Origin of the sequence: Oceanicaulis sp. HTCC2633, from assembly GCF_000152745.1 — a bacterium.
Taxonomy (GTDB): domain Bacteria; phylum Pseudomonadota; class Alphaproteobacteria; order Caulobacterales; family Maricaulaceae; genus Oceanicaulis.
On sequence record NZ_CH672428.1, the window covers coordinates 2,034,743 to 2,209,128 of the forward strand.

Sequence of the window (174,386 nt, forward strand, 5' to 3'; positions counted from 1 at the left end):
GTGGTGGAGAGATATCCCAGCCATTGCGCGCTGAGATCGAGCGCTGAGAGCGCCGGCGCAAAGGGGTCTCCGTCCTGACCCGGCGGCGCACAGAAGACCAGCGCGTCAGACGCTCTGGCCGCGTCCTGCAAGACTGGGTGATCGGCGGCGTTCGAGGGATCAGCGATGACAGGCTCATACCCCAGCGCCGCAATCGCTTCGACCTGCCCGGTCGAGCGCGTCGTCGCGCGCACATGCCAGCCGTCTTCACTCAGGCGCCGGGCGATGGCGCGGGCGGTGAAGCCGAAGCCGAACAGGGTGATGCTGCGCTCGCTCATGGACGTCTCCCGAACTGTCCCGATAGGCTTAAACGGCATTCCAGCCACAGGGAAACCCGTCATGGCGCCTGTTCTTCTGCTCACGGTCTTTCTGGCGCTGGCCCAGACCCCGCCCGCCAGTGATCAGGCCCGGCTCGAAGCCTGCCTCAACGCCATCCCGGTCGACGCCGAGACCGCCTATGAGGATGCGCTAGCCTGGCGACACCAGGGCGGCGGCTGGCCAGCCGAGCATTGCGTGTCGCTGGCGCTGATCGCGCTGGGTCAGGAAGCGCCGGGCGCCCTGCGCCTGCGCGAAGCGGCGCTGGGTGCGGAGATGGCGAGCGATCTGAGCCGGGCGATCATGCTGGGCCAGTCCGGCGAGGCGTTTCTGACCGCTGAAGAATACGAGCAGGCCCGGATCAGTTTCGAACACGCGCTTGAGTTTGCGCCCCGGGATCCGGGCCTTCTGCTCGGGTTCGGCCGGACGCAACTGGCGCTGGAGGACTATGCCGGAGCGGACATCTCCGCCAGCGCCGCCCTGGCGCAGGAGGCTTTCGCGGAAGCCTATGCCCTGCGCGCAGAGGCCCGTCTTCTGGGGGGCGACATTGACGCCGCGCTTGAGGATATCGAAGCCGCACGCACTCTTGATCCTGAAAACATTGATATTCTGGTTCTGCGCGGTCGGATCGTCGAGGCGCGTCGCCTCCGATAGGGACTTTTCAGGCGCAATCCCCGCGTGCATGCTTCTGTCAAGACACCAGACAGGAGGCTCCCATGCGGCGAACGATGAACATTCTGGGCCTGGCGGAAGCCTCCTCCAGGGCGGCGCAGAGGGCCGGTCGAGGGCGCGCGCTCTCGCCCAGGGGCCAGCGTCTGATGAAGGCGGACAAGGATCTCGTCCTGCTGCGGGGACGACTGATCCAGTTCTAGGCCAGTCCGGCGCGAGAAAGGTTAAATTCGCGCCATCCACCTTCCCATGCTTCGGACTTCCCCCCATATTCACCATGATGCAAGTCATGAGAGGACTCCGATCATGCTGAGAACCCTTACCGTCATCAGCCTCGCCGCCGTGCTGGCGAGCTGCGCCAGCGGCCCCACGCCTTACGCCCCGGCCGGCGAATCCCGGTACGGCCTGACCGAGCAACAGGTGGAATCGGACCGCTTCCGGATCAGCTTCAGCGGCAATTCCCTGACCGATCGCGACACGGTGGAGACCTATCTGCTGTACCGCGCCGCCGAGCTGACGCTCGATCAGGGCTATGACTATTTCCGGCTGACCCAGCGCGACACCGAAAGCGACACAAGGCTGGTGGGATCGTCCACCTATGATCGCTTCGGTCTGCAGTATCGCTATTACCACCCCGCCTATGGCTGGTATGGCCGCTATGACCCGTTCTGGAATGATGTGAACATCCGCGAAGTCACCCGCTATGAGGCGATGGCGGAAATCGTTCTGGGACGCGGCGCGGTTCCCGATGCGCCGGACGCCTTCAACGCCCGCGAAGTAGTCGCCAATCTGGGGCCGCGCGTTCAACGTCCTGCCGTGAACTGACGCGCTCCAACGGACGAGTCGCAAGAGCCGGGCCCTCGGGTCCGGCTTTTTCGTGCGAGTCGTGCGAGTCCCATCACAGGACTCCGACTACGACTATCACGCGGCCCGGTCGGGGACGGTTCGGGTTTCAGGCTGAGAAAGAGCGTCGCCAGTGTACGACGCTCCCGGCTCTCTGGGATAAGCCCGGCCTTAAGCCCCCGCGGCGGTGCGGAAATGGTCGAGCACAGCCAGAGCGCCGAGCGCGATGAAAACGACGCCGGAGATGAGTTTCAGCGGCAGGCGCGCCAGATGTTCGCCGGCGAGCTGACCGAGAAACACCGCGATGGCGGTGGAGCAGACGAGCGCCAGCGAGGAGGCCGCGAAGACTTTCCAGGCGCGGCCCGGATCCCCGGCGGCGAAGGCGGCGGAGGCGATCTGCGTCTTGTCCCCGAGCTCGGCCAGAAAGACGGCGAGAAAAATCGCTGCAAACCCCATGTGATGCTCCCAGATCCTGATCAAAACGAAGCTGTCATGCGCGAACAGAGCCGGGCTGTCTTCCCCATTTTTCACGCGGAATAGAATTTCGGGCACGCGTCCCGACGACAAAAAAACCCCGGAGCACTTGCCCCGGGGTTTGTTGTGTCAGCGCTGAAACCGCCCTCATTTCGGGGGCATGCGCGCGCCGGCGTCGAGACGGACGCATTCGGCGTTAATATAATCATTCGACACCATGAAGGCGACGAGATCGGCGTATTCCGCCGGGGTGCCGAAGCGCTGCGGGAATTGCAGATTGGCGGCGAGATTGGTTTTCACTTCCGGCGGCATCTGCTCGTAGATCGGGGTTTCAAAGAAGCCCGGCAGGATGGTGTTCACCCGCACGCCTTCGCGGGCGAGATCGCGCGCCATGGGCAGGGTCATGCCGTAAATGCCGCCCTTGGAGGCGGAATAGGCGACCTGGCCGATCTGACCGTCCTGAGCGGCGACCGACGCGGTGTTGATGATCACGCCGCGACCGGACTCGGTCGGGTCGAGCGTCAGCATGCCGGCGGCGGAAATGGCGGCGCAGTTGAAGCTGCCCACAAGATTGACGTTGATCACCAGCTGGAACTTGTCGAGCTGGTGCATGACGATATCGCCAGAGGAGGACCGACGCGCGGTCTTCTCGGCCCAGCCAATGCCGGCGCAGTTCACCAGAACCCGCTCCTGGCCATGGGCGGCGCGGGCTTTCTCGAAACCAGCCTTCACGCTTTCAGGATCGGCCACATTCACCTTGGCGAACACGCCGCCCAGCTCCTTGGCCACGGCCTCGCCGCGCTCTTCATTGAGGTCAAACAGAGTGACCTTGGCGCCTTCGGCGGCCAGACGGCGGGCGGTGCCTTCGCCCAGACCCGATGCGCCGCCGGTGACGACCGCTGCAATGCCTTTGAAATCCATGTGTCTCTCCCCTGGGTATGAGTGTTCTAAGGCGTGGAGGCGACAGGCCGGGCCTGCCGTCTGTCTCCCCCCTGACATAGCGTCTCGCCCTTCAAATTGGAATGCGTCTCGCACGCGCATGACGCCGCGCTTTCACCCCGGCGACAAGGGTGTTAAGGCCATCCGCAAAATTGAGTTCATTCATCGAGCTTCGAGGACGGCATGACCACACCGGTTCTGGTTCTTCACGGCGGCGCAGGCGTGCTGGCCGATCGCAGCTATGAGCGCGAGATCGCCCATCTGACCGATCTGGCGGAACGCACGCGCGCGGCCCTTCTGGCGGGACAGTCCGCGCTGGACGCCGTGGTGGAAGCCGTCGTCGATCTGGAAGCGTCGGGCCTTTATGTGGCGGGCAAGGGCAGCGCGCCCAACGCCGCCGGCCGATACGAACTGGACGCCGCCGTCATGGACGGATCGACCCGGAACGCCGGCGCCGTCTCCGCCCTGACGGGCTTTCTCTCCCCCATCCGCGCCGCGCGCGCGGTGATGGAAAAAACCCCGCACGTGCTGCTGGCGGGCAAGGGCGCGGAAGCCTTCGCCGAGAAGGCCGGGCTGGCGCAGGTCGAGGATCCTGACAGCTATTACAAATCCGCCGCCGACCCGGATCCGCGCCCGATCCCCACCGGCACGGTGGGCGCAGTGGCACTGGACCTTCAGGGCCGGCTCGCGGCGGCGACCTCTACGGGGGGCACGCTGAACAAGGTCTGGGGCCGGGTGGGCGATACGCCGATCATCGGCTCGGGCACCTGGGCGGATGAGCGCGTGGCCGTGAGCTGCACCGGCCAGGGCGAGTTTTTCATGCGCGCCAACGCCGCCGCCGACGTGTCTGCGCGCGTCAAATACGCCGGACGCCCGCTCGCCGAAGCGGTTGAAGGCGCGCTGAGCGATGTGGCGCGGCTGGGCGGTGAAGGCGGGCTGATCGCGGTGGACGCCTCCGGCGCTGTGACCGCCCAGTTCAATTCTCCGGGCATGAAACGCGCCATCGTCCATTCGGACGGCCGCATCGATGTGCGGATGAGCTGAGACGCAAGACAAAGCCCCGACCATCAGGCCGGGGCTTATTGCATTCAGTCTGTCAGGCCGTCGCCAGGGATCAGGCCGCGTCGCTTTCCACGCCATTGTTGAGCAGGGCCGCGACCGCATCCGCATCCGGGGCCGCACGCACGGCCCGGCGCAATTCCTCACGCCGGAAGAAGCGCGACACCTGGGCCAGCGCCTTGAGATGATCCGCCCCGGCGTCTTCCGGCGCCAGAAGCAGGAAGATCAGATCGGCGGGCTGACCGTCGATGGCGTCAAAATCCACCGGATTCTTCAGACGCGCAAACACGCCGCACACCCGGTCCACCAGATCGGTGCGGGCATGGGGAATGGCGACGCCATCCCCCACCCCGGTCGATCCGAGTTTCTCGCGCTCGATCACGGCGTCCAGGACCGGCCGTGCGGCCACGCCCAGAGCCCGTTCTGCGAGTTCGGCAAGCCCCACCAGGGCCTGCTTGCGACTGGTCGCGGCCAGTTCGGCGGTAACGCCGCCTGGCGGAATGAGAGTGCTCAGAGCCATGAAACGCTCAACTGCTGGCTGCCCCAGCGGCTGGGAGTTTCGGTCACTCCGCAGCCGCGCTGGCCGCGTCTTTAGCGCCTCGGGACGGATCAATCCAGCCCACATGTCCGTCCGGTCGACGATAGACAAAATTCATGGCGCCATTTGCGGCGTTGCGGAACAGCACGAAGGGCGCATCGGCCAGGTCCATTTCCAGCACCGCCATGGAGACGGTGAGGGTTTTCAGCTCCGCCGCCTGCTCGGCGATGATCACCGGCTCATCGCCGCCCACAGCCCCGCCATCATCGTCGTCAAACGCCTCGTCCGACAGTTCGTCCTGACGACGATCCGAGCGCAGGATCAGCACCGGCGTCGGCTCTGCGGCGGGCAGGTCGGACTTGGAATCGGCGTGATGGTCTTTCAGGCGGCGCTTGTAGCGACGCAATCGTTTCTCGAGATGGCCCGCCGCGTCCTCAGCCGCGCCATAGGCGTCCTCGGCCGAGCCGGACGCCTGAAGAAAAGCCCCGGACGGCAGATGGAGCGAAATGTCCACCTTGAAGCCGTACCCCTCCTTGCTCGCGACGACAAAGGCTTCGGCCGGACGATTGAAATATTTCGAGCCGGCGTCCGTGATGCGAGTCTCCATGCGCTCACGCAGAGCGGGGGAAACGTCGATGCCTTTGGAAACGAACTGGATAAACATGAGAGCTCCCTTCAACTGGGGGTCCAACAGCGCGCCTTCGGCGCGTTGGACCCCTTAAGGGTCACTCCCGCGCCGGGCGCGGCCGGTCTGTCAGAAAGACCGGACATTCACGGTAGAGGCAGCCAAGCCGGGCCGTCAATCAGAACCGGTGCGTCACGGTGAACACGGGGTAGGGCAATCGCATCATGCAGTGCAGCAAGGCGATGCCTCAGTTCATGCCCTTGAGCTTGCGGCGGCGCTTGACCGAGGAGGGAATGTTCATCGCCTCGCGGTATTTGGCCACTGTCCGCCGCGCGATATCGACGCCATCGGCCAGCAGACGCTCGACGATCTTGTCATCGCTCATCACGTCATCGACGGTTTCAGTCTCGATCATCGCCTTGATGCGGAAGCGCACGGCTTCGGCGGAATAGGCTTCGCCCCCGTCTGCGGAGGCGATGGCCGAGGTGAAGAAGTATTTCAGCTCGAACAGGCCGCGCGGGGTCGCCATGTACTTGTTCGACGTCACCCGGCTGACGGTGGATTCGTGCATGCCCACAGCGTCGGCGACCGTCTTGAGGTTCAGCGGCCGCAGCCAGGCCACGCCCTTGGCGAAGAAGGCGTCCTGCTGACGCACGATCTCGCTGGCGACCTTCAGGATCGTGCGGGCGCGCTGATCGAGGCTTTTCACGAGCCAGGAGGCGTTCTGGGCGCACTGGCTGATGAAGACCTTCTCGTCATCCGAGCGCGCCGACTTGCTGATCTGGGCGGCATAGCGATTGTTCATCAGGACGCGCGGCAGGGTGTCGGTGTTGAGCTCCACCGCCCAGCCGCCATCGGGGCGCTCGCGCACCATCACATCGGCTTCCACCGCGCGTGCGCCATCCGCGCCAAAGCCCAGGCCCGGCTTGGGGGTGAGGCGCTTGAGCTCGGCGATCATGTCCTCGAGGTCTTCGGCATCGACCCCGCACAGCGCCTTGAGCCCGGCATAGTCATGCTTGGCCAGAAGCGGCAGGTGATCGACCAGCGCCGCCATGGCCGGGTCCAGCCGGTCGCGTTCCTTCAGCTGCAGCGCCAAGCATTCCTGAAGCGAGCGCGCCATGACGCCCGTGGGTTCGAATTTCTGCAGCGCCGCCAGCACGGCCTCGACCTCGGACCGGGTCACGCCCAGACGCTCGGCGGTCTCCCCGAGATCGGCGCGCAGATAGCCGTCCTCGTCCGCGAGATCGATCAGATGCGCCGCAATCAGACGATCGGCGGGCTGCAGGGCGAGATCAGCCAGCTGGTCATGCAGATGCTCATGCAGGGTCTTTTCCCGGCTGGCATGGTCGGCGGCGTCAAATTCGGAATGATTGAAGGAGCCGCCGGAGCCGGCGCGCGACCAGTCCACAGCGCCGGTGTTCGTATCGGCGCCGGCCATGTCGGCCTTGGAATCCGAATACATGGCCTCCGTGTCGGCATCAAAGGCCTCATCGGCCTTGCCCGGCGCGTCAAAGCTCAGCTCGTCGCCGCTGTCCTTGGCCTTTACAGAGGGTTCAGCCGGGGCGGATTCGTCGAGCGCGGGCGCGTCGGAGCGCTCGTCGCGCTCCAGAAGCGGATTGCGCTCCAGCTCGGTTTCCACGAACTCGGCCAGCTCGATATTGTTCAACTGCAGCAGCTTGATGGCCTGCTGCAGTTGAGGGGTCATCACCAGACCCTGACCCTGTCGGGCCTCAAGCTTGTGTCCCAGTCCGGCCATCAAAATCCCTGGTTAGAAGCGTTCGCCCAGATAATAGCGGCGCACATCCTGGTCGTTGCGAACGGCCTCGGGCGCGCCTTCAAACAGCACTTCGCCATCATGAATGATCGTGGCGCGATCGGTGATCTCCAGCGTCTCGCGCACATTGTGATCGGTGATCAGAATGCCGATGCCGCGCTGCTTGAGATAATCCACAAGATCGCGAATGTCGGCGATCGCCAGCGGGTCGATCCCGGCGAAAGGCTCATCGAGCAGCATGAAGCTCGGCTGCGCCGCCAGCGCCCGGGCGATCTCCACCCGACGCCGCTCGCCGCCCGAAAGGGCCATGGCCGGACTGTGACGCAGATGGCCGATATGCAGCTCGTCCAGAAGCTCGTCCACCAGCGTGTCACGGCGCTTGCTGTCCGGCTCGACGATCTCGGCGACGGCGGCGATGTTCTCGCCCACCGACAGGCCGCGGAAGATCGAGGCTTCCTGCGGCAGATAGCCAATGCCCAGCCGAGCGCGCTGGTACATGGGAAAGCCGGTGATGTCCTCGCCGTCGAGCATGATGCGTCCGTGATCGGCCGAAACCAGGCCGGTGATCATGTAAAAGCAGGTCGTCTTGCCAGCCCCGTTCGGTCCCAGAAGGCCCACCACTTCGCCGCGTTTCAGCGACAGGGAGACATTCTTGACGACCGTGCGCTTGCCATAGGACTTGCCCAGGTTCTCGACCTGAATCCCCTCCCCGGCGAACGCCTCGGACGGCGCGTCGATCCGCTCGTATTCCATGGTCGTCATGCTTAACTCCGACGGCCTAAAAAACTGTGAAGTCCGGCGCTTTCAGCGCGCAGGCTCAGCCTTCAGGCGCTTCATAGGGGCGCGGACCCTCGCCCGGGATCGTGGGCGCCGGGCAGTCGCGGGACGATTGCGCCGCCGCCGCCGCGTCATCGGTGAAGAAGACCGAGCGCACCCGGCCCGAACTGTTCTGGCCGCCCTCGAGACGGGCGACGCCGGTCGCCAGCTCGGCATGCAGATGCTCGCCCGTGGAGACATTGCAGCCCTGGGTCAGCACCACCGATCCGGTCAGCTCGATCACCTCGTTGACCAGGTCATAGGTTCCGCGATCGCCCCGGGCGATCTCGTTGGGCGTGATGTAGAAGACCTCGCCTTCGGCCACGATGCGGTTCAGTTCCGGGCTGCCGCCGCCGCGCCGGACATAATAGGCTTCCAGCCGGTCCGCGCGCAGGCGCACATCGCCCCGCACCACGTTCACATCGCCAGTGTAAACGCCCATGCCCTGGGCGTCGAAGGCCTGAAAGTCATCCGCGCTGATATCAACCGGACCCTCTCCGGAGCCCAGCGCCTGTCCGAGCGCGGGCGCCGACAGAAGAAGCGGCGCCGCGGCGAAGGCGGCGATCAGGAAACGCTGTATCATGGCTCGTTCTCCTCTGACCGGCCCGCGCCGGCGTCAGAATTGGGGTCTTGTTGCGTGTCGGAGGAGGCCGGCGCGTTGAACCGCGTCCGCACATCCCCTTGCAGAATGATATGCTGGCCGTCCTCGCGCACCTCGAACCGGTCCGCCCGCACGGCGCCCCAGGGCGCCAGCCCATGCACGGGCTGAGGACCGGTCACAACGCCTTCGCGCAGGAACAGGGTCGCGGACTGGGTGTCAAAGACATAGCCCGAACGCGTGGTCAGGCGCACATCGGTCTCAAGGTGCAAGGACAGGTTGGACTCATCAAAGACGCCATGCCGGGCCAGCACGCGCGAGGCGTCCGCACCGTCATCGAGCAGCGCATAGTCCAGCGTCGGGCCTTCAAGGTCGATCAGCGCCTGCTCGGCGCCCGAGCGACGCTCGGCGGTCTCGGCGGTGATGACATAGGGCGTGCCGCCTTCATCCCGTCCGGTGAAGCGTGGATTGATGATGCGCTCGGACTCCCCCGCCGTGGCGCTGAGCGCCACTTCCGGCGACGGGGCGCTGCGCCCGCCTGACAGCACGATCTGCACCAGCGCATTGAGCGCCACGACCGCGCCCGCCGCCAGCAGCACCAGACGCAGGCCCGCCACGAAGCGTGAACGCGCCCGGGCTGTCGCCAGCGACTTGGCGCGGCGCTGGCCGATCATCTGGCCGTCTGAAAATGTCAGGGCCGCAGACATGAAGGCGGACTCCGAAGCAGAACTCTCGACTGACCTTTGTGGCGGTCATCGCCGCCTTGCGCAAGCAGGCTTACGAATGGGCGAAGATGTCGGTCTCGTCCCAGCCCATCAGATCCAGGCGCGCCCGCGACGGCAGGAAGTCAAAGCACGCCCGCGCCATCTCCATCCGGCCCTCGCGCTCGAGCATGGCTGTCAGGCCATCGGCGATGGCGTGCAGGTAAAGCACGTCGGACGCGGCGTAATTGAGCTGCGCCTCGCTCAGATCCTGCGCCGCCCAGTCCGAGCTTTGCTGCTGCTTGGACAGCTCCACGCCGGCGATCTCGCGGCAGACATCCTTCAGGCCGTGGCGGTCGGTATAGGTGCGCACCAGCTTGGAGGCGATCTTGGTGCAGAAGACCGGCGTCATGGTCACGCCCAGATCGCGCTCGATGATGGCGAGGTCGAAGCGGGCGAAGTGCAGGAGTTTCTCAACGCCCGTATCGGCCAGCAAGGCCTTGAGATTGGGGCAGTCATAGGTGGCGCGGTCGGGCTGCACGATATGCGCCTCGCCATCGCCCGCCGACAGCTGGACCAGGCACAATCCATCACGCACCAGCGACAGGCCCTGGGTTTCGGTGTCGATCGCGACCCGCTTGCCCAGATCGAGCCCGTCCGGCAAATCCCCGCGATGGAAGTGAATGGTCATGCCTGTGCTCCGCAGCTTCGGTCGTGTTGAAGCCTCAGGGTATCGGACGTTCGCCCGGTAGCGTCAATGCGGACCGTCTCCCCCGTGCATCACAGCTCTGCGCTTGGACGCGAACATGTCCGATCAATCTCGCCAGACCTGCGGTATTGGCTTAATAATCTGTTTACTTCTGGTTCAGCGGCGACGGGGGTAGCGACATGCTGGCGAACAAATATCTGATTTCCGTTGGCGCCGGGCTGGCCCTGGGCCTGTCCGTGCAGGCCAGCGCCAGCATGCTGACGGATCAGTCCATCACCAGCCTGCTCGCGGTTCAGGACAAGGCCCTGCGCAAGGCCGGCCCGCTTGCCCTGGATGACATCGCCCATGCCGATCCTCTGGGAACCTCCGGGGCGAGCGCCCGCAAGGCGCCGTCGGGCATTGATTACCGTCCGGGCCAGACGCAGGCTTCCCTCACCCTGACCGACCCGGCCCTTGTCGAAGCGCTGGAAGGGCTTGTCATTGCGCTGGACCGCTCCGAAACGCTGGCGCCGGACGCCCGTGAAGGGCTGAGCCAGGCGCTTCAGGCCCTCCAGAGCGTGCAGACCGGTCCGATCCAGTTCAAGGCGCTGGGAATATCCGCGCCCTTCGCCGCCAATGCCGGCCCCGATTGCGCCAATGGCGCCGGTGCGGACTCCACCCAGTGCGGCACGGGCGCAGACGCTGCAACGAACGGCGCTACGGCTGTGGGCGTGGACGCGCTGGCCAGCGGGGAAGGCTCAACCGCCTTCGGCGCGCTCGCCGAAGCGACGGACGAGGCCGCGACGGCGGTTGGCGCGCTGTCCTTCGCCAATGGCGAGGGGGCTACAGCCCTGGGCGCCGGCGCCACGGCCATCAATGACGGTGCGACGGCGGTCGGCTTTCTGGCCGAAGCCAGCGAGGAAGACGCCACGGCGATGGGCGCCGGGGCGCTGGCGACGGGCACGCAATCGGTCGCCATCGGAACGAATGCGGAAGCCAGCGAGGATGATACGACCGCAGTGGGCGAGGGCGCCTGGGCGATCGCCGAGAACGCGACCGCTGTCGGCCAGGCGTCCGAGGCGTCGGGCTATAACGCCAGCGCCTTTGGCGAAAGCGCCACTGCGGACGAAGACTACGCCTCCGCCTTCGGCAATGACGCCTGGGCGAACGGCATCGGCTCCGTCGCCCTTGGCGCGGACGCAACCGCTCTGGGGGATGGCTCCATCGCCATTGGCGCGGACTATGACGGGGACGGAACCGGCGCGGAGGCCAGCGACACCGACGCCATCGCCATTGGCGGCGACGCCATGGCCAGCGCGGAAGAGGCCATCGGCATCGGCTTCCTGTCCGAGGCCAGCGGAGAACATGCCCTGGCCCTGGGCGCCGAGGCGCAGGCCCTGCACGACAATTCGATCGCGCTGGGCAGCGGCGTCGTGACCACGCGCGCGGATCAGATCGTTCTGGGCGCAAACACCCAGACCCTGACAGTCAGCGCCGTGACAAGCGCCGCCTCCAGCGCCGCCCAGGGCCCGGTCGCCGGCGTGCTGACAACGGACGCCTCGGGCAATATCGCCTATGACCCGAACGCCCTGACCCAGATCGCGTCGAATGCGTCCGCCATCTCGGCCCTTCAGTCGGGCAGCGCCACGAATGCGGATCTCAGCGCCCTGCAATCGGACCTTACCGATCTCAAATCCCGCGTCACCACCAATACGGGAGGCATTTCCGCCAACCAGTCCTCCGTCTCCGCCAATACCAGCGCCATCGCGGCCCTGGACGCCAAGCTGGCGGCGCTGGGCGCGACGGGGGGCGCCAGTCAGGCGGATGTGGACGCCAATACCGGCGCCATCGCCACCAATCGCAGCGACATTGACGCCAACACCGCCAACATCGCCAGCAACCGTACGGATATCGACGTCAATACAGCCAACATCGCCGATAACCGGTCCGACATTGACGCCAATACCGCCAACATCGCCCTGAATCAGGGCGACATCATCGCCAACCGGTCGGACATCGTGCTCAATCGCGGTCAGATTGCGAGCAATCGGACGGATATCGACCTGAACGCCTCGGCCATCGCCGGATTGCGCACGGATGTCAGCGCGCTTCAGCTGGACGTGAAAGACCTCGCCAGCCAGTTCAATTCGCTGTCGAGCCAGATGACCGTCCAGTCTGACGGCATCGCCATCGCCAATGCGCTGGCGGGCTCAAGCTGGCTGCAGTCGGACGAAAATTTCGCGCTGACCGCCAATTGGGGGCTGTATGACGGCTCGAACGCCCTGGCGGTGACCGCCACAGCCCGCATCAATACGCGCCTGTCCGCCAATATGGGCGTGGGCTATGGCGACCAGACCGGGCGCGTGGGCGCCCGGGCCGGCGTTCGCTATGGCTGGTAGGGCGCCGGAACGCGCCCTGCCCGAACTCGCGGTCTAGCCCAGCTTCAGCGTGGTCTTCACATTGCCGCGTGTGGCGTTGGAATAGGGGCAGACCTGCTCGGTCTTCTCCAGCAGGTCCTGACCCTGGGCGTCATCCACGCCCGGCAGGTGCGCGATCAGCGTCACTTCCAGACCAAAACCGCCTTCGGCGCGCGGACCGATGCCCACTTCGGCCTCCACCTTGGCGCCCTCAGGCAGCTTGAGCTTGTTCTGCTGGGCCACCAGACCCATCGCGCTCATGAAGCAGGCGGCATAGCCCGCTGCGAATAATTGCTCAGGGTTCGTGCCAGGACCGTCATCACCGCCCAGCGCAGACGGGGTGGAGAGCTGGACATCCAGCCGATCGTCATCTGACCAGGCGCGGCCCTGACGGCCTTTGTTCGCGCTGGCGCGAGCGGTGTAGAGAATGGACATGAGGTCGCTCCTTTATATCGTGTGCGATATTACTGAGCACGATATAATCACCGTCTTGCCGCCGTCAAGACGCCGCGATATTGTCGTGTGCGATTATTCACCACGGATCAGAGCATGAGCGCCTCCGCCCCCAACACGCCCGACCTCGCCACGCTGGATGACCAGCTGTGCTTTGCGATCTATTCGGCGAACACGGCGATCAACCGCATGTACCGACCTTACTTGAGCAAGCTCGGGCTGACCTATCCGCAATACATTGCGCTCCTGGCGCTGTGGGAGACCGATGACGTGACGGTGGGGGCGCTCGGCAAGCGGCTATATCTGGACACCAACACGCTGACCCCGCTGCTGAAACGTCTTGAGGGCATGGGCCATCTCACCCGCACGCGCGACCCCAGGGACGAGCGCGTGGTGCGCATCCGCCTGACCGATCAGGGCCGCGCCCTAAAGGCGCAGGCCACGGACGCCCTCGCCTGCGTGCACGCCATGGCGAGCGAAGGGGATGTGGATCTCAAACCCTGGATCGAGGCGCTGAACCATCTGCGCGAGCAGGCCCTGAAAAAGGCGCAGTGCGCGGACAAGTAACACCGGTTTCAACTCGTCTAGCCATTATCCGAATACCGTTGCCATTCTCAGGCCGTCCGGCGATGCTGAACATGAGTTTTCCGGGGCTGACCCATGATCCTGTCCAATATTTCCCGCGCAATCCGTGAGCAGAACTACTACGCCGTCGCGCTGGAATTCGTGATCGTGATCGCCGGGGTGGTGATCGGGTTTCAGATTTCTCAGATCGCACAAACGCGGGCGGAAGAGCGACAAGTCAAAGAATTGCTCGGTCTGATCGCCGTTGAAATGGAATCGAACCTTGAAACGGTCCAAGCCTATGCCGAAGCGACAGAGCAACACATACGTCAGCTGGTCGCTTTGCGTGTGGCTCTGGCAGCGTATTCTGAGCAAACTGACACAGGCCGGCTCGATTTGATCATGACGCAAGCGGTGAGTATCGGCGACCGAATTCTGGTCCTGGACACCACCGCGCTTGACCAGCTCAATGATGCGAGCATGAGACAGCACATTCGAGGTGCCCCTGTTGAAAGGGTGATAGCCGAATGGCGTGACGCGGTGAGTGGCGTGAGAGGAACTGAATCGGGCCTAAAGGCGCTCGCCAACATCGATTGGTCAGAGCGATACCCGGCATTGTCCTTCGAGGCGATTGCAGCCGCCATCCCCTCGCCTGGCCATGCGGAACCGGTGCCGCCGCGTTTTGAAACCGATTGGGCAGCATTGTCGCAGGATTCAGACCTTGCAGGACGTCTTGCTGCAATGACGATTCTTCTCGAATTCACAAGAGAGTCCACCGGACATCTCGAAAGCAGCACCCTGGACCTGTCAGAGACTTTGCGCACCGAGGCAGACCTTTGACCCTCAACATAGTCGCTGATCTCCCGGAGCGCCCGCTGACCGGACAAGCATCAGACGCGCAGGGAACGGCCAACGCCCAAGACAGCTGACCGCCCAGGCCCGGAACGAAAAAAGCCGCTGCGGGTGCAGCGGCCTTTTTGGGTCTCGATCATCCTAGGAAGGATGGTGCCCAGGAGAAGACTCGAACTTCCACTCCCTTGCGGGAACTGGCACCTGAAGCCAGCGCGTCTACCAATTCCGCCACCTGGGCAGGTGAGGAGCGGGGGTGATACGGCGATGGATGGCGGCTGTCAACGGGGATGGCGCCGTTGATCTGCACATCAGCCGCACACCATCGCAGGGCGGCCTTTTACAGACGCTTCCGGCGGGGGCGAGATCACTGCGCCGCATGGACAGGAGGCCCCGTTTTGGTCTATCGCCCTATCAAACCTATCTTACATGTCGCACGCAGCTTCGCGCGCGAGCCTTTCAGGGGCGGACCATGACTCTTCGCAATGAAATGATCACCGTTTTCGGCGCTTCGGGCTTCATCGGCCGGTATGTGGTGCGTGAACTGGCCAAGGCCGGCTACCGGGTGCGCGCCGCGACCCGCCGCCCGCATCTCGCCCATGAGCTCAAACCCATGGGCGTTGTGGGCCAGGTCCAGCTGATGCAGGCCAATCTGCGCAATGAGGACTCCGTGCGCCGCGCCGTGGATGGCGCGCATGCGGTGGTCAATCTCGTGGGCATCCTGTCTGAGAGCGGCAAGCAGAACTTCCAGTCCCTGCAGGCGGACGGCGCGGGCCTTGTGGCCAAATGCGCCGCCGAGGCGGGCATCACCAATTTCGTGCAGATCTCGGCCATTGGCGCGGATGAGGACAGCAAGTCCGAATACGCCCGCACCAAGGCGGCTGGCGAAAAGGCGGTGCGTGAGCACATCCCCTCCGCCGTGGTGCTGCGCCCCTCCATCGTGTTCGGCATGGAAGACGGCTTCTTCAACAAGTTCGGCTCCATGGCGCGCTTTGTTCCGGCCCTGCCGCTGATCGGCGGCGGCCAGACCCGCTTCCAGCCGATCTTTGCGGGCGATGTGGCCGAATGCGTGCTGAAAGCCGTGGACGCGCCGACGAAATACGCCGGCCGCACCTTCGAGCTGGGCGGGCCGAGCACCTACAGCTTCAAGGAGCTGATGGAGTTCATCCTGACCACCATCCGTCGCAAGCGCCTGCTGGTTCCCGTGCCCTTCTTCGCCGCCTATCCGCTGGGCATGGTCGGCGAGATTCTGGGCGCGCTGCCCTTCGTACAGCCCTTCCTGACCCGCGATCAGGTGACCTTGCTGAAATCGGACAATGTGGTCGGCGAGACCGATGAGGATCTGGGCGCGACCGCCGATTTCGGCATCGACCTTGAAACCGTTGAAGCGATCACCCCGACCTATCTGGCGCGCTATCGCAAGGGCGGCCAGTTCTCCGAAGACCCGGAACTGATTTCATAATGGCGGATACCGAACGCAAGTTTCCCGGCTGGCGCGGCACGACCATCCTGAGCGTGCGCAAGAACGGCAAGGTGGTTCTGGCGGGCGACGGCCAGGTCTCCATCGGCGATACGGTCGTCAAGGCGACCGCCCGCAAGGTGCGCCCCATCGCCAGCGGCAAGGTGATCACCGGCTTCGCCGGCGCCACGGCGGACGCCTTCGCCCTGTTCGAACGCCTGGAAGGCAAGCTCGAGCAATATCCCGACCAGCTGGCGCGCGCCTGTGTGGAGCTGGCCAAGGACTGGCGCACCGATCGCTATATGCGGCGGCTGGAAGCCATGCTGATCGTGGCTGACAAGTCCGAGACCTTCACCCTGACCGGCGCCGGTGATGTGCTGGAGCCCGAAGACGGCGTCGCCGCCATCGGCTCGGGCGGCAATTACGCCCTGTCCGCGGCCCGCGCCCTGCTCGATTACGAGGAAGACGCCGAAGTGATCGCCCGCAAGGCCATGAAGATCGCCAGCGAGATCTGCGTCTATTCCAACGGCAATCTGACCGTCGAGACGCTGGGCTAGGGCCTGGCGCTTTGGGCAGAACTAAAAAACCCCGGCCTAACGCCGGGGTTTTCTATGGATGCCTACGCGACTGAATGCGCGTTTAGCTCATCATTTTCAATTGTCATCCCGGCCCTGAGCCGGGATCTGCTGCAGGCGTCTCTGTGATCAGAACAGAGCGTTTCCGCCAGATCCCGGATCGCTTCGCGTCCGGGATGACAGTTCACAGAAGAAGCCTACCCCTCGATGACAAACGTCAGGCCCGCATGCTCGGACAGGCGCTTGATCAGGGCGTCGCCCATGGCGGGGGCGGTGGTGTAGACCCCGCCCGGCGTCTCATCACGGCTCACATCCTTCACGAGCGCCAGCGCGCATTCGGCGATCATCTTAGACGTCGAGCCATAGCCCGGATCCTTGTCGCCTTTCACAGAGGCGGTGAAGCGCTGGCCATCCGAGGTCTCGCCGGTGAACATGACGTCATAGAAGCCGGTTTCGCGCTCTTCCTTTGACGGGCCTTCGCCCGGCTTGGGCGGATTGTCCTGCATGGAGCGGTCATTGGCGATGGCGTGGGCGAATTGTTCGCCCTTCTCGCCGGGGCCGGTCATGAACATCTCGTCGTAGACAAAGTCCTCGCCATAGGCGTGACCCATCAGGGCGTTGGAGCGATGGACATTCTTGGTGTTGATCGTCGCCATCACGAAGGGCGCGGACCAGGCGTTGAGATCCTCTTCAAAGATCACCTTGGCGCCATGGGGCTGTTTGGGACCTTCAAAATCCTGGCACAGGGAGAACGGGTCTTTCAGCCAGTCGATGATTTCAGGCTGTTTGGCCGCCCGCTTCATGGTCTCGGCGAAGCTCGCTGCGGTGCCGCCGGAGAACGTGCCCTTCATGGCGCGGACCCGGCCCTTGATGCGCGCGAGCGGCTTGCCGGTCTTCTCTTTCACATGCTGCTGCAGGAAGTAGACCCCCAGATCAAAGGGGACGGAGTCAAAGCCGCACGAATGCACGATGCGGGCGCCGGACTGTTTCGCCTTCTCTGAGTACTCCGCGATGATGTCATGCATCCAGGCCGGCTCGCCCGACAGGTCCACATAATCGGTCCCGGTCTCGACGCAGGCTTTCACCAGCGCTTCGCCATAGAGCTGGTAGGGGCCGACCGTTGTGATGACAGCCCGCGTGCGCTCGGCCATGGTCTTGAGCGAGGCCGGATCAGACGCGTCCGCCACGATCAGCGGCGTATCGGCGGGCGCGCCGATCTCGTCACGCACGCGCTCGAGCTTGTCCTCGGACCGGCCCGCCATCGCCCACGCGATATCCTTGCCGTATTCGCTGGCGAGATATTCCGCCACCAGACGCCCGGTGAAACCGGTCGCGCCATAGATCACGACGTCAAAGTCTGCGTTCGACATTCGGGTCTCCTCCCTGACTGATTAGTTCACTCATTAAGTGAATGAGGGAAGACGCGCCAGTCCGCAAGAGGCTTCAGGTATCCAGCTCTGTGGCGAACACCATGGCGTCGTCCCGGAACGCCTTGAATTCCAGCGCATTGCCAGCCGGGTCGTGCACGAACATCGTCTTCTGCTCCCCCGCCTTTCCGGCAAAGCGCACATAGGGATCGATGATGAAGGGCGTGCCCGCCCGGCGCAGGCGTTCCGCCAGCGGATCAAACTGGTCCCACTCAAGGATCAAGCCGAAATGGCGCACGGGCACATTCTTGCCGTCCACTGCGCCGGTCCTGGCCTTCTGGCACTCTTCCGGCGCCAGATGGGCGACGATCTGATGGCCCAGGAAATCAAAGTCGATCCAGTGATCGCTCTCGCGCCCCTGCGGGCAGCCCAGCACATCGCCATAGAAACGGCGGGCGGCGTCCAGATCATCAACGGGAAAGGCCAGATGAAAACGGGGACGGGTCATCACACACTCCTCGATCAGGGCCTGCAGTCGCGGGCTTTGTGTTCGGGACGACAAGCCCCTACATGTCTTCAATCCTTACCACCCAATCGACAAAAAGACATGGGGCGTCATGACTGAGTTTTCTCCGCGCGAAATCGTCCATGAGCTCGATCGCCACATCATCGGCCAGGGCGACGCCAAGAAAGCGGTCGCCATTGCGCTGAGAAACCGCTGGCGTCGCAAGCACCTGCCCGAGGGGCTGCGCGAAGAGGTCACGCCGAAGAACATCCTGATGATCGGCCCGACGGGCGTGGGCAAGACCGAGATCTCCCGCCGTCTCGCCAAGCTCGCGGGCGCGCCCTTCCTCAAGGTCGAGGCGACCAAATTCACCGAAGTGGGCTATGTGGGCCGGGATGTGGATTCCATCGCCCGGGACCTTGTCGAGGTCGCCATTTCTCTGGTGCGCGAGAAGAAGCGCGAAGAGGTGAAGGCCAAGGCCCATGGCGCCGCCGAGCAACGCGTGCTGGACGCCCTGGTGGGCAAGGACGCCGGCAGCTCAACCCGCGAAGCCTTCCGCAAGAAGCTGCTGTCCGGTGAGCTCGATGACAAGGAAATCGAGATCGAGATCATCGATGACAGCGCCAACCCCTTTCAGGGCATGGACCTGCCCGGCATGGGCTCGATGGGCGTCATCAATCTCGGCGACATGCTGGGCAAGGGCTTTGGCGGGCGTCCCAAGACCCTGCGCACCACGGTGAAAGAAGCCTATGAGCCATTGATCAACGAGGAAGCGGACAAGCTTCTGGATGAGAACCAGATCCAGTCCGAAGCCATTCGCCTCGCTGAAAACGAAGGCATCGTTTTTCTGGACGAGATCGACAAGGTGTCCGCCCGGGCCGATGCGCGCGGCGCGGATGTCTCTCGCGAGGGCGTGCAGCGCGATCTCTTGCCGTTGATCGAGGGGGCGACGGTCTCCACCAAATACGGTCCGATGAAGACCGACCACGTGCTCTTCATCGCCTCGGGCGCCTTTCATGTGTCCAAGCCGAGCGATCTCTTGCCCGAGCTTCAGGGCCGTCTGCCGATCCGGGTCGAGCTGCAGGCGCTGAACCGTGATGATTTCCGCGCCATCCTGACCGAACCGGAAGCGAGCCTGATCACCCAGTATGTGGCGCTGATGAAGACCGAAGGCTTCGAGCTCAGCTTTGACGACAGCGCGATCGACGCCATCGCCGACTTCGCCGCCGAGGTGAACGCCAGCGTCGAGAATATCGGCGCGCGGCGCTTGCAGACCATACTGGAGAAGGTGTGCGAGGAGATCAGCTACACCGCGTCTGACCGGTCCGGCGAAAGCCTCGCCATTGATGCAGACTATGTCAGCGACCGTGTGGGCGGGTTGGCGCGCAATGCGGACCTGTCCAAGTTCATCCTGTAAGCGGGTCCGGCGCGGCGCCCCGGCAAGGGTGCGCCGCGCCGAAAAAGGGGATCGACGCGGCGCGTGCTGAAAACGGCGCCGGCCGAAGCCGCACGCTATGAAGCGGGGAGATACACCGTTTCAGCTGACCCCATAGAAGCCTCAACCGAGGTCACCTGGGCAAGGGCGTTTGTATTGAACTTGAGTTCAAAAACGCCTGATCTCAGTGAAAAGTCAGTAATGTAGAAGCGATCCGGCGCCACAGGAACGAGCGGAGCCCCTGACTGACCGCCATTATAGCTCGCCATCAGCTGGCCATTCTCGCGATAGATCGTGAGGTCAAAGATGAAGGGCGGCGCCGCCATCTGGGCCTGCAGATCCAGAGGGAAGTTCGGATCGAGCGCATACACGCCTTCATAGCGCGCCAGCTGCGCCTCGGTCAGGTCGAGCGCTGGCACGTCCCGCACCGGATTGACCCTCCAGCCCATCACATCATTCATCGCATTGCGGATTTCCACCGCCAGATCCATGCCGTTCGCGCCATTGGTCAGCACGACCAGGCCGTCGCCCGTCGCAAGATGGCCCTCCATCCAGGCGCGATAGGAATTGTTGGTCCCGCCATGATGGAAGATGAAATGTTCGCCCCGCCCTTCCAGACGCGGGCCCAGGCCATGCTCGGACGGGGAGACCCGCGTCATCATCTCCTGACCCAGAACCGGGTGCAGATAGGCGCTCTGACCGCGATAGGCGTCGATCATCTCCGCCGTCATGCGCCCGAGATCATTCGCGCTGGTCCACAGGCCCGACGCCGCCCTTTCCGGAAAGGCTTCATAGCCGTGCGGCAGAGCCGTCGGCGCGCCCTCGCGGTCATGAGCTTTGGCGATATTTCCATGATCTTCGGGCAGAGGATTGGCGAAGCTCGACCGGGTCATGCCCAGCGGCTCGAACAGGGCCTGTTGGGCGCTGTGCTCGAAGTCCAGGCCAGTCGCCTGAACGATCAGACCTTCCAGCAGGGTGTAGCCGCCGCCCGAATAGCGATAACTCGATCCCGGCAGGGCCTCCACGCGCAAGGGTTCATGATCAGCCGGCGCCGAGCCATTCAGGGTCTGTTCGCGCGTCGGCAGGGCTTCGCCGGGCAGGAAATCCGCAAAGCCGTGCAGATTCAGCCCGCCTGTATGAGAGAGCAGCATGCGCACCGTCAGCGGCGCGTCGGCATGGGGCGAGTTCGCTTCGGGCGCCCAATAGGGCAGGGCATGGCTGATATCGGCATCAAGATCGAGCGCGCCGGACTGAATCAGATTCAGGGTCATGAGGGCCGTCGCCATCTTGCTGACCGAGCCCGCCGAAAACACCGTGTCCGCGGTCACGGGCGCCTCTGACCCGGCCTGCAATACGCCATACCCCCGCGCGAAGACCACGCGGCCATCCTCAATGACCGCCACGGCCACCCCCGGCACGCCGTAATGAGCCATTCGCTCTTCCAGCGTGTAGCGCTCGACAACGCCATCATAAGAGAAGCGGCCACGCAGGTTTTCCGTGAAGCTCTCAGGGTTTGCCGCACTCAACGCCGAAGCGGGCTGGCAGGCGGACAGGATCGGCGATGAAACCAGCGCTGCGGCGCCCAAGGTCAGGGCCGACAGGGCGGGGTTGAAGCGGAATCCAGGCATAGGGGTCTCCTTTCCATCAATCGACGGATCACCAGAAAAGTTGATTATTGTTGTTTTTAGAGTGGGTTAGTTCGTCTCAGGCGGATGGTGACCTGCGCCTCGCTCCAAGAGCCAGTCCGTCATCGCCGTCTGCTCATGACGGACGGCTTCGCTGAGCGGGGAGCGATAGGGTCCGCCGATATCGCCGGACGCCGCCGGGACCGTCAGGGACAAATCCGCGCCGGCCATCACCAGCAACTGGGCCGCGCCGATCTGTCCGGCCGCCGCCGCATTGATCAGCGGCGTCTCATCGCTCGGCACATAACCGTTCGGGTCCGCGCCCGAGATCAGAAGCCGGGAGATCACCTCGAGATGACCGCCTCGGGCTGCATTGATCAGCGGGGAGCCATTCTGCGGGGCGGCGAGATCGATTTGCGCGCCCGCCTCCAGCAGCAGATCGACCACCTCAAGGCTGCCCGCTCGCGCGGCCGCGATCAGGGCGGTGCCGGACTGTCGTGTCACAAGATCAGGATCTGCGCCGGCTTCCAGCAGCAAGGCGACCATGGCGGGGTCAGACCGACGGCTCGCCTCGATCAACGCCGTGCCATCGGTCGGCCAGATGCGGTTCACATCCGCGCCGCGCTCAAGCCGGGACTCGAGCAAGGCGATGTCGCCCTCACGCACGGCCTGGATCAGGCGCGATTCCACCAGATCGAGGGCGCCCACGCGAGGGGTGAGAACAATCGCCAGAACCAGCAGGACCGGCAGGGCCATCATCATGTTCAGGAAGGAGCGTTGCAGGGAGCCCGTGCGCACTTGAGCCAAAGCGTTCACACGGAACCTCAATTCGGATTTTCGCGGCGCTTGCGCCGCCAGGGTCAGGGGACGCGCCAGAACCGCTTTCCGCGCGGCGTCGAGCAGGGCATGGGCCAGCACCAGCGGCTTGCCCTGGGTGCGCGCGGCGGCTTCATCACACAGCGCTTCACGCATGCTGCGCACATGGCGGTTGAGATGATGCACGCCCGGCGCCCACCAGAACACACAGGCGATCAGACGCTGGGCGAGCCCGGTCAGGGCGTCATGACGACGGATATGGGCGATCTCGTGCTCAAGCACGGCCTGACCGGCCTCATCAAAGCGGAAGTCTTCAGGAATCAGGATCACCGGGCGGACGAATCCCGCCACCATGGGAGACAGCACGTCCCGGCTCTGGCGCAAGGCGACGCGGCGCGACAGGGCGAGATCGGTCGTCACAGGCGTCGCACGCGTTGTCAGCCGGTTGAGATTCCACAGATCACGACCCAGAGCCAGACCCGCCCAGACCAGTCCGATCATCCAGGCAAACACCAGCACAAAGCCCAGCCCTGTCAGGAGATGAGGCAGGGCCAGAGCCTGATCCTGCATCGCCAATTCCCTAGCGGGCAGAGCCGCGAGAGTTTCGGGCGAGATCACAGGCACAGGCGCAACCGCGCCCGGGCTGACGCTCAGCCCTTCAGCGGGCTTGCCGGAGGCGGGCATCAGGGCGATCACGAAGATCGCCGGCACGGTGTACAGCAAAGCCAAAGCCAGATCATGACGCTCGCGAATGCGGGTTTGCGGCGCGATCCGGTGAAGCACCAGCGTCGCCAGAGCAAAGACGGTCGAGCCAATCAGCACGAACAGGGCGGCCTGAAACAAAGCGGAGATCATGTCTCGCCGCCTTTCTCCTGGCTCTGCCGGAGCAGTTCGGCGCGCAGGGCGTCGATATCATCGAGCGTCAGCGCCTCGTCTTCAATCAGGTGCTGGGCGAGGCGCTGGGGCGAGCCGCCAAAGAAGGATTTCAGCACGCCGCCCAGCGCGCTGCGTTGCGCGCCTTCCTTGGACAAGGCCGGGGCGTAGATATGGGCGCGGCCTTCCTTGCGGAAATTGACATAGCCCTTGTCCGCCATGATGCGAACCGTGGTCAGCACGGTCGTGTAGGCGAGGCCATAGGCCGGCTCCAGAGCATCGGTGAGATCACGCACGCTGGCTTCGCCGCGCTCCCACAACACGCTCATGATGCGGTGTTCGGCTTCGGTCAGGGTCGGGGAAGAAGGTCGGGCCATCTACGAATTCCTTAGTTTCAAGTCATGTCGCACAGCGCAGACCGGCGATCAACTAAAAACTTAGTTTTAGCGGGATGTGCGGGATGTCTGGCGGAATTTGACCGCTCTCACGCCCTTGATCTGAAAGCGATAGCACGGCTCGCAGCTTGCGACTAATCTGGCGCCATGAGCTATATCGACTCCTATGACCATGTGCTGGTGGGCTATCTGGCGGGCCTGCCGCTCTATCGCCCGCTAGAGGACATTCCCGGCCCGGAGAATGGCGAGTCCCGGCTCGATTTTCCGTGCCAGACAGACCAGCTGGTGCTGGGCGGAGGCTCAGGCGAGCATGAAGGTCTGGTGCTGGCGCGTCCCGGCGCCGCCATGGCGCTCTATGCCCTTGATAGCGAGGATTTCGAGTTTCCCGAGGCGGAACGGGCGCGTCTCAACGCCCTGATCGAGACCGCCCCCGTTCTGGTGCGCTATGGCTGGAATACAGACACGTCCCGCAAATTCAAGGCGCGCTGCCAATCCGCCGCCCTGCCCAACCCCTATTACCGCCATTACGGGCCGTTTGACGCCTGGCTGGCGATGGGTTTCGGAGAGTTTTGCCATGCCGCCATGCCCGATCTCGATCCGGACATGGTCAAGGCCTTGCGCCGATTCCAGACCCAGCCGGCCGTGCATGTGCGCTATTGCAATGTGTTGCTGCCGCCGCCGGGGCTTCCGGTCTATGCGCGCAGCGGAACCGCCTTCGAGGCGCGCCTGCGCACTGTCGGATTAGTGCGCGCGCAGCATGACGTAGAAGGCGCCTGAGCCGCCATGACGGCGATTGGCTTCGGCATAGCCCGAGGCCAGCAGCGCAAAGTCCGGATCGCGCATCCACTGGGTGAACGACCGGCGCAGAACGCCGGGCAGAGCCCGCTCATCGGGCTGCCAGGGCTGGAAGCGACGCTCGTCGAGCGCCCGCGCGCCCGCCCCCTTGCCGGTGATCACCAGCACGGTGCGCAGGCCATCGGATCGGCAGCGATGCAGAAAGCCCAGCAGGGCCTGACGCGCATGGGACGTGGTCATGCCGTGCAGATCAAGCCGCGCCTCGACCTCCACCTGACCGCGCCGGACCTTCTTTTCCGGACTGCGGTCCACAGGCACGCGCCGGGTAGGGCGCTGGGCCATCTCCCGCATCAGATCACGCTGCAAGGCGCCAGACTTGAGTGGTTCAGTCTGGGGAATGGGCAGGGATCTGGGTTTGGGCGGTTCGATATCCTCGCGCTCCAGCCGTTTGAGACGATCTTCATCGAGCGGCTTCACCCCGCGCGCAAACCGGGTCCAGAGCTCGCGCTCTTCAGGCTTGAGCCCGCGGGGTGTGCGCCGCTTGGCCATCAGCGGACCTGGCGCGCGGCCAGCTCGTTGGGCAGAAGCAGAGTCCAGCGCGCGGCGGGATCGTTCTGGCGCCCGGCGCGCTCACCCGCTTCATAGCCCCAGCCGAAGAACAGATCGCCGCGCGCCGCGCCCTGAATGGCGCCGCCGGCGTCCTGGGTGATCACAAGCCCCGTCCAGTCCGGCGCGCCATGCAGGCGGGCATTGAGCACCACCGGCACGCCCCAGGCGTGATGGGCGGCGTCCACCGCCAGCGAGGCCATGGGCGTCAGCGGTGCGCCCTGCGCCCCGATCGGGCCTTCGGTATGGTCATCCAGGCTATCGAGCGTGAAAAAGACATAGCGCGGATTTTCATCAAAAAGCGGCCGCCAGGACTGGGGTCCGCGCAGGCGCAGCCAGTTCTCGATATCCTGTTTGGAGGCGTTGTGTTCAGACAATTCGCCCCGATCGATCAGGATGCGCCCGATAGAGACGTAGGGCCGGCCATTATGCGCCGCAAAGCGCACCCGAGCTTCGGAGCCGTCGGGATAATACAGACGACCCGAGCCCTGGATCTGCAGGAAGAACACATCGATCGGCCGACCCCAGGCGAGCGGCACGCCGAGATTTTGCGCCTCGATCTCCGCGCGCGACTGATAGGGCACGAACTGGCGGTCCGCCGCCCGGCCCACCACGCGCTGGCCTTCAAGCCCGGCGATGAACTGACCGAGATCCCCGGTCAGAAGATCGCCCGGCAGGCCGCGGATCGCCATGGAGAATTCGGGCGTGGGCGAGGCGCTGACCTCCACCACCGGCTCGTAATAGCCGGTCAGGCGACCTGCGCCTTCCAGCTCGACCGGGGTGAAATTGCGCTCGAAAAAGCTGCGCGCATTGTCCGGGCCCGCGCCCATCCCTGACAGCAGCGCCGCCTGAAGACAGACCTCGCGCCAGTCGCCGGCTGTGCCCGCATAGCGCACGCGCGGATTCATCGGTTCATGGGCGGGACGCTGCTCGATGCGTTCACAGGAGCGCACAAAGGCGGTCAGCGCCGCCTGCGCATCCACGTCCCGCCAGCCCTCGACGCGGGAAAACGGCACGGGATGCAGTTCCACAGACGTGACGGCGGGCCGCGGCGGATGACCGCCCGGACGTGCCGGATGACCGGGCTGAGAGGTCGCAGAGGGGGAAGGCGCGCTGGAACAGCCTGCCAGAAGGAGCAGGGCGAAAAGGCCGAAAACCCTAAGCGGGCTTGACCCCGGACAGGCGCCAGTTGGGGTTCTCGCTGGTGACGTCACGCTCAAAGCTCCAGATCTCATCGACCGTTTTCAGTGTGGTGAGGTCGCCCTCCACCACATCTCCCTGAGCGTTGCGGGTTTCACTGGCGAGCTCGACGGAGAAGGCGATCTTCACCTTGGCCCGATTATCGTTAAGAGAGGCTTCAGAAATCTCCGCAGACTTGATGCGGTCAATCTCCGTGGTCACCGTCCAGTTCTTCTCCTCGCGCGCCGCGATCGCCTGGTCATAGGCCTTCTTCACGCGCTCGGTCAGCAGCGGCTCGAGCGCCTCGCGATCGCCCTTGGCGTAGGCCAGCACGATCATCTCGTAGGCGGCCCGGGCGCCCTTGCGGAATTCATCAGGATCAAAAGCGGGATCGTGCTGGGCGATCTGCATCAGACCTTCACCCGCCGGCCCGGCGAATTGCGCCGCGAACGGGGTTTCATCGGCCTGGGGGCGCATGGACGGGGGCGGCGCGCCCATCCCGGCGGCTTCGGCCCGTTCACGCTGCTCACGCTCCACATCCTCGGCCGCGCGACCGGATGACTTGCCCAGAACCATGTAGAGGCGAACCCCCAGGAACACGGCCAGACCGGCAAAAAACAGGATTTGAAGAATGTCCATGAAGACGCTCGCGCAGGATGTGTATGCGGTGTTTGTGCAGATATAGGGGTTCATGACCGCCGCGTCACGCGGGCGGTTGCGCTTGCCGCAGGCGCCCCTGCGTGCTACCCGCCCCGCTTCACCCTTAGTTGTTTGCGGGATTGTGCTTTCGCATTCTCCCGATCAAAGCTCGAGTTGACCAACATGACCGACGCGCCCGCTACGCCGCAAGGCGGCGACCAGCCGATGCCTCCCGCCATTCGTGTGGCGGGTCAGTATGTCAAAGACCTGTCGTTTGAAAATCCCGGCGCGCCCGACAGCCTGCGCGGCGCCGGCCAGCCCAATATCGATCTGAGCGTGGACGTTCAGGCCCGCGATCTGGGCAATGACATGTTCGAGGTGGAGCTGATCATCGGCGCCCGCGCCCAGCGTGACTCCAACCCGGTCTTCATCGTCGAGCTGACCTATGCCGGCCTGTTCCAGATCCAGAATGTGGACCCGCAATCGCGCGAAGCTTTCCTGCTGATCGAATGCCCGCGCCTGATCTTCCCGTTCGCCCGCCGCGTCCTGTCCGACGCCACCCGCGATGGCGGCTTCCCGCCGCTGATGCTGGAGCCGGTGGATTTCGCAGCGCTCTATCGTCAGCAAATGGCCCAGCGCGCCCAGGCCCAGCAAGGCGCCCCGGCGACCCCGCCGTCCGACGCCTAAGTTTTCTAGGCTGAAGTTTCAGCCTTCAACAGTCCCAGAGACTGCCAGAGCGGGTCGTCCATTTCCGAGATAAACTCGGCGTGGGCGGCCCGTTCGCGTTCCGTGACCAGGCTGGGCAGGGATTTCGGCCGCGCTGCGCGGGTGGGATAGACCACCGTGCCATCGCCGCCATCCGAGCCGGTAAAGCTCAGCGACTGCTCCCGCCCGCCATTGAGCTCGAGATAGACCTCTGCCAACAGGTAGGAGTCGATCAGCGCCCCGTGCTTGGTCCGGCTGTCGAGCGACACGTCAAAGCGTTTGCACAGAGCGTCGAGGCTTGCCGGAGCGCCCGGGAATTTCTCGCGCGCGATGGCCGCCGTATCGATGAACCGCGCCTTGGGGATGATCGGCTTGCCGCAGCGTTCGAGCTCCATATTGATGAAGCCCATGTCGAACATGGCGTTATGGGCGACCAGCGTTGAATCCTCGATGAAGTCGAGGAACTGATCGACGATTTCCGCAAACTTCGGCTCGTCCTTGAGCATTTCCCAGGTATGCCCGGTCACGGCTGTGACCTCGGCGGGAATGTCGCGCTCGGGATTGATCAGGATGCGCAGATCCTTGCCCGTCGGGATAAGGTCGATCACCTCCACGCAACCCAGCTCGGTGACGCGGTCGCCGCCGCGCGGATCCAGTCCCGTGGTCTCGGTATCGAAAATGATCTCGCGCTTGCTCATTGCGCATCCCTGCTCGTCTTCAGCTCATCCAGCAGCGCCCGCACCTGAGCCCGGGCATGCTCGACCCCCTGGCTGGTGTCGATGACATGGTCCGCCCTGGCCCGTTTTTCCGCATCAGGCGTCTGTCGCGCCAGAATGGCCTCGAACTTGTCCACGCTCATGCCCGGCCGCGCCAGCACGCGTTCACGTTGGACTGCTTCGGGCGCGGAGACCACCACCACATGGTGCACCTGGTCATGCTGACCGGTCTCGAACAGGAGCGGCACATCCAGCACCACAAGCGGCGCGCCGGCCTGTTCAGCCTCATGAAAAAACCGTCGCCGCGCCGCGCCGACCAAGGGATGAACAATGGCGTTCAGGGTTTCGAATTTTGACGGATCCGCCTGCAGGGCGGCGGTGAGCTTGGCGCGGTCCACCCCGGCCGCTTCGCTTGTGCAGCCGGGAAAGGCGCGCTCGATCAGCGGGACGGCTTCACCGCCCGGCTGATACATCTGCGCGACAGCGGCGTCTGCATCAAACACCGGCGCGCCCTGTTCCTTGAACAGGTTGGCGGTGGTGGACTTGCCCATGCCGATGGAGCCGGTGAGGCCGAGAATGATCATGCGCGCTGCTCCAGCGCGGCGAGCAGACCATGACGGACGCCGTCATGCTGCGGCGCTGTTGCGCCAAAGAATTGCTCAAAGGCCGGCCGCGCCTGCCCCACCAGCATGATGAGACCATCCGCCGTCCGTCGTCCCAGACGCTCAGCCTGCTCCAGAAGCCCGGTTCTGAGCGGTGCATAGACCATGTCGAACACCAGCGCGTTCTCCGATGTGGCGGACAGATCAACCGCCAGAGGCGGCTGGCCGCTCATGCCCAGCGAGGTGGCGTTGATGACCAGGCTCGCCCCGTCAAAGGCAGTCTCATCCTCAAGACTCTGTATTTGTGCGGAAATCCCGAACTCACCAGCCAAAGCTTCAGCGCGATCCCGGCTTCGGTTGAGGATGCGAACCTCCCGGTCCTGACCCTTGAGATGATAGAGCGCGGCGCGCGCGGCGCCGCCCGCGCCGATGAGCACGGCCGGGCCAGATCCTGAATCAGATTCAAGAGCGCGGGCGATGCCCACATGATCAGTATTGTCCGCCTCGATCCGGCCCTCACGCCACACCAGCACATTGGCTGCGCCAATGGCGCGCGCCGCGTCCGAGGCGGCATCGGCCAGTTTCAGCGCGGCTTCCTTGTGGGGAACGGTGACATTCACCCCCACAAGGCCGGCATTGAAGCGCGCGCGGGCCGCGCTCTCAAAAGCATCCGGTTCACATTCAATGATGGCGTAATCGCCCGGCTGGCCGGTTTCATCGAGCCAGGTCTTCATGATCAGCGGGGAGAGGGAATGCTTGGCTGGCCAGCCCACCACCGCCGCTTTGGGCCATTCGCTCGCCATGCACCTACTCCGCCAGCACGCCCTGATCACGCAGCGCAGCGAGCACGGGGATCAGGGACAGACCCAGAATGGCGAAGTAATCGCCTTCGGTCCGCTCGAACAATTGCGCGCCCAGGCCCTCAAAGGCATAGCAGCCCACGCCCTTGGTCAGGATATCGCCTGCCTTTTCAAGATAATCGCTCAGAAACGCGTCCGAGAAATCGCGCATTACCAGGGTCGAAGTCGCCTGATGTCGCCAGACAATGTCTCCATCGCGCGCGAAGGCGATGCCGCCCTGCAGATAATGGGTCTGCCCGCGCAGCTGGCGCAACCGCGCTTCCGCTTCCTCCACCGATCGCGCCTTGTCATAGGCCTCGCCATCAAATTCGAGCACCTGATCGGATCCCAAGACCAGCGCGCCCGGACGGCGTTTGGAGACCTCGAGCGCCTTGAGCTCGGCCAGTTTCAGCGCCAACGCCGAAGGATCGCCGGAGAAGCTGTCCTTGACCGCGCCCTCATCGATATCGGCGGGATCGACCTCGAAGGCGACATGCGCGTTTTCAAGAATGGCGCGGCGAGACGCCGAACCGGACGCGAGAATGAAGCTCATGACATCGCTCTAGAATTTGGATTTATGGTCCTGCAGAAGGTTCAGCACCTTTGCAGCGGTTTCCTCGATCGAACGCCGGGTGACGTCGATGGATGGCCAGTTATAGCGCGCAAACAGGCGCTTGGCGTGGATCACCTCCTCTTTCACCGCTTCCTCGTCCACATATTCGGTGGACCGGTCTTCCTTGAGATTGAGCAGGCGATTGCGCCGGATCTGGATGATGCGCTCGGGCGAGGCGGTGAGCCCCACGATCAGCGGCTTCTTCAGGCGGTAGAGGATTTCAGGCAGGGGCGCGCCGGGCACCAGCGGAATATTGGCGGTGCGAATGCCGCGATGACCCAGATAGATGCTGGTCGGGGTCTTGGACGTCCGGGATATCCCCAGAAGGATCACGTCCGCGCTCGCCAGATCATCGCCCTGGCCGTCATCATGGGCCATGGAATAGTTCATCGCCTCTATGCGGCGATAATAGTCTGCGTCCAGAACCCGCTGGGCGCCCGCCTTGCCCTGGACCGGCGCGCCCAGATAGCTCGACATGGTGGCCTGAATGGGATCCAGAACCGCGAGCGCCGGCATGCCCATGGATGCGCAGGCGTCCTCGAGATCGCGGCGCAGCTCGGCGTTCACAAGCGTGAACATGACGATGCCGGGATAGGCCTGGATATGCTCCAGCGCGCGTTCGAGCTGACGCGGAGAGCGCACCAGCGCATATAGATGCTCGATCGGACGCACATTCTGGAACTGGGCGACCGAGGCGCGCATCACCTCCATCAGGGTCTCGCCCGTGGAGTCCGAGATCATGTGGACATGGAAATAGATTCCGATATCGGCGGACCGGGGCATGCGCGGCTCCTCAGAAGTCATCATCCCCCATCGGTAGACCAGTGCGCGCAAGCTGTGAATAACCCAGTCTGCTTGTCCACGGCTTCCGCCGCCTCGGGGACAGAGGCGAGGGTCATCACGGTCTGGCGCCCAGTTGGCGCCCACACATTCACATCAGGGAATAAATAGGGCTCCGGGGCCGACCGATCTGTCGACAATTTTCCGAGTCATTTTCTTGGTTTTATCGCCGATCCTGTTCACGCACTCGGCTAGGCTGCGGTTAACCAAAGTAAAAATTCCGTTAATGTCTCATTCTGATACGAAAGTCAGACCGTGGATGACCGGCTTTCACAGGCTGTGGATATCCGGCGCCAGCGATGAAGCGTCGCAGTTATCCACGTTATGGGCGCCTCTACTATCACCCCTTCTTTTCATTCAATGAAAAAGAGAGGTATGACCGGGTCTGACCTGTCCGGGGATAACCCTCGAACCCCGGCGCTGACGAGAGCCATTCATGACTGATCAGAACCAGCCCTTCCTGCGCGCCCTTGCTGGCGAGACCGTCTCTCCGCCGCCGATCTGGCTGATGCGCCAAGCGGGTCGCTATCTGCCGGAATATCGCGAGGTGCGCGCGCAGCAGCCGGACTTCATCAATTTCTGCCTCAATTCGGACGCTGCAGCGGAAGTGACGCTCCAGCCCATTCGCCGCTATGGCTTTGACGCCTCTATCGTGTTCGCCGACATCCTGCTGATCCCCTATGGGCTGGGCCAGAAGGTGTGGTTCGAGAAAGGCGAGGGACCCAAGCTTGAACCGCTGGCGCTTGAAAATCTCGGGGCGCTGTCTGTCGAGAGAGCGAATGAGGTCCTGCGGCCGGTCAGCGACACGATCCGCAAGGTCCGCGCAGGCCTGCCCGAGACCTGTTCCCTGATCGGTTTCGCCGGTTCGCCCTGGACCGTGGCGACCTACATGATCGAGGGCGGCGGATCCAAGGACCGGATCAATGCGCGCACCCTCGCCTGGAGCCAGCCGGACGCGTTTGACACCCTGCTCGATCTTCTGGCCGAGGCGAGCGCCCAGTATCTCAAGGCGCAAGCGGATGCCGGCGCGAATGCGCTCAAGCTGTTCGATTCCTGGGCTGAAGGCCTGCCGGACCCCCTGTTTGACCGGGTGATCATCCGTCCGACCAAGCGGATCATTGATCGCTTGCGCCAGATGGGCGTGACCTTGCCGGTCATCGGCTTCCCGCGCGGCGCCGGGCCTCAGGCGGTCCGCTACGCCAAAGAGACCGGCATCCAGTGCCTCGCGCTGGATCACGGGCTGGACACGGACTGGGCGCGCGGGGCCTTCCCCAAGGATCTGCCGCTTCAGGGCCAGCTCGATCCGGCGGTGCTGCGCGCGGGGGGCGACGTGCTGGATTCCGAGATCGACCGGCTCCTTTCCGCCTGGGCGGGCCGGCCCTATGTCTTCAATCTCGGACATGGCATTCATCTCGACACGCCCCCTGAAAACGTCACGCGCCTGATCGAGCGCGTGCGCGGTTTCAAGGGTTAAGACTCTTCAGCGTGATCGGTTTCAGACAGGAGTAGGCGCATGGCGCGGCGAATTGCAGTGGTGCTGTTCAATCTGGGCGGGCCGGACAAGCCCGAGAATGTGCGCCCCTTCCTGCGCAATCTTTTCCGCGATCCGGCGATCATTGGCGCGCCGGGCCTGATCCGGGAGTTCCTGGCCTGGCTGATTTCCACCACGCGGACCAGGGAAGCGACCGAGAATTACGCCAAGATGGGCGGCGGCTCGCCCATCGTGCCTGAAACCGAGAAACAGGCGCAGGCGCTGACTGCTGCGCTTCGGGAGCGGCTGGGCGCTGACGATGAGGTGCGATGCTTTCTCGCCATGCGCTACTGGCATCCCTTCGTGGATGAGGCGGTGAAGGCGGTGAAAGCCTACCAGCCTGATGAAATTGTACTTTTGCCGCTCTATCCGCAGTTTTCCACCACCACGACAGGATCGTCCTTCAAGGCCTGGCGAGATGCGGGCGGGCCCGAGGCGCGGGCCATCTGCTGTTATCCCGAGGAAGCGGATTTCATCACGGCGCACGCCCGCCTGATCGAGGCGGAATGGGAGAAGGCGGGCAAGCCCGAGAATACGCGCGTGCTCTATTCGGCCCATGGCCTGCCGGAAACCATCATCAAGAAGGGCGACAGCTATCAATGGCAGGTCGAACAGACGGTGGCGCAGGTGAATGCGCGTCTGCCTGAACACCTGCAAAACCACGAGATCTGCTTCCAGTCGCGCGTCGGCCCGCTCAAATGGATCGGCCCCTCCACCGAAGAGGCGATCGAGCGCGCTTGTCAGGACGACAAGCATATCTTGCTCACCCCGATCGCTTTCGTGTCCGAGCATATCGAGACCCTGGTCGAGCTTGACGAGGAATACGCCGAGCTGGCCGAAGAGCATGGCGCGAAGGGCTATGACCGGGTTCCGGCGCTGGGTGACCAGCCTGACTTCATCGCGGCGCTGGCGCGGGTGACGGTCGATGCGCTAGAGGGGGGGAACGGGCTCAAGCCGCCGCAGGGTCAACCGATCTGCCCGGGCAAGTTCGGCCGCTGCCCCTGTCTTGAAGCGGGTCTGAAACAGGAGAGCGCCGCATGATCGATTTTCTGCTTCCCGGCTCCATCGGTTATCTGGTGGTCAAGAGCCTTCATATCATTGCGGTGATCTTCTGGATGGCGGGCATGCTCTATCTGCCGCGCCTGTTCGTTTATCATCACCAGGCTGTAGCCGGGGGCGAGCTTGAAGGCGCGCTGCTGATCCAGGAACGCAATCTTCTCAAGATCATCGTCAATCCGGCCATGATTGCGGTCTGGCTTCTGGCGATCACCATGATCATCGCCAATCCGGCGCTGTTCACTCAGGGCTGGTTCCATTTCAAGCTTTTGCTAGTGCTGTTGATGTCCGGCATTCACGGATTTTACGCGGCCAGCGCCAAGAAGTTCGCCAAGGGCGAGCGTCCGCGCACGGAAAAGTTCTGGCGGATCATGAATGAGGGCCCGGCCATCCTGGTGATCCTCATCGTGCTTCTGGCTGTCGTTAAGCCGTTCTGAGCCTCGAAATTCATTGACGTTGAGCGCCGTGCGTGGCAGGGATGAGGGGACTCCTTTGCAAGGATCCCCTCCAACGGCTGCGGGCCGCGCCGACGTCCTCGTCTGACAGCGCCCGGGCTAACACCCAATCCCATAGTCGATCCGCGCCGGCCTGGCGCAGTTCGTCGTCTGGTGTTCACCAGGGCCTGAACCGATCAGGTCTTGTGAACCGAGCTGTCTGAGAAACTCATGACTGATACCCCTGAAACCGAGCCGCAGGACGGCAGCGAAACCAAAACCGCTTCGACCCGTCGCATGTCGCTTCAGGAACTGAAGGAAAAGTCGCCCGCCGAGCTGGTGGAGCTGGCTGAAAGCCTCGATATCGAGAACGCCTCCTCCCTGCGCAAGCAGGGCATGATGTTCGCCATCCTCAAGGCGCTGGCCGATGAGGGCGCGGAGATTTCCGGCGGGGGCACGCTGGAAGTGCTGCAGGACGGTTTCGGCTTCCTGCGCGCGCCGGAATCCAACTATCTGCCGGGCCCGGACGACATCTATGTCTCCCCCAGCCAGATCCGTCGCTTTGGCTTGCGCACCGGCGACACCGTGGAAGGCGAGATCCGGGCGCCGCGGGACAATGAGCGTTATTTCGCGCTCCTGAAGGTCTCCTCGATCAATTTCGAGGAACCGGAGAAATCCCGCCACAAGGTTCACTTCGATAACCTGACCCCGCTCTATCCCGATGAGCGGTTCAACATGGAAATCCAGGATCCGACCAAGAAAGACCGGTCGGGCCGGGTCATCGATATCGTGTCGCCGTTGGGCAAGGGCCAGCGCGCCCTGATCGTGGCGCCGCCGCGGACCGGCAAGACCGTTCTGATGCAGAACGTCGCCCATGCGATCGAGACCAACCATCCTGAATGCTATCTGATGGTGCTGCTCATCGACGAGCGCCCCGAAGAAGTGACCGACATGCAGCGCACGGTGAAGGGCGAGGTCGTGGCCTCCACCTTTGACGAGCCGGCGACGCGTCACGTTCAGGTGGCCGAGATGGTGATCGAGAAGGCCAAGCGCCTCGTCGAGCACAAGCGCGATGTGGTGATCCTTCTGGATTCCATCACGCGTCTGGGCCGCGCCTACAACACTGTGGTGCCGAGCTCCGGCAAGGTGCTGACCGGCGGTGTCGACGCCAACGCCCTGCAACGCCCCAAGCGCTTCTTCGGCGCGGCGCGGAATATCGAGGAAGGCGGCAGCCTGACCATCATCTCGACCGCGCTGATCGACACCGGGTCTCGCATGGACGAAGTGATCTTTGAAGAGTTCAAGGGCACCGGCAACTCCGAGATCATTCTCGACCGCAAGGTCGCCGACAAGCGCGTCTTCCCGGCCATCGACATTCTCAAGTCGGGCACCCGGAAGGAAGAGCTTCTGGTGCCCAAGCAGGATCTGCAGAAAACCTATGTGCTGCGCCGGATCCTCAATCCGATGGGCACCCAGGACGCGATCGAATTCCTCTTGTCCAAGCTCAAGGAAACCAAGAACAACGCCGAGTTCTATGACTCCATGAACACCTGATCCTTCAGGCGTTTGAGTGTTCCAGCGGCCGCCCTTCGGGGCGGCCGTTTGCTTTTGGGGCTAGCGTTCCAAGCGTCAGATATGAAAGGATGCTTAAAAGCTAAAGTATCGGGGAGGAAACCCATGTCTGAACCCAATATCACCCTCTATCACGCGCCCATGTCCCGCTCGGTCCGGGTGCGCTGGTGTCTTGAGGAAATGGGTTTGCCGCACACGCTCGAGAATCTCGGTCCGATCACGGCGAACCAGCGCGGCAATATGGGGGGAGAGGCCTTCAAGGCCATCAATCCCATTCAGAAAATCCCCGCCATGACCGATGGCGACCGGGTGATGCTGGAATCGGTCGCCATGGTGGAATACCTCGTCACCAAATACGGCCCGACCGAGCTCGCCGTGACCCCGGACGAACCCGATTATGATCGCTATCTCGAATGGATGCATTTCAGCGAGGGCACCATGTCCATGGCGGTCAATCTGACCCTCGCGCACACAACGCTCCTGCCCGAGGACCAGCGCAATCCGGCGCTCGCCAAATGGGCGCGCGCGGAGCTCGACAAGCAATTCAAGCTGATCGCCGAGCGTGGTCTGGGCGAGGGTCGCGAATATCTGGCCGCGAACCGGTTCACGGCCGCCGATATCGCGCTGGGCTATCTGTTCTACCTGTTGAAGATCGTCAAACAGTTCGACAGCGCGCCGGAGCCGGTGAAAGCCTATTTTGATCGCCTTAAACAGCGCCCCGCCTGGCAACGCGCGAGCGCGGACTGATGGCCCGGCTCCGTCTGTTCTTGCAGCGAGCGTGCGCCTACGGCGTCGATTTCGTTCTTATCGGACTCTACGCACTGGCGCTCTGGGGGGTGGTGCAAGCGCTTGTTCCCGAGCCGCCATCCTCCAAGCTGGCGGGATATGCGATCGCGGTCGTGACCCTGACGGGCCCCGCCATCCTCATTTTCAGCCTTCTGGAAGCGGGTTGGGGCGCAACGCCCGGCAAGGCCCTGATGGGACTTCGCGTGAGGCGGCAGGGTGCGCGGCCGGGGCTGGGCCGCGCACTCGTTCGGAACCTTGGAAAATTCCTGCCCTGGGAAATCGCCCATATCGGGATATGGACCATTCCCGGCCAGCCCTTCGTTGATCCTCCGGGCCTCGTCAATGTCACGCTCTGGACCGTGTCCTATGGTCTTCTGGCGTTACAGATCGGGCTGGTGCTGATCTTCAGGGCCGGCTTTCATGACTGGATGGCCGGTCTGCGTGTTCAGCCAAAGACCCAAGCCTAGCCCTGGGCGGCGGGGCAGGCTTCAAGCAGGGCTCGGGATGCGTCATGGGCGTCGAGCGCCGCCGCAGCCGCAGGAACATCATCGACCGAGATCACCTCGGCGCCGTTCTGATTGAGCAGGGTGTAATCGACCGTGCCGTTCCGCTCGCCGCCGAAATCACCAAAGCTCGTCTCGATCCCAAGATTGGCGAGCACCGCATCCCATTCGGGCTGACCCGTGCCGACGCCCAGCCAGATCGTGGTCAGGCCCAGATCCACGCCGCCCTGTTCAAGGCGCTCGAGATCTTCCGCCGAGCGCGCGCCGGTCGACAGCGCCACATCGGGCAGGATGCCCGACAGGGTGATGGCGTCATCAATGGAATAGGTGATGACCACCGCGCGGTCGACAGCATCAGCCGCCACGAGCGCCGCTCCGATCTCGTCAAAGGTCGTATCCTTGAGATCCACCTGGGCGAAGCCGCGGCCATCAAGAAAGGCGAGGGCGTCCGAGAAGGTGGGCACGCCTTCATCGAGCTCATGGCCGTCCACATCCACAAGGCGCAGTTCGGAGATCTGCGCATAGGTCATCTCGTCCACGCGGCCCGTGCCGTTCGTCGTGCGGTCCACGGTGTCGTCATGCATCAGGATGAGCACGCCGTCAGAGGTCTTTGCGACGTCCATCTCCATGAAGAGCGCGCCATCATCGAGCGAGGCCTGCATGGCGCCGATGGAGTTTTCCGCGGCGCCCGGACGATCGCCGGTGCGGTGCGCCTGCAACAAGGTGACGCTCTGCTCGCGCGCGCAATCGAGATAGGCCGGAAGGTCCACACCCGTCAGCCAGAGATCCGCGGCGGCGGTCTGTGCAGGCGGGGCCTGCATGTCCGTCCTTTCGGCGGCCCGGTCGGGAGCGGGCGCTTCCGCAGTACAGGCGGCAAGGGCGAAAAGGCTGACGCCAACAAGGAAACGCATGCGTGTGATCCTATTTCAGGTTCTTATTCAAGAAGTTGAGTGACCGACCATTCGCCAGTTCCGCATCGTCGGCGTCATAATGAGCGCCGCCGGGGCGGGCGAAGGCGTGATCCCGCTCTGGATAATGATGAATCGTGACAAGTCCATGCTTTGACAGCGCATCCATGATCTTTCCCTGCGCCTCGGCGGGCACGAACTCGTCCTTGCCGGCAATATGCAGCATCAGGGGATGAGAAATCCGGCTGGCTTCATCCAGGCGCTCCTGGATATTGACGCCGTAATACCCGACGCAGGCGTCCGCATCCGTGCGACAGGCGGTCAGATAGGCGAGCTGGCCGCCCAGGCAGTATCCCACGGCGCCAACCTTGTCCGCGCCCTCGGCGCGCATCTGGGCGATCGTAGCGGCGACGTCGCGAATGCCGGCGTGCACGTCGAACTTGCCGAACAGCTCGAAGGCCTGCTTCCATTCCTCTTCAGTCTTGTCCGTGATCTGAATACCGGGCTCGATCCGCCAGAACAGGTCCGGGCAGACGGCGGTAAATCCCTGCGCCGCGTACTCATCGCACAGATCACGCATGACCTGGTTCACGCCGAAGATCTCCTGCAGGACGATCAACACCGGGCCTTCGCCGGTCTTGTAGGCGGAGAAATCGCCGTCCGGGCCGTGAATGATGATGTCTTGTCCTGCCATGAGAAGTCTCCTTGCGTGTCTGAGCACTCGGCTTTGTCATGCGCTCTGAGGCGGCGTAGACTGAACCTTGAATGCTCCGCGTTCAGCGTGGCGAGACTGAGGCGAGGCCCCCATGAAGGTCAACATCAATATCGAATGCACTCCCGAAGAAGCGCGGACCTTCATGGGTCTGCCGGATGTGACGGGGCTGAACGCCCAGCTGGTCGAAGAGATGGGCAAGCGCATGAGCGCCAATATGGACGCGATGGAGCCGGACACCCTGATGCGATCCTGGATGACCATGGGCGGGGAATGGCAGAAGCACGTCATGGGTCTGATGAGCCAGGCTGCCTCCGGCGGGTCATCCAAGTCCGACAAGAGCTGATCTGAAGTCATGAGCGAGACGATCTTTGCACTGGCGAGCGCGCCGGGCCGGTCCGGCGTGGCGGTTATCCGTGTGAGCGGTCCCGAAACGGGGGCGGTTCTGGATGCGGTGGCCGGCTTGCCGCGACCCAAGCCGCGACTTGCCGCCTTGCGCGCCTTCCGGACCGGTGAAGGCGCGGTGATCGACCAGGGTCTGGCGCTGTGGTTCGAGGGGCCGGCGAGTTTCACGGGTGAGAACTGCGCCGAGTTTCACGTGCATGGCGGAACCGCCGTGATCGAGGCGATGGCGGAGCGGTTTCTGGAGCTGGGCGTGCGCCCGGCCGAGGCGGGCGAGTTCACCCGCCGCGCCTTCCAGAACGGCAAGATGGATCTCACTGAAGCCGAAGGCCTCGCTGATCTGATTGATGCGGAAACCGAAGGCCAGCGCGAGCAGGCGCTGTCGCAGATGACCGGCGCCTTGCGCAGCCTCTATGAAGACTGGCGTGAACAGCTGATCTCAGTCTTGGCCGCCATCGAAGGCGAGGTGGATTTTCCCGATGAGGAGGATGTGCCCGAGACGCTGTCGGAAACGGCGGGGCCGCCGCTCGCAATGCTCAGTGACGCTCTCACGGCCCATCTCGAAGACGGGCGGCGGGGCGAGCGGGTGCGCGAGGGCTTCTCGATTGCCCTCATCGGCGAGCCCAATGCCGGCAAGTCGACGCTTCTGAATGCCCTGGCGCGTCGTGATGCGGCGATTGTCACCGATATTCCGGGCACCACGCGCGATGTGGTGGAAGTGCGGCTCGTGCTCGCGGGCTTCCCTGTAATCGTCGCCGATACCGCGGGTTTGCGGGACGCCGCCGACCAGGTGGAGGCGGAGGGCGTGCGACGGGCGCTGGACCGGGCGCAGAATGCCGATTTGCGTCTGGGGGTCGTCGATGTTTCACGTGAAACACTTCCGGCCAAACTGCTGGAGACGCTCACGGATGCGGACGCGCTGATCCTGAACAAGATGGATCAGGGCCAAACCCTTCACCTATCGGATGAGCTGGGTATGACCCGCTTCGAGCTGAGCGCGAAGTCCGGGCTGGGTTTGCCAGCGCTGGAAGGCTGGTTGGAAGAGGTTGTGCGAGACCGTCTGAGCCGACGTGAAGCGCCGGCGCTGTCTCGCGCGCGTCACCGTCAGGCGGTGGAGCGCGCGCTCGATCATCTGATGGCGGCGCAGTCGCAATTGGCGCGCGCGCCGGAGCTGGCGGCGAGCGATGTGCATCTGGCGATCAGGGCGCTCGAAAGCCTGACCGGGCGGATCGACGTGGAAGATGTGCTCGACCGGGTGTTCAGCCAGTTCTGCATCGGAAAATAGGCGCCATAATCAGGCCGCGAAATCCGGCTAATCCCTCGACTCCGAATACCGGGCGCCTTATGTAAGCCGCCCCGGCGCGACGCAGCGAACCCGCGCCCGAGAGTTGACCCATGAGACTTGATCAGACCCAAGCCCAGGCCCGGCCCTGGGACGTGATTGTTATCGGCGGCGGCCATGCCGGCTGTGAGGCCGCGAGCGCGTCGGCGCGCCTGGGCGCGCGCACACTGCTGCTGACCCATAAAGCCTCCACGATTGGCGAGATGTCCTGTAACCCCGCCATTGGCGGTCTGGGCAAAGGGCATCTGGTGCGTGAAGTGGATGCGCTGGATGGCGTGATGGGGCGTGTGGCTGATGCCTCCGGCATCCAGTTCCGCCTGCTCAATCGCTCCAAGGGCCCGGCGGTGCGCGGCCCGCGCACCCAGTCTGATCGCAAGCTCTATCGTGAAGCCATGCAACAGGCGCTGTCTGAGCAGGCCAATCTCAGCATTGTCGAGGCGGCGGCCGAGGATCTGATCATCGAGAACGGGCGCTGCTGCGGCGTCATTGATGGCGCGGGTCGGGCCTATCGCGCGGGCGCTGTGGTGCTGACCACGGGCACTTTCCTGAAGGGCGTGATCCATCGCGGTCATGAACGCATCCCGGCGGGCCGTCATGGCGAAGCGCCGGCCAATGGCCTGTCTGAAACGCTTTATGGTCTGGGCCTGCGCATGGGCCGTCTGAAGACGGGCACGCCGGCGCGTCTCGACGGCTCGACCATTCATTGGGATCAGCTTGAGATGCAGGCGGCGGACGAGACTCCGGTGCCGTTCTCCTTCCTCAATGATCAGATCCATGTCCGGCAGATCGCCTGCGGCATCACCCGGACGACGGAAGCGACCCACAAGATCATCGCCGACAATCTGGATCAGTCCGCGGTTTATGGCGGGGCGATCTCGGGGCGTGGGCCGCGGTATTGCCCCTCGATCGAGGACAAGGTGGTGCGCTTTGCAGACCGCAGCCAGCATCAGGTCTTCCTGGAGCCCGAAGGTCTGGATGACGACACCGTCTATCCCAATGGCATTTCCACCTCGCTGCCCGACGCGGTGCAGGACGCTTTCCTCAAGACCATTCCGGGGCTCGAGGATGTGAAGGTGCGCCGCTATGGCTATGCCATCGAATACGACTATGTGGATCCGCGGGAACTGAGCGCGGCTCTGGAAGTCAAGGCCATGGCGGGCCTGTTCCTGGCCGGACAGATCAATGGCACGACCGGCTATGAAGAGGCGGCGGCCCAAGGCCTGATGGCGGGCTTCAATGCCGCGCTGAAAGCGTCCGGTTCTGATCCCTTCATCCTCGATCGCTCCGAAGCCTATATCGGGGTGATGATCGATGATCTGATCACGCGCGGCGTCACCGAACCCTATCGCATGTTCACCTCGCGCGCCGAGTACCGTCTGACGCTGCGGGCCGACAATGCGGACCAGCGTCTGACGGACAAGGCGATTGCCCTGGGCGCGGCCAGTGTTTCACGTGAAACATCCTGGCGTCAGCGTCAGGCCGATCTCGCCCGCGCCCGTGAACAGGCGACGACCCTGACCCTGACCCCGGCTGAGGCCAAGCGCCATGGCATCAAGGTCAATGAAGACGGCAAGCGCCGCTCTGTGATGGAGTTGTTGAGCTATCCCGACATCGGCTGGTCCGACATGGTGCGCATCTGGCCGGAGCTCGGTGAGATCAAACCGCGGGTGGCCGAGCAGGTTGAAATTGACGCCGTCTATCATGGCTATCTCGACCGTCAGCAATCGGACATCCTGGCGTTCCGCCGCGATGAGGGCGTCCGCATTCCCGCAGATTTCGATTACGCGCAGGTGGGCGGCCTCTCCAATGAAGTGCGTGAGAAGCTGATCAAGGCGTCTCCCGATACGCTGGGTCAGGCGGCCCGGATCGAGGGCGTGACGCCAGGCGCGCTGACCGCACTTCTGGCCTATCTCAAGCGCCGCCCGGCCGGAGCGCAGACGGCATGAGCGAGACGGCGTACGGGCCTGAGCAGTTTCAGGCCGAAACCGGTGTTTCACGTGAAACACTGGAGCGGTTCGAGACCTGGCGGCGGCTTCTGGAAGAGACGAGCGCTCACACCAATCTGGTGGGGCGGGGGACTTTGACCGAGTTCTGGCATCGCCATGCGCTCGATAGCTGGCAGGTGTTCGAGTTGATGCCGGAGGCCAGACGCTGGGCGGATCTGGGCGCCGGCGCGGGTTTTCCGGGTCTCGCCATCGCCTTCGCCCTGATGGAGCGTCATGCGGGCAAGGGCCATGTGCTGATGGTGGATTCCGTCGCCAAGAAGATGGCCTTCGTCAATCAGGTCATCCGGGAAACCAAAGCCCCTGCGATTGCGCGTGCCGACCGGGTGGAATCGATCCATCCTGTCCCGGAGGTCGATGTGGTCACCGCGCGCGCCATGGCGCCGCTTGGTAAATTACTCGGTTACGTTCATCCTTTTGTGGATAAAGGGGCTGTGGCCCTGCTTCCCAAGGGCGCACGCTATAAAGAGGAATTGACCGAGGCGCGGAAAAGCTGGACCTTTGAGGCAGAGGTCTTGCCGAGCCGGACATCGCCCGAGGCCGCTATTCTCAAAATCAGGGGGCTTGCCCGTGTCTGAAGAATCCCGCATCGCGCCGCCCAAGGTCATAGCCGTGGCGAACCAGAAGGGGGGAGTGGGCAAGACCACGACCGCCATCAATCTGGCGACCGCGCTCGCCGCCATTGGTCAACGGGTTGTTGTTCTGGATCTCGATCCCCAGGGCAACGCGTCCACCGGGCTGGGGGTTGCGCGGGCGGATCGCCGGGCGACCTCCTATGACGTACTGGTGGGCGAGCGCCCGCTGCAGGATGCGCTCATCGATACGGACGTGCCGGGCCTTGCGATCATTCCCTCTGATGTGGATCTGTCCGGCGCCGAGCTCGAATTGTCGGATGCGCCGCGCCGGTCCTATCGCCTGCGCCACGCCATTGATCGTTTCCGCCGGACATTGTCGGGCATGGGCGAGCATTGCGATTACATCCTGATCGATTGCCCGCCCTCGCTGAATCTTCTGACGGTGAACGCCATGACCGCGGCGGATTCCGTGCTGGTGCCGCTGCAGACGGAGTTCTTTGCCCTCGAGGGTCTGACCCAATTGATGCGCACCATCGAGCTGGTGCGGGGCAACCTCAACAAATCTTTGGAAATCCAAGGGGTTGTGCTGACAATGTATGACCGCCGCAACAATCTGTCCTCCCAGGTGGCGGCGGATGTGCGCGAGCATTTCGGCGACAAGGTGTATAACACGGTCATACCACGCAATGTGCGCGTCTCCGAGGCGCCGAGCTTCGGCAAGCCGGTGCTCCTGTACGATCTCGAATGCGCCGGCGCGCAAGCCTATCTGAAACTGGCCAGTGAAGTGGTCAAACAGGAGCGGCGCGCAGCTGACGCGCTGACCCCCGCATGAGTGCAGACGAACGCAAACCGAGCCGCGGCCTGGGCCGGGGCCTGTCCGCCTTGCTGGGCGAGGGCGAAGAGGCTGAAGCGGTCCGCGCGGACGCCAGCAACGCCCAGCGTTCGAGTTCAAACCGCAATGGCGTCCAGACCCTGCCGATCGAACTGATCGAGCCCAATCCCGATCAGCCGCGCAAGGTGTTCACCGAAAGCGATCTGGCCGAGCTCGCGGACTCCATCGCGACCAAGGGCCTGCTGCAGCCCATCCTGGTCCGTCCGATGCGCGGTGAGACCGAGCGCTACCAGATTGTGGCCGGCGAACGCCGCTGGCGGGCGGCGCAACGCGCCCAGCTGCATGAAGCGCCGTGTCTGGTTCGTGAGCTAACCGATCGCGAAACTTTGGAAATCGCGATCGTCGAGAACGTCCAGCGCGCCGATCTCAACCCGGTTGAAGAGGCTCGCGCCTTCCGCCAGCTGGTGGAGACTTTTGGTCATACCCAGGAAGAAGTGGCCAAGGCCGTAGGCAAGTCGCGCGCTCATGTGGCCAACACCCTGCGTCTTCTGGCCATGCCGAAGGCCGTGCTCGCCTATCTTGAAGAGGGCGCCATCACGGCGGGGCACGCCCGCTCCATTGCGACCGCGCCCAATCCCGAGGCGCTGGCCGAACAGATTGTGCGGGAAGGGCTGTCCGTGCGCGCGGCCGAAGCGCTGGCGCGGACTGCGTCGGGCGGTGGATCGTCTCCCGAGCGCAAGTCGGCCTCCAGCGCGCCTCAGACCAAGGATGCGGACACCCGCGCGTTGGAAGCGGATCTGTCCTCGCGTCTGGGTCTGGCGGTCGAGATCAAGGCGAAGGGCGAGCAGGGCGAGCTGCGCGTGAAGTTTTCCAACCTCGAACAGCTCGACGATGTCTGTCGCCGGCTGAGTCAGATGGGTTCTGGCGCTTTCTAGGCTTCAAAACCCCGCGTGTGAGAGCGCCTGAAGCGTAGACGGATACGCTGTTTCCAATTTCAGGGGCTCTCAGCGCGATTTTCTTGTAAATAGCTGAAAAGAAAAGCTTTATCGACGCGCCTGAGCGGCGGCGCGAGACAGGCGCAGAATCAGGTCGCCGACAATGGCCTCGGCGGGCGCGCCGGAGCGCTTCACGGCGCGTTCGGCGTCAAAGGCGTATTTGCGCGCCTGGTCGAGCCGCCGTCCGGTCCAGAGCTTGGCCGAGCGTTTGAACTGGTCTGCCGGAGGTCCGAAGCGCGGCGCGCCCGCGCGCGCCAGGGCGCCCGCATCTCCGCCGCCCGAATGGAAGGTGTCGAACTGATCGATCCGACGCTGAAGCCCGCGCAGCACGCCGACGGGGTTGAGGCCGGCTGACAAGCCCCGGGCATAGGCGGCGTCCGCCGCGCGAATGTCGCCGCCCAGGGCCGGGTCGAGGATCTGGTCCATGGCCGCTTCTGAGCCCACCGCTGAGATGTCGGCGATATCCTGACGGGTGATCACATCGTCCTGGCCCTCGCGCTGATCGGCGAGACCCTTATAGAGGATCAGCTTATCGATCTCGCTGCGCGCCAGGGCGCGATCGCCTTCCAGAAACGGAGCCAGCATGGCGCGCGCCTCGGGTTCGAGAGTCAGGTGCTCCGCCCGGAACATGTCTTCGGCCAGCGTGATGAGATCACGCGCCGTATCCGCATAACAGGGTGCGGCAAGCGTGCGTTTGCCATCCTCGGCCGCCTTGCGCAGCTTGGACGTCTTCTTCAGATCACCCGATTCAATGACCAAGGTTGCTTCAGAGGGCGTAACCCCCTCATCCACTTCCGCAATGAGCTTCGCGACAGGTGCGGAATCCCCGGAAAGCCGCAAGCGCACGAGCCGGGGGTCACGCGTGAGCGACAGGGCGGCGAGGGCGTCGGCCAGGGCGGCCGGATCCGCCTTTATGTCTTCATCGGTGAGACGCGTGACAGAGAAAGGATCGTCGGGATCCTTCACGAGCGCTTTTGACAGCGTGTCAGCGCGCTCGCGCACCATGCCGCCGTCCGGTCCGTAAATGAGATAGACCGTGTAGGAGCCGTCAGGCTGGGCAAGCGCCCGGTCCGCATCCCGGGTCTTGAGTTTCACCGCGCTGAATTCGCTTCGCGCTGACGCAGCGCAACGGCGATCTCCCGCACCAGCCGTTCCGCCATGGCCTCGGAGGCCTGTTCTTCAGCGTTCGAGGCGCCAGATACGAGGGTGTAGGGGTCAGATCCGGCGTCGAAGAGCGATTCCTCGCGCAGCCGACCTTCGGCGATGACGGCGCCGGTCGCATCCGTCAGCGTGTAATCGGTCGTGATGACCAGCGCATACTGACGTGCAATGCCCGTAGCGCTCAGGCCCAGCGAACGTTGCGCCGTCTCATTGGCGAGGGTCAGGCGAAACGGACTGCGGCCATCGCCCAGGAAGTCGCGCAGGGCGTCCTCGATGAGATAATCCACGCGATCCTGTCCGCGACTGATCTCGACACCGGGGAGCTGGTTGAAGCCTGCGCCGCCATAGAGCGGCTGGAAGCCGCACGCGGACAGACTCACCAGGGCCGCCGCGAGGACGCCGGTGCGAATCAGGGAAGGGCGCAGGGACAGCATGGACCGTGCCTAGTCCTGGATGGTCTGGATGCGCAGCTGACGCGCGCGCGTCAGAATGGCGTTCTCGACCTGGATGCGCGTTGCGGGATCAACCTCGGCATCGGCCCAGTCGCCGGCTTCGGTGCGGACCTGCTTGAACAGTTGTACCGACAGGGCGTCCGCGCGCAGGCGCGTATCGAGAATGTAGACGGTCGCCTTGAAACGCTCGTTCTGGATTTCCGGGTTGGCGTACCAGTCCGTGATGATCACGCCGCCGAACGGGTCCACTTCGGACAGCGGCATGAAGGACAACACTTCCAGGGAGGAGCGCCACAGGAAGCTGTTCACGCCGATGCCGGCTTCGGGCGCATCGCTGACCTGGCCGCCGCCGCCGAACACGCCGCCGAGCAGCCCGCGATCCTGGGAATTGTCCCCGCGCGAGGCGCAAGCAGCCAGGCTGAGAACACAGGCGGTGACGGCGAACGGAGTGATCAAACGGCGAAACAACATTTAGGCGGCTCCCGGCCAAGCGGTTCTGCGCCGGGTTCCGGCGCGTCTTTGTCTTATTGCTCTATAGCATGCCGGTGCAGGGACGCCAGTCTTGAGGCTGGCGCTCTGTATGGAACAGCTGTTGTTTTCATGTCACAAATAATCAGTTCTGCGGCCAGACCGGCGCCGTCAGCTTGACGGTTCGGGGCTGATAGTCGGAGAAAACAAGGGCACGTCCGGGGGGACGGGGCCGTTCGGCGAGGCCACGAGTTATGACCTGTTTCCGTAAGACGCTGGTATCATGCGTCTTCTCAGGCGGGCTCGTGGCCGCGCCGACAGCAGCCTGGGGCCAGGACCCATCATGGCGTCCCAGTTTTCTCACTCAGACCGAAGTCGAATTCGAAGCCGATCTCGATCTGTTGATCGGCGTCGGGGCGTCACAGGCGCCGCGTGATGTTCCGTACGCAGACATGCGGTTGCAGGGCTCGTCTGAGACGCTGACCGACCGGGGCTGGCGATATGGCGTTGAGGGGCAGGTGCGTCTGACCACGGGCGACGGCCGTCGCGGCCTGGCGCGACCGGGTCTGACAGGTCCGGTACGAAACGGTCTGCCGGTCACCGGGCTTCTGACCGGATTATCGGCGGATCCGGGTCTGGATGCGTCCAGTTCGCGTCTCTTTGTCGATAAAGCGCAGATTTACCTGCAAACCCGCTGGGTGAAACTGCGGGCCGGACCCGGGGAGACCGCTGCGGTTCAGGAAGCGTCCCGACCGCTCCATGCCTTTCGCCTCACGCGCGCCCAGGGCGGGGTGATCGATCCGACAGGCCTCAATCTTGCCGATACCTCGCTCACCCTGGCGGAGGGCGCGGCGGGATTGTCGGTCCAGAGCCAGCGCATTGTCGGGCTCAGACTGTCCGCCTCCTTTGCGCCGGACGCGGATCCGTGCGCCCAGCAGTGTCATCCCGCGGGAGCGCAGGTATTGCGTGCGGATCTGGGTTCAGTCTGGTCTCTCGCGGCGAGTTTTGACCGACGTATTCCGACATCCGGCGTGCGCTGGAGCGCTTCGCTCGGTTACGAGACGGCCCGCGCGGACGACCTGATGGGGCTCTCCTTTGACGATCCATGGCTGGTCCGCGCCGATCTGGTTCGCGAGGCCGGGAACCTGACGGTCAACCTCTCCGGTCTGACCGGGTCTGACGGCTATCTGGGCGCCGATTACGACAGCCTGGGCCTGAACATCGCCTATGAGCAAGGCGACTGGGTTTACGGGCTGGAGCTGGGGTATGGCCAGAGTGATCTGGTGCAGACCCGGACCCGAAGCGTCCAGCTGGGCGCGTCACGACTGGTCGGCGCGCGCGGCGTACTGGGACTGGCGATCCTGCATGTGGAGGAAAACCGGCCTAGCGCGGATCAGGATGCGCTCCAACTTCTTGTGGAGACAGGGTTGCGTTTTTGACACGCCCACGACCGATTGTGCGGGATCAGCGCTTGGGGCGCCTTACAAGCGTCATAAGGCTGGGCTATATCTGATCGTGAACTTGTCTGGATGGGCTCATGCGTATCAACACGCTTCTTGCGACACTGCTGTGCACCGGCGCGCTCTGCGCCGGCGGTTCGGCGTATGCGCAGGAATCCGCCCAGGACAATGCGTTTGCACTGACGGGCGGGGCCAGCCTCGCTCCGGTGCTGGAGCCCTTCACCTTGTCCTTGCGCGGCTTGGACGCCCCGGGCGAAACGGCGGAAGCGGCCCGGACCAATGTCAGCACGCCCGCGCGTCCGGTCCTCATCGAAGATCGCGGCTCCGCGTCGGCTCTGCCCTGGTATGAGCGTTTCACGCTGGCGCCGTCCGAAACCCGTTCGGTTTGGGCTCAGCCGTCTGACGAATTCCACCTGCAGGCCGGCGATCGCTGGGGCGTGACTCTGGGCTATGTGGCTCCGGCTCGCGGCGCGCAGGGCGTTGATCTTGAAGACTTCAGCGCGGGCGCATTCTACGAGTTCTCCGAGCATTTCCGCTTTGGCGGTGAAGTCCGCTTCACCTCGCCCGAAGAGCAGGTCTTTGGCGAGGATGGCCAGGACAAGGCTCCGGAAATCCGGTTTGAGTCCGCGTTCCGCTTCTAGGCGGTCACCGGCTCACGGTCAGGGCTCCGACAGCGCCCGCTCCTGAAATTCCCAGATTTTCCAGTCGCCTGATCGTGCGGGACGTCATGCCGCCCAGAGCATAGACCGGCAGCGTGCTGCGCGCGGCATGGGCCGCCAGTCTGAACGGTCCCATGGGCCGTGTCGCGCTGGGGCTGTGCGACGGGAAAACGGTTGAAACAAAAGCGAGATCGGCAAGACGCCCGGCTCGGCGCAGGGCTTGGGGCGAATGGGCACTGGTTGACACCAGCCCTTGGGTTCGCCGGACATTCGCGCCTGTCAGCAGGCGTTCGGGCCAGTGAACGCCATCCGCCCCGGCCTGTCTCGCCAGATCGGGATCTGCAGAGATCAGGCACATCCCGCCCGCCTGATGTCGCAGCCTCACCACATCATCCGCCTGCTGGCGGATCTCCGGCTTGCCGAAGGTGCGAAGAATGAGGCCGACCCCGGCCGGAAGAGCATGCGCCAGCGCCATCAGATCCGGTGTGCGATCGGGATCGCTGAGGCAGAAGAGGGCCGGCAAAGGGCCGCGCGGCCCTTCGAGCCGTGCAGCCCGACTTGCCAGCCGGGCAGTATCGTCATACCCCCTCATTCCCATGACAGACCTTTATCCCACTTCCCCGGACGGCGTCGCCGCCGCGCGCGCCGAGATTTTGAACCGGATCGCCAGAGCGGCCAAGCAGGCCGGGCGGTCCGCTGACGAAATTGATCTGGTAGCGGTCTCCAAGGTTCAGCCTGACGACCGCGTGGACGCCATGCTGGCCGCCGGGCAGCGCATTTTTGGCGAGAACCGGGTACAGGAAGCGCAAAAGCGCTGGGCAGGCCGTCGCGAGACCTATCCGGACCTGCAATTGCGTCTGATCGGGCCGCTGCAGTCGAACAAGGCGGACGACGCCTGCGCCCTGTTTGACGTCATCGAGACGCTGGACCGGGAAAAGCTTGCAGGGGCGCTGGTGAAGGCCATGGAGAAGACCGGGCGTCGCCCCGCGCTCTATGTGCAGGTCAATACCGGCGATGAACCCCAGAAGGCGGGGCTGGCGGTCAATGAATGCGTGGAATTCGTGCGCCATTGTCGACGCGATCTTGATCTGCCCGTTGAAGGCCTCATGTGCATTCCGCCGGTGGAGGAGCCCGCCGCGCCGCACTTCGCCCTGCTGGCCAAGCTGGCCGCCCGGGCGGATGTCGCCCGGCTCTCCATGGGAATGAGTTCGGATTTCGAACTGGGCGTGCAGCTGGGCGCGACCTCGATGCGAGTGGGATCCGCCCTGTTTGGCGAACGGGAGGCGCGCTAGGGCGCGACCTCGATCCAGTCCTGCGACGTCAAGCGTCCGACCAGCTCGATCAGTCGGGACCGCTCGATCGCCACGCACCCCTCGGTGGGTTTGAAGTCCGGCGAGGCGCAGTGCAGGAAGATGGCGGACCCGAGTCCCGGCCGGGGCGGGTCATCATTATGGCCCAGGACCACCACAAGGTCGTACAGACCGTCCTCGCGCGTCATGGTTTCACAAGAGGCCGGATAGGGCAGGCGCACGGGCTGGTTATAGGCCGGGTCGCCGGGCGCATCGCACCAGCCGTCATCGGAGCGGATGGGATCGATCACAAGAGAGGTCTCGGGCCGGTCGAGGCGATCGGCGCGCCAATAGGCGCGCCGGACCCGCCAGCATCCCAGCGGGCTCATGCCGTCCCCTTCGGTCTTGTCCTGGGCTGCAATCACGCCGGAACGACCGATCGCGCACGTCGCCGTGAAGTCGGATCCTTGAAGCTGTTTGCGGCTGGCGCTGGCGACATAAACCGTCATGGCGAGGTCCGGCGGGCTTAGGGGAAACCCCTTACATGTAACATTCGCCGCGAACCGTGCGGGGTCGGCGACGGAGACTTCTGCACCTTGCGAGCAAGGCGTTGAGGGTCTCCGGTCGCCTCCCCCACCACGGCGGGCGGCCTCACGAAAAAATTCGCGAGGCTCACAAAGCCGTCAGGCAAGTTTCACGCCGTTTGGAGTACATCGGTTTTGCAACGAGATTGCGCGTTTGCCATTGCGCAATCGGGTGCGGACAGGCAAGGCTTGCCGGTAGACTTCGACCGGTGGGCACAGTTTGTCAGGCCGCCCGACTGGAGACAGACCCATGACGAACAAGAAGACGATCCTGCTGGTTGATGACGATGATGACCTGCGCGAGGCGCTGGCCGAGCAATTCGGATTTGAGGACGATTTCAACGTCCTGACCGCCAATGCGGCGAAGCCGGGCATGGAGCTCGCCCGGTCCGAGCCCGTGGACATCATCATTTTTGATGTCGGATTGCCGGACATGGACGGACGCGAGGCGTGCCGCCATCTGCGCAAGGACGGCGTGAGCACCCCCATCCTCCTCCTGACGGCCCAGTCCGGCGATGCCGACCATGTTCTGGGGCTGCGCTCGGGCGCCGATGACTTCCTGGCCAAGCCGATTAGCTTTGTGGTGCTGCTCGAGCGGGTGCAATCCCAGCTGCGTCGTCACCAGCAAAGCGAGGATGCGGTGCTCCAGGTCGGGCCCTACCGGTTCAAGCCGTCCATGAAGATCCTGATCGATGCAGAGGATCGCAAGACCCGGCTGACCGAGAAAGAAACCAATATTCTCAAATACCTCTACCGTGCCGGTGGTCAGCCTGTGGCGCGGGAGGAGTTGCTCGATCAGGTCTGGGGCTATCACCGCGAGGCCAATACCCACACGCTGGAAACGCATGTCTATCGCCTGCGTCAGAAGATCGAGTCCGATCCCCAGCACGCGCGTCTGCTGATCACCGAGAGCGGCGGCTACCGGCTGCAGATGTAGGTGATTCGTAAATCAAGTCTCAAATTGAGTTTCATACCGCACCCAAACAGATGAATCTCAGCGACTAAAGCTCAATTAAATCAAAGCTTTGTTTCATTAGCCGTGGATAACTAGTTTGGCCTAGTAGACTCATACTGCGGAGCGGAGTCAGAATTAGGGCATGCAGTACTTGAACTACTGCATGCCCTAGTCAGTTTTGAGCTCTTGAGTAATCTTGGGCTGGCTAGCAGCCCGGTTGCGGGTCCCGTAAAGGAGGGCAGCGCAAAGCGCTGTCCTCTCTTTGTTTGAAACATGCGATACTGATTCTGCGTGGTCAAGACGAAGCTAGTTAAGGTCAGCCCAAGCGCAGGGTGACCGGGGCATGGTCTGACGGCTTTTCCCAGTCCCGGGCGTTATCCCAGATCCGGAAGCTGTCGCGGCCGTCCTTGAGGGCGGCGTCCTTCAGGGCCGGGCTGACCCAGATATGATCGAGACGCCGGCCCCGATTGGAAGCGCGCCAGTCCTTGCTGCGATAGCTCCACCAGGTGAAGAGCTTCTCCGGTTCGTCGATCAGTTCACGGGCCACGTCGATATACTCGCCGGCCTCAAGCCAGGCGTTCAGCGCCTCCACCTCGACCGGGGTATGGGAGACTACTTTAAGAAGCTGCTTGTGGGACCACACATCGTGTTCGCGCGGAGCGATGTTGAAATCGCCCACCAGCACGAGCGGCGCGTTTTCCTTGGCGCGATCCGCCGCATAACCCTTCAGGCGCTCGAGGAATTCAAGCTTGTGCGCGAAGCGCGGATTGATCTCCGGGTCCGGCTCGTCGCCGCCCGCGGGAATGTAATAGTTCTGAAGCTCCACGCCGTTGACCCGGACCCGCTGGAAACGCGCTTCCCCGCGCGGGCAGAGCTTGTCCTGATCGAGCGGCTCGATGGGCGTGCGCGAGGCGATGGCGACGCCATGCAGGCCCTTCTGACCGACGATATGCAGATGGGGGAAGCCCATCTCCTCGAATTCCTTGCGGGGGAACTGGTCGGGCAGACACTTGATCTCCTGCAGGGCGATCACGTCAGGCTGGGCCTCCTTCACGAAACTCGCCACATGAGGCGCGCGCAGACGGACAGAATTGATGTTCCAGGTGGCGAGCGTGAACGGGGTCATGGGCAATCCTGAGTGAAGGGCGGTCAGCGATATCAGAGAATGTTGTAGGTGGCGCCGGCGACGCCGACCGGCCAGCGGCCGCGCACATAGAGCCGCCAGCGGGCGAGGAAGGGGTGGGGCGGCTCGTCATCCTCGGCTTCCGCCAGAAGCACCAGAACCGCGCCATGGGCGGCCTGGACCAGGCCGCCGGCGGCGGCGTTGATCACCGCTTCATCATACATGTCGTCCATCGAGGCGCTGGCCTCGGCGGCCTGTTTGGCGAGTTCGCCGATCTTGGAGGCGACCAGCGTCAGGGCCGCTTGCAGCGCCTGTTCGTCCAGCCGCTCAAGCGCGCGTTCGACCAGAGCGGCGCGCTGCATCTCCTCGGCCTCCCAGGCCCAGGGATCGCGATCAAGCGTTTCGGCGGCGGCGATGGCGTCGGACCAGTCGCCCATTTCCGCCGGTTCCGCCTCGGGAATGCCCAGACCATCGAGATAGGCGCGCGCCAGTGCGATCTCGCGCGAATCCAGCGGCTCGCCCAGGCGCGAGAAGAAGGCCGGATCGCCCACCGATTCGGCAAAGGCGCGGGCCTTGTACAGAAGCGGGATTTCTTCAAGCAGGCGCGCGATCTCGTCTTCGGCGCCGGCTGAGTCAGACGGGGAGGGATCAAAATCGGTCATGATCCCTGTTTAACCCGGCTGAAGCGGGAGCGACAGGGAGCGGTGTAGCGCGATCGTGGAATAAAGAACGCCCGGCGACCTGGGGTGAAGTCGCCGGGCGTTTTGCCTCGCGCTCATCAGGGACGGAGCGCCGTCATGACGCTGGGGGGAACGTCATGACATCCTGAAGCGTCGGGGGGACGGCGCGCTATCAGGAGCAGCCCTCAGCTGCAGGTGTAAGAATGCCACAAAATCCAAGAAAAGCGAATTAAAAAGTTGAAAGGCCTTGTGCGTGATATTTGTGAATCACGCAACTGTGATCCGGGTTATCCCGCAACACTCTGCTCGCCGCCTGGAGCCGCAAAGGCTTCCAGCTCCGCGAACGGCATGGGACGACCGAACAGATAACCTTGGGCCAGGGTCGCGCCCAGGGCGCGCAGCGCGCGATACTGGTCGTTGGTTTCCACGCCTTCGGCCACGGTTTTCAGCTTGAGTGATTTGGCCATCGCCAGAATGGTCTCAACCACGATGCGCGCATGCTCGTCCTGGCTCATGTCGCGGACAAAGCTCTGGTCGATCTTGAAGACATCGAACGGCATGCGCGTCAGATAGGACAGCGAGGAGTGGCCGGTGCCGAAATCGTCAATGGCGAAGGTGACGCCCAGACGACGCAGCGGTTCGATCTGCTCGATCACGCGTTCAGGCTCGCGCATGGCGGTGGATTCCGTCAGCTCCAGCTCGAGAAGCTCCGGCGGCAGGCCGGAATCCTGCAAGGCTTCGAGCACGGTCTGGGAGAAGCCTTCGCTTTCGAACTGCATGGCCGAGACATTGACCGCGACCGGAATATTCATGCCGCGCTCGCGCAGGATCTGCGCTTCGTGACAGGCGCGACGCAGCACCCAGTCGCCGATTTCCCCGATCAGACCGCATTCCTCGGCCGCCTGGATGAAGGCGCCCGGCGACAGAAGGCCCGCCGTCGGGTGACGCCAGCGCACCAGCGCCTCGGCGCCGGCGATGGAGCCGTCCACCATGGAGACCTTGGGCTGGTAGAACACCACCAGCTGGTCGTCGCGCACCGCTTCGCGCAGCTCGTTCTCCAGCACCAGACGCTCGAAGGCGCTCTGGTTCATGGAGCTTTCGAAGAATTCGCAGGCATTGCCGCCGGCGCGCTTGACCGAGGCCATGGCGAGATCCGCGTGGCGCAGCAGGGTTTCCGGATCAGAACCGTCGCGCGGGAAGCAGGCGATGCCTGCGGAGATGCCGAGGAAGACCTGGTGCCCGGAAATCTCGAACGGGCGGCGTACGGAATCCACGATGCGGCGCGCCAGGCGTGCGGCGTCCGCGCTGTCGCGCAGGCGCGGCAGCAACACGGTGAATTCATCCCCGCCCAGACGGGCGACCATGGACGGTTCCTTGGTCAGCTCGCCCTGGGACAAATCCCAGCCGCGCACGGCTTCGCGCAGGCGGCGGCCCACCGCTTCGAGCAGGCGGTCGCCTTCGCCAATGCCGAGGGAGTCGTTGACGCGTTTGAAACGGTCCAGATCGAGGAACAGGATAGCGCCCTGTTCACCGGATTCAGTGGCTTCCCGGGCGACGCGCTCGACTTCCTTGCGGAAGCGTTCGCGGTTGGGCAGCTCGGTGATCATGTCCACATAGGCAAGGCGGTGGACGCGTTTCACAGAGGCGTCGAGCCGCGCGAACATGCGGTTGAAGGCGTTCGCCAGCACTTCCAGTTCATCGCCGGTATTCACCTCGATGCGCAGGTCCAGCTTGCGCGAGGAGGCGAGACGGGCGGCTTCGGTCAGGCGGCGCACCGGACCCAGCGCCTTGCGGACGATCAGCGCGACCACAGGCAGGAAGATGATCAGGGCGACCGCGGCGATGATGACCTGGCGCGTGATGATGTCGATGGCGGGCGTGACGACGGCGGACATGGGCACGGTGGCGACAACAGCGCCGATCAGGCGGCCATTGTAGAAAACCGGTTCGGCCACGCGGATCTCGTCGCCCACCATCTCGACCCGGGTATCCACCGCGCCGACGGCGGACTGGACCAGATGATCGGCGGCGCGATCGCCGATTTCATAGGGCACGTCGCCATAGGAGGCGATGACGCGGCGATTGACGTTGGCCACATAGACCGAGCTGACATCGTCGCGCTCGCCAAAATCCGTCAGAAGGCGATTGGTCAGACCTTCCATGTCGCTGACGGCAATGGCGTTGGCGGCTGTGGTGGTGAACAGTTCGGTGATCAGTTCGGCGTGGACCAGGCCGGCGGCCTTGTTGTCCTGAGCCTTGAGCTGGTATTCGACGGCCATGAGCGCAGTCGTGGCGACGACGAGGATCACCCCGCAAAGCAGAGTGAATTTCATCACCAGAGATCGCATCACTCTGGAAATTGCATGTCGGATCGGCGCCATCAGGACCCCAGCTGCAGGCGAAAGGCGTGCGGAATGCACACGAGACACCGTGAGCCTGAACTGATGTGCTAAAAATCAGGTTAAGGACGGACTGAAAAACAAAAAGGACCCTGCAACAGCAGAGTCCTTGATGAATCTTTCGAAGATTTTGGCGTCCGATTTCAAGCTCGGAACTAATCCAGAGAGACGCCTTTGCTCGCGGCCAGATCCTTGAGGGAGACCAGCGGCCGCGCGCCCATATGGGAGATCACTTCCGCCGCTGCGATCACGCCCAGCCGGCCGCAGGTGTAAAGGTCCGCCCCACGCGAATACCCCGCCAGGAAGCCGGCGGCGAACTGGTCGCCTGCGCCCGTGGTGTCCACCACATGCTCGACGGGGTCGGCGTCCACACGCACTTCCTCGTCGCCGGACACGATCACGGCGCCCTTTTCGGAGCGGGTAATGGCGGCGACGCGGGTTTCGGCGCGGACCTTGGCGAGTGCGGTCTCGAAATCTTCGACCTCATAGAGCGCCTTGATCTCGGCCTCGTTGGCGAACAGCACGTCGATATGGTTCTTCACCAGATGGCGGAAGCTGTCGCGGTGACGATCCACGCAGAACAGGTCCGACAGGGTCAGCGCGACGCGGCGGTCGGCGGCCTGGGCGATTTCCGACGCGCGGACGAACGCCGCTTTGGCTTCCGGGCGGTCAAACAGATAGCCCTCGAGGAAGGTGACGGTGGCGGACTTGACGAGATCGGCGTTGATATCGTCCTCATCCATCATCGTGGACGCGCCCAGGAAGGTGTTCATCGCCCGACGCGCATCGGCGGGCACGGCGATCAGGCAGCGCGCCGTGGACGGGCCGTCTTTCAGAGGCTTGGTGTCGTAATGCACGCCGATCGAGCGCAGGTCATGGGCGAACACTTCGCCCAGCTGGTCATCGGCGACCTTGCCGATATAGGCGCCGCGGACGCCCAGGCTCGCCACGCCGGCCAGCGAGTTCGCCGCCGAGCCGCCCGAGATTTCCTGCGCCGGCGGGAAGGCTTCATACAGCGCTTCGGCCCGCTCCTCGTCGATCAGCAGCATGGCGTCCTTGGCGAGGCCGTGCTGCTCGATGAAGGCGTCGTCCACAGAGGCGAGCACGTCCACAATGGCGTTGCCGACGCCAAGAACGTCGAAGCGGGTATCGGTCATGAGCGGAACTTCCTGAAGCTGAAATCGGGGCGCGTGTACCGCGCAGCGTGCGCAAACTCAACCCGCAGAGAGGTTCTGGTAAAGCGCGAGGAGGCGCGGTAAGCGGAGGCGCCAGCGCCATCAGCTTTGAGGAAGCCCATGACCCGTATCTGTTTTCTGACCTCGGCCGACATGATGAAGGACCGTCCCGGCGCACGGGAGGACTGGTTCGAGTTCGATCTGGAGTTCGGGGCCCTGTCCAAGGCCTGTGAAGCGGCGGGGATTTCGCTGGAAGCCTGCATCTGGGACCAGGACTTTGACGCGTCGGTCTATGACGGCTTCATGGTGGGCACGGTCTGGGATTATCCGCCCAAGCTCGACAATTTTCTCAAGACGCTGGATCGGCTCAACGCCATCGCGCCGGTCTGGAACAGCCCGGCGCTGGTGCGCTGGAATATCGAGAAGACCTATCTGCGGGAACTGGATGAAGCCGGCGCGCCCTCCATCCCGACCCTGTGGGCGGACAAGGCGGATGACGCCGCGATCGCGCAAGGCTTTGAGCGCTTTGGCGGCGACAAGCTCGTGGTGAAGCCGCTGGTGGGCGGCGGCGCCTGGCGTCAAGCCCTGGTCAGGAAGGGCGAACCCCTGCCGGCTGCGGACGAGCTGCCGCTGGGCGCCTGCCTGATCCAGCCCTTCCTGCCCGGCGTGCCTGAAGAGGGCGAATACTCGATGATCTTCTTCGGCGACCGCTTCTCTCATGGCCTCAACAAGCGCCCCAAATCCGGCGATTACCGGGTGCAGTCGCTCTATGGCGCGACCGAGGCGGTCTGGACGCCGGGCGAGGACGAGCTGGCCCTGGCGCGCAAGGTGCTCTCAACGGCGCAGGACATTACCGGAGAGGACGCCTTCCTCTATGCCCGCGTGGACATGGTGCGCGGTCTGGATGGCGAGCTGGCGCTGATGGAGCTCGAGATCATCGAGCCCTATCTCTATCCAGAGCAGGGCCCGGATCTGGGCAAGGTCTTTGTCGAGGCCCTGAAGGAGAAGCTGGGCTAGTCGGTTTTCGGAACCGCCCTGAAGCGGGTGATCAGGCCTTCGGGGTCATAGGGCACGGGCCGTCCGGGCCGGAAGACAAAGGCCAGATAGCCGCCAATGGCGGCGAAGGGCAGACCGGCGAGCGCCATTATGGCGCTCTGCTCTTTCAGCATCATCCAGCCCATATAGCTGACCGCCATGCTGGTCATCACCACGCCGATCCCGCCCATCAGCAGCCGGAAGCCCAGGGTCTGGCCTTCGGTGAAGCGCACCGCGCCGAACCGGGGCCGCAATGCCTCATGCACGTGCACGAGAAGCGTCTGGAAATCGAGCGCATTGTCCTCCCACACCCCGGGGCTGACAGCCTTGCGGCTACCGAAGACGATCTCGCCGGACGGTCCGGCGACCCGGCAGACCACCTGGCTCTGCTGCCCGGCCAGTTCGACCGAGAGCCGCACGCTGGTAACCGCATCCAGCGCGATGCGGCGCTCCAGCCGACCCTCCTCGACCCATTCGATCCGGTCGGGATAAAGGATCACCTCGCGCGCCGGGTTGATCGGGTTGCGGCGGTCTTTGAGCCGGGCGAGCGGAGCGTCAGTCATGTCAATCTGTCTCAGAGGGTGTGGTTACACGCCCTCTTGCCGGAAATGACGGAACGCGGCAACGTTCGCCCATGAGCGCACCCCGTAAATTCCTGCTGATCGCCGACGGCACTGAAGAAAGCCGGTCGGCCGCCTATTTCGCCGCGCGCCGCGCCCGCAATACGGGCGGCGTGGTCACCGTGCTGGCCGTCGTGAACACCGAAGGCGGGTTCGAGCACTGGCTGGGCGTGGGCGAGACCATGCGCGCCGAAGCCCGCGCCGCTGCCGAGGAGGCCCTGGAAAGCCTGTCCGAGGATGTGGAAGAGGTCACCGAGACCCGGCCTGAAGTCATCCTGAAGGAAGGCGATCTGATCGAGGCGTTGCGCGAGCTTCTGGAAACCGATCCCGCCATCTCGATCCTGGTTCTGGGCGCTGCGGTCGGCAAGGACGGCCCCGGCCCGCTCGTCAATGCGCTGGGCCGCGGCAAGGGCCTGTTCGAGGACAGGACCATTCCCGTGACCGTGGTGCCGGGCAATCTGTCGCGTGAGGATATCAAGGCGCTGACCTGAGGCGAGGCTTGCCCCTACTGCCTCTGGGGTTGAACGCGCCCGTCCTGCAGGCCATTTCAAGGGCCAAACCAGCGCCCGGAAAGCCCGTCATGTTTATCCAGACCGAAGACACCCCGAACCCTGACACGCTGAAATTCCTGCCCGGCCAGTCCGTCTCTCTGGACGCCCCGCGTGATTTTGCGACCCCGGAAGAGGCCGAGAGCTCCTATCTGGCGCGCGAACTGTTCCGCGTGGAGGGCGTGATCCGGGTCTTCGCCGGTCAGGACTTCATCTCGGTCACCAAGGCGGAAGGCGTGGACTGGCCCCATATCAAGCCCGCCGTGCTGGGCGCGATCATGGATTGCCTGGAGAGCGGCAAGTCGCTCTTTTCTGATGCCGATGATGACGGTCATGCCGCCTATGAGGGCGAAGCCGCCGGGATCGTGAAGGAGATCAAGGATGTCATCGACACTCGCGTCCGTCCGGCCGTGGCGCGCGATGGCGGCGATATCGTCTTTCACAGCTATGACGAGGCGACGGGCGTGGTGAATCTGCACATGCGCGGCGCCTGCGCGGGCTGCCCCTCCTCCACGATGACGCTCAAGCAGGGCATCGAGAACCTGCTCAAGCACTATGTGCCTGAAGTGAGCAGCGTCGAGGCTGTGCTTTAATCGCTTTAGAACCAAATCACGTGATGGTCGTTTCAAAGACGACCCGATCCTGTGTCTGATCCATATCCCTTACCGAACCCGGAGCCTCCCATGTCTGACAGCCAAGCCCCGCTCGCCCTGGACGATCGCCATTCGGTTCTGAGCGACCATGCGCTCGATCAGCTGTTCCGCGGCGCCCGGACCTTTTATTCGTGGGAAGACAAACAGGTGTCGGAAACCACGATCCGCGCGCTCTACGAGCTCCTGCAATATGGTCCGACCAGCGCCAACCAGTCGCCCGCGCGCTTCCTGTTCCTGACGGGCGAGAGCCAGCAGCGTCTCAAGCCGCACCTCATCGAGTCCAATGTCGAGAAGACCCTGACGGCGCCCCTGACCGTGGTGCTGGCCTGGGACTGGAACTTCCATGAGAAGATCCCCCAGCTCTTCCCGCACGCCCCGGAAGCGAAAGACTGGTTTGAATCCGATGAAGCCCGCTTCGAGAACGGCTTCCGCAACAGCACCCTGCAAGGCGCCTATCTGATCATGGCCGCGCGCGCGCTGGGGCTCGATTGCGGCCCGATGTCCGGTTTTGACAAGGACGGCGTGGATGAGGAATTCTTCAAGAATGATCCGGAAATGGGCGCCTGGCGGTCCAACTTCCTGATTAATGTGGGCTATGGCACCACCGAGAAACTGTTCCCGCGTCTGCCGAAGCTCGCCTTCGAACAGGGCGCCAAGCTGTTGAAGTAAGACATGACCCAACCCGCCTTGCTGGTGGTGGACACAATTGGTCCTTGGTGCGCCTGTGCGGTGAAGGCCGGGGACAGCGTGTTTGAACGCGCTGAAGAGATTGGCCGCGGCCATGCCGAACGGCTGGCGCCCATGGCGGCCGAGCTTCTCGAGGAGGCGGGGATCCGCCCGCAATCGCTGGACCGGATCGGGGTCAATATCGGCCCCGGCGGCTTCGCCGGCACGCGCGTCGGCGTCGCCTTCGCGCGTGGACTTGCGCTGTCCACGGGCGCGAAGGCGCTGGGCGTGTCCAATCTTGACGCCCTCGCCTTGCGTTCGGACCCGGACGGCGCCCGCACCGTCATGGCGATCCATGACGCCAAACGCGGCGATCTGGTCTGGCGGATCTTCACCCATGGACGGCCCGTTACGGATGTCAGCCATGGCGATGCGCGTGACGCTGCAGACGAATTTGAAGCGTTCGGGGATGTGATCCTGACCGGGTCGGGCGCCGTGCATCTGGGCGCGGACCCCCACCATTTTGATCCCGCGCCGCCTCTGCGCGCGCTTCTGGCTCTGACCGAGCGCGCGCCCGCCGATGCGCCCGCCCCCTCTCCGCTCTATGCGCGTCCGCCGGACGCCAAACTGCCTGGCGGCAAGACCCCGGCATGAGCCTGCCCGAGATTTTCGAGGCGGGTCCGGAAGCGGCGGACCTTTATGCCGCGCTTCATGCGCAATGTTTTCCCGACCCCTGGAGCGAAGCCGACTTTGCAAGGCTGCTGGCCTCGTCAGGGGTTCAGGGTCTGATCGCCCGCGCTCAGGACGACCCCCAGGGCCTGTCGCTCATTCGCAGCGTGGCGGGCGAATGCGAGCTACTGACCATAGGCGTTCTGCCCGCTGCGCGCCGCACCGGCGTGGGCGCGTTCCTGTTGGCGCAGTCGGAGATCGCCGCCCGCCGCGCCGGGTCCAAACGCCTGTTTCTGGAAGTGTCCGAACGCAATGCGCCCGCCGGCGGGCTCTATGAGCGCGAAGGCTATCGCCAGATCGGATTGCGCAAGGGCTATTATCGCGATGGCGCCGCCGCACGGGTTCTGGCGCGCGATCTGGTCTGAATTTGATCCTGAGTTAGAGTCGCGCGACATATGGACACGGCCCGCCGAGGCTGGGTATCAAGTCAGGGACGGGGTTCACGCCCCACAGCCAAGGGAGATGGCGATGCCGGACCGTATCGAGAAGCTGTGCGTGGAAAAAGGCCTGCGCATGACCGAGCAGCGCCGCGTCATCGCGCGCATCCTCTCCCAGGCTGAAGACCATCCTGACGCGGAAGAACTGCATCGCCGCGCTTCGGAAGTGGATGCCCGCATCTCGCTCGCCACGGTCTACCGCACGGTGCGCCTGTTTGAAGAGGCTGGCATCATCGAGCGCCACGACTTCCGCGACGGCCGCTCGCGCTATGAAGAGGCCTCTGACGACCATCACGACCATCTCATCGATCTGAAGACCGGCGATGTGGTCGAATTCATGGATGAAGAGATCGAGCGCCTGCAGGAAGCCATCGCCAAGCGCCTGGGCTACAAGCTCGTCGATCACCGGCTCGAGCTCTATGGCGTGAAGATCGAGGACGGCAAATAGGGGCGCGTTAACCGCGCGAGAGGCAGCCGATCTTCAAGCGGCGCCTTGCATCCGCCCCACTCTATCCCCATAACCCGTCCTCCCTTATCCACAGTTCATCGCCGCCAGGGAGGCCGGCTCCGCCCATGACCGATATCATTCGCGACGCCGAGACCACGGGAAAAGAGCGCAAGCGCCTGTTCATCAAGACCTATGGCTGTCAGATGAACGTGTATGATTCCGAGCGCATGCGCGATGTGCTGGCGCCGCTGGGCTATGAGCCGGCGGACGAGCCCGATGGCGCGGATCTTGTGATCCTGAACACCTGCCATATCCGCGAGAAAGCCGCCGAGAAGGTCTATTCCGAGCTCGGGCGTCTGAAGACGCTCAAGGAAGAAAAGGCCTCCACCGGCAAGCCCATGACTATCACGGTGGCGGGCTGCGTGGCGCAGGCGGAAGGCGCGGAGATCCAGCGCCGGGCGCCGGTGGTGGATCTGGTGGTGGGTCCGCAGACCTATCACAAGCTGCCTGAACTGATTGCAAATGTGCACCGTGAACGCGGCGAAGCGCTCGATACCGAGTTCGAGGTCGAAGAGAAGTTTGACGCTCTCGCCACGCCTGAGCGCCATGTGGATGGCTTTACCGCCTTCGTGACCGTGCAGGAAGGCTGCGACAAGTTCTGCACCTTCTGCGTCGTGCCCTACACCCGCGGTGCGGAATGGTCCCGCCCGGTCGATCAGATCGTCGCCGAAGTTCGCGCATTGGCCGCCAAGGGCGTGCGCGAGGTCACCTTGCTGGGCCAGAACGTCAACGCCTTCCATGGCGAAGCGCCCAAGGGCGATCCCGAAGGCGGGGTCTGGGGTCTCGGGCGGCTCGTGCGCCATCTGGCGAAGATCGGCGGCATTGAACGCATCCGCTTCACCACCTCTCACCCCAAGGACATGGATGACGACCTCATCCAGGCCTTTGCGGACGAGCCCAAGCTGATGCCCTATTTCCATCTTCCGGTGCAGGCGGGATCGGACAAGATTCTCAAGAGCATGAACCGCTCGCACACGGCGGCGGAGTATCTCGACATCATCGCGCGCCTGCGCGCAGCCCGTCCCGACATCGCCATTTCCGGCGACATGATCGTCGGCTTCCCCGGCGAGACCGAAGCCGATTTCGAGGCGACCATGGAGCTGGTGCGCCAGGTCAATTACGCGTCGTGTTTCTCGTTCAAGTACTCCAAGCGTCCCGGCACGCCGGGCGCGGCCATGTTCAACCAGATCGATGAAACCGTGAAAGGCGAGCGTCTGGCGCGCTTGCAGGCGCTTCTGACCGAACAGCAGGTCGCTTTCAACCAGTCCATGATCGGCAAGACCCTGCCGGTTCTGTTCGAGCGCGAAGGTCGTTTCGAGGGGCAATTGTCCGGTCGCAGCCCCTATCTGCAGGCGGTTCATTGCGAGGGCCCGGTTGAACTCATCGGTCAGATCGCCAATGTGGAGATAACCGGGGCGACCAAGAACGCCCTGTCTGGACGTCTGGCTACAAAGGAAAGCGCCGCCGCGTGAGCCGCTCATCAAAACCGCGCCGCCCCCGCAAGGCGGCGTCCGAAACGCTTCATTTTGAAGATTCCGATCTTGTTCGCATCATCGCCGGACCCGGTCACGAGAACTTCGCCACGCTCGAGCGCGAACTGGAGGTTCAGCTCGAGGCGCCGGGCGGTGGGCAGATCGTGATCACCGCCGAGGAGGCTCGCACGCGCATCGAGGCGCGCCGGGTGCTCAATGCGCTCTATGGCCGCGCCAGCGAGGGCCTGCCGATCGATCCGCCTGCCGCGCGCGCCGCCTGCCTGATGGCCGATGACGATGCGGGTGAAGAGATCGACGCCGTCATCCGCGTGCCGCGCGGCGCAAGCTTCGCCGCGCGCACCAATGGCCAGCAAAGCTATGTGAAGGCGCTCAAGAACGACCGCGCCTATGACATGATCTTCGGCGTCGGGCCCGCCGGCACCGGCAAGACGCTGCTCGCGGTCGCCTATGGCGCCTCGCAACTGGCGCTGGGCGCAGTGGAGCGTCTGATCATCACGCGACCGGCCGTTGAAGCGGGCGAGCGTCTGGGTTTCCTGCCCGGCGACCTGACCGAGAAGATCGATCCCTATCTGTTGCCGATCTGGGACGCGCTGCGCGATTCCCTGGGTCAGCGCATCAGCGAGAAGATGCGCGAGGAAGGCCGGGTCGAAGTGGCCCCGCTCGCCTTCATGCGCGGCCGGACGCTGAACAAGGCCTTCGTCATCGTGGACGAGGCGCAGAACGCCACCATTCCGCAAATGCGCATGGTCCTGACCCGTCTGGGCGAGGGCTCGCGCATGGCGGTGACGGGTGATCCGACCCAGACCGATCTGCGTCGCGGCGAACCCTCGGGCCTGCCACATGCCTTACGCCTTCTTCAGGATGAAGAGCGGATCGCCGTGCACCGGTTTGACCGATCTGATGTGGTGCGTCACGGTCTGGTGGCGCGCATCGTGGACGCTTACGAGCGCGATGATGCGGCCCGCAAGGATGAGCCTGGTCATGACTGATGTGGTGATTGAAGACGAACGCGTTGAATTCGTTGTTGAAGCAGACGCCTGGTCTGGCCATGACGGCTTGATGAGGGCCTGTCTTCAGGCCATCGAGGCAGGCCTGAACGCGATCGAGGATCCGCGCGCAGGCGCGGCGGTGATCCTGTTTTCCGACGACGCCACCGTGCACGAGCTCAATCGCCGCTTCAGGGACAAGGACAAGTCCACGAATGTGCTGTCCTTCCCTGCGCCCGAGCGCGAGGGCTATCCCGGCGATGTGATCCTGGCGTACGAGACCTGTGCGAAAGAAGCACAGGCGGCCGCCATTTCGCTTATCGATCATGCGGCGCATCTGGCGCTGCATGGCGTTTTGCATTTAAACGGGTTTGACCATCAGGAGGAAGACGAGGCCGCCGCGATGGAAGCGCTGGAAACAGCGGTTCTGACCGGCCTGGGGATCCAGGATCCCTACCTCGTACAGGAATAGGCATGAACGACGATCCGTCTTCGCGAAGTCTTGTGGCCCGTCTGAAACGGGCCTTTAACGGGACGCGTCCAGAGGACGTCCCCCAAATTGACGAGCCGATCGTGAACGGCGCGCCCGATCCCATCGACGCCAGCGCCTTCCTGGTCAATATGCGCGAGTTCCAGGACATGCGCGTGGACGATGTCATGGTGCCGCGCGCCGATATCGTCGCCATCGAGATCGAGACCCCGCTCAAGGAGCTGGCGCGCGTCTTCGGCGAGGCCACCCATTCGCGCCTCCCGGTCTTCCGCGAAACCCTCGATGATCCGGTGGGTCTGGCCCACATCAAGGACGTGCTGGGCTATATGTCCCGCTTCGCCGAGGAAGGCGCCGGCGCGGGCCCGGACAGCTGGGCGGACATGCGCATCCTGCCCGCCATTCGCCGGCCGCTGCTGTATGTGCCCGCTTCCATGCGGGCCTTTGACCTGCTGCTCAAGATGCAGTCGCGCCGCATGCACATGGCGCTTGTGGTCGACGAGTTCGGCGGCACGGACGGGCTGGTGACGCTGGAAGACCTGATCGAACCCATTGTGGGCGATATCGAGGACGAGCATGACGAGGCGGAGACGCCCAACATTCTCGCCAAGGGCCCGCATTGCTGGGAAGCGGATGCGCGCGCCATGATCGAGGATCTCGAGGAGATCGTCGGGTGCGACATCGCCAGCGAAGAGGAAGAAAACGACGTCGACACGCTCGGCGGTCTGGTCTTCCACCTGGCGGGACGCGTGCCCGAGCGCGGCGAAGTGCTGGCGCACCCGTCCGGATTCGAGTTCGAAGTGCTCGATTCCGATCCCCGTCGCATCAAGCGTCTGCGCGTGAAGCCCGGCGCAGGCTCCACACTGGCGGGGGACGAGGCAAGCCGGGTGGCCGCCGGCGCCATCAGTCCGGACTAGATGGTGACGGGTCTTCTGCATCGTGCGCGCCGCTTTCGCGCGGCGTATCGCGCTTTGTCAGGCTGGCGTCTCTTTCTTCTCCTGTTCTTTCTGGGCGGGTTCAGTGTACTCGGTCATGCACCCTTCTTCGCATGGCCCGCCTATGCTGTGGGGCTGAGCGCCCTGGTGCTGGCGCTGGATGACGCCAAATCGCGACAACGTCCGCTTCGAAGCGGTTTCATCCGCGGCTTCTGGTTCGCCAGCGGCGCATTCCTGGCCGGCACCGGCTGGGTCGCCAACGCCTTCCTGGTCAGCGCCGAGGATTACGCCTGGCTGATCTGGGCGCCGTTGATCGTGCTGCCGGCCGGCCTCGCGCTGTTCTGGGGCGCGGCGGGAGCGCTCTATGTGCGCTTCGCCCCCCGTCATGCGGGCCGGATCGGCGTCTTCACCGTGATCGTGATGGCGCTGGAATTCCTGCGCAGCACCATTCTGTCGGGCTTTCCCTGGAATCTGCCCGGTCATGTCTTCGAGGCCGGCGGCGCGATCAGTCAGACCGCCAGCCTGATCGGCGCCTATGGCCTGTCCGTGCTGGCCCTGTTCGTGTTCTCCGCGCCGGCCGCGCTCAGTGGTCGCGGTCCGCGCCTGGCGCGCGGAATTCCGCTTGTGATGGGCGTCTGCCTCCTCTTGGCGAGCTGGGGCTACGGGATCACGCGCCTGTCCGGGGCGGACGATATCGCGCGGACCGACAACCAGGTGCTGCTGGTCTCCCTGAACCTGCCCCAGACTGAGAAACGCTATGCCGCCCGGCATGACATTCTGGAACAGTATCTGGCCCTGAGCCGGACGGGTGATCTGTCCCGTGTGGAGGCGGTGATCTGGCCTGAGGGCGCCATTCCCGCCATGCTGCTTGATTCTCCGGACCTGCTGGCGGAGCTGTCCGACGGTCTGCCGCCGGGGACTCGGCTGATCACGGGAACAGCCCGTGCGGAGTATGGGCTGGGCGGGCGACCCCGCGCCTATTTTAATTCACTGGTCTCGATATCTTTGGAAGAAAATGGCGCTGTGCTTGAGGCACAGTACGATAAATCCCGACTGGTCCCGTTCGGTGAAAGCAATCCGTTACGCCTGCTGACGGAATGGATTGGTTTCGACAGTTTGTCGGAGTTGGCGCCGTACTACTCTCCAGGCGCGGGCGCCCGGACGCTCAATCTTGAGGGATTGCCGGGGCTGGCGCCGCTGATCTGCTATGAGGCCGTGTATCCGAGGTATTCGCCAAGACAGTCAAATAGACCAGATTGGTTGTTGAATATTTCTAATGACTCCTGGTACGGGAATTCATCTGGACCTCAACAATTGCTTAACCAAACCCAATATCGCGCCATAGAAGAAGGCCTACCCCTGGTAAGAGTAGCGGCGGCTGGAGTCTCAGGACAGATCGATCCTTATGGTAGGCTCATTGAATCCATTCCTTCAAAATCAACTGAAGTATTGATGATTACATTGCTTGAAGGATTGCACGAGACGCCGTATGGGAAGTATGGAAATGCACTCTGGGTAATTGTTTTGCTGGTTTTGGCTGCAGTAGCGCATTTTCTATCGGTTGTGGCGACTACGCATTTAGGTAGAGCGCTGCAGCCCACCGAGGGGCGTTGAGCGTATCGCATCCGGCCAAACTATGGTTGTATGCCTGCGTAGATAAGGAATTCGAAATGACTGCCAATCCGAGAGGCCCGAATGCGGTGGATCGCCATGTGGGATCACGTATCCGGCTTCGGCGTCAGCTTTTGAATCTGAGCCAGGAGAAGCTGGGCGAAGAGCTCGGCGTGACCTTCCAGCAGGTTCAGAAATACGAGCGCGGCACCAATCGGGTCGGGGCGGGCCGTTTGTGGAACCTCGCCAAGGTTCTGGATGTGCCGGTGTCGTTTTTCTATGACGGCGTGGCGGAAACCGTGGGCCAGCCGGGCTTCTCTGAAGGCGACCAGACGCCCATCGTGGATGATTTCATCCAGTCCGCGGACGGGGTGGCGCTGGCGCAGGCTTTCGCCCGCATCAAGGACTCCAAGGTGCGCCGCCGTATTCTCGAACTGGTGCGCACGCTGGCGGCTGAGGAAGCCGAAGCCACCGCGACCGGGGCTGCATCTTAAAAACACTGTGACCGGACGGGCCTTGCTTTCCGCGCGCCAATAGGGTTTAAGCCCGCCATATAAAGATCGCTTTATATGGAGCACGCGTTGGCCCGTTCGTCCTATCTCTTCACCAGTGAAAGCGTGTCCGAGGGTCACCCGGACAAGGTATGCGACCGCATCTCCGATGCGATTCTGGACCTGTTCCTGAGCAAGGATCCGGTTGCGCGCGTGGCGTGCGAAACCCTGACCACCACGAACCGCATCGTTCTGGCCGGCGAAGTGCGCTGCGCGGGCGAGATCAATGATGACGAGATCGAGTCCGTGGTCCGTCGCGCCGTGCGCGACATCGGATACGAGCAGGACGGCTTCCACTGGAACACCGCAGAGCTGCACAACTTCCTGCACGAGCAATCGGCCGATATCGCCCAGGGCGTCGATGAGGGCGCGGGCTCGTTTGTGGATGAAGGCGCGGGCGACCAGGGCATCATGTTCGGCTTCGCCTGTGACGAGACGCCGGAGCTGATGCCGGCGCCGATCACCTATTCGCACCAGATCCTCAAGGAAATGGCGCGCCTGCGCAAAACCGGCGAACGCCCCGAGTTCGAGCCGGACGCGAAATCCCAGGTCACCCTGAAATATGAGAACGGGCGTCCGGTGGGCGTGACCTCCGTGGTGGTCTCCACCCAGCACAAGGATGGCGTCAGCCTTGATGATGTCCGCGAGCTGGTGCGCCCGGTGGTGCAATCGGTTCTGCCCGACGGCTGGTTCCCGCCCGAAGACGAGTTCTACGTCAACCCGACCGGCAAGTTCGTCATTGGCGGTCCGGATGGCGACGCCGGCCTGACCGGTCGCAAGATCATCGTGGACACCTATGGCGGCGCAGCCCCCCATGGCGGTGGCGCGTTCTCGGGCAAGGACCCGACGAAGGTGGACCGCTCCGCGGCCTATGTGGCGCGCTATCTCGCCAAGAACGTCGTGGCGGCGGGTCTGGCGCGCAAATGCACCATCCAGCTCAGCTACGCCATCGGCGTGTCCAAGCCGCTGTCTGTCTATGTGGACACCCACGGCACCGGCGATGTGGATGAAGCCAGGCTGGAAAACCGCCTGCGCGAGCTGGTCAATCTCAGCCCGCGCGGCATCCGCACCCATCTGGGCCTGAACAAGCCGATCTTCGAGCGCACCGCCGCCTATGGCCATTTCGGCCGCACGCCGGACGCGGATGGCGGTTTCTCCTGGGAGAAGACCGACCTCGTCGATCAGCTCAAGGACTTCGCCTGATTCTAAAGGCTTTGACCGAACAGGGAGCCGGGTTGTTTCAGCCCGGCTCTTTGTTTTTCAGGAGAGGGCGGGTAAAGGGCCGTCATGACCGAGACCCGACCCCAGAACCGACGCCTCTACGGCCGCGCCAGCGGGCACAAGCTGACCGATCGCCAGCAGGCGCTCGTGGAGACGCAACTGCCTGCGCTGAGCTGGGCGGATGAAGGCCCGCTCGACCCCAAAGCTCTTCTGCCCGGCTTTGAGCGCTATGTGCTGGAAGTGGGTTTTGGCGGGGCCGAGCATCTGGTGGGTCAGGCGGACCGGGCGCGGAAAACCGGCTTTCTCGGGATCGAGCCCTTTCTCAATGGCGTCGCCAAGGCGCTGGTGGGGATCGAGGATCATGAGCTTGAGAATGTGCGGGTGAAGCGCTCCGATGCGCGCGACGAGATGGTGCGCATGCCTGATGGCGCGTTTGACCAGATCTATCTTCTGTTCCCCGACCCCTGGCCCAAGAAGCGTCACGCCAAGCGGCGTTTCGTGCAGCCTGATACGGCGGCGGAGTTTGCGCGGCTTCTCAAATCCGGCGGACGCCTGCGCGTGGCGACCGATGTGCGCGCCTATGCCGATCACGCCTTGCCGATCCTGATGGCGGCCGAGGGCTTGAGCTGGACGGGCGAGCAGGCGACCGACTGGACGCAGAACCCGGCCGATCACATCGTCACCCGCTATCAGTCCAAGCATCTGGGCGATATCGACCCGGTCTTCTTTGATTTCGTGAAGATCTAGCTCTCGCACTGGCTGGAATAGGCCTCGGCGTAAGGGCGGTCCCAGCATGTCAGCAGCCGATCCACGACGCCCAGATTCTGCGGCTGTTCCACAAAGCCCTGGGGCATGGTGATGTGCGGGTTCTCGGCCAGGAATTGACGTCGTGAGGCCATTTCTTCCTCACTGGGCGTCATGGTCGCCAGCTCGGCCCGCGCCGCCTCGGCTGCGGCGCGATCGCGTTGCAGGAAGGCGATGGTGGCGTCGACATAGAGATTCCAGTCGGCAGTGCTGAAGCGGGCGGCGTCTAAATAGGCGATGGCTTGTTCGGGTTCGTCGCTCATGGCGAGCATTTGTCCCGCATGCCAGCCGATCACGCCTGGCTGTTCCGGATTGAAGTGCGGGGAATGATCCATGTAGGCGATCAGAAGGTCCGCTGCGGCCCGTTCGCAGCCCGGCTCATCGCCCACAGGTCGCCAGCCGCCTGAAAAGTCCTGATCGAAGCTCTGGGGATCCAGCGCCATCAGGGCGTCGAAACGCTCTGCATCGACCTCACAGGCCATCAGGCGCTCGCGCGCATCAGGGCCGAGTTGAGCATAGGCGTCGCCCGTATCGCCCTGCAGGGCCGCGAGTGCGACCGTGACGGCAAGAGCGTTGAACATGGTAAGGTCTCCCCTGACGGTGAGATCATGACCCAGCCCGTCGTGCTTCAGGATTAAACTTTGGAGAGCTTGCTGAGCGCCCCCCGTTGCCAATCGGGGGCTGAAGGCGTATAAGCGCCTCAAAGTTCGATATGTCGGATGACATGTTCGAGCGGCTCGGGGTCCCGGGCCGCTTTTTTCGTACCCGCATCCGGCCCAGACGCAGATACACGACGCCCATGAAAGCCAACAGCCCGCAAGACAAGCGCATCCTCGAGATCGCCGAGCCTCTGGCCGAGACCCTCGGGCTTGAAATCGTGCGTGTGCGGGTGATGGGCGGCAAGAAGACCACGGTGCAGATCATGGCCGAGCGCCATGACGGCACGATGGTGGTTGAAGACTGTGCGCGGCTGTCGCGCGCCCTGTCGGAAGTTTTTGATGAGGCTGATCCGGTCTCGGGCGAGTATGATCTTGAAGTATCCTCGCCCGGCATTGACCGGCCTCTGACCGCGCTCTCTCATTTTGAGCGCTGGGAAGGGTTCGAGGCCAAGATCGAGCTCGATCGGCTGGTGGAGAACCGCAAGCGCTTTCGCGGCATGCTCGCCGGGATCGAGGACGACAACGTACTGATGGATCTGGCGGGCGAGGACGACACGGCTGTCATCCCGTTCGAGTGGATCGCAGACGCCAAGCTGGTCATGACCGACGCTCTCGTGGAGGCGAGCCTGAAGGCTCGTGGTCCCATCGAGGGTGAAGACGGTCAGGCCGACGAGTAGAACGAGAAGGAACGCGGATATGGCCATCGGGGTCAGCGCCAACAAGCTGGAAATCCTGCAAATCGCCCGCGCGGTGGCGCAGGAGAAGATGATCGATGAGTCGATCGTGCTGGAAGCCATTGAAGAGGCGATCCAGAAGGCGGCCCGCTCGCGCTATGGCGCGGAGCTCGACATCCATTGCAAGATCAACCCCAAGACCGGCGAGATGCGTCTGACCAGCCGCACCACCGTCGTGGAAGAGGTCGAGAACGAAGCGCACCAGATCACGCTCGACGAAGCGAAGAAGCGCGATCCGGAAGCCGAGATCGGTTCCTTCTACGAAGAAGAGCTGCCGCCGATCGAGTTCGGCCGCGTCGCGTCCCAGACCGCCAAGCAGGTGATCACCCAGAAGGTTCGCGAAGCCGAGCGCAAGCGCCAGTTCAACGAGTACAAGGACCGCATCGGCGAGATCGTCAACGGTATCGTCAAGCGCGTCGAATACGGCAATGTCATCATCGACCTGGGCAAGGCCGAAGGCATTATCCGTCGTTCGGACGGCATTCCGCGCGAAAGCCTGCAGGTCAATGACCGCGTGCGCGCCTATATCTATGACGTGCGTGAGGAGACCCGCGGCCCGCAGATCTTCCTGTCGCGCGCCCATCCCGACTTCATGGCCGCCCTGTTCGCGCAGGAAGTGCCGGAAGTCTACGAAGGCGTCATCGAGATTCCGCGCGTGGCGCGCGATCCGGGTTCCCGTGCGAAAATCGCCGTCATTTCCAATGACAGCTCCATCGATCCCGTGGGCGCCTGCGTCGGCATGCGCGGCAGCCGCGTGCAGGCCGTCGTGAACGAGCTGGCGGGCGAGAAGATCGACATCATTCCGTGGAATCCCGATCCGGCGACCTTCATCGTCAACGCGCTGCAGCCGGCCGAAGTCGCCAAGGTGGTGCTCGATGACGAGGCCGAGCGCATCGAAGTCGTCGTGCCCGACGATCAGCTGTCGCTGGCGATCGGTCGTCGCGGCCAGAATGTGCGTCTGGCCAGCCAGCTGACCGGCTGGGCCATCGACATCCTGACCGAGGAAGAAGAATCCGAGCGTCGCCAGAAGGAATTCTCCGAGCGCACCTCGACCTTCATGAACGCGCTGGATGTGGACGAGGTGATCGCCCAGCTGCTGGCCACCGAAGGCTTCGCCGAAGTTGAAGACATCGCCTTTGTCGAGCTCGACGAGATCGCCGTCATCGAAGGTTTCGACGACGACACGGCCCAGGAAATCCAGACCCGCGCCCGCGAATTCCTCGAAAAGCGCGCCGCCGAGCAGGATGCCCGCCGCAAGGAGCTGGGCGTGGAAGATGCGGTCCTGGATGTGGAAGGCGTCGACCTGCCGATGGCGGTCAAGTTCGGCGAGAACGAGGTCTGCACCATCGAGGATCTGGCGGGCCTGACGCCTGACGATCTGCGCGGCTGGTACGAGACCCGCGATGGCGAGCGCGTGCGCGAGCCGGGCATTCTCGAAGGCTCTGACATGTCGCCCGAAGACGCCGAAATGCTGATCATGCGCGCGCGTGTGATTGCAGGCTGGATTTCCGAAGAGGATCTGCCCCAGGCCGAGGTCGAAGTGGAAGAGGTTGAGGACGAGACCCTTGACGAAGAGGCTTCCGATGTCGATCTGGAAGACATCGATCTCTCCGATCTTGAAGCTGAAGCCGAGAAGCTGGGCGTGGACCTGGCCGATCTGCTGGACGCTGACGCGACGGAGGAAGACGAGCAGTCGTGAGCCGCGGGGCGCGTCATGGCCGATCCAAGCCGGTGCGCGAACGCCGTTGCGTCGCCACCGGTGAGGTGAAGGGGGAGGACGACCTCCTCCGTGTCGCGCTCAGCCCTGAAGGCCGCGTGACGCCGGATGTGGCGGCGCGCCTTCCCGGTCGGGGCGGCTGGGTCAGCGCCGACCGGGCGCTGGTCGACAAGGCGGTTAAGAAGCGCCTGTTCAATCGGGCCTTCGAGCAGCCGGTCGAGGCGCCGGAAGATCTGGCGGACCAGTTCGAGGCGCTGATCAGGGCGCGTCTTCTGAGCCTTCTGGGTCTGGCGCGCCGGGCCGGACGCGTGGAGCTGGGATCGGATGCGGTGCGCATGGCGCTGCAATCGGACCCGGAGCCGGCGTGGAGAATTGAAGCCAGCGACGCGGCGCCTGACGGGCGCAAGAAGCTGGATCACCTGGCCAAGGCCGTGGAATGCACGGCGCCGGTGCTGGGATGTTTTGACGCTGAAACCCTGAGCGGGGCCCTCGGCGTCGGGAATGCGGTCCATGCGGTTCTGGCCGATGGACCTGAAGCGGCGGGGTTTTCCGCCCTCGCGTTCAAGCTTGCAGGCTTCGTTAACCTCGATCCTGCGGGCGGAGACGCACAGAAGAGTTGAAACGCCTTGGAAGCTGGCTAGTTTAGCGGGCCTTCAGGCCGGGGCTTCCCGGAGGCGACCTGAACAGATGACGGACCCTCGCGCACGCGGCGGCGGGGCTCCGCCCGAAGATATGTAAAGCCGCGGCAAGGACGCTTATGAGCGACGCTGACGAACGCAACAACTCGGGCCGCAAGCCTCTCTCCCTCGGTGGACGTTCCTCTGGGACCGTGCAGCAAAGCTTTGCGCGCGGACGTCAGAAGTCTGTCGTTGTCGAGAAGAAGCGCAAGCGCCCGGGCGGGCCTGCCGGCAAGGACGCCGCGACAGGCAAATCCGGCGCGCCCCAGAGCCAGAAGGACAAGGCGCGCGCTGCGCTGGCCGCCAAGGCCAAGCAGCTGGGCCTGTCCGAAGAAGAACTGATCAAGCGCCAGCAGGCCATTCTGCGCGCGCGCGCCGAACAGGAAGAGCGCGCCGCCAAGCAGAAGGCGGAAGAAGAGGCCCGCCGCGCCCGCGAGGACGAGGAGCGCCGCGCGCTCGAGGACATGCGCAAGCGCGAGGAAGAAGAGCGCCAGCGCCGCGAAGAGGAAGAGCGCCGTGCGGTGGCTGAAGCCGAAGCGGCTCGCCTCGCTGCGGAACAGGCCAAGAAATCCAAGAAAGCGGCGCCCGCCGCGGATACGGCTGAAGAGCCGTCCGTGAAGGCGCCGTCTCGCAAGGCTGACAAGAGCAAGGACAAGACTGAGCGCGAGGAGTCTGACGACAACCGCAACATTCTTGAGTCCATGGGCGGCCGCGTGAAATCCAAGAAGGTCGCGCCGGGCGGGGACAAGGCCCAGCCTTCGCGCACCAAGGAGCCCAAGCGCCGTCAGGGCAAGCTGACCATTCAGAACCTCGTCGAGGATGATGAAGGTCGTCAGCGCTCCCTGGCCTCCATGCGCCGGGCCCGTGAACGTGAAAAGCAGCGTCGCCAGCAAGGCGGCCAGTCCCGTGACAAGGTGTCCCGTGAAGTGGTCGTGCCCGAAGCGATCTCCGTGCAGGATCTGGCCCAGCGTATGGCCGAACGCGCCGCGGACGTGGTGAAATACCTGATGACCCAGGGTCAGATGGTGCGCGCCAATGACATGCTGGACGCCGATATCGCCGAGCTGATCGTCGAGGAATTCGGCCACACCATCAAACGCGTGTCGGAATCCGACGTGGAAGAGGGCTTCATCTCCGAGGAAGACACCGAAGAGAGCAAGCTGCCCCGTCCGCCGGTGGTGACCGTCATGGGTCACGTCGACCACGGCAAGACCTCGCTGCTGGACGCCCTGCGCTCCACCGATGTGGCGGCGGGCGAAGCCGGCGGCATCACCCAGCATATCGGCGCGTATCAGGTGGCGCTGAAATCGGGCGAGAAGATCACCTTCCTCGACACCCCGGGCCACGCGGCGTTCTCCTCCATGCGCTCTCGCGGCGCGCAGGCGACCGATATCGTGATCCTGGTGGTGGCGGCCGATGACGGCGTCATGCCGCAGACCATCGAGGCGATCAGCCACGCCAAGGCGGCGAACGTGCCGATGATCGTGGCGGTCAACAAGGTCGACAAGCCCGACTCCGATCCGCAGAAAGTGCTTCAGGAACTGCTTCAGTACGAAGTGTTCGTGGAGGACATGGGCGGCGACGTTCAGGCGGTACCGGTCTCGGCGCTGAAGAAGACCGGTCTTGATGAGCTGACCGACGCCATCAACCTGCAAGCTGAAATGCTGGAGCTGAAAGCCAATCCGAACCGCTCTGCGGAAGGCGTGGTGATCGAATCCCAGGTCGACAAGGGCCGCGGCCCGGTCGCGACCTGCCTTGTGAAGCGCGGCACGCTCAAGCGCGGCGATATCGTCGTGGCGGGCGCGCAATGGGGCAAGGTGCGGGCTCTGGTGAACGAGCGCGGCCAGCAGATGAAAGAGGCGGGTCCGTCCCTGCCGGCCGAGATTCTCGGCCTGGACGGCGCGCCCGAGCCGGGTGAAGTCTTCGCCGTGGTGGAGTCCGAAGCCCGCGCCCGTGAGCTGGTGGAATACCGCGAGCGCGTCAAGCGCGACAAGGCGGCGGCGGCCCGGACGGGCGGCGGCGCCTCGCTCGAGCAGATGATGGCCAAGCTCAAATCCAACGAGGTTCAGGAGCTGCCGCTTCTGGTCAAGGCGGACGTGCAAGGTTCGGCCGAAGCGATCATTGGCGCTCTGGAAAAAGTCGGCAACGAGGAAGTCCAGGCCAAGATCATTCACTCCGCCGCCGGCGGCGTGTCCGAAAGCGATGTCCTTCTGGCGCAAGCCTCCGGCGCGCCGATCTTCGCGTTCAACGTCCGCGCCAACAAGCAGGCGCGCGATCTGGCCGAGCGTGAAGGCGTGGAGATCCGGTATTATTCGGTGATCTACGATCTGATCGACGACGTGAAGAACACGCTCGAGGGCATGCTGGCGCCGGAGAAACGCGAAACCTTCATCGGCTACGCGCAGATCCTGGAAGTCTTCAACATCACCAAGGTGGGCCGCGTTGCGGGCTGCCGCGTGACCGAAGGCGTGGTGAAGCGCGGCTGCGGCGTGCGTCTGCTGCGCGACGACACGGTGATCCACGAAGGCCATCTGTCCACGCTCAAGCGCTTCAAGGACGAGGTTCCCGAAGTGCGCGCCGGCACCGAGTGCGGCATGGCGTTCGAGAACTATCACGACATTCAGGTCAATGACGTGATCGAATGTTTCGAGGTCCAGGAAATCCAGCGTTCGCTGTAATCCCGGTCTTCAGACACAAACAAAGGGCGGCTCGATGAGCCGCCCTTTTTCGTGCGCGTTTCACAGCCTAGTCCAGCAGACGATTGGGATGCATGCCGTTCACATGGCCCATGAAGGGCGGGTGGATCTGATAGCCCAGCAACGAGGGCAGCGGCGCCTTGAGCGTGCGGACGATCTGGGGCGGAACCGCCAGGCTCATATTCTCCTGCGTGCGCAGCCAGGGCGCGCAATATTGCGCGGTCAGGGCCAGCCGCCCCTGCTGCGTGGCGTTCTCTCCGCCCGCATGCCAGAGCCCGCCATGGAAGACCAGCGCATCGCCGGGCTCCATCACGGCGGGACGCCAGACATCGGTGTCCTCGGGCTCCCGCCCGGACCGCCAGAGATGGGAGCCGGGCCAGGTGCGGGTGGCGCCATTGTCCCGGGTAAAGGGGTCAAAGGCCCAGATCACCGACAGGCCGTGACGGGCGTCTGGACGCATGTCCGGATAGAATCCGTCATCCGCATGGGGCATTTGCGGGGTCTCGCCCGGACCGATATTGATGCCCAGACAGGCCGATAGAAGCGGCTGGGCATGCAGGCGCGCCTTGAGAAGTCCCAGGATCTGCGGATGGGCGATCAACGGGTCCAGGGCCCGGGTCTTCGCCAGAAGGGCATAGGCGCGCTGGGTGCTGAACCCTTCAAAATTGTTCCGCCCCGTGGGCCCCAGAAGATCGCGCAGAGCGGTATCGGCGGCCTTCAGAACCTCCGCGCTCAGCAATCCCCTGAGGATGACATAGCCATTGCTGTCATAGCTGGCGAGGGTATCGGAGCCGGGGGTGATGCTCTCGGTTTCAGAGCGCTTATGCGTGCCCGCCAGATCCTGGGTGAACAGGTCGGAGGGTTTTTTCAGGGTCGGCGTCATGACTTGCTCCCCACTCTCAGGCCCAGGCTCTGGGCGATCAGGATCCAGACGTTGCAGGCGAGCTGCTCGGCGTCCGGGTTCGGGTCATCCAGCAACGCCAGCGTCATGGCCTGGCGCAGGCCGCCCAGCACGAAGGCGGCGGCGATTTGCGGGTCGGCCTGTCGCGGCAGGTCGCCGTCCGCCTGGCCCTGGGCGATATTGCGGGCGCCGCGCGCCACGAGGTCCGCCATGCAACGCGATTCTGCATGCACGACCGCACTGGACCGGCCCAGCGGCCCGAACAGGGTGCGGGTAAAGGGTTCGTCGATGAAGAAGCGCACGACGGCCTGCACGCGCTGCGCTTCACGCTGAGCCCAGGTTTCACCGCGAAAATGCGTGTTGGCGACCCGGACATAGCGGTCATAGAACTCCTCGACCACGGCCGAGAGAAGCCCGTCCTTGGAGCCGAAATGATGATAGGCCAAACCGGCCGAGACGCCGGCGCGCCGGGCGATGTCGGTGATCTCGGCGGCGCCCTCCCCCTCGATGAGCGCGCCGCGCGCCGCATCAATGAGCTTTTCGCGCGTCTGCCGCCCGCGCGGCGTCGGCGCGGCATTGTCATTCGGCGGGGCGTCGTGAAGGGGTGTGTTCATGGGGTTTCATCTCCTGACAACAGGCTGAATTGAATTCAATTCAAATGCAAGTCTGATGCAGGGGGCGCGCTGCAGTCAGGACGGACTTGAACCGCAGGGATCAGAGGTATACAGACGCCGCCTTATCGCACATGGCCGATCCCCGGGGTTTCCGGGCAGGGCTCTGGAGGTGCGCGCATGATGACTCGCATTCGCAATGTCGCCCTGATCTGGGGCGTGCTGTGTCTGGGTCTCGCGGCGCTGGCTTTCCTGCACATGCTGGCGTCCCACCTTCTGATCCATGACGGCGCCGGCGAGGGGTTCGCCGCCTGCGTGCTGATCTCCGGATTTGTAGGCGGCGTGCTGACGCTGGTCGGACTGGGCGAGCGCGCGCATCTGGGCTTTCGCGGCGCGGTGATCCTGACGCTCGGGGCCTGGTTCGGCCTGCCGCTCCTGATGGCCATTCCCCTGCACGAGGATGCCGTGGGTCTGAGCATCACCGACGCCATCTTCGAGACCGTGTCCGGTCTGACCACGACGGGATCGACCGTCATCAGCAATCTTGACGCCCAGCCGCCCACCCTTCTGGTCTGGCGCGCTTTGCTGCAATGGATAGGCGGGATCGGCATCATCGGCATCTCCATCGCCGTCCTGCCGCTCCTGCGCTCGGGCGGGATGCAGCTTTTCCATCTGGAATCCTCGGACCGGTCGCCGGAAAAGCTGATCGCTCGTCCCGGCCATCTCGCCAGCGTCATCGCCGGGCTTTATCTGGGCCTCACCTGCCTGTGCGCGCTGGGCTATGTCCTGTCCGGCATGAGCGGCTTTGATGCGGTCCTGCACGCCCTCACCACGGTGTCGACAGGCGGGTATTCCACCACCGACCAGTCCATGGGCGGGTTCTCGGCCGGCGCGCAATGGGTGGCCATCGTGTTCATGCTGGCCGGGGCGATCCCGTTTCTCGCCTATGTGCGGGCGGTCAGCCGCCATGAGGGTCGACGTCCGGGCGCCTTTGAGGAAATCGTCGGACTTCTGGTGATCGTGGCGCTGGCGAGTCTTCTGCTGTTCGCCGCCGAGCTGGGCGGGCCGCCCGAGCATCCGGACGCGGTGCGGCTCGCCATCTTCAACACCGTCTCTGTGCTGACCACCACCGGCTATGCGGCGGGCGACTATCAGCTCTGGGGGCCGCTGGCCATGGCCACCATCTTCATCCTGACCTTTCTGGGCGGGTGCGCGGGATCGACGGCCGGCGGCTTCAAGGTGTTCCGCATCCAGATCATGCTCAAATCCACCTGGGCGAGTCTGCAGGCGGCGTCCTCCCCGCATGCGATCACGGTGGCGCACCATGCCGGACGGCGGCTGACAGCGTCGGACAGCGCCTCGGTGGCGCTGTTCGCGGGTTTGTATGTCGCCTGTTTCGCCATTGGCGCCGTCGCCCTGTCCGCCTTCGGCCTCGACTTCCTGACCGCCGTGACCGCGTCCGCCACGGCCATCGCCAATGTGGGCCCGGGCCTTGGCGACATCATTGGACCGGCGGGCAATTTCGCTACACTGCCCGACCCGGCCAAATGGCTGCTCTGCGTGCAGATGTTGCTGGGCCGCTTGGAAATCCTCGTGGCGCTCTATGTCTTCACGCCCCGCTTCTGGATGCGCTGATCCAAGCTGAAGGACCGCCCATGTCGCTGAACGCTGTCGCCCCTTACGTGCTGACGCTGGTCGCGGGCGCCATGGTGGCCGCCCAGCCGGCCTTCAACGGCCAGCTGTCGGGCCATCTGGGCTCGCCGATCCGCGCCGCGCTGGTCAGTTTCACGGCCGGCGCGCTGATCATGCTGGCGACCGTCTCCGTGGTCGCCTTCCGGTCCGGCTGGCCCAGCCCCGAGCGGATCATGAACACGCCGCCGCATCTGTTCGTGATCGGAGGCGCGCTGGGCGCCCTGTTCGTCACCACCGCCGCCTGGGCCACGCCGAAGATCGGCACGGGCTCCTTCTTCGCCCTGCTGTTCGCAGCCCAGCTGATCGCCGCCATGGCGATCGACCATTTCGGCCTCTTCGGCATCGAGGAACGGTCGGTGACGCTGATGCGGCTTCTGGGCGCGGGGCTTCTGACCCTGGGCGCCTGGCTGGTGGTCAATCACTAGAGCGGGGCCGCCCTTGCAATAGGGGCGCAGGCGCCGTACACCCGCGCCCTTCGCAATCTCGATGCGTTCCGGTTGGACTCCGGCCGCGTCCAGGCGACCCAAGAGGAATTCATGAAAGCCCAGTCCCAACGCCAGCTGCGCGCCGGTGAGCTCGTGCGTCGTGCGGTGTCCGACATTATCCGCGAAGGCCGCGTGCACGACCCGCATGTGAACACCGCCGCCGTGACCATCACCGAAGCGCGCGTCAGCCCCGATCTGCGCCACGCCACGGTCTATGTGGATCTTCTGGGCGGGGGCGATCGCGAGGCCGTGGCCACCGCGCTCAACCATGCCGCCGGCTTCATCCAGCGCGAGCTGGGCCGTCAGATCGAGCTCAAGTTCACGCCCAAGCTGCGCTTCGCCGTCGATGACCGCATCGACGATGTGCGCGAAGTGGATGCGCTGCTCGACCGGCCCAGCGTCAAGCGCGACCTTGAAGACGGGGATGAGGACTGATGGCCCGTCGCAAGAAGGGCGAGAAGATCCATGGCTGGCTGATCCTCGACAAGCCGCTGGAAATGACCTCCACCCAGGCCGTGTCCAAGACGCGCTGGCTGCTGAATGCGCAGAAGGCGGGCCATGCGGGCACGCTGGATCCGCTGGCGTCGGGCGTGCTGCCGATCGCGTTCGGCGAGGCCACCAAGACCGTGCCGTTCGCCCAGGAGAGCTCCAAGGCCTACAAGTTCACCCTGCGCTGGGGCCGGTCCACGACCACGCTCGACGCCGAGGGCGAGGTGACGGGCGAGAGCGATGTGCGTCCGAGCCGGGATGCGATTGAAGAGGCGTTGGGTCAGTTCATCGGCGAGATCGAACAGGTGCCGCCGAAATTCTCCGCCATCAAGATCGATGGCGAACGCGCCTATGATCTGGCGCGCGCCGGGGAAGAGGTGGAGCTCGCCTCCCGCCCTGTGCGCATTGACGATCTGCGCCTGCTGGACGCGCCGAGCCCCGATCTCGCCGTGCTCGAGATGAAATGCGGCAAGGGCGCCTATGTGCGCTCGGTGGCGCGCGATCTGGCGATGGCGCTGGGGGCGGAAGGCCATGTGGCCGCGCTGCGCCGCACCAGGGTCGGCCCGTTCAGCGCCGCACAGGCTGTTTCACTGGACGTATTTGAGGATTTGGTCCATAAGGGCCACGCGCTGGAGGCCCTGCTTCCGGTCGAGACCGCGCTGGACGACATCCCGGCGACGGCCGTGACCGAGGACGAGGCGTTTCAGTTGAGGCAAGGACGCTCGATCGTACTGCCTCCCCGGCGAGCTTCAGAGCTGCGCGACCTTCGCCAACCCCGCGACATTGCAGGGAAGGATTTCTCGAAGGCTGTCGTGGCCATGGGGACGGACCGGGCTATTGCGATCGGCGAAGCACGCGCGGGCAAACTCTCGCCTGTTCGTGTCTTTCAATGGGATTAGGAGCCCGAATAGACGATGTCGATTACGGCAGAACGTAAAGCCGAACTGATCAAAGAGTACGCCCGGGGCGAAAACGACACCGGGTCGGCTGAAGTGCAAGTGGCGGTGCTGACCGAGCGTATCGCGAACCTGACCGAGCACTTCAAGACTCACAAGAAAGACAACCACTCTCGCCGTGGCCTGCTGAAGCTGGTCTCCCAGCGTCGGCGTCTTCTCGATTATCTCAAGAAAATCGATGAAGATCGCTACAAGGCGATTGTTCAAGCCTTGGGTCTGCGCCGCTAAGCGCAATCCAGAGGGACGCCGGCCGCCAATGGGCGCGCCGGCGTTTCCTTATCCGGCGTTCGCAATCCGGCGACGCCGAATTACGACCGTACGAACGAGAGATACATGTTCGATATCCAAACCGAAACGATTGAATGGGCCGGCCGCACGCTGACCCTCGAAACCGGCCGCATGGCGCGTCAGGCGAATGGCGCGGTGCTCGCCACCTATGGCGAAACCACCGTCCTCGCGACGGCGGTCGCACAAAAGGACGTCAAGCCGGGCGTGGACTTCTTCCCGCTGACCGTCAATTACCAGGAAAAATACTTCGCCGCCGGCAAGATCCCGGGCGGCTATTTCAAGCGCGAAGGCCGTCCGACCGACAAAGAGACGCTGACCTCGCGCCTCATTGACCGTCCGATCCGCCCGCTCTTCCCCAAGGGGTTCAAGAACGACACCCAAGTGATGATCACCGTGCTCAGCCACGATCTGGAAAATGATCCCGATGTGGTCGGCATGATCGGCGCCTCCGCCGCCCTGTGCCTGTCCGGTCTGCCCTTCCTGGGTCCGATCGGCGCAGCGCGCGTGGGCTACAAGGATGGCGAGTACATCATCAACCCGACCGTCGCCGAGATGGACGACACCGAGCTGGACCTGGTGGTCGCCGGCACGTCCGACGCGGTGATGATGGTGGAATCCGAAGCCAAAGAGCTGTCGGAAGAAACCATGCTGGGCGCCGTCATGGCCGGTCATGAGGCGTTCCAGCCCGTGATCGATATGATCATCCGCCTGGCCGAGAAAGCCGCCAAGGATCCGTGGGAATTCGAGCCGGAAGATCATTCCGACCTCGAAGCCAAGGTGAAGGCGCTGGTGGGCGACGAGATCGCCAAGGCCTACACCATCACCAACAAGACCGAGCGTCAGGCGGCGGTCTCTGCGGCGAAAGAGAAAGCCGTGGCCGAGCTGGCCGCGACCGAAGAGAACCCCGACGGCGCCGACATGGTCGTGCTCAAGGACGTTCTGAAGGGCGTGGAAGCCAGCGTCGTGCGCGGCGGCATCATCAAGACCGGCAAGCGCATTGACGGCCGCTCGCTCGATCAGGTCCGCCCGATCGTGTCCGAAGCCACCGTCCTGCCGCGCACCCACGGTTCTGCGCTGTTCACCCGCGGTGAAACGCAGGCCCTGGCGGTCGTGACCCTGGGCACCGGCGAGGACGAGCAGTTCATTGACGCCCTGACCGGCACCTACAAGGAACGCTTCCTGCTGCACTACAACTTCCCGCCCTATTCCGTCGGCGAGACCAGCTTCCGTCTGGCTCCGGGCCGTCGTGAAATCGGCCACGGCAAGCTCGCCTGGCGCGCGCTGAACGCCGTGATGCCGAACGCGGAAACCTTCCCCTACACCGTGCGTCTGGTGTCCGAGATCACCGAATCCAACGGCTCGTCCTCCATGGCGACCGTGTGCGGCGGCTCTCTGGCGCTGATGGATGCGGGCGTTCCGATCACCCGTCCGGTGTCCGGCATCGCCATGGGCCTGATCAAGGATCCCGAAGGCGTGGCGGTTCTGTCCGACATTCTGGGTGACGAAGATCACCTCGGGGACATGGACTTCAAGGTGGCCGGCACCGAAGAGGGCGTCACCAGCCTTCAGATGGACATCAAGATCGCCGGCATCACCAAGGACATCATGCAGACCGCGCTGAACCAGGCGAAGGGCGGCCGCATGCACATCCTTGAAGAGATGAACAAGGCGCTCTCGGGCACGCGTGAAGCTCTGAATGAGCACGCGCCGAAGATCGAGACCATCCAGATCCCGACCGACAAGATCCGTGACGTGATCGGGTCGGGCGGCAAGGTCATCCGCCAGATCGTCGAGGAAACCGGCGCGAAAGTGGACGTCAACGATGAAGGCCTGATCAAGGTCTCGTCGGTGTCCGCGGACTCCATCAAGGCGGCGCTCGACTGGATCAAGGGCCTGACGGCGGAGCCGGAAGTGGGCGAGATCTACAAGGGCAAGGTCGTGAAAGTCGTCGATTTCGGCGCCTTCGTGAACTTCTTCGGTCCGCGTGACGGCCTCGTGCACGTCTCGCAAATGAAGAATGAGCGCGTGGGTCACCCCAAGGACGTGGTCAGCGAAGGCCAGGAAGTCTGGGTGAAGCTCTTGGGCTTTGACGATCGCGGCAAGGTGCGCCTGTCGATGAAAGTCGTCGACCAGGAGACCGGCGAAGAGATCGCGGAAGAGGGCGGCGAGGACTAGTCCTCACCCCTCTGATCGCAAGATCAGAAGAAACCCCGCCGGAGCGATCCGGCGGGGTTTTTTGTTTGTCTCTGGCGGCTCAGGTCAGCTCCATCGCCTGGGCAGGCTGCGCGTGTCCGCCTCCCTTACCAATCCGTCATTCTGCGGACAGGCAAAGCTCCGTTAAACTCCCTCCCGAATGCGAAAACGCAAGTCAGGGGAGGGCTTTATGTCCACACTTATTCGCGCCGCTCTGGGCGGCGTTCTGGTGCTGAGCGTCAGCGCCGGAGCCGCCATGGCTCAGGACGGCTATCGCCTGCCGCCGCAGGATATCGTTGATATCGTTGACGCGCCGCCATCGCCCTTCACCACGCTGTCGCCGGACAAGCGCCATCTCTTGCTGCTGCATCGCGAAGGCTTGCCGCCGGTCTCCGAACTGGCGCGCCCGATGGAGCGCCTGGCGGGTCTGCGGCTGGATGCCGAGACCAATGGTCGTCACGGCCCGCGCTCGGTGGTCGGCCTGTCCGTGATCGATCTGGATACGGGCGAAGAAACCGAGATCAGAACGCCTGAGGATGCGGGCCTGTCGGGCTTCACCTGGTCGCCGGACGGCTCCAAAGCCGCTTTCCTGGTCACCGACGCAGACTCCATTGGCGTCTGGGTGGCGGACATGGCCACCGGTCGCGCCCGCGTGATCATCCCCGAGGGCGTCAACGCCGTCTTCTCGGCGCTCGACTGGATGAATGACAACGAGACCCTTCTCGTGACCCTGGTGTCTGATGAGCGCGGCCCGCGCCCCGAGCGCGCCCGCGTGCCCGATGGCCCGGTGATCCAGCAGGCGAACGGCTATGAAGCGCCGGTGCGCACCTATCAGGATCTCCTGGGCGATGCCGAGGACGCCGCGCTGTTCGCCTGGCTGGCGGAAAGCCAGATCGTCTCCGTGGATGTGACCGCGCGTCGTCCGCGTCCGCGGCCCATTGGCGAGCCGGGGCTTTACTATTCGGTCGAACCGTCGCCGGGCGGGGAGTACCTGCTGATCGACGAGCTGAACGCGCCCTTCTCCTATGACGTGCCGTGGTCGAGCTTTGCCGAGACCACCGAGGTCTGGACCATGGGTGGCGAGCTGGTCGCCGAAATCGCCGATCACCCCATAGCGGACGGCGTGCCGATTGGCGGCGTCATCACCGGTCGCCGCAATATCGAATGGCAGGCGTCCGCCGCTGCGCGCCTGATCTGGGCCGAAGCGCTCGATGGCGGTGATCCGCGAGTGGAGACCGATCAACGCGACAGCGTCTGGGCGCTCGATGCGCCGTTTGACGGCGAACCGGTCGAGATCGCCCGCTTCGAGGATCGCTATTACGGCACGACCTTCACCTCCGAAGGCCAGTTCGGCATGGCGGTGGAATATGACCGCGATACGCGCGAGGTTCGCAACTGGCTGATCGACTTTGCCCCGAACGGCGCCGAACCGCGCCTGTTCGAGGAGCGTTCCATCCAGAACAGCTATGCCGATCCCGGCTCGCCGCTGACCATCCGCAACGGGTTCGGCCAGTCCGTCGCGGCTGTGATCGATGGCGCGATGTATTTCACCGGTGACGGCGCGAGCCCCGACGGGGACCGCCCCTTCCTCAACCGTGTGGATTTCAACACCTTCGAGACCACCGAGCTGTGGCGCAATGCGGGCGAGAACTATGAGGAGGTCATCGACATCCTGTCTGATGACGGCGCGCGCTTCCTGACCTCCTATGAGGACCCGGAAACCCCGCCGAACGTCTATCTGCGCGAGGGCGACGAGATGCGGGCGATCACCGCGTTCGAGAACCCCTATCCCCAGCTCAACGCCATCCGCAAGGAGCTGATCACCTATGAGCGCGAGGATGGCGTGCCGCTGTCGGCCACCCTCTACCTGCCGGCGGATTACCAAGAGGGCGATAAACTCCCGCTTCTGATCTGGGCCTATCCGCTGGAGTACAATTCCGCCTCGGACGCGGGTCAGGTGCGCGGTTCGCAATACCGCTTCTCACGGGTGGCGGGCACCAGCCCCCGCTTCATGGTGACCCAGGGCTATGCGCTGCTGGAAGACGCCACCATGCCCATTGTCGGCGATGATCCGGAAACCGTGAATGACACCTTCGTGCACCAGCTGGTGCTGTCGGCGGAAGCCGCAATCGCGGACAGTGTGGAGCGCGGCTATGGCGATGGCGAACGGGTCGCGATCGCGGGCCATTCCTATGGCGCGTTCATGACCGCACACCTGCTGGCGGGATCGGACCTGTTCCGCGCGGGCATCGCCCGCTCGGGCGCCTACAACCGCACCCTGACGCCGTTCGGCTTCCAGTCCGAGCGCCGCACCTATTGGGAAGCGCCGGAATCTTACTATCGGCTCTCGCCCTTCATGCACGCCAATGACATTGATGAGCCCATGCTCATGATCCATGGCCAGATGGACAACAATTCGGGCACCTATCCGATCCAGTCCGAGCGCATGTTCGCAGCGGTCAAGGGCAATGGCGGCACGGCCCGGCTCGTCATGCTGCCCTATGAAAGCCATGGCTATCGGGCGCGCGAGAGCGTGCTGCACGTGCTTGCGGAATCCATCGACTGGCTGGATACGTATGTGAAGCCCGAAGAGCCGGTGGTCCCCCATGTGCCCGATCAGGGCGAACGCGAAGCGGAGTAGGCGCTTCAGCTCCCCACAAACAGCGCCCCGTCGGGTCCTCCGGCGGGGCGTTGTGCATGGTACGCATGCTTCAAACGCTATTAACGAGAACGGATTTCACATTCGGCTTCAGACCCATGTCGTGAGGAGCCAGGATGCGGAATCTGCTTGGAAGCTCACTTGAAAAACAGGCGCTTGAACAGGCGATCGACGCCGTCGTCACCATTGACCCGAACAACAGGATCATCTTCTTCAACGCCGCCGCCGAGCAACTCTGGGGGCTCAAGCGTTCGGAAGTCATGGGCCAGAACGTCAAGATTCTGGTGCCGCCCCATTTGCAGGCGGGTCATGACGGGCTGATCAACGCCAACCGGCAGGGCGCCAAGGACAAGATCGTCGGCACTTCGCGCGATATCGAGCTTGAACGCCGTGACGGCGTGAAACTCTGGGTCAATCTGGCGCTGTCGCGGGTGAAAAGCGGCTCGAAGGTCTATTACACGGCTTTCGTGAAGGATGTGAGCGCCGAGCGCGAAGCGCGCGAGACGACACGCCAGATCCTGGACCAGGCGCTGGACGCCGTCGTCTCCATCAACGACCAGAACATCATCACCTATTTCAATCGCTCCGCCGAGCAGTTGTGGGGTTATGAGGCGGACGAGGTGGTCGGCCAGAACGTCAAGATGCTGGTGCCCCGGGAGTTCCGCGCCAATCACGACACCTTCGTCAACGCCAACCGCACGACCGGCCAGGACAAGATCGTGGGGACGTCCCGCGATGTGGAGATCGAGCGCAAGGATGGCGAGCGGATCTGGGCGAACCTGTCACTCTCCAAGGTGCGCGCCGGCGAGAAGATCTTCTACACCGCCTTCGTCAAGGACATCACCGAACAGCGTCGCAGCCGGGAGACCATCACCCAGACCCTGTCCCAGGCGCTCGACCCCGTGGTCACCATCAATGCGCGCAATGAAGTCACCTTCTTCAACGCCGCGGCGGAACGCTTCTGGGGGTACAGGGCCGAGCAGGTGCTGGGTCAGAACGTGAAGATGCTCGTCCCGTCCGAAATCCGGGACAAGCACGATGATTATGTGAACGCCAACCGGACCACGGGGGTGGACAAGATTGTCGGGCGCTCGCGCGAGGTGCTGGTGGAGCGCGCGGACGGCCAGCGCGTCTGGGGCTCGCTGTCGCTGTCCAAGATCCGCGTTGATGGCGAGGTGTCCTACACCGCCTTCGTCAAGGATGTGGACGCGGAGGTCCGCAATCGCGAGCAGTTCAAGCTCTTGTCCCTGGTGGCCGACGAGACGGACAATCTCGTCATCATCACCGATGCCCAGGGCCTGATCGAATACGTCAATCCGGGCTTTGAAAAGCTGACCGGCTATACGTCCGAAGAGGTGATGGGCCGCAAGCCGGGCGAGTTCCTTCAGGGGCCTGAGACCAGCGCGGAGACCCGCGCCAAGATCCGCCAGCAACTGCATGCGGGCGCGCCCTTCTATGACGAGATCCTGAACTACACCAAGTCGGGCGAGCCCTACTGGATCTCCATGTCGATCAACCCGGTGCGCAACGACGCCGGAGAGCTTGTCCGCTTCATCTCCGTTCAGGCCAACATCACTGACGTCAAGCTCAAGGCCAAGGAGTTCGAGACCCGCATGGCCGCGATCACCGAATCCAATGTCGTGCTGGAATGGGCGGCGGATGGCGCGCTCACGCAGGGCAATGACAAGCTCAATCAGGTGATGGAGCGGATCGGTCTCAAGGACCGCAAGACGATGTCGCTGGACGCTCTGTTCACGTCTGAACAGGTCGAGCAGATGAAGCGCGGCCAGACCGTGACCGATGAGATCATGGTGAAGGGGGAGCGGGATACCGCCTGGCTCTCGGGCGCGGTCCAGGTATTGCTGGGCTTTGGCGGACGGGTGGAGCGCTTCACCATGTACGCCACCGATTCCACGGCCCAGAGAAAGGCCAGCGCCGAGACCCGGACGATTGTCAGCGGCGTGCTCGAACAGGTCAGCAAGATGGCGGAAAGCCTGCGCGACATTTCCGAACAGACCAATCTTCTCTCGCTGAACGCCAGCATCGAGGCGGCGCGTGCGGGTCAGCATGGCGCGGGCTTCGCCGTGGTCGCGACCGAGGTGCGGGAGCTGGCGGACCGCTCGTCCAAGTCGACAGACGAGATCGCGCGCGTGGTGGTCTCCACCCAGGCCAAGCTCACCGAGCTGGAGCAGGGCAAGGGGCTGGACAAGGCGTCCTGATCGCCTGCTCGCAAACAGAAAACCCCGCCGGATCGCTCCGGCGGGGTTTGTCTTGCGCGGCTGTGAGCGCCTAGAAGCTCGCCTGGACCCCCAGGGTGAACACATTGGTGCTCGCATCGCTTTCCGACCAGCTCTCGCCCGTGGGCAGATTGCCGCCGGACAGGAAGTTGAGCGGCACCCAGCCTTCGGTCCGGATCAGCTCGCCGAAGAGATTGACCGACGGGCTGATGAAATAGGATCCGCCCAGAACCCACTGGTCCTGCTTTTCCCAGGGCGCGCCGTCATCGCCGGACACAAAGCGGCTGAATTCGAACGACACCGCGAAGTCCTCGGTCGCGTTGAGGTCAAACCAGTAGCGACCGCCCAGGGTGAAGGCGCTCGGCGCCACGGCTTCGAACGCAGAGTAGATCGGCACCGGCGAGGCCGTGCCCGGCCAGTCCTCGGTGGTCGCCGCATACTCGCCCAGCAGTTCGAGCCGGCCCAGATCCGCCTGGGCATAGACGGCCCAGCCCGGATTGTTGTCGTCGCACGGATTGAAGTGGAAGACCGGATAGGCCTGGCAATAGGCGGTGGCCTCGGTATAGCTCGCGCCCGCCATCAGGGTGCGGCCCTCGGCCAAAGCGGCGGTGTAGTTCACGTCCACCGCGAAATTGTTCACCCGGCTGGGGACATTGGTGTCCTCGACCGGAGCGTTGTGGGCGCGGAATTGCGAGCCGCCCTGGATCGCCATGGCGCGCACGTGCAGGCCATTGTTGTAATAGCCGACCATGCCGCCCGTCGCGAGACCGGCGAAGGCGTGCCAGTTGGTGGAGTTGGTGAACGGGCTGACGGTGTCGTTCAGGCCGAAGGGCGTGTCCATCTTGCCGATGGCGGCGTACCAGGGGGTGCGCTCGAGATCGCCGAACAGCACGAAGGCGCGGCGCAGCTGGATCTGGTTGCGGTTGAGATCGGTCAGCGTGCCCGACCCGAAGCTCTGCTCGGGATCGTAGAGCATTTCCGAATACAGCGTGATGGAGTCCGTCATCCGGCCGGTCACGGCCAGCTGGGCGGAGTGCACCACGAATTCCGACACCGTCTCGCCGATCTGGTTGGCCGAGGTCGGGTGCCGCATCAGCCAGCCGAACTTGGTGTTGGAATTGCTTTCCTGATAGTTCGCCAGCGCAGTGACATCCCCGCTGAGGGTGACGCGGCGATCGAGCTCGCCATTGCGCGCGGCGTTCAGGATGGTCAGCGGGCGGGTGTTCACGCCTTCGGCGTGATCAAGCACCTGATAGCCGTATTCAGGGCTGATCCCGACCAGATTCTGATGGAAGTCATCGCCATGGCTCATGCCGTGACCACCTTCATGATGACCAGCGCCATGGTGCGCGGTCTGCAAAGGCGCATCGCCATGATGGCCCGGCGCAGCAGGGTGCGCCATGGACGGCGCTGAAGGCGCGTCCGCTTGCGGCAGCAGGCCCTGGGCCTGCATCACTTCGAGCAGCTGGCGGTTCATCGCCTCGAGTTGCTGAACGCGCGCTTCAAGTTCCTCGATGCGCGAATCATCGTCGGCCAGGGCTGGCGCAGCCAGGCCGAGCGACAGCAGGCTGACGCCTGCGATCAGTGCGAATTTCATTAAAGTCCCCAATACATAAACAAACGGCGTTGTCCCGAACGCCGAGAGAAAGGGCCTAGACCCTTTGGGGTTAATAGAAGTTATACGACGCGCCCGCCAGCGGGCTAGACAGCGGCCCTGAACCCGCGGCTGACCGGTAATATGCGTCCATCCGAGAGGCGCGCCTCGGCGTCGCCATCGCCGGTCGGAACCAGTTCGCGGATGGCGGGGCGGCAGGCCATGTGCGAGCGGTGAAGCCGCACCGGATCGGCGCCGGCCGACTGCAGCAGGCTGATCAGCCGGGTCAGCGTCATGCGCGCCAGATGCTCGCCGGTCTGGGTGCGCACCTCGACATAATTGCCCGCCGCGCTGGCGCTCAGGATCTCACGCGCCGGCAACCGGATTTCGCGGCCGCCGCTGCGCAGGGTGATCACATGATCGGTGCGGGCGTCCTCGCGCGCCGCCTTCAGGCGCTGACGGGCGTCCTCGAGCTCGCGAAACAGCGCCAGCATGGCGAGGATCAGGCCGTAGGAGAGGGCGTCCTTGCGAAACTCATAGCCGAACTCGCCCAGGACGCCGCCCAGGCCCTCATAGTCAAAGCCGAAGAGCGAGGGCCAGAGGCCCATGCGCAATCCGTTCATGACGCTCACATGCACGGCCGAGAAGATCACAGCGCCCAGGGCGTGCACAGGCAGGGCCGTCCGCCAGCGCTCCAGCGTCACGGGAAAGCGCCGTTCCAGCAGCGCGACCGGAACGAACAGCAGGACCAGCACGAGATTGCTGGTCGCTTCCAGCGTCAGCGCGCGCAGCCAGCCTCCGGTTTCCCCGGCGCGACGCCATTCCTCGGCCAGCGACAGCCCGTTCACCAGCCAGAAGGCCAGGGTGACGAGCGCGAAAACCAGCAGGGTGTGGCGCAGGACGCGACGTTCAAGATCGGGAGTTTGCATGGTGCGATCATGCCAAGCTCTTCCGCGCCGGGCCAGAGCCGTGCTGCGTCATTCGCCCCCGAAACGCCGCGACTCGTCCCCGGGGCGCCGATGCTGGTCCCGGCAGTCCGTCTTTCGCCCCGGATACATGGTCGACCGGCGCGCTCCCGACCAGAAGACGGGCTGGATCGATTGGGAGACGACACATGACTGAATCCGGACCTCGGGAGCTGGCCGCGCCACCCCGTCGCCATGATCTCGACTGGCTGCGCATCATCGCGTTCGGCCTTTTGGTGCTGTACCATGTGGGCATGTTCTACGTGCCCTGGGGCTGGCATGTGAAAAGCGTGCACGCCGGCCCCGGCGCCGAGCCGTTGATGAACCTTCTGAACCCCTGGCGGCTGGCGCTGCTCTTCTTCATTTCAGGCGTCGCGTTCCGCTATCTCCATGACAAGGCGGGCGCGTTGAAATTCGCGGTCGAGCGGACAGGGCGGCTTCTGCCCGTGATCGTGTTCGGCATGATCGTGGTGGTCATGCCCCAGACCTATTTCCAGCTGCGCGAGATGGGCGAGATCGAGCCCGGCATTCTGGCGTTCTGGCCGCATTACATCACCGATTGGGAGATCGCCGGCATCGCCGTGCCGACCTGGAACCATCTGTGGTACGTGGTCTATCTCTTCGTCTATGCGCTGCTGCTGGCGCCTGTGATGGGCCTGCTCAAGGCGTTCGGGCGCGGGCCCGGCGCAGGGCTGGGCCGGATCTGGGACAGCCCGTTCGGCCCGCTGGCCGTGATCGGGCTCGGATTTGCGCCGATGATGGTCTACCGGGTGCTGCTGACGCCGCATTTTGACGTGACCCACAATCTTGTCTGGGACTGGGCGAACCACGCCTACAGCTTCACCTGCGTGCTGTACGGGTTCTACGCTGCGAAGTCCGAACGGTTCTGGGGCGCGGTGGATCGCGCCTTGCCCTGGGCGCTGGGCTTGAGTGTGGCGCTGGGCGTTGTGCTGACCCCGATCTGGGCGCTCTGGTGGGATCAGGTGGCCGAGATGCCGGTCCCGCTCTGGCTCGCGCGCGCCGGCCGGGTGCTCTACGCCTGGTCCATGATCGTGACGCTCCTGGGGCTTGCCCGGCGCTTCCTGAATACGGACGGACCGGTGCGGCGGTATCTGACCGAGGCGATCTTTCCGGTCTACATCTTGCACCAGACGATCACCGTGGCGGCGGGCTACGCCCTGACCCGGATAGGCTTTGATGTCTGGACCGAGTTCGTGCTTCTGACCCTCATCACCTATGCCGGCTCCTTCGCCGGGTTCGAGATCATTAGGCGGATCCGACCTCTGAGGCCCCTGTTCGGGCTCAAGCTCTGATCTGCGCGCCCTGCATGCCCGCCATGCAGGGCGTTCGCGTTTCAGGCGTAGGCGGTCGCATCTCACGTGTGATATTTTGCGGACCGACCGACGGATGGCCCGCGCAAATGCGTATTCAGGCCGGATACGGTCTGGACATGGAACGGGATGACCCCAGAGTTCTGGCGTGCGATCGAGCGCGATTTTACCCAGGGGCGCTATCAAGGCGTTCTTGAGAGCCTGCGTCCGCTGATCATTCTGACACCGCCCAGCCTTCAGGCCTTCAAGGTGTTTGGCGCGGCGGCGATCGCGGCGGGGGATGTACCCGCCCTGGGCTGGGCCCTCTCTCAGCGTGACCGACTGGATGAAGCCGCCGCCCGGCTGGTGGTCGAGGTCTGGGCGATGGAGGCGGCGCGGCGCGAGCAGATGGAGCTCGCCGCCCGCCTGATGCAGCAGCTTTATGATCAGGGTTTGCGCACGCCGGATGCGATCTCGCGTCTCATCCGCTGGTCTATCGCCTCCTCGAACGTGGCGGGGATGAAGGCCCTCGCCGCCGCCGCCCTGCAGGACCATCCCGGCCAGCTCGAGCTGATGGAGGCGGTCGCCCAGCTTCATCTGGTTCATGGCGAGAAACAGCAGGCTGCCTGTCTGGCGCACGCGATTCTGGCCCAGGCGGGCGATCATGTGCTGGCCTTCGATCTGCTAGCAGAGGCCGAGCCCGATCTGGTCTGTCCCGACCTCATTGCGCGGTTTGAAGCGCTCGAACCCGGGCTGTCGGCCCGGACCGATCCGGCGGCTGCGACGCTGGGATTTGCGCTGGGGCGGGTGCATGAGGCGCAAGGCCGGCTGGCCCCGGCCTGGGCCGCTTTCGAGCGCGCCAACCGGATCCAGCGCCGCGTGCTCGCGCGCAGCGGGGCGCCAGTGACGCTGGCGCATGTGCAGCAGGTCTGGGCGCACGCCAGATCCGTGCAATCGGGGCTTGCCGCGATCACCGCCCCCGCTGCGCTCGCTCCGGCGGGGCCGCGACCGATCTTCGTGATCGGCGCGCCCCGGTCAGGCACGACGCTGCTCGAACGAATCCTGCGCGGGCATTCGGCGATTACCGGTTTTGGCGAGCGCGCCGACATGGCGCTGGCCTTTGAGCAGTTCTGCGCGCTTGAGGAGGGAACGCGGCTGGACCGGTTCGAGGCCCTGCGCGAGGGCTGGCGTCGCGCCTACTTGCTGCGCAACGCGCCGCAGACGCCTTTCATCCTCGACAAGCTGCCGTCCAATCTTGATCGGGTCGCGTTCATCCGGGCGCTGTTTCCGGAGGCGGTTTTGCTGCATTGCCGCCGGAACGCCGAGGATACGGCCGTCTCGCTCTTCACCAATGATTTCGGCTTTCGCCATGGATACTCGACCCGGTGGGACGATGCGCTGGACTTTGTGCGGCACGCCGAGGCCGTCGCCGCGCACTGGCGCGCGGCGGGGTTCGATCTCATCGAGGTGGGGTATGAAGCGCTGGTGGCGGACCCTGAAGGCGTGTTGTCGCCTGTCCTTGACCGATTGGGTCTGGCGTTCGAGCCGGGGTGTCTGAACGAACCGGACCCCAATGAGCCGGTCTTCACCCTGAGCCGCTCCAAGGTGCGCAACGCCATCGAATCGCGGGCGATCGGCCGGTATGCGCGATTTGTCGAGGCGGGCGCGAAACCGGGCGCCGAAGCGCCCGGTCTGCAAGGCGAGGGCCTCTAGGCGCTACTCGTCGATATCGGGCACGGCGACGGCGTGGAAGCCGGCGTCCACATGCAGGATTTCACCCGTGCACGACTTGCCCAGATCACTCAGCAGGTAGAGCGCGGAACCCGCCACGCCTTCCATGGTGGTGTCTTCTTTCAGCATGGACCAGTCCTTGCCGGTCTTCATCAGGGTGCGGCCGCCCGAAATGCCCGCCATGGCGAGCGTCCGCATCGGACCGGCCGAGATGGCGTTCACGCGGATGCCCTGCGGGCCGAGATCGCGCGCGATATAGCGGGTGGAGGCTTCCAGAGCGGCCTTGGCGACGCCCATGACATTGTAGTTCGGCACGACGCGCTCGGAGCCCAGATAGGTCAGCGACACCATGGCGCCGCCGCCCTCTTCCTTGGACGGCATCAATGCGCTGGCGCGCTTGGCGGCGTCCACGAAGGAGAAGGCGGAAATGTCCATGGCGCGCTGGAAGCCTAGGCGCGTGGTGTTGTGGGTGAAGCTGCCCTGCAGCTCGTCCTTGCCGGCGAAGGCGATGGCGTGAACGAGGAAGTCGAGCTTGCCCCATTTGGCCTCGAGCGCCTTGAAGCAGGCGTCCATGGACTCGTCATTGGTGACGTCGGCGGTCACCATGAACGGCTCGTCGCCCAGGCTCTCCACCAGCGGACGCACGCGCTTTTCCAGCGCTTCGTCCTGATAGGAGAACGCCAGCTCGGCGCCCTGGGCATGCAATTGCTGGGCGATGCCCCAGGCGATGGAGTTCTTGTTGGCCACGCCCATGATCAGGCCGCGTTTGCCCTTCATCAGCGTGCCGGTCGGAAGCTCGTTATCGGCCATGGCCGTCCCCTTCTTTTCGTGAGAGCGCCAGATCGCGCTGGCGCAGACTGGATGGACGGCGCAGCGCGGCGAACCGCTTTGCGCCCGGTGTCTCTGATGCGCTGATAGCGCACACCGGGCCGGGGTGTCGAGATTGACTGAGACGTGATACCCGACACAGCGTTTTGGCGTTGGTTAAACTTTAGCCGTCATGTCAGAATACTCATGGGGTCGGCGACTGAGCGCCGGGTGGGCGTGTGTCGCAAGTCAGGACTGTTGAGGACAAGCATGAAAGCCACTCCAACGCCGCGTTCGGTCGCTATTCCGAAGCGCATTGGCAATCTGGACTGGGCGAGCGTGTTCGCCGCCATCATCTACCCGGCCCTGGGCGTCCTGGGCCTCGTCATCGCCTTCACACTGGGCCTGCTTCTGAACGGTCTGACCCTGCACTGGTGGTATCCGGTGCTGGCGCTGTTCGTGGGCGCGGTGACGCTGGTGATCTGCAATTTCGGCATCGGCGTGCTGCATCGCGTCTGGCAGCACAAGGCGGGCGAGCTGAAGGCGCCCGCGCAAATCCTCACGGCGATCAATTGCGTCATCGCCATGCAGGGCAAGCTCAAGGACTGGGTGAACTATCACTCCCAGCACCATCGTCTGTCCGACAAGCCCGGCGATCCGCACAACCCGCATGAAAGCAAGCTGTGGGCGTGGATGGGCTGGCTGATCTTCCGCGATCCCAACGATCTGCAGCGTCCGACCGCCATGTGGCTGAAGGATCTCAAGACCGTGCAGATCCTCGATCGGCACTATTCCCTGATCACGCTGGGCGTGCACCTCATCCTGCCCGCGATCATCTATCTGGCCGTCTGGGCGATGGGCGGCTCCTTGCTGCTGACCTTCATCCTGCACGCCTCCGCCGTGACGGCGCGCGCCATCCAGTTCCACGCCACCATTCTGGGGGTGAACGTGTTCGGCCATCTCAAGACCCCGCGCTGGGCGGATTACCTGCTGGCGATCCTGACGGGCGGCGAGGCCTTCCACGACCATCACCATGACGAGCCGGTCAGTGCGCTGCACCTGCCGCGCCGGGGCGTGATCAATCGCCTGCTGGACTATAACGGCACGATATTGCTGGTGTTCGAGAAGCTGCGCTGGGCCAGTGATCTCAAGATCGCCCCGCAATTCAGCGTTCCGGCGCGGATCACCGCCGCTTAGGAAAGCTATCGTTAACCCCAGCTTCACGATGGGGGCGGTCTCCTGAACGAAGCGGGCTAGGGTCTCCCTGGCTCGCAGCGTCAGGAGGGGAAGATGCCGCGTCAAACGTCGATCCTGTTTGTGTGCACCGGCAATATCTGTCGTTCGCCGACCGCAGAGGCGGTCGCCAAGGCGATGGCGGAGCGGACGGGCAAGGAGCTCGTGCTCGATTCTGCAGGCACCGGGGACTGGCATGTGGGCGAACGCCCGGACCCGCGCGCCGTCAAGGTCGCCGAGGCGCGGGGCTATGACCTGTCCGGCATCACCGCCCGCGCCGTGACCGATGATGACTTCATCCGCTTTGATCATCTGATCGCCATGGATGAGGGGCATCGGCGCTGGCTGGCCGAGGCGCGCAGCGGGCGGCAATTGCCCGAAACCAAGATTTCCCTGTTGATGGACTGGTCGGTCGGGCTCGCCCGCACCTCCATACCCGACCCCTATTATGGCGAGGCGGCGGATTTCGAGCGCATGCTCGACCTCATCGAGAAAGGCTGTCAGGGGCTGATTTCTCGGGTTTGAGGGGTTCATGGGTCCCCGGATCAAGCCCGAGGACCGAGAGCAGAGCGCTTAAACGTCTCGGCCTTCGGACTTGATCCGGAGGCCCATATTCGACCTCACAACCCCATCTGCCGCACGGCGAGATCGCGCATGATCTCTTCCGAGCCGCCGCCGATCGCCATCACCTTCACCTCGCGATAGATGCGCTCGACCGCGCAGCCGCGCAGATAGCCCGCGCCGCCCAGGATCTGCATGGCTTCATTGGCGCAGAACTCGGCGGTCTTTGACGCGAAGACCTTGATCTTGGCGAGCTCGGCTGCGGGCATGGCCGCGCCCTTGTCCGTCGCCTCGTTCACCCGCCAGGCCACCATCTGCAGATAGGCGTCCAGCGCGTCGATGCGGCCGGACATGTCCGCGATCTTGTGCCGGATCGCCTGGTGCTTGATCAGCGGCTTGCCGAAGGTCTCGCGCTGCTGGGCGTAGGTGATGGCGTCATCGAGACAGCGTTTGGCCATCCCCAGACAGCCCGCCGACAGGGTCAGGCGCTCATAGTTGAAATTGTCCATGATCGCGAGCAGACACAGGCCTTCCTGACCCAGCTGGTAGCGCTCGGGGATGCGGCAGCCGTCAAAGTGAAGCGTGGCGGTGTCCGAACACCACCAGCCCATCTTGTTGGTGATGGCGGTACGGGAAAAGCCGGGCGCATCCGCGGGCACGACAAAGAGGGAAATGCCGCCAAAGCCCTCACCGCCCGTGCGGGCGCCGACCACATACCAGCTCGCTTTCATCCCGCCGGTGATGAAGGTCTTCTCGCCATCAATCACCCAATCGTCGCCGTCCTTGCGGGCCTTGGTGACGATGCGCGACAGGTCCGACCCGCCCGAAGGCTCGGTCATCCCGAGCGCGCCGCCTTTGCGGCCCGCCACGATGTCGGGTAGGACCTCGGCCTTGATCTCGTCGCTGGCGAGGGTGTGAATCGGCCCGGTCATGATCCCGCGCGAGCCCAGAGACGCGTTCACCCCGCCCACGCCCGCATAGCCCATGGCGATTCCGGCATCGACCCGCATCAGGGCGTCTTCAAAACCGTTTCCGCCATAGGCTTCGTCAATGCCGAAGCCGAAGAGACCGAGCGCGCCGGCCTTTTCATGCAATTCCCAGGGAAAATCGCCCGCCTCGTCCCATTCATCGCCATAGGGTTCGATCTCGCGCTTGATGAAGCCCTCCACGCTGTCGCGGAACGCCTGGCGCTCGGGCGTGTCGAAGGGCCGGGCGAGGGCGGATGTGGGTGCGTTGGACATGAAGGCCTCCCGAAGTCTCTTTTCCCTTATCGTAATAGGGTTGACGTATGCGGCAATCAAAATCGCATCGCTGTCCCCATAACCTTTCCAGCGCTGAATTTCCGCGCTACCTGCAGCGCTATGACCGCGCTCACCCTCGCCGCCTTCGCCGGCGCCATCTTCATCCTGTTCTTCACCCCCGGCCCCGGGAACGTGGCCATGGTGGCGCGCACGCTCGACGCCGGACCGGCGCACGGCTTTGTCTATGGCGGCGGCATCATCACCGGCGACATTTTCTGGCTGACCGTGGCGATTACGGGCTTGAGCGCGGCGGCCGAGGCGGCCGAGGCGGCCTCGGGCTATCAGGGCCTGTTCTGGATCGCCAAGCTGGGCGGGGCGGCGATCCTTCTGTGGTTCGCCTGGGGCGCGTTCCAGGGCTGGCGTCATCCGGCGCCGCCCGATGCGGTGATGAAGCCCGTCAGCAAGCGCGGGCTTCTGGCGACCTATGCGGCGGGCGTCGCCATGCCGCTCACCAACCCCAAGCCGATCATCTTCTATCTGTCCTTGCTGCCGGCGTTTTTTGATCTCAGCGCGGTGACGCCCGTCACCTATCTGATCATGGTCTCGATCATGCTCGCCATGTATGCGCTGACCGCGACGGTGCATGTGGGGCTGGCGCACAAGGCGCGCGACTGGCTGAAGGCGAAGGGCGTCAAGCGCTGGGCCGATCTCGTCACGGCGGTGATCATGGCGGCTGTGGCGGTGCTGTTGCTCACCCGCTAGGCGGGAAGCGGGAAAAGTCCACATCCAGAGTGTTTTCAACCATGGTGACAACGCCGCGAACGCGGTAAAACAAGACCATGTCAGAGACACCGAATCAGGAATACGGCGCGGAGTCGATCAAGGTCCTCAAAGGGCTCGACGCCGTGCGCAAGCGCCCCGGCATGTATATCGGCGATACCGATGACGGCTCGGGTCTGCACCACATGGTCTATGAGGTGGTGGATAACGCCATCGACGAAGCGCTCGCCGGCCATTGCTCGCAGGTCACCGTCTGCCTGCATGCGGACGGCTCGGCCAGCGTGACCGATGACGGTCGCGGCATTCCCACCCAGATTCACGCCGAGGAAGGCGTATCGGCGGCGCAGGTCATCATGACCCAGCTGCATGCGGGCGGGAAATTCGACCAGAACTCCTACAAGGTGTCCGGCGGCCTTCACGGCGTGGGCGTCTCTGTGGTGAACGCGCTGTCTGACTGGCTCGATCTGACGATCTGGCGCAATGGCCGCGAGCACACCATGCGCTTCCGCCGCGGCGATCCCGAGAACGGTCAGGATCTGCGCGAGGTGGGCGACGCCAACGGCAAGAAGGGCACCCAGGTGCGTTTCATGCCGTCTGAAGAGACCTTCTCCGACATTGTCTTCGAGCGCGCGCGCCTCCTGCACCGCCTGCGCGAGCTGGCCTTCCTCAATTCGGGCGTGAAAATCGTGCTGCGCGATGAACGCGAAGCCGAGCCCTTTGAAGAAGTGCTGGAATATGAAGGCGGCGTGGCCGCTTTCGTCCAGCATCTCGATCGCACCAAGACGCCGATCTTCCCCGATCCGGTGCTGATCACCGGCGAGCGCGAAGGCGTCACCGTCGAGGCGGCGCTGGAGTGGAATGACAGCTATCACGAGAACGTGCTGTGCTTCACCAACAACATTCCCCAGCGCGATGGCGGCACCCACCTGGCGGGTTTCCGCGGCGCGCTGACCCGGGTGATCAACCAGTATGCGGGCAATTCGGGCATTGCGGCGAAATCGAAGGTCTCCATCACCGGCGATGATGCGCGCGAAGGCCTGACCTGTGTTCTGTCGGTGAAGGTTCCGGACCCGAAATTCTCCTCGCAGACCAAGGACAAGCTGGTTTCGTCCGAAGTTCGTCCGGCGGTCGAGAGCGCGGTCTATGACACGCTGACCGAATGGTTCGAGGAACACCCGGTCGAAGCCAAGCAGATCGTCTCCAAGATCGTCGAGGCCGCCGCCGCCCGCGAAGCGGCGCGCAAGGCGCGTGAGCTGACCCGGCGCAAATCCGCGCTCGACATCACCTCCTTGCCCGGCAAGCTGGCCGACTGCCAGCAAAAGGACCCGGCGAAATCCGAACTCTTCATCGTGGAGGGTGATTCCGCAGGCGGCTCCGCCAAGCAGGGCCGTCACCGCGAGAACCAGGCCGTGCTGCCGCTGCGGGGCAAGATCCTCAACGTGGAGCGCGCGCGCTTTGACAAGATGCTGTCGTCCGATCAGGTCGGCACGCTGATCACCGCGCTCGGCACTGGCATTGGCCGCGACCAGATCGATTACGACAAGCTGCGCTACCACAAGGTCATCATCATGACCGATGCGGACGTGGACGGCGCGCACATCCGGACGCTTCTGCTGACCTTCTTCTATCGTCAGATGCCCGAATTGATCGAACGCGGGCACCTCTATATCGCCCAGCCGCCGCTCTACAAGGTGATGCGCGGCAAGTCCGAACGCTACCTCACCGACCAGTCGGAAATGGACGCCTTCCTGATCGAGGAAGGCAGCTCGGAAGCCGTGCTGGAGCTCGCCAATGGCGAAACCATCACCGGTCAGGATCTGGCCGAACGGGTGAAGGCCGCCCGCGGCATCGCCCTGTCGCTGGATCGCCTCAGCGCCCGCGCGCCGAAATTCGCGCTGGAAGCCGCCGCCCTTGAGGGCGCGCTGCATCCGGACGCCACGCAGGACCAGGTCGACGCCGCCGCGCGCCGCCTCGCGGCGCAGGCCGATGAAGGCGAAGACGGCTGGGTGGGCCAGGTGCTGCCTGAAGGCGGCATCGTGTTCAAACGCGAAGTGCGCGGCGTGGTGGAATCCATCACCCTCGATGACAAGATCCTCGCCAGCCCGGACGCCAAGCGCCTGTCCGAACGCGCCTGGGCGATCCGAGGCGATTATCAGGGTCCGGCCTGGTTCCGTCGCAAGTCCGAGGACACGGAAATCTTCTCGCCCAACGCGCTCGTCAGCGCGGTGCAGGCGGCCGGCGCCAAGGGTCTGAAGATCCAGCGCTATAAGGGTCTGGGCGAGATGAACCCCGACCAGCTGTGGGAAACCACCCTCGACCCCGAAGCCCGCTCGCTGCTGCGCGTTTCTGTGACCGAGGCCGACACCGCCGACGAGCTGTTCTCCAAGCTCATGGGCGACGTCGTCGAACCCCGCCGCGACTTCATCCAGGAATTCGCGCTTGAGGCGGAGGTGGATGCCTAGGCGTCTGCGCTTTGCGTTCTGAACAAACCCTGGCCCGGCGCTCGCTCGGCCGGGGTTTTTGTTTTGCGGGTGTTTCTCCAAGCCTCGATGAGTGTCATTCACCGGTTTATCCGGTGAACCCATGCCGTGACCTGTGATCAAACTAACCGGCATGGATCCCCCGCATGAAGCGGGGGATGACAGGGGGTGATTTATTGAAAACTTGTCTCTTTCCCCGCGTAGGCGGGGACCCAGAGATCATGAAGCGCTGCACTCCCGGGTCTGGGCCCCAGCCTTCGCTGGGGAAGAGAAGGGTGTTTATCCCCACCCTCCCGCCTTACCCCCATACTCCGCTCACTCCTCCAGAGCAGGCGGCCGGCGCGTTGGGTTCGGGAGGGGTGGTGGTGTCCCGAGCGGGCGCGGTTTAACGCACCGCGCTGCAGCGAAAAGGCGGGACTTCGTACATTCCGGCGATCCTGTTGGAGCCGCGCCCCTGGGGCAGGAATCCCTTGGGCGGACGTCTGACAAACGTCCAGCTTGGACAGGCTGCGTAGAAATGGCGTCAGCAGCCGGTCGAGGCCGTACAAAACATCACCGCGCGCGGGAGCCTTATCGGGCCCATAACAAAACCAATAGACCCATAATCGCCCGGACTGCTCCCGCGCGCCCTGCTCATGCCCTCGCCGTCTTGCGGCGGGGATAAGGGTGTTTGTTCTATTCCCTCTGAGTGTCATTCGCCGGTTTGTCCGGTGAACCCATGCCGTGACCTGTGATCAAACCAACCGGCATGGATCCCCCGCATGAAGCGGGGGATGACAGGAGAGAGGTTTGAAAAGTCTCTTCTCTTTCCCCGCGTAGGCGGGGACCCAGAGATCATCAAGCGCTGCACTCCCGGCTCTGGGCCCCAGCGTTCGCTGGGGAAGAGAGTCATACAAAGCCTGAATTCCCGGGCGAGCGGAGCGAAGACCCGGGACCTCTCTCCGCTTAAAGCGCCCCATCCTGCACGAGGCCCCGGCTCGGCGCTGCGCTTGGCCGGGGTTTCAGGACCGAGACGTTGAGCTACAACCCCCCGCCCACGCGGTTTTTCCAATAGCCGACATCCTCGGCGTATTTGCCGACCACCTCGCCCAGCACCTGGTTGAGCTTGAGGGTGTGGAAGCTGATCCATTCGCCCTGGTCGATCTCCTCGAGCGCGGTCATCGAATTGCCGAGGAAGAAGGCGTAGAGCGCGCCCACCAGGATGAAGAGCACGGGGAAAACCCAGCCCAGCGCTATGATCGTGGCGAAGGGGTTGAAGAGCCCCAGCACCGCCGCGAGGCTGAACAGCGCGATGAGGCCTGCGATGAAGGCGGCGGGCACGAACAGGAGGTAATAGCTCGAATTGCGCGTGATCTGGAACACGACATTGCGCACATAGCTCTCGATGAAGAAGACGCGCAGGGCCAGCCAGTTGATGTTCAGCGTCCACAGGCGCGCCTCGGCGGAGAGCTGTTTGGAATCACGCTCCTCGCCCACGGTGACAGACTTGGCCCGGCCGATGGCGGTGCGGTAATGGTCGTTCAGGCGCGCGCAATAGCGGGTCAGGAAGTTCGCCATCTCCCGCGCAGTGTTGCGCTGATAGGGGGCGTATTCGGCGTAATACAGCGCCCACATCACCAGCGCCGCCAGAATGCAGGACCCGGCGCCGAACATCAGCGAGTTGAGCGCCCCGGCGGTGCTTTCCCCGAACAGATCGCCATGCAGCGGGCCAAAGGCGTCCACCACGCCCACGGCGTTGAGCACGATATTGGCGATCAGCACCACGGACAGGATGGAGGACAGCCAGATCGACAGGCGCCGCACATTGGCGTTCATCAGCTTGCGGGTCTCGTTGAGCATGTACAGAAGCCCGTGCTCGCTATCGGCGAATTGCCGGGCGATCACCGCGCCTTCCACGTCTTCAAACAGGGCGCGCGGATCGGACGCGATGGGGACCTGAGCGCCGAGGAACTTGTCCGCCAGCTCGGCGTAATCCTTGGCGAGGCTGTCGGTCATCTCTTCGGGCATGCGCATGAAGCCCACGCGCACCGCCATCCATTTGAAGATCAGGCCCTGGCGGGAGATGAAGCTCTCCTCATGCCCGAAATCATCGCCCAGCGCGCCTTCCAGCAGGGTCTTGTGACCGGACACCGCCGCCGCCCAGGCGGAGGGGCCCATCTCGCTGGCGCGATTGGGGGCGGATTTCTTGCCCAGGCCAAACAGGCGCAGGACCAGACGGAAGGGAAAGGACAGCCCGCGCAGCAGGCCCGCGCCGAGACGGCTGGCATACTGGCTGATGAAAACGACGAAGAGCGCCAGCGCCAGTCCGACCGCCAGCCCGGCGACAAATTCCGAAATGCTCATAACCCCGTCCAATCCTTGCGGCCCCCTCTGATCCGGCGGTCCCAAGGCGCCGGATCAAAAGGAGTTTAGCCGCAATTCACGGGCGAGGCGAGTAAGGGTTAATGCAAATTCACCCTTAGAACGGGATCCAGTTGCGCTGCCGCGAATAGGCGAGATAGCCCACATTGGCGCCCGCGCGCAGGCCGACGCCCGAGCGGATCGGGGCGAGGGTGATGCCGTCGGCGCGCTGATAGTTCACGCCCATGCCCGCGACCAGATAGGCCGAGCCTTCCACGCCCGGAAAGCGCTGATAAAGCCGGTCGGTGTCGTTCAGGCGATAGACCAGGGTGAAGACGCGGCTGGCGTTGCCGCCGGCGTCAAAGCCGATGGTCGGGCCCTGCCAGTAGACCTTCTGCTGGTCCGGGCTGCCTTTCAGGGTCAGATAGCCCTCGCCATAGCGCAGGCCCACGCCCGCCGCGCCGGAGACTTCCTCGCCGGCGATATAGCCCACCGGGCGACCGAGATCTGAGAAGGTGCGCTCGAGCACGGAGGCGGCGGCTTCGGCCGTGACGCCGAAGAAGTCCGCCACCACATCCACCAGCTCCTCATTGGAATAGGTGTCGATATTGGACTGGTAGTCGCTTTGGGGCGCGGCCGCTTCGGCGCTCTGCGCGCGGGGTGATCCCGTGGTCGAGCACGCGCCCAGCGCGAGCGCCAGCGCGGTGGTGGTGATCAGTGAAAGCGAGGATCGTTTGAACATGATGTCCTGCCTTTTCATCCTGTTGTCTTCGCCCGGACGGTGACGGGCAATTGGGGCTGCGTTGAGGCGAAAGGGTGAAGACTGTCTTAACAGGGCCTCTTCCCCCGTCTTCACTGCCAATCTGCTTGGCGAGCGGCCTTCCCAATGCTAACTCCCGCCACATGAGCACAGATCCGTCCCTGATCCGAAATTTTTCCATCGTTGCGCACATCGACCACGGCAAATCGACCCTGGCCGATCGCCTGATCCAGCACACTGGCGGTCTGACCGACCGCGAGATGAAGGAGCAGGTGCTCGACAATATGGAGCTTGAGCGCGAACGCGGCATCACCATCAAGGCCCAGACCGTGCGTCTGGAATACACCGCCAAGGATGGGAACACCTACGCGCTGAACCTGATCGACACGCCCGGCCATGTGGACTTCGCCTATGAAGTCTCCCGCTCGCTGTACGCGTGTGAAGGCGCGTTGCTGGTGGTGGACGCCGCCCAGGGGGTCGAGGCGCAGACGCTGGCGAATGTCTACGCCGCGATCGATGTGGACCTCGAGATCGTGCCGGTGCTCAACAAGATCGACCTGCCCGCCGCAGAGCCGGACCGGGTGAAGGCCCAGATCGAGGATGTGATCGGCATTGACGCGTCCGACGCCATCGAGATTTCCGCCAAGACGGGCCTCGGGATCGACAATGTGCTCGAAGCCATCGTCACCCGCCTGCCGGCGCCGAAATCCGGTGATCCGAGCGCGCCGCTCAAGGCGCTGCTGGTGGACAGCTGGTATGACCCGTATCTCGGGGTCATCTGTCTGGTGCGGATCATCGAGGGCACGCTGAAAAAGGGCATGCGCGTGCGCCTGATGGGCGCCAAGGCCAGCTATGGCGTGGACGGGGTCGGGGTGTTCACCCCCGCCAAGGAAAACCGCGACAGCCTGGGCCCGGGCGAGATCGGCTTCCTGAACGCCTCGATCAAGCAAGTGCGCGATGCGCGCGTCGGCGACACCATCACCGAGGAAAAACGCCCCACCGACTCCATGCTGCCGGGCTTCGAGCCCGCCGTGCCGGTGGTGTTCTGCGGCCTGTTCCCGGTGGATGCGGCCGACTTTGAAGACCTGCGCGATGCGGTGGAGCGTCTGGCGCTCAACGATGCGTCCTTCAGCTTCGAGATGGAAACCTCCGCCGCGCTGGGCTTTGGCTTCCGCTGCGGCTTCCTGGGATTGCTGCACCTGGAGGTCATCCGCGAGCGGCTCGAGCGCGAATACAATGTGGACCTCATCACCACCGCGCCGTCCGTGGTCTACAAGATGCAGCTCACCGACGGAACCGAGATCGATCTGCACAACCCCGCCGACATGCCCGATCCGGTGAAGATCGCCTCCATCGCTGAGCCGTGGATCAAGGCGACCATTCTGGTGCCGGACGAATATCTCGGCGGCGTCCTGAAGCTGTGTCAGGACCGTCGCGGCGTGCAGCTCGAGCTCACCTATGCCGGCGCGCGCGCCATGCTGGTCTATGAGCTGCCGCTCAACGAGGTGGTGTTCGATTTCTATGACCGCCTGAAATCGGTCACCAAGGGCTATGCCAGCTTCGACTACCAGTTCATCGAGCACCGCGAGGAAGACCTCGTGAAGATGTCGATTCTGGTCAATGAAGAGCCGGTGGACGCCCTGTCGATGATCGTGCACCGCTCGCGCGCCGACATGCGCGGTCGCGCCATGTGCGAGAAGCTGAAAGAGCTGATCCCCCGGCACATGTTCAAGATCCCGATCCAGGCCGCCATTGGCGGCCGCGTGATCGCGCGCGAAACCCTGTCGGCCATGCGCAAGGACGTGACCGCCAAATGCTATGGCGGCGACGCCACCCGGAAACGCAAGCTTCTGGAAAAGCAGAAGGCCGGCAAGAAGAAGATGCGCCAGTACGGCAATGTCGAAATCCCGCAGGAAGCCTTCATCGCGGCGCTGAAAATGGATGATGATTAGGCGCCGAGCGCTGTGCGAACAAAGAAAAAGCCCCGGCCGATGGCCGGGGCTTTTTTTATGGTCATGAGAACCCAAGGTCAGCCTTGGATGTGAGGTCAAATTTGAGCGCCATACGACGGATGTATTCGGCTGGCACTTCTCCGTCATTCCAAGCCCGCTCTAGATCTGAGGGTTCAAAACCAGCATCAGAGAGTGCGAGGCAATAGTGCTGCTTAAGCAGGTTCTCAGACGCTTGGATCCATTCCTGAAGGGTCATCACGGCTTAGCCCTTGAAGCAGTTCTCTCTATGCCAGCGCAAGAAATGTGGCGTAGGCCTCGAGCGCTCATCATCGGGAACATGGATATAGCCGCTCGGCTCGAACAGGCGTTCGGCTCCGTCGGGAATTCTGCCCTTCGCCTTTAAAAGCTTGAAGTCGTCATCGACGCTGATCAGGCCTCGATCAAACATCCAATGGACTGTGCGCGAGAGGGCGAGGCCATTTCTGACGGTATCCGGTCCATTTGAAGCGACGGGCTGGATATGGGCAGCCTCCATCTCGGCGCGGCCCCCGCCATTGATAATCTTCAGCCCCGTGACGGCACAGCGCGCGTCGTAGGCATTGCGCACTTGCTGCGCGAAGACACGATCCCGGAAAGGCCGATTGGACAGTTGAGAGACAATCGGGCGTTCAAACTCGGCTTGCTCTTCTGCGACTTGATAAAGGGGCTGCGCGGGAGCTTGGTCATCGTCATTTGCGCCTATCACCTCCGCGTAACCTGCTGTCCAAATGAGAGCGAATTCGTCATCGGGTATTCTGCGAATGGAGATTCCCATAGCGCCCTTACTGACGCCCCCATCTTCACGCGAGAGTTTTGACTCCCAAAATTGGCCATCACCCCGACGGAAGGGAACTGGACTTACAAACGGAAGAAAGTTCGCGAGCTCGGCGTAGAAATGATCTGCCCGATTGGGGTCAGGGAAGACACTACGAATCATTGCGGAGGCCCAATACGCTTGCCGACCTGTAGAGACTCCACCTTCTCCGCGTCGCGGTTCGTAAAAGATGCATTCATCGCCAACAGCTTCCTGAGCCGCTCGAAGATACTGCTTTGGGAAATGATAGAGCGATCCGGGTACGTCCTCGTATCCGCTATCGTCGCGTTGGGAGAGAATGACCTTAGTCATAGGAGCGCTCTAGAATTATAAAGCGCCAGTGTTCCCTGGTGCTTAGAGTTTGTCCACTCTCGAACGAAACTCCACTCATACGAAAAAGCCCCGGCCATCGGCCGGGGCTTTTTGGTTCAGGAGCGGGATGATTGCGCTAGTGACCGTGATCTTCGGGCTCGGGATCTTGAGGATCAGAGGCTCCGGTTTCACCCTCATCCGCCATCTCGTGACCGTCATGACTCATCGCGCCCATCTCGGGATCAAGCTCGGGGGCGGCGTCGCGGACGGGGAGGGTGACGGTGAGGGTTTCGCCGTCAGCGAATTCCAGCGTCAGGGTCATTTCGCCGTCTTCGAGGTCTTCAGGGTTCACGCCGAAGATCATCATGTGGTCGCCGCCCGGTGCAAGGCTCATCGCGCCGCCTGCGGGAATGTCGAGGCTGTCCACATGGCGCATGCGCATGACCGCGCCATCCATGGCCATGGTGTGCAGCTCCACCGCGTCCGCTTCTTCGGTGGAGGCGCCCACGAGCTGGCCGCCCGGCGCGCCGGCGGTGAGGGTGACAAAGCCGGCGGTGACGTCGCGGCCGCCCAGCGGATTGCGCACCCAGCCTTCGATCACGGCGTATTCGGCCGGCTCGTTGCTCACCGGCGCCTCTTCGGCGGGCGAGCAGGCGGCGAGCGTCAGAAGGCCAAGCGGAGCACAGGCAAGAAGGGCGCGTTTGAACATGTCATCTCTCCATATGAGACGAGCGAGGTGATGCACCCCGCCCGATCCCGGTTCGCCTAGAGATGGCGAGTTTTTTCAAGCCGCGCAAGCGTACGGCCTGCGGCGATTAGGCGCCCCAATAGCCGATCAGTTTTTTCACTTCCGCCATCACCGGCCGGGCGGCGTTGCGGGCGCGCTCGGCGCCGTCCTTGAGCACCGCGTCGATCTCGCTCTTGTCATTGAGCAGGCGGGCATATTCCTCACTCACAGGCGCGATGTATTGCACTGCCGCCTCGGCCAGCTTTGGCTTGAACACGCCAAAGCCCTGCCCGCCGAATTCGCCCAGAACGTCCGCCACGGACTGGCCGGTCAGCGCCGCATAGAGACCCACAAGGTTCTTCGCCTCGGGGCGATCATTGAGGCCCTCTGCGGTTTCGGGCAGAGGCTCGGGATCGGTCTTGGCCTTCTTGATCTTGCGCGCGATCGTGTCCGCATCGTCGTGCAGATTGATGCGGGCATTATCACTGGGGTCGGACTTGGACATCTTCTTCGTGCCGTCCTTGAGCGACATGATCCGCGCGCCGGTCGGCAGGATCACCGGCTCGGGCTGGGGCAGGATGATCTCGTCGCCGCCAAAATCGCGGTTGAAGCGGGCGGCGATGTCGCGGGCCAGCTCCAGATGCTGTTTCTGGTCATCGCCCACCGGCACATGGGTCGCCTTGTAGACCAGGATGTCCGCCGCCATCAGCACCGGATAGGTGAACAGGCCCACGCTGGCGCGTTCGGCGTCCTTGCCGGAGCCCGCCTTGTCCTTGAACTGGGTCATGCGCTCCATCCAGCCCATGCGGGCCACGCACTGGAGCACCCAGTTGAGCTCGGCATGCTCGGGCACGGCGGACTGCGCGAAGATGGCGCTGCGCTTGGGATCGACGCCTGCCGCGATATAGGCGGCGGCGACGCCGCGCACCCGGTCGGGCAATACGGCGGGATCGTACTCCACCGTCATGGCGTGCATGTCCACGGCGCAGAAGAAGCATTCCTTGCCGCTGTCCTGCATCGGCACCCAGTTCTTCAGCGCGCCCAGATAATTGCCCAGATGCAGGCCGCCTGTGGGCTGCATGCCGGACAGAATGCGTTCAGGGCCGGAATAGGCGGGCGTCGCGTCAGTCATGGGAGTTTCCGCTAGAGAACAAGGGTCGAGGAAGGCTGTGTCTTAAAGCGCGCGCGCCCGGGCCTCAAGCGTCCGTGCCGACTTGGGGCTGTTCAGTGACCGCGGCGCCCGGATCACGCTTGAGCGCGCCCAGCAATTCCTGCGGCCGCAGCCCGCCCAGCAACAGGGTGGACGCCACGAAGACGGCGAGACCGGAGACCACGAGAACCCCCATCCAGACCAGCGCGGTCAGGGCGGCGCCCAGCGGCGCGGCGAGGGCCGCTGTGACAGGCGCCTCGGCGAAACGCACGATCAGCCAGAGCGCGGCCATCATCACGAGACAGGCGAGAACGATCCGGGACAGGCGATGTTTCAGGCGCGGGTCAGCAATGAATTGCCCTCGACGCACCAAGGTCCCGCCCAGCAGGATGGCGTTCAGCCAGCCCGCCAGCGTGGTTCCGAGCGCCAGGCCGGCATAGCCCATGGGCCCGAAGAACAGCGCCACGCCGACCAGCAGGTTCACGACCATGGAGGCGGCGGCGAACTTCATCGGCGTCAGCGTGTCCTCGCGGGCGAAGAAGCCCGGCGCGAACACCTTGATCAGCACGAAGGCGGGCAGACCCGCCGCGTAGATCGCCAGCGCCAGGGCGGTGCGGGCGGTGTCTGACCCGTCAAAGGCGCCGCGCTGGAACAGGCCGGCCACGACCGGGTCCGGGATCACGAGAAGGGCGGCGGCGGCCGGCAGGGTCAGCGCCATGGAGATCTCGATCGCGCGGTTCTGGCCGCCCATGGCGCCGGCGTCATCGCCGGCGCGCAGGCGCTTGGACAGGGCCGGCAGAAGCGCCACCCCCATGGCGATGCCGATCACGCCCAGCGGCAGCTGATAGAGCCGTTCCGCATAATAGATCCAGGATCGGGCGCCCTCCTGAAGGGTGGCGATGGAGCCGGAGACCAGCTGATTGACATGGGTCACGCCGGCGGCGGCTGCGCCGGGCACGCCCAGGACGATCAGGCGCTTGACGCCCGAGGTCAGACGCGGGGCCTGGAAGGTGAGCCGGATGCCCGCGCGGCGCGCCGTGACATACAGCCAGCTCGTCTGGAGCACGCCCGAGACCGTGACGCCGATCGACAGCCACAGCGCCAGGTCCCGGCGCTCTCCGGGCGCGAACAGCAGCACGCTGATCAGCACCACGTTCAGAAGGATGGGCGCCGCGGCTGCGGTGGCGAAACGGGCATGAGAGTTGAGCGCGCCCGAAATCATCGCCGCCATCGACATGCACAGAAGATAGGGCATGGTGATCTGGGTCATCAGCACGGCGAAGGCGAACAGGTCCGGATCGCTGATGAAGCCCGGTCCCAGCGGATACATCAGCCAGGGCATGACGATCTGCGCCAGCACGACAATGCCGAGCACGGACACGGTCAGCACGGACAGGACCTCGCTGGCGAAGCGGTCGGCCTCCGCGGCGCCCTCGCCCTCCAGCCGGCGGGCATAGAGCGGGATGAAGGCGGAGTTGAACGCGCCTTCTGCAAAGATGCGCCGGAACAGGTTGGGGAAGGTCAGCGCCGTGAAAAACGCGTCAGTCAGCGGCCCGGCGCCCAAGCGCGCGGCCAGAAGAATATCGCGCGTAACGCCAAAGAACCGGCTCAGCAGGGTGAACCCGCCCACAACCGCAGAGGAGCGCAACAGACGCATGGTCTAGCGCCCTGCGCTGGCGGGCGTGGAGACGAGGCCCTGTTTGGCGCGGTGGACCGCGACCGCTTCCTCGGCGCCGGCGAGTACGTTCATCAGATGCACCTTGATCCCCGCCAGCCGGGCGTCGCCCGAGGGTTTGTGGCCGTTTTCCGTGACATAGAAGGTGTCGACAGCCCGTTCTCCATAGCCGTCAATGCGCGCCGCCTCCAGCGACAATCCGATGTCGGAGAGTGTTTTCGCCAGTGCATGCAAGAGGCCCGGCCGGTCGCGTCCGGTCGCCTCGATCACCAGCGCGTCATCGGACGCCTCAAGGTCGAGATTGACCGAGGGCGTGACCGTGAAGGCGGCTTCGCGGCGGCGCAGGGGTTTGAGCATGGGCCGGGCGTCCTTGCTGGATAGGCCGTGTTCGGCGGCGGACTGAACGGCGTCGCGCAGGCGGTCCTGGATATAGCTGTCAGACCAGCCGAACGGTTTGCCGCCCTGTTCCTGCACGTAGAAAACGTCAAAAGCACGACCATCTGATGTCGTGGTCACCTGCGCGCCCACAACGTTCGCGCCCTCGCGCGACAGGGCCCCTGCGATGTCAGCGAACAGGGCATGCCGGTCAGGCGTCAGCACCATCACCTCGGTGGCTGATCGGCGCTTGTCGGTGCGCACGCCAACGCTCGTCGCCTGGCCGCGTTCGAACGCGGCGCGGGCGAAGGCGGCGTGGCGGAAGCGGTCATCCTCGCCAAAGGCCAGCCAGTAGGAGTGATCGAGCACCTCGGTCCAGATACGCGTGAAGTCAGGATCGATCCGCGACAGCGCTTCATGGAAAGAATTGCGCGCGAGTGCTGCGCGTTCGGCCAGACGTGCGCGGGCCTCGGCTTCATCGCGCCGGTCCCCGCCTTTCAGGACCGCGGCGGTCGCCTGATAGAGATCGCGTAGCAGTTGGGCTTTCCAGCCATTCCACACGCCCGGACCCACGGCCCGGATATCGACCACGGTCAGCACCGTCAGCAGATTCAGCCGGTCCATGGTGCCGACCTTCTCGGCGAAATCGAGCACAGTGCGCGGGTCCGACAGGTCCCGGCGCTGGGCCACATCGCTCATTTCAAGATGGTTCTCGATCAGCCAGGCCACGAGATCGGTTTCGTGGTCATCGAGCCCCAGACGCGGGCAGACCTGACGGGCGTTCTCCCCGCCCTCAATGCACTGATCGCCCTTGCCCTTGCCGGTGTCGTGCAAGAGCACCGCCAGATGCAGCGCCCGGCGATGCAGGATTTCCGGCGCGAGTTTTGAGGCGAGCGGGTGGTCAGCGTTGAGCTTGCCCTGTTCGAGCAGGCGCAACAGGCCCAGCGCGTTCAGCGTGTGCTCGTCCACCGTGAAGCGGTGATACATGTTGAACTGGGTGCGGGCGACAATGTCGCCAAACTCGGGGATATAGGCGCCCAGAAGCCCCGCCTCGGTCATGGCGCGCAGGATGATGCGCGGATCATCCGCATCCATCAGCACCGCAAAGAAGCTGCGCGCGGCGCGCGGATCGGTGCGGAAGCGATTGTCGATCTGCCGAAGGCCGCGGCCAATGGCGGCGACGGCGTCCGGGTGCAGGTCGAGATGGCGCGCGGCGGCCTTTTCAAACAGGCGTAGCATCATCACCGGATCAGTTTCGGGCGCCTGCGGGTCCGCAAAATCAAGCCGGCCTGCGTGCAGGATGAAGCCGCGCTCAGCGAGCTCCGCCTCATTGGCGACGCCGTCAGCGGGCAGGAAGCGCCCGCCGGGCGGGTCCTTCAGCTCATCCGCTTCGAGTTTGGCGCAGACCAACCGCGTCAGCGCGCCGACATCGATGGCCTTGAGGAAATAGCTGCGCATGAAGGCTTCGACGCCCAGCTGGTCGTCGGTGTCCTCAAACCCCATGCGCCGCGCGATTTCGGGCTGCAGGTCAAAGGTCAAACGGTCATCCTTGCGGCCCGCGAGCGCATGCAGGTGAAAGCGCACGGTCCAGAAGAAATCCGCCGCGCTGAGATAGCGCTTCACATCGTCAATGGAGAACAGGCCCGCCACGACCCAGCGTTCCAGCGCATCGTCGCCATAAAGGATTTGCGCCAGCCAGCGCAGGGTCTGAAGGTCGCGCAGCGCGCCCTTGCCATCCTTGATATTGGGTTCGACCGCATAGCGGCTGTCGCCCTGCCGATCCACACGCTCGTCGCGCTCGGCCAGCTTGGCGGCGGCGAATTCGGCATCGTTCTTGATGCGGATTTCTTCATCAAAACGGGTGTGCATCTGGCGCACCAGCCGGATATCGCCGGAGATGGACCGAAGATCGAGCAAGGCCGTGCGTTCGGAGAGGTCCTCTTTCGCCAGTGCGATGGCTTCATCCAGCGTACGCACAGCCCCGCCGCCGATCTGCAGGCCGGCATCCCAGATGGCGTACTGGGTCTGCTCGATCACCGTCTGAACATAGTCGGGCGGATTGTCAGAGGTCAGAAAGACCAGATCAATATCAGACTGGGGCGCCAGCTCGCCCGCGCCATAGCCGCCCAGAGCGCACAGGGCGACGCCTTCAATCGCATCTTCGGTGTGATCGGAGATGATGGAATCAAACAAGGCGCGCAGGGCGGCGTTCATTACGCCCGACCAAGTGCGCGCGGCTTCGAGACCGCCCTCCGCGCCATTCAGGCGCGTATTGGCCAGCGCCCGCCCCTTGTCGAGATAGCGCTTGAGCCGGGTCATGGCGAGCTGGCGATTGGCGGGCTTGTCCCAGCCGTCGCGGGTGGCGGCGGACAGCTCGGCGCGCAGGCGCAGGCCATCAAGGCTCGCAGGGAGTGTGGTGGGTCGCATGATTTGATTTTATGCGAGTGCGAAGGCGGCGTCAGCCTTAGTTTTGGCTCAAGGCCTTAAGCGCATACAGCACGTCCAGCGCCTCACGCGGGGTCAGGCTGTCCGGATCAATGCCTTTCAGCCGTTCCTCAACCTCGCTGGGCTTGGTTTCCGGCTCGACGCTAAGGGCGGAGAACAAGGGCAGATCGGCCAGCGCCGCGGCGGGCGCATCATCGCTTTCGAGGCGGTCCAGAATCTCCTGCGCGCGTTTGACCGCCGCCTTGGGCAGACCGGCGCGCTTGGCGACCTCGACGCCATAAGAGCGGTCGGCGGGACCTTTCTGCACTTCGTGCAGGAAGATCAGCTCGCCCTTCCATTCCTTGGCCTTGAGGGAGCTATTGCCCGCGGCATCGAGCTCTTCGGCAAGGCGCGTCAGCTCGTGATAGTGCGTCGCGAACAGCGCCCGGCTGCGATTGACCTCGTGCAGATGCTCCACCGCCGACCAGGCGATGGACAGGCCGTCAAAGGTGGCGGTGCCGCGCCCGATCTCATCCAGGATCACCAGCGCGCGCGGCCCGGCCTGATTGAGGATGGCGGCGGTCTCGATCATCTCCGCCATGAAAGTCGAGCGACCGCGTGACAGATCGTCCGCCGCCCCGACGCGCGAGAACAAGCGGTCCACAAGGCCGATGCGCGCGGATTTGGCGGGCACATAGAGCCCGGCTTGCGCCAGGATCGCCATCAGCGCGTTCTGCCGAAGGAAGGTGGATTTACCCGCCATGTTCGGCCCGGTGACCAGCATCAGGCGCGGATGCTCGCCCCCCGCGCCATCCAGATGACAGCCATTGGGGGTGAAGCGGCCTTCGCCCGAGCGTTCCAGCGCCCGCTCGACCACCGGGTGACGTCCGCCCTCGATATCAAAGGCGAGGCTGTCTTCCACCTGCGGACGCTCGGCGCCGGTTTCCTCGGCCCAATGCGCGGTCGCGGCGGCCACATCAAGGCTCGCCAGCGCTTCGGCGGCGCGGCGGATCGGGGCGTCCAGCGCCTCGATGCGGCTGCGGAAGGCCTCAAAGATTTCAAGCTCCAGCGCCAAAGCTCGCTCACCCGCCTGGGCGATCTTGGCTTCCAGCTCGCCCAGCTCCGGGGTGGAGAAGCGCACCGCGTTCGCCATGGTCTGGCGGTGGATGAAGGCGTCATCGCCCATCAGCGCGTCGGCGTTCTTGGCGCTCACCTCGATGAAATAGCCGAGCACATTGTTGTGCTTGACCTTGAGCGCGCTGACGCCCGATTGCTCGGCATAGGTCGCCTGCAGGCCCGCCACGATGCGGCGGGAGTCGTCACGCAGCTTGCGCGCTTCATCCAGCGCAGGCGTCCAGCCCGGCGCAATGAAGCCGCCATCGCGCGCCAGAAGCGGGGGTTCGGCCACCAGCGCCTGACTGGTCTCCTGCACCAGGCTCGCAAGCTCGGGATTCTGCGCCAGCGACAGGGCGTTCAGTGCGCGGTCGATCAGGGCGGGCGGCGCATTCAGCGGATCCTTGGCGAACCCGGCGATCAGCTTCTCGCCTTCCTTGAGCGCGCGGGAGAGCTGGGCGAGATCGCGCGGACCGCCCCGGCCCAGCAAGAGCCGTGACAGGCAGCGCGCCGGGTCGCCCGCCGCTTTCAGCCGCTCGCGGGTCTGTTCGCGCAGGCTGCGGTTTTCCAGAAAGTATTGCGCCGCATCGAGCCGGTCATGGATTTCGGGCAGGCTCATGGACGGACGCGCCAGTCGGTCGGCCAGCAAACGCGCGCCCGGTGCGGTGAGGGTGCGATCAATCGCGTCGATCAGCGATCCCTTGCGTGAGCCCTGCAGGGTGCGGTCGATCTCGAGACTCATCCGCGCCGCCGGGTCGATGACCATGGCTGCGCCCGACGGTAGGCTTTGCGGCGGACGCAGGCGCGCCGGCGCGCCGGCCTGGGAGAGTTCGAGATAATCAAGGAGCGAGCCGAGCGCGGACAGCTCGGCTTTTGAGAAGGCGCCGAAGCCATCAAGGCTTTGCACCTCAAAGCGTTGCTTGAGGCGACGTTCGCCCGCGCCGGAATCAAACTTCGCCCTGGCGCGGGGGGTGATCACGGCGTGGGGCGCCAGCTCACTGGCGAGCCTGGCGTCCTCATCCGCGCACAGGATTTCGGACGGGTTGAGCGCGGCCAGTTCCGCTTCCAGCCCGTTTGCATCCACGCTCATGGCGGCGAACTCGCCATCGGACACGTCCGCCCAGGCCAGCGCGGCCTCGCCGGACGCCAGCCGCGTCATGGCGGCGATGCGGTTGGCGGCGCGGGCGTCCAGAAGATCATCCTCGGTCAGCGTGCCGGGGGTGACGATGCGGGTGATGCCGCGCCGGACGACCGATTTCGCGCCGCGCTTCTTGGCTTCGGCGGGGTCTTCGAGCTGCTCGCCCACGGCGACCTTGAAGCCCGCCTTGATCAGGCGCGACAGATAGATCTGGGCATTGTGCACCGGCACGCCGCACATGGAGACCGGCTCGCCCTGATGCTCGCCGCGCTTGGTGAGCGCAATGTCGAGCGCTTCGGACGCACGCACGGCATCGTCAAAGAACAGCTCGTAGAAATCGCCCATGCGATAGAACAGCAAGGCGTCCAGCGGCGCTTCCGCGCGCAGTTCCAGGAACTGCACCATCATGGGCGTGCCGCCTTCGGAGGTGGGGAAGGCGCGAGCGTTCAGCGCGGCGGGATCAGCATGGCGAGTCATGCGCGCAAGTTAACTGCGCCAACGTCCGCCGCAAGTGTGACAGCGCGTGATTTGCTGTCTGCCGCGAAGCGGCTAGTGTGCTTATTCATACCTGTCCACATCCCTTGTTTTCCGAGCCAGACATGACTGACCGCCGTTCACGCGTCGATGACGAAGAAGCCCTGAACTTCCACCGCTATCCCAAGCCCGGAAAACTGGCGATGTCCGCCACCAAGCCCATGGCGACCCAGCGCGATCTGTCGCTGGCCTACAGCCCGGGCGTGGCCGCGCCGGTGAAGGCGATCGCCGAGGATCCCGACCTCGCCTACGATTACACCTCCAAGGGTAATATGGTCGCGGTGATCTCGAACGGCACCGCCATTCTGGGCCTTGGCGATCTGGGCGCCATGGCGTCCAAGCCGGTGATGGAAGGCAAGTCGGTGCTCTTCAAGCGCTTCGCCGATGTGGATTCCATCGATATCGAGGTGGATGAGAGCGATCCCGAAGCCTTCATCGAATGCGTGCGCCGCTTTGGCGCCAGCTTCGGCGGCATCAATCTCGAGGACATCAAGGGCCCCGATTGCTTCATCATCGAGGAGAAGCTGCGCGAATATCTCGATATTCCCGTCTTCCACGATGACCAGCACGGCACCGCCATTATTTCAGCCGCCGGCATCATCAATGCCTGCGAACTCTCGGGCAAGGACATCACCACGCTCAAGGTCGTGGTGAACGGCGCGGGTGCTGCTGGCATCGCGGTGCTGGAGCTGATCAAGGCGATGGGCGTCAAGCATGACAACGCCATCCTGTGTGATTCCAAGGGCGTCATCTACAAGGGCCGCGACCACGGCATGAACCAGTGGAAGTCCGCCCATGCCGCCGATACCGAGGCGCGCACGCTGGAAGAGGCGATGAGCGGCGCAGACTGCTTTATCGGCCTGTCAGTCAAGGGCGCGGTGACCAAGGAAATGGTCCGCTCCATGGCGGCTGATCCGATCATTTTCGCCATGGCGAACCCGGACCCCGAGATCACCCCCGAAGAGGTGCGCGAGGCGCGCTCTGACGCCATCATGGCGACGGGCCGATCTGATTATCCCAATCAGGTCAACAATGTGCTGGGCTTTCCGTATATTTTCCGCGGCGCGCTGGATGTGCGCGCGCGCACCATCAATGAAGACATGAAGATCGCCGCCGCCCAGGCCCTGGCCGAGCTGGCGCGCGAGGATGTGCCTGATGAAGTGGCCGCCGCCTATCACGGCGCGCGCCCGACCTTCGGCAAGGACTACATCATCCCCGCCCCGTTCGATCCGCGCCTGATCAGCCATGTGCCGCCCTATGTGGCGCAAGCGGCGATGGATTCCGGCGTGGCGCGCAAGCCCATCGCCGACATGGATCAGTACAAGGCCGCTTTGGCGCGCCGTCTCGACCCGACGGCCGCGATCCTGCAATCGATTCATGACGATGTGCGTGCGGGCGAGCCCAAGACCATTGTCTTCGCCGAGGGCGAGGAGCCGTCGGTCATTCGCGCCGCCTACGCGTTCCAGAACCAGGGTCTGGGCGAGGCGATCCTCATTGGTCGCGAAGAGACGGTTCACGCAAACATGCGGCTTCTGGGCGTTCAGTCAGACGCCATCCGCATCGTCAACGCCCGCCTGTCGGACAAGAATGCGGACTATGCCGACTTCCTGTTCAAGCGCCTGCAGCGCCGGGGCTATCTGCGCCGGGACGTGCAGCGTCTGGTCAACAACGACCGGAACGTCTTCGCCGCCTGCATGGTGGCGCTGGGAGACGCCAACGGCATGGTGACGGGCGTGACGCGCAACTACGCCCAGGCGCTGGGCGATGTGAAGCTGGTGCTCGACACCGCCGAGAACGAACGCGTGATGGGGATGAGCCTCGTATTGTCGCGCGGCCGCACGCTCTTCATCGCCGACACCAACGTCACGGAATTCCCCAGCCCCGAAGCGCTGGCGGATATTGCGGTGGAGACCGCCGCAGCCGCCAAACGCTTCGGCGTCACCCCGCGCGTGGCCTTCCTGTCCTATTCCACCTTCGGCAATCCGTCGGGCGATCGCGCCGACGCGATCCAGAAGGCGGTCAGCTATCTGGATGAGCGGGGCGTGGATTTCGAGTACGAGGGCGAGATGAACGCCGATGTGGCGCTCGACCCCGATCACCGTCGCCTCTATCCGTTCTCGCGCCTGTCAGGCCCGGCGAACGTGCTGGTGATGCCGGCCATCCACTCGGCCTCCATCGCCACCAAGCTGATGCGCGCCGCGGGCGGCGCCACCGTGCTGGGTCCGATGCTGGTGGGGCTTGAGAAGCCGGTGCAGATCGCGCGTCTGGGCGCCAGCGTGAACGACATTCTCACGCTCGCAGCCCTGGCCGCGCACGACCTGTCAGAAGAGCGGGCGGAGAAGGCGGCGGAGTAGTTACTCCGCCTTGCCGTCTTCTGCGCCTTCAGAGCTGTTTTCTGTGGTCCGGCGCTCGGCGAACTTGAACTGCCCCTTCGCCGCCGCCGGGCCCCAGCCCAGCACCAGCGCCAACAGGAATGCCGCCGGTACGGTCCAGCCTGCAGTGAGGATGAAGAACCACACCCAGCCTACCTGATCGGCCAGCACGCCGGAAAAGCCCGCCATGAATTTCGGCAGGAGGGCGTAGAACGAGCTTAAAAGCGCGTACTGGGTCGCCGCGTTCTCCGGGTCCACCAGGCTCGAGAGGTAGGCGATGAACACCGTCGTCACGAAGCCGCCCGCCAGATTGTCACCGACCACCGCAATCGTGAGCTTGCCCAGATCGTCAGGGCCCGCCGTGGCGGCCAGCCAGGCATAGGCGCCATTGGTGATCAGCGTGATCACCAGGCCGATGACCAGGGCGCGCATCATGCCGAACCGCATGCTGGCGATGCCGCCCAGGAACAGGCCCGTCATGGTGGCGATGAGGCCCGGCCCGCCCTGAATGCCGCCCACGGCGTCGCGGGCAAAGCCGAGGTCGGAATAGAGCGGGGCGGCCATCACGCCCATGGTGAAATCGCTGATCCGGTAGAGCGTGACCAGCATGAGCACCGGCAACAGCCACCAGCCCAGACGCCCGATGAATTGTCGGAAGGGGTCAACGACGGCCTTGACGATCTTCTCAGGCAGCGACCCGGTCAGGGCGTGCTTGTAGGCAGCTGTCGCAGGCTCTTTCATGAAGAAAACAAGGCCCGCCGAGATCGCCATGGCGGCGGCCATGGCCAGGAAGGACCAGTTCCAGTCCGCCCATTCGGAAATGGCGAGGCCCAATCCGGACGTCATATAGGCGACGCGGTATCCCAGCGAATACCCAGCCGCCATGTTCGCCTGCATGTCATTGGGGGCGCTTTCGATGCGCCAGGCGTCGATGGCCACGTCCAGCGTCGCGCTGGAATAGGCCAGCAGCAAGGCCGCGATGGCGACCGGGGCAAGCCCCTGGGTCGGATCGGTCTGGGAGATGATCACCAGCGCGATCACCGTTCCTGAAATCGCGGTGACGATCCAGGACCGACGAGGTCCAAGAAGCTTGGCGAGAAACGGGATCTGCACCCGGTCAATGATCGGCGCCCAGAGGAATTTCAGGGTGTAGGACAGGGTCACCCAGTAGAAGAAGCCGATGGTGGACCGCTCGATCCCGGCGTCACGCAGCCAGTAGGACAGCTTCTGGAACACCATGTAGAGCGGCAGGCCGGAGGCGAAGCCCAGCACGATCATCGAAAGCATGACCGGGGTGAAATACACCCGGACCGTTTGCCGCCAGCTGCGCTGGGGCTGAGTGACGTCCTGCGACATGGTTTTCCCTCGTCAGATCACCCGAAACTGGCCCGGTTTTGCGGGGCGCACAAGCCGGTGAGGGTTTCGATCAGCGCCTGGGGCTGCAAGGGCTTGGTCAGGAAGGCGTCCATGCCGGCGGTGAGGCAGGCCTCGCGGTCGTCCTCGGTGGCGTTCGCGGTCAGCGCGATCAGGGGCAGGGCTGCAACATGGCTCCTGAGGCTGCGAATGGCGGCGGCGGCCTCGAGCCCGCTCATCTCGGGCATGCGCATGTCCAGAAGCGCGGCGTCAAACCGACCGCCGGACACCGCTTCCAGAGCGGCGCGGCCTGTGTCGACCACCTCCACACCGGCGCCGAGCCGGGTCAGCACGGTGCGGGCGATCATGGCGTTCACCGGATCGTCCTCGGCGACCAGCACGGTCAGCCCGTCCAGCGCCCGTTCGGGAACCACAGGCGCAGACGCGACTTCGTCCTCAAGCTCAAGCCCTTGCGCATAGGCTGCGAGCGAGCTCAGCCGCACCGGAGACACCAGCCAGCCATCAATGCCGGGCTGTCCGTCCTTGCGGGTGAAACGGTCCTTGGTCCGCGGCTCGGCGAGCACGAGAATGCGCAATTGCGGCGCGGTTTCCTTGAGCGCCGGCGCCTGCGCGGCCCAGTCCGCGTCCAGAATGAGCGTGGCGGGGCCCTGTGCGTCTTCCAGCAGGGTTTCGATGCCGTAGAGGGTTTCGGTCTCCAGGGCGACGCCGCCCAGGGCTTCCGCTTTCAGGCGCAGGGCTTCGCGTCTTATGGCGGAGTCGGACGCGATGATGATCGTCCGTCCGGACAAGGGCCGTTCCTCGGGCGGCGGGGCGAGGGCCAGGGCGGGGAAGCGCGTCCAGAAGGTCGCGCCCTGTCCGGGTTCGGAGCTGACCCCGACCTCGCCCTCCATGGCTTCGGCGAGCCGCTTGACCATGGCCAGCCCGAGGCCGGCGCCCGGCGTGGCGTTGTGTTCGGCGGCGCCGCGTTCGAAATGCTTGAAGAGCGTGGATTGATCCGTTTTGGAAATGCCCGGGCCTGTGTCCTTGAAGATCAGGCTCAGCTCGCCGTCATGATAGCTGGCCTGAACGATCACGCCTCCGGTTTCAGTGAATTTCACGGCATTGCCGCCCAGATTGAACAGGATCTGACGCAGGCGAGCGGGGTCGGCGCGGATCTCTGCGGGCACGTCAGAGGAAATGGCGTGGGCCAGCGCCAGGCCTTTTTCGGCCGCGCGCGTGGCGAGGATTTCACAGGCGTCCTCGATGAGCGCGCGCAAGTCCACGGGTTCCGCACGCAGGGTCAGCCGACCGGCCTCCAGGCGCGACAGATCGAGAATGTCGTCGATGAGGTTGAGCGCGTGCTGGGCGCTGGAGCGGACGGCCTCAAGGTATGCGGCCTGATCGGGATGCAGTCCGCTATCCTTCAATAGCGCGGCGGCGCCGAGGGCGCCCGACAGGGGCGTGCGCAATTCGTGCGTGACCGAGGCGAAGAAGACCGACTTGCCCTGGGCGGCTTCACTGGCTTCAGCGCGTTCACGTCTTTCCTCGCTGACATCGCGGCCGACGGCGATTGTGCCGCCATCGGCGAGGGTGGTTTCGGACCATTCAATCCAGGCCGCCCCGGCGCGAGTGCGCATGGCGGCGTCATAACGGCGCGGTTGACCGGTTGTGCTGGGGGCGGGCGCCACGGCGAACCAGCGTCCGATCCAGTCCTGACGTGACCCGCCGAAGGCGTTCAGGAATGCGGCGTTCACCTCGGTGACGCGGCCCGAGGAATCCCGGGCGAGCACGAGCTCCGCCATCGCGTCCAGAAGGGCGCGTTGGGCGCAAGCCGTCTTGGTGTCGGAATCCCATTCACGCTCCATGAACCCTGTTTACGCGCCGCGTGTTAACGAAGCGTCGAAAGGCTCTGGCCCGTCTTCAGCGCGGCAGGCGCGGAGATCGCCTGTCCCTTCGCGCTGGCGCGTCTGGCGCTCAGCGCCTCGGCCACATGAATGCGTCGCACCTGTTCGGACTGGTCAAGATCGGCCAGCGTGCGCGCCACCCGCAGGATCCGGTGATAGCCGCGGGCGGTCAGGCCCAGCGTTTCGCACGCCCGGAGCAACAGGGCGCGGCCCGGCTCGTCCGGGCTGGCGTATTGATCAAAGGCCTCGCCGGTGAGATGGGCGTTGAGCGCGCCGCGCTCCATTTGAATGGCGCGCGCGCTGGCGATGCGGGCCGCCGCCTCCGCTGTGCCTTCGGGCGCTGGGGGCAGTGCGAGATCGGCCGGGGTGACCGGTGGGATGTCGATCTGAAGATCGATCCGATCGAGCAGCGGCCCGGAGACCCGCGCCTGATAGGACTGGGCGCATTTGGGGCCGCGGGCGCAGGCCTGTCCGTTCTCTCCGGCCCAGCCGCAGCGGCAGGGGTTCATCGCGGCGATCAGTTGAAACCGGGCCGGAAAGGTGATGCGGGCATTGGCGCGCGCCACCGCGATGTCGCCGGTTTCGAGCGGTTGACGGAGACTGTCGAGCACCTGCGGGTGAAATTCGGGCAGCTCGTCGAGAAACAGGACGCCGTGATGGGCGAGCGAGGCCTCGCCGGGCCGGATGCGCGTCCCGCCGCCCACCATCGCCGCCATGGATGCGGAATGGTGCGGCGCCCGGAAAGGCCGGCTGCGCGACAGGCGTCCCCGGTCCAGAAGTCCGGCGACCGACTGCACCATGGAGACTTCCAGCAATTCCTGTGGCGTCAGGGGCGGCAGCAGGCCCGGAGCCCGCGCAGCGAGCATGGACTTGCCCGCGCCGGGCGGGCCGACCATCAGGAGATTGTGTCCGCCGGCGGCGGCGACTTCGAGGGCGCGCTTGGCGGTTTCCTGCCCGCGCACATCGCGCATATCCTTGCAGGGTCCGGCTTCGATGAGATCGCCTGGCGCGGGGCGGGAGAGCACCTGCCCGCCCTTGAAATGATTGACCAGCTGGATCAGAGAGGCAGGCGCGAGGATGGGCAGTTCGCCCCCTGCCCAGGCCGCTTCCGGACCGCAGCTTTCCGGACAGATGAAACCCAGATCCTGTTCCTGGGCCAGCATGGCGGCGGGCAGGGCCCCGGGCGAGGGCGCGAGCGCGCCGTCCAGACCCAGCTCGCCCATGACCAGATGCTCGGCCAGCATGTCGGTGGGCAGGACGCCCATGGCCGCCATCAACCCAAGCGCGATCGGCAGGTCGTAATGCGCGCCCTCCTTGGGCCGGTCGGCGGGGGCCAGATTGACGATCAGCCGCTTGGACGGCAAGGACAGCCCCACGGCGGCGAAGGCGGCGCGAACCCGTTCACGACTTTCCGCTACCGCCTTGTCCGCAAGGCCGACAATCACGAAATTGGGCAGGCCGCCGGCAATCTGGACCTGAACATCGACGAGCCGCGCCTGGGCGCCGTCAAAGGCGGCAGAGAAGGTGCGAATACCCATGGCGCCCTCATTCAATGAACACGGTCAGCCGAAAAACACGGTTAACGCGAGTTATCCACAAAGCCGGGAACAGAGCCGTTCAAAACAAGAACATTAATAGAATATATGAAGCCAAACAGTCAACCCACAGGGGAAAAATGGACAAGCGCGCCCCAGGCGGGCGCTATCAATCGTTTGAATCTTAACACTTCCGCCGCGAACTATTCGGCCGCGTCCGGCGTCAGATCGCAGACCCGGGCCTGTTGCGCCCCGCGAGCGGGCAGGTCGACGGCTTCATCCGGGGAACGGGTCAGCACCACGACGCGCTCCACGCCGTCCACGAGTGCGGCATGGGCGGCGGCGCGTTCGCTTTCGGCGCTGTCGCGCGCAAAGCCCAGCAGATAGACCACCCCGGAATGGGTCTCGATGTTGAAATTGAGACTGCGTATGGCGCTGTCAGCGGCAAGTCGCGAACGCACCTGCTGGGTGATCCAGCCATCACGCGTCGCATTGGCGAGGCCGCGCCGTCCGCCGACCTCGATCTCGTTGGACACGGATCTTACGCTCTGAACCGACCAGGCGAGGCATTCGGCATAGACCCGGTCCTCGGCGCGCGGCGCGTGGCCGGTCAGAAGCGCCACGCCTTCGGTGATCTCCACATCCACCCCGTTCAGGGCATAGCCTTCCGCGCGCAGCATGGAGGATTTGAGGGAGACGGACGCATTGAAGTCGTCGATCTGTCGCCCGACCGAGCGACCGGGCTGAAAGGCGGCGCAACTCGTCAGGGCGAGACTGAGGGTCGTCAGAAGGACAATGCGGACCAGAGGCATGACAGGCGCCTTTCTTCGGGCTGAGGACCGGACCCCTGACTAGCTGACGGGCGTGAGAAAACGGTTAACCGGGCGTTACCGCCGACAGCGGCGCTAGATCAGGCGATCAAGGTCTCGATGCTCCAGCGAGAAGGCGCCCTGAATATGACGCGGCCAGCCCTGAGCGGGCCAGAGCATGACATCAAATCGGGGCTGAAGATGATCGATGCCGGCGTGCCGGCTGCGCCACAGGCTGGCGGCGCGGATCAGGCGCATCTGTTGTCTGGGGGTTATGGCCAGACGAGCGGCGTCCACGGTGGGGCGGTGCTTGACCTCGATGAAAGCGAGAACGCCGCCGCGCCGGGCGACGAGATCAAGCTCTCCGACCCCGGTGCGAGCGCGTTCGTCGAGAATTCGCCAGCCCTTCAGACGCAGCCAGAGCGCGCTGATGGCTTCGGTTCGGCGCCCCCGGCGTTCAGCCTGTTCCCGGACCTGCGTCACAGTCCGGCCTCACGCTGTCCGCATGCTTGCCCCCTGCGCGGTCGACGGTTAGCTTCTGCACCGACAGGGGCGGGCCGCGTTAGCGTTCGCCGGGGGGATAAGGTGGCCGTCATGGTTGAAAACAATACATCCAAAACGGGTGCGTCGCGAGTCCTTGCAGGGCTGGTTGTTCTGGGCGGCGCGCTGGTGCTGGGCGCCTGTACGGCGTCAACGCCCTCCACTCCGATCCAGACGGCTCCGGACCGCCCTGTGGTCGGCGCCCCGCCGCCGCCCGCCACCTTGCCTGTCGAGCTTGCCGATCGCGGATACACGCCGGCCTTTCTCGAGGGAGAGCCCGACATTGTGCGCGTGGCGCTGCTTCTGCCGTTCAGCGCGTCCTCGACCGCCGCCCGCAATGAAGCCACGCAATTGCTGCGCGCCGCAGAGCTTGCCGTGTTTGAGCGCGCGGACTCCAATCTGGTCCTGCTGCCCAAGGATACCGGCGGCTCGCCGGACACCGCCCGCCGCGCCGCCCAGTCCGCGATTTCCGATGGCGCCGACCTGATCATCGGCCCGCTGTTCCAGCAGGCCGTCGCAGCGGCGGGCGAAGTCGCCCGGGAAGCGGACGTGCCCCTGCTCAGCCTGTCCTCGTCCAGCGCGGTCGCCGGCGACGGCGTCTATCAGCTCAGCTTTCCGCCGGATGAGGAAGTGCGGCGCGTCACCGAATATGTGGGCGCTCTGGGCGCGACCCGGTTCGCCTTCATCGGGCCGGCCTCCGCCTATGGCCAGGTCACCCAGTCGGCTTATGCGCAAACGATCTTGGACCTTCTGGGCGAGTATCCGATGCCCGAAACCGTCATGATCGAGGAGCCGGTCTCCGACGAGGAAGACGCGGAAACGCGGCTTGTCGAGCGCACCTTCGATACGGGCCTGGTTTCGAGCCAGTTCTATGATGGCGGCGTGTCTGCGATGACCGAAGCCGCCGCGCGTCTGGCCTCTTATGGCGTTGAAGAACTGGATCCGGCCGAAGCGGCGACCATGAGCGGTGCGAACTGGACGCCCTCGCCCGCCTCTCCTTTCCAGGTGGTGTTGCTGCCGGAAGGCGGCGATCAGCTGCGCATGCTGGCCCCGGTCCTGCTCTATCAGGACATTGATCCGTTGCTGGTGAAGTTCATCGGCACCGGCCAGTGGCTCGACAACTCGCTGGCGCGTGAACCGGCCTTGTCCAATGGCTGGTTCGCCGGCCCGGATCCCGAAGCCCGCACCCGGTTCGAGACCGTCTATGCCCAGTATTATGGCGCAGAGCCGTCCCGGATCGCCGGCCTTGGCTATGATGCAGCCTCGCTGGCCGCGCTGCTGGCCGATAACGGTTACGGCCCGGATCAGCTGGGCGCGCCGGATGGCTTCATGGGCGTGGACGGGCTGTTCCGGTTCCGCGCCGATGGGACGATCGAGCGGGGGCTCGCCGTCTACACGGTGCGAGGCGGCGGTTTCCGCGTGCTGGACCCGGCGCCGCAGCGCTTTGGTCCGCCCGTTCCGACCGACGAGACCGATGCCGACAAGCCGGTGAACGAGCCTGCGTTCTAGTCCCCGAAATCAGGGATCAGCGTTTCGGCCACATGGTCGGCGAAGGCGCGGCCGCGTTCGGTCAGCACGAGTGCTGAGTCGCCTGCCTTGATCAGCCCCTGGGCGGTCATGCGCGCAAGCCCCTGGGCGTCTGGCGACAGCCCGGTCAGGGCGTGCAGCCGGGCGACGTCCAGTCCGCTGCCTGTCAGCCGGATTCCCATCAGCAGGCGCTCGATGAATTCCGCTTCGGCGTCCAGCGTTTCGCGCTCATGGCCGTCACCAGACAGAACGCCTTCCATATAGTGTTCAGGGCGGCGATGGGCCGCCGCGCCGCCGCGTCCGCCTGACGCGTGCGCCCCCACGCGCGAGTGCGCGCCAGGACCAATGCCGATCCAGTCCTCGCCTTCCCAGTAGAGCCGGTTATGCACCGATTGGTCGGCGGCGCTGCGGGCGTGGTTGGAAATCTCATAGGAGGGCAGGCCCGCGCTGGCGCAGACGTCCTGGGTCAGGGCGTACATGTCCGCCGCCGCATCGTCAGGAGGCGGCGTGAGCGCGCCGCGCTTGAGCTTGCGCGCGAACGCCGTGCCCGGCTCGATGGTGAGCTGATACAGCGACATGTGCCCGGTTCCGAAGCCCAGCGCGGTTTCAAGTTCAGCACGCCAGCCTTCCGGGGTCTGGTTCTCGCGCGCATAGATGAGATCAAGGGAGACGTGCTTGAACAGGGATTGTGCGCACTCAAGCGCCTGAAGACCGGTGCGGGCGTCATGATCCCGGCCGAGCGCCTTGAGACTGTCATCATCAAGGGCCTGCACGCCCAGCGACAGGCGCTCCACACCGGCCGTCGCAATCCCTTCAAAGCGCTCATGCTCCATGGGATTGGCCTCGAGCCCGATCTCGGCGCCCGGGGCGAGGCCGAACAGGGCGTCAGCCTGCTCCAGAATGGCCGCAATGGCGGAGGGCTCCATCAGCGACGGGGTGCCGCCGCCAAAATGGACGCTATGGACCGGCCGCGCGCCCAGACGCGCGCGCCAGTGCGCCAGATCCCTCAGCATGGCGTCCAATAGCGCCTCAGGCTGCGCATGGGCGGCCTTGTAGACGTTGAAGTCGCAATACGGGCAGATGCGCGCGCAATAGGGCCAATGGACATAAAGGCCGAGACGGGCGGGGGCGGACATCATGCGCCGAAGATATCCTCGACCAGCAGTCTGAAGGCATGGGCGCGATGGCTCATGGCGTGTTTGATCGCCGGATCCATCTCCGCAAAGGTCAGCTCATGGCCGTCGGGAATGAAGATCGGGTCATAGCCGAAGCCCTTCTCGCCGCGCGGCGGGAAGCTGAGCTGGCCGCGCACCTCGCCTTCATAGACGCGGGTCTCGCCATTGGGATGGGCGAGCGCCAGAGCGCAGACGAAGCGGGCGCTGTAATCGGTGGCGTTCCTCGCTTCGAGTTCGCGGCGCACTTTCTCCATGGCGGCGTGGAAATCGCGCGGCTCTCCGGCCCAGCGCGCGGAATAGATGCCCGGCGCGCCGTCGAGCGCGGTGACTTCCAGCCCGGAATCGTCGGCCAGAGAGACCAGTCCGCAGGCCTCGGCGCCCGCGCGCGCCTTCAAAAGCGCATTGCCGGTGAAAGTTTTTTCAGTCTCCTCAGGCTCTGGAAGACCCAGGGATTCCGCCCCTTCGGCAGCCAGCCCATAGGGGGCGATCAGCTCGGCTATCTCTTTGATTTTGCCTTTGTTATGGCTCGCAATCGCCCATTTGGGGGCTGCTGAAAAGAGGGTCATTTCGGGCTGTCCTGTCATTGGCGCATATCGCCTTTCGAAAAATTCATATCGATTTTCGATATTTTTTTGTTGCGAAGCGATAGGGCGTGGTCTACATAGATACTCGTGGCGAGGGGGAAACACCCCGGCCGCACCGAAGACCCCCGGCGCTCAAGGATCGGAACGGCTTCGGAAACTGGTTGGTCAAACAAGAGACTTAGGAGAGTATGAGATGGTCAGGTCCAAAAACAATGCCGGTCACAGCGCTATCGCGATGGTGATCAATCTGGCTCTGGTCGCAGGTGTTTTCGCCGGCATGGCCGCAGCGATCACCTCGATGGTCGGCTAATGAAGGTCCGGATCGTAGGCCGGGTGAGACGAGACGCGCCGTTCCTCCCCTTGCGGAAGACGTCTCGCCGCCCGGCTGAAGGTCCGAATAGCAACGCCCTGGGGGACGCATGAAGACGCTTGGTCAGGGATCGCTGGCCTCACTGCTGAAGATCCTCCTCGACATCGTCTATTATCTGCTTTGGGCGGTATTGGGACTGGCCAGTCTCATTATCGTCGTCATTGTGTTTGGCGGTCTGTACCGCCTTCTGGGCTTTGGCTCGGATCTGCCCGCCAGCATCCGCCAGTTCCTGGCGATGGATGTGGTTCTGGCGCTTCCCCTTGCGATCATGGCGCTGGCCGCGGTGACCTTCGTGGTCGACCGTCTGCGCCGCATCATGGCGACCCTGATCGCCGGCGATCCGTTTGTGGAAGAGAATTCCAATCATTTGCGCTCGATCGCCATCGGCATCGCCGTCTATCAGCTCCTGCATTACGGCGCGCATGGCGTGCTGTCCCTGATGATCACCCTGCTGGGGCGTCCCATCGAGGGCGGAGCGCGCGTCGTTCCCGAATTCAGCCTGAATCTGGGCGCCTGGTTTGCTGTGCTCGCCATGCTTGTCTTGGCGGAAATTTTCCGCGAAGGCACTCGCATGCGTGAAGAACAGAAACTCACGATTTAAGGGAGCGCGGATCAGTTCATGCCCATTCGCGTCACCCTGGACCGCATGCTGCTCGACCGCCGGATGTCGCTGACCGAGCTGTGCGACCGCGTCGGCATCACCATGGCCAATCTGTCGATTCTGAAAACCGGAAAAGCCAAGGCCGTCCGGTTCTCGACGCTCGAGGCGCTGTGCCGGGAGCTCGATTGCCAGCCGGCCGACCTTCTGGTGTTCGAAGAAGGCGATGAGGACGAGGCGGACGACGACTAGGCCGCCCGCCTGACCCCCGAATTACTGACCGAGCGCCTTGAGCTGGGCCGCGCACAGATCAGAGACGCCCTTGCGGGCGAGCGCGAAGATCTGGTCGAACTGCTCCTGGGTCATCGGCGCGTCTTCCGCCGTGGCCTGAACCTCGATCACCCCGCCGGTGGAGGTGAGCACGAAATTGGCGTCGGTCTCGGCGACACGATCCTCTTCATACTCAAGATCGAGGACGCAGTCGCCATTGACGACGCCCGCGGAGACCGCGGCGATCTGGGCGATGACCGGATCGGCCTTGAGAACGTCTTCTTCCATCAGATACGCAACGGCCGCTTTCAGCGCGAGCCAGGCGCCGGTGATCGCCGCCGTGCGGGTGCCGCCATCGGCCTGCAGCACATCGCAATCGACCACGATCTGGCGCTCGCCGAGCGCCTTGAGATCGACGGCGGCGCGCAGCGAGCGACCGATCAGGCGCTGGATTTCCTGGGTGCGGCCGGACGGCTTGCCCGATTGCACTTCACGGCGGGTGCGCTGATGGGTGGCGCGGGGCAGCATGGAATACTCGCCGGTCACCCAGCCCTTGCCCTGACCGCGCAGCCAGGGCGGCACATTGTCCTCGACGCTGGCCGTGCACAGCACCTTGGTGTTGCCAAAGCTGATCAGGCACGAGCCCTCGGCATAGGGGGACCAGCCCATTTCAAAGCTAAGCGGACGCAGGGCGTCAGGTTGGCGGCCTTCAGGGCGCATGGTGTTCTCCAGGTTCTGATTTGGCTCTTGTGTTAACCGAGCCCGGCATGACGCGCAAAGCGCTTTGCACCCGATCTTGGCGATTGCGCTCCTGAAGGGGCGACACTAACTCTTGAGGCGCCATGACCCATTCGACGTCTTCACCCTCAAGCCTGATGGCGCTCGATGAACGCTCCCGCTCGATCTTTCGCGATCTGGTGGAGACCTATCTCGACACCGGAGAGCCGGTGGGATCTCGCACGCTGTCGAAAACCTCGGGCCTCAACCTGTCGCCCGCCTCGATCCGCAATACGCTGGCCGACCTGACGGCGGCGGGCCTTCTGGCCTCGCCCCATGTTTCGGCCGGGCGCATGCCCACCCATGCCGGTTTGCGCCTGTTTGTGGACGGGCTGCTGCAGCTCGGCGATCTTGAAGCCGATGACCGTCACGCCATCGACAGCCGCGTATCCGCTGTGGGCAAGCGTCCCGAGGATGTGTTGACCGAAGCCTCCAATCTCCTGTCCGGCCTCGCAGGCGGGGCGGGGCTGGTCGCCAGCCCGGCCCATGATGCACCGCTGCGCCATGTGGAATTCGTCAATCTGTCGCCCACCGAAGTACTGGCGGTGCTGGTCACCGAGGACGGCAATGTCGAGAATCGCCTGATGCGTCCGCCGCCCGGCCTGCCGCCGGCGGCCCTGATCGAGGCGGGCAATTACCTGTCTGCGCGATTGCGCGGACGGACCCTGTCAGAAGCGCTGAGCGCGATCCGCGAGGAAATCTCCGCCAAGCAGGCCCAGCTTGACAGCGCCGCCTCGGCTCTGGTGGAGGCCGGACTTGCAGACTGGGCGGGGCCCGAACAGCGCACCCTGATCGTGCGCGGCCAGTCACGGCTTCTCGAAAGCGTGGAGGCGGCGGAGGATCTCGAGCGCATCCGCATGCTCTTTGACGATATCGAGCGACAGGAAGGGCTGTTGTCCCTGCTGGACGAGGCGCGGCAGGCCCAGGGCGTTCGCCTGTTCATCGGTTCGGAAAACCCCTTGTTTTCGCTCTCGGGCTCGTCGGTGATCGTCGCGCCCTATCGCAATCGGGACAACCAGATCATCGGCGCGATCGGGGTAATCGGCCCCACGCGTTTGAACTATGCCCGCATCATCCCCATTGTGGATTACACCGCACAACTGGTTGGCCGTCTTCTGGCCAGCCCCCGCTAACACCCGTCCGGGTGACTCTCCCGGGTTGACGGATAACCCTCTAGCCTTGAATGACCGCACGCATGAGCAACGAAAACCAGACCCCCGAAACCGAAGACGCTGACCTCAACGCCGAGGAGGCCCAGGCCGCCGAGGTTGAACAAGACGCGCCCGCGAGCGACGAGGCGGACCCGGCTGCAGAAGCCGCCAAGCTGCGAGATCAGCTGCTGCGCGCGCTGGCGGAGATGGAAAACACCAAGAAGCGCGCCGAGCGCGAGGTGAAGGACACGCGCGCCTACGCCGTCAGCGGCTTCGCCCGCGACATGCTGGACGTGGCCGACAATCTGTCACGCGCCCTGTCCTCGATCAGCGATGAGGCCAAGGCCCAGGCCGGCGAGGCGCTCCAGACGCTGCTGGAGGGCGTGGAGATGACCGAGCGTCGTCTGCATTCCACGCTGGAGCGTCATGGCGTGAAGAAGGTCGAGCCCGCCCCCGGCGATCCGCTTGATCCGAACCTGCACCAGGCCGCCGCACAGATCCCGGCGGATCAGCCCAAGGGCGCGATCGCGCATGTGATGCAGCCGGGCTACAAGATCGGCGATCGCACCCTGCGCGCCGCCATGGTCGTGGTCAGCGCCGGCCCTGCCGCCCCGCCCGAAAGCGGCGGTGAAACCGGCGGCGGCGTGGACGTCAGCGCCTAGGCAGAGCCTTAATCCGGCGCGTGTTCGGCGACGCGGCCCTGGAAATACGGATTTCCGGGCTGCAGGCTGAGCGCGCGCTGCATGCTCACAAGCGCGGCGGCGTCTTCGCCAAGCGCCAGTTGCGCATCGGCCAGCGAATCCCAGACATTCGCCGAGTCCGGATAAGTGCTGGCATTCAGGGCGAAGAGCGTCCGCGCCTCGTCCGGAGCTGCTTCCAGTCGGTCATAACCCATCGCGTTGATGACGGCTTCGGCCCCGTCAAAGCCATAGCGGGTATCGGGATCATGCCACTCCTGCTCGAACAGGCTGACCAGGACCTGCGCCGAGCGGTCCTCTGAGTCATAGAGCAGGCTGGCGATATGGGGGCGCGGCGCCTGCCCTGTCAGAAGCGCGCGCATTACCATGTCGGCCACATGAATGGTCAGTTCGCGATTGCCGACCTGATCCGTGCAGGCCATCACGCCAAGGCCTGCATCGGGGGCGTAGCGCAGATTGGCCCGAGCGCCGCCGCCGCGATGCCCGACGGTCCGCTCGCCGGCGACATCCTGAAGAATAACGCCGAGCCCGTATCCGTCCTGGACGTAGCGCGGATCCGACAGCAGATCGGCCAGAAAGGCGCGCTCTGCGATATCGCCAGCGTTCAGGGCCTGAAAGATGCGCGCCATATCGGACGCGGTCGTCAGATAACCGCCCGCCGAGCTGATCATGGGGACCGATTTGGCGCCGCTCGCCAGCGCCTCCTGAACGGTGTGCGTGGCCCCGGCCGGACCGGTCAGATGCTGATCCATCAGCACCGGCCAGGTCAGACCCAGGCGTGCTTCGGCGATCATTTCAGCCACCGCATAACCGCTTTGCTGGTACCGGGAGTGGGCGCCCGGCTCGAAATCGAGCGGCAGGTCCCGGACAATCTCGTAGATTTCGGCATTGCCCGCTTCGGGGTCCTCGACAATGTCGCCGAAAGCCTCCCGGTTGACGATCATGGCGAGACCGCTGGTGTGATTGTACAGCCGCCAGAGCGGGATACCGCGCCAGATGTCGGGGCTCTCCTCAAGCAGCTCGCCCAGAGGCGCATCCAGATCAATCGCGCCATCTTCTACGAGCGAGGCGAGGGTGAAAGCGGACAGGGCCTTGGTGGCGGAAAACAGTCCGCATCGGGAGTCCTCGGTTGCGGGGCCGTCCTCAAAACGCCCGAAGCCTTCAGACAGGATGACATGATCGTCCTCGACCACGCTGACCGCGAGCCCGGAAACGTCATAAGACCGCCGCATGGCCTCGATCTCGGACCTCAAGGCGTTCGCCAGTTCAGGCGGAGGTGACGCAGACGGTGTGGCGACCAGCAGAGCCAGACTGGTCAGAATATTTGAATACATGGCGTCCCCCGGAATGAATGATCGGGGAGGACGCTAGGAGCACAGCCTGTGAGTGCAAGTGAAACTCATTTCATGAGAAGATTGTAATCCAGACGAACTGTGTTTTCCGGCCACGGGGATTGCCCGGCCGGGCCGCATGACAAAAAGGGCGGCTCATCGAGCCGCCCTTTTCTCTCTGGATTTGGCGCAGGCCTAGCGACGCGGCGCGCGGGTGCGCGGCTCGCCATTCTGCCAGAATGTCGCGCCAGTCCGGTAATCAGTATAGTAGTACCGGTTGGAATACTGGTCATAGACCAGTTCAGAATGGTTCGGATTATTGGCGTTATGGCCGCAACCGCCCGGACGCGAGCAGCCATAGGCTGCGCCGGCGGCGGCGCCGACGCCCGCGCCGATCAGCGCGCCGGTCTCGGCGTTGCCCGAGCCCACATTGTTACCGATGACAGCGCCGGCGACGGCGCCAACGCCGGCGCCGATCCCGGCGCCCTGGACGCCCTGGTTGGTGGCGCAGGCGCTCAGAGCCAGCGGCGCAGCGGCGATCATGGTGATCAGAATCTTTTTCATACCCAGTCTCCCTTGATGACGCTTTGGCGCGCCTCACAGCAAAAACGCTTAACACCGAAGTTTGTTTCAGACCGAGGCGGAAAAAAGGCCACAGCGTGAAACTTTGAAAATTTAGTTCCGGACCCGTCTGAGAGTCAGGTTCAATCGTCCCGGACGCCAGTCTTCAGGCAGCAGCGTCGAGCTGCCGGCGAAGATCCGGTCCACGCCATGGTGAAACCGGCGGCTCCGGCCGCCCAGCACGACCACATCGCCTGAATTGAGGCGCACAGAGCGCGTCGGACCCTTGCGATCCGGACCGCCGAGCCGGAAACGCGCGCTGTCGCCCAGGGACACCGAAACGACGGGCGCGTCCTGCGCATCCTCATCGGCATCCACATGAAGACCCATCCGGGCGTCCGGCCCGTACCAGTTCACAAGGCAGGCCTGGGGCGGATCGGGCCAGCCCGACACCTCACGCCACAGCTTGAGAAGCGCCTCGGGCATGTCGGGCCAGGGCGCGCCTGTCACAGGATGGTGTTCCTGATAGCGGTATCCGCCGACCTTGTCGGTCATCCAGCCCAGCGGACCGAGATTGGTCATCTGCACGCTCAGCGGTTTGCCGGTGCGCGGCATGGCGGGCTGATACAATGGCGATCGCGCGACCCGGTCCAGCACCTCGGCGGCGAGACGCGATTGCGCCTGCCGGTCAAAATGACCGCTGAGCAGTCTGAAGCCGTCCGCCGTTTCGATCATGGAGTCATCACACGCTTTCACATAGCCGCCAGCATGGTTCAGCATTATCGTTGAACCCGATAGGCTCACGACCGCAACTATAGGGGATTAGATATGGTTCCGTCCTGGGCGCTTGATGTTCTGGGGGTGATGGCGCAGCTCTTCATCCTGCTGGTGGGGCTCTTTGCCGCCCTGATTGTCCTCATATGGCTGGCTGACCGCACCCAGACCGCCGATGCGGTGCGCCGCAATTATCCGGTCGTCGGGCGGTTCCGGTCGCTCTTCATCAAGCTCGGCGAGTTCTTCCGCGCCTACATGTTCGCCCTGGATCGCGAGGAAATGCCCTTCAACCGCGCCGAGCGTGAAGCCGTGGCGCGCATGTCCAGGGGCACGGGCAACATCATACCCTTCGGGTCGACCAAGCTTCTGACCCCGCCCGGAACAGTGCTGTTCGTCAATTGCGCCTATCCGGTGCTGGAACAGGATGTGGCCGAGACCCAGCCGTGCGAGTTCGGCCCCTATTGCGAAAAGCCGTATCACGCCCGCTCGGTCTTCAATATTTCCGGAATGAGTTATGGCGCTCTCTCAAAACCCGCCGTGCGGGCGCTGTCGCTGGGCGCGGCGAAGGCGGGAATCTGGATGAATACCGGCGAGGGCGGGCTGAGCCCGATGCATCTGGAAGGGGGCGGGGACATCGTCTTCCAGATCGGCACGGCCAAGTACGGCGTGCGCGACAAGGCGGGCCTGATGTCGGATGACAAGCTGCGCGAGATCGCCGCTCACGAGCAGGTGCGCATGTTCGAGGTCAAGCTCGCCCAGGGCGCCAAGCCGGGCAAGGGCGGCCTGTTGCCCGGCGAGAAGGTGACCCGGGAGATCGCGAAAATCCGCGGCATCGAACAGGGGCAGGATTCCATTTCGCCCAACCGCCATCCTGAAATCTTCGACAATGGCTCCTTGCTGGACTTTATCGCCCATGTGCGCAGCGTCACCGGCAAGCCTGCCGGCATCAAGACGGTGATCGGCGCCTATGGCTGGCTGGAGGAGCTGTGCGACGAGATCTGGGAACGCGGCATCGAGAGCGCGCCCGATTTCATCACGATCGATTCCGCGGATGGCGGCACCGGGGCTGCGCCCATGCCGTTGATGGACAATGTGGGCCTGACCGTGCGCGAAGCCTTGCCGCTCGTATGCGACATCCTGATCCGCAAGGGGCTCAAGGACCGCATCCGCCTGATTGTCTCGGGCAAGATGATCACCCCGGCCGGCGTCGCCTGGGCGCTGGCGGTGGGCGCCGATGCGGTCGTGTCCGCGCGCGGCTTCATGTTCTCGATCGGCTGCATCCAGTCGCTCAAATGCGACAAGAACACCTGCCCGACGGGCGTCACCACCCACAAGAAATCGCTCCAGCGCGGGCTCCAGCCCAAAGAAAAGTCGGTGAAGGCCGCGGAATACGCCAAGGCCATGATCAAGGATGTGGAGATGATCGCCCATTCCTGCGGCGTGCCCGAACCGCGCGCCCTCAAGCGCAAGCATGTCCGCATCGTCGAGGCGGACGGCCGCACCCGGCCGCTGGACGAGATCATGCCCTATCCGCAGGTGGAGAGCCGTTAGGTCTCGCCATGCTTCTGGTCCTGCAGGTCGCGCATTCCCTGATCTATGCCCTGGCGGTGCTCTGCATCCTCGGAGCCTGGCGGTTTGCGCTGACCGGCCAGGGGCGTCGCGCCTTGCCGGTCTTCATCGGTTTTCCCGTGCTGATTGGCCTGGGCCTGCTTCTCAATGACGGCGATTGCATTTTCCAGAGCTGGGCTCGCGCCCTGTCGGACGCGCCTGATGACATATGGGTGCGCGACCTGTTGTTTCTGCCTGAAGCCGTGGCGCGCCGTACGCCGATCATCTTCACGCCGCCCTTCATACTCGGCGTTGCGCTCTCACTGCACCGGATATGGCGGCATAACCGCCTGAATGCGTAAGCAGCCCTTGCGTCCCCGCACCCGCCTTCCTAAATCGCCCCATGACACGCATGGCTTTTCACAAAGTCGTGAAAGTGAAGACGATCGAATGGGTCCGAGAGCAGTCGCTTGAAGACCAAATTGTTGAAATTTTGAACGCGAGCCAATAGGGGGGCGGCTCCCGGCGAGAGGGAAGCGCTTCGGGCTTCTCACCACCGCCCCGCCCCGCCGCTAAACAGGAGAGACGCACGCGATGAGCAAAGTTATCGGGATCGACCTTGGGACCACCAACTCCTGCGTCGCCGTCATGGACGGTGACCAGGCGAAAGTGATCGAGAACGCAGAGGGCATGCGGACCACCCCGTCCGTGGTCGCCTTCACGGAAGACGGCGAGCGCCTGATCGGCCAGCCCGCCAAGCGCCAGGCCGTGACCAACCCGGACCACACCTTTTTCGCCATCAAGCGCCTGATCGGCCGGACCATGAGCGATCCGACCGTGAAGAAAGACGTGGACATGGTGCCCTACACCATCACCGAGGGCCCCAATGGCGACGCCTGGGTGCAAGGCCGCGACAAGAAGTACGCGCCGAGCGAGATTTCCGCCTTCATCCTTCAGAAAATGAAGGAAACCGCCGAGAGCTATCTGGGTTCGAAAGTTGAAAAAGCCGTCATCACCGTGCCGGCCTATTTCAATGACGCCCAGCGCCAGGCGACCAAGGATGCGGGCAAGATCGCGGGTCTGGAAGTTCTGCGCATCATCAACGAGCCGACCGCGGCTGCGCTCGCATACGGCCTCGACAAGGGCGATAACCGCACCATCGTCGTCTACGACCTCGGCGGCGGCACCTTCGACGTGTCCGTGCTGGAAATCGGCGATGGCGTCTTTGAAGTGAAAGCCACCAATGGCGATACCTTCCTGGGCGGCGAAGATTTCGACATGCGTATCGTCGAATACCTCGCAGACGAGTTCAAAAAGGAAACCTCGATCGACCTGCGCCAGGACAAGCTGGCCCTGCAGCGTCTGAAAGAGGAAGCGGAGAAGGCCAAGAAAGAGCTGTCTTCCGCCTCGTCCTATGAAGTGAACCTGCCCTTCATCACCGCCGACGCCTCCGGTCCGAAACACCTCAACATGAAGCTCTCCCGCGCCAAGCTGGAAAGCCTGGTGGACGACCTGATCAAGCGCACCATCGAGCCGTGCAAGAACGCGCTCAAGGATGCGGGCATTTCGGCGTCCGAAATCGACGATGTGGTGCTGGTGGGCGGCATGACCCGCATGCCCAAGGTCCAGGAAGCGGTGAAAGGCTTCTTCGGTCGCGACCCGCACAAGGGCGTGAACCCGGATGAAGTGGTCGCCATGGGCGCCGCCATCCAGGCCGGCGTTCTGCAAGGCGATGTGAAGGACGTGCTGCTGCTGGACGTGACCCCGCTGAGCCTCGGCATCGAGACCTTGGGCGGCGTGTTCACCCGTCTCATCGACCGCAACACGACCATCCCGACCAAGAAGTCCCAGACCTTCTCCACCGCGGACGACAATCAGACCGCTGTGACGATCCGGGTCTTCCAGGGCGAGCGCGAAATGGCGGCGGACAACAAGCTGCTGGGTCAGTTCGACCTTGTGGGCATTCCGCCGGCCCCGCGCGGCATGCCGCAGATCGAGGTGACCTTCGATATCGACGCCAACGGCCTTGTGAACGTGTCCGCCAAGGACCAGGCCACCGGCAAGGAACAGGCGATCCGCATCCAGGCCTCTGGCGGTCTGTCCGACAGCGATATCGAGCAAATGGTCAAGGACGCCGAGGCGAACGCCGACGCGGACAAGAAGCGCCGTGAGCTCGTGGATGCGAAGAACAATGCTGAAGCGCTGATCCACCAGACCCAGAAACAGGTCGAGGAGTTCGGCGACAAGGTGTCGGCCGAGGACAAGTCCGCGATCGAGGATGCGATCAAGGAGCTGGAAGGCGTCAAGGAGGGTGAAGACCCTGAAGCGATCCAGCAGAAGACCCAGGCCCTGATGCAGGCGGCCATGAAGCTGGGCGAGGCCATGTATGCCGCCCAGCAGGCCGATGGCGGGGAAGCCGCTGCGAAAGCGGATTCCGAAGCCGAGGAAGGCGTGGTCGACGCCGAGTTCACCGAGGTGAGCGACGACGACGACGACAAGAAAAGCGCCTAACGCTTGACCAGACGAGGCGCGCGGCCCCGTCCCGCATCAGGGGCGGGGCCGTGTTGCTTCAGGCTGAAACTCCAAAGACCGGACCGCACGCATGAGCAAACGCGATTATTATGAGGTTCTGGGCGTCGCCAAGGATGCCGACGCGAAGGCGATCAAGTCCGCCTATCGCAAGCTGGCGATGAAATACCATCCCGACCAGAACCCTGATGACGCCGAAGCCGAAGCCAAGTTCAAGGAAGTCGGCGAGGCCTACGCCATTCTGTCAGATGCGGACAAGCGCGCCGCCTATGACCGGATGGGTCACGCAGCCTTCCAGCAGGGCGGCGCTGGCGGCGGCCACCCGTTCGGCGGCGGCGCGGGCGCGGCGGATTTTGCGGATATCTTCGAGCAGGTGTTTGGCGACGCCTTCGGCATGGGCGGCGGGCGTCGCGGCGGCGGACGGCGGTCCGGACCCTCGCGAGGCTCGGACCTGCGCTATGACATGCAGATCAGCCTCGAGGAAGCCTATCACGGCAAGGACGCGAATATCCGCGTGCCCACCACCGTCACCTGTGAACGCTGTGAGGGCGACGGCGCCGAGCCGGGCACCGGCGTGACCACGTGTGAAACCTGTGCGGGCGCAGGTCGTATCCGGCGCACCCAGGGCTTCTTCACCATGGAACAGACCTGTCCGACTTGCGGCGGGCGCGGCTCCTATGTCGAAACGCCCTGTCAGGAATGCGATGGCGCGGGCCGGGTGCGCAAGACGCGCGATCTGCGCGTGCAGATCCCGGCAGGGGTCGAGGACGGCATGCGCATCCGCCTGGCCGGTGAAGGCGAAGCCGGTGCGCGCGGCGGGCCCAAGGGCGATCTCTATATCTTCGTCTCGGTCGGCCATCATGACCTGTTTGAACGCGATGGACCGAACCTGTATTGCCGGGCGCCGGTCTCCATGGTGACGGCGGCGCTGGGCGGGGAGATCGACGCGCCGACCATTGATGGCGGCAAGGTCAAGATCCGCATCCCCGAAGGCGCGCAGACCGGCGAACGCATGCGCCTGCGCAACAAGGGCATGGTCAAGCTCAATGGCGGCGGCGCCCGCGGCGACATGTATGTGGAGCTGTTTGTGGAGACCCCGCGCAAGATGACCGAGCGCCAGAAGGAGATCCTGCGCGAGTTCTGCGAGATTTCCGGCGCGGGCTGCAATCCCGAGAGCGATGGCTTCTTCAACAAGGTCAAACGCTTCTGGGATGATATCAGCGGGGATGACGAGCACGGCCAGCGCCCCGACGCCTGACGGGCGTCTTGCCTGCGGGACTTACGCTTTTTTCACCTAAAGGCGCGATGACAAAGCGTCAGGTTGTGAGGGGCGTCATGTCGGGATCCAGCATTCATATCGCCGTTACGGGCATTTCGGGTCGGCTCGGTCGGGCGATCGCCACCGAGGTCATCCGCGCCAGCGACCTGTCGCTGGTGGGCGGAATGGTCAGTTCGGATTCGGCCAATCTGGGCGCTGACCTCGGAGAGCTCTGCTCGGCGGGCTTTCTCGGAATCGAGACCGTCGTTTCCCTCGAGCAGACGGCGGATCAGGCGGATGTCCTGATCGATGCCTCCTTGCCCAAGGTGACGAGCGCCATCGCGCCCCGCCTCGCCGCCATGGGCAATCGCGCGCTGGTCACCGGCGTGACCGGCCTCGACAAGGATCAGCAGGCGGCCCTGGAGCACGCAGCCGAAACGATCCCGGTCCTGCAGGCCAGCAATTTCTCGCTTGGCGTTGCGCTCGTCGAACGCCTTGTGTCGCAAGCCGCCAGGGCGCTGGCGGACGATCATTTCGATCTCGAGATCGTGGAAGCCCATCACAAACGCAAGGCCGATTCTCCGTCCGGAACAGCGCTGAGCCTTGGCGAAGCCGCCGCCAGGGCGCGGGGCGTTGAGCTCGAGGATGTGGCCCAGTTCTCACGCCCGCGTCAGGACGGCCATCGACCGGTCGGCGCAATCGGGTTCAGCGCCATTCGCGGCGGCGGCGTGGTTGGCGAGCACGAAGCCCGTTTCCTGTCCGCGTTCGAGGAAGTCAGCATTTCCCACAAGGCGTATGACCGGTTTATCTTCGCCCAGGGCGCGCTGGAAGCGGCGCGCTGGATCAAGGGCAAGGCGCCGGGCCTCTACACCATGCAGGACGTACTGGGTGACTGAACAGACCAATGACCCTCGCAGCCCCTATCTGGAAGTGAGGCTGCATCGCCTGTCGCCCTTGCCGCCGGTTCTGACCGGCATTCTGATCAGCGCCCTGCTCTACGCCCTCTATCTTCTCTATTCAGTCGAGGTGGGCCAGCCCATCATCGAACAGACCAATGGGAGCGTCGGCTTCAACAACGCCGCCTGGGCGGCTCTGGTGATCTGTCTTATCTTCGGCGTCGCCACGACCATGCCCGCGATCACCCAGCGGCAATGGCAGGCCTCCTTGCCCCAACTGAAAGCGGTTCTGGATGAAAAAGGCCGCCTTCAGGTCGAGGCGATGGCGACAGGACCGTCGCGAAAGCATTCCTGGCGCTCGCTTCTGGCGTTCCTGGCGGGCGCGGCGGGGGGTGTTCTGGTCAATCTCTGGCTGCTCAATCCGCCCAATCTGAGCTGGTCCGAATACTGGAGCACGATCTCGCCCTTCTTTGCGATCATGAATGCGGTCGTGTTCGGACTGGCGGCGCGCGGCGGCTATATGGTCCGGTATGAGGATCGCGAGATGCGGGAGCTTGTGGAGACCCATCTGCAGGTCGATCTCGCACATCTTGAGCGCAATCAGATCTTCGGCCGTCTGGCCCTGCGCGGCGCTCTGGCCTGGCTGGTGATGACCGCGGTCATCCTGCTGCTCTTTGTGGATTCAACGCCGGCTCCGATCTCGGCGACCGCCCTGGTGCTGGCGCTGATTGCATCGGGCTATGCGTTCGCCTCCACCATCGGGCCGGTCGTGCGCAAATGCTCGGCCGTGCGCGATGCGGCGCTTCAGTCGGTGCGGGAACAGATCACTGCGAGCGGCGACGCCGCCCTGAAAGGCGCGCCGGGCGGCGCGCCTCTGTCAGAGCTGATCGCCTATGAAAACTGGCTTGAGAAGCTGCCGGTCTGGCCAATCTCGGCGCCAGTGACCCGGCGCCTGGCGCTATACGGCTTCATTCCGGTGCTGGCCTGGTTCGGGTCGGCGGCGGCGGAGCTGGTGCTCAACCGCTTTACCTGAAGTCAGGCGTGACCGAACAGGTCCGGCTGCCGCGTCAGGCTTTCAAAATCGGGACGCTGGGCCGGGCTGCGCAGGCGCGACAGCGTGCGGCTGGGCGGCGGCGCGACGACCGGAGCCGGGGCTTTGAGCGTCAGGCCCAGATGGGTCGCTTTGGCGCGGATGGCGTTGTCAGGGCGACCGAGCTTCAGGCTGATCAGGCGCAGGCTGGCGCCCTGGCGGGCCAGGGCCTTGAGCAGTTTCACATCCTCGCCGCGCCAGCGCTTGCCAGCGTTGCGGGCATATCCGGCAGATTTGGTTGCATACGCCATGGTTCACTCCTTACAGGGAGGAACATAAGCGGAACATCTGTTCCCGTCAAGAGGCCAGCAAAAAGGCCCGCCTTGCGGGCGGGCCTTTGAGGGTTGGACATCTTACCAGCTTCCGGTGTTTTCCATGCTGGCCCAGGGCTCTGACGGTTCGAGCGCCTCGCCCTCCTGCAAAAGCTCGACCGAGATGCCGTCGGGGCTTTTGACAAAGGCCATGCGGCCATCCCGCGGGGGACGGTGAATGACATAGCCCATGGAGGCGAGGCGGCCGCACAGGGCGTAGATGTCTTTCACTTCATAGGCGATGTGACCGAAATTGCGCCCCGACGCATAGGTTTCAGGGTCCCAGTTATAGGTCAGCTCGATCATCGGCGCGCCCTTGGGCAGGATTTTCGATTCCCCGATGACGCCCGACTTGGCGATGTCGTCCCGGCTGGCGAGGAAGATCAGGGTGAAGCGGCCGGCTTCATTGTCGGTGCGGCGCACTTCTTTGAGGCCCAGGCCGTCGCAATAGAATTTCAGCGACGCGTCGATATCGGTGACGCGCACCATGGTGTGCAGGAAGTGCATGTAACGCTCCTTGTGAGAGGATCAGCTGTCAGTGTCGGCTTGGGCGGAGTCGATCTTGATCTTGCGCGCCCATTTGGGACGCGGCCGCCAGCCCGTGTCTTCGATCGGTTCGCCCCTGGCCCGGGCGAGAGCGTGGTTGAAGGGTTCGGGGGCGCGCAGATGATGTAGGCGCGCAATCACCGCAGCGAAAGCCGCCCAGATGAAAACCACGCCGAAGAACAGCGCGAACATGAAGACATAGCCCGTGCGTCCGCCCCATTCGGGTGCGCCGTTCATGCGCCAGATCACATCATAGAGCGCGGGCACCGCCAGCAGCGCGACGGGGCTGATGAGGATGGCGGCGCCGGCGGATGCGGCGGCGTAGAGCGTCCAGCGCGGCTGGAAGCAGGAGACATACAAACGGATGAATTCGGCTTCGCTCACACCCTTGATGGTGCCGGGCTTTTCCGCCTTGCGGGTCTGGTATTCCGCGTGCGCTTCCTCGGTCAGGCCGCGCACGGACACCCACCAGCGTACGAGGCAGGCCAGGATGAAGAGGACGAAGACGCCCCCGAGAATGAAGAGAGACAGATCGAACATGAGACGGCTTTTAACCCGTCGCGGCCTCATAGGCGAGCATTGCGCGCTTACGATCGAGACCCCAGTGATAGCCGGTCAGGCGGCCATCCGCCGCCAGCACGCGGTGACAGGGGATCAGCCAGCTGATCGGGTTCGCGCCCACAGCCGCGCCGGTGGCCCGGGCTGCGCCCGCCTTGCCCGCGGCTGCGGCGATATCGCCATAGCTGACCGTGCAGGCGGCAGGGATGGTCAGCAGCGCCCGCCAGACCTGACGCCGGAAGGGCGCGCCGTAGAGCGCCAGCGGCACGGAGGCTTCGCCCGCCGCCGCATCAAACACTCGCCCGGCCCAGTCGGACGCGAGCGCATCATCACGCGCATATTGCGCCTGAGGAAAGCGCCGGGCGAGGTCCTGAAAGGCGTCGTCCTCCTCGCCGCGACTGCAGAAGGCGAGCCCGGACAGTCCGCGCGGCGCGATCACGAACACCGCAACGCCGAAAGGGGAGGGTGCGAAGCCATAGCGAAAATCGAGCCCGGACCCGCCGGATTTCACATCGCCAGGGGTCGCCGCTTCCTCGGCGATGAAGATGTCATGCAGGCGCGAGGGACCGGACAGGCCGGTCTCCAGCGCGGCGTCGAGCACGCTCGCCCCGTCCACGAGCAGCTTGCGGGCGCTGGCGTGGGTCAGCGCCTGCACAAGCTTTTTAGGGCTGGCGCCGGTCCAGCGGGTGAAGACCCGTTGGAAATGATGCGGTGACAGGCCCGCCGCTTTCGCCGCGGCCGCAAGATCAGGCTGCTCGCGCCAGTGCTCGGACAGGAAGTCGAGCGCGGCGACCACGCGATCATAATCGCTGGCGCGGATTTTCAGCCGGTCTGCCGGAGAGAGCGTATCGAGGTCAGCGGTCATGAGCGCACCCTGCCGCGCGCCGTCAGGCCCCGCCACCTGATTCTTGCGCCCATTGCGGACCCCGCGCCCGGCGCGCGGTCTCAAGGGCGTCACGGATGGCGTCAGCGAGGCTCTCGCGTTCTCGGGGCGACAGCCAGCTGCCGACAATCAGGCTCTTGCCCATGGCGGTCAGGCGGGTCTGGACATCGGGTTCGCCCTCACCCTCGACAATGACGCGCGTCCAGGCGCTGGGCAGGACGAACTGGATGAGATGGCCGGTGGGGAAACGGCGGATGACGCGGATTTCCTCGCGGGTGATCTTGATGGATTCCATGCGACGTCCGTCCCGATAGGAGAGCTTGAAGCCGATCCAGATCAGGAGGACGTCGAGGCCGAAAAAGCCCATCACCGGCCAGGCGCCCATGGCCATGAACGCGATGCCGGCGGAAAAGCTGATCACGCCCATGGCGATCATCAGGGCGATGAAACCGGGATTGGGCAAAGAGCGATTGGGACGGACCTGCGCATCCATGAACAGCGCCTCGCCCTCTGAAAGCGGGGGGGCGGTATGGTCTGCAGGCCAGGTTTCTATGAGCCGACGCCGTTCCATGCCGGACAAAATAGGGCGCGGGTTCGGCTCTGGCCAGCTTGGCCTCTAGCCGAAGACGGTCACCATCTGCCGGCCCTTGGCGACGCATTCGCCGTCGGTGTTCCAGATCGTCATATCCTGGGTCGAAAAACCGCCGCGCACATGGTCGGCGCGGCTTTCCAGGAGCCACCAGCCGTCACGGGTCTGCGGCGCATCGGTCAGGAAATCCACCATCCAGGTCATCGAGGACAAGGGCGTCGGCGCGCTCAGAAGCGGCGCCAGCGCCGGAGCGAGCGCGTCGCCGAGCGTCAGCAGCGCTATCGACATGTCTCGCGCCGCCGGATCGGCATGGCGCACCCACATCCGGATGACCGGCTTCTCGCTCTGGGTGAAGGGCACGCCGCCGCCCGCCCAGACGAACTCGAAATTGCGGGTGAACACCGGGGCGCCGTCCGGAAAGGTGAGCGTCTCGGTTCCCGCATCGGGCGCTGTCGCGCGCTCGGGCATGCGCGGCGCGTTCATCTGATAGGCGGACTCCCGTTCACCCGCGAAGGTGAACACCGTCTCCACGCCGATCCCGGCCTCGCCCGACAACCGCGCCCGCACGGAGCAGGCGGTGCGGCCCTCGCGCAGCTTTTCCGCTTCCACTGTCAGCAGGCCGGCGCTGGGACCGACGAAATTGATCATGGCGCTGCGCAGAGGGCGTCCGTTGGCATGGGGCAGGGCCGCCTGCAGACACAGGCCTGATGACAGCCCGCCATAGACGGTGCGGCCCTGTTTCCACTGATCCGGCACATCCAGTTCGAACGTGGTGAGGGCCGGATCATGATGGGCGAGCAACTGGGCGATGGACATGAGGACTCACGAGGCTGGCGCGTGGACAGGGGAGCGGCATCAAGCCCGAACCGCTCTCGGAGGGCAAGCGCTGGCCGCTGAAGTCTGTCGCGAAGATGAATGACTTGGCCTTTCTCACGCCCAAATCCCGGTCTAGACAGGACCCATGAACACGACAGCTTTTCTCCTCTCCGCCGCGCTGACGCTGATTTCCGGCGCCCAGCAATCCGAAGCGCCCGTTCAGGCCGCGCCCGAGCCGCTGCCTGAAGCGCAAGCCGTCGAGACGGCGCCGGGTCAGATCACGCCTGAAGCCGGGGCCGATCGCGCCCAGGCCTGGCTGGAAGGGCTCGATACGCTCCGCGCCCGGTTCGAGCAGATCGCCGCGGACAATTCCGAGACCGCCGGCGTTCTGGAGATCGATCGTCCGGGCAGGGCGCGCTTTGACTATGACGATCCCAATCCGGTGCTCGTCGTGGCGGACGGGTCGACCGTGGCGATCGCCGACTTTGATCTGGAAACGATTGATCGCGCGCCCATCGGCGCCACGCCGCTGCGCTTCCTGCTCGAGGACGATCTCGATCTCGCCGGGTCTGGCGCTGTGGTGGATGCGGGTCGCTATGACGGGCGGCTGTTCGTGACGCTGGAAGATCCGGAGGGAGAGGTTCAGGGCCGGCTGACGCTGGTCTTTGAGGACGCGACCCCTGACGCCGGTCCCGAGACCATGGCGCTGGCGGGCTGGTATGCGGTCGACGCCATGGGCGGCCTCACCGAAGTGAAGCTGACCGAGATCGAGACCGGCGTGCGCATCAGCCCGCGCCAGTTCATCCTTGATGATGAGGACGTGATGGGCGGAGACCGCCGCCGTCGCGGGCGCTAGGGCCTAGAGCGCCCACCAGAACAGCAGCGCCGCCAGACCCAGACGGTAGATCACGAAGGGCAGGAAGCCCAGACGGTCCACCACGCGCATCAGCACGGCGATCGAGGCGAGGGCGGCGACAAAGGACAGCGCCGCCACGATCAGCCCGTCGGTCAGCGAATGGGCGGTGTCCGCCCCCCGCGCCAGCTCGATCACCGCCAGCAGGCCGAAGGCGGCGATCACCGGCACGGCCATCAGCATGGAAAAACGCGCCGCTTCGCTGCGGGTCATGCCGAGCGCGCGGGCGGCGGTCATGGTGACGCCCGAGCGCGACGAGCCGGGGATGAGCGCGACCATTTGCGCCAGACCAATCAGAAAGGCCCCGCGCCAGCTGAGGGTCTCGGTGGTCACGGTCTGCTTGCCGAAATGGTCCGCCAGCCAGAGCGGTACCGCCAGGATCAGCGTCGCCCAGGCGATCACCAGCGGCGAACGCAGCGCATCCGCCATGCCGGAAATGTAGAGTCCGCCGCCGGCGATCAGTACGGGCGGGGTGGCGACGGCGATCAGGAGCGCCAGCTTGCCGCCGGGCGTGATCTGTCCCTTCAGAAGGGCCAGCTTGCCGGTCGCCACATTGACCACATCAGCGCGGAAATACACCAGCACAGCGAAGAGCGTGCCCAGATGCGCCATGACGTCTATGAGCGGGCCCTGGTCCGCATCCCCCAGCACTTGCGGGGCGAGGATGAGATGCGCCGAGGATGAGATGGGGAGAAACTCTGTGATCCCTTGGACGATCGCCAGAATAATGAGATGAAGAAGGCCCATGGCGTCACTTTCCCCCCGCTGGTACGGCGGCAGAGTGCGCGCGATTGATGCGATCGCCAAGAGGCAATGCCGTTTGGACAACACATGATGGAAATCAGCCATGGCGCATGACGCTCTGGAGGCCGGGCCGGGCAAGCTCGCCCCTGAAGACGCCCGCAAGATCACCGGTCGGGTCACCCGGCTCTCGGTGATGGTGGCGGCGACGCTGGTCGTGGCGAAGCTCGTCGCCTGGATCCTGTCCGGCTCGGTCGCGATGCTGGCGTCCCTGGCGGATTCCTCGCTGGATCTGGTGGCCTCTCTGACGACCTTCTTCGCGGTGCGTTACGCTTCCAGCCCGGCGGACGCCGAGCATCGCTATGGGCATGGCAAGGCGGAAGCCCTGGCGAGCCTTCTGCAGGCTCTGCTGGTGGCGCTGTCGGCGGGCTATCTGATCCACGAATCCTGGAACCGTTTCACCAATCCCCAGCCGCTGGAGGCCGGCACCATCGCCCTGTCGGTCATGGCGCTCTCCATCGCGCTGACCCTGGGGCTGGTCTGGGCGCAGACCCGGGCGGTCAAGCAGACCGGCTCGCTGGCGGTCACGGGCGACCGGGCGCACTATTTCGCCGATCTCAGCTCGAACATGGTCGTTGTGGGCGGTCTGGTGCTGGCGCTGGTGGGGATCGAACGCGCCGACCCGATCATGGGCTTCGTCGTGGTGCTGTGGTTGTTCTGGACGGCCTTTACCGTGGGGCGTGACGCCATTTCCGCCCTGATGGATCGCGAATTGCCCGATGAGGAGCGCGAACAGATCATTGCGCTCGCCGAGGATGATCCGCGGGTTCTGGGCGTGCATCAGTTGCGCACGCGCGCTTCCGGACCCTTCATCCATATCCAGATGCATATGGAGCTCGATCCTGATCTCACCCTGACCCGGGCCCACGCCATCCTGGTGGCGGCGGAAGCGCGGGTGATGGCGGCCTATCCGGCGGCGGATGTGCTGATCCATCCCGATCCCAAGGGCCGGGCGGCGCCCCATGGCAACGCCTATTTCGGCAAGGACGGCGCCTCGAGTGCAGGTCCAGCAGATGAACCGGCTTAAGCCGTTCGCCGAACACGGTTAGGGTGGGGCCATGCGTATCTTGCACCATTGGCCCCTTGATCCCTGGTCCCGACAGGTCCGTCTCGCGCTTGCCGAGAAGAAGCTCGATTTCGAGGTCGAGTACCAACGCTTCTGGGATATGCCGGACGACCTTGTCGCGCTCAATCCCACCGGCTTGCCGCCGGTTCTGGTGGAAGAGACCGAAAAGGGCCGCACCGCCCTGTGCGAGACCCGCGCGATCCTGGAGTATCTTGAGGAAACCCACCCCGAGCCAGCGCTTCTGCCCGGCGGTCCGGCGGATCGCGCCGAGGCGCGGCGGCTTGCAGCCTGGTTCGATGTGAAGTTCACCGCCGAGGTGAACGCCTACCTTCTGCACGAAAAGCTCGAAAAGCGGGTGCAGTCGCTCGGCGCGCCGGATATGGAGGCGATCCGCATCGGGCGCGACATGCTGCGCTGGCATCTTGATTACATGTGCGGGCTTCTGGACCAGCGCGACGGTCTGGCCGGGCCGCGCTTTACGCTGGCCGATCTCGTCGCCGCGGCGCACCTGTCCTGCATTGATTATCTCGGGGATGTGCCCTGGGAGGACTTCCCCGCCGCCAAGGCCTGGTATCAGCGCATCAAGTGCCGTCCGTCCTTCCGCGCCATTCTGGCGGACCGCCTGCCGGGCTGCCCGCCCGTGGACGGCTATCAGGATCTGGATTTCTAGCCATGTCTGCGCCTGAAGCCCAGGCCGAGCGGGTCAAGGCGCTGGCGCTGGAGGCCGGCTTCTCCGTTGTGCGCGTCACCCGCGCGGACGAACCCTGGGAGGCGGGCGCGCGGCTGAAAGAGTTCGTTGGCGAGGGGCGACATGGCGACATGGCGTGGATGGAAGACACGCTGGATCGGCGATCCCATCCCACGGCCATGTGGCCGGATGCGAAATCGGCGGTCGTGGTGGGCCTCGATTACGGACCCGAGCACGACCCGCTGGCGATCCTCGAGCGCCGCGACGAAGCCGCGATCAGCGTCTATGCCCAGAACAAGGATTATCACGACGTTCTCAAGAAGCGCTTGAAGCGCTTTGCGGGCGCCTTTCATCGCGAGACCGGCGCCGAGGTGAAAGTGTTTGTCGACACCGCGCCGCTGATGGAAAAGCCGCTGGCGCACAAAGCCGGTCTGGGCTGGCAGGGCAAGCACACCAATCTCGTCAGCCGCAGCCATGGCAGCTGGCTGTTTCTGGGCGTGATGCTGACTGCAGCGGAGCTGGAGCCTGATACGCCGGAAACCGATCATTGCGGCTCGTGCCGGGCGTGTCTGGATATCTGTCCGACAAAGGCCTTCCCGGCCCCTTACCAGATCGATGCGCGGCGCTGCATCTCGTATCTGACCATCGAGAACAAGGGCCCGATTCCGGTCGAGTTCCGCAAGCCCATGGGCAACCGGATCTATGGCTGTGACGACTGCCTGGCCGTGTGTCCTTGGAACAAGTTTGCGCAAGCCAGCGCCGAAGCCGCGTTTCACCCGCGTGAGGCGTTGACCGGACCGAAGCTCTCGGAACTGGCGAGGCTCGATGACGCGGCCTTTCGGGAGTTCTTTCGCGGCTCGCCCATCAAGCGGATCGGGCGGGACCGCTTCGTCCGGAATGTGTTGATTGCGCTGGGCAATAGCGAAAATCCAGCACTGGCGGACCAAGCCGCGGACCTGCTGGATGACCCGTCAGAGCTCGTGCGCGGCGCGGCGATCTGGGCGCTCGCGCAGCTCGATCCTGTCCGGTTTGAGGCTGAAAAGGCGAAACGGGCCGGCGCAGAGGCCAGCCCGGACGTGCGTTCGGAATGGGAGAGCGTCTAGGCTTCGCCGATGCGCGGCGGGCCGCCCTTGTCGGCCTGGCTGGGGCCGAAGGCGCGATTGAGCAGGTGAGAGCTGTCCTGGGCCAGCTCGATGGCCTCGGTCAGATGCTCGAGCACTTTGACGTTGTTGGCCAGCACATGCAGCGCTTCAGGACGCAGATCATGAGAGATCTTGGTGCAGCGCAGGAGCACGTCGGCGCGGAGTTCGAGCAGGATGTCTTCCAGCTTGCGGCCGGACGGATTTTCTTCAGACACCAGATAGCGGGTCATGTCCGCCTCCGTGGATTACAATCAGAGCCTGAACCCTACACCCGCACCCCCTCATTTTTAGTAAACGCAGGGGGATGGCCTTGAAGCGCAAGCGGTTTGCGGCCAGCTTGCAGGCCAGAAACTCAGGAGGACATGATGGCGGACAAAATTGGCGCACAAGCCCTGATCAATCAGCTTTCAGGCTGGGAGACGGTCGAGAACCGCGATGCGGTGCGCAAGGTCTTCAAGTTTGATGACTTCAAGAGCGCCTTCGCCCTGATGACCCAGGTGGCGATGAAGGCCGAGCAGATGGACCATCATCCGGAATGGTTCAATGTCTACAACACGGTGGACATCACGCTGTCGACCCATGACGCGGATGGCGTCACCAAGCTCGATCTCGAGCTGGCGCAATTCATCGAGGAGCGCGCTGCGGTCCTGAACAAGGGCTAGAGTCTGACGGTCAGGTCAGGTGGCGTGAATGATGACGGTGTCGAGCACGACCGTCGCTTGACCCGGGCCGATCACGCGATCGGTTTCTTCCTGCAACAGGCGGGCGATCACGTCGGCGTCCGGGATCTGGCCCCAGCGATACATCCGGCCCGAATACAGCAGCATGGCCTGGGAATAGGCGTCGCGCAGCCAGATCTGGCGTTCGGCGATCACCTGCCGGGTCCGGCTGTGAGGCGCGTCGAGCGCCAGGCCGACCTGCAACAGGCCCCGCATGCGGAAATCCGCTTGCACCGAGGCGCGCACAGGCTCCATGCGCACATAGCTCGTCGCATGGGTCAGAGACCGGCCCATGGATTCTTCGGGAGCGGGTTCGGAGGGCGCGCCATGCCCGCCGCTTCCGCCGCCGCCTCCACCGCCGCCGCCGCCAAGGGCGTAGGCGGGCGCAGAGACCAGAAGGCCGCACAGGGCGCAGAGCCCGAGTATGTGACGCAAGGTTTTCATGAAGCCTTCTTACCCTTTTGAGGTAAAGAAATCGTATGGCTCCGCTTGTTCTGATGGGAGGCTGGTCTAGCTTGGACTGCCAGATGCCTTGAGGGGGACGGAATGAAAAAATCTCTATTCGCAGCAACAGGTTTGATGATCGCCGCGTGTGTCGCCCCCGGCGCCGCCCTGGCTCAGATGGCGGAAGGCTCCCAGTCCAGCCCCCTGCCGCGAAATTATGTCGCAGCCGGCGCGGCCATGCTGCCGGACTATGCCGGGTCGGATGATTATCGCGTCATTCCCTTCGGTGCGGCGCGGTTTGAACTCGCTGGCGTGTCCTTCCGCACGCAGGGGCCGGGGCTGGCGGCCAGCCTTTATGAAAACGGACCGTGGGAGCTGGGCGCCTATGTGCGCTGGTCGGGCGGCCGTGACGATGTGGAGGACGAGATCGTCGATCGTATGCGCGACGTGGACTCCTCTCTCATCGCTGGCGGCTATGCGCGCGTGACGCTGGCGGAAAACGTGTTGGCCGACCGTGATCGTTTCGGGCTGGGCGTGGATCTGGGCGTGGATGCGCTGGGCAATTTCGATGGCCTCGCCTGGAGCGCGTCCGCCGATTACGGCGTCATGATCTCCCGCGGCGTGTTCGCGGCGCTCTCCGCCTCGGTCAGCGGCTTTTCCGATGATTACGCGGATACCCTGTTCTCGGTCGATGCCGTGGACGCGGCCGCCACGGGCCTGTCGCTCTACACGGCGGAAGGCGGCGTGCGCGATGTGGGCCTCACAGCCATTCTGGACGTCTCCGTCACCCGGGCCTGGTCGGTGACAGGCGTTGGAGGCTATTCGCGCCTTGTCGGCGACTACGCCGACAGCCCGATCGTCACCGAGCGCGGCAGCGAGGATCAGTTTTTCCTTGGCCTCGCGCTGGGGCGTCGCTTCTAGGGGCGAAACCCAACACAACAGACACAGCAAGCGCCGCCTTCGGGCGGCGTTTTCATTTCCTGAAGGTGTTGGGAAGGAAATCTGGTGGAGCCGAGGGGAATCGAACCCCTGACCTCGTCATTGCGAACGACGCGCTCTCCCAACTGAGCTACGGCCCCGTTCCAGAGGATGCGTGAGGTACGGTCAGCGCTCGCGCTTGTCAAGCGGTGGCGCCACCGACCAATGATTGACGTTTGCGTAAACTGCGCTTCGTTATAAAACATGCGCCATGGGTGAGGGGTCAGGACTTTCCGATGGAGTGCAACTCCATCTGTATGGTCTGGGAGATGGCGCGCAGAGCGTGATCTTCCAGATGCTGTCCCATGGGCTGATCGCAGGCGCCTACGCCCTGATCGCCGGGACGCTGATCTGGCAGATGCGGTGTAACAAGTCGCTGATCCGCCTGAAGATGGTGCGTTCGATCACCGTGCTGGCCTCACTGGCGGCCATTGCCCATCTGGCGCGGCTTGTCTCTGTCAATGCGCCGCATCCCTGGATTGACGGCCTGGTCTATCTGACAAGCGCCGCCTTCGGTCTGTGCGGGGCGCTCCTGCTCTGGTACTGGCTGCCGCAAATGCTCGCCATGGCGCAGGAGCGGCGCCTGACCCCGGTCAACATGGTCAAGCGCGAAGACTATCAGGCCTTGCAGAAGAAGATCGACAACACCCATGCGGGGCTTCAGCGATTCGCCACGGCGGCGTCTCATGATCTGCGTGCGCCCTTGCGGCATATCTCCGTTTTCGCCGGACTGATCGCGCGCGAGGAGGCGGAGACGCTGAGCCCGGCGGGACGCGATTATCTGGAGCGTCTGACGGGCTCCGTGGACCGGATGCAGGAGCTGACCACCGCGCTGGTGGAGTATGTGCGGGCGATCAGCGCCGACCATGTTCCCGTGCGTCTGGACCTGCAGGAAGTCATTCGGACCATCCGGTCCGAAATGAAGGTCGAGATTGAAAGTCAGGGCGCGCAGATCGAGGTTGCGCCCATGCCGGCGGTTTGGGCGGACGAGCGGCTCGTGACTCTGGTGATCACTCACCTCATTGATAACGCGCTCAAATTCTCCAAGGACGTTCCAGTTGTGAGACTCTATGCGCGGGGCGTTGAAGAGGGCTGGGTCGAGATCGCGGTCGAGGATGAGGGGCCGGGCGTCGATCCCCGCCAGAGCGAGATGATCTTTGATGTGCTGTTCCGCATGTCCACGGGGCCAGCGGAGGGGGTAGGTCTGGGCCTCGCCCTGTGCAAGCAGGTGATCGAGGCGGCGGGCGGACGTATCTGGCTCGATACCGACTATGAGGCCGGCGCGCGTTTCGTGCTGACGCTTCCCGCTGCGCCCTGAGTCTGAGCGAAGCTGCTTGTCAGCCCGGCCCGGCGAGGGCTAGACCAGCATCAGTGAAGAGAATTCCGAACGAGAGCGCTGATACCCATGGAATACATGTCTCTGGCGCAGGTCCTTGTGTACCTGTTCATCCTGATCCCGCTGCAATTGCTGGTCTACGTCATCTTTGTGGGGGTGATCCTGAGCTGGCTGATCTCGTTCAATGTCGTCAATCCGCATAATCAGCTTGTCAGCACCATCTGGCGTCTCACCGGCACGATCACCGAGCCTCTCTTGCGCCCGATCCGCAACATCTTGCCGCCGCTTGGCGGGCTGGACCTGTCTCCGCTGGTGCTTCTTCTGGTGATCATGTTCGTTCGGAACTGGCTGATCCTTGGACAAATCTTCCCCCGACTCGGCTGATCAAACGCCTGCGCAAGCCGTGAAGGACGGCCTGCGCCTGTTCGTGAGGGTCCAGCCCAGGGCGTCCCGCGCCGGGTTTGATGGCGCGCGCGCCGGGACCGATGGTCGCATCCGTCTGGCGGCGAGAGTGCGCGCGGCGCCGGACAAGGGCGCGGCCAATACCGAGCTCTGCGCCCTGACCGCCAAGACCCTGGGCGTGCCCAAATCCACGGTCAGCGTGATCGCAGGCGCGACCCAGCGGGAAAAAACCCTGCTGGTGCGGTCCGAGGAGTCAATTCAGCTGCTTGACGCGGTCACGGCCTTGCTCCATGACCCCGGCTCATGACCGACATCATCACGCCCTCCCGCGCGACCGCCAAGCTGATTGACGGCAAGGCCGCCGCCGCCGCTGTTGACGCCGCCGCCGCCGCCGGCGCGCGCCAGCTTGAACCCCGGCTGGGCCGTGCGCCCTGCCTTGCCGTCGTGCTGGTGGGCGAGGACCCCGCGAGCCAGGTCTATGTGCGCAACAAGGTGCGCCGGACCGAGGCGGCGGGCATGCGTTCGGTCGAGCACATCCTGCCTGCCGATATCAGCCAGGCCGAGCTGCTGACTGTGGTGCGCGCACTCAATGAGGATGAGGGCGTGGACGGCATCCTTGTCCAGCTGCCGCTTCCCAAGGGTCTTGATGAGACCGAAGTGGTTCAGACCATCCGCCCGGACAAGGATGTGGACGGGCTGACCGCCCAAAGCGCAGGCGCGCTTGTACTGGGCGCGCCGGGCATGCGGCCCTGCACGCCGTCCGGCAGCGTGTTTCTCGCGAAACAGGCGCTGGGCGATCTGACAGGGAAATCGGTTGTGGTGATCGGGCGCTCGATTCTTGTGGGCAAGCCCGCCGCGCTTCTGTTCCTGGCGGAGAACTGCACGGTGACGCTGGCGCATTCGCGCACGCAGGATCTTCCGGCGGTTTGCCGGGAGGCGGACATCATCGTCGCTGCGGTCGGACGCCCGAACATGGTCAAGGGCGACTGGCTCAAGCCGGGGGCTTGCGTGATTGATGTGGGCATCAACCGCGTCGAGGGCGAAAACGGCAAGAGTCGGCTCGTGGGCGATGTTGATTTTGAGCAAGCAATTGAAACCGCAGGTTTTGTGACTCCGGTCCCGGGCGGTGTCGGTCCGATGACAATCGCCATGTTGCTCGCCAATACGGTTGCAGCCGCCGCCCGGCGTGCTAGCTTGGCGGTGCCGGGGCCTGTCGCGGATGTTTTGCCGGGTTAAAACCTGATTAAGCATACATCCCCTAGTTTAGCGCCCGTCGGGAGAGGACCATGCCGCAACCCCTGTCTGTTCTTCATATCGAAGATGACTTCGCTGACGCGATGCTGCTCCAGCATGCGCTGTGCGACGCCGGGGGATATGACATGGATCTTCAGGTTGTGCGCACCCTGCACGATGCGCGCCAGAAACTGTCGCGCCAGTCCTATGACCTGATCATCGCCGACTTGCGTCTGCCTGATTCCACCCAGCCGAATGAAACCGTAGGTTTGCTCGAGAGACAGGCTGGCGGAACTCCGATTCTCGTGCTCTCCGGCGCGGCGGGTGTGAAGACCGACCGTGACGGGGAAAGCGTCAAGTTTCTGGACAAGAATGACTATTTCCAGAAAGGCCTGGACGAGAAGAGCGCTGAATTGCTGTTCTGGGTGAAAAGCGTCGCCAAGGGACATGGTCAGGACGGCGTGATCCTGGATGACCTGACCGGCACGATCGAAATCTGACGCCGCCGCGGGACTGGACGGGCGACCGGCGCAGTCTATCTGCGCTCCCATGGCACAACTGACAACATTTCCTGATGGTTATCGCGCCCTGATCGTGGGCGCCTCTGGCGGCGTGGGCCGCGCGTTGACGCAGCAGCTGGCGGCGGATCCGCGCTGCGGCTCGGTTTACGCGGCCAGCCGGTCCGGGGTGGCGATCGAGGGCGCTCAATCGCTCTCACTGGACTTCAGCGCGCCGCAGACGGTCGAGGACGCCGTGGCGACAGCGTCTCATGACGGACCCCTACATCTGGTGATCGTGGCGGCAGGGGTGCTGGTGGACGAGGCTGGTCGCGGGCCGGAAAAATCCTGGCGTCAGATTGATCCCGATTACATGGCTGAAGTCTTCAAGATCAACACGATCGGTCCGGCGCTGGTGGCGCGGCATGCGCTGGACGCTATGGCGAAGGGGCGCAAGGATGCTCCGGAAAAAGCGGTGTTCGCAGCGCTCTCCGCGCGCGTCGGGTCGATCAGCGATAACCGTCTGGGCGGCTGGCACAGCTATCGCGCCTCCAAGGCGGCGTTGAACCAGATCCTGAAGACCTGCGCCATCGAGCTGGCGCGCAAGCGGCCCCATGCCGCCTGCATCGGTCTGCATCCGGGCACTGTGGACACCCGCCTCTCGGAGCCCTTCCAGGGCAATGTGCCGGACGGCAAGCTGTTCACGCCCGACTATAGCGCGGAGCAACTGCTGGCGGTCATTGATCAGGTCCAATCCGATCAGAGCGGCTGTGTTTTTGACTGGGCGGGCGAGATTATCGATCCTTAAGGGCTTGAGCTTTTTGCCCTGAACCGTTTTGCTGCAGGCAAACACATCAGGGAGGATGCTCATGACCGGCCATATCGATCCAGAACGCGAGGCTTTCAAACTCTTCAAGGAGATGCCGCGCGACGAGCCGATCCAGATGCTCAATCTGCTGCGCCTTCGGGACAAGGCCGCCTATCCCGATGGCCGGGACGTCAGTGGGTTTGAGGCCTACAAGACCTATGGCCAGACCTCCGGACCGGTGTTCAAGCGCGTGGGCGGGACCATTGTCTGGCGTGGCGCGCCCAAACTGACCCTGATCGGCCCGTCCGAAGAGAACTGGCACCTGTCCTTCGTGGCGGCCTATCCCAGCGCCGCGGCGTTTCTGGAAATGGTCACCGACCCGGTCTACCAGAACGAGGCCGTGCCCCATCGTCAGGCTGCTGTCCTGGACAGCCGCCTGATCCGGCACACGCCGCTCGATCTCATCTCCGAGTTCAGCTGAGCTACTCGTTCAGAAGCTCAAGCTGCATCGCCATCCGGACGAGGTGAGACAGGCTGCGCGCCTGCATCTTCTCCACCACGCGGGCGCGATGGATTTCAACGGTGCGGGCGCTGATGCCCAGCTTGTGGGCGACGACCTTGTTGGGGTGGCCATAGGCCACCTCGACCAGCACTTCGCGTTCGCGCGGCGTCAGGTGTTCAAGCCGCTCCCTCAGCGCAGCCAGCGCCAGGCTGGCCTCAGCCTGCTCCTGACCTGTCTGCACCGCCAGCTCCACGCTCTCGAACAGGCGTTCTTCCTCATAGGGCTTCTCGATGAAATCGAGGGCTCCGGCCTGCATGGCGCGCACCGCCATGGGCAGGTCGCCATGACCGGTGACGATGATCACCGGCAGGGTGGCGTTCCGGTTCGCCAGCTCTTCCTGAACCTGCAGGCCGGACAGGCCCGGCATGCGCACGTCGAGCACCGCACAGCCTGCCCAGTCCGGGGAATAGGCCTCCAGAAAGGCTTCCCCGCTCTCAAACGTCTCCACTTCATGTCCGGCCGACAACAGCAGAGCTTCAAGGGATTCGCGGGCGGCGGCGTCGTCATCGACGACATAGACCTGGGTAGAAATCTCACTCATGTCTTGTCTCCCGGTGTGATGACGGGCAGGCAGAACCGGAACACCGCGCCGCCGCCGGGGCGGTTCTCGGCCGTGATCGCGCCGTCATGGTCTGTGATGATGGAATGGCAGATGGACAGGCCCACGCCCATGCCGTCCGACTTGCTGGTGTTGAAGGGCTGGAAGAGCCGCGCCTGCTGGGCGTCCGAAAGGCCCGGCCCCTGGTCGGCGACCTCGACCCAGATTTGATCGCAACTGCTCCAGCAGGCCACATTGATGGCGCCGCCCTTGTGTTCGCTCATGGCCTCCGCGGCGTTGCGGATCAGATTGAGCAGGACCTGCTGGATGTTCACGCGCTGCAAGAGCGTATGGGGCACATCCGGATCCAGCTCGCACGACAGGGACAGCCCCGCCGCGGCGACCGCGGGTTCAATCAGCGGTAGGGTGTCGTGGATGACGTCATAGGGGCTGGCGAATTCGGTTTCTGACTCGCCCTTGTCGAGGAAGGTTCGCAGGCTGCGGATGATCTCGCCCGCGCGTGCGGCCTGGGTCAGCGCCTTCTCCATCATCTGCACGGTGCGGGAGTCGCCCTCGAACTCGGCTTTGGACAGGCGCCGCGCGGCGCCGAGATAGTTCATCACCGCAGACAGCGGCTGGTTCAGCTCGTGCGCCATGGCCGAGGCCATCTCGCCCATGGCGCTGACGCGGGAGACATGATGCAGCTCGCTTTGCAGGGCGCGGGTGCGCGCCTCCATTTCGCGTCGGACCCTGAGATCGGTCGCCAGCACCAGAAGGCCGGTCCGGTCCGCATAGCGGATACGGCTGGCGGACAGGCGCACGGGAATACGCTCGCCGCTGGCGGTGATGGCGTAGGAGGTTTCGGTCTCCGCTGCGCCCTCGCGCTGGACCTTTTGCCAGAAGGCTGCGATCTCGCCCGGCGCTCCGACAAACAGATCCTCCGCGCGCAAGCGGCGCAATTGCGCCTCGTCATAGCCGAACAGCGCGCAGGTGCGCTTGTTCTCGTCGAGCACGTAACAGGTCTCGGCGTCGATCAGGAAACCGGCGGCGTTTGAGCCGTCAAACATGGCGCGATAGCGCTGCTCGCTGTCGCGCAGATCCTGCTCGGCGCGCTTGCGGTCGGTGATGTCGCGGAACGAGACCACGGCGCCCGCGATCCGGCCGCCATCCCAGATCGGGGTGGAGACATACTCAACCGGAAAGCTGGTGCCGTCCTTGCGCCAGAACACGTCGTCATAGATGCGATGCACCTTGCCGTCTCGGGTGGCTTCATGGATTGGACATTCGTTGCAGGGAAAAGGCGATCCGTCCGCACGGGTGTGATGGACCAGCTCATGCAGGTTGAGGCCGACCATTTCCTCCATCGTATAGCCCGACATGCGCGCAGCGGCCGGGTTCACGAAAGTGGAAATGCCCTCGCAATCGATCCCGTAAATGCCGTCGCCGGACGCCATCAGGATCAGGTCGCGCTGACGTCGGAACAGGTCCGCCGGATCGGCGGTCGGTTCGCTCCCGGTTTCAGACATGATGTCGCCCCCTGATCATGCGCGTCACACCAGGAACTTAAGGTCAGAAGAGAAGGTGGGATAGGCATAGGTCATGGCGGCCAGTTCCGAGGCGGTCAGTTGCGTCTTCATCGCCAGGGTGAACAGGTGGATGACCTCCTCCGCGCCGTGCCCGGCGAGATGCGCGCCAAGAATGCGGTCGGTGGCGGGGTCTATCAAGACCTTCGCAAAGGCCACCTGCTCGGCATAGGTCTTCGCCGAACGCCAGTCGCGCATGTCATTGACCTTCACCACAGGCTCCAGACCCGCCGCCTGCGCCCCGGCTTCGTCCAGGCCCACGCTGGCGATGGCCGGCACGGTGTAGACGGCGGACGGGATGGAGGAATAGTCCGGGCTCTCCTTAGCGTCATTGATCGCGTTCTCGCCCGCAATCCGACCCTCATAGCTCGCCACCGGGCTCATTTGCGGCGAGGCCGCCAGCGCGTCGCCCGCCACATAGACGGACGGATTGGTCAGGCTGCGCAGATTGACATCCACCTCGATATGCCCGCGATCGGACCGGATGCCGCCCGCTTCCAGATCCAGATCCTCGACCGCCGGACGACGACCGGCGCCATTGACCACCAGATCGGCGCTCAGGGACAGGGTCTCGCCATCGATGACCACCTCGACCGCGCGGCGCGCGCCATCCTCGCGGATGGCCCTGACGCTGACACCGGTCTGGATCGTCACGCCCAGCGAGCGGGTATGCGCCACCAGCGTGTCCACCATGTCTTCATCCAGACGCGGCAGCACGCGCGACGCGGCTTCGAGGATCGTCACCTTCGCGCCGGCGCGCACCATGATATGGGCGAACTCCAGCGCGATCACGCCGCCGCCCACGAACACGACCTCCTTGGGCAGGGTTTCCAGGGTCAGAAGGTCATCGCTCGTTGCGGTCAGCGCCCAGCCCTCGATCGGCAATTGCGCGGGTTTTGAACCGGTGGCGATAACGATCCTGTCCGCCGTATAGGTTTCGCCCTCCACATCGATTGCGTTCGGACCGGTGAAGACCGCTTTTCCCGAAACCAGAGCCATGCCGCGATTGGTGATCGAGGCGCGGAACATCTCCGGCACGCCTTCCACGAAGGTGCGCTCGCGCTTGATCAGGGCGGGCCAGTCGAGTTTGACCTCGCCCACGGAGATGGCGTGGTCGCTGGCGCGGGCAATGGCGTCCAGATTGGCGGCCGCGGCGACCAGAACCTTCTTGGGCACGCAGCCGCGAATGGCGCAGGTGCCGCCCACATCGCCCGATTCCACCAGGGTGACGGACTTGCCCGCGCGCTGGGCGACGCCCGCGGCGGCCATGCCGGCATTGCCGGTGCCCAGAACGAGAAGATCAGAGTGACGGGTCATGGACGGGGGCTCCTGAAGATCGGGTCAGGCCGAGCTGCGCACGCCGGCGCGACGCAGGGCTTTGACTTCTGACAAGAGGTCGAGAAGCCGGGTCTGGAGAATGTCGGTGGGATCGAAATTGCGTTCGGTGAAACAGTGATAGCGCATCACCGAGCGCGCGAGCGCGAAGCCGGCGGCGGTCGAGGCGAGGGTGAGCCCGCTCAGCGGGGCGGCGTAACTCCAGCCCCACAGACCCATCACCACAGCGCTCAGGGCGAGACCCAGAGCGAGGCTGACCAGGGTCAGGGCGGCGAGGGACAATCCCGCCCAGTCGCGGTCGCGCTGGATGACTTCCACATGGCGCCACTCAAACACCACGTCCTTCACGCCCTCGATGACATACTGGTCCTCGTCGCGCGCCAGTCTTTCCGCCGCAATGGAGGCGCGCATGTTCACCCGTCGGAACAGGCGGTCGAGCCCGGTATGGGTTTCGAGCCAGACCGCGCCCTCCGCGAGCGCCAGCCCCAGCGCCCCGGTTCCCGCTGCGCCCAGAATGGCGGCGTGCGCCGACTGACCCAGCGCCAGCAGCGCAATCGTCAGGAGGGCATAGACCAGGGCTGCGCCCGGCAGGGTCAGGGCGTGCATCAGCATCCAGCGCCGATAGGCGCGTTCGAAGCGCAGGTCGGAAGGCGGGTTCGGGCGGGTCATGATCGGCTCCCTGAAGGGAGAGGGCGGAGGCTAGAGCCGCCGCTCCTCCGCCTTGATCGGCATGTCGTTGACACTGGATTCGCGGCGCGCCATCAGACCGTCGCGGTCAAATTCCCATTGCTCATTGCCGTGGGAGCGGAACCATTGGCCGGTCTCGGCTTCCTGCCATTCATAGAAGAAGGCGACGGAGATGCGGTTGCCCGTGAAGGCCCAGAGCTCTTTCTTGAGCTTGTAGTCCGCTTCCCGGGACCATTTATCGCGCAGGAAGGCCTTGATGGCGTCGCGGCCCGTGAAGAACTGGTCGCGATTGCGCCATTGGGAATCTTCCGAATAGGCGAGCGCCACGCGCTCGGGGTCACGGCTGTTCCAGGCGTCTTCGGCGAACTGGACCTTGGCGCGGGCGGTCTCGGCTGTGAACGGGGGGACAAGTTTCGGGGTCATCATTTTTCTTGTGGGTCTTGAAGGGCAAGGAGGGTCCGGCGGCGATGGGGGCAGACCGCCGGACCCTCAGGGGCCCGTCCCGTGTGGAGGGGCAGACAACACGGGGGACGGGTAGGGCTTAGCGGCTGTAGGCCGCGGTCATGGCGGCGACCGTCTCGTCGGTGTCGCCCACATGGTTCGCGATCATGCGGAAATTGGTCATGGCGGCGGCGTAGCCGTCATAGCCGGGGACCTGGGCGGCGGCGGTGGCGTCGGTGACCACCAGCACTTCAAAGCCCTGCTCGATGAGCTCGCGCATATGGGATTCGGTGCACAGGTTCGCCGACATGCCCGCCAGGATCACACGGTCCACATTCTGCTTGCGCAATTGCAGGACGAGATCATTGGTCTCGGGGCCATAGACCTTGTGGGGCGAGGTGACGACGGTGTGGTCGTGCTCGATATGCGGACGGTATTGCTCCAGCCAGTCCGCGCCGGAGCCTTCAAAGCCTTCAAGGTTCAGCGGGCCGGCGCGATCGAACATGCTGATCTGGTGCATCAGCGCTTCCAGAGCGCCCTCGAAACGCCATTCATGGTCATGCTCATAGTAATAGTGCGGCGATACGAAGACCGGCATGCCCACTTCATGGGCGGTCTCGAACAGGCGGCCGATATTCTCGACCGTGCCGTTCTCGGTGACGTTCGGGCCGACAACGCCCCAGGTGACGCCGTCCGGGCTGAGGAAGTCGTTCTGCGGGTCGGTGACGACGAGGGCGGTGACGCCGCGCTCGATCTGCATGCCCGGATCGGGCAGTTGCGCCAGGGCCTGACCGGAGAACAGCGCCACGCCGGCGATGGCGCCCAGAAGCATGGAACGGGAGACAGTCTTGAATGCACGCATGGTCGTATCCTTTGTCCTGTGAGCCAGGAGCGCCGGGGGGAGGCGGTGTCGGCTCTGGGAGTACAGATACGCAGGGCGGCCTGCGCGCATAATTCGTTTTAGTGCCTAAGGGGAACCCCGTACCCGGATCGACAAAGACAACCTGATCTTTACCAGACTCTGCTAGAGTGAACGGGTTCATGGGGAGAGAGGCTTGAGCGGTCTTTTTGAAATCCTGATCGCCCTGACGAGTCTGTCAGCAGGGCTGGTGCTGTATCTGAACCTGCGTGATGCGCCTCGCTTGCGGAAGGGCAGTCGCTTCGTGGTGAGCGGTCTGCTGGTGATCGGCCTGTCCGCCCTGATCGATTCCAGCAATGGCTTTGTGCCCTATCGGCCCGGACAGCTGGAACCGGCCTATGACGCCATCGAGGCGATTTCCTATATCGGGGATGCGATCGGCCTGTTCCTGATCAGCGTCGGGTTCTTCCGCTGGTTGCCGCTCCTGCGCCGGGTCGATGGCGAGGTGCGGGCGCGCGAACGCGCCGAGACCAGTCTGAGGCAGACGCTCGAACGCTCCCGCCAGCTCAATCAGCTCAAGCGTGAACTGGCTCTGGACCATCTCAACAATGGCTGGGACTACGATCACATGACCCGGCAGGTCGTGGAGCGTCTTGTTCTGGCGCTTGACGCGGAAGAGGCCGGTTTGTGGCTGTTCAATGCGGATCAGACCGAACTGCGCGCGCAATGCGGCTGGAGCCGGACGCGCGGAGCGACCCGGGATTCGGGTCGCCTGACCGCGGAAAACGCGCCGGCCGCCTTTGATCTCGTTGTCCGCGGCGCCTTCTTGGAAGCTGCGGACGTAACAGAATGCGATCCTGCCGCGCAGGAGTTCGCCCTTGCGATTCATGGCGCGAAAGAGGGGGCGATGCTGGCGGCGCCCGTGCTGAAGGAACAAAGCATCAGCGGCGTTCTGAGTGTTCACATCGCCGACAGGCGTCATGTCTGGACGCCCGAAGAGCTGTCTCTGATCCATGCCCTGACCAATTACATCGTGGTCGCCGAGCTGGTGCTCAACGCGCGGACGCTGACCCAGGGCGCCCGCGACGCCCAGAACGCCGCCGAACGGGCGAGCGAGGCGAAGACCGAGTTCGTGGCGAATGTGAGCCATGAATTGCGCACGCCGCTCAATGGCATGCTGGGGCTGGTTCGGGCCCTGTCCGAGGCGGAGCTGGAACCGGCCCAGCGCGAGCAGGTGGAGCTGCTCAAGGGGGCGGGCGACCAGCTCTTGCGCGTGCTCAATGATCTGCTGGATCTGTCCCGTCTGGACGCGGGACGATTCCAGCTGCGTCCCGAAACCACCAATCCGGCGCGTCTTCTGAACGAAGTCTGTCTGCTGTTCCGGGCGAATGCTCAGGAAAAGGGACTCACGCTTGACGAAACGCTATCGGGCCTTCCCGAAAGCGTCGAACTGGACGCGACGCGTCTGCGCCAGTGTGTGTTCAATCTCCTCTCGAACGCCATCAAGTTCACCGAAACCGGCGGCGTCAGCATTGCGGCGGAGGCCGAGCGTCTGAATTCAACGGCCTGCACGCTTCGCATCACGGTCAGCGATAGCGGACCCGGCATGGAGCCGGACCAGCTCGACAGGCTGTTTCACCGGTATGAACAGGGCGGGGAGCGACAGGGTCAGGGCGGCTCGGGTCTTGGACTCGTGATCACGCGCGAACTCGCCCGTCGCATGGGCGGAGATGTGAGCGTTGAAAGCGAGAAGGGAAAGGGCTCGCGATTTGTCTTGACTGTCGTGGCGCGCCTGACCCCTGCCCAGCCGCAACCCGCTGTCCGGCGTGATGCGGACGCGCCGTCCGAAGCCCGTCTCGCGGATGCGCGCATCCTTCTGGTCGATGACAACGCCATCAACAGGATGGTGGCGCGGTACATGCTGGAGCCGGAAGGGGCCCGGGTGACCGAAGCGGAATCCGGCGCCCAGGCGCTGACCCTGTTTGAAGAGCAGACCTTTGATCTGGTGCTTCTGGACGCCAGCATGCCGGTGATGTCGGGAGAGGAAACCCTCAAGCGCCTGCGCGCCTTGAATGAGGCCGGCGCCTCGGCGCCTGTCATAGCGGTGACCGCCCATGCCGGCGCGGGAGAGCGGGCGCGATTCCTGGCGATGGGCATGGACGATTACATCGCCAAGCCCATTGATGAATCCGACCTGCTGGACACTTGCGAGCGAACGCTCCGCAAGCATCAGCGCCTGGACGCCTCCGCCCCGTAATTCCCGCCTCCGCAGCTTCAGCGAGGATCACCTGAGCGGAGGCGAGGGAGACCAGGCTGCCGGACCACAAGTCCGCAAGGCCAAGGGCCGCCCGCAGCTTCTGCGAGGATCGACCGAGCGGAGGCGAGGGAGAATAGGAAAAGAGAAGAAATGGTGCCGCTTGCGTGACTCGAACACGCGACCTACGCATTACGAATGCGTTGCTCTACCAGCTGAGCTAAAGCGGCGCTCGGAGCAGGCGAAAGCCTGCCTCGGAGGGCGCGGAAACTAGCCTTGAACGGCGATGGGGGCAAGCCGGTTTTGCCAGCTTGTCTGCGTCAGGGCCGCACTTTTCCGAAGCTCTTGATTTTCTCCACGATCGGCGCGGCCAGCGCGTCAAAGAAACTGCTCAGATGGTCCGCCGGGCGCGCCGCCGCCGCATCATTGCGGATCAGGATGTCGGCGTATTCCTTGTTGGGCGAGGTCCATTCATGGTGCATGGGCCGCACGGTGCGCAGATACTGGTGCACCACCGAATGCGAGGTCCGGCCCCGCTCGTTCACATCGCGCAGCAGGCGGCGGGCCAGGCGGATATCGTCGGGCGCGGAGACATAGACCTTCAGATCCAGGCAATCGCGCACCTGTTCATCGCAGAACAGATGGATGCCTTCCACGATGATCACATCGGCCGGCGCGATGTTGCGCGTATCGCTGCGGCGGCGATGGATGGTGAAATCGTAGATCGGGCCCTTGATGGTCTTGCCGGCCTTCAGCGCGGCGAGGTGCTTGGCCAGAAGACCATGATCGCGCGCCTGGGGATGGTCGAAATTGAAGTCGGACGGATCAAAGTCGGGCTTCGAGCCATGGTCCGCATAGTAATCGTCTTCGGACAGGACAAGCGCGCTCAGGGGCGCGGCGGCGCGCGCCGCCGACCGGGCGATCTCGGTCTTGCCGGAGGCGGAGCCGCCGGTGACGCCGATGATGAGACGGGGGCGAGCTGGATCAGATGCGGTCATGGGGCGCGAACAGGTCTAGGTGTCGGGATCGGAAGCGCCCGGATCATCCGGCGCCGGCACGGGTACATAAAAGTTCGGGCCCTGTTTGTCGCCTGCTTCACTGCGCTTGGCGGAACGCTCTGCAGTGGGGCGCGCATCGATCAGCACGGTTTCGGGCGCGGCGGCGGCGGCGACTTCGTAACGCTCATGGCGCGGATGGATCAGCACGCCATCCCGGCCCCAGCTCTCCACCATGCGCTTCCAGTCCGCGTCAGTGTAGTTGAAGGCCTGGCCGCCCTCATCAATATCGGACCAGTCCGCCTCGGCAGGGGCGTGAGAGGCGCGCGCCATCCAGCGCTGGGCGTCTTCGGGGTTCTCTTCAAGACGCGCGAGACGCGCTGCCAGCGCGCAGGCGCGGGCGGAGACCGGGCTGGTTTCAAGAACCGGTTTCAGGGCGGAGTGCGCGGCCTCGCGATTGCCCTGGTCGAGCGCGGTTTCCACCAGCAGGAGCCGGCTTTCGCGATGATCGGGGTTGAGCGCTGCCAGACCGCGCAGGCGCTCGGCGCGCTTGGCCTTGGTGTCCGAGCGGCGCAGATTGGCGAAAGCGCGGGCCAGCGCCGGGTGTGGCGCGTGCTTCCAGGCGTCTTCGAGAATGTCCACCGCCCGGCGATGGCGGCGCTGTTCGGCCAGCAAGCGCCCGGCCAGCTCAGCCGCGGGCGCAAAGCCGGGTGAAGACGTCGCCGCACGATCGGCGAGCCTCGCAGCGGTTTCCGGATCGGCGCTTTCCAGTCGACGGGCTTCCGCGGTCAGGAGCACGGCGCGCATGCGAGCCGCGACCAGACGGTCCACATGCCCACGGCGTTCGCCCTCGGTCAGGGTGGCTTCCGCCTTCGCCCACAGGGCGACGTTCACTTGCGCCTCAAAGAGCGCGTCAAACGCCCAGCGCGCGCGACCGGCCTGTTCAAAGGCGTCGGCGGCATGGGTCAGCAAGCCCTGGGAATCCGAACGCGACTGGGCGATGCCGACAAGCCCGCGCTGGGCGACCAGCCGGGTCTTGGCGTCCGCCAGCATGGCTTCGTAATGGATCTGCGCGCTTTCGAGATCGCCGGCGGCTTCTGCGGCTCGCGCCGCCAGAAGGCGGGACAGGGCGGGACGGTCGAGCAGCGCTTCAGCACGCGCGGCCTGCCGGACGGCAAGATCGCCTTGCCCGGCGGCGGAGGCGATCAGCGCACGTTCGAGCGCGTCGAAGCCTTGATCGCGGCGGCGGCGCAGGGAAAAGCGTTTCCAGGCTTCGGGCGCGGACCACAGCTTGGCGATCACCCACCAGGCGACCACCAGCACGAAGGCCGCGAGGATCAGCGCGCCCATGGCCAGCGCGAAGGGGGCCTGCGTGGTCTGTCCCAGGAACTCGACGGTCACAAGGCCGGGATTGAGGGTCAGGAAGACCGCCAGCATGGCGGTGAGGACGCAGGCGATGACGGTGAGGGTGAGGCGGATCATGGTCTAGCGCTCCCCATTGACGTCGGCCTGACGGGCCAGCGTGTCGCGCATGTCTTCCAGCGTGGCGTCGAGCGCCTCGCGCTTGCGCGCCTCGATCAGCCAGGGTTCAAGCGCCGCGCTCGCCTCTGCATCCAGACCTTCCGCCAGGGCGATCGCCTCGTTCAGCGCGCCCTGTTCGATGAGGCCGAGTATCTGATCGGCGACCCCCTGATCATCTCCGGTGCGGCGCACTTCGATCACCCCCCACAGGCGCTGGGTCTGGCCCAGCGCTTCACGCACGCTTTGCGCGGGGAAGCTGTCAGCGAGATCATCAAGCGTCGGCGCGCCGGTGCGGGCGGGGGCGGTCAGAGCATCCAGCTGTCGGCGATTGGGCCAGACCTGGCTCAGCATGGCGTATTCCATGGCGAAAGGCTGGGAGTGCGCGGCGGCTTGCGCCAGATCTGAGAAGGCGAGCGCCTGCCGGGCGAGGCTTGCAGACGCGGTCGGCGACGCCGCGCTCACGCCTGAGGCGTCAAGGCTGGAGACCGTGGCTTCGAGCGCATTCATGCGCGCGGCCAGCGTTTCAAGATTACCGGCGCCTGACTGCAGGGCGCGCACATCGGACTGCAGACCAGACACATCGCGACGCAGCGAGGCCAGGGCGTCGGACGGCAGGTTGGCGCCGGTCTCGCCCGAGGTCGGCGCGGACTGATTGCGCATCTGCTGCAGCGCCGATTGCGCGGTCTCGGCGGTCGCCAGCGCGGTCTCGGCGTCGCTGGCCACGGTCTCGAGGCGCTGTTCAAGGGTGGCGAGCCGGGGGGTGAGGGCGGAGATGTCTGCAGAGCCGCCCGATGTCTCGAGCGCCTGAAGGTCGGCGCGCAGATCGGCCACATCCCGGATCAGCTGCTCGAAGGCGTCCGTCCGCAGCGGGGCGCCCGCGCTTTCTTCCTCGACGACCGCAAGGCGGGCCTGGAGCGTATCGAGCTGATCGGTCGTGGCGCTCTGGTTTTCCAGCGCCTCGATTCGGCTGACAAGCGCGGTGTCAGGCAGCGCCTCGCCCATGGGGGCATAGCGTCCGATCAGCCAGCCTGCGCCGCCGCCCACGCCCGCCGCCAGCACCGTCAGGCCGATGAAGGCGAGCACCGGGGCGCCGCCTTTGCCATCCTTCTTGGGCTTGGGCTTCTTAGATCTGGATTTGGAGCCCGCGCCGCTGCTGTCCGGCGCGGGTTCGAACTCGGCGTCCACGGGTTCGGCGGCGTCAGGGCGGGGGGTGTCGGCGCTCATACTGTCCTCGGGGCGCAGGGCCAATGCATCAAGTTCGAGTCTAGGCTGCGTTGCAGCGCAGCGCCACCTCAAGCACGGGCTGAGGGGCGGTTTTCCAGTGCGTCAAACAGCGCGTCTTCATCGGGGCGTCTGGCGATCTTCAGCCTGGCAACGCCCAGAGACTTCAAAGGTTCGGCGGCTGCGGTCGAGATCGCGACGATCCGCGCCGCAAGCAGGGCTTCAACCTGATCGGCGGCGTTTGCGAGGTCGTTGAACCGTTCCGCGCCCTTGGCGGAATGGATCAGAACCGTCGCGCCGGCTGCGAGGCTCGCCCAGACCGCTCCGGGCAAGGCGGAAACCGGCTCGGCGGCGTAGAGGATTTCGGAGCGGGCGCGAATGCCTCTGGCGTTCAGCTCCGCGCTCAGATCGCCGGTCTGGTCGACGCCGCGCACATGCAGCACCTCGCCCTCGGGCGCGCGTTCCCGGATCATCGCCAGAAGATCACGGGCGTCGCCGCTGGCGCTGTTGACCTTCTCAAAGCCCGCCTCTCTCAAGCGCGAGGCCGTCACATCGCCCACGGCGATGACGGGCAGGCGGCGTTCAGACGTGGCGGTCGCCAGACAGCTTGCGCCGAAGGGGCTTGTGACGGCGATCAGGCTGACGCCCTTGAGATTGAGCGCCACCTCATGCGCCTTCAGCACCGCCGTTGCGGCGTTGATGGCGTCAAAGCCCCGCTCTGCCAGCGCCGCACAACTGCGCGTCGCGCCGGGTTCGGCGCGGGTCACGAGCACGCGAGAGCGGTCGGAGGCGGACATGAATCACCCGGTTTCAGCCACGATGCGCGCCAGCGTATCACCGCCCGCCCGTTTCACTTCAAGCCCGAGTTCATAGCCCAGAAGGCGCGCGGCGTCGGGATCGAGTTCGGGCAATTGCGCGCGGGTTTCATTGGCCCAGCGTTTTGAGCCGTCCGGCATCAGGGCCTCGCCGCGCAGATGGATCTCCGCGCCCTCAAGCGTGGCGTGCGCCGCAATGGGCGTGCGGCAGGAGCCGTCCAGCGCCTGCAGGAAGCCCCGCTCGGCGGCGATGGCGATGCGGGTCGGCAGGTGATTGAGCGGTTCGAGCGCCTTGCGCGCCTCGACGTCATCAGAGCGGATCTCGATCCCCACCGCGCCTTGCGCCGGGGCGGGGATGACGGCGGTCAGCTCCAGCGGCGGCAGTTCGGCCTGCTCACGGCCCAGACGGCGCAGACCGGCGCGCGCGAGGAAGGTCGCGTCCACCTCGCCGGAATTGAGCTTCTCAAGGCGCGTATCCACATTGCCGCGCAGGAGCACGATGTTGAGATCGGGCCGCAACGCCAGCGCCTGGGACTGACGGCGGATGGAGGCGGTGCCCAGCGTCGCGCCCTGGGGCAGATCCTCGATCCGGCTGATGCCGTCGCGGGTCAAAAGGGTGTCGCGCGGGTCTTCGCGTTCGAGCACGCAGGCGATTTCCAGCCCGTCAGGCAGGGTTGTCGGCACGTCCTTCATGGAGTGCACGGCGAAGCGGGCGTCGCCATCGAGCAGTGCGCGTTCAAGCTCCTTGGTGAACAGGCCCTTGCCGCCCGCCAGCAAGAGCGCGCGGTCGGTGATGCGGTCGCCCGTGGTGGTCATGCCAAGGATCGGGAAGCTCTCTTCGGGGTCCTTCTCGCCATGGGCTTTCGCGAGACGCGCCTGCACATCCAGCGTCTGCGCCATGGCCAGCGGCGAGGTGCGGGTCGCAATCGGCATATTGAACAGGTTCACGACAGAGGCACTCCTTCACGCGCTTCCAAGGTCCCGCCAGCAGAGGCTGATGATTGCGCCGAAACGCCAGCGAGGGTACTGCAAGGTCATGGCGTTATCCCATGATCAAGTCCACCCGCAACCGGGCGCGGCGCCGCAGGGCGTTCTGACCGTGCTCGGTCTTGAATCGAGCTGCGATGATACCGCCGCCGCTGTGCTGCGTCGCCATGGCGACGGGCGCGTGGAGATTCTGGCCGAAGCCGTGATGGGGCAGAACAGCGCCCATGCCCCCTTTGGCGGCGTGGTGCCCGAGATCGCCGCTCGCGCCCATGCCGAGCGCATGGATGCGCTGGCTGAGGGCGTGCTGGCTGAAGCCGGGCTGAAACCGTCTGATCTCGATGCGGTCGCCGCGACCGCCGGACCGGGTCTGATCGGCGGGGTTATGGCGGCGCTGATGACGGCCAAGGGAATCGCCATGGGCGCGGACATTCCGCTGGTGGCGGTGAACCATCTTGAAGGGCACGCCCTGTCTCCGCGTCTGACCCATGAACTCGCCTTCCCCTATCTGCTGTTGCTGGTCTCGGGCGGGCATACCCAGCTCGTGATCGTGGAAGGCGTGGGTCAGATGACGCGTCTTGGCTCGACCATTGATGATGCGGCGGGCGAGGCGTTCGACAAGACCGCCAAGGTGATGGGGCTGGGCTTTCCGGGCGGGCCGGCGGTCGAGCGCTTTGCCAAGGACGCTGAGGACCCCAAACGCTTCGCGCTGCCCTTGATGCTGGCGCGGGACAAGTCGTGCAATTTCTCGTTCGCGGGTCTGAAAACCGCGGCGCGCCGCCATTGGGACAGCCTTGAGGCCCCAACGGATCAGGATCGCGCCGATCTCGCCGCCTCCATGCAAAGCGCGATTGCGCGCCATCTCGCGCAACGCGCGGGGCGGGCGATGGAGATTTTCAAGGGGCGCTTTGCCGATCTTGCAGGGCCTTTGCCGCTCGTCGCGGCGGGCGGGGTCGCTGCGAATACGGCTGTGCGCGAGGCGCTTCAGACCGAAGCGCGTGCGCATGGGTTCGAGATGATTGCGCCGCCCCTGAAATACTGCACGGATAACGCCGCGATGATTGCGCTCGCGGGCGTGGAACGTCTGGCGCTGGGGCAGACCGATGGCCTCGACGCCGCGGCCCGGCCGCGCTGGCCGCTGGATCAGGACGCCGCCGCCCAGGACCCCGCCAGCGGGTCAGGGCGCAAGGGGCCGAAGGCTTAGGCCCGGCACAAGGGGGAGAGTATGGTCGAGTATCAAAAGATTGGCGTCATCGGCGCCGGCGCCTGGGGGACGGCTTTGGCCCAGTCCGCCGCGCAGGCCGGCCGCAAGGTGACCCTCTGGGCCTATGAGGCCGAGGTGGTCGAGGCGATCAACACCGCCCATGAAAACACGGTTTTCCTGCCCGGCGCCCCGCTGAACCCGGCCATCACCGCCAGCTCCGATCCGGCTGATCTTGCAGGCTGTGACGCCTTCCTGATGGTGGCGCCCGCCCAGCATGCGCGCTCGATCCTCAAACAGTTTGCGCCCCTTATCGCAGACGGCGCGCCTGTCCTGTTGTGCGCCAAGGGGTTCGAGCGCGAGAGCCTCGCTCTGATGACGGATGTGCTGCGCGAGACCGTGCCCCACGCCGTCCCTGCCGTATTGTCCGGCCCCAGTTTTGCGATTGATGTGGCCAAGGGCCTGCCCACGGCCGTGACGCTGGCGTGTGAGGATCGGGAAATGGGCGAGGCCTTGATGGAGGCGGTCGGGTCCAAGACCTTCCGCCCCTATTGGTCGGGCGATCTTGTGGGCGCGGAGGTGGGCGGTTCGGTCAAGAACGTGCTCGCCATCGCCGCCGGGATCGTGGAGGGCCGTGAGCTGGGAAAATCCGCCCATGCCGCGCTGATCTCGCGCGGCTTCGCCGAGATGACCCGGCTGGGCCTCGCGCTGGGCGCCAAGCGTGAAACCCTGACCGGCCTCTGCGGGCTCGGGGATCTGGTGCTGACCTGTTCCTCGCCGCAATCACGCAACATGTCCTGCGGGCTGGCGCTGGGGCAGGGTCAGACGCTTGAGAGCGTTCTGGGTGCGCGCAAGGCCGTGACCGAAGGCGTGGCGACCGCCCCCGCCGTTGTCGCGCTGGCCAAGAAACACAATGTCGAAATGCCGATCTGCGCCGCCGTGGATGCGGTGCTGGCGGGCCGGATGAGCGTGGATGACGCCATCACGGCTCTGCTGACCCGTCCGTTCGGCCCTGAAACCTACTAAGACCAGGATATCTCATGCTGTTTGCCGTCACTTGCACCGACCGTCAGGGCGCTTTGGATGTACGCCTGAAACACCGTTCCGAGCATCTGCTGTGGGCGTCTGATGAAAGCTCGCCTGTGAAGATGGCGGGGCCGCTTCTGGGCGGTGAAGGCGATCCGGTCGGCTCGCTTCTGATCATTGAAGCCGCGGATGAAGAGGGCCTGCGCGAGATTCTTGCGACGGATCCCTACGCCAAGGCGGATTTGTTCTCGGACGTGTTCTGGATCCCCTTCAAATGGACGGTGAAGGCGCCGGAGGGGCTGTAGATGTCGGACGAGACCGAAACCGTCATGCCCGAACCGGGCACGGTGCTCAAAACCCTCGCCGACATCCCCGATCCGGGCGGCCTCCCCGCCGATTTCGAGCCCACCCCCATTGTGGTGCTGCGCTCTGGCGAAACGGTGACGGCGTATCTCAATGTCTGCCCGCATGCGGGCCGGCCCTTCTCTTTGCCGTCGGGCAAGACGCTGGTCAGCGAAGGCAAATTTCTCGTCTGCCCGTTTCACGGGGCGAGCTTTGACGTTCAGTCCGGCGCCTGTGTGGGCGGTCCGGCGGGCAGCGCAGTGCTGAAAGCCGTGCCGGTGAAGGTGGAAAACGGTCAGGTGGTGGCG

174 protein-coding genes and 3 tRNA genes (1 of these 177 cut by a window edge) are annotated in these 174,386 nt (G+C 64.5%); 92 read left to right on the forward strand and 85 right to left on the reverse strand.

What is annotated here, in order from left to right; genetic code table 11:
• On the reverse strand, positions 1–317 hold the start of the coding sequence (locus OA2633_RS09690; RefSeq protein ID WP_009802364.1) for a hypothetical protein. The gene continues 532 nt to the left of window position 1, outside the view; 317 of the gene's 849 nt are visible here — the first part of the coding sequence; the start codon lies at positions 315–317; its stop codon lies beyond the left edge, outside the window.
• Positions 318–378: 61 nt separating this feature from the next.
• On the opposite strand from OA2633_RS09690, the gene OA2633_RS09695 reads away from it, so the two are divergent.
• From OA2633_RS09695 to OA2633_RS09700, 3 genes are all read left to right on the forward strand, one after another.
• Positions 379–1,008 carry a hypothetical protein gene (locus OA2633_RS09695; RefSeq protein ID WP_009802365.1) on the forward strand — a complete coding sequence of 210 codons (630 nt, stop codon included), beginning with the start codon at positions 379–381 and terminating at the stop codon, positions 1,006–1,008.
• Positions 1,009–1,070: 62 nt separating this feature from the next.
• Positions 1,071–1,226, forward strand: coding sequence for a hypothetical protein (locus OA2633_RS16140; protein WP_009802366.1), 156 nt, complete (start codon positions 1,071–1,073; stop codon positions 1,224–1,226).
• Positions 1,227–1,329: 103 nt separating this feature from the next.
• Complete coding sequence (locus tag OA2633_RS09700; protein WP_009802367.1) at positions 1,330–1,848, forward strand: hypothetical protein; 519 nt, start codon at positions 1,330–1,332, stop codon at positions 1,846–1,848.
• 189 nt (positions 1,849–2,037) lie between these two features.
• On the opposite strand, the gene OA2633_RS09705 is transcribed toward OA2633_RS09700, so the two are convergent.
• A complete protein-coding gene (locus tag OA2633_RS09705; protein ID WP_040613410.1) occupies positions 2,038–2,322 on the reverse strand; it encodes a TMEM165/GDT1 family protein in 285 nt (94 codons plus the stop codon).
• 165 nt (positions 2,323–2,487) lie between these two features.
• Positions 2,488–3,261: an SDR family NAD(P)-dependent oxidoreductase gene (locus OA2633_RS09710; RefSeq protein WP_009802369.1), complete on the reverse strand. Its 774-nt coding sequence runs from the start codon at positions 3,259–3,261 to the stop codon at positions 2,488–2,490.
• 201 nt (positions 3,262–3,462) lie between these two features.
• Between OA2633_RS09710 and OA2633_RS09715 the strand changes: the two genes are divergently transcribed.
• Complete coding sequence (locus OA2633_RS09715; RefSeq protein ID WP_009802370.1) at positions 3,463–4,323, forward strand: isoaspartyl peptidase/L-asparaginase family protein; 861 nt, start codon at positions 3,463–3,465, stop codon at positions 4,321–4,323.
• 70 nt (positions 4,324–4,393) lie between these two features.
• Here OA2633_RS09715 and OA2633_RS09720 read toward each other — a convergent pair whose 3' ends face one another.
• The 7 genes from OA2633_RS09720 to OA2633_RS09750 form a co-directional block, all read right to left on the reverse strand.
• Positions 4,394–4,858, reverse strand: a complete 465-nt coding sequence (locus OA2633_RS09720; protein WP_009802371.1) for a PTS sugar transporter subunit IIA — start codon at positions 4,856–4,858, stop codon at positions 4,394–4,396.
• A 43-nt stretch (positions 4,859–4,901) separates the two neighbouring features.
• The gene (gene hpf, locus OA2633_RS09725) at positions 4,902–5,540 is read right to left on the reverse strand and encodes a ribosome hibernation-promoting factor, HPF/YfiA family (protein WP_009802372.1); all 639 of its coding nucleotides are present in this window, start codon (positions 5,538–5,540) and stop codon (positions 4,902–4,904) included.
• Between the two features lie 208 nt (positions 5,541–5,748).
• The gene (rpoN, locus tag OA2633_RS09730; RefSeq protein WP_009802373.1) at positions 5,749–7,257 is read right to left on the reverse strand and encodes an RNA polymerase factor sigma-54; all 1,509 of its coding nucleotides are present in this window, start codon (positions 7,255–7,257) and stop codon (positions 5,749–5,751) included.
• Positions 7,258–7,269: 12 nt separating this feature from the next.
• Positions 7,270–8,028, reverse strand: a complete 759-nt coding sequence (lptB, locus tag OA2633_RS09735; RefSeq protein ID WP_009802374.1) for an LPS export ABC transporter ATP-binding protein — start codon at positions 8,026–8,028, stop codon at positions 7,270–7,272.
• Positions 8,029–8,092: 64 nt separating this feature from the next.
• Positions 8,093–8,674: an LptA/OstA family protein gene (locus tag OA2633_RS15425; protein WP_009802375.1), complete on the reverse strand. Its 582-nt coding sequence runs from the start codon at positions 8,672–8,674 to the stop codon at positions 8,093–8,095.
• Complete coding sequence (lptC, locus tag OA2633_RS09745) at positions 8,671–9,396, reverse strand: LPS export ABC transporter periplasmic protein LptC (RefSeq protein WP_009802376.1); 726 nt, start codon at positions 9,394–9,396, stop codon at positions 8,671–8,673. Before lptC ends, OA2633_RS15425 begins: the two co-directional genes overlap by 4 nt.
• A 70-nt stretch (positions 9,397–9,466) precedes the next feature.
• Positions 9,467–10,081 carry a ribonuclease D gene (locus tag OA2633_RS09750; protein ID WP_009802377.1) on the reverse strand — a complete coding sequence of 205 codons (615 nt, stop codon included), beginning with the start codon at positions 10,079–10,081 and terminating at the stop codon, positions 9,467–9,469.
• A 197-nt stretch (positions 10,082–10,278) separates the two neighbouring features.
• On the opposite strand from OA2633_RS09750, the gene OA2633_RS09755 reads away from it, so the two are divergent.
• Positions 10,279–12,477: a YadA-like family protein gene (locus tag OA2633_RS09755; protein WP_009802378.1), complete on the forward strand. Its 2,199-nt coding sequence runs from the start codon at positions 10,279–10,281 to the stop codon at positions 12,475–12,477.
• A 33-nt stretch (positions 12,478–12,510) separates the two neighbouring features.
• On the opposite strand, the gene OA2633_RS09760 is transcribed toward OA2633_RS09755, so the two are convergent.
• A complete protein-coding gene (locus OA2633_RS09760; RefSeq protein WP_009802379.1) occupies positions 12,511–12,930 on the reverse strand; it encodes an organic hydroperoxide resistance protein in 420 nt (139 codons plus the stop codon).
• Between the two features lie 114 nt (positions 12,931–13,044).
• Here OA2633_RS09760 and OA2633_RS09765 point away from each other — a divergent pair, with 114 nt between their 5' ends.
• A complete protein-coding gene (locus tag OA2633_RS09765; protein WP_009802380.1) occupies positions 13,045–13,515 on the forward strand; it encodes a MarR family winged helix-turn-helix transcriptional regulator in 471 nt (156 codons plus the stop codon).
• A 93-nt stretch (positions 13,516–13,608) separates the two neighbouring features.
• A complete protein-coding gene (locus OA2633_RS09770; RefSeq protein ID WP_009802381.1) occupies positions 13,609–14,352 on the forward strand; it encodes a hypothetical protein in 744 nt (247 codons plus the stop codon).
• Positions 14,353–14,515: 163 nt separating this feature from the next.
• Here OA2633_RS09770 and OA2633_RS09775 read toward each other — a convergent pair.
• Positions 14,516–14,602 (reverse strand) — tRNA-Leu (locus OA2633_RS09775).
• Between the two features lie 231 nt (positions 14,603–14,833).
• On the opposite strand from OA2633_RS09775, the gene OA2633_RS09780 reads away from it, so the two are divergent.
• Together OA2633_RS09780 and hslV are read left to right on the forward strand one after the other, a co-directional pair.
• Positions 14,834–15,823 (forward strand): complex I NDUFA9 subunit family protein, encoded by a 990-nt coding sequence (locus tag OA2633_RS09780; RefSeq protein ID WP_009802382.1) that lies wholly within the window; start codon positions 14,834–14,836, stop codon positions 15,821–15,823.
• A complete protein-coding gene (hslV, locus tag OA2633_RS09785; RefSeq protein WP_009802383.1) occupies positions 15,823–16,377 on the forward strand; it encodes an ATP-dependent protease subunit HslV in 555 nt (184 codons plus the stop codon). The genes OA2633_RS09780 and hslV overlap by 1 nt, the downstream gene beginning before the upstream one ends.
• Before the next feature lie 215 nt (positions 16,378–16,592).
• On the opposite strand, the gene OA2633_RS09790 is transcribed toward hslV, so the two are convergent.
• Positions 16,593–17,765 (reverse strand): trans-acting enoyl reductase family protein, encoded by a 1,173-nt coding sequence (locus OA2633_RS09790; RefSeq protein WP_009802384.1) that lies wholly within the window; start codon positions 17,763–17,765, stop codon positions 16,593–16,595.
• A gap of 73 nt (positions 17,766–17,838) precedes the next feature.
• Positions 17,839–18,270: a VOC family protein gene (locus tag OA2633_RS09795; protein WP_009802385.1), complete on the reverse strand. Its 432-nt coding sequence runs from the start codon at positions 18,268–18,270 to the stop codon at positions 17,839–17,841.
• 109 nt (positions 18,271–18,379) lie between these two features.
• On the opposite strand from OA2633_RS09795, the gene hslU reads away from it, so the two are divergent.
• Positions 18,380–19,684, forward strand: a complete 1,305-nt coding sequence (hslU, locus tag OA2633_RS09800; protein ID WP_009802386.1) for an ATP-dependent protease ATPase subunit HslU — start codon at positions 18,380–18,382, stop codon at positions 19,682–19,684.
• A 95-nt stretch (positions 19,685–19,779) separates the two neighbouring features.
• On the opposite strand, the gene OA2633_RS09805 is transcribed toward hslU, so the two are convergent.
• From OA2633_RS09805 to OA2633_RS09815, 3 genes are all read right to left on the reverse strand, one after another.
• Positions 19,780–21,330, reverse strand: a complete 1,551-nt coding sequence (locus tag OA2633_RS09805) for a serine hydrolase (protein ID WP_009802387.1) — start codon at positions 21,328–21,330, stop codon at positions 19,780–19,782.
• Between the two features lie 66 nt (positions 21,331–21,396).
• Complete coding sequence (locus OA2633_RS15430) at positions 21,397–22,998, reverse strand: M56 family metallopeptidase (RefSeq protein WP_009802388.1); 1,602 nt, start codon at positions 22,996–22,998, stop codon at positions 21,397–21,399.
• The gene (locus OA2633_RS09815) at positions 22,995–23,393 is read right to left on the reverse strand and encodes a BlaI/MecI/CopY family transcriptional regulator (protein WP_009802389.1); all 399 of its coding nucleotides are present in this window, start codon (positions 23,391–23,393) and stop codon (positions 22,995–22,997) included. The genes OA2633_RS15430 and OA2633_RS09815 overlap by 4 nt, the downstream gene beginning before the upstream one ends.
• Before the next feature lie 165 nt (positions 23,394–23,558).
• On the opposite strand from OA2633_RS09815, the gene OA2633_RS15435 reads away from it, so the two are divergent.
• Positions 23,559–24,188 carry a hypothetical protein gene (locus OA2633_RS15435; RefSeq protein WP_009802390.1) on the forward strand — a complete coding sequence of 210 codons (630 nt, stop codon included), beginning with the start codon at positions 23,559–23,561 and terminating at the stop codon, positions 24,186–24,188.
• Here the strand turns inward: OA2633_RS15435 and OA2633_RS09825 are convergent.
• The 3 genes from OA2633_RS09825 to OA2633_RS09835 form a co-directional block, all read right to left on the reverse strand.
• On the reverse strand, positions 24,153–24,755 hold the full coding sequence (locus OA2633_RS09825) for a Smr/MutS family protein (protein ID WP_009802391.1): 603 nt from the start codon (positions 24,753–24,755) through the stop codon (positions 24,153–24,155). The two genes, OA2633_RS15435 and OA2633_RS09825, sit on opposite strands and share 36 nt — an antisense overlap.
• Positions 24,755–25,828, reverse strand: a complete 1,074-nt coding sequence (locus OA2633_RS09830) for a murein transglycosylase A (protein ID WP_009802392.1) — start codon at positions 25,826–25,828, stop codon at positions 24,755–24,757. The genes OA2633_RS09825 and OA2633_RS09830 overlap by 1 nt, the downstream gene beginning before the upstream one ends.
• Positions 25,829–25,970: 142 nt before the next feature.
• Positions 25,971–26,630: a Tim44/TimA family putative adaptor protein gene (locus OA2633_RS09835; RefSeq protein ID WP_009802393.1), complete on the reverse strand. Its 660-nt coding sequence runs from the start codon at positions 26,628–26,630 to the stop codon at positions 25,971–25,973.
• Between the two features lie 183 nt (positions 26,631–26,813).
• Between OA2633_RS09835 and secB the strand changes: the two genes are divergently transcribed.
• A complete protein-coding gene (secB, locus tag OA2633_RS09840) occupies positions 26,814–27,317 on the forward strand; it encodes a protein-export chaperone SecB (RefSeq protein ID WP_040613422.1) in 504 nt (167 codons plus the stop codon).
• A 5-nt stretch (positions 27,318–27,322) separates the two neighbouring features.
• On the opposite strand, the gene dnaQ is transcribed toward secB, so the two are convergent.
• The 5 genes from dnaQ to OA2633_RS09865 are packed head-to-tail and all read right to left on the reverse strand — an operon-like array spanning position 27,323 to position 30,888.
• Complete coding sequence (gene dnaQ / locus OA2633_RS09845; protein WP_009802395.1) at positions 27,323–28,033, reverse strand: DNA polymerase III subunit epsilon; 711 nt, start codon at positions 28,031–28,033, stop codon at positions 27,323–27,325.
• Positions 28,030–28,635: a dephospho-CoA kinase gene (gene coaE / locus OA2633_RS09850; RefSeq protein ID WP_009802396.1), complete on the reverse strand. Its 606-nt coding sequence runs from the start codon at positions 28,633–28,635 to the stop codon at positions 28,030–28,032. The genes dnaQ and coaE overlap by 4 nt, the downstream gene beginning before the upstream one ends.
• Positions 28,632–29,456 (reverse strand): shikimate dehydrogenase, encoded by an 825-nt coding sequence (gene aroE / locus OA2633_RS09855; RefSeq protein WP_009802397.1) that lies wholly within the window; start codon positions 29,454–29,456, stop codon positions 28,632–28,634. Before aroE ends, coaE begins: the two co-directional genes overlap by 4 nt.
• 4 nt (positions 29,457–29,460) lie before the next feature.
• Positions 29,461–30,045, reverse strand: a complete 585-nt coding sequence (locus tag OA2633_RS09860; protein ID WP_009802398.1) for a nucleoside triphosphate pyrophosphatase — start codon at positions 30,043–30,045, stop codon at positions 29,461–29,463.
• Positions 30,046–30,054: 9 nt separating this feature from the next.
• The gene (locus OA2633_RS09865; RefSeq protein WP_009802399.1) at positions 30,055–30,888 is read right to left on the reverse strand and encodes a pyruvate, water dikinase regulatory protein; all 834 of its coding nucleotides are present in this window, start codon (positions 30,886–30,888) and stop codon (positions 30,055–30,057) included.
• 493 nt (positions 30,889–31,381) lie between these two features.
• Here OA2633_RS09865 and hemE point away from each other — a divergent pair, with 493 nt between their 5' ends.
• The 6 genes from hemE to OA2633_RS15440 all read left to right on the forward strand — a co-directional run bounded on the left by hemE (position 31,382) and on the right by OA2633_RS15440 (position 36,791).
• Entirely contained in the window at positions 31,382–32,419 is a 1,038-nt protein-coding gene (hemE, locus tag OA2633_RS09870) for a uroporphyrinogen decarboxylase (RefSeq protein WP_009802400.1), read from the forward strand.
• A gap of 39 nt (positions 32,420–32,458) precedes the next feature.
• The gene (hemH, locus tag OA2633_RS09875; protein WP_009802401.1) at positions 32,459–33,517 is read left to right on the forward strand and encodes a ferrochelatase; all 1,059 of its coding nucleotides are present in this window, start codon (positions 32,459–32,461) and stop codon (positions 33,515–33,517) included.
• Positions 33,514–33,969 carry a protoporphyrinogen oxidase HemJ gene (gene hemJ, locus OA2633_RS09880; protein ID WP_009802402.1) on the forward strand — a complete coding sequence of 152 codons (456 nt, stop codon included), beginning with the start codon at positions 33,514–33,516 and terminating at the stop codon, positions 33,967–33,969. Before hemH ends, hemJ begins: the two co-directional genes overlap by 4 nt.
• A gap of 228 nt (positions 33,970–34,197) precedes the next feature.
• Complete coding sequence (gene rho, locus OA2633_RS09885) at positions 34,198–35,520, forward strand: transcription termination factor Rho (RefSeq protein ID WP_083783254.1); 1,323 nt, start codon at positions 34,198–34,200, stop codon at positions 35,518–35,520.
• 123 nt (positions 35,521–35,643) lie between these two features.
• Positions 35,644–36,285, forward strand: a complete 642-nt coding sequence (locus OA2633_RS09890; RefSeq protein WP_009802404.1) for a glutathione S-transferase family protein — start codon at positions 35,644–35,646, stop codon at positions 36,283–36,285.
• A complete protein-coding gene (locus tag OA2633_RS15440) occupies positions 36,285–36,791 on the forward strand; it encodes an RDD family protein (RefSeq protein ID WP_009802405.1) in 507 nt (168 codons plus the stop codon). Before OA2633_RS09890 ends, OA2633_RS15440 begins: the two co-directional genes overlap by 1 nt.
• On the opposite strand, the gene OA2633_RS15445 is transcribed toward OA2633_RS15440, so the two are convergent.
• Together OA2633_RS15445 and OA2633_RS09905 are read right to left on the reverse strand one after the other, a co-directional pair.
• Positions 36,788–37,738, reverse strand: coding sequence for a glycerophosphodiester phosphodiesterase family protein (locus OA2633_RS15445; protein ID WP_050752869.1), 951 nt, complete (start codon positions 37,736–37,738; stop codon positions 36,788–36,790). The genes OA2633_RS15440 and OA2633_RS15445 overlap by 4 nt on opposite strands.
• 10 nt (positions 37,739–37,748) lie before the next feature.
• Complete coding sequence (locus tag OA2633_RS09905; protein ID WP_009802407.1) at positions 37,749–38,429, reverse strand: dienelactone hydrolase family protein; 681 nt, start codon at positions 38,427–38,429, stop codon at positions 37,749–37,751.
• 112 nt (positions 38,430–38,541) lie between these two features.
• On the opposite strand from OA2633_RS09905, the gene OA2633_RS16145 reads away from it, so the two are divergent.
• The 6 genes from OA2633_RS16145 to OA2633_RS09935 all read left to right on the forward strand — a co-directional run bounded on the left by OA2633_RS16145 (position 38,542) and on the right by OA2633_RS09935 (position 44,536).
• Positions 38,542–38,793 (forward strand): DUF6489 family protein, encoded by a 252-nt coding sequence (locus tag OA2633_RS16145; protein ID WP_009802408.1) that lies wholly within the window; start codon positions 38,542–38,544, stop codon positions 38,791–38,793.
• 9 nt (positions 38,794–38,802) lie between these two features.
• A complete protein-coding gene (gene mnmE / locus OA2633_RS09915) occupies positions 38,803–40,134 on the forward strand; it encodes a tRNA uridine-5-carboxymethylaminomethyl(34) synthesis GTPase MnmE (RefSeq protein WP_009802409.1) in 1,332 nt (443 codons plus the stop codon).
• A 110-nt stretch (positions 40,135–40,244) separates the two neighbouring features.
• The gene (mnmG, locus tag OA2633_RS09920) at positions 40,245–42,137 is read left to right on the forward strand and encodes a tRNA uridine-5-carboxymethylaminomethyl(34) synthesis enzyme MnmG (RefSeq protein ID WP_009802410.1); all 1,893 of its coding nucleotides are present in this window, start codon (positions 40,245–40,247) and stop codon (positions 42,135–42,137) included.
• Positions 42,134–42,772 carry a 16S rRNA (guanine(527)-N(7))-methyltransferase RsmG gene (locus OA2633_RS09925; protein WP_009802411.1) on the forward strand — a complete coding sequence of 213 codons (639 nt, stop codon included), beginning with the start codon at positions 42,134–42,136 and terminating at the stop codon, positions 42,770–42,772. The genes mnmG and OA2633_RS09925 overlap by 4 nt, the downstream gene beginning before the upstream one ends.
• A 10-nt stretch (positions 42,773–42,782) precedes the next feature.
• Positions 42,783–43,601: a ParA family protein gene (locus OA2633_RS09930; protein WP_206740532.1), complete on the forward strand. Its 819-nt coding sequence runs from the start codon at positions 42,783–42,785 to the stop codon at positions 43,599–43,601.
• The gene (locus OA2633_RS09935; RefSeq protein ID WP_009802413.1) at positions 43,598–44,536 is read left to right on the forward strand and encodes a ParB/RepB/Spo0J family partition protein; all 939 of its coding nucleotides are present in this window, start codon (positions 43,598–43,600) and stop codon (positions 44,534–44,536) included. Before OA2633_RS09930 ends, OA2633_RS09935 begins: the two co-directional genes overlap by 4 nt.
• A 108-nt stretch (positions 44,537–44,644) precedes the next feature.
• Here the strand turns inward: OA2633_RS09935 and holA are convergent, their stop codons facing one another.
• From holA to OA2633_RS09950, 3 genes are read right to left on the reverse strand one after another with little or no spacing between them, the layout of a single operon-like run.
• Positions 44,645–45,691, reverse strand: coding sequence for a DNA polymerase III subunit delta (holA, locus tag OA2633_RS09940; RefSeq protein ID WP_009802414.1), 1,047 nt, complete (start codon positions 45,689–45,691; stop codon positions 44,645–44,647).
• Positions 45,688–46,191, reverse strand: coding sequence for an LPS assembly lipoprotein LptE (gene lptE, locus OA2633_RS15450; RefSeq protein ID WP_009802415.1), 504 nt, complete (start codon positions 46,189–46,191; stop codon positions 45,688–45,690). Before lptE ends, holA begins: the two co-directional genes overlap by 4 nt.
• Positions 46,192–46,200: 9 nt before the next feature.
• Positions 46,201–46,680, reverse strand: a complete 480-nt coding sequence (locus OA2633_RS09950) for a DUF3576 domain-containing protein (RefSeq protein ID WP_009802416.1) — start codon at positions 46,678–46,680, stop codon at positions 46,201–46,203.
• Positions 46,681–46,982: 302 nt separating this feature from the next.
• On the opposite strand from OA2633_RS09950, the gene OA2633_RS09955 reads away from it, so the two are divergent.
• The gene (locus tag OA2633_RS09955; protein ID WP_040612614.1) at positions 46,983–48,116 is read left to right on the forward strand and encodes a porin; all 1,134 of its coding nucleotides are present in this window, start codon (positions 46,983–46,985) and stop codon (positions 48,114–48,116) included.
• 98 nt (positions 48,117–48,214) lie between these two features.
• Entirely contained in the window at positions 48,215–48,778 is a 564-nt protein-coding gene (locus tag OA2633_RS09960; RefSeq protein ID WP_009802418.1) for an NtrZ family periplasmic regulatory protein, read from the forward strand.
• A gap of 4 nt (positions 48,779–48,782) precedes the next feature.
• Here OA2633_RS09960 and OA2633_RS09965 read toward each other — a convergent pair whose 3' ends face one another.
• Positions 48,783–49,271, reverse strand: coding sequence for a thiamine phosphate synthase (locus OA2633_RS09965; protein WP_206740501.1), 489 nt, complete (start codon positions 49,269–49,271; stop codon positions 48,783–48,785).
• 121 nt (positions 49,272–49,392) lie between these two features.
• Between OA2633_RS09965 and OA2633_RS09970 the strand changes: the two genes are divergently transcribed.
• Positions 49,393–50,088, forward strand: coding sequence for a YggS family pyridoxal phosphate-dependent enzyme (locus OA2633_RS09970; protein WP_009802420.1), 696 nt, complete (start codon positions 49,393–49,395; stop codon positions 50,086–50,088).
• Here OA2633_RS09970 and OA2633_RS09975 read toward each other — a convergent pair.
• Positions 50,085–50,594 carry a L,D-transpeptidase gene (locus tag OA2633_RS09975; protein ID WP_009802421.1) on the reverse strand — a complete coding sequence of 170 codons (510 nt, stop codon included), beginning with the start codon at positions 50,592–50,594 and terminating at the stop codon, positions 50,085–50,087. The two genes, OA2633_RS09970 and OA2633_RS09975, sit on opposite strands and share 4 nt — an antisense overlap.
• A gap of 325 nt (positions 50,595–50,919) precedes the next feature.
• Between OA2633_RS09975 and OA2633_RS09980 the strand changes: the two genes are divergently transcribed.
• Positions 50,920–51,606, forward strand: coding sequence for a response regulator transcription factor (locus OA2633_RS09980; RefSeq protein WP_009802422.1), 687 nt, complete (start codon positions 50,920–50,922; stop codon positions 51,604–51,606).
• A 334-nt stretch (positions 51,607–51,940) separates the two neighbouring features.
• Here OA2633_RS09980 and xth read toward each other — a convergent pair whose 3' ends face one another.
• From xth to OA2633_RS10000, 4 genes are all read right to left on the reverse strand, one after another.
• Positions 51,941–52,750, reverse strand: coding sequence for an exodeoxyribonuclease III (gene xth / locus OA2633_RS09985; protein ID WP_009802423.1), 810 nt, complete (start codon positions 52,748–52,750; stop codon positions 51,941–51,943).
• 32 nt (positions 52,751–52,782) lie between these two features.
• Positions 52,783–53,409 carry a hypothetical protein gene (locus tag OA2633_RS09990; RefSeq protein ID WP_009802424.1) on the reverse strand — a complete coding sequence of 209 codons (627 nt, stop codon included), beginning with the start codon at positions 53,407–53,409 and terminating at the stop codon, positions 52,783–52,785.
• A 305-nt stretch (positions 53,410–53,714) separates the two neighbouring features.
• Complete coding sequence (locus OA2633_RS09995) at positions 53,715–55,760, reverse strand: bifunctional diguanylate cyclase/phosphodiesterase (RefSeq protein ID WP_241760704.1); 2,046 nt, start codon at positions 55,758–55,760, stop codon at positions 53,715–53,717.
• Between the two features lie 221 nt (positions 55,761–55,981).
• Entirely contained in the window at positions 55,982–56,983 is a 1,002-nt protein-coding gene (locus tag OA2633_RS10000) for an adenosine kinase (RefSeq protein WP_009802426.1), read from the reverse strand.
• 138 nt (positions 56,984–57,121) lie between these two features.
• Between OA2633_RS10000 and OA2633_RS10005 the strand changes: the two genes are divergently transcribed.
• Entirely contained in the window at positions 57,122–58,018 is an 897-nt protein-coding gene (locus OA2633_RS10005) for a RimK family alpha-L-glutamate ligase (protein WP_009802427.1), read from the forward strand.
• On the opposite strand, the gene OA2633_RS10010 is transcribed toward OA2633_RS10005, so the two are convergent.
• A complete protein-coding gene (locus tag OA2633_RS10010; RefSeq protein ID WP_009802428.1) occupies positions 58,015–58,599 on the reverse strand; it encodes a hypothetical protein in 585 nt (194 codons plus the stop codon). The genes OA2633_RS10005 and OA2633_RS10010 overlap by 4 nt on opposite strands.
• Before the next feature lie 71 nt (positions 58,600–58,670).
• Between OA2633_RS10010 and OA2633_RS10015 the strand changes: the two genes are divergently transcribed.
• From OA2633_RS10015 to trmB, 14 genes are all read left to right on the forward strand, one after another.
• The gene (locus OA2633_RS10015; RefSeq protein ID WP_009802429.1) at positions 58,671–59,147 is read left to right on the forward strand and encodes a universal stress protein; all 477 of its coding nucleotides are present in this window, start codon (positions 58,671–58,673) and stop codon (positions 59,145–59,147) included.
• Positions 59,148–59,236: 89 nt separating this feature from the next.
• The gene (locus tag OA2633_RS16735) at positions 59,237–59,797 is read left to right on the forward strand and encodes a NifU family protein (protein WP_009802430.1); all 561 of its coding nucleotides are present in this window, start codon (positions 59,237–59,239) and stop codon (positions 59,795–59,797) included.
• Positions 59,798–59,887: 90 nt separating this feature from the next.
• Entirely contained in the window at positions 59,888–60,526 is a 639-nt protein-coding gene (locus OA2633_RS10025; RefSeq protein ID WP_009802431.1) for a malonic semialdehyde reductase, read from the forward strand.
• A gap of 3 nt (positions 60,527–60,529) precedes the next feature.
• A complete protein-coding gene (gene tsaB / locus OA2633_RS10030) occupies positions 60,530–61,177 on the forward strand; it encodes a tRNA (adenosine(37)-N6)-threonylcarbamoyltransferase complex dimerization subunit type 1 TsaB (RefSeq protein WP_009802432.1) in 648 nt (215 codons plus the stop codon).
• Positions 61,174–61,617, forward strand: a complete 444-nt coding sequence (locus OA2633_RS10035) for a GNAT family N-acetyltransferase (protein WP_009802433.1) — start codon at positions 61,174–61,176, stop codon at positions 61,615–61,617. Before tsaB ends, OA2633_RS10035 begins: the two co-directional genes overlap by 4 nt.
• A 103-nt stretch (positions 61,618–61,720) precedes the next feature.
• Positions 61,721–62,137 (forward strand): Fur family transcriptional regulator, encoded by a 417-nt coding sequence (locus OA2633_RS10040; RefSeq protein ID WP_009802434.1) that lies wholly within the window; start codon positions 61,721–61,723, stop codon positions 62,135–62,137.
• A 125-nt stretch (positions 62,138–62,262) separates the two neighbouring features.
• Positions 62,263–63,669 carry a tRNA (N6-isopentenyl adenosine(37)-C2)-methylthiotransferase MiaB gene (gene miaB / locus OA2633_RS10045; protein ID WP_009802435.1) on the forward strand — a complete coding sequence of 469 codons (1,407 nt, stop codon included), beginning with the start codon at positions 62,263–62,265 and terminating at the stop codon, positions 63,667–63,669.
• The gene (locus OA2633_RS10050; RefSeq protein ID WP_009802436.1) at positions 63,666–64,679 is read left to right on the forward strand and encodes a PhoH family protein; all 1,014 of its coding nucleotides are present in this window, start codon (positions 63,666–63,668) and stop codon (positions 64,677–64,679) included. The genes miaB and OA2633_RS10050 overlap by 4 nt, the downstream gene beginning before the upstream one ends.
• Positions 64,672–65,148, forward strand: coding sequence for an rRNA maturation RNase YbeY (gene ybeY / locus OA2633_RS10055; RefSeq protein WP_009802437.1), 477 nt, complete (start codon positions 64,672–64,674; stop codon positions 65,146–65,148). Before OA2633_RS10050 ends, ybeY begins: the two co-directional genes overlap by 8 nt.
• A gap of 2 nt (positions 65,149–65,150) precedes the next feature.
• The gene (locus tag OA2633_RS10060; protein WP_009802438.1) at positions 65,151–66,080 is read left to right on the forward strand and encodes a hemolysin family protein; all 930 of its coding nucleotides are present in this window, start codon (positions 65,151–65,153) and stop codon (positions 66,078–66,080) included.
• On the forward strand, positions 66,081–67,712 hold the full coding sequence (lnt, locus tag OA2633_RS10065) for an apolipoprotein N-acyltransferase (RefSeq protein WP_009802439.1): 1,632 nt from the start codon (positions 66,081–66,083) through the stop codon (positions 67,710–67,712). It abuts the gene before it with no gap.
• A 56-nt stretch (positions 67,713–67,768) separates the two neighbouring features.
• On the forward strand, positions 67,769–68,203 hold the full coding sequence (locus tag OA2633_RS10070; protein ID WP_009802440.1) for a helix-turn-helix domain-containing protein: 435 nt from the start codon (positions 67,769–67,771) through the stop codon (positions 68,201–68,203).
• Positions 68,204–68,278: 75 nt separating this feature from the next.
• Complete coding sequence (gene metK, locus OA2633_RS10075; protein WP_009802441.1) at positions 68,279–69,463, forward strand: methionine adenosyltransferase; 1,185 nt, start codon at positions 68,279–68,281, stop codon at positions 69,461–69,463.
• Positions 69,464–69,547: 84 nt separating this feature from the next.
• A complete protein-coding gene (gene trmB, locus OA2633_RS10080; RefSeq protein ID WP_009802442.1) occupies positions 69,548–70,228 on the forward strand; it encodes a tRNA (guanosine(46)-N7)-methyltransferase TrmB in 681 nt (226 codons plus the stop codon).
• Here the strand turns inward: trmB and OA2633_RS10085 are convergent.
• Complete coding sequence (locus OA2633_RS10085) at positions 70,225–70,866, reverse strand: hypothetical protein (protein WP_009802443.1); 642 nt, start codon at positions 70,864–70,866, stop codon at positions 70,225–70,227. The genes trmB and OA2633_RS10085 overlap by 4 nt on opposite strands.
• Before the next feature lie 218 nt (positions 70,867–71,084).
• On the opposite strand from OA2633_RS10085, the gene rimP reads away from it, so the two are divergent.
• The 4 genes from rimP (at position 71,085) to infB (ending at position 76,750) form a co-directional block, all read left to right on the forward strand.
• Positions 71,085–71,621, forward strand: coding sequence for a ribosome maturation factor RimP (gene rimP, locus OA2633_RS10090; protein ID WP_009802444.1), 537 nt, complete (start codon positions 71,085–71,087; stop codon positions 71,619–71,621).
• Between the two features lie 19 nt (positions 71,622–71,640).
• Entirely contained in the window at positions 71,641–73,377 is a 1,737-nt protein-coding gene (gene nusA, locus OA2633_RS10095; RefSeq protein ID WP_009802445.1) for a transcription termination factor NusA, read from the forward strand.
• Positions 73,374–74,015: an RNA-binding protein gene (locus tag OA2633_RS10100; RefSeq protein WP_009802446.1), complete on the forward strand. Its 642-nt coding sequence runs from the start codon at positions 73,374–73,376 to the stop codon at positions 74,013–74,015. Before nusA ends, OA2633_RS10100 begins: the two co-directional genes overlap by 4 nt.
• 137 nt (positions 74,016–74,152) lie before the next feature.
• Entirely contained in the window at positions 74,153–76,750 is a 2,598-nt protein-coding gene (gene infB / locus OA2633_RS10105; protein WP_009802447.1) for a translation initiation factor IF-2, read from the forward strand.
• 67 nt (positions 76,751–76,817) lie between these two features.
• Here infB and OA2633_RS10110 read toward each other — a convergent pair whose 3' ends face one another.
• Positions 76,818–77,651, reverse strand: coding sequence for a phytanoyl-CoA dioxygenase family protein (locus tag OA2633_RS10110; protein ID WP_009802448.1), 834 nt, complete (start codon positions 77,649–77,651; stop codon positions 76,818–76,820).
• Positions 77,648–78,283, reverse strand: coding sequence for a TetR/AcrR family transcriptional regulator (locus OA2633_RS10115; RefSeq protein WP_009802449.1), 636 nt, complete (start codon positions 78,281–78,283; stop codon positions 77,648–77,650). Before OA2633_RS10115 ends, OA2633_RS10110 begins: the two co-directional genes overlap by 4 nt.
• 177 nt (positions 78,284–78,460) lie before the next feature.
• Between OA2633_RS10115 and OA2633_RS10120 the strand changes: the two genes are divergently transcribed.
• From OA2633_RS10120 to OA2633_RS10155, 8 genes are all read left to right on the forward strand, one after another.
• A complete protein-coding gene (locus OA2633_RS10120) occupies positions 78,461–79,915 on the forward strand; it encodes a TrkH family potassium uptake protein (protein WP_009802450.1) in 1,455 nt (484 codons plus the stop codon).
• A 20-nt stretch (positions 79,916–79,935) separates the two neighbouring features.
• A complete protein-coding gene (locus tag OA2633_RS10125; protein WP_009802451.1) occupies positions 79,936–80,397 on the forward strand; it encodes a DMT family transporter in 462 nt (153 codons plus the stop codon).
• A 72-nt stretch (positions 80,398–80,469) separates the two neighbouring features.
• Positions 80,470–80,892 (forward strand): 30S ribosome-binding factor RbfA, encoded by a 423-nt coding sequence (gene rbfA, locus OA2633_RS10130; RefSeq protein ID WP_009802452.1) that lies wholly within the window; start codon positions 80,470–80,472, stop codon positions 80,890–80,892.
• Entirely contained in the window at positions 80,892–81,845 is a 954-nt protein-coding gene (truB, locus tag OA2633_RS10135) for a tRNA pseudouridine(55) synthase TruB (protein WP_009802453.1), read from the forward strand. The genes rbfA and truB overlap by 1 nt, the downstream gene beginning before the upstream one ends.
• A 15-nt stretch (positions 81,846–81,860) precedes the next feature.
• A complete protein-coding gene (gene rpsO, locus OA2633_RS10140) occupies positions 81,861–82,130 on the forward strand; it encodes a 30S ribosomal protein S15 (RefSeq protein WP_009802454.1) in 270 nt (89 codons plus the stop codon).
• A gap of 105 nt (positions 82,131–82,235) precedes the next feature.
• Complete coding sequence (gene pnp, locus OA2633_RS10145) at positions 82,236–84,365, forward strand: polyribonucleotide nucleotidyltransferase (protein ID WP_009802455.1); 2,130 nt, start codon at positions 82,236–82,238, stop codon at positions 84,363–84,365.
• A 208-nt stretch (positions 84,366–84,573) separates the two neighbouring features.
• Positions 84,574–87,024 carry a prolyl oligopeptidase family serine peptidase gene (locus OA2633_RS10150; protein ID WP_009802456.1) on the forward strand — a complete coding sequence of 817 codons (2,451 nt, stop codon included), beginning with the start codon at positions 84,574–84,576 and terminating at the stop codon, positions 87,022–87,024.
• 134 nt (positions 87,025–87,158) lie between these two features.
• Complete coding sequence (locus OA2633_RS10155) at positions 87,159–89,261, forward strand: PAS domain S-box protein (protein ID WP_009802457.1); 2,103 nt, start codon at positions 87,159–87,161, stop codon at positions 89,259–89,261.
• Between the two features lie 70 nt (positions 89,262–89,331).
• Here OA2633_RS10155 and OA2633_RS10160 read toward each other — a convergent pair whose 3' ends face one another.
• Both OA2633_RS10160 and OA2633_RS10165 read right to left on the reverse strand, forming a co-directional pair.
• Positions 89,332–90,876, reverse strand: a complete 1,545-nt coding sequence (locus tag OA2633_RS10160; protein ID WP_009802458.1) for a porin — start codon at positions 90,874–90,876, stop codon at positions 89,332–89,334.
• A gap of 104 nt (positions 90,877–90,980) precedes the next feature.
• Positions 90,981–91,802 carry a LytTR family DNA-binding domain-containing protein gene (locus OA2633_RS10165; RefSeq protein ID WP_009802459.1) on the reverse strand — a complete coding sequence of 274 codons (822 nt, stop codon included), beginning with the start codon at positions 91,800–91,802 and terminating at the stop codon, positions 90,981–90,983.
• Between the two features lie 185 nt (positions 91,803–91,987).
• On the opposite strand from OA2633_RS10165, the gene OA2633_RS10170 reads away from it, so the two are divergent.
• Together OA2633_RS10170 and OA2633_RS10175 are read left to right on the forward strand one after the other, a co-directional pair.
• Positions 91,988–93,151 (forward strand): acyltransferase family protein, encoded by a 1,164-nt coding sequence (locus OA2633_RS10170; RefSeq protein ID WP_009802460.1) that lies wholly within the window; start codon positions 91,988–91,990, stop codon positions 93,149–93,151.
• A 147-nt stretch (positions 93,152–93,298) separates the two neighbouring features.
• On the forward strand, positions 93,299–94,861 hold the full coding sequence (locus tag OA2633_RS10175; RefSeq protein WP_009802461.1) for a sulfotransferase: 1,563 nt from the start codon (positions 93,299–93,301) through the stop codon (positions 94,859–94,861).
• A 3-nt stretch (positions 94,862–94,864) separates the two neighbouring features.
• Here OA2633_RS10175 and OA2633_RS10180 read toward each other — a convergent pair whose 3' ends face one another.
• Positions 94,865–95,689 carry an enoyl-ACP reductase gene (locus tag OA2633_RS10180; protein WP_009802462.1) on the reverse strand — a complete coding sequence of 275 codons (825 nt, stop codon included), beginning with the start codon at positions 95,687–95,689 and terminating at the stop codon, positions 94,865–94,867.
• 267 nt (positions 95,690–95,956) lie between these two features.
• Here OA2633_RS10180 and OA2633_RS10185 point away from each other — a divergent pair, with 267 nt between their 5' ends.
• Together OA2633_RS10185 and OA2633_RS10190 are read left to right on the forward strand one after the other, a co-directional pair.
• Complete coding sequence (locus OA2633_RS10185; RefSeq protein ID WP_009802463.1) at positions 95,957–96,883, forward strand: acyl-CoA desaturase; 927 nt, start codon at positions 95,957–95,959, stop codon at positions 96,881–96,883.
• A gap of 93 nt (positions 96,884–96,976) precedes the next feature.
• Entirely contained in the window at positions 96,977–97,444 is a 468-nt protein-coding gene (locus tag OA2633_RS10190; RefSeq protein WP_009802464.1) for a low molecular weight protein-tyrosine-phosphatase, read from the forward strand.
• Positions 97,445–97,539: 95 nt separating this feature from the next.
• On the opposite strand, the gene OA2633_RS10195 is transcribed toward OA2633_RS10190, so the two are convergent.
• Complete coding sequence (locus OA2633_RS10195) at positions 97,540–98,721, reverse strand: acyl-CoA dehydrogenase family protein (RefSeq protein ID WP_009802465.1); 1,182 nt, start codon at positions 98,719–98,721, stop codon at positions 97,540–97,542.
• A 120-nt stretch (positions 98,722–98,841) separates the two neighbouring features.
• Here OA2633_RS10195 and OA2633_RS10200 point away from each other — a divergent pair, with 120 nt between their 5' ends.
• Together OA2633_RS10200 and gyrB are read left to right on the forward strand one after the other, a co-directional pair.
• Complete coding sequence (locus OA2633_RS10200; RefSeq protein ID WP_009802466.1) at positions 98,842–99,483, forward strand: LysE family translocator; 642 nt, start codon at positions 98,842–98,844, stop codon at positions 99,481–99,483.
• Positions 99,484–99,560: 77 nt separating this feature from the next.
• Complete coding sequence (gene gyrB, locus OA2633_RS10205; RefSeq protein WP_009802467.1) at positions 99,561–101,963, forward strand: DNA topoisomerase (ATP-hydrolyzing) subunit B; 2,403 nt, start codon at positions 99,561–99,563, stop codon at positions 101,961–101,963.
• Positions 101,964–103,001: 1,038 nt separating this feature from the next.
• Here the strand turns inward: gyrB and OA2633_RS10210 are convergent.
• Together OA2633_RS10210 and OA2633_RS10215 are read right to left on the reverse strand one after the other, a co-directional pair.
• Positions 103,002–104,324 carry a hypothetical protein gene (locus OA2633_RS10210; protein WP_009802468.1) on the reverse strand — a complete coding sequence of 441 codons (1,323 nt, stop codon included), beginning with the start codon at positions 104,322–104,324 and terminating at the stop codon, positions 103,002–103,004.
• 115 nt (positions 104,325–104,439) lie between these two features.
• Positions 104,440–105,063 carry a DUF1134 domain-containing protein gene (locus OA2633_RS10215; protein WP_156776213.1) on the reverse strand — a complete coding sequence of 208 codons (624 nt, stop codon included), beginning with the start codon at positions 105,061–105,063 and terminating at the stop codon, positions 104,440–104,442.
• Positions 105,064–105,224: 161 nt separating this feature from the next.
• Here OA2633_RS10215 and lepA point away from each other — a divergent pair, with 161 nt between their 5' ends.
• Positions 105,225–107,033 carry a translation elongation factor 4 gene (gene lepA, locus OA2633_RS10220; RefSeq protein ID WP_009802470.1) on the forward strand — a complete coding sequence of 603 codons (1,809 nt, stop codon included), beginning with the start codon at positions 105,225–105,227 and terminating at the stop codon, positions 107,031–107,033.
• A 262-nt stretch (positions 107,034–107,295) separates the two neighbouring features.
• On the opposite strand, the gene OA2633_RS10230 is transcribed toward lepA, so the two are convergent.
• The 6 genes from OA2633_RS10230 to mutS form a co-directional block, all read right to left on the reverse strand.
• Positions 107,296–108,198, reverse strand: a complete 903-nt coding sequence (locus tag OA2633_RS10230) for an HNH endonuclease (RefSeq protein WP_040612620.1) — start codon at positions 108,196–108,198, stop codon at positions 107,296–107,298.
• A 136-nt stretch (positions 108,199–108,334) separates the two neighbouring features.
• Complete coding sequence (locus tag OA2633_RS15455; RefSeq protein WP_009802472.1) at positions 108,335–108,907, reverse strand: copper chaperone PCu(A)C; 573 nt, start codon at positions 108,905–108,907, stop codon at positions 108,335–108,337.
• Positions 108,908–109,013: 106 nt separating this feature from the next.
• On the reverse strand, positions 109,014–110,057 hold the full coding sequence (gene trpS, locus OA2633_RS10240; RefSeq protein WP_009802473.1) for a tryptophan--tRNA ligase: 1,044 nt from the start codon (positions 110,055–110,057) through the stop codon (positions 109,014–109,016).
• A 64-nt stretch (positions 110,058–110,121) separates the two neighbouring features.
• Positions 110,122–111,732 (reverse strand): murein biosynthesis integral membrane protein MurJ, encoded by a 1,611-nt coding sequence (murJ, locus tag OA2633_RS10245; RefSeq protein WP_009802474.1) that lies wholly within the window; start codon positions 111,730–111,732, stop codon positions 110,122–110,124.
• A 3-nt stretch (positions 111,733–111,735) separates the two neighbouring features.
• Positions 111,736–114,552: a [protein-PII] uridylyltransferase gene (locus OA2633_RS10250; protein WP_009802475.1), complete on the reverse strand. Its 2,817-nt coding sequence runs from the start codon at positions 114,550–114,552 to the stop codon at positions 111,736–111,738.
• Positions 114,553–114,589: 37 nt separating this feature from the next.
• On the reverse strand, positions 114,590–117,277 hold the full coding sequence (mutS, locus tag OA2633_RS10255) for a DNA mismatch repair protein MutS (protein WP_009802476.1): 2,688 nt from the start codon (positions 117,275–117,277) through the stop codon (positions 114,590–114,592).
• Positions 117,278–117,399: 122 nt separating this feature from the next.
• Here mutS and OA2633_RS10260 point away from each other — a divergent pair, with 122 nt between their 5' ends.
• Entirely contained in the window at positions 117,400–119,688 is a 2,289-nt protein-coding gene (locus OA2633_RS10260) for an NADP-dependent malic enzyme (RefSeq protein WP_009802477.1), read from the forward strand.
• Here the strand turns inward: OA2633_RS10260 and OA2633_RS10265 are convergent, their stop codons facing one another.
• From OA2633_RS10265 to OA2633_RS10285, 5 genes are all read right to left on the reverse strand, one after another.
• Entirely contained in the window at positions 119,689–121,062 is a 1,374-nt protein-coding gene (locus tag OA2633_RS10265) for an MFS transporter (RefSeq protein WP_009802478.1), read from the reverse strand.
• Between the two features lie 17 nt (positions 121,063–121,079).
• Entirely contained in the window at positions 121,080–122,924 is a 1,845-nt protein-coding gene (locus OA2633_RS10270) for a response regulator (protein WP_009802479.1), read from the reverse strand.
• Between the two features lie 23 nt (positions 122,925–122,947).
• Positions 122,948–124,501, reverse strand: a complete 1,554-nt coding sequence (locus OA2633_RS10275; RefSeq protein ID WP_009802480.1) for a YifB family Mg chelatase-like AAA ATPase — start codon at positions 124,499–124,501, stop codon at positions 122,948–122,950.
• 200 nt (positions 124,502–124,701) lie between these two features.
• On the reverse strand, positions 124,702–125,310 hold the full coding sequence (locus OA2633_RS10280) for a BON domain-containing protein (RefSeq protein WP_009802481.1): 609 nt from the start codon (positions 125,308–125,310) through the stop codon (positions 124,702–124,704).
• A 93-nt stretch (positions 125,311–125,403) separates the two neighbouring features.
• The gene (locus tag OA2633_RS10285; protein WP_009802482.1) at positions 125,404–125,790 is read right to left on the reverse strand and encodes a YraN family protein; all 387 of its coding nucleotides are present in this window, start codon (positions 125,788–125,790) and stop codon (positions 125,404–125,406) included.
• 111 nt (positions 125,791–125,901) lie between these two features.
• Here OA2633_RS10285 and OA2633_RS10290 point away from each other — a divergent pair, with 111 nt between their 5' ends.
• A complete protein-coding gene (locus tag OA2633_RS10290) occupies positions 125,902–127,356 on the forward strand; it encodes a penicillin-binding protein activator (RefSeq protein ID WP_009802483.1) in 1,455 nt (484 codons plus the stop codon).
• Here OA2633_RS10290 and hemW read toward each other — a convergent pair.
• Entirely contained in the window at positions 127,353–128,513 is a 1,161-nt protein-coding gene (gene hemW / locus OA2633_RS10295; protein ID WP_009802484.1) for a radical SAM family heme chaperone HemW, read from the reverse strand. The genes OA2633_RS10290 and hemW overlap by 4 nt on opposite strands.
• On the reverse strand, positions 128,510–129,115 hold the full coding sequence (gene rdgB, locus OA2633_RS10300) for an RdgB/HAM1 family non-canonical purine NTP pyrophosphatase (RefSeq protein WP_009802485.1): 606 nt from the start codon (positions 129,113–129,115) through the stop codon (positions 128,510–128,512). Before rdgB ends, hemW begins: the two co-directional genes overlap by 4 nt.
• Positions 129,116–129,552: 437 nt before the next feature.
• Here rdgB and OA2633_RS10305 point away from each other — a divergent pair, with 437 nt between their 5' ends.
• Positions 129,553–130,104 carry a DUF2975 domain-containing protein gene (locus OA2633_RS10305; protein ID WP_009802487.1) on the forward strand — a complete coding sequence of 184 codons (552 nt, stop codon included), beginning with the start codon at positions 129,553–129,555 and terminating at the stop codon, positions 130,102–130,104.
• Between the two features lie 18 nt (positions 130,105–130,122).
• Complete coding sequence (locus tag OA2633_RS10310; protein ID WP_009802488.1) at positions 130,123–130,353, forward strand: helix-turn-helix transcriptional regulator; 231 nt, start codon at positions 130,123–130,125, stop codon at positions 130,351–130,353.
• Between the two features lie 21 nt (positions 130,354–130,374).
• Here the strand turns inward: OA2633_RS10310 and rph are convergent, their stop codons facing one another.
• Complete coding sequence (rph, locus tag OA2633_RS10315; RefSeq protein ID WP_009802489.1) at positions 130,375–131,091, reverse strand: ribonuclease PH; 717 nt, start codon at positions 131,089–131,091, stop codon at positions 130,375–130,377.
• 122 nt (positions 131,092–131,213) lie between these two features.
• Between rph and hrcA the strand changes: the two genes are divergently transcribed.
• Both hrcA and grpE read left to right on the forward strand, forming a co-directional pair.
• Positions 131,214–132,281 (forward strand): heat-inducible transcriptional repressor HrcA, encoded by a 1,068-nt coding sequence (gene hrcA, locus OA2633_RS10320; protein ID WP_040612622.1) that lies wholly within the window; start codon positions 131,214–131,216, stop codon positions 132,279–132,281.
• 62 nt (positions 132,282–132,343) lie between these two features.
• Positions 132,344–132,961: a nucleotide exchange factor GrpE gene (grpE, locus tag OA2633_RS10325; RefSeq protein WP_009802491.1), complete on the forward strand. Its 618-nt coding sequence runs from the start codon at positions 132,344–132,346 to the stop codon at positions 132,959–132,961.
• 8 nt (positions 132,962–132,969) lie between these two features.
• Here the strand turns inward: grpE and OA2633_RS10330 are convergent, their stop codons facing one another.
• The 3 genes from OA2633_RS10330 to OA2633_RS10340 all read right to left on the reverse strand — a co-directional run bounded on the left by OA2633_RS10330 (position 132,970) and on the right by OA2633_RS10340 (position 135,669).
• Positions 132,970–134,331, reverse strand: a complete 1,362-nt coding sequence (locus tag OA2633_RS10330; RefSeq protein WP_009802492.1) for a serine hydrolase domain-containing protein — start codon at positions 134,329–134,331, stop codon at positions 132,970–132,972.
• Positions 134,332–134,523: 192 nt separating this feature from the next.
• Positions 134,524–134,892 (reverse strand): YMGG-like glycine zipper-containing protein, encoded by a 369-nt coding sequence (locus OA2633_RS10335; protein ID WP_009802493.1) that lies wholly within the window; start codon positions 134,890–134,892, stop codon positions 134,524–134,526.
• Positions 134,893–135,003: 111 nt separating this feature from the next.
• Positions 135,004–135,669: an alpha-ketoglutarate-dependent dioxygenase AlkB gene (locus tag OA2633_RS10340; protein WP_009802494.1), complete on the reverse strand. Its 666-nt coding sequence runs from the start codon at positions 135,667–135,669 to the stop codon at positions 135,004–135,006.
• 48 nt (positions 135,670–135,717) lie between these two features.
• Here OA2633_RS10340 and OA2633_RS10345 point away from each other — a divergent pair, with 48 nt between their 5' ends.
• The 6 genes from OA2633_RS10345 to OA2633_RS10370 all read left to right on the forward strand — a co-directional run bounded on the left by OA2633_RS10345 (position 135,718) and on the right by OA2633_RS10370 (position 142,927).
• Positions 135,718–137,214 (forward strand): FMN-binding glutamate synthase family protein, encoded by a 1,497-nt coding sequence (locus OA2633_RS10345; RefSeq protein WP_009802495.1) that lies wholly within the window; start codon positions 135,718–135,720, stop codon positions 137,212–137,214.
• A gap of 8 nt (positions 137,215–137,222) precedes the next feature.
• Positions 137,223–137,573, forward strand: coding sequence for a hypothetical protein (locus OA2633_RS10350; RefSeq protein ID WP_009802496.1), 351 nt, complete (start codon positions 137,223–137,225; stop codon positions 137,571–137,573).
• A gap of 232 nt (positions 137,574–137,805) precedes the next feature.
• A complete protein-coding gene (gene dnaK, locus OA2633_RS10355) occupies positions 137,806–139,722 on the forward strand; it encodes a molecular chaperone DnaK (protein ID WP_009802498.1) in 1,917 nt (638 codons plus the stop codon).
• A gap of 91 nt (positions 139,723–139,813) precedes the next feature.
• Complete coding sequence (gene dnaJ / locus OA2633_RS10360) at positions 139,814–140,998, forward strand: molecular chaperone DnaJ (RefSeq protein ID WP_009802499.1); 1,185 nt, start codon at positions 139,814–139,816, stop codon at positions 140,996–140,998.
• A 77-nt stretch (positions 140,999–141,075) separates the two neighbouring features.
• On the forward strand, positions 141,076–141,894 hold the full coding sequence (dapB, locus tag OA2633_RS10365) for a 4-hydroxy-tetrahydrodipicolinate reductase (protein ID WP_009802500.1): 819 nt from the start codon (positions 141,076–141,078) through the stop codon (positions 141,892–141,894).
• The gene (locus OA2633_RS10370) at positions 141,887–142,927 is read left to right on the forward strand and encodes a hypothetical protein (RefSeq protein ID WP_009802501.1); all 1,041 of its coding nucleotides are present in this window, start codon (positions 141,887–141,889) and stop codon (positions 142,925–142,927) included. The genes dapB and OA2633_RS10370 overlap by 8 nt, the downstream gene beginning before the upstream one ends.
• 2 nt (positions 142,928–142,929) lie before the next feature.
• On the opposite strand, the gene OA2633_RS16305 is transcribed toward OA2633_RS10370, so the two are convergent.
• From OA2633_RS16305 to OA2633_RS10400, 6 genes are all read right to left on the reverse strand, one after another.
• Positions 142,930–143,235, reverse strand: a complete 306-nt coding sequence (locus OA2633_RS16305; protein ID WP_009802502.1) for a hypothetical protein — start codon at positions 143,233–143,235, stop codon at positions 142,930–142,932.
• Between the two features lie 102 nt (positions 143,236–143,337).
• A complete protein-coding gene (locus OA2633_RS10380; protein ID WP_009802503.1) occupies positions 143,338–143,802 on the reverse strand; it encodes a lactoylglutathione lyase in 465 nt (154 codons plus the stop codon).
• Between the two features lie 21 nt (positions 143,803–143,823).
• On the reverse strand, positions 143,824–144,381 hold the full coding sequence (locus OA2633_RS10385; protein WP_009802504.1) for a hypothetical protein: 558 nt from the start codon (positions 144,379–144,381) through the stop codon (positions 143,824–143,826).
• Positions 144,382–144,391: 10 nt separating this feature from the next.
• Complete coding sequence (locus OA2633_RS10390; protein WP_040613471.1) at positions 144,392–145,264, reverse strand: methylated-DNA--[protein]-cysteine S-methyltransferase; 873 nt, start codon at positions 145,262–145,264, stop codon at positions 144,392–144,394.
• 22 nt (positions 145,265–145,286) lie between these two features.
• The gene (locus tag OA2633_RS10395; RefSeq protein ID WP_241760705.1) at positions 145,287–145,775 is read right to left on the reverse strand and encodes a DUF2244 domain-containing protein; all 489 of its coding nucleotides are present in this window, start codon (positions 145,773–145,775) and stop codon (positions 145,287–145,289) included.
• Positions 145,776–145,898: 123 nt separating this feature from the next.
• Positions 145,899–146,687, reverse strand: a complete 789-nt coding sequence (locus tag OA2633_RS10400) for a thioesterase family protein (protein WP_009802507.1) — start codon at positions 146,685–146,687, stop codon at positions 145,899–145,901.
• 145 nt (positions 146,688–146,832) lie between these two features.
• On the opposite strand from OA2633_RS10400, the gene OA2633_RS15460 reads away from it, so the two are divergent.
• Positions 146,833–147,543 (forward strand): outer-membrane lipoprotein carrier protein LolA, encoded by a 711-nt coding sequence (locus tag OA2633_RS15460; RefSeq protein ID WP_009802508.1) that lies wholly within the window; start codon positions 146,833–146,835, stop codon positions 147,541–147,543.
• A gap of 3 nt (positions 147,544–147,546) precedes the next feature.
• Here the strand turns inward: OA2633_RS15460 and OA2633_RS10410 are convergent, their stop codons facing one another.
• Positions 147,547–148,347, reverse strand: coding sequence for an undecaprenyl-diphosphate phosphatase (locus OA2633_RS10410; RefSeq protein ID WP_040612625.1), 801 nt, complete (start codon positions 148,345–148,347; stop codon positions 147,547–147,549).
• 100 nt (positions 148,348–148,447) lie between these two features.
• Between OA2633_RS10410 and OA2633_RS10415 the strand changes: the two genes are divergently transcribed.
• The 3 genes from OA2633_RS10415 to queG are packed head-to-tail and all read left to right on the forward strand — an operon-like array spanning position 148,448 to position 151,258.
• Entirely contained in the window at positions 148,448–149,428 is a 981-nt protein-coding gene (locus OA2633_RS10415; protein ID WP_009802510.1) for a cation diffusion facilitator family transporter, read from the forward strand.
• A gap of 31 nt (positions 149,429–149,459) precedes the next feature.
• Positions 149,460–150,137, forward strand: coding sequence for a glutathione S-transferase family protein (locus OA2633_RS10420; protein ID WP_009802511.1), 678 nt, complete (start codon positions 149,460–149,462; stop codon positions 150,135–150,137).
• 2 nt (positions 150,138–150,139) lie between these two features.
• Positions 150,140–151,258, forward strand: a complete 1,119-nt coding sequence (queG, locus tag OA2633_RS10425) for a tRNA epoxyqueuosine(34) reductase QueG (RefSeq protein ID WP_009802512.1) — start codon at positions 150,140–150,142, stop codon at positions 151,256–151,258.
• Here queG and OA2633_RS10430 read toward each other — a convergent pair.
• The gene (locus OA2633_RS10430) at positions 151,255–151,527 is read right to left on the reverse strand and encodes a hypothetical protein (protein ID WP_009802513.1); all 273 of its coding nucleotides are present in this window, start codon (positions 151,525–151,527) and stop codon (positions 151,255–151,257) included. The two genes, queG and OA2633_RS10430, sit on opposite strands and share 4 nt — an antisense overlap.
• Positions 151,528–151,659: 132 nt before the next feature.
• On the opposite strand from OA2633_RS10430, the gene OA2633_RS10435 reads away from it, so the two are divergent.
• Positions 151,660–151,959: a 4a-hydroxytetrahydrobiopterin dehydratase gene (locus OA2633_RS10435; protein WP_009802514.1), complete on the forward strand. Its 300-nt coding sequence runs from the start codon at positions 151,660–151,662 to the stop codon at positions 151,957–151,959.
• Between the two features lie 15 nt (positions 151,960–151,974).
• Here OA2633_RS10435 and OA2633_RS10440 read toward each other — a convergent pair whose 3' ends face one another.
• Positions 151,975–152,460, reverse strand: coding sequence for a hypothetical protein (locus OA2633_RS10440; RefSeq protein ID WP_009802515.1), 486 nt, complete (start codon positions 152,458–152,460; stop codon positions 151,975–151,977).
• A 102-nt stretch (positions 152,461–152,562) separates the two neighbouring features.
• On the opposite strand from OA2633_RS10440, the gene OA2633_RS10445 reads away from it, so the two are divergent.
• Positions 152,563–153,381: a MipA/OmpV family protein gene (locus OA2633_RS10445; RefSeq protein WP_083783257.1), complete on the forward strand. Its 819-nt coding sequence runs from the start codon at positions 152,563–152,565 to the stop codon at positions 153,379–153,381.
• Between the two features lie 82 nt (positions 153,382–153,463).
• Here the strand turns inward: OA2633_RS10445 and OA2633_RS10450 are convergent.
• A tRNA-Ala gene (locus OA2633_RS10450) sits at positions 153,464–153,539 on the reverse strand.
• Between the two features lie 140 nt (positions 153,540–153,679).
• On the opposite strand from OA2633_RS10450, the gene OA2633_RS10455 reads away from it, so the two are divergent.
• The 7 genes from OA2633_RS10455 (at position 153,680) to OA2633_RS10485 (ending at position 158,195) form a co-directional block, all read left to right on the forward strand.
• The gene (locus OA2633_RS10455; protein WP_040612626.1) at positions 153,680–154,756 is read left to right on the forward strand and encodes an ATP-binding protein; all 1,077 of its coding nucleotides are present in this window, start codon (positions 153,680–153,682) and stop codon (positions 154,754–154,756) included.
• 87 nt (positions 154,757–154,843) lie between these two features.
• Positions 154,844–155,158 carry a YggT family protein gene (locus OA2633_RS10460; protein ID WP_009802518.1) on the forward strand — a complete coding sequence of 105 codons (315 nt, stop codon included), beginning with the start codon at positions 154,844–154,846 and terminating at the stop codon, positions 155,156–155,158.
• 19 nt (positions 155,159–155,177) lie between these two features.
• A complete protein-coding gene (locus tag OA2633_RS10465) occupies positions 155,178–155,483 on the forward strand; it encodes a DUF167 family protein (RefSeq protein WP_009802519.1) in 306 nt (101 codons plus the stop codon).
• Positions 155,480–156,412, forward strand: a complete 933-nt coding sequence (gene folD, locus OA2633_RS10470; RefSeq protein ID WP_009802520.1) for a bifunctional methylenetetrahydrofolate dehydrogenase/methenyltetrahydrofolate cyclohydrolase FolD — start codon at positions 155,480–155,482, stop codon at positions 156,410–156,412. The genes OA2633_RS10465 and folD overlap by 4 nt, the downstream gene beginning before the upstream one ends.
• Positions 156,413–156,462: 50 nt before the next feature.
• Positions 156,463–156,909, forward strand: coding sequence for a response regulator (locus tag OA2633_RS10475; protein ID WP_009802521.1), 447 nt, complete (start codon positions 156,463–156,465; stop codon positions 156,907–156,909).
• A gap of 49 nt (positions 156,910–156,958) precedes the next feature.
• A complete protein-coding gene (locus OA2633_RS10480) occupies positions 156,959–157,714 on the forward strand; it encodes an SDR family NAD(P)-dependent oxidoreductase (RefSeq protein ID WP_009802522.1) in 756 nt (251 codons plus the stop codon).
• Positions 157,715–157,775: 61 nt separating this feature from the next.
• On the forward strand, positions 157,776–158,195 hold the full coding sequence (locus tag OA2633_RS10485; RefSeq protein ID WP_009802523.1) for a DUF1330 domain-containing protein: 420 nt from the start codon (positions 157,776–157,778) through the stop codon (positions 158,193–158,195).
• Between the two features lies 1 nt (position 158,196).
• Here the strand turns inward: OA2633_RS10485 and OA2633_RS10490 are convergent, their stop codons facing one another.
• The 6 genes from OA2633_RS10490 to OA2633_RS10515 all read right to left on the reverse strand — a co-directional run bounded on the left by OA2633_RS10490 (position 158,197) and on the right by OA2633_RS10515 (position 163,722).
• Positions 158,197–158,817, reverse strand: coding sequence for a response regulator transcription factor (locus OA2633_RS10490; RefSeq protein ID WP_009802524.1), 621 nt, complete (start codon positions 158,815–158,817; stop codon positions 158,197–158,199).
• Positions 158,814–160,340 carry a PAS domain S-box protein gene (locus OA2633_RS15465; protein WP_009802525.1) on the reverse strand — a complete coding sequence of 509 codons (1,527 nt, stop codon included), beginning with the start codon at positions 160,338–160,340 and terminating at the stop codon, positions 158,814–158,816. Before OA2633_RS15465 ends, OA2633_RS10490 begins: the two co-directional genes overlap by 4 nt.
• 24 nt (positions 160,341–160,364) lie before the next feature.
• Positions 160,365–161,714 carry an NAD(P)/FAD-dependent oxidoreductase gene (locus OA2633_RS10500; RefSeq protein WP_009802526.1) on the reverse strand — a complete coding sequence of 450 codons (1,350 nt, stop codon included), beginning with the start codon at positions 161,712–161,714 and terminating at the stop codon, positions 160,365–160,367.
• A 24-nt stretch (positions 161,715–161,738) separates the two neighbouring features.
• Entirely contained in the window at positions 161,739–162,401 is a 663-nt protein-coding gene (locus OA2633_RS10505) for a hypothetical protein (protein WP_009802527.1), read from the reverse strand.
• Positions 162,402–162,431: 30 nt separating this feature from the next.
• Positions 162,432–162,842 (reverse strand): nuclear transport factor 2 family protein, encoded by a 411-nt coding sequence (locus OA2633_RS10510; RefSeq protein WP_009802528.1) that lies wholly within the window; start codon positions 162,840–162,842, stop codon positions 162,432–162,434.
• A 118-nt stretch (positions 162,843–162,960) separates the two neighbouring features.
• Positions 162,961–163,722, reverse strand: a complete 762-nt coding sequence (locus tag OA2633_RS10515; protein WP_009802529.1) for a cysteine hydrolase — start codon at positions 163,720–163,722, stop codon at positions 162,961–162,963.
• A gap of 193 nt (positions 163,723–163,915) precedes the next feature.
• Between OA2633_RS10515 and OA2633_RS15470 the strand changes: the two genes are divergently transcribed.
• Positions 163,916–165,976, forward strand: a complete 2,061-nt coding sequence (locus OA2633_RS15470) for a GAF domain-containing hybrid sensor histidine kinase/response regulator (protein ID WP_009802530.1) — start codon at positions 163,916–163,918, stop codon at positions 165,974–165,976.
• 151 nt (positions 165,977–166,127) lie between these two features.
• On the opposite strand, the gene OA2633_RS10525 is transcribed toward OA2633_RS15470, so the two are convergent.
• The 6 genes from OA2633_RS10525 to hemC form a co-directional block, all read right to left on the reverse strand.
• Positions 166,128–166,203 (reverse strand) — tRNA-Thr (locus OA2633_RS10525).
• A 90-nt stretch (positions 166,204–166,293) separates the two neighbouring features.
• Positions 166,294–166,971, reverse strand: a complete 678-nt coding sequence (gene udk / locus OA2633_RS10530; protein ID WP_009802531.1) for a uridine kinase — start codon at positions 166,969–166,971, stop codon at positions 166,294–166,296.
• Positions 166,972–166,986: 15 nt separating this feature from the next.
• On the reverse strand, positions 166,987–168,450 hold the full coding sequence (locus tag OA2633_RS10535) for a heme biosynthesis protein HemY (protein WP_009802532.1): 1,464 nt from the start codon (positions 168,448–168,450) through the stop codon (positions 166,987–166,989).
• A gap of 3 nt (positions 168,451–168,453) precedes the next feature.
• Positions 168,454–169,713 carry a hypothetical protein gene (locus OA2633_RS10540; RefSeq protein WP_009802533.1) on the reverse strand — a complete coding sequence of 420 codons (1,260 nt, stop codon included), beginning with the start codon at positions 169,711–169,713 and terminating at the stop codon, positions 168,454–168,456.
• Positions 169,714–169,781: 68 nt separating this feature from the next.
• Positions 169,782–170,507 carry a uroporphyrinogen-III synthase gene (locus tag OA2633_RS10545; protein ID WP_009802534.1) on the reverse strand — a complete coding sequence of 242 codons (726 nt, stop codon included), beginning with the start codon at positions 170,505–170,507 and terminating at the stop codon, positions 169,782–169,784.
• Between the two features lie 3 nt (positions 170,508–170,510).
• Positions 170,511–171,473 (reverse strand): hydroxymethylbilane synthase, encoded by a 963-nt coding sequence (gene hemC, locus OA2633_RS10550; protein ID WP_009802535.1) that lies wholly within the window; start codon positions 171,471–171,473, stop codon positions 170,511–170,513.
• A gap of 88 nt (positions 171,474–171,561) precedes the next feature.
• Between hemC and tsaD the strand changes: the two genes are divergently transcribed.
• The 4 genes from tsaD to OA2633_RS10570 form a co-directional block, all read left to right on the forward strand.
• On the forward strand, positions 171,562–172,713 hold the full coding sequence (tsaD, locus tag OA2633_RS10555; protein WP_009802536.1) for a tRNA (adenosine(37)-N6)-threonylcarbamoyltransferase complex transferase subunit TsaD: 1,152 nt from the start codon (positions 171,562–171,564) through the stop codon (positions 172,711–172,713).
• A 21-nt stretch (positions 172,714–172,734) separates the two neighbouring features.
• On the forward strand, positions 172,735–173,736 hold the full coding sequence (locus tag OA2633_RS10560) for an NAD(P)H-dependent glycerol-3-phosphate dehydrogenase (RefSeq protein WP_009802537.1): 1,002 nt from the start codon (positions 172,735–172,737) through the stop codon (positions 173,734–173,736).
• Positions 173,737–173,750: 14 nt separating this feature from the next.
• On the forward strand, positions 173,751–174,041 hold the full coding sequence (locus OA2633_RS10565; protein WP_009802538.1) for a YciI family protein: 291 nt from the start codon (positions 173,751–173,753) through the stop codon (positions 174,039–174,041).
• A partial coding sequence (locus OA2633_RS10570) for a Rieske (2Fe-2S) protein (protein WP_009802539.1) occupies positions 174,042–174,386 on the forward strand: 345 nt, incomplete at its 3' end.

Excerpts from the sequence above, each read along its gene's own strand:
- OA2633_RS10160 (WP_009802458.1), bottom strand. The coding sequence starts at position 90,876 with ATGAAATTCGCACTGATCGCAGGCGTCAGCCTGCTGTCGCTCGGCCTG.
- OA2633_RS10175 (WP_009802461.1), top strand. The coding sequence starts at position 93,299 with ATGACCCCAGAGTTCTGGCGTGCGATCGAGCGCGATTTTACCCAGGGG.
- rpsO (WP_009802454.1), top strand. The coding sequence starts at position 81,861 with ATGTCGATTACGGCAGAACGTAAAGCCGAACTGATCAAAGAGTACGCC.
- OA2633_RS09960 (WP_009802418.1), top strand. The coding sequence starts at position 48,215 with ATGCGTATCAACACGCTTCTTGCGACACTGCTGTGCACCGGCGCGCTC.
- coaE (WP_009802396.1), bottom strand. The coding sequence starts at position 28,635 with ATGATCATTCTCGGCCTCACCGGCTCCATCGGCATGGGCAAGTCCACC.
- OA2633_RS09790 (WP_009802384.1), bottom strand. The coding sequence starts at position 17,765 with ATGTCGAACGCAGACTTTGACGTCGTGATCTATGGCGCGACCGGTTTC.
- OA2633_RS10500 (WP_009802526.1), bottom strand. The coding sequence starts at position 161,714 with ATGACCCGTCACTCTGATCTTCTCGTTCTGGGCACCGGCAATGCCGGC.
- OA2633_RS09925 (WP_009802411.1), top strand. The coding sequence starts at position 42,134 with ATGAGCGAGACGGCGTACGGGCCTGAGCAGTTTCAGGCCGAAACCGGT.
- OA2633_RS10445 (WP_083783257.1), top strand. The coding sequence starts at position 152,563 with ATGAAAAAATCTCTATTCGCAGCAACAGGTTTGATGATCGCCGCGTGT.
- OA2633_RS10380 (WP_009802503.1), bottom strand. The coding sequence starts at position 143,802 with ATGCACTTCCTGCACACCATGGTGCGCGTCACCGATATCGACGCGTCG.
- miaB (WP_009802435.1), top strand. The coding sequence starts at position 62,263 with ATGACCGATATCATTCGCGACGCCGAGACCACGGGAAAAGAGCGCAAG.
- OA2633_RS10535 (WP_009802532.1), bottom strand. The coding sequence starts at position 168,450 with ATGATCCGCCTCACCCTCACCGTCATCGCCTGCGTCCTCACCGCCATG.
- OA2633_RS09705 (WP_040613410.1), bottom strand. The coding sequence starts at position 2,322 with ATGGGGTTTGCAGCGATTTTTCTCGCCGTCTTTCTGGCCGAGCTCGGG.
- OA2633_RS10540 (WP_009802533.1), bottom strand. The coding sequence starts at position 169,713 with ATGAGCGCCGACACCCCCCGCCCTGACGCCGCCGAACCCGTGGACGCC.
- lptE (WP_009802415.1), bottom strand. The coding sequence starts at position 46,191 with ATGCTGTCCCTGCGCCCTTCCCTGATTCGCACCGGCGTCCTCGCGGCG.
- tsaD (WP_009802536.1), top strand. The coding sequence starts at position 171,562 with ATGGCGTTATCCCATGATCAAGTCCACCCGCAACCGGGCGCGGCGCCG.
- murJ (WP_009802474.1), bottom strand. The coding sequence starts at position 111,732 with ATGCGTCTGTTGCGCTCCTCTGCGGTTGTGGGCGGGTTCACCCTGCTG.
- OA2633_RS09965 (WP_206740501.1), bottom strand. The coding sequence starts at position 49,271 with ATGGCGCTGGCGCATGCTCTTCCGGCCGGGGTCGGCCTCATTCTTCGC.
- OA2633_RS09970 (WP_009802420.1), top strand. The coding sequence starts at position 49,393 with ATGACAGACCTTTATCCCACTTCCCCGGACGGCGTCGCCGCCGCGCGC.
- ybeY (WP_009802437.1), top strand. The coding sequence starts at position 64,672 with ATGACTGATGTGGTGATTGAAGACGAACGCGTTGAATTCGTTGTTGAA.
- OA2633_RS10025 (WP_009802431.1), top strand. The coding sequence starts at position 59,888 with ATGTCTGACAGCCAAGCCCCGCTCGCCCTGGACGATCGCCATTCGGTT.
- OA2633_RS09905 (WP_009802407.1), bottom strand. The coding sequence starts at position 38,429 with ATGGCAGGACAAGACATCATCATTCACGGCCCGGACGGCGATTTCTCC.
- OA2633_RS10210 (WP_009802468.1), bottom strand. The coding sequence starts at position 104,324 with ATGAGCATTTCGGAATTTGTCGCCGGGCTGGCGGTCGGACTGGCGCTG.
- OA2633_RS10330 (WP_009802492.1), bottom strand. The coding sequence starts at position 134,331 with ATGTATTCAAATATTCTGACCAGTCTGGCTCTGCTGGTCGCCACACCG.
- rph (WP_009802489.1), bottom strand. The coding sequence starts at position 131,091 with ATGCGCCCTGAAGGCCGCCAACCTGACGCCCTGCGTCCGCTTAGCTTT.
- hemW (WP_009802484.1), bottom strand. The coding sequence starts at position 128,513 with ATGATGTCCGCCCCCGCCCGTCTCGGCCTTTATGTCCATTGGCCCTAT.
- OA2633_RS10435 (WP_009802514.1), top strand. The coding sequence starts at position 151,660 with ATGATGGCGGACAAAATTGGCGCACAAGCCCTGATCAATCAGCTTTCA.
- OA2633_RS09795 (WP_009802385.1), bottom strand. The coding sequence starts at position 18,270 with ATGACCCGTCCCCGTTTTCATCTGGCCTTTCCCGTTGATGATCTGGAC.
- hslU (WP_009802386.1), top strand. The coding sequence starts at position 18,380 with ATGACTGAGTTTTCTCCGCGCGAAATCGTCCATGAGCTCGATCGCCAC.
- lptB (WP_009802374.1), bottom strand. The coding sequence starts at position 8,028 with ATGGAATACGAGCGGATCGACGCGCCGTCCGAGGCGTTCGCCGGGGAG.
- OA2633_RS10275 (WP_009802480.1), bottom strand. The coding sequence starts at position 124,501 with ATGGGTATTCGCACCTTCTCTGCCGCCTTTGACGGCGCCCAGGCGCGG.
- OA2633_RS10350 (WP_009802496.1), top strand. The coding sequence starts at position 137,223 with ATGCTTCTGGTCCTGCAGGTCGCGCATTCCCTGATCTATGCCCTGGCG.
- OA2633_RS10060 (WP_009802438.1), top strand. The coding sequence starts at position 65,151 with ATGAACGACGATCCGTCTTCGCGAAGTCTTGTGGCCCGTCTGAAACGG.
- OA2633_RS09715 (WP_009802370.1), top strand. The coding sequence starts at position 3,463 with ATGACCACACCGGTTCTGGTTCTTCACGGCGGCGCAGGCGTGCTGGCC.
- OA2633_RS10335 (WP_009802493.1), bottom strand. The coding sequence starts at position 134,892 with ATGAAAAAGATTCTGATCACCATGATCGCCGCTGCGCCGCTGGCTCTG.
- OA2633_RS10410 (WP_040612625.1), bottom strand. The coding sequence starts at position 148,347 with ATGGGCCTTCTTCATCTCATTATTCTGGCGATCGTCCAAGGGATCACA.
- OA2633_RS10400 (WP_009802507.1), bottom strand. The coding sequence starts at position 146,687 with ATGTCCATCGCCCAGTTGCTCGCCCATCATGATCCGGCCCTCACCACG.
- OA2633_RS09720 (WP_009802371.1), bottom strand. The coding sequence starts at position 4,858 with ATGGCTCTGAGCACTCTCATTCCGCCAGGCGGCGTTACCGCCGAACTG.
- OA2633_RS10040 (WP_009802434.1), top strand. The coding sequence starts at position 61,721 with ATGCCGGACCGTATCGAGAAGCTGTGCGTGGAAAAAGGCCTGCGCATG.
- dnaQ (WP_009802395.1), bottom strand. The coding sequence starts at position 28,033 with ATGAGCAAGCGCGAGATCATTTTCGATACCGAGACCACGGGACTGGAT.
- OA2633_RS09710 (WP_009802369.1), bottom strand. The coding sequence starts at position 3,261 with ATGGATTTCAAAGGCATTGCAGCGGTCGTCACCGGCGGCGCATCGGGT.
- rho (WP_083783254.1), top strand. The coding sequence starts at position 34,198 with ATGACTGATACCCCTGAAACCGAGCCGCAGGACGGCAGCGAAACCAAA.
- OA2633_RS10480 (WP_009802522.1), top strand. The coding sequence starts at position 156,959 with ATGGCACAACTGACAACATTTCCTGATGGTTATCGCGCCCTGATCGTG.
- OA2633_RS15430 (WP_009802388.1), bottom strand. The coding sequence starts at position 22,998 with ATGATCTCCGCTTTGTTTCAGGCCGCCCTGTTCGTGCTGATTGGCTCG.
- rimP (WP_009802444.1), top strand. The coding sequence starts at position 71,085 with ATGAAAGCCAACAGCCCGCAAGACAAGCGCATCCTCGAGATCGCCGAG.
- OA2633_RS10180 (WP_009802462.1), bottom strand. The coding sequence starts at position 95,689 with ATGGCCGATAACGAGCTTCCGACCGGCACGCTGATGAAGGGCAAACGC.
- nusA (WP_009802445.1), top strand. The coding sequence starts at position 71,641 with ATGGCCATCGGGGTCAGCGCCAACAAGCTGGAAATCCTGCAAATCGCC.
- lnt (WP_009802439.1), top strand. The coding sequence starts at position 66,081 with ATGGTGACGGGTCTTCTGCATCGTGCGCGCCGCTTTCGCGCGGCGTAT.
- OA2633_RS09860 (WP_009802398.1), bottom strand. The coding sequence starts at position 30,045 with ATGAGCTTCATTCTCGCGTCCGGTTCGGCGTCTCGCCGCGCCATTCTT.
- dapB (WP_009802500.1), top strand. The coding sequence starts at position 141,076 with ATGTCGGGATCCAGCATTCATATCGCCGTTACGGGCATTTCGGGTCGG.
- hemE (WP_009802400.1), top strand. The coding sequence starts at position 31,382 with ATGACTGATCAGAACCAGCCCTTCCTGCGCGCCCTTGCTGGCGAGACC.
- OA2633_RS10345 (WP_009802495.1), top strand. The coding sequence starts at position 135,718 with ATGGTTCCGTCCTGGGCGCTTGATGTTCTGGGGGTGATGGCGCAGCTC.
- OA2633_RS10485 (WP_009802523.1), top strand. The coding sequence starts at position 157,776 with ATGACCGGCCATATCGATCCAGAACGCGAGGCTTTCAAACTCTTCAAG.
- OA2633_RS15440 (WP_009802405.1), top strand. The coding sequence starts at position 36,285 with ATGGCCCGGCTCCGTCTGTTCTTGCAGCGAGCGTGCGCCTACGGCGTC.
- OA2633_RS10385 (WP_009802504.1), bottom strand. The coding sequence starts at position 144,381 with ATGTTCGATCTGTCTCTCTTCATTCTCGGGGGCGTCTTCGTCCTCTTC.
- OA2633_RS09935 (WP_009802413.1), top strand. The coding sequence starts at position 43,598 with ATGAGTGCAGACGAACGCAAACCGAGCCGCGGCCTGGGCCGGGGCCTG.
- OA2633_RS10110 (WP_009802448.1), bottom strand. The coding sequence starts at position 77,651 with ATGACGCCGACCCTGAAAAAACCCTCCGACCTGTTCACCCAGGATCTG.
- OA2633_RS09755 (WP_009802378.1), top strand. The coding sequence starts at position 10,279 with ATGCTGGCGAACAAATATCTGATTTCCGTTGGCGCCGGGCTGGCCCTG.
- OA2633_RS16305 (WP_009802502.1), bottom strand. The coding sequence starts at position 143,235 with ATGGCGTATGCAACCAAATCTGCCGGATATGCCCGCAACGCTGGCAAG.
- hslV (WP_009802383.1), top strand. The coding sequence starts at position 15,823 with ATGGCGGATACCGAACGCAAGTTTCCCGGCTGGCGCGGCACGACCATC.
- OA2633_RS10165 (WP_009802459.1), bottom strand. The coding sequence starts at position 91,802 with ATGCAAACTCCCGATCTTGAACGTCGCGTCCTGCGCCACACCCTGCTG.
- OA2633_RS10250 (WP_009802475.1), bottom strand. The coding sequence starts at position 114,552 with ATGCGACCCACCACACTCCCTGCGAGCCTTGATGGCCTGCGCCTGCGC.
- hemH (WP_009802401.1), top strand. The coding sequence starts at position 32,459 with ATGGCGCGGCGAATTGCAGTGGTGCTGTTCAATCTGGGCGGGCCGGAC.
- OA2633_RS09990 (WP_009802424.1), bottom strand. The coding sequence starts at position 53,409 with ATGACCGATTTTGATCCCTCCCCGTCTGACTCAGCCGGCGCCGAAGAC.
- OA2633_RS10260 (WP_009802477.1), top strand. The coding sequence starts at position 117,400 with ATGACTGACCGCCGTTCACGCGTCGATGACGAAGAAGCCCTGAACTTC.
- OA2633_RS09695 (WP_009802365.1), top strand. The coding sequence starts at position 379 with ATGGCGCCTGTTCTTCTGCTCACGGTCTTTCTGGCGCTGGCCCAGACC.
- pnp (WP_009802455.1), top strand. The coding sequence starts at position 82,236 with ATGTTCGATATCCAAACCGAAACGATTGAATGGGCCGGCCGCACGCTG.
- OA2633_RS10215 (WP_156776213.1), bottom strand. The coding sequence starts at position 105,063 with ATGTTCAAACGATCCTCGCTTTCACTGATCACCACCACCGCGCTGGCG.
- OA2633_RS09815 (WP_009802389.1), bottom strand. The coding sequence starts at position 23,393 with ATGGCCCGACCTTCTTCCCCGACCCTGACCGAAGCCGAACACCGCATC.
- OA2633_RS09760 (WP_009802379.1), bottom strand. The coding sequence starts at position 12,930 with ATGTCCATTCTCTACACCGCTCGCGCCAGCGCGAACAAAGGCCGTCAG.
- tsaB (WP_009802432.1), top strand. The coding sequence starts at position 60,530 with ATGACCCAACCCGCCTTGCTGGTGGTGGACACAATTGGTCCTTGGTGC.
- mnmE (WP_009802409.1), top strand. The coding sequence starts at position 38,803 with ATGAGCGAGACGATCTTTGCACTGGCGAGCGCGCCGGGCCGGTCCGGC.
- OA2633_RS15465 (WP_009802525.1), bottom strand. The coding sequence starts at position 160,340 with ATGTCTGAAACCGGGAGCGAACCGACCGCCGATCCGGCGGACCTGTTC.
- OA2633_RS10460 (WP_009802518.1), top strand. The coding sequence starts at position 154,844 with ATGGAATACATGTCTCTGGCGCAGGTCCTTGTGTACCTGTTCATCCTG.
- OA2633_RS10420 (WP_009802511.1), top strand. The coding sequence starts at position 149,460 with ATGCGTATCTTGCACCATTGGCCCCTTGATCCCTGGTCCCGACAGGTC.
- OA2633_RS15455 (WP_009802472.1), bottom strand. The coding sequence starts at position 108,907 with ATGTTCAAACGCGCCCTTCTTGCCTGTGCTCCGCTTGGCCTTCTGACG.
- OA2633_RS15460 (WP_009802508.1), top strand. The coding sequence starts at position 146,833 with ATGAACACGACAGCTTTTCTCCTCTCCGCCGCGCTGACGCTGATTTCC.
- OA2633_RS10430 (WP_009802513.1), bottom strand. The coding sequence starts at position 151,527 with ATGACCCGCTATCTGGTGTCTGAAGAAAATCCGTCCGGCCGCAAGCTG.
- OA2633_RS15435 (WP_009802390.1), top strand. The coding sequence starts at position 23,559 with ATGAGCTATATCGACTCCTATGACCATGTGCTGGTGGGCTATCTGGCG.
- OA2633_RS10150 (WP_009802456.1), top strand. The coding sequence starts at position 84,574 with ATGTCCACACTTATTCGCGCCGCTCTGGGCGGCGTTCTGGTGCTGAGC.
- xth (WP_009802423.1), bottom strand. The coding sequence starts at position 52,750 with ATGACCCCGTTCACGCTCGCCACCTGGAACATCAATTCTGTCCGTCTG.
- OA2633_RS10265 (WP_009802478.1), bottom strand. The coding sequence starts at position 121,062 with ATGTCGCAGGACGTCACTCAGCCCCAGCGCAGCTGGCGGCAAACGGTC.
- OA2633_RS16140 (WP_009802366.1), top strand. The coding sequence starts at position 1,071 with ATGCGGCGAACGATGAACATTCTGGGCCTGGCGGAAGCCTCCTCCAGG.
- OA2633_RS10115 (WP_009802449.1), bottom strand. The coding sequence starts at position 78,283 with ATGAACACACCCCTTCACGACGCCCCGCCGAATGACAATGCCGCGCCG.
- OA2633_RS10200 (WP_009802466.1), top strand. The coding sequence starts at position 98,842 with ATGACCGCGCTCACCCTCGCCGCCTTCGCCGGCGCCATCTTCATCCTG.
- OA2633_RS09950 (WP_009802416.1), bottom strand. The coding sequence starts at position 46,680 with ATGTTGTTTCGCCGTTTGATCACTCCGTTCGCCGTCACCGCCTGTGTT.
- OA2633_RS16735 (WP_009802430.1), top strand. The coding sequence starts at position 59,237 with ATGTTTATCCAGACCGAAGACACCCCGAACCCTGACACGCTGAAATTC.
- rpoN (WP_009802373.1), bottom strand. The coding sequence starts at position 7,257 with ATGGCCGGACTGGGACACAAGCTTGAGGCCCGACAGGGTCAGGGTCTG.
- lptC (WP_009802376.1), bottom strand. The coding sequence starts at position 9,396 with ATGTCTGCGGCCCTGACATTTTCAGACGGCCAGATGATCGGCCAGCGC.
- OA2633_RS10515 (WP_009802529.1), bottom strand. The coding sequence starts at position 163,722 with ATGCGTGCATTCAAGACTGTCTCCCGTTCCATGCTTCTGGGCGCCATC.
- OA2633_RS09835 (WP_009802393.1), bottom strand. The coding sequence starts at position 26,630 with ATGGACATTCTTCAAATCCTGTTTTTTGCCGGTCTGGCCGTGTTCCTG.
- OA2633_RS09770 (WP_009802381.1), top strand. The coding sequence starts at position 13,609 with ATGATCCTGTCCAATATTTCCCGCGCAATCCGTGAGCAGAACTACTAC.
- OA2633_RS10155 (WP_009802457.1), top strand. The coding sequence starts at position 87,159 with ATGCGGAATCTGCTTGGAAGCTCACTTGAAAAACAGGCGCTTGAACAG.
- OA2633_RS10415 (WP_009802510.1), top strand. The coding sequence starts at position 148,448 with ATGGCGCATGACGCTCTGGAGGCCGGGCCGGGCAAGCTCGCCCCTGAA.
- OA2633_RS15445 (WP_050752869.1), bottom strand. The coding sequence starts at position 37,738 with ATGCGTTTCCTTGTTGGCGTCAGCCTTTTCGCCCTTGCCGCCTGTACT.
- trmB (WP_009802442.1), top strand. The coding sequence starts at position 69,548 with ATGACCGAGACCCGACCCCAGAACCGACGCCTCTACGGCCGCGCCAGC.
- hemJ (WP_009802402.1), top strand. The coding sequence starts at position 33,514 with ATGATCGATTTTCTGCTTCCCGGCTCCATCGGTTATCTGGTGGTCAAG.
- udk (WP_009802531.1), bottom strand. The coding sequence starts at position 166,971 with ATGACCGCATCTGATCCAGCTCGCCCCCGTCTCATCATCGGCGTCACC.
- OA2633_RS09995 (WP_241760704.1), bottom strand. The coding sequence starts at position 55,760 with ATGAAATTCACTCTGCTTTGCGGGGTGATCCTCGTCGTCGCCACGACT.
- OA2633_RS10035 (WP_009802433.1), top strand. The coding sequence starts at position 61,174 with ATGAGCCTGCCCGAGATTTTCGAGGCGGGTCCGGAAGCGGCGGACCTT.
- hrcA (WP_040612622.1), top strand. The coding sequence starts at position 131,214 with ATGACCCATTCGACGTCTTCACCCTCAAGCCTGATGGCGCTCGATGAA.
- OA2633_RS09805 (WP_009802387.1), bottom strand. The coding sequence starts at position 21,330 with ATGCCTGGATTCCGCTTCAACCCCGCCCTGTCGGCCCTGACCTTGGGC.
- dnaJ (WP_009802499.1), top strand. The coding sequence starts at position 139,814 with ATGAGCAAACGCGATTATTATGAGGTTCTGGGCGTCGCCAAGGATGCC.
- OA2633_RS09980 (WP_009802422.1), top strand. The coding sequence starts at position 50,920 with ATGACGAACAAGAAGACGATCCTGCTGGTTGATGACGATGATGACCTG.
- OA2633_RS10545 (WP_009802534.1), bottom strand. The coding sequence starts at position 170,507 with ATGTCCGCCTCCGACCGCTCTCGCGTGCTCGTGACCCGCGCCGAACCC.
- OA2633_RS10015 (WP_009802429.1), top strand. The coding sequence starts at position 58,671 with ATGAGCGCACCCCGTAAATTCCTGCTGATCGCCGACGGCACTGAAGAA.
- rdgB (WP_009802485.1), bottom strand. The coding sequence starts at position 129,115 with ATGACCCTCTTTTCAGCAGCCCCCAAATGGGCGATTGCGAGCCATAAC.
- mutS (WP_009802476.1), bottom strand. The coding sequence starts at position 117,277 with ATGACTCGCCATGCTGATCCCGCCGCGCTGAACGCTCGCGCCTTCCCC.
- OA2633_RS10070 (WP_009802440.1), top strand. The coding sequence starts at position 67,769 with ATGACTGCCAATCCGAGAGGCCCGAATGCGGTGGATCGCCATGTGGGA.
- OA2633_RS10005 (WP_009802427.1), top strand. The coding sequence starts at position 57,122 with ATGACCCGTATCTGTTTTCTGACCTCGGCCGACATGATGAAGGACCGT.
- OA2633_RS09750 (WP_009802377.1), bottom strand. The coding sequence starts at position 10,081 with ATGACCATTCACTTCCATCGCGGGGATTTGCCGGACGGGCTCGATCTG.
- OA2633_RS09825 (WP_009802391.1), bottom strand. The coding sequence starts at position 24,755 with ATGGCCAAGCGGCGCACACCCCGCGGGCTCAAGCCTGAAGAGCGCGAG.
- trpS (WP_009802473.1), bottom strand. The coding sequence starts at position 110,057 with ATGACTGACGCGACGCCCGCCTATTCCGGCCCTGAACGCATTCTGTCC.
- OA2633_RS10085 (WP_009802443.1), bottom strand. The coding sequence starts at position 70,866 with ATGTTCAACGCTCTTGCCGTCACGGTCGCACTCGCGGCCCTGCAGGGC.
- OA2633_RS10190 (WP_009802464.1), top strand. The coding sequence starts at position 96,977 with ATGCCGCGTCAAACGTCGATCCTGTTTGTGTGCACCGGCAATATCTGT.
- OA2633_RS10310 (WP_009802488.1), top strand. The coding sequence starts at position 130,123 with ATGCCCATTCGCGTCACCCTGGACCGCATGCTGCTCGACCGCCGGATG.
- OA2633_RS10440 (WP_009802515.1), bottom strand. The coding sequence starts at position 152,460 with ATGAAAACCTTGCGTCACATACTCGGGCTCTGCGCCCTGTGCGGCCTT.
- OA2633_RS10170 (WP_009802460.1), top strand. The coding sequence starts at position 91,988 with ATGACTGAATCCGGACCTCGGGAGCTGGCCGCGCCACCCCGTCGCCAT.
- grpE (WP_009802491.1), top strand. The coding sequence starts at position 132,344 with ATGAGCAACGAAAACCAGACCCCCGAAACCGAAGACGCTGACCTCAAC.
- OA2633_RS10185 (WP_009802463.1), top strand. The coding sequence starts at position 95,957 with ATGAAAGCCACTCCAACGCCGCGTTCGGTCGCTATTCCGAAGCGCATT.
- OA2633_RS09865 (WP_009802399.1), bottom strand. The coding sequence starts at position 30,888 with ATGCCCCGGTCCGCCGATATCGGAATCTATTTCCATGTCCACATGATC.
- OA2633_RS10510 (WP_009802528.1), bottom strand. The coding sequence starts at position 162,842 with ATGACCCCGAAACTTGTCCCCCCGTTCACAGCCGAGACCGCCCGCGCC.
- OA2633_RS10560 (WP_009802537.1), top strand. The coding sequence starts at position 172,735 with ATGGTCGAGTATCAAAAGATTGGCGTCATCGGCGCCGGCGCCTGGGGG.
- OA2633_RS10395 (WP_241760705.1), bottom strand. The coding sequence starts at position 145,775 with ATGGATGCGCAGGTCCGTCCCAATCGCTCTTTGCCCAATCCCGGTTTC.
- gyrB (WP_009802467.1), top strand. The coding sequence starts at position 99,561 with ATGTCAGAGACACCGAATCAGGAATACGGCGCGGAGTCGATCAAGGTC.
- infB (WP_009802447.1), top strand. The coding sequence starts at position 74,153 with ATGAGCGACGCTGACGAACGCAACAACTCGGGCCGCAAGCCTCTCTCC.
- OA2633_RS10270 (WP_009802479.1), bottom strand. The coding sequence starts at position 122,924 with ATGGAGCGTGAATGGGATTCCGACACCAAGACGGCTTGCGCCCAACGC.
- truB (WP_009802453.1), top strand. The coding sequence starts at position 80,892 with ATGGCCCGTCGCAAGAAGGGCGAGAAGATCCATGGCTGGCTGATCCTC.
- OA2633_RS10475 (WP_009802521.1), top strand. The coding sequence starts at position 156,463 with ATGCCGCAACCCCTGTCTGTTCTTCATATCGAAGATGACTTCGCTGAC.
- OA2633_RS15425 (WP_009802375.1), bottom strand. The coding sequence starts at position 8,674 with ATGATACAGCGTTTCCTGATCGCCGCCTTCGCCGCGGCGCCGCTTCTT.
- OA2633_RS10305 (WP_009802487.1), top strand. The coding sequence starts at position 129,553 with ATGAAGACGCTTGGTCAGGGATCGCTGGCCTCACTGCTGAAGATCCTC.
- mnmG (WP_009802410.1), top strand. The coding sequence starts at position 40,245 with ATGAGACTTGATCAGACCCAAGCCCAGGCCCGGCCCTGGGACGTGATT.
- OA2633_RS09780 (WP_009802382.1), top strand. The coding sequence starts at position 14,834 with ATGACTCTTCGCAATGAAATGATCACCGTTTTCGGCGCTTCGGGCTTC.
- queG (WP_009802512.1), top strand. The coding sequence starts at position 150,140 with ATGTCTGCGCCTGAAGCCCAGGCCGAGCGGGTCAAGGCGCTGGCGCTG.
- OA2633_RS10195 (WP_009802465.1), bottom strand. The coding sequence starts at position 98,721 with ATGTCCAACGCACCCACATCCGCCCTCGCCCGGCCCTTCGACACGCCC.
- secB (WP_040613422.1), top strand. The coding sequence starts at position 26,814 with ATGACCGACGCGCCCGCTACGCCGCAAGGCGGCGACCAGCCGATGCCT.
- OA2633_RS10290 (WP_009802483.1), top strand. The coding sequence starts at position 125,902 with ATGGTTGAAAACAATACATCCAAAACGGGTGCGTCGCGAGTCCTTGCA.
- OA2633_RS10230 (WP_040612620.1), bottom strand. The coding sequence starts at position 108,198 with ATGACTAAGGTCATTCTCTCCCAACGCGACGATAGCGGATACGAGGAC.
- OA2633_RS10505 (WP_009802527.1), bottom strand. The coding sequence starts at position 162,401 with ATGACCCGCCCGAACCCGCCTTCCGACCTGCGCTTCGAACGCGCCTAT.
- metK (WP_009802441.1), top strand. The coding sequence starts at position 68,279 with ATGGAGCACGCGTTGGCCCGTTCGTCCTATCTCTTCACCAGTGAAAGC.
- aroE (WP_009802397.1), bottom strand. The coding sequence starts at position 29,456 with ATGGCGAGCGAATGGCCCAAAGCGGCGGTGGTGGGCTGGCCAGCCAAG.
- OA2633_RS10490 (WP_009802524.1), bottom strand. The coding sequence starts at position 158,817 with ATGAGTGAGATTTCTACCCAGGTCTATGTCGTCGATGACGACGCCGCC.
- OA2633_RS10125 (WP_009802451.1), top strand. The coding sequence starts at position 79,936 with ATGTCGCTGAACGCTGTCGCCCCTTACGTGCTGACGCTGGTCGCGGGC.
- OA2633_RS09765 (WP_009802380.1), top strand. The coding sequence starts at position 13,045 with ATGAGCGCCTCCGCCCCCAACACGCCCGACCTCGCCACGCTGGATGAC.
- OA2633_RS09890 (WP_009802404.1), top strand. The coding sequence starts at position 35,644 with ATGTCTGAACCCAATATCACCCTCTATCACGCGCCCATGTCCCGCTCG.
- OA2633_RS10565 (WP_009802538.1), top strand. The coding sequence starts at position 173,751 with ATGCTGTTTGCCGTCACTTGCACCGACCGTCAGGGCGCTTTGGATGTA.
- OA2633_RS10010 (WP_009802428.1), bottom strand. The coding sequence starts at position 58,599 with ATGACTGACGCTCCGCTCGCCCGGCTCAAAGACCGCCGCAACCCGATC.
- OA2633_RS16145 (WP_009802408.1), top strand. The coding sequence starts at position 38,542 with ATGAAGGTCAACATCAATATCGAATGCACTCCCGAAGAAGCGCGGACC.
- OA2633_RS10120 (WP_009802450.1), top strand. The coding sequence starts at position 78,461 with ATGATGACTCGCATTCGCAATGTCGCCCTGATCTGGGGCGTGCTGTGT.
- dnaK (WP_009802498.1), top strand. The coding sequence starts at position 137,806 with ATGAGCAAAGTTATCGGGATCGACCTTGGGACCACCAACTCCTGCGTC.
- OA2633_RS09975 (WP_009802421.1), bottom strand. The coding sequence starts at position 50,594 with ATGACGGTTTATGTCGCCAGCGCCAGCCGCAAACAGCTTCAAGGATCC.
- OA2633_RS10390 (WP_040613471.1), bottom strand. The coding sequence starts at position 145,264 with ATGACCGCTGACCTCGATACGCTCTCTCCGGCAGACCGGCTGAAAATC.
- OA2633_RS10280 (WP_009802481.1), bottom strand. The coding sequence starts at position 125,310 with ATGCCTCTGGTCCGCATTGTCCTTCTGACGACCCTCAGTCTCGCCCTG.
- lepA (WP_009802470.1), top strand. The coding sequence starts at position 105,225 with ATGAGCACAGATCCGTCCCTGATCCGAAATTTTTCCATCGTTGCGCAC.
- OA2633_RS09700 (WP_009802367.1), top strand. The coding sequence starts at position 1,330 with ATGCTGAGAACCCTTACCGTCATCAGCCTCGCCGCCGTGCTGGCGAGC.
- folD (WP_009802520.1), top strand. The coding sequence starts at position 155,480 with ATGACCGACATCATCACGCCCTCCCGCGCGACCGCCAAGCTGATTGAC.
- hpf (WP_009802372.1), bottom strand. The coding sequence starts at position 5,540 with ATGTTTATCCAGTTCGTTTCCAAAGGCATCGACGTTTCCCCCGCTCTG.
- OA2633_RS10340 (WP_009802494.1), bottom strand. The coding sequence starts at position 135,669 with ATGCTGAACCATGCTGGCGGCTATGTGAAAGCGTGTGATGACTCCATG.
- OA2633_RS10000 (WP_009802426.1), bottom strand. The coding sequence starts at position 56,983 with ATGACCGATACCCGCTTCGACGTTCTTGGCGTCGGCAACGCCATTGTG.